This window comes from Granulicella sp. S156 (assembly GCF_009766105.1).
Lineage (GTDB): Bacteria > Acidobacteriota > Terriglobia > Terriglobales > Acidobacteriaceae > Granulicella.
In genome coordinates this window covers 157216-387901 of the sequence record NZ_LMUH01000022.1, presented here as the reverse complement: position 1 = coordinate 387901, position 230686 = coordinate 157216, and the positions used below count along the sequence as shown (strand labels likewise).

Annotated in this window: 179 protein-coding genes and 1 tRNA gene (2 of these 180 running past the window's edge); 87 read left to right on the top strand and 93 right to left on the bottom strand. The window is 59.0% G+C overall.

Annotated features, from left to right (window positions below; genetic code table 11):
- The 7 genes from GSQ91_RS17285 to truA form a co-directional block, all read right to left on the bottom strand.
- On the bottom strand, positions 1–578 hold the 5' portion of the coding sequence (locus GSQ91_RS17285; protein ID WP_158823004.1) for a hypothetical protein. The gene continues 22 nt to the left of window position 1, outside the view; the window shows 578 of its 600 coding nt (coding positions 1–578); the start codon lies at positions 576–578; its stop codon lies beyond the left edge, outside the window.
- A 33-nt stretch (positions 579–611) separates the two neighbouring features.
- The gene (locus tag GSQ91_RS17280; protein ID WP_158823003.1) at positions 612–992 is read right to left on the bottom strand and encodes a peptidoglycan-binding domain-containing protein; all 381 of its coding nucleotides are present in this window, start codon (positions 990–992) and stop codon (positions 612–614) included.
- Positions 993–1191: 199 nt separating this feature from the next.
- Positions 1192–2856 (bottom strand): trypsin-like peptidase domain-containing protein, encoded by a 1665-nt coding sequence (locus tag GSQ91_RS17275; protein ID WP_158823002.1) that lies wholly within the window; start codon positions 2854–2856, stop codon positions 1192–1194.
- Between the two features lie 172 nt (positions 2857–3028).
- Positions 3029–3952: a DMT family transporter gene (locus GSQ91_RS17270; RefSeq protein WP_158823001.1), complete on the bottom strand. Its 924-nt coding sequence runs from the start codon at positions 3950–3952 to the stop codon at positions 3029–3031.
- Between the two features lie 317 nt (positions 3953–4269).
- Positions 4270–5982: an amidohydrolase gene (locus GSQ91_RS17265; protein ID WP_158823000.1), complete on the bottom strand. Its 1713-nt coding sequence runs from the start codon at positions 5980–5982 to the stop codon at positions 4270–4272.
- Positions 5982–7217: a M20/M25/M40 family metallo-hydrolase gene (locus GSQ91_RS17260; RefSeq protein WP_158822999.1), complete on the bottom strand. Its 1236-nt coding sequence runs from the start codon at positions 7215–7217 to the stop codon at positions 5982–5984. The genes GSQ91_RS17265 and GSQ91_RS17260 overlap by 1 nt, the downstream gene beginning before the upstream one ends.
- Positions 7218–7491: 274 nt before the next feature.
- A complete protein-coding gene (gene truA / locus GSQ91_RS17255; protein WP_158822998.1) occupies positions 7492–8313 on the bottom strand; it encodes a tRNA pseudouridine(38-40) synthase TruA in 822 nt (273 codons plus the stop codon).
- A gap of 597 nt (positions 8314–8910) precedes the next feature.
- Here truA and GSQ91_RS17250 point away from each other — a divergent pair.
- Positions 8911–10959 carry a TolC family protein gene (locus GSQ91_RS17250; protein ID WP_254064659.1) on the top strand — a complete coding sequence of 683 codons (2049 nt, stop codon included), beginning with the start codon at positions 8911–8913 and terminating at the stop codon, positions 10957–10959.
- A gap of 99 nt (positions 10960–11058) precedes the next feature.
- Entirely contained in the window at positions 11059–13161 is a 2103-nt protein-coding gene (locus GSQ91_RS17245) for a thioredoxin domain-containing protein (protein ID WP_158822997.1), read from the top strand.
- 141 nt (positions 13162–13302) lie between these two features.
- On the opposite strand, the gene GSQ91_RS17240 is transcribed toward GSQ91_RS17245, so the two are convergent.
- The gene (locus tag GSQ91_RS17240; protein ID WP_158822996.1) at positions 13303–14220 is read right to left on the bottom strand and encodes a mechanosensitive ion channel family protein; all 918 of its coding nucleotides are present in this window, start codon (positions 14218–14220) and stop codon (positions 13303–13305) included.
- A gap of 199 nt (positions 14221–14419) precedes the next feature.
- Between GSQ91_RS17240 and GSQ91_RS17235 the strand changes: the two genes are divergently transcribed.
- The 3 genes from GSQ91_RS17235 to GSQ91_RS17225 all read left to right on the top strand — a co-directional run bounded on the left by GSQ91_RS17235 (position 14420) and on the right by GSQ91_RS17225 (position 20481).
- A complete protein-coding gene (locus GSQ91_RS17235; RefSeq protein WP_158823263.1) occupies positions 14420–16573 on the top strand; it encodes a thiamine pyrophosphate-dependent enzyme in 2154 nt (717 codons plus the stop codon).
- A gap of 192 nt (positions 16574–16765) precedes the next feature.
- Complete coding sequence (locus GSQ91_RS17230) at positions 16766–18994, top strand: DUF1800 domain-containing protein (protein ID WP_158822995.1); 2229 nt, start codon at positions 16766–16768, stop codon at positions 18992–18994.
- A gap of 167 nt (positions 18995–19161) precedes the next feature.
- Entirely contained in the window at positions 19162–20481 is a 1320-nt protein-coding gene (locus tag GSQ91_RS17225; RefSeq protein WP_254064657.1) for a DUF1501 domain-containing protein, read from the top strand.
- Positions 20482–20848: 367 nt separating this feature from the next.
- On the opposite strand, the gene GSQ91_RS17220 is transcribed toward GSQ91_RS17225, so the two are convergent.
- A complete protein-coding gene (locus GSQ91_RS17220; RefSeq protein ID WP_158822994.1) occupies positions 20849–21772 on the bottom strand; it encodes an alpha/beta hydrolase in 924 nt (307 codons plus the stop codon).
- An 84-nt stretch (positions 21773–21856) separates the two neighbouring features.
- Here GSQ91_RS17220 and GSQ91_RS17215 point away from each other — a divergent pair, with 84 nt between their 5' ends.
- The 8 genes from GSQ91_RS17215 to GSQ91_RS17185 all read left to right on the top strand — a co-directional run bounded on the left by GSQ91_RS17215 (position 21857) and on the right by GSQ91_RS17185 (position 29202).
- On the top strand, positions 21857–22192 hold the full coding sequence (locus tag GSQ91_RS17215; RefSeq protein WP_158822993.1) for a Rieske (2Fe-2S) protein: 336 nt from the start codon (positions 21857–21859) through the stop codon (positions 22190–22192).
- 108 nt (positions 22193–22300) lie between these two features.
- Positions 22301–22432 carry a hypothetical protein gene (locus GSQ91_RS26085; protein ID WP_256370388.1) on the top strand — a complete coding sequence of 44 codons (132 nt, stop codon included), beginning with the start codon at positions 22301–22303 and terminating at the stop codon, positions 22430–22432.
- A gap of 111 nt (positions 22433–22543) precedes the next feature.
- Positions 22544–23692 (top strand): glutamine-hydrolyzing carbamoyl-phosphate synthase small subunit, encoded by a 1149-nt coding sequence (gene carA, locus GSQ91_RS17210; RefSeq protein ID WP_158822992.1) that lies wholly within the window; start codon positions 22544–22546, stop codon positions 23690–23692.
- On the top strand, positions 23685–23897 hold the full coding sequence (locus GSQ91_RS17205; RefSeq protein WP_158822991.1) for a hypothetical protein: 213 nt from the start codon (positions 23685–23687) through the stop codon (positions 23895–23897). Before carA ends, GSQ91_RS17205 begins: the two co-directional genes overlap by 8 nt.
- A complete protein-coding gene (locus tag GSQ91_RS17200; protein WP_158822990.1) occupies positions 23884–24147 on the top strand; it encodes a type II toxin-antitoxin system RelE/ParE family toxin in 264 nt (87 codons plus the stop codon). The genes GSQ91_RS17205 and GSQ91_RS17200 overlap by 14 nt, the downstream gene beginning before the upstream one ends.
- The gene (carB, locus tag GSQ91_RS17195) at positions 24147–27431 is read left to right on the top strand and encodes a carbamoyl-phosphate synthase large subunit (RefSeq protein WP_158822989.1); all 3285 of its coding nucleotides are present in this window, start codon (positions 24147–24149) and stop codon (positions 27429–27431) included. The genes GSQ91_RS17200 and carB overlap by 1 nt, the downstream gene beginning before the upstream one ends.
- Positions 27432–27440: 9 nt before the next feature.
- A complete protein-coding gene (locus GSQ91_RS17190; protein WP_158822988.1) occupies positions 27441–28499 on the top strand; it encodes a dihydrodipicolinate synthase family protein in 1059 nt (352 codons plus the stop codon).
- A 73-nt stretch (positions 28500–28572) separates the two neighbouring features.
- Complete coding sequence (locus tag GSQ91_RS17185) at positions 28573–29202, top strand: FMN-binding negative transcriptional regulator (RefSeq protein ID WP_158822987.1); 630 nt, start codon at positions 28573–28575, stop codon at positions 29200–29202.
- A 238-nt stretch (positions 29203–29440) separates the two neighbouring features.
- On the opposite strand, the gene GSQ91_RS17180 is transcribed toward GSQ91_RS17185, so the two are convergent.
- The 3 genes from GSQ91_RS17180 to GSQ91_RS17170 all read right to left on the bottom strand — a co-directional run bounded on the left by GSQ91_RS17180 (position 29441) and on the right by GSQ91_RS17170 (position 32909).
- Complete coding sequence (locus GSQ91_RS17180) at positions 29441–30316, bottom strand: hypothetical protein (protein WP_158822986.1); 876 nt, start codon at positions 30314–30316, stop codon at positions 29441–29443.
- Between the two features lie 177 nt (positions 30317–30493).
- Positions 30494–32143: a hypothetical protein gene (locus GSQ91_RS17175; RefSeq protein WP_158822985.1), complete on the bottom strand. Its 1650-nt coding sequence runs from the start codon at positions 32141–32143 to the stop codon at positions 30494–30496.
- Positions 32136–32909, bottom strand: coding sequence for an ABC transporter ATP-binding protein (locus GSQ91_RS17170; RefSeq protein WP_158822984.1), 774 nt, complete (start codon positions 32907–32909; stop codon positions 32136–32138). The genes GSQ91_RS17175 and GSQ91_RS17170 overlap by 8 nt, the downstream gene beginning before the upstream one ends.
- A gap of 51 nt (positions 32910–32960) precedes the next feature.
- Here GSQ91_RS17170 and GSQ91_RS17165 point away from each other — a divergent pair, with 51 nt between their 5' ends.
- Together GSQ91_RS17165 and GSQ91_RS17160 are read left to right on the top strand one after the other, a co-directional pair.
- A complete protein-coding gene (locus tag GSQ91_RS17165) occupies positions 32961–33266 on the top strand; it encodes a PadR family transcriptional regulator (RefSeq protein ID WP_158822983.1) in 306 nt (101 codons plus the stop codon).
- Positions 33263–34117 (top strand): hypothetical protein, encoded by an 855-nt coding sequence (locus GSQ91_RS17160; protein WP_158822982.1) that lies wholly within the window; start codon positions 33263–33265, stop codon positions 34115–34117. The genes GSQ91_RS17165 and GSQ91_RS17160 overlap by 4 nt, the downstream gene beginning before the upstream one ends.
- 292 nt (positions 34118–34409) lie before the next feature.
- Here GSQ91_RS17160 and GSQ91_RS17155 read toward each other — a convergent pair whose 3' ends face one another.
- The 6 genes from GSQ91_RS17155 to GSQ91_RS17130 all read right to left on the bottom strand — a co-directional run bounded on the left by GSQ91_RS17155 (position 34410) and on the right by GSQ91_RS17130 (position 39778).
- Positions 34410–35381: a tetratricopeptide repeat protein gene (locus GSQ91_RS17155; RefSeq protein ID WP_158822981.1), complete on the bottom strand. Its 972-nt coding sequence runs from the start codon at positions 35379–35381 to the stop codon at positions 34410–34412.
- A gap of 103 nt (positions 35382–35484) precedes the next feature.
- Entirely contained in the window at positions 35485–36216 is a 732-nt protein-coding gene (locus GSQ91_RS17150; protein WP_254064655.1) for an OmpA family protein, read from the bottom strand.
- Between the two features lie 130 nt (positions 36217–36346).
- Positions 36347–37687 (bottom strand): Tol-Pal system beta propeller repeat protein TolB, encoded by a 1341-nt coding sequence (tolB, locus tag GSQ91_RS17145; RefSeq protein ID WP_158822979.1) that lies wholly within the window; start codon positions 37685–37687, stop codon positions 36347–36349.
- Between the two features lie 79 nt (positions 37688–37766).
- Positions 37767–38567: a TonB family protein gene (locus GSQ91_RS17140; protein WP_158822978.1), complete on the bottom strand. Its 801-nt coding sequence runs from the start codon at positions 38565–38567 to the stop codon at positions 37767–37769.
- Positions 38568–38588: 21 nt separating this feature from the next.
- Positions 38589–38996, bottom strand: coding sequence for a biopolymer transporter ExbD (locus GSQ91_RS17135; protein ID WP_158822977.1), 408 nt, complete (start codon positions 38994–38996; stop codon positions 38589–38591).
- Positions 38997–38998: 2 nt separating this feature from the next.
- Positions 38999–39778 carry a MotA/TolQ/ExbB proton channel family protein gene (locus GSQ91_RS17130; RefSeq protein WP_158822976.1) on the bottom strand — a complete coding sequence of 260 codons (780 nt, stop codon included), beginning with the start codon at positions 39776–39778 and terminating at the stop codon, positions 38999–39001.
- 229 nt (positions 39779–40007) lie between these two features.
- Between GSQ91_RS17130 and GSQ91_RS17125 the strand changes: the two genes are divergently transcribed.
- From GSQ91_RS17125 to GSQ91_RS17060, 14 genes are all read left to right on the top strand, one after another.
- The gene (locus tag GSQ91_RS17125; RefSeq protein WP_158822975.1) at positions 40008–40424 is read left to right on the top strand and encodes a hypothetical protein; all 417 of its coding nucleotides are present in this window, start codon (positions 40008–40010) and stop codon (positions 40422–40424) included.
- A gap of 42 nt (positions 40425–40466) precedes the next feature.
- Positions 40467–41102 (top strand): hypothetical protein, encoded by a 636-nt coding sequence (locus GSQ91_RS17120; RefSeq protein WP_158822974.1) that lies wholly within the window; start codon positions 40467–40469, stop codon positions 41100–41102.
- Between the two features lie 753 nt (positions 41103–41855).
- Positions 41856–42437 carry a hypothetical protein gene (locus GSQ91_RS17115; RefSeq protein WP_158822973.1) on the top strand — a complete coding sequence of 194 codons (582 nt, stop codon included), beginning with the start codon at positions 41856–41858 and terminating at the stop codon, positions 42435–42437.
- Between the two features lie 104 nt (positions 42438–42541).
- Positions 42542–44233, top strand: coding sequence for a DNA repair protein RecN (recN, locus tag GSQ91_RS17110; RefSeq protein ID WP_158822972.1), 1692 nt, complete (start codon positions 42542–42544; stop codon positions 44231–44233).
- Positions 44234–44842: 609 nt separating this feature from the next.
- Positions 44843–45868, top strand: a complete 1026-nt coding sequence (locus GSQ91_RS17105) for a 4-hydroxy-3-methylbut-2-enyl diphosphate reductase (protein ID WP_158822971.1) — start codon at positions 44843–44845, stop codon at positions 45866–45868.
- A 40-nt stretch (positions 45869–45908) separates the two neighbouring features.
- Positions 45909–47933 carry a squalene--hopene cyclase gene (shc, locus tag GSQ91_RS17100; RefSeq protein ID WP_158822970.1) on the top strand — a complete coding sequence of 675 codons (2025 nt, stop codon included), beginning with the start codon at positions 45909–45911 and terminating at the stop codon, positions 47931–47933.
- A 54-nt stretch (positions 47934–47987) separates the two neighbouring features.
- On the top strand, positions 47988–49142 hold the full coding sequence (gene hpnH / locus GSQ91_RS17095; RefSeq protein WP_158822969.1) for an adenosyl-hopene transferase HpnH: 1155 nt from the start codon (positions 47988–47990) through the stop codon (positions 49140–49142).
- Between the two features lie 2 nt (positions 49143–49144).
- Positions 49145–49615: a hypothetical protein gene (locus tag GSQ91_RS17090; RefSeq protein WP_158822968.1), complete on the top strand. Its 471-nt coding sequence runs from the start codon at positions 49145–49147 to the stop codon at positions 49613–49615.
- Between the two features lie 17 nt (positions 49616–49632).
- Complete coding sequence (locus GSQ91_RS17085) at positions 49633–49896, top strand: hypothetical protein (protein ID WP_158822967.1); 264 nt, start codon at positions 49633–49635, stop codon at positions 49894–49896.
- Entirely contained in the window at positions 49874–50311 is a 438-nt protein-coding gene (locus tag GSQ91_RS17080; protein WP_371417120.1) for a type II toxin-antitoxin system VapC family toxin, read from the top strand. Before GSQ91_RS17085 ends, GSQ91_RS17080 begins: the two co-directional genes overlap by 23 nt.
- Positions 50308–51312, top strand: coding sequence for a hopanoid-associated sugar epimerase (gene hpnA / locus GSQ91_RS17075; protein ID WP_158822965.1), 1005 nt, complete (start codon positions 50308–50310; stop codon positions 51310–51312). The genes GSQ91_RS17080 and hpnA overlap by 4 nt, the downstream gene beginning before the upstream one ends.
- Before the next feature lie 6 nt (positions 51313–51318).
- Positions 51319–51999 carry a phosphorylase gene (locus GSQ91_RS17070; RefSeq protein ID WP_158822964.1) on the top strand — a complete coding sequence of 227 codons (681 nt, stop codon included), beginning with the start codon at positions 51319–51321 and terminating at the stop codon, positions 51997–51999.
- 153 nt (positions 52000–52152) lie between these two features.
- Positions 52153–53232 carry an alcohol dehydrogenase catalytic domain-containing protein gene (locus GSQ91_RS17065; protein ID WP_158822963.1) on the top strand — a complete coding sequence of 360 codons (1080 nt, stop codon included), beginning with the start codon at positions 52153–52155 and terminating at the stop codon, positions 53230–53232.
- Positions 53233–53308: 76 nt separating this feature from the next.
- Positions 53309–53542: a hypothetical protein gene (locus GSQ91_RS17060; RefSeq protein ID WP_158822962.1), complete on the top strand. Its 234-nt coding sequence runs from the start codon at positions 53309–53311 to the stop codon at positions 53540–53542.
- Between the two features lie 235 nt (positions 53543–53777).
- On the opposite strand, the gene GSQ91_RS17055 is transcribed toward GSQ91_RS17060, so the two are convergent.
- From GSQ91_RS17055 to GSQ91_RS17010, 10 genes are all read right to left on the bottom strand, one after another.
- Positions 53778–55469: a hypothetical protein gene (locus GSQ91_RS17055; protein WP_158822961.1), complete on the bottom strand. Its 1692-nt coding sequence runs from the start codon at positions 55467–55469 to the stop codon at positions 53778–53780.
- Positions 55462–56226 carry an ABC transporter ATP-binding protein gene (locus GSQ91_RS17050; protein ID WP_158822960.1) on the bottom strand — a complete coding sequence of 255 codons (765 nt, stop codon included), beginning with the start codon at positions 56224–56226 and terminating at the stop codon, positions 55462–55464. The genes GSQ91_RS17055 and GSQ91_RS17050 overlap by 8 nt, the downstream gene beginning before the upstream one ends.
- A gap of 246 nt (positions 56227–56472) precedes the next feature.
- Positions 56473–56712: a copper resistance protein CopC gene (locus tag GSQ91_RS17045; RefSeq protein WP_254064653.1), complete on the bottom strand. Its 240-nt coding sequence runs from the start codon at positions 56710–56712 to the stop codon at positions 56473–56475.
- Positions 56709–57482 (bottom strand): cytochrome c oxidase subunit 3, encoded by a 774-nt coding sequence (locus GSQ91_RS17040; RefSeq protein ID WP_158822959.1) that lies wholly within the window; start codon positions 57480–57482, stop codon positions 56709–56711. The genes GSQ91_RS17045 and GSQ91_RS17040 overlap by 4 nt, the downstream gene beginning before the upstream one ends.
- Before the next feature lie 32 nt (positions 57483–57514).
- Positions 57515–59230: a cbb3-type cytochrome c oxidase subunit I gene (locus GSQ91_RS17035; protein ID WP_158822958.1), complete on the bottom strand. Its 1716-nt coding sequence runs from the start codon at positions 59228–59230 to the stop codon at positions 57515–57517.
- Positions 59227–59991 carry a cytochrome c oxidase subunit II gene (locus GSQ91_RS17030; RefSeq protein ID WP_158822957.1) on the bottom strand — a complete coding sequence of 255 codons (765 nt, stop codon included), beginning with the start codon at positions 59989–59991 and terminating at the stop codon, positions 59227–59229. Before GSQ91_RS17030 ends, GSQ91_RS17035 begins: the two co-directional genes overlap by 4 nt.
- A 160-nt stretch (positions 59992–60151) precedes the next feature.
- The gene (pdxT, locus tag GSQ91_RS17025) at positions 60152–60739 is read right to left on the bottom strand and encodes a pyridoxal 5'-phosphate synthase glutaminase subunit PdxT (RefSeq protein WP_158822956.1); all 588 of its coding nucleotides are present in this window, start codon (positions 60737–60739) and stop codon (positions 60152–60154) included.
- A 391-nt stretch (positions 60740–61130) separates the two neighbouring features.
- Positions 61131–62141, bottom strand: coding sequence for a pyridoxal 5'-phosphate synthase lyase subunit PdxS (gene pdxS, locus GSQ91_RS17020; protein WP_158822955.1), 1011 nt, complete (start codon positions 62139–62141; stop codon positions 61131–61133).
- Between the two features lie 148 nt (positions 62142–62289).
- Positions 62290–63756, bottom strand: coding sequence for a pitrilysin family protein (locus GSQ91_RS17015; RefSeq protein WP_158822954.1), 1467 nt, complete (start codon positions 63754–63756; stop codon positions 62290–62292).
- Positions 63753–65276: a pitrilysin family protein gene (locus tag GSQ91_RS17010; RefSeq protein WP_158822953.1), complete on the bottom strand. Its 1524-nt coding sequence runs from the start codon at positions 65274–65276 to the stop codon at positions 63753–63755. Before GSQ91_RS17010 ends, GSQ91_RS17015 begins: the two co-directional genes overlap by 4 nt.
- Before the next feature lie 457 nt (positions 65277–65733).
- Here GSQ91_RS17010 and GSQ91_RS17005 point away from each other — a divergent pair, with 457 nt between their 5' ends.
- A complete protein-coding gene (locus GSQ91_RS17005; protein WP_158822952.1) occupies positions 65734–68682 on the top strand; it encodes a protease pro-enzyme activation domain-containing protein in 2949 nt (982 codons plus the stop codon).
- Between the two features lie 102 nt (positions 68683–68784).
- Here the strand turns inward: GSQ91_RS17005 and ppk1 are convergent, their stop codons facing one another.
- Positions 68785–70977, bottom strand: coding sequence for a polyphosphate kinase 1 (ppk1, locus tag GSQ91_RS17000; protein WP_371417125.1), 2193 nt, complete (start codon positions 70975–70977; stop codon positions 68785–68787).
- Between the two features lie 167 nt (positions 70978–71144).
- On the bottom strand, positions 71145–71768 hold the full coding sequence (locus GSQ91_RS16995) for a chloramphenicol acetyltransferase (RefSeq protein ID WP_158822950.1): 624 nt from the start codon (positions 71766–71768) through the stop codon (positions 71145–71147).
- Between the two features lie 312 nt (positions 71769–72080).
- Between GSQ91_RS16995 and GSQ91_RS16990 the strand changes: the two genes are divergently transcribed.
- On the top strand, positions 72081–72428 hold the full coding sequence (locus tag GSQ91_RS16990; protein WP_158822949.1) for a hypothetical protein: 348 nt from the start codon (positions 72081–72083) through the stop codon (positions 72426–72428).
- Between the two features lie 139 nt (positions 72429–72567).
- Here the strand turns inward: GSQ91_RS16990 and GSQ91_RS16985 are convergent, their stop codons facing one another.
- The 7 genes from GSQ91_RS16985 to GSQ91_RS16955 form a co-directional block, all read right to left on the bottom strand.
- Positions 72568–73236 carry a hypothetical protein gene (locus tag GSQ91_RS16985; RefSeq protein WP_158822948.1) on the bottom strand — a complete coding sequence of 223 codons (669 nt, stop codon included), beginning with the start codon at positions 73234–73236 and terminating at the stop codon, positions 72568–72570.
- A gap of 70 nt (positions 73237–73306) precedes the next feature.
- On the bottom strand, positions 73307–74869 hold the full coding sequence (locus GSQ91_RS16980; RefSeq protein ID WP_158822947.1) for a CoA-acylating methylmalonate-semialdehyde dehydrogenase: 1563 nt from the start codon (positions 74867–74869) through the stop codon (positions 73307–73309).
- Positions 74870–75032: 163 nt separating this feature from the next.
- A complete protein-coding gene (ligD, locus tag GSQ91_RS16975) occupies positions 75033–77738 on the bottom strand; it encodes a DNA ligase D (protein WP_158822946.1) in 2706 nt (901 codons plus the stop codon).
- A gap of 271 nt (positions 77739–78009) precedes the next feature.
- Positions 78010–78963 (bottom strand): Ku protein, encoded by a 954-nt coding sequence (locus GSQ91_RS16970; RefSeq protein WP_158822945.1) that lies wholly within the window; start codon positions 78961–78963, stop codon positions 78010–78012.
- Between the two features lie 183 nt (positions 78964–79146).
- Positions 79147–80754, bottom strand: a complete 1608-nt coding sequence (gene aceB, locus GSQ91_RS16965; RefSeq protein WP_158822944.1) for a malate synthase A — start codon at positions 80752–80754, stop codon at positions 79147–79149.
- A 239-nt stretch (positions 80755–80993) separates the two neighbouring features.
- On the bottom strand, positions 80994–81758 hold the full coding sequence (locus GSQ91_RS16960; RefSeq protein WP_158822943.1) for a 2-keto-4-pentenoate hydratase: 765 nt from the start codon (positions 81756–81758) through the stop codon (positions 80994–80996).
- A gap of 235 nt (positions 81759–81993) precedes the next feature.
- The gene (locus GSQ91_RS16955) at positions 81994–82788 is read right to left on the bottom strand and encodes a TIGR00282 family metallophosphoesterase (protein ID WP_158822942.1); all 795 of its coding nucleotides are present in this window, start codon (positions 82786–82788) and stop codon (positions 81994–81996) included.
- Between the two features lie 44 nt (positions 82789–82832).
- On the opposite strand from GSQ91_RS16955, the gene GSQ91_RS16950 reads away from it, so the two are divergent.
- Positions 82833–83894 (top strand): PLP-dependent aminotransferase family protein, encoded by a 1062-nt coding sequence (locus GSQ91_RS16950; RefSeq protein WP_158822941.1) that lies wholly within the window; start codon positions 82833–82835, stop codon positions 83892–83894.
- A gap of 226 nt (positions 83895–84120) precedes the next feature.
- Here the strand turns inward: GSQ91_RS16950 and GSQ91_RS16945 are convergent, their stop codons facing one another.
- Positions 84121–85965, bottom strand: coding sequence for an amino acid--tRNA ligase-related protein (locus GSQ91_RS16945; RefSeq protein WP_158822940.1), 1845 nt, complete (start codon positions 85963–85965; stop codon positions 84121–84123).
- A gap of 98 nt (positions 85966–86063) precedes the next feature.
- Between GSQ91_RS16945 and GSQ91_RS16940 the strand changes: the two genes are divergently transcribed.
- Genes GSQ91_RS16940 through atpB form a run of 3 tightly spaced genes read left to right on the top strand, consistent with a single transcriptional unit; the run spans position 86064 to position 87499 of the window.
- A complete protein-coding gene (locus GSQ91_RS16940) occupies positions 86064–86315 on the top strand; it encodes an AtpZ/AtpI family protein (protein ID WP_158822939.1) in 252 nt (83 codons plus the stop codon).
- Complete coding sequence (locus GSQ91_RS16935) at positions 86315–86725, top strand: hypothetical protein (RefSeq protein WP_158822938.1); 411 nt, start codon at positions 86315–86317, stop codon at positions 86723–86725. The genes GSQ91_RS16940 and GSQ91_RS16935 overlap by 1 nt, the downstream gene beginning before the upstream one ends.
- A gap of 42 nt (positions 86726–86767) precedes the next feature.
- Positions 86768–87499: a F0F1 ATP synthase subunit A gene (gene atpB, locus GSQ91_RS16930; protein ID WP_158822937.1), complete on the top strand. Its 732-nt coding sequence runs from the start codon at positions 86768–86770 to the stop codon at positions 87497–87499.
- Here the strand turns inward: atpB and GSQ91_RS16925 are convergent.
- Positions 87496–87633, bottom strand: a complete 138-nt coding sequence (locus tag GSQ91_RS16925) for a hypothetical protein (RefSeq protein ID WP_158822936.1) — start codon at positions 87631–87633, stop codon at positions 87496–87498. The genes atpB and GSQ91_RS16925 overlap by 4 nt on opposite strands.
- On the opposite strand from GSQ91_RS16925, the gene GSQ91_RS16920 reads away from it, so the two are divergent.
- Entirely contained in the window at positions 87632–87940 is a 309-nt protein-coding gene (locus GSQ91_RS16920) for an ATP synthase F0 subunit C (RefSeq protein ID WP_158822935.1), read from the top strand. The two genes, GSQ91_RS16925 and GSQ91_RS16920, sit on opposite strands and share 2 nt — an antisense overlap.
- Before the next feature lie 200 nt (positions 87941–88140).
- Here the strand turns inward: GSQ91_RS16920 and GSQ91_RS16915 are convergent, their stop codons facing one another.
- The 15 genes from GSQ91_RS16915 to GSQ91_RS16845 all read right to left on the bottom strand — a co-directional run bounded on the left by GSQ91_RS16915 (position 88141) and on the right by GSQ91_RS16845 (position 104513).
- Entirely contained in the window at positions 88141–89667 is a 1527-nt protein-coding gene (locus GSQ91_RS16915) for an NADH-quinone oxidoreductase subunit N (RefSeq protein WP_158822934.1), read from the bottom strand.
- A complete protein-coding gene (locus tag GSQ91_RS16910; RefSeq protein ID WP_158822933.1) occupies positions 89667–91265 on the bottom strand; it encodes a NuoM family protein in 1599 nt (532 codons plus the stop codon). The genes GSQ91_RS16915 and GSQ91_RS16910 overlap by 1 nt, the downstream gene beginning before the upstream one ends.
- A gap of 79 nt (positions 91266–91344) precedes the next feature.
- Positions 91345–93387, bottom strand: coding sequence for an NADH-quinone oxidoreductase subunit L (nuoL, locus tag GSQ91_RS16905; protein WP_158822932.1), 2043 nt, complete (start codon positions 93385–93387; stop codon positions 91345–91347).
- A 104-nt stretch (positions 93388–93491) separates the two neighbouring features.
- Positions 93492–93794, bottom strand: coding sequence for an NADH-quinone oxidoreductase subunit NuoK (gene nuoK / locus GSQ91_RS16900; protein WP_158822931.1), 303 nt, complete (start codon positions 93792–93794; stop codon positions 93492–93494).
- Positions 93795–93882: 88 nt separating this feature from the next.
- Positions 93883–94389 (bottom strand): NADH-quinone oxidoreductase subunit J, encoded by a 507-nt coding sequence (locus GSQ91_RS16895; RefSeq protein ID WP_158822930.1) that lies wholly within the window; start codon positions 94387–94389, stop codon positions 93883–93885.
- Positions 94390–94464: 75 nt separating this feature from the next.
- Positions 94465–95529 carry an NADH-quinone oxidoreductase subunit NuoH gene (gene nuoH, locus GSQ91_RS16890; protein ID WP_158822929.1) on the bottom strand — a complete coding sequence of 355 codons (1065 nt, stop codon included), beginning with the start codon at positions 95527–95529 and terminating at the stop codon, positions 94465–94467.
- A 100-nt stretch (positions 95530–95629) separates the two neighbouring features.
- Complete coding sequence (locus tag GSQ91_RS16885; RefSeq protein WP_158822928.1) at positions 95630–98020, bottom strand: molybdopterin-dependent oxidoreductase; 2391 nt, start codon at positions 98018–98020, stop codon at positions 95630–95632.
- 84 nt (positions 98021–98104) lie between these two features.
- Positions 98105–98809 carry a thioredoxin domain-containing protein gene (locus tag GSQ91_RS16880; protein ID WP_158822927.1) on the bottom strand — a complete coding sequence of 235 codons (705 nt, stop codon included), beginning with the start codon at positions 98807–98809 and terminating at the stop codon, positions 98105–98107.
- Between the two features lie 56 nt (positions 98810–98865).
- On the bottom strand, positions 98866–100200 hold the full coding sequence (nuoF, locus tag GSQ91_RS16875; RefSeq protein WP_158822926.1) for an NADH-quinone oxidoreductase subunit NuoF: 1335 nt from the start codon (positions 100198–100200) through the stop codon (positions 98866–98868).
- Entirely contained in the window at positions 100201–100710 is a 510-nt protein-coding gene (gene nuoE, locus GSQ91_RS16870) for an NAD(P)H-dependent oxidoreductase subunit E (RefSeq protein WP_158822925.1), read from the bottom strand.
- 90 nt (positions 100711–100800) lie between these two features.
- Positions 100801–100938, bottom strand: coding sequence for a hypothetical protein (locus tag GSQ91_RS25955; protein ID WP_254064650.1), 138 nt, complete (start codon positions 100936–100938; stop codon positions 100801–100803).
- 243 nt (positions 100939–101181) lie between these two features.
- Positions 101182–102507: an NADH dehydrogenase (quinone) subunit D gene (nuoD, locus tag GSQ91_RS16860; protein WP_158822924.1), complete on the bottom strand. Its 1326-nt coding sequence runs from the start codon at positions 102505–102507 to the stop codon at positions 101182–101184.
- Entirely contained in the window at positions 102507–103013 is a 507-nt protein-coding gene (locus GSQ91_RS16855) for an NADH-quinone oxidoreductase subunit C (protein WP_158822923.1), read from the bottom strand. The genes nuoD and GSQ91_RS16855 overlap by 1 nt, the downstream gene beginning before the upstream one ends.
- A gap of 6 nt (positions 103014–103019) precedes the next feature.
- Positions 103020–103427 carry an NADH-quinone oxidoreductase subunit A gene (locus tag GSQ91_RS16850; protein WP_158822922.1) on the bottom strand — a complete coding sequence of 136 codons (408 nt, stop codon included), beginning with the start codon at positions 103425–103427 and terminating at the stop codon, positions 103020–103022.
- Positions 103428–103580: 153 nt separating this feature from the next.
- On the bottom strand, positions 103581–104513 hold the full coding sequence (locus tag GSQ91_RS16845; protein WP_158822921.1) for an A24 family peptidase: 933 nt from the start codon (positions 104511–104513) through the stop codon (positions 103581–103583).
- 556 nt (positions 104514–105069) lie between these two features.
- Between GSQ91_RS16845 and GSQ91_RS16840 the strand changes: the two genes are divergently transcribed.
- From GSQ91_RS16840 to GSQ91_RS16830, 3 genes are all read left to right on the top strand, one after another.
- Positions 105070–105840 carry a thiazole synthase gene (locus GSQ91_RS16840; RefSeq protein ID WP_158822920.1) on the top strand — a complete coding sequence of 257 codons (771 nt, stop codon included), beginning with the start codon at positions 105070–105072 and terminating at the stop codon, positions 105838–105840.
- Positions 105841–105912: 72 nt separating this feature from the next.
- Complete coding sequence (locus GSQ91_RS16835; protein WP_158822919.1) at positions 105913–106494, top strand: TetR/AcrR family transcriptional regulator; 582 nt, start codon at positions 105913–105915, stop codon at positions 106492–106494.
- A gap of 111 nt (positions 106495–106605) precedes the next feature.
- Positions 106606–107409, top strand: a complete 804-nt coding sequence (locus tag GSQ91_RS16830; protein ID WP_158822918.1) for an SDR family oxidoreductase — start codon at positions 106606–106608, stop codon at positions 107407–107409.
- Positions 107410–107600: 191 nt separating this feature from the next.
- Here GSQ91_RS16830 and GSQ91_RS16825 read toward each other — a convergent pair whose 3' ends face one another.
- The 4 genes from GSQ91_RS16825 to GSQ91_RS16810 all read right to left on the bottom strand — a co-directional run bounded on the left by GSQ91_RS16825 (position 107601) and on the right by GSQ91_RS16810 (position 114409).
- Positions 107601–108953 (bottom strand): DUF1015 domain-containing protein, encoded by a 1353-nt coding sequence (locus tag GSQ91_RS16825; protein ID WP_158822917.1) that lies wholly within the window; start codon positions 108951–108953, stop codon positions 107601–107603.
- 66 nt (positions 108954–109019) lie between these two features.
- Complete coding sequence (locus GSQ91_RS16820) at positions 109020–109829, bottom strand: TIGR03435 family protein (protein ID WP_158822916.1); 810 nt, start codon at positions 109827–109829, stop codon at positions 109020–109022.
- Between the two features lie 373 nt (positions 109830–110202).
- The gene (locus GSQ91_RS16815) at positions 110203–112524 is read right to left on the bottom strand and encodes a sodium-translocating pyrophosphatase (RefSeq protein ID WP_158822915.1); all 2322 of its coding nucleotides are present in this window, start codon (positions 112522–112524) and stop codon (positions 110203–110205) included.
- 271 nt (positions 112525–112795) lie between these two features.
- Complete coding sequence (locus GSQ91_RS16810; RefSeq protein WP_158822914.1) at positions 112796–114409, bottom strand: hypothetical protein; 1614 nt, start codon at positions 114407–114409, stop codon at positions 112796–112798.
- A gap of 174 nt (positions 114410–114583) precedes the next feature.
- Between GSQ91_RS16810 and GSQ91_RS16805 the strand changes: the two genes are divergently transcribed.
- The 10 genes from GSQ91_RS16805 to gpmI all read left to right on the top strand — a co-directional run bounded on the left by GSQ91_RS16805 (position 114584) and on the right by gpmI (position 127149).
- Positions 114584–115726: a VWA domain-containing protein gene (locus tag GSQ91_RS16805; RefSeq protein WP_158822913.1), complete on the top strand. Its 1143-nt coding sequence runs from the start codon at positions 114584–114586 to the stop codon at positions 115724–115726.
- A 77-nt stretch (positions 115727–115803) separates the two neighbouring features.
- Positions 115804–116721, top strand: coding sequence for a PLP-dependent cysteine synthase family protein (locus tag GSQ91_RS16800; RefSeq protein ID WP_158822912.1), 918 nt, complete (start codon positions 115804–115806; stop codon positions 116719–116721).
- A 94-nt stretch (positions 116722–116815) separates the two neighbouring features.
- Complete coding sequence (locus GSQ91_RS16795) at positions 116816–118573, top strand: long-chain fatty acid--CoA ligase (RefSeq protein WP_158822911.1); 1758 nt, start codon at positions 116816–116818, stop codon at positions 118571–118573.
- Entirely contained in the window at positions 118563–119408 is an 846-nt protein-coding gene (locus GSQ91_RS16790; RefSeq protein ID WP_158822910.1) for an HAD family acid phosphatase, read from the top strand. The genes GSQ91_RS16795 and GSQ91_RS16790 overlap by 11 nt, the downstream gene beginning before the upstream one ends.
- A 44-nt stretch (positions 119409–119452) precedes the next feature.
- The gene (locus GSQ91_RS16785) at positions 119453–120487 is read left to right on the top strand and encodes an MBL fold metallo-hydrolase (RefSeq protein ID WP_158822909.1); all 1035 of its coding nucleotides are present in this window, start codon (positions 119453–119455) and stop codon (positions 120485–120487) included.
- A gap of 206 nt (positions 120488–120693) precedes the next feature.
- Entirely contained in the window at positions 120694–120951 is a 258-nt protein-coding gene (locus GSQ91_RS16780) for a helix-turn-helix domain-containing protein (protein ID WP_158822908.1), read from the top strand.
- 67 nt (positions 120952–121018) lie between these two features.
- Positions 121019–122362: a sensor histidine kinase gene (locus GSQ91_RS16775; RefSeq protein ID WP_158822907.1), complete on the top strand. Its 1344-nt coding sequence runs from the start codon at positions 121019–121021 to the stop codon at positions 122360–122362.
- Between the two features lie 464 nt (positions 122363–122826).
- On the top strand, positions 122827–124125 hold the full coding sequence (gene eno, locus GSQ91_RS16770) for a phosphopyruvate hydratase (RefSeq protein ID WP_158823259.1): 1299 nt from the start codon (positions 122827–122829) through the stop codon (positions 124123–124125).
- A 199-nt stretch (positions 124126–124324) separates the two neighbouring features.
- Positions 124325–125227 (top strand): TIGR03435 family protein, encoded by a 903-nt coding sequence (locus tag GSQ91_RS16765; protein ID WP_158822906.1) that lies wholly within the window; start codon positions 124325–124327, stop codon positions 125225–125227.
- A 296-nt stretch (positions 125228–125523) separates the two neighbouring features.
- Entirely contained in the window at positions 125524–127149 is a 1626-nt protein-coding gene (gene gpmI, locus GSQ91_RS16760; RefSeq protein WP_158822905.1) for a 2,3-bisphosphoglycerate-independent phosphoglycerate mutase, read from the top strand.
- A gap of 103 nt (positions 127150–127252) precedes the next feature.
- Here gpmI and GSQ91_RS16755 read toward each other — a convergent pair whose 3' ends face one another.
- The 5 genes from GSQ91_RS16755 to GSQ91_RS16735 all read right to left on the bottom strand — a co-directional run bounded on the left by GSQ91_RS16755 (position 127253) and on the right by GSQ91_RS16735 (position 132089).
- Entirely contained in the window at positions 127253–128266 is a 1014-nt protein-coding gene (locus tag GSQ91_RS16755; protein ID WP_158822904.1) for a metallophosphoesterase, read from the bottom strand.
- Between the two features lie 197 nt (positions 128267–128463).
- Positions 128464–129066: a recombination mediator RecR gene (recR, locus tag GSQ91_RS16750; protein ID WP_158822903.1), complete on the bottom strand. Its 603-nt coding sequence runs from the start codon at positions 129064–129066 to the stop codon at positions 128464–128466.
- A 37-nt stretch (positions 129067–129103) separates the two neighbouring features.
- The gene (locus tag GSQ91_RS16745; RefSeq protein WP_158822902.1) at positions 129104–129415 is read right to left on the bottom strand and encodes a YbaB/EbfC family nucleoid-associated protein; all 312 of its coding nucleotides are present in this window, start codon (positions 129413–129415) and stop codon (positions 129104–129106) included.
- A gap of 17 nt (positions 129416–129432) precedes the next feature.
- The gene (gene dnaX, locus GSQ91_RS16740) at positions 129433–131541 is read right to left on the bottom strand and encodes a DNA polymerase III subunit gamma/tau (RefSeq protein WP_158822901.1); all 2109 of its coding nucleotides are present in this window, start codon (positions 131539–131541) and stop codon (positions 129433–129435) included.
- Positions 131542–131591: 50 nt separating this feature from the next.
- On the bottom strand, positions 131592–132089 hold the full coding sequence (locus tag GSQ91_RS16735) for an SET domain-containing protein (RefSeq protein ID WP_158822900.1): 498 nt from the start codon (positions 132087–132089) through the stop codon (positions 131592–131594).
- Positions 132090–132193: 104 nt separating this feature from the next.
- Here GSQ91_RS16735 and GSQ91_RS25745 point away from each other — a divergent pair, with 104 nt between their 5' ends.
- Positions 132194–132955, top strand: a complete 762-nt coding sequence (locus GSQ91_RS25745) for a M48 family metallopeptidase (RefSeq protein WP_216845295.1) — start codon at positions 132194–132196, stop codon at positions 132953–132955.
- A gap of 458 nt (positions 132956–133413) precedes the next feature.
- Here the strand turns inward: GSQ91_RS25745 and GSQ91_RS16725 are convergent, their stop codons facing one another.
- The 3 genes from GSQ91_RS16725 to GSQ91_RS16715 all read right to left on the bottom strand — a co-directional run bounded on the left by GSQ91_RS16725 (position 133414) and on the right by GSQ91_RS16715 (position 136501).
- The gene (locus GSQ91_RS16725; RefSeq protein WP_158822899.1) at positions 133414–133890 is read right to left on the bottom strand and encodes a cytochrome c-type biogenesis protein CcmH; all 477 of its coding nucleotides are present in this window, start codon (positions 133888–133890) and stop codon (positions 133414–133416) included.
- Entirely contained in the window at positions 133883–135994 is a 2112-nt protein-coding gene (locus GSQ91_RS16720; RefSeq protein WP_158822898.1) for a heme lyase CcmF/NrfE family subunit, read from the bottom strand. The genes GSQ91_RS16725 and GSQ91_RS16720 overlap by 8 nt, the downstream gene beginning before the upstream one ends.
- 135 nt (positions 135995–136129) lie before the next feature.
- Positions 136130–136501, bottom strand: coding sequence for a response regulator (locus GSQ91_RS16715; RefSeq protein ID WP_158822897.1), 372 nt, complete (start codon positions 136499–136501; stop codon positions 136130–136132).
- Positions 136502–137079: 578 nt separating this feature from the next.
- Between GSQ91_RS16715 and GSQ91_RS16710 the strand changes: the two genes are divergently transcribed.
- Positions 137080–139554 (top strand): serine/threonine-protein kinase, encoded by a 2475-nt coding sequence (locus tag GSQ91_RS16710; RefSeq protein ID WP_158822896.1) that lies wholly within the window; start codon positions 137080–137082, stop codon positions 139552–139554.
- Between the two features lie 152 nt (positions 139555–139706).
- Here the strand turns inward: GSQ91_RS16710 and GSQ91_RS16705 are convergent, their stop codons facing one another.
- From GSQ91_RS16705 to GSQ91_RS16695, 3 genes are all read right to left on the bottom strand, one after another.
- Positions 139707–140618, bottom strand: coding sequence for a hypothetical protein (locus GSQ91_RS16705; protein WP_158822895.1), 912 nt, complete (start codon positions 140616–140618; stop codon positions 139707–139709).
- Positions 140619–140997: 379 nt separating this feature from the next.
- A complete protein-coding gene (gene bshA / locus GSQ91_RS16700; RefSeq protein WP_158822894.1) occupies positions 140998–142143 on the bottom strand; it encodes an N-acetyl-alpha-D-glucosaminyl L-malate synthase BshA in 1146 nt (381 codons plus the stop codon).
- A gap of 189 nt (positions 142144–142332) precedes the next feature.
- Complete coding sequence (locus GSQ91_RS16695; RefSeq protein WP_158822893.1) at positions 142333–143205, bottom strand: ChbG/HpnK family deacetylase; 873 nt, start codon at positions 143203–143205, stop codon at positions 142333–142335.
- Positions 143206–143328: 123 nt separating this feature from the next.
- Here GSQ91_RS16695 and panB point away from each other — a divergent pair, with 123 nt between their 5' ends.
- The 9 genes from panB to GSQ91_RS16650 all read left to right on the top strand — a co-directional run bounded on the left by panB (position 143329) and on the right by GSQ91_RS16650 (position 153767).
- On the top strand, positions 143329–144237 hold the full coding sequence (gene panB, locus GSQ91_RS16690) for a 3-methyl-2-oxobutanoate hydroxymethyltransferase (protein WP_158822892.1): 909 nt from the start codon (positions 143329–143331) through the stop codon (positions 144235–144237).
- A 3-nt stretch (positions 144238–144240) separates the two neighbouring features.
- Complete coding sequence (panC, locus tag GSQ91_RS16685; protein ID WP_158822891.1) at positions 144241–145155, top strand: pantoate--beta-alanine ligase; 915 nt, start codon at positions 144241–144243, stop codon at positions 145153–145155.
- Positions 145148–146401 (top strand): bifunctional phosphopantothenoylcysteine decarboxylase/phosphopantothenate--cysteine ligase CoaBC, encoded by a 1254-nt coding sequence (gene coaBC, locus GSQ91_RS16680; RefSeq protein ID WP_158822890.1) that lies wholly within the window; start codon positions 145148–145150, stop codon positions 146399–146401. The genes panC and coaBC overlap by 8 nt, the downstream gene beginning before the upstream one ends.
- Before the next feature lie 41 nt (positions 146402–146442).
- Positions 146443–147753 (top strand): quinolinate synthase NadA, encoded by a 1311-nt coding sequence (nadA, locus tag GSQ91_RS16675; RefSeq protein WP_158822889.1) that lies wholly within the window; start codon positions 146443–146445, stop codon positions 147751–147753.
- Positions 147750–149282 (top strand): L-aspartate oxidase, encoded by a 1533-nt coding sequence (nadB, locus tag GSQ91_RS16670; RefSeq protein WP_158822888.1) that lies wholly within the window; start codon positions 147750–147752, stop codon positions 149280–149282. Before nadA ends, nadB begins: the two co-directional genes overlap by 4 nt.
- On the top strand, positions 149279–150142 hold the full coding sequence (gene nadC / locus GSQ91_RS16665) for a carboxylating nicotinate-nucleotide diphosphorylase (protein WP_158822887.1): 864 nt from the start codon (positions 149279–149281) through the stop codon (positions 150140–150142). Before nadB ends, nadC begins: the two co-directional genes overlap by 4 nt.
- 46 nt (positions 150143–150188) lie before the next feature.
- Positions 150189–151328, top strand: a complete 1140-nt coding sequence (locus GSQ91_RS16660) for a cysteine desulfurase family protein (RefSeq protein ID WP_158822886.1) — start codon at positions 150189–150191, stop codon at positions 151326–151328.
- Between the two features lie 457 nt (positions 151329–151785).
- Complete coding sequence (locus GSQ91_RS16655; protein ID WP_158822885.1) at positions 151786–152622, top strand: GNAT family N-acetyltransferase; 837 nt, start codon at positions 151786–151788, stop codon at positions 152620–152622.
- Between the two features lie 95 nt (positions 152623–152717).
- Positions 152718–153767: an adenosine deaminase gene (locus GSQ91_RS16650; protein WP_254064649.1), complete on the top strand. Its 1050-nt coding sequence runs from the start codon at positions 152718–152720 to the stop codon at positions 153765–153767.
- Between the two features lie 144 nt (positions 153768–153911).
- Here GSQ91_RS16650 and GSQ91_RS16645 read toward each other — a convergent pair whose 3' ends face one another.
- Positions 153912–154454: a hypothetical protein gene (locus GSQ91_RS16645; RefSeq protein WP_158822883.1), complete on the bottom strand. Its 543-nt coding sequence runs from the start codon at positions 154452–154454 to the stop codon at positions 153912–153914.
- 313 nt (positions 154455–154767) lie between these two features.
- Between GSQ91_RS16645 and GSQ91_RS16640 the strand changes: the two genes are divergently transcribed.
- The 5 genes from GSQ91_RS16640 to GSQ91_RS16620 all read left to right on the top strand — a co-directional run bounded on the left by GSQ91_RS16640 (position 154768) and on the right by GSQ91_RS16620 (position 162010).
- Entirely contained in the window at positions 154768–158913 is a 4146-nt protein-coding gene (locus GSQ91_RS16640; RefSeq protein WP_158822882.1) for a hypothetical protein, read from the top strand.
- A gap of 22 nt (positions 158914–158935) precedes the next feature.
- Positions 158936–160279, top strand: coding sequence for a hypothetical protein (locus tag GSQ91_RS16635; RefSeq protein ID WP_158822881.1), 1344 nt, complete (start codon positions 158936–158938; stop codon positions 160277–160279).
- A gap of 142 nt (positions 160280–160421) precedes the next feature.
- Positions 160422–160934, top strand: coding sequence for a phage tail protein (locus tag GSQ91_RS16630; protein WP_158822880.1), 513 nt, complete (start codon positions 160422–160424; stop codon positions 160932–160934).
- Positions 160935–160942: 8 nt separating this feature from the next.
- Positions 160943–161464, top strand: a complete 522-nt coding sequence (locus tag GSQ91_RS16625) for a phage tail protein (protein ID WP_158822879.1) — start codon at positions 160943–160945, stop codon at positions 161462–161464.
- A gap of 18 nt (positions 161465–161482) precedes the next feature.
- Positions 161483–162010 (top strand): phage tail protein, encoded by a 528-nt coding sequence (locus GSQ91_RS16620; protein ID WP_158822878.1) that lies wholly within the window; start codon positions 161483–161485, stop codon positions 162008–162010.
- A gap of 133 nt (positions 162011–162143) precedes the next feature.
- On the opposite strand, the gene GSQ91_RS16615 is transcribed toward GSQ91_RS16620, so the two are convergent.
- Both GSQ91_RS16615 and GSQ91_RS16610 read right to left on the bottom strand, forming a co-directional pair.
- Positions 162144–162220 (bottom strand) — tRNA-Val (locus tag GSQ91_RS16615).
- Between the two features lie 52 nt (positions 162221–162272).
- Positions 162273–163595, bottom strand: coding sequence for a Gfo/Idh/MocA family protein (locus GSQ91_RS16610; RefSeq protein ID WP_158822877.1), 1323 nt, complete (start codon positions 163593–163595; stop codon positions 162273–162275).
- Between the two features lie 267 nt (positions 163596–163862).
- Here GSQ91_RS16610 and GSQ91_RS16605 point away from each other — a divergent pair, with 267 nt between their 5' ends.
- Genes GSQ91_RS16605 through GSQ91_RS16595 form a run of 3 tightly spaced genes read left to right on the top strand, consistent with a single transcriptional unit; the run spans position 163863 to position 167156 of the window.
- Positions 163863–164849 (top strand): sugar phosphate isomerase/epimerase, encoded by a 987-nt coding sequence (locus GSQ91_RS16605; protein WP_158822876.1) that lies wholly within the window; start codon positions 163863–163865, stop codon positions 164847–164849.
- Positions 164850–164858: 9 nt separating this feature from the next.
- Complete coding sequence (locus GSQ91_RS16600) at positions 164859–165902, top strand: FAD:protein FMN transferase (RefSeq protein WP_158822875.1); 1044 nt, start codon at positions 164859–164861, stop codon at positions 165900–165902.
- A 27-nt stretch (positions 165903–165929) separates the two neighbouring features.
- Positions 165930–167156: a Gfo/Idh/MocA family protein gene (locus GSQ91_RS16595; RefSeq protein WP_158822874.1), complete on the top strand. Its 1227-nt coding sequence runs from the start codon at positions 165930–165932 to the stop codon at positions 167154–167156.
- 224 nt (positions 167157–167380) lie between these two features.
- On the opposite strand, the gene GSQ91_RS16590 is transcribed toward GSQ91_RS16595, so the two are convergent.
- Together GSQ91_RS16590 and GSQ91_RS16585 are read right to left on the bottom strand one after the other, a co-directional pair.
- Positions 167381–169903, bottom strand: a complete 2523-nt coding sequence (locus GSQ91_RS16590; protein ID WP_158822873.1) for a glycoside hydrolase family 31 protein — start codon at positions 169901–169903, stop codon at positions 167381–167383.
- Between the two features lie 406 nt (positions 169904–170309).
- The gene (locus GSQ91_RS16585; RefSeq protein ID WP_158822872.1) at positions 170310–174050 is read right to left on the bottom strand and encodes a carboxypeptidase-like regulatory domain-containing protein; all 3741 of its coding nucleotides are present in this window, start codon (positions 174048–174050) and stop codon (positions 170310–170312) included.
- Between the two features lie 268 nt (positions 174051–174318).
- On the opposite strand from GSQ91_RS16585, the gene GSQ91_RS16580 reads away from it, so the two are divergent.
- Positions 174319–175539 carry a hypothetical protein gene (locus GSQ91_RS16580; RefSeq protein WP_158822871.1) on the top strand — a complete coding sequence of 407 codons (1221 nt, stop codon included), beginning with the start codon at positions 174319–174321 and terminating at the stop codon, positions 175537–175539.
- 197 nt (positions 175540–175736) lie between these two features.
- On the opposite strand, the gene zwf is transcribed toward GSQ91_RS16580, so the two are convergent.
- The 4 genes from zwf to GSQ91_RS16560 all read right to left on the bottom strand — a co-directional run bounded on the left by zwf (position 175737) and on the right by GSQ91_RS16560 (position 185030).
- Complete coding sequence (gene zwf / locus GSQ91_RS16575) at positions 175737–177149, bottom strand: glucose-6-phosphate dehydrogenase (RefSeq protein ID WP_158822870.1); 1413 nt, start codon at positions 177147–177149, stop codon at positions 175737–175739.
- Between the two features lie 128 nt (positions 177150–177277).
- Entirely contained in the window at positions 177278–181075 is a 3798-nt protein-coding gene (locus GSQ91_RS16570) for an Ig-like domain repeat protein (protein WP_158822869.1), read from the bottom strand.
- A gap of 335 nt (positions 181076–181410) precedes the next feature.
- Complete coding sequence (locus GSQ91_RS16565) at positions 181411–182052, bottom strand: response regulator transcription factor (protein WP_254064648.1); 642 nt, start codon at positions 182050–182052, stop codon at positions 181411–181413.
- Positions 182049–185030: a sensor histidine kinase gene (locus tag GSQ91_RS16560; protein WP_158822868.1), complete on the bottom strand. Its 2982-nt coding sequence runs from the start codon at positions 185028–185030 to the stop codon at positions 182049–182051. Before GSQ91_RS16560 ends, GSQ91_RS16565 begins: the two co-directional genes overlap by 4 nt.
- Positions 185031–185244: 214 nt before the next feature.
- Here GSQ91_RS16560 and GSQ91_RS16555 point away from each other — a divergent pair, with 214 nt between their 5' ends.
- From GSQ91_RS16555 to msrB, 3 genes are all read left to right on the top strand, one after another.
- Positions 185245–185859 carry a GAF domain-containing protein gene (locus GSQ91_RS16555; protein ID WP_254064647.1) on the top strand — a complete coding sequence of 205 codons (615 nt, stop codon included), beginning with the start codon at positions 185245–185247 and terminating at the stop codon, positions 185857–185859.
- 427 nt (positions 185860–186286) lie between these two features.
- A complete protein-coding gene (locus tag GSQ91_RS16550; protein ID WP_158822867.1) occupies positions 186287–188029 on the top strand; it encodes a cytochrome c biogenesis protein DipZ in 1743 nt (580 codons plus the stop codon).
- Between the two features lie 47 nt (positions 188030–188076).
- Complete coding sequence (msrB, locus tag GSQ91_RS16545) at positions 188077–188703, top strand: peptide-methionine (R)-S-oxide reductase MsrB (protein WP_158822866.1); 627 nt, start codon at positions 188077–188079, stop codon at positions 188701–188703.
- A gap of 186 nt (positions 188704–188889) precedes the next feature.
- Here msrB and GSQ91_RS16540 read toward each other — a convergent pair whose 3' ends face one another.
- Complete coding sequence (locus tag GSQ91_RS16540) at positions 188890–189243, bottom strand: CHY zinc finger protein (RefSeq protein ID WP_158822865.1); 354 nt, start codon at positions 189241–189243, stop codon at positions 188890–188892.
- Between the two features lie 38 nt (positions 189244–189281).
- Between GSQ91_RS16540 and GSQ91_RS16535 the strand changes: the two genes are divergently transcribed.
- Positions 189282–189974, top strand: a complete 693-nt coding sequence (locus tag GSQ91_RS16535; RefSeq protein WP_158822864.1) for a M24 family metallopeptidase — start codon at positions 189282–189284, stop codon at positions 189972–189974.
- Positions 189975–190051: 77 nt separating this feature from the next.
- On the opposite strand, the gene GSQ91_RS25740 is transcribed toward GSQ91_RS16535, so the two are convergent.
- From GSQ91_RS25740 to GSQ91_RS16495, 8 genes are all read right to left on the bottom strand, one after another.
- Entirely contained in the window at positions 190052–190543 is a 492-nt protein-coding gene (locus tag GSQ91_RS25740; protein WP_216845293.1) for a hypothetical protein, read from the bottom strand.
- 421 nt (positions 190544–190964) lie between these two features.
- On the bottom strand, positions 190965–191957 hold the full coding sequence (locus GSQ91_RS16525; RefSeq protein ID WP_254064646.1) for an FTR1 family protein: 993 nt from the start codon (positions 191955–191957) through the stop codon (positions 190965–190967).
- A 10-nt stretch (positions 191958–191967) separates the two neighbouring features.
- Complete coding sequence (locus GSQ91_RS16520) at positions 191968–192966, bottom strand: sirohydrochlorin chelatase (RefSeq protein ID WP_158822863.1); 999 nt, start codon at positions 192964–192966, stop codon at positions 191968–191970.
- A 405-nt stretch (positions 192967–193371) separates the two neighbouring features.
- Entirely contained in the window at positions 193372–193617 is a 246-nt protein-coding gene (locus tag GSQ91_RS16515) for a hypothetical protein (RefSeq protein WP_158822862.1), read from the bottom strand.
- A 28-nt stretch (positions 193618–193645) separates the two neighbouring features.
- A complete protein-coding gene (locus tag GSQ91_RS16510; RefSeq protein WP_158822861.1) occupies positions 193646–195922 on the bottom strand; it encodes a TonB-dependent receptor in 2277 nt (758 codons plus the stop codon).
- 122 nt (positions 195923–196044) lie between these two features.
- On the bottom strand, positions 196045–196665 hold the full coding sequence (gene rpsD / locus GSQ91_RS16505; RefSeq protein WP_158822860.1) for a 30S ribosomal protein S4: 621 nt from the start codon (positions 196663–196665) through the stop codon (positions 196045–196047).
- 324 nt (positions 196666–196989) lie between these two features.
- Entirely contained in the window at positions 196990–198237 is a 1248-nt protein-coding gene (locus GSQ91_RS16500) for an aminotransferase class I/II-fold pyridoxal phosphate-dependent enzyme (protein ID WP_216845291.1), read from the bottom strand.
- Positions 198238–198378: 141 nt separating this feature from the next.
- Positions 198379–199134, bottom strand: a complete 756-nt coding sequence (locus GSQ91_RS16495) for a GntR family transcriptional regulator (protein WP_254064645.1) — start codon at positions 199132–199134, stop codon at positions 198379–198381.
- Positions 199135–199245: 111 nt separating this feature from the next.
- Here GSQ91_RS16495 and GSQ91_RS16490 point away from each other — a divergent pair, with 111 nt between their 5' ends.
- The 8 genes from GSQ91_RS16490 to GSQ91_RS16455 all read left to right on the top strand — a co-directional run bounded on the left by GSQ91_RS16490 (position 199246) and on the right by GSQ91_RS16455 (position 208204).
- Positions 199246–200205: a proline racemase family protein gene (locus GSQ91_RS16490; protein WP_158822858.1), complete on the top strand. Its 960-nt coding sequence runs from the start codon at positions 199246–199248 to the stop codon at positions 200203–200205.
- A complete protein-coding gene (locus tag GSQ91_RS16485) occupies positions 200205–201326 on the top strand; it encodes an FAD-binding oxidoreductase (protein WP_158822857.1) in 1122 nt (373 codons plus the stop codon). Before GSQ91_RS16490 ends, GSQ91_RS16485 begins: the two co-directional genes overlap by 1 nt.
- On the top strand, positions 201319–201570 hold the full coding sequence (locus GSQ91_RS16480) for a (2Fe-2S)-binding protein (protein WP_158822856.1): 252 nt from the start codon (positions 201319–201321) through the stop codon (positions 201568–201570). Before GSQ91_RS16485 ends, GSQ91_RS16480 begins: the two co-directional genes overlap by 8 nt.
- The gene (locus GSQ91_RS16475; protein WP_254064643.1) at positions 201567–202871 is read left to right on the top strand and encodes an FAD/NAD(P)-binding oxidoreductase; all 1305 of its coding nucleotides are present in this window, start codon (positions 201567–201569) and stop codon (positions 202869–202871) included. Before GSQ91_RS16480 ends, GSQ91_RS16475 begins: the two co-directional genes overlap by 4 nt.
- Before the next feature lie 8 nt (positions 202872–202879).
- On the top strand, positions 202880–203809 hold the full coding sequence (locus GSQ91_RS16470) for a dihydrodipicolinate synthase family protein (protein WP_158822855.1): 930 nt from the start codon (positions 202880–202882) through the stop codon (positions 203807–203809).
- 3 nt (positions 203810–203812) lie between these two features.
- Entirely contained in the window at positions 203813–205402 is a 1590-nt protein-coding gene (locus GSQ91_RS16465; protein WP_158822854.1) for an aldehyde dehydrogenase (NADP(+)), read from the top strand.
- Between the two features lie 89 nt (positions 205403–205491).
- Positions 205492–207297 carry a DUF885 family protein gene (locus GSQ91_RS16460; RefSeq protein WP_254064641.1) on the top strand — a complete coding sequence of 602 codons (1806 nt, stop codon included), beginning with the start codon at positions 205492–205494 and terminating at the stop codon, positions 207295–207297.
- 184 nt (positions 207298–207481) lie between these two features.
- Complete coding sequence (locus tag GSQ91_RS16455) at positions 207482–208204, top strand: TIGR03435 family protein (protein WP_158822852.1); 723 nt, start codon at positions 207482–207484, stop codon at positions 208202–208204.
- Positions 208205–208620: 416 nt separating this feature from the next.
- Here GSQ91_RS16455 and GSQ91_RS16450 read toward each other — a convergent pair whose 3' ends face one another.
- From GSQ91_RS16450 to GSQ91_RS16440, 3 genes are all read right to left on the bottom strand, one after another.
- Positions 208621–210123: an APC family permease gene (locus GSQ91_RS16450; protein ID WP_158822851.1), complete on the bottom strand. Its 1503-nt coding sequence runs from the start codon at positions 210121–210123 to the stop codon at positions 208621–208623.
- 307 nt (positions 210124–210430) lie between these two features.
- Positions 210431–212365: a glycoside hydrolase family 127 protein gene (locus GSQ91_RS16445; RefSeq protein WP_158822850.1), complete on the bottom strand. Its 1935-nt coding sequence runs from the start codon at positions 212363–212365 to the stop codon at positions 210431–210433.
- A gap of 281 nt (positions 212366–212646) precedes the next feature.
- A complete protein-coding gene (locus tag GSQ91_RS16440; RefSeq protein ID WP_158822849.1) occupies positions 212647–216513 on the bottom strand; it encodes a TonB-dependent receptor in 3867 nt (1288 codons plus the stop codon).
- Positions 216514–217197: 684 nt separating this feature from the next.
- Here GSQ91_RS16440 and GSQ91_RS16435 point away from each other — a divergent pair.
- Positions 217198–219999: a DUF5695 domain-containing protein gene (locus GSQ91_RS16435; RefSeq protein ID WP_158822848.1), complete on the top strand. Its 2802-nt coding sequence runs from the start codon at positions 217198–217200 to the stop codon at positions 219997–219999.
- Between the two features lie 118 nt (positions 220000–220117).
- On the opposite strand, the gene GSQ91_RS16430 is transcribed toward GSQ91_RS16435, so the two are convergent.
- The gene (locus tag GSQ91_RS16430; protein WP_158822847.1) at positions 220118–221062 is read right to left on the bottom strand and encodes a lipase family protein; all 945 of its coding nucleotides are present in this window, start codon (positions 221060–221062) and stop codon (positions 220118–220120) included.
- Between the two features lie 552 nt (positions 221063–221614).
- Between GSQ91_RS16430 and GSQ91_RS16425 the strand changes: the two genes are divergently transcribed.
- Together GSQ91_RS16425 and GSQ91_RS16420 are read left to right on the top strand one after the other, a co-directional pair.
- Positions 221615–223975, top strand: a complete 2361-nt coding sequence (locus GSQ91_RS16425; RefSeq protein WP_158822846.1) for a TIM-barrel domain-containing protein — start codon at positions 221615–221617, stop codon at positions 223973–223975.
- Positions 223976–224160: 185 nt separating this feature from the next.
- Positions 224161–225237, top strand: a complete 1077-nt coding sequence (locus tag GSQ91_RS16420) for a hypothetical protein (RefSeq protein WP_158822845.1) — start codon at positions 224161–224163, stop codon at positions 225235–225237.
- A 289-nt stretch (positions 225238–225526) separates the two neighbouring features.
- On the opposite strand, the gene GSQ91_RS16415 is transcribed toward GSQ91_RS16420, so the two are convergent.
- Positions 225527–228055 carry a zinc-dependent metalloprotease gene (locus GSQ91_RS16415; RefSeq protein ID WP_158822844.1) on the bottom strand — a complete coding sequence of 843 codons (2529 nt, stop codon included), beginning with the start codon at positions 228053–228055 and terminating at the stop codon, positions 225527–225529.
- Between the two features lie 260 nt (positions 228056–228315).
- Here GSQ91_RS16415 and GSQ91_RS16410 point away from each other — a divergent pair, with 260 nt between their 5' ends.
- From GSQ91_RS16410 to GSQ91_RS16400, 3 genes are read left to right on the top strand one after another with little or no spacing between them, the layout of a single operon-like run.
- Positions 228316–228873 carry an RNA polymerase sigma factor gene (locus tag GSQ91_RS16410; protein WP_254064639.1) on the top strand — a complete coding sequence of 186 codons (558 nt, stop codon included), beginning with the start codon at positions 228316–228318 and terminating at the stop codon, positions 228871–228873.
- A complete protein-coding gene (locus GSQ91_RS16405) occupies positions 228870–229379 on the top strand; it encodes a hypothetical protein (RefSeq protein ID WP_158822842.1) in 510 nt (169 codons plus the stop codon). The genes GSQ91_RS16410 and GSQ91_RS16405 overlap by 4 nt, the downstream gene beginning before the upstream one ends.
- Positions 229376–229936, top strand: a complete 561-nt coding sequence (locus GSQ91_RS16400; RefSeq protein WP_158822841.1) for a hypothetical protein — start codon at positions 229376–229378, stop codon at positions 229934–229936. Before GSQ91_RS16405 ends, GSQ91_RS16400 begins: the two co-directional genes overlap by 4 nt.
- A 21-nt stretch (positions 229937–229957) precedes the next feature.
- On the opposite strand, the gene GSQ91_RS16395 is transcribed toward GSQ91_RS16400, so the two are convergent.
- Positions 229958–230686, bottom strand: partial view of a hypothetical protein gene (locus tag GSQ91_RS16395; protein WP_158822840.1) — the 3' portion only. 312 nt of this gene lie beyond the right edge of the window; only the last 729 of its 1041 coding nucleotides appear in the window; its start codon lies beyond the right edge, outside the window; its stop codon occupies positions 229958–229960.

Here is a 230686-nt window from a genome sequence, read left to right as displayed (position 1 = left end):
TCAATATCGACGGCGAGCGCGTCTCCATCCACCAGCATCGAGTGAATCTTCAGGTTGTCGAGCTTGAGGTCATAGCCTGTCGTCTGCGCCGAGTTGGCCAGCAGTTGCCGCATCAGGTCAGCGGCGTTGACCTTCATCTGCTGCGGCAGTTGGCGGCTTAGAAAGGGAACGAGGAGGAAGTTGAGCTCCTTCGACTCGCTCAGGTGTTCGACCCGCGCATCGCGAAAGCCGATGATCTCGCCTTGCGCATCGGGGATGATGGAGACGTCCGCGTCCGTGTTGAGTCCGATGCCGATACACGCTCCGCGTACGCTTGTCCCAAGCTTGGAGTGCGTCTTCACGTGCACCATGACGCGATCGTTTACGAAGGTGATCTTCGGATCTTCGGCGTAGACGTAGCAAGCCGATTTGGCGTTGCCGCGAATGTAGTAGCGTCCGCCTTCGCCGGTGAAGAGCTGCTTGGCGAGGGTTTGCTCCAGCGCCTTCGACGAGACCCTGATCTCAATGGCATGGGCCTGAGCACAGGCGGCAACCGCGAGTGTCCATCCAAAAAATATTCGGAGAGGGAAGACCTTCATTGTTTGAGAATAAGCGAGGTCTGTGTGATTCGTTTAGTTAGGCTGCTGAGGTCCAAGCCCCAGCTTGATCAGCGCGCGTGAATCGGGAGTGATCTTGGTCTGCCAGCCGTTGTCGCCTTGCAGCTTCTGCATGGCAGCTGCGCTTTGGGAGTCCCACGTACCTGTGGGCTCGCCTGTCATGTAGCCGGACTTGATCAGCGCCGACTGAATCTCGGTGGCGCGTTCCGGAGCCATGCCGGGAGTCGATTCATGATGCGCCACAGCCCGCACGGTGGCGTGAGAGTACCGCCCTGCGGAGTTCCGTACGGTGGCGTGAGTGTTCGCAGCGCTATGTCTTGCGCGAGGGCTGCCGAAACACGGAACTGCGATCAGCAGCAGACCAGCCGAAACTATCGTGGCGAGATTTGTGCGCATCAGTTCATCCCCTTGAATCCGGAGTGTGTGTCAAGCGTCAGATTGAGATCGCTCGGCAATATGGGTTCAGGGTAGCGTATTTACACGCCAGTAATCAAGGCCAAGGGGTTAACGGCTCAGATGCAGGTTGTGGATAAGCAGGCCGAAAAGATACGGCACAAGCCTAGGCCTGCGCCGTATCCCTTTTCATGCTTACTGTTTACGGCAATGTTCCGCCAACGTAGGTGTTGCCTCCGCCCTGGGCCTGTGGGAGATGCGTCACAAACACAACGTCTGCGCCGGATTTCAGCCCGGAGATGATCGCGTTATAGCTCGCCTGGTCCGTTACGGGGTGACGGTTGATCTCGGTGATCACAGCCCCTTGTGGCAGGCCGATCTCATCGGCAAACGAGCCCGGGCGAACGCTGGTGACCGTTACGCCACCTGGGATGCCGAGCTTCTTGGCCGTTGCGGCAGTGGTGGGCTGGACGACAATGCCAAGCTTGCTCTGGCCGGCATCGGACTCCTCGGGTGTACTCGAGTCGTCGGGGGCGTTGCCCAGATCGGCGAACAGCTTGGCACGGTCAGCGATGCCGACAGTGGCAGTCTCCTGCTTGCCGTTACGCAGGAAGCCGAGTTTCACCGTCGAGCCTGGACGCTTCTCCGAGATGATGGCGACCAGTGCATCGCCGTCCTTGATGGGAGTGCCGTCGATCGAGACAATAGCGTCCTGGGGTTCCAGGCCAGCCTTTGCCGCCGGGCCATTCGGCACCACAGAACCAACGATGACGCCACCGTTCGCGAAGCCATACATGCGGCTTACTGCCGAGGACTGTGCCGCCTGGAACTGGATACCGATGGAACCGCGCGTGACCTTGTGGTCGGGCCCGATCAGCATGTTGTACACGTTGGCGAGTGTATTCGACGGCATCGCGAATCCGACGCCCTCCGAACCCGCCGACTGCGTGTAGATGGCGGTGTTCATGCCGATGACCTCACCGGCCATATCGACCAGCGGGCCGCCGGAGTTGCCGGGATTGATGGCCGCGTCCGTCTGGATGAACTTCTGGAACTGGTTGGTAGCAACGCCGCCGGGGCCGGGAGCCTCATCGATGGAGCGATTCTTCGCCGACACAATGCCGGCCGAGACCGTCTGCGACAGGCCGAACGGGCTGCCGATGGCCAGCACCCAGTCGCCAACCTGCGCGCCTTCGGAGTTGCCCAGCTTGATGACCGGCAGCGGCTCCTTGGTGTCGATCTTGATGACCGCGATGTCGGTGTCCTTATCGACGCCGATCACGGTAGCCGGACGGCCCGGATCGCCGGGGGTCGCATCGGGATCGGTCGAGAGCTTCACGTAGATGTGGTCAGCCTTGTCGACGACGTGGTTGTTGGTGATGATGTAGCCGCGCGGATCGACGATGAAGCCCGAGCCCAGTGCGCGGCGCGGACCGGCATCCGGTGCGTCATCGCCACCACCGCCGAAGAAGCGCTTGAAGAAGTCCTGCGCATCGCCCTGGCCCTGATCGTCGTCATCGCCATTCGGCGGCGTCTGCTGCAGCGGACCGCGTTGCAGACCGCGGCGGCCGGGCTTGTTGGCCGACTGCTTGGGCAGCGATTCGGTGTTGATGTTCACCACCGCCGGACCCACCTGCTTGACGATCGCGGAGAAGCCGTTGGAGAGCGTAGCCGGCGACGGGATGACCAGTGGCCGTGCGTCGCTGGAGTCTATGCGCTGCTGCTCTTTGCCGCTGACGCTGCTGGTGAGCACCGAGCCCGCGAGAATGCCGACAGAGAGTACAGCCAAAAGGGTGAAGGTGGTGGTCAAGCGACCGCTGCGGAGAGTTGCCCACAAGCCGCGCCCAATATTCTTCGGTGATTCCATCTGTTTATTTTCCTCGTTCTCAATTGAGATCTGAGATCGTACCGTGAGCCCTTCGGACCCGGTCGATGACCTCCGTGGAGAGGCTTTCAGTTCGCCGCTCTTATAGACTCTCTCCACCCTGAAATGTCGCTCTGGCGCTGCCAGGGCGAAACAGCCTACAAACCAGCTTCCTCTAGGATACTCGGCTTTGCCGAAGAGTTGGCCCGGCTTCGGCCGCAAGAATTCCAGCCAGGATCAGCGCCGCTCCGCAGAGCGCCCTCGTTCCCAGCCGCTCATGCAGCAGAAGCAGCGAAGTCAGCCACGCAAAAACCGGTTCCAGGGTCAGGATCAAGGCCGCGTGTGAGGCCGGGATATGTTGCTGCGCCCAGCTCTGGATGGTGAACGCCGCTGCCGTGGCAAAGACAGCCGTAACCGCCAGAGCGATTCCGACACGCCAGGTGAGATGAAACACCGGATGTCCGCCGAGCGGCAACGTCACCAGCATCACGAGAGCCGCGAAGCCGATCTGGAGCGTCCCCAGTCGGCGGGCGGAGACGTTTGGTGCGGCCCGGGACAGCGTCAGCATATGCGCGGCAAACCCCATGGCACAGCACAGCGTAAGCCATTCGCCGACACCGAGCCCGCTCAGCAGTGCAGCTCCCGAGCCTGACGGTGTCGTCAGCAGGACAAGTCCCGCAAAGGCCGCGAGCGCTCCGGCGAAGGCGTATATCCCCGGCTTGGCTGCGCCTGCTGCCCGCACGAGAGGAATCGCACTCAGTAGCGGCACGAAGACTACGACCAGCCCCGTGATGAAGGCGGACTTCGAGGCGGATGTCCGCGCCAGTCCAGCGGTCTGGAACTGATATCCGAGTCCGAGAAAGAGCCCGGCAATCGCTCCGAAGCGCAAGTCGCTCCGGCTAAGGCCGCGCAAGCTGCGCGCATTCAGCCCAGCCAGAATCGCGAACGCCAGAACCATGCGCAACAGGTTGAAGAGCAGCGGCGAGACATCGCGCAGAGCCGATTTGACCAGCGGAAAGGTCGTGCCCCACACGAACGTCACAGCTATCAGCAGGAGATGGGCTGTGAGAGCATGCGAACGTTTCGAGGTTGTAGGCATCGTGGCGGGAGCAGATCTCCTATGGGAATGTCTTGACCTAACCTCAACTCTGTCATCTCGACCGGAGGCCGCGTTTTTTGCGGCCGTAGTGGAGAGACCTGCAGTTTGTTTGTACCAGCACTATTGCCTGCGCGGGCAAGCTGCCAGGTCTTGACGCAAAGCGGGCCACAAACATTTGCATCGCGCTCTGCATCATGCAGGTCTCTCCACTTCGCATGACGATAAAATCATCATGCTCCGGTCGAGATGACAGAGTTGAGGTTAAGTTGAAAATCAAACCTTAAACAATCTGGACGTATGTCACGCGATCAAAGGCTCTAATCCCGCGCAAGATACCTCGTCTGTCCCCCGACAACCGTACGCAACACGCGAGCATGCAACAACTCCTGCGGTGTGGCCTTGGTAATGTCGCGATCAAGGACGACGAGATCGGCCAGGAACCCTGGTTCAAGCCTCCCTTTCTGTTTCTCCGCGCTCTCCGCAAACGCCGAACCCTGCGTGTAGGCGAAGAGCGCTTCATTGAGCGTGATTCTCTCCTGCGACTGGAAGCTCGCCGTCCCAGCCTCATTCTGCCGAGTGATAGCTGCATAAAGGCCGCGGAAGGGCGAGATGGACTCCACCGGATAGTCCGTGCCGAAGGCGAGCACCACATGGTGATCGAGAAACGACCGCCATGCATAGGCATACTTCACGCGCTCAGGACCCAACCTGTCTCCCGCCCACGCCATGTCGGTGAGCAGATGCGAGGGCTGCATGGAAGCGATGACATGCAGTCGCGCAAAGCGATCGAAGTCCTTGGGATCGAGCACCTGCGCGTGTTCAATGCGGTAGCGAGGGGTAACGGAGACAGACGGCTTTGTACCGGTCTGCGCATGCTCAAACGCTGTAAGCGCCATACTGTTGGCGCGATCGCCGATGGCATGGAAGCCGATAGGAAAGCCGGCGATGGCGCGCTCCGTGGTCATCGCATCCAGCTGCTTCTGATCGTAACGAGGCAGGCCGGAGTTCGAGGGATCGTCGCTATAGGGAGCCAGAAGCGCGGCCGTGCGAGAGCCGAGCGAGCCGTCCATGAACCCCTTGAGCATGCCGGTGTGAAGGTAAGGATCGCTGGCCGGATGCGAGGCCTGGTGCTGCTTGAGCACGTCGACCGGGTCATTGAAGGTGAGCCACTCGGAGACCCGGAGGGGCAGCGTGCCGTTGTGCGCCGCAGCATCTCTTTCTATAGCCTCCAATGCCAGGAAGTCGTCCCAGTCCGAGAAGTCCTGTATCGAAGTAACGCCGTGGGCCAGGGCATCGTCGATGGAGAGTTGCAGCGCCTTGCGGCGAACCTCTGCATCCGGTTTCAGTATCACCTTCTGGATCAGGGCCAGCGCTGCCTCTTCGCGGATGATGCCGGTGGGAGCACCGCTGGCGTCGAGGTCGATCTTCGAGCCTGCGGGTACAACGCTGCTACTGGTGATGTGCGCGGCTTCCAGTGCGGCGGAGTTCGCAACCGCGATGTGGCCGTCGGTGCGGACCAGGAGGGCCGGATGACCGGCGGTGACGCTGTCCAGATCCTGGCGTGTGGGCAGCATCTTCGAGGTCCACTTGGTGTGGTCCCACCCGCCGCCGAGAATCCACTGTCCCGGCGTTGCGTGGGCGACGTAAGCGGTGATGCGCGACTGCATGTCGCTCAGCGAGGTCGTTCCATCCAGATCCAGGGTGAGGCGTTGCTGTCCCGCATAGGCGATGTGGGTATGCGCATCGTTGAAGCCAGGCATGGCAAAGTGGCCATCAAGATCGATGAGTTCGGTGTGCGGACCTTTGAGGGCGAGGATGCTCGAATCGTCGCCGCCACGGACGATCCTCCCGTCGCGAATCGCAAGGGCGCTCACACGAGCGCTAGGGGTATTGACCGGGCCGCCGCTGAGCCCGGCACCGGTGAGGATGTCGCCGTGGAAGAAGATGGTGTCGGGCGGAGCCTGCTGCGCGAAGCCGGAGCAGGGCAGCAGCAGTGTGGCAACCGCGAAGAACGTGCATAGGCGTGGCATCACGCCCCCGAGTCTACCAAGCTGCCCGATCCTGCCAGCGCACTTGCATCGAGTAGCAGCAGCAATACACGGCGCAGAGCAAGATCGCGGCCTGTCGGGTCATACCACTCGTCCAGAGTGTGGACGCCGCCTCCAATACCACCGGCTCCAATGGCCAGCGCCGGAACACCCAGAGAGAGCGGCAGGTTCGCATCGGTAGAGCCGATACGTGACTCTGTCGCAAGGTGCAGATGGCGGTCGACAGCCTGCAGGCTGTGCGCGAGAGGAGAGTTCTTCGGCAACTCTCCGGCAGCGCGGTTGCCGATGCGTTCCACGTGCAGGCGCAACTGGCCGGAGCTTTCTGTTTTTAGCGTGGCCTCCAGCGTCTTGAGCACAGCCAGCTCGGTGTGATCGAGTTGCAAGGCTGAGATGGATCGCAGATCGAGATCGGCAGTCGCCAGGGCGGGAATCGAATTCACCGAAGTTCCGCCGCTGATGGTGCCGCAATTAATAGTCGTGCGCGGATGGCGTGGAACGCCAATATGCGCGACGGCGATCAGTGCCGCGCTGAGCGCGAGGATCGGATTGGGCCGTCCAGCGTCGGCCCACGAGTGCCCACCGGGGCCGGTGATGGTCACACGCAACCGCCGGCTTCCCAGGGCGCGGTCCACGACCGTTGCATTGCCGCCGCCTTCCAGGGCGATGGCCGCACGAATACGCTTCGTATAGGGCGACGGACCAAAGAGATAGCGCATGCCACGCAGATCGCCCTCGCCCTCTTCGCCGACATTCGCCGCAAAGAGGATCGTGCAGGCAGGCTTTACCTGCGCCGACTGCATCGCTGCCGCCAGGCCGAGCAGCGCCGTCAGTCCGGCTCCGTTATCGCAGGCGCCCGGGCCCAGAAGGCGCGACCCATCCTCGTGCGGCGTGCAGTCGGTTTCGATGGGGAAGACGGTATCCATGTGCGCGGAGAGCAGAACCACGGGGCCATCGGGCTCGTCGTCTCCGTCGCGCCGCAGCTCGGCCAGCACATTGCCTTCGCCATCGATGTGCGTGCCGGAGAGTCCCAGTGCCTCGAACTGCTGGCTGAACCACTTCGCACGGGCGATCTCGCCAAACGGAGGCGCAGGAATGGCCATGCACTCCATCTGCCAGCGCCGCAGTTTGGGCTCGTGCAGATGCAGCCACGCAAACGCTGCATGTACCGCGCGTTTGCTCGCCAGAGTGGCGATGCGTTGATTGTCGGCCGCGCTCATCAGGGCTCCTCAAACTTGCAACGCTTCCACTTGCACAACCCAGATGCCTAAACGGAACAGGGGTGAGTTGGGGAAACGTCCATCTTATCCCGGCAAATTCTTGGCGGGCAGCCAAAAAGCCTTAACGCAGAGGGCGCAGAGGAAAAACGCAAAGGCCGCCACAACACCCTCTGCGACCTTTGCGAAACCTCCGCGTCCTCTGCGTTAAGGCTTTTGCTGTTGCTTGTTCTTCCTGTGTGCTGGTTGAAGTTTAGAAGTGTTTGCCCTGTCGCTATTAATCAGCGGGCGGCCTCGAATCGTACTCAACCGACTCTAGAAAAAGACCGCACGCCGGCGCGGTCGGCCCCGCAGCCGTACGATCGCGCGCTGCAAGGATGCGGGAAATGTCACTCGCCTGGAGACTGCCGCGGCCAATATCGACAAGGGTTCCAACGATATTCCGCACCATATGGTGCAGAAACCCGCTACCCGTCACCCGATAGACGAGCAGGTCGTCCCTCCGGACCCACTCCGAGAGCAGCAGGGTCTTTACCGGATTCGGGCCCTCAGCAGTTTCCTCTTCGCGAACTCCTCGTTCGGGGTCGGAGGCCGCAAACGAGCTGAAATCATGGGTTCCGTGGAGCAATCGCGCCGCCTCCTGCATGGGTTCGAACTCCAGCGTCCAGCGGCAGTCCCAGGCGTAGGGTGCGAGAAACGGCGGGCAGATGCGTTCGCCGTCAACTCCATCCTCTCCCTCGCACGCTCTTCGTTCGAAGAGGCGGTACTCGTACGTCTTGCGCCGCGCGCTGTGCCTGGCATGAAAGTTCGGGTCTACCTGCTCGGCAGCTAGCACACGGATGCTGGGCGGCAGCGCATGGTTCAACGCTCGCAGCAGATTGGCGGCAGGCACAGGAGATTCGAGGGCAAACGAGGCTACCTGGGCCAGGGCATGGACGCCGGCGTCCGTGCGTCCCGAACCTTGCGGCAGAACTCTCTCCCCGGTGACGCGCTGCAGCGCGCCGGCCAGCGAACCTTGAACGGTCGCCAGCCCCGGCTGTACCTGCCAGCCGTGGAAGGGGGTGCCGTCATAACTAAGTGTGAGCTTCCAGTGATTCATCGAAATGGTAAGGGCGGTACTTTCCTTGGGTTTTGCCGTTGTTTGTTTTTCGTCGTCATCCTGAAGCGTAGCTGAAGGACCCCCTGATGCAGAGCGCGATGCAGATGTTTGTGGCGCGCTTTGCGTCAAAGGACCCCCTGATGCAGAGCGCGATGCAGATGTTTGTGGCGCGCTTTGCGTCAAAGGACCCCCGCATTCGTGCGACCACAGACGCAAAGCGAGACACAACCAGTGCATGTGGCGCGCTTAGCGTCTGTGCCACCACAAATACGGGGGTCCTTCGCCTACGGCTCAGGATGACGACGAGAAACCTATCACCCCCGTAATTATGTGGGTCCATTGTTGCTTTCCCGCATCTTTAACCCGAGCCTATTCAATTTACGGACGATATACTGGGTCCGCAATCCATTCAGATCAGGTACGCGGGAACCAGGCGGTTGCCGCAACCGTATCTATGCCATCGTCTAGGCCATAGGGAAGTTGGAGAACCGAGTGTTGGAGAAACGGACCGTGAAATTCAGGCATTTGCAGGCGACAGCCTGTGTCGCAATGACTTTGGTGAGCATTCTGCCGCAGGGGTTAGCCCAGCAGGCTACCGTGAAAGTTTCCCGTCAGGCGCAGACTCAGGTCAGCCCGACTGCTCCGGCCGCTCCGCAGTCGGTGCAGAACGACACCACCGGCACCCCGGGACTGCCCCAGGCTCCCGACCCGAAGCTGACCGAGCCGCTCTTTCTGCGGCCCACCTCCACCGACTACTCCAAGGGCAAGCCGTTCTTCCCCAATCCGTTCCGTGATTACACTTCGACTACCTACGTGGCGGCTCGGCTCGGTAATACATCGCAGTTGGATGACCTCCTGCGCAACGGCAAGATCTATCTGAGCCTCAGTGACGCCGTAAGGCTGGCGCTGGAGAACAACTACGACATCGCCATCGCACGCATCAACCTGGATATCGCGGACACCGATCTGCTGCGCGCCAAAGCCGGCTCCTCACTGCGCGGTGTTTCGACCGGCATTGTAGCCAACACGCTGGGTGGTACGAGTTCCACGATTACTACGGGTGGCGGCCCGGGTGGCACCACGAGCGGTGCGGGCGGCGGCGGCGCAGGCGCCTCCGGACTGGTGCTCAGCACCAACGGCAGCGGCCCGACGCCCGAAGTCCTGGACCCTGTGATTACGGGAGCTCTGGAGTATCAAGCGCAGGACCAGGCACAGTCCACCCCGCTGTTTAGTGGTGGTTTGTCGAGTATCTTCAATCACACCGCTACGTACAACGCCCAGTACCAGCAGGGCTTCCTCACGGGAACACAAGTGACGGTTCTGTACGACAACGGCAGGGTAACTACCAACAACCCGAACAGTGCCTATACTCCGCAGTTCCAGGCTACCTTTCAGGCCACAGTGACGCAGCACCTGCTGCAGGGATTCGGTACAGGCATCAATGGGCGGTTCATCCTGCAGGCCAAAAACGACCGCAGGATTACAGACTCGGCGTTCCGGCAGCAGTTGCTCTACACCGTCAACCAGGTAGAGAACATCTACTGGGGTCTCGTGAGTGCCTACGAGGACGAACAGGCCAAGGAACGCGCTCTCACGCAGTCCACGCAACTCACCGCGGACAATCGCAAGCAGCTCGAGATTGGCACGCTGGCGCCGCTGGACGTTGTGAACTCCGATAGCTCGGTGGCCAGCGACAAGCAGGCGTTGATCGCTTCGCAGACCAACCTGGAGTATCAGCAGCTCATCATGAAGCAGGCGATTGCCCGCAACCTGAACGATCCGCAGCTGTCGGCTGCACCAGTAATTCCCACCGATCGCGTCGGGCTCGACAGATTGCCGGAAGAGGATATGTCCGCAGAAGGTCTGGTTCGAGAGGCCTACGTGAACAACCCGCAGATCGAACAGGCGGTGTTGAACATGAAGAACAACCAGATCACCATCAAGGCAGAGAAGAACGGTCTGCTGCCGACCGTCGACGCCTACGGGTTCTATGGAGGCAGCGGTCTTGCCGGTCAGACAAACCCAGCTTGCGCAGCGACTCTCGCGCTGTATGGCTTGACAACTGGCTGCCCAACGAGCTCCGGATACGGCACAGCGGCAGGCGACACGTTCAACAACACCAACCCGAACTATGCGGTTGGTTTGAACATCACCATTCCTCTTCGCAACCGGTCGGCGCAGGCCGACCAGGCCCGTTCGCAGATGGAGCTCCGCCAGTCGCAGATGCGGTTGCAGCAGCTCTACACCCAGATCCGGATTCAGGTCATCAACGGGCAGTACGCCTTGACCAATGACCGGGCGCAGGTAGCGGCGGCCCAGGCAGCCCGCGACTATGCGGCACAGAGCCTCGATGCGGAGCAGAAGAAGTACAGGCTCGGCGCTTCGACGACTGCGAATGTGCTGCAACAGGGCAGGAATCTGGCTACCTCCGAGAACACGCTGATCTCTTCGACAGCGGCCTATGCCAAGGACCGCGCTGCTCTTCTGCAGTTGGTCTCGAATACGCTGGATCGCTATGGCATCAACATCGAAGCCGCGGCAGTGGGCAGAGTTTCGCAGGCTCCGGTCATCCCGGGCTTGACAGCTCCTACAGCTCCGGCAGCTCCCAAGCCGCTCAGCTCCACACCCGCAGCGCCGCCTCAGTAAGAACGGAAAACAAAGCAGTAAAACAGAAAAGCGAAGGCCGCAGCGATGTTCGCTGCGGCCTTTTCTTCATGTAGGCATCTAGATACTTGGAGTCTTGCTATGAGCACTGAACACGAAAACTCTCTGGGCCGCGCTGCGTCAGCCTATCTGCGCTCGGCGCGCCATCAGCCGATCGACTGGCACGAATGGGGCGCCGAGGCCTTCGCCAAGGCGGAGCGCGAGAATAAGCCCGTGCTGCTGGACATCGGTGCCGTGTGGTGCCACTGGTGCCATGTCATGGACCGCGAGAGCTATGAGAACGCCGCCACCGCCGGGGTGATCAACGAGCACTTCATCGCCGTGAAGGTGGACCGCGACGAACGCCCAGATGTGGACACACGCTATCAGGCCGCAGTCTCCACGATCAGTGGGCAAGGTGGCTGGCCGCTCACGGCATTTCTAACCCCTGAGGGCAAGCCCTACTTTGGCGGAACGTATTTCCCGCCCGAAGACCGCTATGGCCGTCCGAGCTTTCAGCGCGTCCTGCTCACCATGGTCGACGCCTTCCACAACCAGCGCGCGGACGTGAACGAATCCGCCGACGGTGTGATGCTGGCTATCGAAGAAAACGAGAGCTTCTCCGGCCGCGCGGGCAATCCCGGTTCGCCGCTGCTGGAAAAGCTCATCGACTCGGCTATTCAGCAGTTTGACGAACGCAACGGCGGCTTTGGATCGCAGCCCAAGTTCCCGCACTCCGCGGCGCTCGATCTGCTGATCGACGCGGCTTCTCGCGGCGGCGATCTGGCTGATCGCGCCCGCAACGTCGTCACTGTAACGCTCCAGAAGATGGCAGCGGGTGGCATCCACGATCAGCTTGCCGGAGGGTTCCATCGCTACTCGGTGGACGAGCGATGGATCGTTCCGCACTTCGAGAAGATGGCGTACGACAACAGCGAGCTGTTGAAGAACTACGTGCACGCCTTCCAGAGCTTTGCCGTGCCGGAGTTCGCGCGCGTTGCGAAAGGCATTCTGCGCTGGATGGATGAAGTTTTGAGCGATCGTGAGCGCGGCGGCTTCTACGCCTCACAGGATGCAGATGACTCCCTGGAAGACGACGGCGACTACTTCACCTGGACTCGTGCCGAAGCCAAGGCGGTCCTTACCGCCGAAGAGTTTGCTGTGGCAGCGCCGTACTTCAATCTGCGCGATGTCGGCGACATGCACCACAATCCTCAGAAGAACGTCCTGCACCTGGGAGAGTCCGTCGAAACGATCGCGAGTAGGTCGAATCGCACGCCGGTGGAAGTACGCGAGACGCTCGCAGCGGCTGCCGCAAAGCTATATGCCGCACGCCTTCAGCGCAGGACGCCGTATGTCGACAAGACGATCTACACCGGCTGGAACGGCATGTGCATCGCCGCCTATTTTGCGGCCGCACGCGTGCTGGATCTACCCGAGGTACGCGAGTTTGCGCTGCGCTCGCTCGATCGCGTGCTGAGCGCCGCGTGGAATCCTGCAGAAGGATTGGCGCATGTGGTCGCCTATGGAGAAACCGGAGGATCCGCGGCGCGGGTCGCAGGCGTGCTCGAAGACTATGGTTTTCTAGCCAACGCCGCGCTCGACGCCTGGGAATCCACGGGAGAGCTGCGCTACTTCACCGTCGCGCAGGAGATCGCCGACGCCATGCTCACACGTTTCTACGACGTGACCGGCAGCGGCTTCTTCGATACCGAACGTGTGGAAGGCGCCCCGGCCCCCATCGGAGCTTTGAGCGCTCGTCGCAAGCCGTTGCAGGATGCGCCGACACCGGCAGGGAACTCGGTCGCCGCAACTCTGTTGCTGCGGCTGGCTGCCCTGACGAATCGCGAGGTCTACAACACCCGCGCGCAGGAGACGCTGGAGACCTTCGCCGGCGTCGTCGAACACTTCGGGCTCTATGCCGCGAGCTACGGCCTGGCTCTACGCCGCGCAGTAGAGTCCTCGACCCAGATCTGCATTGCCGGGTCCGACGACCAAGCGCGCGAACTGGAAATCGCCGCGATCTTTGGATTTGCGGTGAACAAGAGCGTCGTCCGCGTGGGCCATGATCTCCCGCCCGCGCTGGCCGAAACCCTTCCGAACCTTCCTTCCGTGGAGGGCAGTTACGCCGTCGTCTGCAAGGGAAACACCTGCCTCCCCCCGGTCCAGACCGTCGAGGCATTGAGAGAAGCGCTCAACTCGTAATGTAAGTGTTGAAATATATAGAGATAGATGCACTTCGACACGATAAACGCCCCAGTCGGGGCGTTTATCGTGTCGATTTGAAATCTGCTTCATCCAACCGAAATTTACTGTTCTACGGCACTCTCCAACACGGAACGACCACTACGAAGGCAATACGCTCGCAGTACCTGGCGTAGCTGTCGGATCTGGTTTCTGAAGCAGGATTGTGCTGTTCGGCGTGCCGAAGGGGATGTCTTCCTTATCGAACGCGACGAGCACCCGGCGCCTCAGTTCCCGCAGAACCCCATCCCGCTGGTTCGCCCGAACCCGCAGGTTGATCGGGTAGAGAGCCTCATGGCCGGTGATCTTATCCACTCCGAGCACCTGTGGCTCGGCAATGATGACGTTGTTAAAGGCCTCATCGGCCTTCAGATCGGTGGCAAGCTTCGTCAGCAGAGTCACCACCCGGTCAGGGTTCACCTCCGTATCGACGCTTACCGTCAGCGTTGCCACCGAGAAGTCGCGCGACAGATTGGAGACGGTTGCGATCTGGCTGTTCGGCACAATGTACAGCGTGCCGTCGCCGTCGCGCAGCGTCGTGCAGCGCAATGTCAGGTTTTCGACCTGACCCTGCAGTCCCGCAATCTTCACGACATCGCCGATGTTGTACTGGTCTTCAACCAGGATGAAGATGCCCGTAAGCATGTCCTTGAAGATGGACTGCGCTCCAAAGCTGATGCCCAGGCCGATGACACCGGCCGAGGCGATAAAGGGCCCCAGCGGGAAGCCGACCGCATCCAGCACCTGAATAAACACATAGAAGGCCAGCAGGGCATACGACGTAGCCCGAATGATGCCGGCGGCAGTGCGTATCTGGGCAGCCCGTTGCGGGTTGCCGGCCAGCCGGTCGGCGCGCTTGGCCATGCGCTTGACGAAGAAAGAGACGACCTGCTGCAAGATCAGGGCGATCACTAGCGCCAGCACGATCTTCGGCAGACCGTGCTGGAGAAACTTCAGGAGGTCGTCGTGCCAGCCGTACTCCAGCGTCTTAAACCACAGAAATTTGGGAAAGAGCGTCATCTTGTTAAACAGTCTCCTGAAAAAGGATACGGGCGCATCGGAGAGTTAGATGCACGCTCTGTGGAACGTTGTCTCCAAAACCGCGCAGATTGAAAAAGTGGCCAACCCTTTCCACCGCGTGATACGAGTAGAATCTTGCAAGGATCGGAGTGGGGGAGACACGGGCTTGGCGACTAAGAATACGTCCAACAGCAAGATCATGGCATCGCCAGCAGGCGAGCCCATTGCTGCCGGCCTTTCCGCCGCGCAGCTTATCGAGTTTTACCGGCTCATGTACCTCTCGCGGCGCACCGATGACCGCGAGATCCTGCTCAAACGGCAGCAGAAGATCTTCTTCCAGATCTCCTGCGCCGGGCATGAGGCCCTGCTGGTCGCCGCCGGTCTGGCGCTGAAGCCGGGCTATGACTGGTTCTTCCCCTACTATCGCGACCGCGCCATCTGCCTGGCACTGGGCAATACGGTCGAGGAGCAACTGCTGCAGGCCGTCGGCGCAGCGGACGATCCTGCCAGCGGCGGGCGTCAGATGCCCTCGCACTGGACCAGCCGCCGCCTGAACATCGTCTCGCCCTCCTCGTCGACTGCGACGCAGTGCCTCCACGCCGTCGGCTGTGCCGAGGCTGGACGTTATTTCAACCATCATCCAGAGGCTGCGAAGAAGGCTGACGGCGACTACCGTGAGTTCAAGGATGTGACGTTCCACGGCGACGAAGTCACGTATGTGTCGATCGGCGAAGGCTCGACGAGCCAGGGCGAGTTCTGGGAGTCGCTGAATACAGCCTCCAACAACAAACTGCCCGTGCTGTATGTCGTTGAGGACAACGGGTATGCCATCTCCACGCCAGTTGAAGCGAACACCCCTGGCGGCAATATCTCGCGCCTGATTGCAAATTTCCCAAACTTTCATTTTGCCGAGGTGGACGGGACCGATGCCATCGCGAGCTACAAGGCGATGGTCGAAGCCGTGGCCTACTGCCGCGCAGGCAAGGGGCCCGCGCTGGTCCACGGCCATGTCGTGCGGCCGTACTCGCACTCCCTGAGCGATGACGAACGGCTCTATCGCAGCGAGGAAGAGCTGCACGCCGATGGGTTGCGCGATCCGATCTCGCGGATGCAGATGTGGCTGCTGCGTGAGGGTATCCTCGACGCACAGGGCATCAACGAGCTGGAGCGCAAGGTGGACGAAGAGGTGCAGCGTGCTGCCGACCGCGCGCTCGCGGCGGTGCTTCCGCAGCCCGACACCATCCTGCGCCATGTGTACTCGGAAGACCTGAAGCCTACAGATCCGATCTTCGAGCGCGAGATCGAGCCGACGGCCGACTCCAATGAGCGCACGATGCTCGACCTCATCAACGCGTGCCTGCATGACGAGATGCGCCGCGACGAGCGCGTCGTCGTCTTCGGCGAGGACGTAGCCGATGCTACGCGCGACAAGGAACTGCGCGCTGGCAAGCTCAAGGGCAAGGGCGGCGTCTTCAAAGTCACCCACGGACTGCAGAAGGAGTTTGGCAACGACCGTGTGTGGAACTCGCCGCTGGCCGAGGCCAACATCACCGGCCGCGCGATCGGCATGGCGGTACGCGGGCTGAAGCCGGTCGTCGAGATCCAATTCTTTGACTACATCTGGCCGGCGATGCACCAGATGCGCAATGAGCTCTCTGTGATGCGCTGGCGCTCGAACGGGCAGTTCTCCAGCCCGCTGGTCATGCGGGTGCCCATCGGCGGCTATCTCACCGGTGGGTCTATCTATCATTCGCAGTCGGGTGAGAGCATCTTTACGCACACGCCGGGTGTACGCGTTGTCATGCCTTCTAATGCACTCGATGCCATCGGGCTACTGCGCACGGCTATCCGTTGCGATGACCCCGTATTGTTCCTCGAGCACAAGCGCCTGTACCGCGAGACCTTTGGGAGATCTGCTTATCCGGGACCGAACTACACGATTCCGTTTGGTAAGGCGAAGGTCGTCAAAGAGGGTAAGGACCTGAGTGTCATCACCTACGGCGCTGTTGTGCCGAGGGCTCTGCAGGCGGCCCAGCGGATGGAGCGCGAGAAGGGAATCGATGTCGAGGTAATCGACCTTCGCTCTCTCAGCCCCTACGATTGGGAAGCGATCGCAACCTCTGTCCGCAAGACCAGCAAGGTCCTTGTGGCACACGAGGACATGTTGAGCTGGGGATACGGCGCTGAAATCGCTGCTCGCATAGGCGATGAGCTCTTCCATGATCTCGATGCTCCGGTGCGCCGGGTTGGGTCGATGGACACGTTCGTGGCCTATCAACCGCTGCTGGAAGACGTGATTCTGCCACAGCCCGAACATCTGTTCCAGGCGATGAGCGATCTGGCAGCGTTTTAGGGCCTCATTGGCTAGGACAAGCAACGGCCCTGACGCAAAGAGCGCAAAGGGAGCCAAGTTTCGCCACGGTGGTCGTGGCGAAACTTGGCTCTTTTCTTTGCGCCCTTTGCGTCAAGGCTTTTCCGCAACTGAGTGCCTGGGTGTGGGTCTGAACACGGTGACGGGCCACGCACGCCACTGGAGAACCTCACCATGACAACGCCGGCAAAGCTTTTAGGCCATGGATTGGAAGCAGGCAGAGCCGCTACAGTGGCTGCACTTTGTGTGTTGATGGTGGTGCCCCCGGCTATGGCCGCAGTACCGGCTACGACTCCTTCGAGCAGCATTGTTCTTCCCACCAATGTTCAGCAGACGCCGCTTACCCACCAGCAGAAGACACTCCACGCACTCAACCGCCTGACCTTTGGCCCTCGTCCCGGCGACGAACAGGCCGTCAACAAGATGGGATTGGAGCCCTGGTTCCAGCGCCAGCTTCATCCTGAGACCATTGACGACTCGGCGTTCGAGGCACGGCTCAATCAGTTTCCAGCGCTAAGACTCTCGCAGGCGGAGATGATGAGACGTTATCCGGCGCCGCAGATGATCCGTCAGATGGCACGCACCGGCGCTCCTTTGCCCACCGATCCTGTAGAACATGCTATCTACGCGGATTCTATGGCGGCCTATCTTGCAAAGATAGAAAATGCCGAAGCCACTCAAGACAGTACGACAGCTCCCGGCGCTTCCACTGACATGGCTGAGGTCGACAACATAAGAGGAGCGAAGACAGCGGACGCAGACAGCCAGTTGATGTCCGATGGAACTATGCAGAAGGTCAATGCCAACGGCAAGCGCAGATTCAATGAGTCGCCGATGGGCGAAGACGAGGTTGCGGCTGTTCTCTCCCTGCCGCCAGGCCAGCGCTTTGAAAGGCTTGTTGCTATGTCACCCGAAGAGATGGTCAGCTTCCGCAAAGGCGTCAAACCGCGCGAGCTGGGAACTCTGATGAAGGGCCTCTCTCCCGCGCAGCAGGAAAGCCTGGCTGCCATGCAGGGCCCAGTTCGCATGGTGAGCTCCGAAGCCATGCAGGAGCGAATACTGCGCGATGCGTACTCGGAACGCCAGTTGCAGGCTGTTATGGTCGACTTTTGGTTGAATCACTTCAGCGTCTATATAAGGAAGAACCAGCTCGAGCCCTATCTGCTTGCCTCTTATGAGCATGATGCAGTCCTGCCGAATGCATTGGGCAAGTTTGAGGATCTCCTGATAGCCAACGCCAAGAGCCCGGCGATGCTGCTGTATCTGGATAATGCCCAGAGCATCGGCCCAAACTCGCGGGCAGCGTCTCGCGGTAAGCGGATCAGCCAGGCTGCTCCCGACTCTAATATCGCGAAGGCTCTTCCTAAGGGTCTGAATGAAAACTACGGTCGCGAGCTCATGGAGCTGCACACGCTCGGCGTGAATGGCGGCTATACCCAGAAAGATGTGATTGAGGTCGCCAAGTGCTTTACCGGCTGGACGATCGACCGGCCGAACCAGGGTGGCAGCAGCGATTTCGTCTTCGAAGAGAATCGCCACGAGCCTGGGCCCAAGACGGTTCTCGGCCATACGATCCCCGAGGGGGGCGTGAACGAGGGACTACAGGTGCTGCATATCCTGGCTACCAGTCCCGCGACGGCGCACTTTGTCTCCAACAAGCTGGCTGTGCGATTTGTCAGCGACACGCCTCCACCCGCATTGGTCAACCGCATGGCTGCCACGTTTCTCAAAACGGACGGCGACATTAGGGCGGTCCTGAGCACGATGTTCCACTCGCCCGAGTTCTGGGCTCCGTCGGTCTATCGCGCCAAGGTCAAGACGCCGATCGAGTTTATGGCTTCGGCGCTGCGTGCCAGCGATGCTACGGTCGCGAACCCCATTGCCCTGGTGCAGGCCATGAACCAGCTGGGCATGCCGATCTACGGGATGCAGACTCCGAACGGCTACTCATGGCAGGCCGATCATTGGGTCAGCAGCAATGCGCTGGTCTCGCGCATGAACTTCGCGCTCGTCCTGAGTGGCGATCACGTTCCAGGGGCTCATCCCGATTGGCCACGTTTGCTTGGAGATCCCCAAGAGTCTCCGGTTGTCACCTCGCCGAACTCAGCCACGGAGTTGAAGCTCGAGGCGCTGCTCCTGGGCCAACCAGCCGCCTCTCATACTCGTGAGACCGTGATGAATCAGTTTACGAATCCTGCGACGCAGCAGGCGGCCCAACAGAACTTTGCCCTGAAGTCGAACGAATCTGACGATGTGGGCGCCGGAGCCTCTTTCCTGCGGGTCAATACCGGCGCTCCAAAGCAGCAGAAGCAGAGCCCGGGCTTTCAGGCGGTGCAGCCGGTGACGCCACTGGACACCATGGCGGGATTACTGCTGGGATCTCCCGACTTTCAGCGAAGATAGAGCGTCCAACAAGGTAGCAGGAGGTCTGCGTCGATCTATTTAGACGCATTTGAGCCGGGGATCACCTGGACTCTGCGCCTCCGGGCAACTTTCGTGCGGGAGTAGAGTTACTACCAGCAAGGGGCGCTGCGATTATCGGCTGCACCTTCGGCAAAAGGAGCTCGACCATGTCAACCAGGACGATCTATACCGATTCAAGCGACTGGGGTTGCGATATGCACGGGCGCGATCTTCCGCGGCGCAATACCGTTACGCGGCGCGGGTTCATGCGTGGTGGTGCACTGGCGCTGGTCGGTACTTCGGTCATCCCAAGCTTTCTTACGCGGTCCATCTACGCGGAGATGACCACGGCTGCCGCCAATAAGAAGAAGCTGGTCGTCATCTTCCAGCGCGGCGCCTGCGATGGTCTGAACGTCGTGGTGCCCCATGCCGAAAAGAACTACTACGCGATGCGTCCCACAATCGCGATCAAGCAGAACGAAGTGATTGACCTCAACGGGTTCTTCGGACTGCATCCTTCGATGGCTGCGTTCAAGCCGCTCTACGACCAGGGACATCTTGCCATCGTCCACGCGGCCGGCTCGCCCGACCCTTCGCGCTCACACTTCGACGCGCAGGACTATATGGAGTCGGGCACGCCTGGCGTCAAAGTCACGCAGGATGGCTGGCTTAACAGGGCTCTTCAGGACGAAAAGCTGAGCGGCAAGCCGACGGCTTTCCGTGCCGTGGCGCTGGGTACCCAGGTTCCCCGCACCCTCCAGGGGAAGATTCCGGCGATTGCGGTCGCCAACCTGAACGATTTCTCGGTAGCCGGGAAGGGTCCCCAGACCTCTCCGATCTCAAACGCCTTTCAGGCTATGTACGACGAGAGTTCGGACGCCGTACTGCACGGTACCGGCCAGGAGACCTTTGAAGCCGTCAAGATGCTGAAAGCTGCCGACCCGGCCCACTATCAGCCGGCAGCTGGAGTCACCTACCCCAATACGGCGTTCGGCAACAGCCTCAAGCAGGTAGCTCAGCTGCTCAAGGCGAATCTCGGTGTCGAGGCGGCATTCTCCGACATCGGGGGCTGGGATACCCACCAAAACCAGGGCGGCGCGAATGGCCAGTTCGCCAATCGGCTCAAGGAGTTCTCCGAGACCATCGCCGCCTTCTGGAAGGACATGGGCGACGACTCCGAGAACGTCACGCTGGTCACGATGTCCGAGTTTGGGCGTACGGCGAGGCAGAACGGAACGGGTGGCACGGACCACGGCCACGCGAATGTGATGTTCGTCCTGGGTGGCAAGGTGAGAGGTGGCAAGGTCTACGGCAAGTGGCCGGGCCTTTCCAACGAGCAGCTCAACGAGGGGCGCGACCTCACCGTGACAACCGATTTCCGGAGAATCCTGGGCGAGGCAGCCTACAAAACGCTCGGATCCAGGGATATGGAGGTCGTTTTCCCGGGGGCCAAGGTCGATAAGGCGTCTTTCTTGAATTTCGTGTAACTCATTTATATATAGTGTTTTATCTCTGTATATAAGGAAAGCAGGTCGGAGATTTTCGACCTGCTTTTACTTTCCTCAAGAAATATATGGAAAGTGGAAAACTTTTTCTGGTAACTTACGTCTTATTGGATGTAACACGTAACACAATGCAACAGCCGGCCCAGCAGTCCCCACGGTCACCGGCATCCCCTATCCGCACAACCCTCCCCACCCTTCTGTAAGGCCGCCGAAACACTGGCGGCCTTCACGCCTTTTGGGAGAGACAAAAGCAACAGCCTTGACGCCAAGTGCGCAAAGAAAAGAGCCAGGTTTCGCCACGGCTGTCGTAGCGAAGCTTGGCCCCTTTGCGAACTTTGCGTCAAGGTACTTAGGGCTTGACTGGAAGAGCCGAGGGTTTCAGATAGGTGTCCAGAAACCGCCGGATGGCCTCATGCAGCGCTGGCTGGTTCTGGCCGGGAGGAAGTTCGACCGTCATCTTCGGGTCGGCGATTTGCTGGGGATCGAGGGCAGCTTTGCCGTTCGTAGAGGTGATTACCAGCTTTGGCGTGGCCAGGGTGTGCAGACGATCGGCGAGGGGGAAGCGCTCGTGGAAGAGCAGGCCGACGGGGACCATCCGTGATCGGGAGTCCTGCCGAACCCGGGCCTCGAAGTCTCCGTCGGGGTTTTGGAGGATGATCCCGGCTATATCTTTGTGCTCGGTGCAGAGCTTAGCTGCCAACGCCGCGCCAGCACCGCTCCCATAGGCAATGACGGAGCTGTCAGGCACGCCACGCGTGTCGTTGATGTAGCGGAGGGCTGATTCAGCATCGTTTTCCATCCACGCCTCGGTCGGATGCTGGCCGCCGCTCCGGCCAAAGCCGCGATAGTCGAAGAGCAGGACGTTGAGTTGGGCATCGTGGAGCAGGCGGGCGTCCGGCAGGGCATCGCTGAGGGAGCCCTGGCCACTGTGCAGCATAAGGACCGTGGGATAGGCAGGGGAGTCCCCGGGAATCCACCATCCGTCGAGCTGGGGCTGGCCGCTGGCATCCACACCAAAGCGGACCTCTGTGGACGTCAACCCGACGTCCGATGGGGTTTTCGCGACGGTTCGCGACGGCTGGAGCACGAGTTGCCACTGACCGTAGGAGAACAGCCCGCACACGGCGAGGTAGGCGCAGACGAGGGCGAGGGCGATCACCACGCCAAGAGCCTTTAGAATCCAACGTGGATCGACGACTTCAGGGGGTTCATTACTGGCGGAATTCGGTCTGGTCTGGGCTCGAGTTTGGGCTTTGGACGGGCGGTTCGGCATGGTTCTCCTGCTCCAGTCCAGCATCTCATGTGTAAAAGAAAATAAGCCAAGATGGCGATGGCGAAGTAGCCGGAGGAGAAGTACGTGTCCCAGTGGGTTCGGTTGTGTGCGGCGAAGGAGTCTCCAGCGCCGGGGAATGTCATGGAAGCCGAGGTGGCGGGGGTGGCGATCTGCCTGGCGAACGTCGAGGGAAGGCTGTCGGCGCTCGACAACTGGTGCCCGCACCGCCGCGGGCCGCTAGGTCAGGGCTGGATCGAAGGCGAAGCCGTTGTATGCCCGTGGCACTCTTGGGCCTTCAATACAACGACGGGCATCGCCGAACCGCCGGAGCGGGCGAAGGTCGACATTTTCCCCGTAAAAGTCGAAAACGATGAAGTATTGGTGAATTTAGGCGACAACGTGCCGGTGAATCTAGCTTGATTCCGAGGGATTTTGAATCCAGAAAACCATTTCGCTCGTCGTCGCTTCTCATTAAGATGATGGGCGGCGACGAATTTAAATCGTTCGCTCTGATTGGAGAATTTTTAGATGAAGCGTACTCTGCTCTCTCTCTTCGCTCTCGCCCTTCTCGCTGGATCTTTCAGCGCAGCTGAAGCGCAGCACCATCGTCATCGCGTCTGCCACTATCGTCACGGCCATCGGGTTTGCCGCTGGGCATAGTCTTGAGTTCTAACGTTCTAACTGTGAAGACCCGGTCAAAAGCCGGGTCTTTTCGTTTATGCACCCCGGAGGCTGATAAAATCGTTAAAATCCACTCTCTTGGGAGAGTCAATGCAAGCAATTCTCGCCCTAGAAGACGGGCGCCTCTTTCGCGGTAAGGCATACGGTTCGCACGTCGAACGCGTTGGTGAGGTCGTCTTCAACACATCTCTGACCGGCTACCAGGAGATCTTCACAGATCCTTCGTACGCGGGGCAGATCGTCATTCTAACCAATCCCCACATTGGCAACTATGGAACGTCACCTTCGGATGCGGAGGCTTCTCGCCCCTACATCGAGGGACTGGTCGTCCGCGAGTTCTCACCGGTAAGCTCGAACTGGCGTTCCACGGAGGTCGCCGACGAGTACCTGGAGCGCAACGGCGTTCCTGTGATCGGAGAGATCGACACGCGAGCCGTTGTGCGGCATCTGCGCGCCAATGGCGTGATGCGTGGAGTCATCTCGACAGCGGTCGATGATCCGGCTGCGCTCGTTGCCAAGGCCAAAGCGCACAAGAAGATGGATGGCACCGATCTGGCCAGCGTCGTTTCGACGAAGACGGTTTATACCTGGGACTCGACGGAGCCACGCAATGCGACGGGCGACTTCCTGCTACCCTCCGCCAATCCGAACGCTACCGGGCAACTTCATGTGGTGGCGTACGACTACGGCATCAAGCAGAACATTTTGCGCATGCTCGCTCGCGAGAACTGCCGCGTAACGGTAGTGCCGGCGAAGACCTCCGCAGCCGATGTACTGGCGATGGAGCCGGACGGCATCTTCTTCTCGAACGGCCCCGGCGATCCCGAGCCGCTGGAATACGCGCAGCAGAACATCCGTGATCTGCAGGGCAAGAAGCCGTTGTTCGGCATCTGCCTGGGGCATCAGTTGTTCGGGCTGGCGCTTGGCGGCAAGACCTACAAGCTGAAGTTTGGGCACCACGGCGGCAACCATCCGATCAAGAACCTTGAAACAGGCAAAGTCGAGATCACGGCGCAGAACCATAACTTCAACGTTGATCCGAAGTCGTTGCCCGATGATGTCACTGTGACCCACGTGAATTTGAATGACGATACGCTCGCTGGACTGAAGCACAAGACAGACCCGATGTTCAGCGTGCAGTACCACCCCGAAGCAAGTCCCGGGCCGCATGATTCGCATTATCTGTTCCGGGACTTCCGTAAGATGATGGAAGAGTGGAAAGGGGAAGACCATGGTTGAAGTCCAGTTTGACCCTGAAGTTGAAGATCGTGTGCGTCAGGCGGCCGAGGAGCAGCATGTTAGCGAGAGCTTCCTTGTACGCGAAGTTGTGATGCGTTGGCTCGAAGACAGAGAAGACTATGCTGCCGGTATACGCGCTTTATCAACAATGAAGTACTCGATTTCTCAGGAAGAGATGGAACGCCGATCCAATGTGGCGAGTTGAGTATTCGGATCTCGCCGAAAAAGATTTGCTGCGGTTGAACAAACCGGAACGCGAGCGGATTCTCAAATTTTTCCGTGAACGGGTTTCGAATCATCCCACACCAAAGAGCCTGGCAGAAACACTTGCCGGGCCATTACGCGGCCTGTGGAGATTCCGTATAGGCGACTACAGGGCCATCTGTGACATTCAGGAAGGCAAACTTGTTGTGCTTGTGCTCGAAGTAGGGCACAGGGGAGATGTATACCGGTAATGCCACGTAGAAACGACATCGCGAAGATTCTAGTTATCGGCTCCGGGCCGATTGTTATTGGCCAGTCGGCCGAGTTTGATTACTCCGGCACCCAGGCTTGCAAAGCTCTCAAGGCTGAGGGTTATGAGGTGGTGCTGGTTAACTCGAACCCGGCCTCCATCATGACCGACCCCGAGCTTGCCGACCGCACCTATATTGAGCCGTTGACGCTTGCCTACGTCGAGGAGATCCTCCGCGTCGAAGTCGAGATGATGGCGGGCAAAAAGGGCGTATTTGCCGTACTGCCGACCGTTGGCGGACAGACAGCGCTCAACCTGGCGGTCGATCTCGCCGACGCTGGCGTGCTCGAAAAGTATGGAGTCGAACTCATCGGCGCCAAGCTGGAGGCCATCAAGAAGGCCGAAGACCGCCTGCTCTTCAAAGACGCGATGAACAAGATCGGCCTCGACATGCCGAAGTCGATGCTGGTGAACAACATTCGCGATGGCATTGAGTTCGCCGCGAAGCTGGGCTTCCCGGTGGTCATCCGTCCGAGCTTTACGCTGGGCGGATCGGGCGGAGGCATCGCCTACAACCGCGAAGAGCTGATGGAGATTCTGTCGCGTGGTCTGGATCTCTCGCCGGTGCATGAGTGCCTGCTCGAAGAGTCCGTGCTTGGCTGGAAAGAGTATGAGCTTGAGGTGGTGCGCGACCTCAAGGACAACGTCATTATCATCTGCTCGATTGAAAACTTCGATCCGATGGGCGTACACACAGGTGACTCCATCACCGTCGCTCCCGCACAGACGCTGACCGATCGCGAGTATCAGGTGATGCGCGATGCGGCCATTGCCGTCATCCGCGAGATCGGTGTGGAGACCGGCGGAAGCAACGTGCAGTTCGCGGTGAATCCGCAGAACGGTCGCATGACGGTCATCGAGATGAACCCACGCGTCTCGCGCTCGTCGGCGCTGGCGTCGAAGGCGACAGGATTTCCTATCGCCAAGATCGCCGCTCGCCTCGCCGTTGGCTACACGCTCGACGAACTGCAGAACGACATTACGAAGGCCACGCCCGCCTGCTTCGAGCCGACGATCGATTATGTCGTCGTGAAGATTCCGAAGTGGCAGTTCGAGAAGTTCCCTGGCGCCGATGAGATTCTCGGTCCCCAGATGAAGTCCGTCGGCGAAGTGATGGCTATCGGCCGCACCTTCAAAGAAGCACTGATGAAAGCTGTACGCTCGCTTGAGACGGGCAAGAAGGGCAGTGCGGACACCATCGATCCGCGCCGCCTGACGCAGCGTCTCGTAACGCCGCACCCTGAGCGTCTCGCCTATCTACGCTACGCCTTCGACAGTGGCATGAGTGTGCGCGATGTCGCGCACTTCACGGGCATGGATCCCTGGTTTCTGCACCAGATGAAGCAGATCGCTGAGGAGCTGAAGTCGGTTGCAGGCAAGGGCATCGCTCTCGACGCGCCTGAGCTGCACTCGGCCAAGCGCATGGGGCTGTCGGACGAGAGACTGGCTGCGGCATTTGGCCTCAATGGCAAAGACGCAACGGCGCAGGTTCGTGCACTGCGCGAGAAGCTTGGCGTGCGCCCGGTGTATAAGCTCGTCGACACCTGCGCGGCCGAGTTCGAAAGCTTCACGCCTTACCTCTACTCCTGTTACGACGAAGAGGACGAGGCTGCTCCCACGACCAAGAAGAAGGTCATCATCCTCGGCTCCGGACCGAACCGCATCGGGCAGGGCATTGAGTTCGACTACTGTTGCTGCCACGCAGCCTTCGCTCTGCGTGAGGATGGCTACGAAACCATCATGGTCAACTGCAATCCTGAGACAGTCTCGACGGACTATGACACCAGCGACCGCCTCTATTTTGAGCCGCTGACATTTGAAGATGTGCTCGCGGTATACGAGCACGAGGCTTCGTCCGGTGCTGAAATCGGCATGATCGTGCAGTTCGGTGGGCAGACTCCGCTGAACCTGTCGCTGCCGCTGAAGGCTGCCGGTGTGCCCATCATCGGCACGTCGCCGGAGTCGATCGACCTCGCTGAAGACCGCAAGCGGTTCGGCAAGTTGATTACGGAGCTCGGCATTCCTCAGCCTCAGGGCGCGATGGCGACGAGCGTGGAAGAGGCGCTTGCCGGTGCACGAACCGTGGAGTATCCGGTGCTCGTGCGGCCTTCGTATGTTCTCGGTGGACGCGCGATGGTGATTGCGTATGACGACGAAGCGGTCGTCCGCTATATGACGACGGCGATCGAGTACTCGCAGGAGCGGCCGGTGCTCATCGACCACTTCCTCGAAGATGCGCAGGAGGTCGATGTCGATGCGCTGTGCGACGGCAAGGACGTCCTTATCGCCGGCATCATGCAGCACATCGAAGAGGCAGGCGTGCACTCGGGCGATTCGTCGTGTGTGTTGCCGGCGGTTGATCTCTCGGCGGAGGTGCTCGACACCATTCGCAGCTACACACGACAGCTCGCGCTGGCATTGAATGTGATCGGCCTCGTGAATCTGCAGTTTGCGATTCAGCGTGGCAAGGTCTTCGTGATTGAAGTGAATCCGCGTGCCTCGCGCACGGTGCCGTACGTCTCCAAGGCGACAGGCATTCAACTCGCGAAGGTAGCCTCGCGCCTGATGACCGGCCGCACGCTGCGCGAGCTGCTTCCGGCGGAGCTGGCGAGTGGACGCGATCTCGGCACAGGCGAACACTTTTTTGTAAAGTCACCGGTCTTCCCGTGGGGCAAGTTCCAGGGCGTCGATCCTGTTCTCGGGCCGGAGATGCGCTCAACCGGCGAAGTGATGGGAGTAGCCACTACCTTCGGCGAGGCCTTCGCAAAGGCCCAGACCGCGGCCGGCCTGCATCTTCCACGCGAGGGTACCGTCTTCTTCAGCGTGAATGAGCATGACAAGGAATCTGTCGCAACGCTGGCGCGACGCTTCGTGGAGATGGGCTTCCATCTGGTGGCGACGCACGGCACAGCCGAGGTGCTTGAACTCTCCGGGCTAAAGGTCGAGCGGGTCTACAACGTGAAGGAAGGCAGGCCGAACGCCGTCGATCTCATCAAGAGCGACCGCATTCAGCTTGTGATCAACACGCCGCGCGGTTTGGAGAGTGTCTTCGACGAGCAGGCGATTCGCCGCGCTGCGGTGATAGGCCGCGTTCCTACGATCACCACGCTAGCTGCTGCACGAGCCGCCGCCGATGGAATAGAGGCCCTGCAAAAGGGTGAGTATCACGTCGAGTCGTTGCAGGCATTGCACGCATCTCGTAAGAATGAAGCGGTGACGGCCTAGAGCCGCGGGATGTTGGGTGAAGCTATGTTGATCGACGGAATTCATATACCTCTGACGGTGCCTTTCTATCGCGATGGCGGCAGCTATCTGCGCAAGTTGGAGCACAATGCCGGTCGCTACTCGCTGACCCCGGCTGCGGGATTAGTCGTACTTGGACCGGGCAGCGAAGCCAGCGCACTCTCCGATGAGGAGACGAACGAGGCGCTGCAGGCTGTTGGTCAATCGGCGGCGCGTGAGAAGGTGCTGATCGCGGGTATCGCGAAGGACAGTGTTCGCACTGCCGTAGCGATCGCTGAAAGCGCGGAACGTGCGGGCTTCGACTCCGTTCTGCTTGCAGCTCCGCACAGCGTGCTGTCCGACGAGGAGCTAACCCTTTTCTTCCGCGCCGTTGCCGATGCCTCGCCGCTTCCCGTGCTGCTCTGGAGCAATGCTGCAGCTCCGTCCCGTCAACTTCCGGTGGAGTTGTTGACCACGCTGGCGGAGCATACCAACATCATCGGACTCTACGATGCGGACCTGACAGTCGAGCGCTATCGTGCAATTGCTGACGCTACAACGCATGTACGTCGCGACGTGAAGGTGACGACGGTTTTCGCACCGGTAACGCGTCGGATGATCGTGCCGGAGAGCGAGGGTCCTGCAACCTTTGTTTCAGCCGAATCGCTTGGTGGAGGAACAGCTCTGGCTGTTGCGACGCCGAAGGCAGCGATCAAGACGCGCACAAAGACAGTTGGATTTCAGGTGATGGCTGCTGGAGAGGTAGCCGGTCTGCTGACTCTATTGGAGGCTGGCGTCCCAGGTGCATTGCCTCGGCTGGCTGCGTGTTCTCCGCAGGCTTGCCATGAGGTCTTTGCGGCTTTCAAGGACGGCGATCCGGCGTTGTCTGCCGAGAAGGCAAAGCGGCTTCGTGCAGCGGATGAGCTGATGCGCAAGTTTGGCGTTGCAGGTATCAAGTATGGCTGTGATCTGAATGGCTACTACGGAGGCTCGCCTCGCTTGCCGCGCCTGCCGCTGAATGCAGAGCAGCGCCTGCAGGTAGAAGAAGCCTTACGCGAGCTGCGAAACTAGACTGAGTTCACTGATGGGGCGATGACAGGCTGCGAGCTGAAGCCCCTGTATCGCTGCGACGAGTGGAGGGTCCATGTACATTCCGAAGGCGAATGAAGAGAAGCGGATTCCCGTCATCCACGCGTTGATACAAGCTCATCCGCTTGCGTCGCTGGTGACGATGAATGCCTCCGGTCTTTTTGCATCGCATATTCCGATGGTGCTTGAAGCGGACGGTTCCGAGTTTGGCGTGTTGAGGGGGCACATCTCCCGCGCCAATACGCAGTGGCGTGACCTGACGCCGGACGTCGATGCACTCGCCATCTTCGCCGGGCCGCAGCACTACATCTCGGCCTCCTGGTATCCGGGCAAGCACGAGCACGGCAAAGAAGTCCCGACCTGGAACTATGCGGTCGTCCATGCCTACGGCCTACTGAAGGTGATTCAAGATGCCGACTGGCTGCTGAAGCACCTTAACAGCCTGACCGATATCCACGAAGCAGCGTCACCGATTCCATGGAAGGTTAGCGACGCCCCAGAGGCGTATATCCGGACATTGCTGAATGGCATCGTCGGGCTTGAACTGCCGATCCGGCGGCTTGAGGGCAAGTGGAAGGTAAGTCAGAACCGCAATGAGCGCGACCGCGAGGCCGTGATCGACGGTCTCGACTCACTCGATACACCTGAGAGCCTTGCGATGAAAGCCCTTGTCGAAAAGATCTAGGGCGTGTCATCAAACTGCTGTTGGAGTCCGGTCGAACTGTGCAAACAGTTTGTTGAGGCATGGAGCGGAAGGGCACGGTTTCACAGGCTGCGGGCAAAGTCCCCTCGGTTAAAGAGCCTCAAAAGCACGACGCGCTTGAGGCCATGGTGGCCCCATAGAGATTGAAGATCTGCGTCAAAACATCGAACTTCATTTCCCAGGGTCTCCAGAAAGAACGCATCACGTTATGACAACTACGTCATTGTCCCTTAGGAGGTTCCGTATTACCCTCAAGATCGGCCTTCCACTCTTGAAGCTTCTTACCGACCACAATTGCGTGTGCTTGGGTACGTGGAACGTGCTCTGTTTCCATAACCTTCTTGATACTCGGTTGTCGATTTGCTGTGAAATCCGACGGAGCTTGCCAGTTGCTTTGATGCTTTAATCTCAATTCCGCAACGGAAAGAGCCCTCATCCTACCCAAAAACTCGGAAAGGTCACGAGGTTCTGGTCCAGCATAAAGGCCAAAACCGGCCAGGTTCCCAATGTCACTATTGTTTTGAACTGAAAGCGACTTAGAACGCTTTTCTAAGACCCCTAATGCCTGCTGTAGAGTCTCCCCCTGCGTCGCAATCGAATTGAATTGGGCGATGATTTCGTCAAGCTCCTCGTAGATACCACGCCGGGACAGATATATATCCTTGACTTGTCGTAGGTCACCTTCGCTGCGGCCATCTGCAAAAATGACGGCGTCCACACCGCCGGGACATACAGAAGGGTCTGTAGCGGCGATTTCGATACTGCCACTCGGCGGGATAGGAAAATCATGGCCGTAATTTGCTAGAGAATCGTGAAGCGGAGTGAGATCATATTGTGCGGCATTTTGAGCACTGCGACAGCGAAAGGTTGCGTGTAGGGCTGTTATTGGGCTCGTTCCGTGGTTTTCAATAATCTCCCGCCATTGTTTCGCGGGCAATTTTCCAACTTGCCCGGACGGGCTCGTCACCTGATCAGTCTGAAACGCACCGTTTTCCTTTATGCTCGATATCTCGGCGCTTTTCTTACTCTGAGACTGGGCGATTCCGCTGTGGAGTAATGCCCCCGTTATTAGGAAGGTTGTTAAAAAACGACCCATTGATCTCTCCTTCTCCAGCAGGATGCGACCGAAATGACTAATGGAATTCTACTTCCGGGTCTTGCCACGGGAGTCTATTTGCACGGCTCAATCTTTATCTCCAGGAGCAGTTTGATGGCACGTCCTGGCTCTACCTTGAATGTCCGGCTTCGTCCTGCAGGAGATACGTACTATCTCTCAACTAAGACCCAGCACTTGAAACTCTCCCTCATATCCCTCCATCTCTTCTTCGACCTCCTCGGACCCTCTGCGCAGCACACCCAGGGCAACGTGAATCGCGATAGACGTGAGTACCAGTAGCAGAAGCTTTGCCAGATTCTTCTCCAGCAGTATCTCCAGGTGAATCATGCCGAAGATGAACGGTGTAAGCACTCCTATATACAGCGTGAGCATCAACGGGAAGTTAGTCCTCCCCGGCATCCTCGGCTGGTTGAACGGCACGCTCTGCTGAAAGAAGAAGAATCCATCCGTCAGCAGGAGACAAAGGCATAGACCGCACACGATCTGCACCACCATGTGCCGCATATCCCATCCCGCCACACGCAAGACAGCCACAATGCAACCCATCACACTCGCGGCGCACAAAAACGCCCACTTGCGCGCCGCGGCCGCGCATTCGCTGACGTTTACCCCCGTAATCCGAAAGACCCATCTAGCTGGCAGATTCAGCGGAAACGCAAAAGCCGTGTGCAATCCGGCAATCACCCAGAACAACAGGAGAGGCATCATCGCATGCAGCCCCTCATCGAAGAGCACCGGTTGAAGACTCCCACCATTCGCGCGAAACCTCACCGCGCACGCTACAGCGAGTGCGAGGCCTGTTCCACCGTACATCGCCAAATACACCTGATAGCGGTTGTTTCGTGCCATCGTCTGCCCGATAAAGTGAAACGCCGCGCGTTCTCCCGGACGCCGAATCACCCCATGCACCAGCCGAGTCCACCACCGCGATGGCGGCCCCTGTCTGCGTGAGCCGCCCTCTATGGATATCCTGCGCATCCGTGCCCACGCCATCGGATACGTCAGCAGGACCACCAACGCTGCTGTCACTGTTCCGCGAATCGCATACTGTGCCATCTCGCGCGCGAACGGCTGTGCGGCATCTCCGTGAAGCAGCTGTTCGTATACGCCTAAGAACCAGAGCGGCGGGAGCCACCGTGCAGCCTTCAGTGGCTCCGATAGTAGTGTCTGCATCGAATCGCCATATTGAACATAGTGCAGTATCAGCAGCACCAACAGCATCACGGACAGCATCTGCATGATCGGCGAAATCAGGCGAAACCGCGCAGCATCCAGCACGCAAAGCAACACTCCACCCAGCGCCAGAAAAAACAGTGCCGCAAACACTCCCGCCAGCAGCACGGCTGCTCCGTGTGCATATACATGCCGGAAGAAATCGAATCTGCTTATCGCCGGCAACCACCATGTCGCTAATATGTTGCACGCAACCAGAAACAGCGCCAAGAAACCGATCAACGCCGCCGCCTTCGCCGCCAGCATCTGCATCGGCTTCAAAGAAAGCGGCGACAGAACTAGAAAATCCAGCCGGTCGGGAAACAGCATCTCCCACTCAAAGATCGACACCGCTCCCATCACCACAAACGAAAGCATCACGAAAAAGTAGTGGTCACCAATCTCACCCCATAGGGGCCGCGGATATTGGTTCTGCAGAAAGAACGCATACGTCAGCCCCGGCATGGCCACAATCGAAAGAGCCCGCACTACCGTGGTTTGCGTATCCCCATCCACCTGGATGGTGTCGTTGTCGAAGAAGCGCCGGAAGAAATGTTCGACCAGCATGCGGAACTCACCGTATCTGTCATCCATGTTGCACCTTCATGGTGTTCACCATCTCTCGCGCTACTTGCTCAGTGTCCGTCTGCTGCACCAGTTGCGCAAATACTCTTTCCAACGTCGGCAGCTCCATCAACCGGGTCAGATCGCGCGGCGCAGCGTCGGCAACCACCTTGCCTTTGGACAGCACGATCACGCGGTCACATACCCGCTCCACCACCTCCAGCACATGCGAGATGTAGAGAATGGCTTTTCCCTCGCGTGCCAGCAGGACTAACAAGTCTTTGAACAGTCGAGCCGAAACGGCATCCAGCCCCGACAGCGGCTCGTCGAAGACAATCAGCTTCGGATTATGCAGCAGTGCTGCCGCAATCAACACCCGCTGCTTCATCCCCTTCGAATAGTCCGACAACGCCGAGTACTGCGCCGCCTCCAGCGACAGCAGCTGCAGCAGCTCTCGCGCCTTGCGCTCGATCAGGCCCTCCTGCATCCCACGCAGCCGCCCGATCAGCTGTAGATATTCCAGCCCTGAAAGATGGGTGTACACCTGTGCCTCTTCGGGTACATACCCAAGCTGTGCCCGATACGACGCCAGATCGTCATGGATACTCCTTCCTCCAAAGAGAACCTTTCCTTTCGTCGGCTGAATCAGCCCGATCACCATCTTCACCGTTGTTGATTTGCCCGACCCGTTCGGGCCCAGATATCCCAGAACCTCGCCCTCTCGGAGAACGAAGCTCACATCTTCCACGGCAGGGATACTGCGATAGCTCTTCGACACATTTTTGAGTTCCAACATGACCGTCACCCTATGTAGTACACTACTTTGTGATAGCATACTACATAGTTTATGAGTACCCCTCGTCTTTCCCATAGCGCGGCCCTTATCCTCAAGTCACTTAGCCTCGGCTACTGCTTCGGCTTCGATGTCATGGAGGTGACTGGCCTGCCCAGCGGCACCGTCTATCCTGCGCTCCGCCGTCTCGAGCGGGACGAGCTCGTTGTCTCCAAGTGGGAACCTGAAGAAGAAGCCGCGTCAAACCAGCGTCCGGCACGCCGTTATTATGAGGTCACGCGCGAAGGCAAAGCAGCCGCGCTGGCTGCCACCCAGAGATATCCACTCCTCGCCCGTCTTGTTCCGGAGAAGCACTCATGAGCCACGGACTCCCCTCGCCTCTGCCGCTCTTCGATCGCATTCTCCTGCGCACTGTTGAAAAAGCCGTGCCCTCTTCCAAACGGGAAGAGTGGCTCGATACCTGGCAAGCTGAGCTCTGGCATGTTTACAACCGCAGCCGCAATCGTCCCTCTCGGACCTTCAGTCTCATCGCCGATCTTTCTGTCGGTCTCACCTGTGACGCCGTCTGGCTTCGCACCGATAGCTGGAGACGCGCCTTCAGTGGGACAGCTATTCTTTGCCTGGGCTCACTTCTGGGACTATGCCTGCTCTCCGTTCTGCTCGGGCTGATTCTTAGTGGCAGCTGGCATTCGTTCAGCCTCAATCTCGGTGTCCAGTTCAAGCGCTTCCTCTTTGAAACGCCTCTGGTGGCCTTTGTTACCTTCTCCACTGCCTCGCACAGACATCTTGAACAAAATACCGCAGGGAAAAAGATCTACTGGATCAAGCGACAGCTCTTCTTCACCGCAAAGACGACAATTGTTCTGGCTTCCGCTTTTCTGTTGAGTGTGGATGTTTGCATGCCCATCCGCATGCCCTTGCCGTATACGTCGGAGCTCTTGCAGATCCTGTTCTCCGTCATCTTCGCGCTCATCGGCCTGCGGTGGGCCTTCCACGATCGGGAACAACGCTGCAAGCAGTGCCTTCGCTCCCTCGCCACACCCGCACGCGTAGGCCGGCCTTCGCACAATCTCCTCGAGTGGAATGGTAGCGAGCTTATCTGCAAGCAAGGCCACGGCATGCTTAGCATTCCAGAGATGGAAACCAGTTGGTGCCAGGCTAGCCAATGGGTGGAGCAAGATCCTGGTTGGGATCAGGCTGCAAGCGCGTAGGCCTGTTTCATTGTTAGTGTGATGTAAGAGCGGATCACCTCAAAATTGTCATCTCGACCGGAGGCGCGTCTTTTCGCGCCGTAGTGGAGAGACCTGCAGGTTGCAGAGCGTGATACAGATGTTTGTGGCGCGCTCTGCGTCAAGACCTGCAGCTTGCTTGTACCGGCACTGTCGCCTGAGCACGCAACCTGCAGGTCTCTCCACTCCGCATGACGATAAAACCATCATGCTCCGGTCGAGATGACAATTCTGGGGTGGTTCATTGGTACATTACGCTACTCGCAAAAATGCCCTAATGCCTCGGCGTAATCGGCACGCCCATCCCATTGAGTCTGCTGCGGGCCTGTGAGGCTTCGGGAGACGTCGGGAAGCGCTGGATCAACGCACGCAACTCGCGAACGCCGGCATCATTCTGCTTCATGGCGAGCAGGGCCTCGCCCTTGTGCAGGTGCGCAGCTGGAATCTTGGCATTGTCCGGATAGCGCTCGAGCAGATGGTCGTAGCTCTTCACGGCGGCAGTGGGCTTCTGCGTCTTTATATTGATCTCGCCGATATAGAAGTAGGCATTGCCCGCAAGATTGTCATCCGGATAGGCCTTGATGAGATCGTCGAACTCGGACGATGCGAGCGAGTACTTCGCTCCCATGTAGTCGCTGTAGGCTGAACGATACATGTCGGCGACAGGAGGCGCGTCAGACGGCGGATCTCCGGCCGCTGGCTTTGCATTGGGCCTGGTAATAGGCGCGGCAGGCTGGTCGGAGGGCGCACTGTTGTCGCTCGGTGCGGCTGCCGGGGCTGCCGGTTGGGAGTTTGCGCCAGCCGGTGCACCACTTGCCTGCGGCAGATTGCCGAGAACGGCGGCGGTCGACTGCTGCTGGCTCTGAATATCGGTCAGCACCTTCTCCATCCGCGCCATGCGGGCCTTCAACTCGTCGAGCGTGTCATTCAGCGACTGGACCTGTCCGGAGAGCTGGTCGGACTTCGCCCCCATCGCATCCTGCTGGTTCTGCAGCTTCAGTCCCATGCCGTTTACGGCAACCGACATCTTGTTCACGGCGTCGGCGGTCTGCTGGACGAGGTCTTTCATCACACCCATGCGTTCGTCGTTGGACTGCTGCAGGCGCGCGACAGCGTCCTGCAACTGCTGGATCTGCGTCTGCAACTGGATCATGTCCTTGCTCACAGCATGGGCGGGCAGACTCGAAAGCCCTGCAAAGAGCAGGGCCACGGCGGCGAAGCGTATAGGGCGTGAGGAAAGGAACATGTGAGGCAGTCTCCGCAGTTTGAGATTAAGTCAAAAGTCTTCGTTAACGACAGTAGCCGCGCAGGGAGGTAAATCGCAAGCCTGCGCGGCTTTGCCGGGTTGGTTATTTGTCGAGGCTGAACTGTGCACGGCGATTCTGCTGCCAGCACTGTTCGTTCTCTTCGCTGCAGAACTGCTTCTCCTTGCCGTAGCTGACGACACGCAGGCGGCTGGCAGGAACACCTGCAGCGAGCAGTGCTGTCTTGGCGGCGTTGGCGCGGTTTTCGCCGAGTGTGATGTTGTACTCGGCCGAGCCACGGTCATCACAGTAGCCGCCGATCAGAACCTTGATCGCCGGATGCGCATTGAGATAGCTGGCCGCATTCGTCACCGAAGACTGGGCATCGGGCCGCAGATCGAAGCTGTCATAGTCGAAGAACAGATCCTGCACGTTCTGGTGGAAGGCGGCCTCGGAGCCCATGTCTCCGTTTCCGTTATCAGGCGTGCTGGGAACGACAGGCACGCGCACAGTCACACGCACATTGGCCTCGGTTTCGCCTCCGTCACCCTTGGCGATGAGGTGGAAGTTGGTCGAGTTCGAAGGCGAAACAGTCTGCGTACCATTGACGGGCACAGGGCCGATTCCTTCGATGGTGACGCTGCTGGCGTTGGTCGTGCGCCAGTTCAACACTACCGACTGACCGAGGTCGATCGACGGTGGATCAGCGGTAAGGCTGGCGGTCGGCGCAGGAAGTCCCGATGTCATAGGTGCACCCGCATTGGCAGGAATCCCGGACGCGTGGTCGTGGTGGCAGCCTGTAACTGCGAGGAGCGCGAACGCGGCGCCCAAAATCATCGGTTTCCAAGTCATTGACTGACGTGAGATCATTGTCGTCCTCTTTCTCTGTAAAGCGTGTGTACTCATAAACTTTCCGCCAAAGTCAAGGACTCGGCAGAGAATGTCGTATAACGATACTATCTAAATTCTACTTCCAACTCCAGTTCGGCATGTCCGCCCCGGAGCCTGTCAGGGCCCGTTTTTGTGTTCCATCTGCCAGCATGGACATGATCCGCGCGCGGCTGCCACTGCCATTCGCAAAGACGATATGGCGGCCATCGGGTGACCATGAAGGGAAGTCGCATGGCCCGCTATCGTGGGTCAGTTGAATCCAGCGCTTGGTGGCGATCTCCATGATGTAGATGTCCTGGCCACCGGGAGCGCCTGGGCCGTACTTGCGATCCCACGCGAAGGTGAGGAACTGTCCGTTAGGCGACCACGAAGGAGACGTCGCATAGCCGCCATCGGTAAGGCGCTGCACGCCGGAGCCGTCGGCATCCATGATGTATAGCTGCGGCAGGTGGGTGCGGCCGCTGATCCACGCGATTTGCCCGCCGGTCTTAGGGTTCCACGTCGGCGAAACATCCGGGCCGGCGAAGCTGGTGATCTTATGCGCCACACGACCCTCCGGATCGGAGACCCATATCTCGGGGTCGCCGGTGCGAGAGGAAGAAAAGGCCAGTTGTGAACCGTTTGGAGCCCATGCCGGCGATACGTTCGTTCCACCAGCAGAGGTGAAGTTCACGAGGCGGCCCAGCAGCAGGGAGTACATCTTGATCTGAAAGCCGTCTTTGCCGAGCGAGCTGAAGGCCAGCCGGGAGTTGTCCGGCGAGACGCGGGGTGAGATCGATATCGCCCCCAGATGCGTGATCGCATGCTGGTTGGAGCCGTCGTAATCCATCTCCCAGATCTCTTTGCTGCCGCCGAGGACCTTGACGTAGTAGATCTTCGTCTCGGCGATGCCGGTGACGCCGCCGAGCCGGGAGATGATCTCATCCGCGAAGCGATGGGCGATCTGCCGTGCGCTGTCGTCGCTGGCCGCTTCGTTGTACTGCTTGGCGAAGACCTGCGGGAACTGCGCGTTCTTGGCGTCGTCGAGGAAGCCATTGACGACGATGCGGCTATTCGCCACGCCCAGGTTGCCGAAGGCCACCATCGCCGCGCTGGCCGGGGCTGCCGACCATTGCCCGAGGTTGATCTCGGCAGGAGTTCCCGGAGTGCTCTGCGGGGTCATGTCTTTGGAGACCATGTCGAAGATGCCCGCTGCCGTGAGATCGGCGAAGAGCGTGGTGTCGAAGGTGTGCTTGAAGCTGCCGGCATCGCCACTCTGCGGTTTAAAGTCGGCGACGGCGATGCGGATGCGATTGGCGCCGGCGCTGGTTTCCAGGTGGAACGGATCATCCTGGGCGCGCATTGCAGGCGATATCGAGATCAACGCAGACAGAAGGGCAAAGATGCCAAATTTTTTTCCAGCAAGGATGGATGTCATAGTTCCAATCATTCTTCTGTAATGGTAGACGCAAATTCAGCGTTAATAGTGGTTTGGATGATGATCAATCCTCGATCAATCACTGTTGGCGGTAGTCAAACTTGTACTCAATCGTGATGTGATCGCCCTCCGGAAGCTGTGGAAAGTTGTCCAGGCGCTGAATGGAACGCAGTGCGGCGGTATCGAGCGTGGAAGAACCGCTCCGGTTTTCAAGGTGCAGGTTGGCGACAGAGCCGTCCCGCTGAATGTCGAAGAGCACCGTCACGCTCTTGTTCATGGAAGCGCGAGGATCAGCTTCACTCGAGGAGGAAGCATAGCTCTCATTGACCTTGCTGGCCACAATCCGCAGGTAATACGCATAGCGATTGCCAAAGACCCGATTCTGAACGGTCAGGGCGGCCGTGCCGTTTTTCAGCTGCGATACCGACTGCGGCAGCTGTGTCGCCGCATCGCCGCTTGCCGCCTTGGGGGTCTCCGGGGTCGGCTGTGCATGCTTGGGCGGCACCGGCGTTGGGATCGGTGCGGTTTTGGGAACGACCTTGGGCGGCGTCTTCGTCTTGATCAGCACATCGGTGGGCTTGGGGGGAGGCTGCGTAGCCTCTTTGGGCGGCGGTTTGGGCGCGGGGGTGACATCCTCCGACGCCAGCACCGAATCCTTCACCGGCGCAGCTTTGGGAGGCAAGGGAATTGCCGAGACGATCGACGCCTGAATCGCTCCGACGGAGGAGGTGTCTTCGCCCCAATGGGGGTTGCGGATGTGTTCAATAAACACCGCTGCGGCAAGCCCGCAGACAACCGCGACGTGCAGCAGGATCGCTCCGGCAACGCCGCTGCCGAATCGGTCGTCCTGTTCATCGCTCGTGGTGGCGTAGGTGCTCATGATTCTTCAGTCTTTTGTTAGCTATTTTTCGATCGGCTGCGTCACGATACTGATGTTCGTGATGCCTGCCTGTTTGACGGCATCCATCACGGAGGCAAACGAGCCGAAGGGGACCTTCTGGTCGGCGCGGACGTAGACGACGCGCTTGGTGTTCTTCGGTGTCGAACCCAGCTGTGCGGCCAGGTCGTGGATGTTCACCGGCTTGTCCTGCAGGAAGACGTTCTGGTCCTTGTCGATGGTGATGACGGTGTGTTCTTCCGTGAGCTGGTTCACGCTGCGGGTCTGCGGCACGGCGACCACGATGCCGCTTTGCAGCACTGGCGCGGTCAACATGAAGATGAGCAGCAGCACGAGCACGACATCCACCAGGGGCGTGATGTTGATGTCGGCAAGCGCCGTCTGCGTGCGTCCGCTGGAAGAGAAGGCCATGGCTAGCGCGTCCTCCGGAGAAGCTCTTCCTGAACCGGCGGTGCGGCCGGAGGGATGAGCGCAGCGTTTTCGATGGCGTTCAGCAGCTCGCGACCGAAGTCGTCGGAGCGGGCCGCGAACTCGCGCAGCCGCGCCGTGAGCTGGTTGTAACCGATAAGCGCGGGGACGGCGACCACCAGGCCGGCGGCAGTCGTAATAAGAGCCTCACTGATACCCGGAGCGACTGCCCGCAGTGTCGCGGCACCTTCGGTTCCGAGCCCATGAAACGCGTTGATGATGCCCATCACCGTTCCGAATAGGCCTATGAAGGTGGCGGATTGCGCGATAGTTGCGAGCCAGGTCATACGGCGTTCCATGACAGTGACCGCTTCGCTGGAGGCGGTCTGCGCAGCGCGTTCCATCGCCTGCGGATTGGGGGGGGTGCCGCGGCCTCCGCTCTGCCGCATGTACTCGTCGTGAATCTCATGGAAGACCGAGACGAAGGGGCTGGGGCGGAACTGGTCGGCCACCGCCGCGATCTCGCTCAACCGTCCCGACTTGCGAAAGGCCTTGACGAATCGGCGGCTCTGCTTCTCGGCTGATTTGAAGCTACGCCACTTCGAAAGCATGATGGCCCAGGAAAAGATGCTGGCCAGGAGGAGAATCCCCAGTACGGTAAAGGCCATCGGGCCGCTGTTGTGCAGCATCTCCGTGAGCGCGCTGGATTGCGTGGCGACCGGCGGGGTGGCCAGCTGGTCGGGTGTGGCGTCCTGCAGGAAAAGAGCGAGTGTGAGCACAGTCATAGCGTCTGTCTTAGTGTACTTGGGCTGTGGGGGCTGGGTGTACCCAGGCAGGTACCAGTTCAGAGTTCCGCGGGGACGGCGATCAGCGTAGGGTATGTCATCAAACGTGGCCCCGTCATCCGCTCCATAGGGGCTCGGAACTGCCCTTAGCTTGCCGCTTCAAGCTCATCTTGCTATTGGAAAAGAGTTCACGGTACCGCGTCGCACTATGTGGTAGGACTTTAATCCCATGGCTGATCCCTCTTCCATCACGACCGTGACAATCGGCGATCTTAAATTCAACGCTCTTTCCTCACAAGTCGGCATCTCTACACACCATGACGATATGGGCATGCCGATGATGGGGAGCGTACGCATGATTGTCGATCTAACGGTGGACATTCACGACAACGATGCGGTTCCATTCACCGTTGTCAGCGCACTGTTCGATCTCGCCAATCGCGTGACCCGGGACAAAGTGAAGCCCATTAAAATTGAGTACTGGCGTGATGAGCTTCGGCAGGATGCCATCATGACGTACAACTTCGAAGGTTGGGTGAGCAGCTTCACCACCACCAGTGGTTCAGGCTCGAATCACACCTTGCATATACAACTCCAGCCTAAGCTGGATGAGAAGCAACTCCTGGACGTCACTTTGGGGAACTGACCAACAAAGCAGCCAGGGTTCAGTGCAACAGATGGGTGTGCCATGAAAGTGGTTCGAGTTCGCGTAACTGGAAAAATCGCGGGCGCAGCGATCGTTCGTCCTTACGAGCACGGAGCTACTAAGGACGAATATCCACTCTACAGGGTTCCCACGTATGAAGTCCGTGTCAATGAAAGTCGTGTCTTCCAGGCGATCCGGTTTGGCTTTCGTGGACATTTTGAACGTCCCTGGGATCCGCACCGCAAATGTGACGAAGGACTAGTCTCTCAGTCGGAGGTCGTATCGGAGTGGAATGGTATCTACGCGCCTCATAGCGTCGGACAGGGCAATGGCGTGCCAGGTGGCTTCCGTATCCGAAGCGATCAGGTCTATATTCACGAGGGGCCACCCAAAGGCCAAAGCTCAGGAACTCTGGGCTGCGTTGAAATTACAAGCGATAATAACGCGGATGACTGGAACCGCTTCGTCATGACGGTGACGCGGGAAGCCGGTGTTAACTACGTCGGTGCCGCTGTTAAGGCCGGGAAAGTATTGGTCACCGTAGAGGCTGCGGCGATACCGAAAGGGCTTCTGGTTGGACGGCTGGCGCTGGAACTAGACTCAGTTACACGCAAATGGCATTTCAACTCCTACCTAGTGCCCAACTGGGAAACAGCAACTGTGCCGTGGGGTGGATGATGACCAGATATATGAAAAATTGCTTGTCTGTGATTATCTTGGCCGTAGGTGCTTCCCTTGGTACCACCGCAAGCGATGCGCTCAGCGCTCGAAGCGCTGCTGGCTCTGAACAACAGGTAACCCCCACCCCCCATGTGCGAAACGGAGCATCTTCTTCGAGGAATTGGATTGACGTTATACCGCTCAAGAGGGGGTTTTGGGAGCAGACTGTTTTTCAAGGGACGCAATCTGTGAATGCGCCGTATGGTCGAGTTGAGATATGTCCAGATACCTACCCGATGTCTACCTATCCTACGTCGCCCTTCCCGTCATATCCTGCTACAGAGAATCTCGGACAGGAGATTCTTCAAATGGTGTCTGTGCCAGATTACGCCAGGCTACTCGCAGATGGGAGATACCGAGTTTTTGGCGGTGTAACTATGACACTCGGCGGCGATGTCACCTATGTGCATCTTGTTACGTTACATGGTGACGATCATTACGACGATGTGGTGACTGCTACCTTTCACGCAAGGACTCATCCAGTCAAGCACGTCTACTCTGGCAATGGTCACTGGGTGGCTCCGTGTCCGGTCCCGTCTAAGTAGACTCTCAGGGCTGGACTTGGGTGCTGCGGTCCCCCCCCCCGAGCAAGAAAGAACGGCTCATCGTAGCTAGACCGAACGGGGTTCTGGTTAGGCGGCTGTCTAAAATCCCAAAGCGGACTGACTCCCTTCTAAACTGGGAGACAACGACTGAGCCGTGGAGTGACTGATGAGACGCATGAAAAAAATCCGGTGGCCAGTGGCTGTCACCGTAGCTGTATTTACCGCTTTTGGTGCTGGCCTACAGGGTTCACCTGTACCGCGGGGTTCTACCAGCGTGGAGTTGCAGGCTGGCCGCACGCCGTCCACGAACCACGGCACATCTGCTGCCGGGCATCAAGTTGACCTGATGCCGTTAAAACCCGGGACCTGGGAAATCAGTCTCTATCGGGGTACGCAGGTTGTGTATGGACCTGTTCGTCAGAAACTCTGTCCTGACTCGCTATATGAATATTTTTTCCCGTGGAATCCCTCTACAGAGAACCTCGGCCGTGTTTTTCCTGATGAAATTATTTCGTTTAAAAATTGGGTATGGCAGCTCCCGGACGGGCGATACAGGTTTAGCGGCGCTCTGGGTACATCACGCGGTGGCGAGGTCAGGGTTGTGCATCTGTTTACATTGCACGGCGACGATCATTATGAGGACGAGTTGACTGTGAGCAGTCACTTCTACACTCACCCTGTGAAGCATGTCTACACTGGCAGCGGCCACTGGGTGGCCCCAGCTTCGTGTTCAGCGCCAGCGAAATAAGCTTCTCAGTCTGTAGACGGAATCAGCCGAAGTTGAAAACCATCGACCATGTTGATGCGCTTTTCCTTCGCCCCCTGTTATGCTCTCGGAGACGAGAGACTCCGATGCTGCTGGAACTGCGCGCAGAAAACTACGCCGTTATCGACCACGCGGTCGCGGTCTTTGGCCACGGCCTGAACCTGCTTACGGGTGAAACCGGAGCTGGCAAGTCCATCCTGATCGATGCCCTTGTCCTGCTGCTGGGCGGCAAAGCATCCAGCGATCTCGTGCGTTTTGGCGCCGAGAAGGCTGTCTTGGGCTGCGTCTTCGAGTCGACGCCAGGAGCCGACGCCATTCTCGAACGCAACGGCATCGATCCCGAGTCCAATGAGATTCTCCTGCGCCGTGAGATTGGCGCGAACGGCAAAGGCCGTGTGTTCATCAACAACCAGCCGGCGACGGTCGCTGTCCTGCGGCAGCTTGCGCCGGAGCTGGCTCTGGTCCACGCGCAGTCGGAGACCCTGACCGCCTTTGACGCTGAACAGCAGCGGCTTCTGCTGGACCGGTTCGGTGACCTCAGCTCTGAAGAGGTAACAAAAGCCTTCGAGGTATGGCGAGGCCTTCGCACCCAGATCGAGGAGCTGCGCAGCGCCGAACAGGATCGCCTGCGTCTCGCTGATCTGTGGAGTTTTCAGTCCCGCGAGATTGAGACCGCGGGCATCGCCGATGCCGAAGAAGACACCCGGCTGGAAGCTGAAAAGCGTGTGCTGGCCAACTCCGAACGGCTTCTGACTGGTGCGAACGCCGCACAGGAGTTGCTCTACGAAGGCGAAACCTCGGCGGAGTCGTTGCTGGGAGCTGCGCTGCGCCACGTAGAAGACCTTGCGCGCTTCGATGAGCAGTTCCGCGAGACGGCGCAGCAGCTTGCCTCGGCTAAGGCTGGTGTCGAGGATGCGACGGCAACGCTGCGCAAGTTTGCCGGTGAGATATCCGCTTCGCCCGAACGGTTGGGCGAGATCGAGGACCGCCTCGCTGCGCTGGACCGCCTCAAACGCAAGTATGGTGCGACGCTGGGCGAAGTCATGAGCTTTGGCGCTGAGGTAGCCGGGAAGCTGGCGGAGTTGGAAAACCGCGACGCCCGGTTGCGCGAGCTCGATGCCCAACTTGCCGCTGCGGCGAAGGCCTATGAAGCTGCGGCGAAGAGCTTGAGCGAGGAACGTGTAGCGGCTGCGCGGAAACTGGGCAAAGTAGCGGAGCGGCAGATCAACGAGCTCGCCATGCAGGCGCGATTTGCGGTCGATGTAACCCCGGACAGCGCTCCTACCGCGTGGACCTCATACGGTTGGGACAGCGTCGAGTGCCGCATCGCGACCAATCCCGGCGAGCCGCAGAAACCCCTGACTGAGATCGCCTCGGGCGGTGAGATGTCCCGCGTGATGCTGGCGCTCAAGGTGTCGGTGGAAGAGGGCGCGGCCGCAGCGGCAAAGCGGCGGCGCACAGCTCTGCCGCGAACCCTGGTGTTCGACGAGATTGACATCGGCATCGGAGGGCGCGCGGCAGAAGCCGTCGGGCAGAAGCTGAAGACCCTGTCGCGAGCCCAGCAGGTGCTCTGCATCACGCATCTGCCGCAGATTGCTGCCTTTGCGGACCAGCACTTCCTTATCGAGAAATCGGAACGCCGCGGAAGAACGCAGACCGGTGTCCGCCAGATGGAGCGTGCGGAGCGTGTCGAGGAGATTGCACGCATGCTCTCCGGCGCAAGCCTCACCGAAACCTCGCTGCGCCACGCGGAACAGATGCTGGCATCCAGCGTTTAAACCCGCGTTAAATCTGGCTGAAAGCAACTCTCTACTGGGCAGACAGCTCTAACTCATAGACTGGCGCACCCAAGGAGATTGGATATGTCAGAACCCAGAAAATGTGGACACGCCAGCTGCTCATGCATTTGTACAGACGGCAAGAAGTTCTGTTGCCAGATGTGCGAAGACAGCAAAAAGGTCACCGATCTGAAGTGCGATTGCAAGCATTCATGTTGTGGGTAGATAGCCCGCGAACTGTCCGTTGTTGAAGAAACGGTGAATGTAGCGCAACCGCCGGGGATTTCCTGTGTCTAGGCAGATGTAGCTTCCGCTTCGAGGGGCCCGTACATGATTGAATCGCCGAGTTCCGCGAAACGCCTGTTGTTTGCCACCGTGCGTCCCATCATGTCCTCGCCACTGGCTACAGCGCTCCCCGGGATCCTGGCGGCTGCCAACCTCGCTGGAGTAGGAGCCTCGGTGGCCCAGCTACTCCCTCTTTTTCAGCGAGATCGGCCTGAAGCCTGATTTCTGCCTGTGCCCGGACAGCCTGTTGCAGCCTCCCCGAACTGCACCGGGAATGGTTCAAATCGGGTGCGTCCGTTAGCGGAAACGCGTATACTTAGGGGTGTGAATGCTTCCACCCTTGCCCCCGAAGATATTAACCAGAGCGTAACCGGTACCCCGGCAAAGCGTGTCCTGCTTCTGAAGCCTCGCGGCTTCTGTGCGGGGGTCGTTCGTGCCATCGATATTGTGCAGATAGCGCTGGATACCTTCGGCGCTCCGATCTATGTCCGCAAAGAGATCGTGCACAACAGCTACGTGGTGAACGATCTGGCCCAGAAGGGCGCAATCTTCGTCAACGAGCTGGACGAGGTGCCGGAGGGCGCACGCGTGATCTACTCCGCCCACGGCGTTTCGCCTGCGGTCCGTGAGCGTGCCAAGGAGCGTGGGCTCAAAGTAATCGACGCCACCTGCCCCCTGGTGACCAAAGTTCACGTGGAGGCCATCAAGTTCGCCAAACAGGGCTATTCGCTCGTCCTTGTCGGCCACCGCGACCACGAGGAAGTAGAAGGCACCCAGGGCGAAGCCCCAACGGTGACACAGGTCGTTTCGACGGTCGAAGAGGTTGCGGCGCTGGTGGTGCCCGACGCGAACAAGGTGGCGTATCTCACCCAGACCACACTCTCCCTCGACGAAGCCCGCTACATGATCGAGGCGCTGAAGAAGAAGTTCCCCAACATCGTTGGACCGCACGCGCAGGACATCTGCTATGCCACAGAAAACCGCCAGACAGCGGTAAAGAACGTCGCTCATGGTGCGGATGTAGTGCTGGTGGTTGGCTCGCGGAACAGCTCGAACTCCAATCGCCTCGTCGAGGTCTCGCAGAATCTGGGGACGAACTCCTACCTCATCGACAAGGCCGAAGATATTCGTGCGGAGTGGATCGAAAACGTCTCTACGGTTGCAATTACGGCAGGAGCCTCCGCTCCTGAAATTCTTGTACAGGATGTTGTTCTCTACCTGCAGGGCAAGGGATACGGATCGGTAGAAGAGGTTGAGGTTATGCCGGAAAATGTTCGCTTCGGTTTGCCCCCGGAGATTGTGCAGGCTATCGCCTCTGCGCCACCGATAGCGGGAACCGCCACAGCGTAAAAACGACGGCAGATCGTTTAAGGAATAAGCGTCTTCAAAAATGAGTACAACACCGATTAATCCGGGCGGTACAGCTCCAAAGCAGCCAAGGTTCGGTCGGCTCGATTTGGCCATGGATCACGTCATCAATGGCATGAATCGCTCTGTCGAATGGCTGCTCGGTCAACAGGATGAGGAGGGCTACTGGTGCGGCGAGCTGGAAGCCGACTCCATGCTGGAAGCCGACTACATCTTCATGCACACCCTGTTGGGCACCGGCGATCAGGGCAAGATGACCCGCTGCATCAATGAGATCCTCCGCCACCAGAACGAAGACGGCGGATGGAGCCTCTATCCCGGTGGCCCCTCCAATGTGAGCTATGGCGTGAAGTGCTATCTGGCCCTCAAGTTGATGGGCTGGAAGGCCGACCATCCCTTGCTGGTGAAGGCTCGCGAGAACGTGCTTTCACTGGGCGGTGTCGTTCAGTGCAACACCTTTACCAAGATCTATCTCTGCGCGTTGGGACAGTACGACTACGATGCGGTTCCCGCCGTCCCGCCGGAGATGTTGCTCTTTCCAAACTGGTTCTACTTCAATATCTACGAGTTCAGCTCCTGGTCGCGCGGCATCCTGGTGCCGCTATCGGTGATCTACGCGAAGAAACCGTTCAAGAAGCTGCCACCGGAGCAGGGCATCGATGAACTCTTCATTGGCGGGCGCGCCAATTCAGACCTGCATCTGCGCTGGGACAGGAAACACCTCTTCTCGTGGCGCAACTTCTTCCTCTTTACCGATAGGATGATGCACTGGGCCGAGCGTGTCCACATCCGTCCGCTGCGCAAGAAAGCGCTGAAGAAGGCCGAGAATTGGATGCTCGAGCGCTTCGAGCGGTCCGACGGGCTAGGCGCCATCTATCCGGCGATGCTCAATGCGATTGTTGCCCTGCGGAACCTTGGCTACTCTGCCGACGACCCGCAGGTCATCCGCGCCATGGATGAGTTCGAAAAGCTCGGCATCGACTGCCCCAACGGCACGCCAGACTACCCGACGCCGACCTTCCGGATGCAGCCTGCCTTCTCTCCCGTCTGGGATACCGCGCAGGTTCTGTCGACGCTCGGCGAAGCGGGAGTTCCGAAGACCGATCCCCGCCTGTTGCGTGCGGCGGACTGGCTCTTGTCCAAGGAGGTCCGTCACAAGGGTGACTGGGCTGAGAAGGTCAAGAATGTGGAACCCGGTGGGTGGTACTTCGAATTTAATAACGAATTTTACCCGGATGTCGATGATACGGGAGAGGTTCTGCTGGCCCTGAAGGCTGTGCAAAACCCTCGCGAGCGCTATCAGTACGAGGTAGAGCAGCGCGCCATCAACTGGGTGCTTGCGATGCAGTGCAAGGGCGGCGGCTGGGCGGCGTTCGACAAGGACAATACCAAGCGCATCTTCCAGTACGTCCCATTTGCCGATCACAATGCCATGCTCGACCCGCCGACGGTGGACATCACCGGGCGCATCCTGGAGATGCTGGCAACCTACGGCTTTACACGCGCCGACAAGCGCGTCGAAGCAGCGGTTCAGTTTGTGCTCAAGGAGCAGGAGTCGGATGGCTCCTGGTTCGGCCGCTGGGGTGTGAACTACCTCTACGGCACGTTCCTGGTGCTGCGCGGGCTGGAGGCTGTCGGATACTCGTACCTTGAGCCTGCCGTGCAGCAGGCTGCCGAGTGGATTCGCATGGTTCAGAACACCGACGGCGGATGGGGCGAGACCTGCGGCACCTATGACGACCCCAATCAGCGCGGCGTGGGACCTTCCACCCCGTCTCAGACTGCCTGGGCAATTCTTGGCCTGCTGGCCGCCGGCGACACCCGTTCGGACTCCGTCGCCAAGGGCATTCGCTGGCTTATCGAGCGGCAGCACGAGGATGGCTCCTGGGATGAGTTGATGCCGGGCCGTAATGGTGAGAGTTACTACACGGGAACTGGCTTCCCGCGGGTCTTTTATCTCGGGTATCACTTGTATAAGCAGTACTTCCCGTTATTGGCGCTGACGACCTATCGCAAGGCGCTGGAACGCGAACAGCTCGAAGCCTAGAGCCCTATAGCAACATCGAATAGATCATACGAAGCCCTCTAAGGAGTACTCAGCATGCCCGTACCTGTATCACAAGCCTGGACCGTAGCCAGTTACGTCCTGAAGCAGAAGTTTTCAGGGCGCAAGCGCTATCCGCTGGTGCTGATGCTCGAGCCGCTTTTCCGTTGCAACCTGGCTTGTGCCGGCTGCGGCAAGATTCAGTACCCGGCGCACATCCTGAAGGCCGAACTCACCCCGGAGCAGTGCTTCAAGGCGGCGGAAGAATGCGGCACCCCGATGGTCGCGATCCCGGGTGGCGAGCCCCTTTTGCATCCGCAGATGCCGGAGATCGTCGCCGGCCTCGTGGCACGCAAGAAGTACGTGTACATGTGCACCAACGCTCTTCTGCTCAAGGAGAAGCTGCACCTCTTCACGCCGTCGAAGTACCTGAGTTTCTCGGTGCACGTCGACGGCGAGAGAGAGCACCACGATTTCGGTGTCTGCCGCGAGGGCGGCTATGACATCGCCATGGAAGGCGTGAATGCTGCCGTCGCTGCGGGATTCCGCGTAACCACGAACACCACGCTCTTCGACGGCGCCGATCCGAACTCCGTGCGCAGGCACTTCGATCAGCTCATGGAAGCGGGCGTTGAGTCGATGATGGTGAGCCCCGGCTACACCTACGACAAGGCCCCTGACCAGCAGCACTTCCTCGGTCGCGCAAAGTCTCGCAAGCTGTTCCGCAGCATCCTGTCGAACCGCAAGAAGACCTGGCGGTTCAATGCTTCGCCCATGTTCATGGAGTTCCTGATGGGCAAGAAGGATCTGACCTGCACGCCGTGGGGCATGCCCACCTACTCCATCTTCGGCTGGCAGAAGCCCTGCTACCTGTTGCAGGATGGCTACGCCGATACCTTCCAGGAGTTGATGGACTCGGTCGAGTGGCATAACTATGGCACGGAGAGCGGCAACCCTCGCTGCGCCAACTGCATGGTGCACTCCGGCTATGAAGCCTCGGGAGTGAACTACACCTTTGGTTCGTTCAAGGGGCTGCTCCAGACGGCGAAGGCCATCTTCTTCGATAAGTACGACGACGAAGGCGCGCAGAAGCTGCTGAACGAGTGGAAGCCCGAAGGCCACGGCCCACTAGTGCAGATTGCAGGGCAGCCGACGCCGGTAGTGGTGACGACTTCGGTGAACGAAAAAATGACGAGCATAGCGGGAGACTAACGATGGCGACAGCACAGCAGGAACATCTGAAGATCGAGCAACTCCAGCACGCTACGCCGGATGAGATCGAGCACATTGCAGGCCGCGAACGCGACAACCTCGAAGGCACGATTCCCGCGATGGCTAGTGATGCCGAGATTCGCGAGGCGCTGGAGAAGGCGTTCGACTATCGCGGCGACATCACGATAACGCTCAAGGGCGGCTCGACGGTTGAGGGCTACCTCTACGATCGCCGCTTAGGAACCACGCTGGACAACTCGGTGGTCCGGCTTATTCCAACGCCCCCCAAAGGCGCACCTGCGAGCACGACGGTGGAGCGCGTCAATATTCCATACTCGGATATCGCTGGCTTGCAGTTCTCCGGCCGCGATACCGCCGCCGGAAAAACCTTTGACGCCTGGGTCAAGAAGTACTGGGAGAAGAAGGCAGCGGGCGAGAAGAATATTCAGATCGCGCCGGAGAAGCTAGACTAGTTGCAGGAGGTGTAGCCATGGCAGCCCAACCTGTCGTTCTACCGTCAGCGCCCGCTATCGAGATCGATAACGATCTGCGAGAGTTTCTACACCTTCGTGAAACGAGTACACATTACATTACGCAGTCGCTCGCAGGCGTAACGATCGAGCACCCAAAGGCAGAGATTAAATATCCCTGGGAACTTCTTCAGGGCATTCTTGCCGGCGGCCCAGATCCAATCGAAGCACTGAAGAGCGAGCGGGAGTGGGAACGGGCGCATGATGCCGAGAAGTTTGGTTAATGTCCCCGTACTGGTCGTGGACGCGTGGCCTGTTCTTGAATGGTTCTACAAACGTTCGCCAGTTGTGAATCTCTTTACAAACATGCTGGAATCCGCGAGTCGCGGAGAAATCCACCTATGTATGAGCCGACTCAATCTTGGCGAAGTCTACTATTCGGTCGTCAAGAAATACGATGAAACAGCTGCGGGGTTGCTTATGCGGCATCTGCGAGCCTTGCCGATTGAGATCATCTCCGTAAGCGATAGTCACGTAGATGTCGCTGCGCGATTGAAAGGCGTTCACAATATCTCGTACGCTGATGCATTTGGTGCGGCGTTAAGTATCGAGCGCAATGCGCCTCTTGTCACGGGTGACTCGGACTTTCTGCCACTGGCGTCAGCTAACATTTTGTCTCTGCACTGGCTGGGCGTATGAGGCTGTTTGTAACCGGTGCCACAGGCTTCGTCGGCTCGCACATCGCATCGCTCGCTGCAGAACAAGGCGCGAAGCTTCGTCTACTCACACGCAAGACCTCAAACCTCACTCATCTCCCCAAAGACGCTGAACTTGTAACCGGCGATCTGCGCGAGCCTGCAGGCTTTGCCTCTGCGTTGCAGGGCTGCGACGCCGTGCTGCACGTCGCCGCCGACTACAGGCTGTGGGTTCCCGATCCAGCCGATATGTACCGGGCCAACGTCGAAGGCACACGAGAACTGTTGCGTCTGGCTCGTGAGGCCGGCGTACCGCGAGTGGTCTACACCAGCAGCGTCGCAACGATGGGCTTCAAGCACGACGGTACCATCGTCGACGAAGACACGCCTGTAAGCGAGGCCCACATGATCGGCCACTACAAGCGCTCGAAGTGGCTTGCCGAACAGGTGGCGATCGACGCAGCCCGAGCGGGGCAGCAAGTCATCCTCCTCAATCCAACAACGCCCATTGGCGCACTCGATACCAAGCCCACGCCCACTGGACGCATTGTGGTCGACTTCCTCAACCGCAACTTCCCGGCGTATGTCGATACAGGTTTAAATCTGGTGGATGTCTCTGAGATCGCCAGCGCTCATCTTGTAGCGCTGGAACGCGGAACGTCCGGAGAACGCTACATCCTCGGCGGCGAAAACCTTACGCTCAAGCAAATACTGGACCGCCTCGCCGCGATCACAGGGCTGCCTTCGCCGAAACACAAGGTTCCGCACGCTGTGGCAATGGCGTTCGCCTTCTTCGACGAGAACATCACCGGCAAGCTGCGCGGCAAAGAGCCTCGTGCCACAGTGGAAGCCGTGCGTATGGGCAAGAAGATGATGTTCGCCAGCTCCGCAAAAGCAGAACGCGAGCTCGGATTTCAAGTACGCTCGGTGGAAGCCGCCCTGCGCGAAGCCTGCCGATGGTTCATCGCCAACGGCTATGCGCCCAAGCCTTCGAAACAGGTTTAGCTCTCTATGCCGCCACGCCTCGCCATCATCGCCGCTCTGCCACGAGAGATTGCCGCACTCGTGCGCGGTACTAAACCGGATGCCGAGTTGCTGCGTCGTGGCATCCATCTGCACCGGCTACCCCACGCCATCGTGGTCGCTGGGGGAATGGGATCGCAGCGCGTCACGCAGGCCTTTCAGGCGGCCCTTGCAGCCGCACCCATTACGACGGTCGTATCAACAGGCCTGGCGGGCGCTTGCACGGCAACGCTGGCTGTAGGCGACGTCGTGGAAGCGACAATAGTGATCGAAGCGCGCACCGGAGAACGGTTTGCCGCCAGGACTTCACAGACACCGCACATCCTGGTAACCACCGAGACGATTGCGAGCATTCGCGAAAAAGCCCGTCTCGCCGAAACCTATGCTGCGGCAATCGTCGATATGGAAGCCGCGACCGTTGCTAGGCTTGCTGCAGCGCACAGCCTGTCGTTTCGCGCGATCAAGGCGGTCTCCGATGCCCATGACTTTGAACTCGAATCGCTGACACGATTCGCTGGAAAGAATGGGCACTTTCGCACAGGGGCCTTTGCCCTTCACACAGCTCTGCGGCCGCAGAGCTGGCCGAAGGCGATGCAGCTTGGACGCGCCAGCACGGGCGCCCTGACAAACCTGCACAAGGCGCTGCTTGAGACGATAGCGTCCACCTAACCCACTCGTAGCTGGATCCCTCGTAGCTCGTTGCTCATATATCCCCGCACTCCCAGCGTTGCCATGGCTTCTATTCAGCTATGAGTCAAGAGCGCAAGAGCCAAGAGGGAAAGACTATAGCGATTTCGCTCACCCTAGTATTCTGGATAGATCATGTCTAGTACCATGCAAGCCGCTGTCTACCGTGCTCCCGATGACGTTCGTACCGAAACAATTGCAATCCCCGAGATAGGCCCGGGTGAGGTGCTGGTCCGCATCGACACCTGCGGCATCTGCGGAACGGACTTGAAGAAGATCCACACAGGGTCGCACTCCGCACCGCGCGTCTTCGGCCACGAGATGGCAGGCACCATCGCGGCTGTTGGCGAAGGTGTACATGGGTTCAGCATCGGCGACCGTGTAATGGCCTTTCACCATATCCCATGCGGACAGTGCTTCTACTGCCGCAAGCAGACCTTCGCGCAGTGCGAGCGCTACAAGCTGGTGGGAACGACTGCAGGTTTAGGGGAAGCGGCAGGCGGCGGCTTTGCACAGTACATCCGCGTGATGGATTGGATCGTCGGCGATGGTGTTACTCCCGCCGGCCTCATCAGGATTCCCGACGACATTCCGTTTGAGCAGGCAGCGTTCATCGAACCGGTGAACACCTGCTTCAAGGCAATCCGTCTCCTGAATCTTGAGCCGGACGACACCGTGCTCGTGATCGGACAGGGAAGCATTGGCATCCTACTGGCCGCGCTCGCAAGGCAGACCGGTGCAACCGTGCTGACCTCAGACATGTATGCCGAGCGCCACGCCATCGCCGCGAAGTTCGGATTGGATCATCCGCTCGACGCACGCGGCGATGTCGTAGCAGCAGCAAAGGCCGCAACCGAAGGCCGAGGAGCCGATGTGGCTCTGGTCGCAGTCGGTGCGGACGCCCTGATCGCAACCGCGATGCAGGCGATCCGTCCCGGTGGCCGCGTGATGCTCTTCGCGAGCACGCAGCACGGCACAGCGCCATTCGATCCCGCAGCCGTATGCATGGACGAGAAAACCCTCATGGGTTCGTACTCAGCCTCGGTCGCGATCCAGCAGGAGGGCATCGATCTTGTCTTCGAAGGCTACCGCTCCGGCAAGCTCGACCTCACGCAACTAATCTCGCACCGGTTCTCACTCAACGATGCCGCTGCTGCGATTCACCTCGCATCAAACCCGCAACCGGATTCGATGAAGATTGTGTTCAAGCCTTAGCATTCGGTAATGTCCTAATTTCGTGACACGCTCACGTATAAATGGCAATGGAACTACTTTTAGAGTGAGCGTAATCATGGCAAACATGACCAGCAACAACGAGCATCGGGGCGAACTCACTCCAGAAAGCAAGCAAATGCTTGCGGAGGGCTACCAGTTCCCCGAAGAAGACAAGTTCAAATGCACCTGCGGCGCAGATGTCTACGTGCAATGGGATTCTTATAAAAAGGAGTACATACCCCGTTGGCATCCACCAAAGCCGTCACCGAAGCCTTATAACTCTGGTAAGCGCTTTGGAAGAAAAGCCTAGCTGTACTAAGAGCTAATTCACTAAATTAAATTAAGACACTACCTAGCATTCAGAGCAATTGCATTCGACGCAAAAATGTCGAACAGTAAAGATGATGCTGTAACTACGCACAATCTAGCCCCGAAGGGGCGGCTCTATCATAGCCCAGGGTGAAACCCTGGGTTATGAAGTCAGGAAAATCTTGAGCACTGTAAGTGCGATCTATCGACGCGGTCGCCGGCGATAAGAGTTGCGTTCACGACCCCGTCGCTTCCGTAATCAGAATGTGCTTCGTAAGCCCGAGCGTCGTAATCACCTCTTCCGGCAGCTCCTCAAAGTAAAGAACGGCGGACTTTGCGCGATAACGATTAAAAGCCCAAAGCCCCAAAGCGACAGCGACGAGGGCTCCTATCACGCAGCTAAATCGAACGGGATCGTTGAGCACCCGTCGTTCATACTCCGCACCCAGCATCGCGAGAGGCAGGAAAAGAGCCAGGAACCCCCAGAACACAAATTGAATATTCGATTTTCCGGGCAGGTAAGAACAGGTGAAGGGAACTTTATAAAAACCGATCAGGCTTAGGTCCGCAAAGATGAATCCAAGCAGAGCCAGAACCGCAAGATGAGCCGCGATCTCGTGCAACGGTCTGAACGAGAACGACAACAGTGCCGAACCAATCCAAACGGGTAGAGCCGCGAATAAGATCAGCGACCATCTGGTGGCGGCTAGGTACTTCTGCGTTGGATGTAGTTGGGTGATGCGCAAAACCCAATTGGCCGTGAGCGAAATCGGCAGCGAGAACACGTTGCGCAGTCCAACCACCGCAAAGCTCATCATCAGGAACGTGCACAGCATAAAGTCCATCGTTGGCGGACCGTGTACCGAAGCCGCCAACGCAGTTCGCACGAGAGAGAGTGCGATAGCGAACACGATAGCCAGATAAAAGGCAAAGGCAACACGATGCTGACGGCTGCGTGTCAGGGACCGTATGCAGAAGAGCGCGATGGCGGTTTGCAGTGAACTACCAAAGTGTGGAGCCCAATGCAGCCCACCCGCTGCCGGTACAAGGTCGGGCTCTTCTACCGTCTTTCGCAAGGTGCGCACATAGCAGAGGAGCAACGAAGCAGCTGCTCCAGATACCGCAAAGCCCAGTCCAATCCAGGCTCGCCATGCCAGCCACATCAGCGCTGGGGGTAAGGTGCCGTTCAACTCATCGCCAAGCGCAAAGAACCAGAAGCAAGGGAACCGCATCAGGGCTTGGTGATTCTCAGGGGCTGCCATGAGCGCATAGGTTGGAAGGTCGGGCTGCAGGAAATATGCCGCAAGGAAGAGGCCGAAGGCAACAAGCTGCAGGATCGCAGAGAGCCGCAGAAAGACGCGCCGGGGGAGAAGAAGAGCGGAGAATCCCTGTACGGTAAGTACCGAGCAATAGAGGAAGGCGCTGGCTGCAGCCAGGGTGAACCAGTAGGCCGCAAAGGACCGCAATACTCCCCCATACGAGCCGTGGTGCGTTCCAAGAACTACGGCGCATTCGATGCTGGGGAGCGTGTTCAAGGTAAGAACGGCGATACCCAGTATTGCAACCGAGGCCGCCACCTTCGCACAGAGGATCGTACGTGGAGCTATCGGCAACGGTGCAAGCACCAGCACATCGCGCCGGTCGGGGAAGGCTGCGTCCCAACTGACGACCGTAATCAGCCCGATCACTAACATCGTCATCGAGATCAGCGATTGTTCCATCTGCAAGGCCTGGCTAAAGGTGACGACGTGAAAAAGCGGACCAAGGGAATAAATCAGGCTGATCATGAGGAGCACGCCGGCAAACTGGCCGAGAAACCGGGTCACATCGGCTTGAATCGACAGCGCTTCCAGGTCGATGACGCGCAGCAGAAACTGGCGATAGACGACGCGAAACTGAAGGGGCAGATATTCGAAGAGCTTACGCATGGATGAGGTCCGCAATCTGCCGTGCCATTGACTCTGTGTCCTGTTCGACGGCGAGTTGAGAGAAGATGGCTTCGAGCGTCGGCAGCTCCATCAACGAGCGCAGCGACTCGATCGAGTCGTCGGCTACAAGCTTTCCGTGGTGAATAATGACAACGCGCGAAGAGACACGTTCGACCGTATCGAGTTCGTGCGAGCTGAACAGCACCACTTTGCCGCGCGCCGCGAGCTCTTGAATAAGGCTGCGCAGAACCAGCGCCGAGCCGACGTCGAGTCCCGAGAAAGGCTCATCGAGCAGGATTAGGTCAGGATTGTGCAGCAGCGCCGCCGCAATCAGAACCTTCTGCCGCATGCCCTTCGAGTAGCCTGAAATCGACGCATGGCGATCGTCGTAGAGCGAGAGCAGCCGCAGCAGTCCATCGATGCACTCCGAGGATTGCTTCGCCGGCAAGTTGCGGAGTTGAGCGACCATCGTCAGGTATTCAGCGGCAGACAGATGGTTGTAGAGATAGGGCTCCTCCGGAACGTACCCCATGCACCGCTTGTAAGCTACCAGATCATCCTGAATCGGTTTGCCCCGGAAGAGGATCGCGCCCGTGGTCATCTCGATCAAGCCGGTAATCATCTTCATCGTGGTGGACTTGCCCGAACCATTAGGCCCCAGATAGCCCGTCACCTCCCCAGGCCGTGCGCAAAAGCTGACATCGTCCACTGCGGGAATCCCGGCAAAGCGTTTGGAGACACTGCGTAGCTCAAGCATGGCCGACCCTCCTTCTCGTAAGAAGCATACTACATAGATGTTTGCTTGGGCTTTTGGACGAAATCTTTATTAGGGCGATCAAAATAACGTCAGTTACGGCAAAGCCCAACACCTCCGATAAGCCCCTACTACCTTAGACACCGGGGGAGGCATAACTGCGCCGCCGTGTTCCGCAGTCGTACGCTGAAGAATTCAACAAGGTAATAAGGCGCAGCCTTGTACCTGGCATACGCCAGGGGGCTGCTATCAGCGTTCTCGCCGAATCAGGAGTGTGCCGGCGACGAACAGGGCAGCGCCTGTGCCCCCGAGCAGATAGATGGCCTTGCGATAGGCAGCCTGCACGGCCGGAGGTGTCGCCCGGGTGTTGTCGAGGCACTGCGAGCAGCCCTGGCCGAAGCTCTGCGCGGCTATGCCCAGCAACAACAGGCTGCCTAGCCACGCCCAGCGCAACAGGCTTACTCGCAGGTTCTGGCTTTGCCTCTTCATTGTCCGAACTCCAACAATGCAAACAGGAAGAGCCAGAGCAAGCCCATCGCATGCCAGTACCAGACGGTCGCGTCGACGAAGATCTGCCGCGAGGCGATCTGGTGCGAGCGGCGAAGCCCTATCAGCGCAGCGATAAGAGCGCCTACCCCGACAAAGAGGTGAACCGCATGGGCGACGGTGATGAGGTAGAAGAAGTGGCTGCTGGGATTCGATTTGAAGAAGACATGCTGCGCGGCGAGCTGATCCCATGCAACCCACTGTCCGGCGAGAAACAGCGCACCAAGTGCAAGGGTTAACGTAAGCCACGCCGTAGCGCGCTGCGAGGTGCGTCGGCTCAGGCCGATCCACTCGTCCATTACATCTTCTTCACGAAACATGCTGCGGCGGGCCATCTCCGCGCTTGCTGAACTCAGGATGAGCACGGCTGTGTTGAGCCAGAGGATCGAAGGAATCGTCGTGGGCAGCCATTCGTTTACATATTTGCTGTAGGCGTCGAAGTGGCCGCTGGCCCGGGTCACGAAGAAGGCACTGACGATGGCGATGAAGAACATCAGTACAGCGAAGAGGCCAAAGAACACGCCCATGCGGACTTGCGAAAGCCGCTCGCGTGGGCCGCGACGTCCTTGTGGGCGGTCGTTCCAGTTGTCACTGTCTCCTTCGCCGTTGCCGCCGGTGCGTTTGTCAGTAGGGGGTCTGCGCCCAGAGCCGTTATCGCTCTCGTGGACTTTGTGGCGGCGTTCGATCTCTGGCGGTGTAACGATGGGAGGCATGGCGTCTTCCGTTGCGCGTCTGCTTTTTCAGCTTACTCCGGAGGAAGCTCGGACGTCGCGTCCGGTTCCCATTGTCCGAGAAATAATACGCCATCCTCCGCATAGTGGCACGGATCTCGATGCGTGGCGAGTTCGTCTGCGGCTTGCGGCGCCCACTCCATCGTCGTCGCTGACCAGGGATTCTGCGAGGCGCGGAGACGAGAGCGCAGTGTCAGCACCAGGTTGAGGAAGAAGGGAAGCTGCGCACAGGCCAGGAAGAGGGCACCGTAGGTGATGTGGTTTTGCAGGGGTAGAGTGGTTTGCAGCAACTGACCCGCCGGGCCGGGGACGCCGGTTAGCTGGGCGTATTGGCGGGGCTCTCCCGCGAGCCCGGTCAGGTGCATGGGCAGAAAGGTCGCATAGGCGCCGAGGATCGTTCCCCAAAAGTGCAGTTTGCCCAGCCGCTCCGAGAGCATCTTCCCGAAGAGCAGGGGAAACCAGTAGTAGGTCGCGCAGAAGAGGCCAAAGACCCCGGCCATCGCCATGATGAGATGAAAGTGCGCGACGACGAAGAAGGTGTTGTGCAGGTATTCATCGAGGATCGGTTGCGCGAGGATTGGGCCGGTCAGGCCACCGGTAATGAACAGCGAAACGAAGCCGAGCGCGAAGAGCATGGGCGTGGTGAGCTGGGGGCGCGAACGCCAGATGGTGGCAAGCCAGCTCAGGACTTTGGCCGACGCCGGCAGGGCGATCGCCATCGATGAGAGCGCGAAAGCCGATCCCGCGAAGGGATTGAGGCCCGCAACGAACATGTGGTGTCCCCAGACGAGGATGCCGAGCAGGCCAATTAGTAGCGTGGTCGCAATCATCAGCCGGTAGGCGAAAACACGGCGGTGAGCAAAGTTCGCCAGCACCATCGAGGTGAGGCCCATGCCGGGCAGGATGGCGATGTAAACCTCGGGATGGCCGAAGAACCAGAAGAGATGCAGCCAGAGTAGCGGGGAACCGTCTCCGCGATGCTGCAGCAGAACTCCGTTGACCAGATCTCCACCGGGAACGAAGAAGCTGCTCTGCAGATGACGGTCGCAGAAGAGCATAGCCAGCGCGGCCAACAGCACGGAAAAGGCGAGCACGCTGAGCAGGGCGGCGGTGAACCATCCCCAGACCGTGAGTGGAAGCCGTGGCCAGCTCATGCCCTCACCGCGCAGCTTCACGATGGTCGTCAGCGTGTTAATCGCACCCAGGGTCGAGGCGACGGAGAACAACGCGATGGCCGCCAGCCACACATCCATCCCTTCGCCCTGTCCAGGCCCGGCGAGTGCGGTTGCGGAGAGTGGGGGATAGGCTGTCCAGCCAGAGATGGGAGAACCTCCGGGAACAAAGAACGCCGTGAGCAATACCAAAAGTGCCAGGCCGGTAAGCCACATACTCGCGGCGTTAAGGCGCGGAAAAGCCATATGCCGCGCACCGATCTGAGCCGGCAGGATGAGATTGCCAAATCCCGATTGCGGAGCGACGGTGAGCACGAAGAAGAGCATCAGCGTGCCGTGCATCGTGACCAGTCCCAGGTATTCTTCTGGCAGAATGGGGCCGTGCAACGGCAGCGACCATGCAGGCCAGCTGAGATGCAGCCGCATCAGCAGCGAGAGTACCGTGCCAACGCCGACAGCTACCGCCGAGATCGCCAGATAGCCGAAGCCGACGGTGCGGTGATGTGTCCAGCGACTATGGGGTGCAAGAGCGACGGATGTGGCAGGCGAGACGTTCATGGCTGGCCTCGCTTACTGGCAGCCGCTTCCTGGGCCTGTAGCCAGGCATCGAACTCGGCGGGTGGAAGCACTTGCATTGTTGCCTGCATGCGATAGTGCCCGAGTCCGCACAACTGGGTACATAGGATGGCATAGCTACCGGGCTGTGTGGGGGTGAAGTGGATGTGAGCCGTCTGCCCCGGTACAGCGTTCTGCTTCAAACGCATCTCGGGCACCGCAAAGCCGTGGATGACGTCCTGCGAACGCAGCGCGAGATCCACCTCGCGCCCGGCGGGTAGAACGAGCTGGCTGGTAACGAGGTCGTCGCCGCTGTGCCGATCTGTCTGGTCGAGCCCGAGCGGATTGCCTTCGCCCGGTGCGACGAGCGAAGGCCTGGTCTCACCGAAGGCAGCATCCGCGCCGGGATAGCGGAAGTACCAGGCGAACTGCATTCCCGTGACTTCCACCTGCATGGCTGCGGGACTCGCGCCGGTGTAACGCTGTGCAGCCCAGAGCTGTTGAGCGCGTGCTGCGAGGAAGGCGAACAGCAGCGTGAGTGCTGCGAGTGGGATGTATTCGAGCAGTAGAGTGTGGACGGGGCGTGATGCACGCCGCCGGAACGCAAGGCCTGCGAGCAGAATCAGGTGTGCGAGCGCCAGCAGGGAGAGCGCGATCCAGAGATTCAGCAGCAGGTGGGCATCAAGCGCAGGGCCATGCCGGGAGGCGTCGACGGGCAGGTGCCAGAAGCTTTGGCCGGTCACGATCGCCTGCGTAAGGTGCATGCGTTGATTGTAGTTTGCCGCGCTGGAGAACAAGGAATAGCAAAAAGCTTTGACGCAAAGTTCGCTAAGGAAAAGCTCAAAGTTTCGCCACGGTTGCCGTGGCGAAACTTTGCTTACTTAGCGAACTTTGCGTCAAAGCTTTTACGACTGCTCGGACTCACTAAGCACCCTTGTTTTCGGCAACCATATCGAGGAAAAGTTGATGAACGCGAACGTCCTGGCTGAGCTCAGGATGGAAGGTCGCTGCGAGCAGAGAGCCTTTGCGAATGAGCGCGGGATCGTCGCCGCGGTGGGCAAGGACCTCGATGCCTTCCCCGATGCGGCTGATGCGCGGTGCGCGGATGAACACCATCTCCATTGGTCCGCCGGGGAGCTTGGTTTCAACGTTCAGGATGGCTGAGTCGTTCTGCCGGCCATAGGCATTGCGTTCGACCGCGATGTCGAGCACGCCGAAGGAGCGTTGCGGAGGATTCTCTACATCTTTTGCCAGCAGGATGCAGCCGGCGCAGGTGCCGAATATTGGTTTTGTGCGAACGAACTTGTCGAGCACCTCGTAGAAGCCCGCCCGCTCCAGATGCTTCAGGAAGGTAGTCGACTCCCCGCCAGGGATCACAAGGCCGTCGAGTCCGTTGAGCTGTTCTGGCGTACGCACCAACCGCGTCGACGCGCCGAGTTCCGCAAGGCGCTCGGCGTGGATGTCGTAGGCACCCTGCAGGGCAAGGACGCCGATAGTTGGTGATGCACTCATGTAGTGATCCTTACACTAGACACACTTGCTAATCGATGTCGAAGAAGCCAACGCTAATTCCCATCCATTGAATGGCAACAGTAATCCTCTTCAGAATGAGATTTCGCGTTTCCTCGTCCACAATCTGTCCTGGAGTGTCTTCCCAACTAAGTGCTTTGGGTATGAATATGTCCCATTGCTGAAACGCGCCTTCGCCGCCGAAGATCATTGATCTACCCTTCTCACGGTACTCGTAGCAATCGATTCTCCAACTGCTTCCAGTGAACGTGAGCGACCATCCCTCATCACAAACGACGGTGTTTCTCTTGAACAGTGGGTAGATGCGCCAAGGCCTATTGAGCGAAGGCCTTGGCCAAACCATGTCTTGGAGAACTGTTTCGCGCGCCACGCCCTACCAACCGCGTGTCTGCATCAGGTTCTTCTCTTCGATGGCAGCAGCGGCGAGGCCCTTCATGCTTCCAATGATGGCCTCCGAGGCTTCGGCGACGATCTTCGGGTCGTTGAAGTGCAGCGTCGCGAGGACGATAGCCTTGGCGCGTGAAACGGCCTCGGCACGCTCCTCCGGATTGCGGGGCTGGCCGACTTCTTTGGCGGTGCAAAGGCCGACCTCGGCATCCTGTTTTGCCCAGAGCTCTACGTCAAGCGGCTTGGCGCCATCCTTCATGAAGATGCCGGAGCCGACGAAGATGGTCTCTGCGCCGAGCTGCATCATTAGAGCCGCATCGGCAGGCGTAGCGATGCCGCCGGCGGAGAAGTTGGGGACGGGCAGTTTGCCGGACTTCGCGACCATGCGGACCAGCTCATAGGGCGCGCCGTGGACCTTGGCGGCGTTGTAGAGCTCTTCGTCGCCGAGCACGGTGAGGGCCTTGATCTCGCGGACAATCTGGCGCATGTGCTGCACGGCGTGGACGACGTCGCCGGTACCGGGTTCGCCCTTGGTGCGAATCATTGCAGCGCCTTCGGCGATGCGACGCAGGGCTTCGCCGAGGTTACGCGCACCGCACACAAACGGCGTCGTAAAGGCGTGCTTGTCGATGTGGTAGACCTCGTCGGCAGGCGTGAGGACCTCGCTCTCGTCGATAAAGTCGACGCCGAGCGACTGCAGCACCTGGGCCTCGGCAAAGTGGCCAATTCGCGCCTTTGCCATTACCGGGATGGTCACGGCTCCCATGATCTCTTTGATGAGCTTGGGGTTAGCCATGCGGGCGACTCCGCCCTCGGCTCGGATCATGGCGGGCACGCGCTCTAGCGCCATGACGGAGATAGCACCAGCCTCTTCCGCAATGCGGGCCTGCTCGACGTTCATAACGTCCATGATGACGCCGCCCTTGAGCATCTCGGCGAGGCCTAATTTGAGCCGCAGCGATGGTGCTGCGCCAGTTCCATTATTTTCGTTTGCCATAGCGAACTCCCTACAGGCGCGATGAGATGACCATCGCGCCTAAAAGGTAAGTTTATCAGTTTGTGACCTGTGCTGTAGCTGCTTTTGCCGCCGCTGGTTCTTCGCCGTCACTTAGAGCCAACGGCGAAGAACCAGCGCATTTTCGGTATTACTGGTCCTTTGGGGCACCCGGAATCGTGATGTCAATCGTAGTGAATTTGCCAAGCCCGGTCGCATCGTTGAGCGGAGGCTGAATCTCGCTCGAGTTGCCTACTACGATAATCGCCAGTTTTTCCGGCTGGACGTACTTCTGTGCGACCCGGGCCACATCGGCCGAGGTCACGCGTTCGACACCGGCACGGTAGCGCTCGAGGAAGTCGGCAGGGTAGCCGTAGACCGCGAGCGTCACCTGCTCGCCCAGCACCTTTTCAGGGGTGTCGTAGCGGAAGATGAAGGAGTTCAGCAAATCGTCCTTCGCCTTGCGCAGCTCGTCCGCTGTGGGTGGGTCGGTGCGCAGGCGGCGAACCTCGTCAAGCGTAGCTTTCGTGGCAGCTACAGTGCTGGAGCTCTTGGTGCCCAGCCCAACCGCGAAAAGTCCGGGGTGGTCATAGGCCGCTCCGAAGCTGCCGCCAACGTCATACGCCAGTCCTAGCTTGGTGCGCACGTTCTGCACGACACGTGACCCGAAGCCGCCGGAGAAGACCTCGTTCATCACGCTGAGCGCGTAGTAGTCGGGATTGTCCTGCTGCGTGCCCAGTCCGACGATGTAGACGTTGGACTGGTCGACATCCGCTTTGTTGGCGAAGTAGACGCCGGCTGCGGGTTCAGAGAAATCCACCTTGGCTGATTTGAACTGAGCCCCGCGTGGCAGGGAAGCGAACGCTGCGCGCAGCTTGGCTTCCATCTCCTTGGCATCGAAGTCTCCGATAACGCCAACGATGAGGTTGCTGCCCGTAAGCGTCTTCTCGTGCCAGGCACGCAGATCGTCGAGTGTGACCGCAGATACCGTCGCCAGCTCCGGTTCGCGGCCGTAGGGATTGTTTTTGCCGTAGGCGATTTCGACCGCTTCGCGCTCGGCGATGCCGCTGGCATCGTCGTTGCGCCGGAGAATGCCACTGGCAGTGCTCTGCTTCGCCAGGTCCAGCTTCTGTTGCTGGAAGTCTGGGTGTTGAAGCAGATCCATCGTGACGCCGAAGACGCTGTCGAAGTCCTTGCTGAAGCTCGACCAGCTCAGACTCGTGGAGGCCTGGCCTCCGCCGGTTTCAACGTGCGCGGCCTTCGCGGCGAGTTGGTCGTCGAGAACATCGCCAGGCGTGGCAGCAGTTCCGCTGGTGCGCCATACCTGTCCGTAGAGCGAAACAAGCCCGACCTTATCGGCCGGTTCGTCGCGACTGCCACCGCGCACGCGGATGAAGCCATTGATGAAAGGCAGCTCGTGGTCTTCTTCAAGAAAGACCAGAACGCCGTTCGGTAGTTCGAACTTGATGGGCTGGGCGGGTTTGAACTCATGCAGCGCCGGAATCGGGATAGCCTTCCAGGGCTCGGTGTGGGGAGCAGGTGCTGCGGTTTGTGCGAATCCTGTTGCGAAAGAACCTGCGGCAAGCGTTAGAGCAAGAGCACGGGAAGTGATTGTCATTTCGCACCTCCGTTGCCAGCCGAGTCAGGTGTTGCAGTCGGAGCCTGGAAGTCGATGCGTGCGCTGGTGCGATTGCTTTCTACGAACGTCTTGTTTGCAACGCGCCGGATGTCGGCCTTTGTCACAGCGTCGATCTTTGCAAGTTCCTTGAACATCTCGCGCCAGTCGCCGAAGCGTGTCTGATACTCAGCTAACTCCGAGGCGATGCCCGAGTTGTCGTCGAGGCCGCGAAGCAGTTCGGCACGAGCGCGGGTCTTGAAGCGTTCGAGTTCGGCATCGCTGACGTCCGTGGTTTTCAAAGTGTCGAGTTCCTTATGGATCGCCGTGCGCAGTTCATCCGAGGTGTGACCACGCTGGGGCAGGGCATAGAACGCGAACAGGCCGGGGAACTTGTTGCCGGGGAAGCCACTGAATCCTTCTGCCACCAGAGCGATCTTCTGGTCGCGAACCAGGCTGCGATAGAGGCGCGAGGTGCGGCCGTTCGAGAAGATATCCGTGATGGCGTCATAGACCGAATCGTCGGGATCGCGGTAGTCCGGCTTGTGGTAACCCTCCACGTAAATGGGCTGCGTGGCTTCGCGCAGAACGACTGTGCGCTCGGCGTGCTGTGGCGGCTCGACGGTGGTTAGGGGCTCAGGCTTGGGTCCGGCAGGAATGCGGCCGAAGTAGCGTTCCAGTATGGGCAGCGCAGTCTGGGTGTCGAAGTCGCCGACAACCGCGACGACGATATTCGACGGGACGTAATACTTGCTATGAAACGCAGCGGCTTCGGTCGCGGTTACCTGGGTGATGTCGCTCTCCCAGCCGACGCCCGGACGGCCATAGGGGTGTGCCATATAGGCTGCAGCGAGAAACTCCTCGATGAGGCGGCCCTGCGGTGAAGAGTCGATGCGCATGCGGCGTTCTTCGTTGACCACGTCGCGCTCTTTGTAGAACTCTCGTGCCACTGGCCAGCCGATGCGGCTGGACTCCAGATAGGCCCACAGTTCCAGGCGGTTCGAGGGCATGCTCCAGAAGTATTGCGTGGAGTCTTCCTCGGTTGACGCATTCAGATCCACCGCGCCGTTCTCTTCCGCGATCTCGGAGAACTGATTGGGGATTACATAGGTCTGCGCGGTTTTCACGGCATCTTCAAAGGCCTGGTGCAGGCTCGTAAGGCGTGCTTCATCGCGGCCTACCGGCTTGCGGAACTCGGCGTCGTAAGCGGCATAGGCCTGTTCGACTTTTTCGAGCGCGGCTTTTTCGGCGGGGTAGTCGGTTGTGCCGATCTGGTCTGTGCCCTTGAAGGCGATGTGCTCGAACATGTGGGCGAGTCCGCTCTGTCCACCAGGATCGTCGGCTGAACCGGCGTCGACCAGCGTATAGAAGCTGAAGACAGGCGCTTCGTGGCGTTCGCTCAGTACAAGGGTCAGGCCGTTGGGCAGCACCTTGACTGTAGTGTGGGCGGCCATCTGCTGTTCGTACTTGTCCTGTGCTTTGAGGCCTGGAACCAGCAGCAAAGCGACCGTGGCGAGTGCCATGGATCTGAAGAATGCATTGTGCTGTTGTCGGTGACCGTATGTGTGTGACGCAGACTTAACCATCAAACCTCTTCCTTGCGATAGAACGCTTGCCCCGCCAGTGCGGGATGCTGCGCGATTGTGGAAACGGCCGTCTTGAACGTAAGCCTCTCGCGAAGCGCTTTGAGGAACGATTGTAGAGCAGTTCTCCTGTTTCTGTGCCTCACAGGAGTGCAGCGAGCGCCGTTTTCCCTGGAGACTACGGTATGCAGTTCCTAGCCCCCGGGAGGCATTTACAAGAGAAACATTCCTGGCTTGACACTTTTCGACGAAATAAGCGCGCCGTTTCACGCCAGACAGGGAGAATGCCCTGTAAACCTAAGGAACCATTCTGTCGTCTAGCTTAGTTGATGTAGCTATCTTTCCGGTGTTTCACAAACGCAGCGTGTCTTGCGCGCCTGCAGTAAAGGGATATCCCATGCCGTCTTCCCGTCTCGCCCGTTTCGTAGCCGCCAGTGCTTTGTTCGTTTCCGGCATCGCCTTTTCTTCTGCTGCATCATCGGCCCAGTCGCTGGCCACTCCCCAGGCGCGGATTACGGCGCCCATCAACGGTTCCAGTCGCTTCACGCTTACAGGATCACACCCTGCTCGCGCCGTTGCAGCCAATGACATCGGCGCCCTGCCTGCCTCGACAAAACTTACGGGTATTACTTTTGTCTTTAGCCGCACCGCCGCGCAGCAGACCGCCCTCGACGCCCTTGTCGCCGCACAGCAGAACCCTGCATCGCCGCTTTACCACCAATGGCTAACGCCTACGCAGTTTGGCGCCCAATTCGGCGCTGCTGCCTCTGATATTGCCGCCGTTGAGAGCTGGCTCCAACAGCAAGGCTTCACCGTTGATTCTATCTCCAATAGTCGCGATCGCATCCATTTCTCGGGTACTGCTGCTTTGGTAGAGTCCGCCTTTGGAGCGCCGCTCCACTACTACAGATCGGGATCTGAGACACATTTCTCCCCGGCCAACGACCTCACGCTGCCTTCGGCTCTGGCCTCCAGTGTTTTGGCGGTTACCAACCTCTCCGACTACCGTCCCCGCACGCACGTCAAGGTAAGTGCGCCGCAGCTTGCGAGGCCTAACTTTACCTCCAGCCAGACCGGTAGTCACTACCTTACGCCCGGAGATATCGCGACGATTTACGACATCAACCCTGCCTATAGTGCAGGTTATACCGGAACGAATCAGACGATCGCTATTGTCGGGCAGTCTTTCATCAATACCTCCGATATTACGAACTTTCAAACTGCGGCTGGTCTTACTAACAAGACGCCTACTCTGACGCTCGTGCCTAATACAGGATCCTCCGCTATAAACCCTGTTACGGATGGCGATGAGGTCGAGTCCGACCTGGATATTGAATATTCCGGCGCAATCGCCAAAGGCGCCACTATCAACTTCGTCTATACAGGCAACAGCCAGAATAACGGTGGTGCTTTTCAATCGCTCGAGTACGCCATCGATTCTGATCTCGCTCCTATCGTCAGTTCCAGCTATGGCGACTGTGAGACCGATCTTTCTACCTCTGGCACCTATTCCTATGCCAGCCTCAATGCAGTTCTTGAGCAGGGGGCCAGCCAAGGACAGACCATCATCTCAGCCGCTGGTGACGATGGATCTACCGATTGCTCCGGCGATGATCCGACCGTCCTCAGCACCACTCAGCAGGAAGCTCTCGCCGTCGACTTTCCTGCCAGCAGTCAGTATGTCACCGGTCTGGGTGGCACGGAGTTTCCAGCTACTGATGTTGCTGCAGGTAACAATACCTACTTTGCCGCAGAGACTTCCACCGACATCATCAGCTCCGCGCTCTCCTACATCCCCGAACAGGTATGGAACGATGACAGCTCCACTAACGGTCTTTCCTCGGGTGGCGGTGGCGTCAGTGCCTTGACGTCTCGTCCATCCTGGCAGGCTGGCGTTACTGGTATCCCCACCACTGGCAGCTTCCGCCTCGTCCCTGACGTTTCGCTGGATGCTTCGCCCAATAATGCTGGCTATCTCTACTGCTCCAGCGACAGCACAGATACCGGCATCACTGGGAGCTGCTCCAACGGTTTCCGCGATGCCAACGACCAGTACCTCACCGTCGCCGGAGGCACTAGTTTTGCCGCGCCCATCTTCGCCGGCATGGTGGCCATTATCAATCAGGCCAAGGGCTACAACACGGGGCAGGGGCTGGTGAATCCCGAACTCTACACTCTGGCTTCCAGCACTGCAACCTATGGTTCTGCTTTCCATGACATCACCAGCGGTAATAATGAGTGCCTCGCCGGCCTTAGTTATCCAGCGGCAGCTCTGTCGTCAACAACAACCGAAAATCTCGCATGCGTTGCTCCTTCCACAACCGAGTATCCTGCAACTACCGGCTATGACGAGGCATCCGGTCTCGGTTCAGTTGATCTATATCAGCTGGTGACAGCATGGGCACCTTCAACCTCCGCTTTGTTGGCTTCCACGACGACTGTATCGGCAGCCACCCTTTCGCCTGCCATTAGCGTGAATGACACAATCACCGTCACGATCGGCTATACCAGTGGCTCTGTCACTCCCACTGGAACCGTTGCGATCACGGACAACGGAACGGCAGTTTCCGGCTCACCATTCACCCTGGTCAACGGAGCCTATACCTACACCTACTCCACCTCCGTTTCCGGGGCGCACACTATTATTGCCACCTATTCTGGTGACTCAAATTATGCGTCGTCGAAGGGATCCGTCACTCTCAATGTCGGTGGCACTTCCTTTACCATCGCGGCTTCTAACGTCACCATCACCGCGGGCAGTTCCGGCACATCGACCGTGACGATCACACCCGTCAATGGATACACCGGAACGGTTGATCTAACTTTGACCTATCCCAGCTCCTTGACCAACTTCTGCGTCGCTGCTAATAATCTTACGGTTGTCGGCGCAGCTGCGGTCTCCGAAACTATTACGTTCTATACCAGTGTGAGCACCTGCAATAGCAACAATCTGACAGTGCTTAACCGCCAAGGCACGAGTGGGACTAGGACTGTTCGCATTCTTCCGGCGCACTCTTCCAGTTCGAGTTTGTCCATGCCGACGGGCTTACATCATTCGCCTTGGAAGAGCGCTCCTTTCCCCGCGGCCTTTGCATGCCTCCTGATCGCTGGATGCTTCAGGCACCGTTCGCGTCTACTCCGTGGTGGCTTGGCTCTCGTAGCGCTGGTGATGCTTAGTTTCAGCGGTTTTGGTCTGATGGGTTGCAGTAGCGGTTCCTCCTCTGTCCCTATAGGATCAAGTGCTAACAATGCTCCAGCCGGAACCTATTCCTTCACCGTAACCGGCACGGACAGCGTCAACTCCACCATTACCAACAACACCAGCTTCAACGTAATCATTCAATAACCCTTAAAGTCAGATGCCCCACACCCTCGCAAAAATGCGGGAGTGTGGGGCATCTGACTTTAAGTTTGTTCTATACCTAATAGTGTCGCGGCTTCAGGCGTGTCAGGATCTCGCCTTTTTGGGGGTCGCTACAGTAGCTGCAGGCAAAGCGGTGGTTGCAGTGGGTTCCTGCCGGTCCTGCGTTGTGTCGGCGGCGGTTGCGTGCTGCATGAACCAGTCCTGTGCGCTGAGACGTGTTCCGCTGCCGGTGGCTCGGATGTAAGTCCCATCGGGCTGCATCAATCGCGCCTTCACATCGTCTTTCAGGTAGGTTTCGAGGATCTCTTTGCGTAGTCTGTGTTTGCCTGCATCGTCGCAGACCGGGAAGACGACTTCGCAGCGCTCATAGAGGTTGCGAGGCATCCAGTCGGCGCTGCCTGCGTAGACCTCTTCATGACCGCCATTGGCGAACCAGAAGATGCGGCTGTGCTCCAGGAAACGTCCCACGATGGAGCGCACGCGAATGCGCTCACTCAGGCCGTGAACGCCGGGACGCAGGGCGCACATGCCGCGAATGATGAGATCAATTTCAACGCCGGCCTGCGACGCCGAATAGAGCGCCTCGATGGTCTTTGTGTCCAGTAGCGCGTTCATCTTGGCGATGATGTGTGCCTTATGCCCCTTGCGCGCGTGGGCCTCTTCGCGAGTGATCAGCGCAAGGATGTCATCGGCCAGCGTGATGGGAGCGACCATCAGCGGACGGTAGGTTTCCTGGCTTGCCTCCCAATTGGCGGTCAGGTAGCGAAAGACGCGCTGCATGGCCTCGGTCAACTCCGGCCGCGCCGTCATCAGGCTGATGTCGGTATAGAAGCGCGCTGTGACGGGGTTGTAGTTACCTGTGCCGAGATGCGCGTAGCTGCGTACGACACCATCTGGATCGCGTCGCCACAGCAGCGCCAGTTTGCAGTGCGTTTTGAGCCCGTAGATTCCGTGAAATACCTGTACCCCGGCGTCTTCCAGCTCACGCGCCCAGCGGATGTTGGAGGCCTCGTCAAAACGTGCCATCAGCTCGACCACCACCGTCACGTCCTTGCTCTGGGCGGCTTCGGTGAGCGCCCGGAACATCGATGAGTCGGCGCTGGTACGGTAGAGCGTCTGCTTCATCGAGATGACGCGAGGATCACTGGTGCCTGCGGCGATGAACGCCTCCACCGTGTTGTAGCTGTCGAAGGGGTGATGCAGCAGAATATCGCGCTTGCGCAGTTCGTCGAAGACATCTCTGGCCTTGGGGCCGAGTTGAAGCCGGCGCCCGTGAAACTCGGGAAACTTCAGCTCGGGAGTCTTCACCTCTTTGTACAGGTTCATCAGGCGGATGAGGTTGACAGGGGCTTTGGTGCGAAAGACCTGCCACTCCTCAAGCTCAAAGTTTATGCGCAGCCGCTCAGCGATCGCATCCGCTGCAGTAACGTCGATCTCCATCCGAACAACGTCACCTTTGCGGCGATTGTGGAGTTCGGCGGCTACACTCTCCAGCACCGACCGGCTCTCTTCCTCTTCCATGTAGAGGTTGCTGTTGCGCGTGACGCGAAATGCTGCGCGGCTCAGAACTTCGTACCCGCGGAACATGCGCTCCGAGTGCGCTTCGATCAGCTCGTCGAGCAGCAGGTAGTTGCGCTGGCCGTTTCGCTCGGGCAGCACAATCAGGTCCGGTAACGAGCGGGGAATGGTGATGACGCCAAGGACTTTGGAGCTGCGAACGCCCGCGCGGTTCTTGCGTTTGTGCCGCAATAGCAACGCGAGGCAGAGTGCTTTGTTGAGTACGCGCGGAAAGGGATGCGAGGGATCCAGCGTAACGGGGGTTAGAAGGGGATCGACTTGATCGTGGAAGAAGCGTGCGGCAAAGAGACGATCTTCTTCGCTCATCTGCTTCCAGCTCACCAGACGAATTCCAGCGGCGTTGAGCTCGGGCTCCAGGCGATCGGTCCAGCACTGGTCCTGGTCGCCCGCGAAGCGATGCAGCCAGTCGCGCAGGCGGCCCATGCGGGCATCCGAGGTTAGGCCACCTTCGTCCGGCTTCTGCGGAAGCCCCAGGTCTTCTTCCATCTGCTGCAGGATGCCGGCCACCCGGATCTCGAGAAATTCGTCCAGGTTGCTGGCAGTGATCGCGAGAAACTTCAGACGCTCCAGCAGCGGATTGGTGGCGTCATCGGCCTCTTCCAGCACACGACGGTTGAATAGCAGCCAACTCTCGTCGCGGTTGATGAAACGGTTCTGCGTCTTCAGCGCATCGGCGGGCTGAGGAACGATCTCGTCCATTGCCTTCTTCTTCACGCTTGCTTGTTTCTTCGCGACTTTTTTCTGGGGAGCCATGTGTTGGATCAGGGTAGCGCACTCCTGCTACGGCAAATGTTAATAGTGCTTTGCAGTATGCAGGAATTTCAAGACCGGAAAGCAATGGTTCCAGGTGAACCGCCCCGGGCACCCTATGACGCGTTCATCAGATCCTGAAAGCATTCAATATATTGTCCAACGTGCAACCCGTCCACCAGGGCATGATGCACGTGTATCGATACCGGCATAGACCTCTTTCCGCCGTTTTCGGTCATTTTGCCGAACGAGATCCAGGGGCAACTGTCTGGGCGAGAGAACATCCGGGCATGTGAGATCGAGGTGAAATCGATCCATGGCAACGCGGAATATCGAATGATATTCGGAGCTAAAGTGCGGACAAGATCGTCAGAGCCGCGGACGCACTCTACTACGTGGTTGGCGCCTTCCAGAAATTCTTCCAGATTTTCGTTGTAGAGAAGATGGCCGTATCCGAAGGTGCCGTTGCTTCGAGCGATGGTTGAACCGGCATCGATCTGATCGTGAAGAAAGACCTCGTCTCCTTCTATGCGGTATTTGAAAGGCTCGATTCTCTGGGCTGCGGAGAGTGATTTGTAGAGGTAATAGAGGAAGACCGAGATGCCAGCGTCTTTGGCAAACCGATACGCTGTGGTGCAATCGATGTTCACGCAGACGCCGTAATAGGGCTCTTCGAAGGCATTGAAGAATTGGAAGTGAGCTTTACGGGCCCACTTCTCGATATCGATTTTGTGCTTCACGTTTCGTTCACCGATCTTCCAGGTTGTCGATGTTCATGTCTAAAAAGGGTTGCGTATGCGCTATAGATCCACCAGGGCTAACGTTGGGCCTGACTCTATAACAAACATACTGAAATTGTATGAGACCGCGGTCGCCGGCTGGGTGTTTGTTTGCTGATATCCCTCGCAGGCATTGGCGTATCGATAATACGGCGGCTGTTTGTAATCCAGGGGGCGCCAGGATCGCGAGACGCAACGTGGCATTTGCAGGTATCCTTGGACTCCAAGGGAACATTAAGTTCCGGACTACTGTGTCTTTCAAGGAGAATCTCAATGACAAGAACTAAGATTGCCGGAGTTGCTTTTGCTGTCGCGCTTTCGCTCGGTGTCTCTTATGCGCAGCCGCTTCAGGTTGGGCAGGACCTGAAAAACGCTGGTCACGATACCGCAGATGCGAGCAAGACGGCAGCACACGATACCGCTCATGGAACTAAGGTCGCCGCAAGGGACACGGTGCACGGAACCAAAGTCGCAACCAGAGATACGGAGCATGGAACCAAGGTTGCTGCTCATAAGACCGCCCACGTCACAAGGAGGGCTGCCCACAAGACCGCGCATGGCACACGCAAGGTAACTCACAAGGTCGAAGGCAAACCAGACACTCCTGCTAACAATCGCTAATCGTAGTTTCGTAGAGCCAGCAGACAAAACACCCAGCCGTGATCTCCGGCTGGGTGTTTTGTTTGGAAAGGACTGCCGAAGTTACTCCAGTGCAGACGTCGTTGTGTCTACGCTCGTACGAATCCTGCCCGTCGATGAGTCACTGGTGACACGCGACCGCCAGGCTCTCAAGAGATGTGGCCGCTTGCAGGGCTATTTCGTGAGAGCTCATGGGAATCGCGATGCTATTGACCTCCTGATCGAAATCTAAAAGGCCATTCATGACTCGAGTTTCCTTAATGACTGGCTTTGGGGTCTGTATATGCAGCCATGGAAGGCTGCAGGACTTGTCCTCCTCGCATACAGAGCCAGTATGGTCACGCAGTTGAGAAGGTCGTCCTTGCATAGGGTCGACCTTTAGGCTTTGGAGGGCTGCTTTGTTGAGCTGATAGGTGTAGCGATAGGTGGCAGATCTTTGTCCTAGCTGCACCGTCTGTTCAGTAAGAGCCCCTCGTTTTTGTTCTGTGCCGACGTTCCTATCCTGAACAACGACACTCATCTTCAAGTCGCAACCGTGCAGTGTGATGGACTCTATTTGAAAGTAAAGAGTCCCTGAATACTCAACGGCCTGGTTATCGTCAGCGATGTAATGCTGCGTGTATGTAAGAGTGGAGTGCCTTGTTGTTTCTTCCGTCAGGACCTTTGCCAAATCTTCATGGTCCAATGACTGAGAGTTGAGCGCGCCATCGAGAACCAGCAGGGCGAGGAGCCCCACCTTGTTGCGCGTGACGAATAGACTTTTAGCCTGTGGTTCGTACCTTGCCCACATTCTCGGGATCTCCCCATGGCCCAACCGTGATGGGGCTGGGCCATGGTTTGACGAGAAGAATCGGCCGAAGTTATCCCAGCGTAGGCATCGTTGTGTCGACACCGGTGCGAATGCCTGTCGGCCAGCGGGCCGTCACAGTCTTGATGCGGGTGTAGAAACGCACACCCTCTGGGCCGTGTACAGAGTGGTCGCCGAAGAGCGAGCGCTTCCAGCCGCCGAAGCTGTGGAAGGCCATCGGCACGGGAATCGGCACGTTGATGCCGACCATGCCAGCCTGAACACGCCGTGCAAAGTCGCGTGCGGTGTCGCCATCGCGAGTGAACAGGGCTGTTCCGTTGCCAAACTCGTGCTCGTTGATGAGTTGCAGCGCCGTCTCAAAGTTGTTGACGCGCACCACGCCCAGAACCGGCCCAAAGATCTCCTCTTTATAGATCCGCATCTCCGGCTTGACGTGATCGAAGAGGCAGGCGCCGAGGAAGAAGCCATCACCCTGGGGCAGAACTCCCTTGCGGCCGTCGACGACGAGCTCTGCGCCTTCGGTTGTACCGAGTTCGACGTAGCTTGTCACTTTGTCCAGATGTTGCTTTGTCACCAGTGGACCGAGGTCGGCCTCGCCGGTTGGGGCGTCCTTAGCTCCATCGCCAATACGGAGATCGGCGATGCGGCTCTCCAGCTTTTCGATCAAGGTATCGGCGGTCTGGCTACCGACGGCTACGGCGATGCTGATCGCCATGCAGCGCTCGCCTGCCGAACCGTAGGCTGCGCCAGCAAGTGCATCGGCTGCCTGGTCGAGATCGGCATCGGGCATGACGATCATGTGGTTCTTTGCGCCGCCGAGAGCCTGCACGCGCTTGCCGTGCTTCGTTCCTTCGCGATAGACGTACTCCGCGATGGGCGTAGAGCCGACGAAGCTGACAGCCGTAATGCCGGGATGCGCGAGGATCGCATCGACCGCCGTCTTGTCGCCGTGGACCACGTTGAAGACGCCGTCAGGAAGGCCGGCTTCTTTCAGCATTTCGGCGAGGAGAATCGAGGCGCTGGGATCGCGCTCGCTCGGCTTGAGCACAAAGGTGTTGCCGCAGGCCAGCGCGATGGGGAACATCCACATCGGCACCATCGCGGGAAAGTTGAACGGTGTAATGCCTGCAACGACGCCGAGTGGCTGCCGCATCGACCAGCTATCGATGCCGGTGCCTACCTGCTCGGTGAACTCGCCCTTGAGAAGCTGTGGGATGCCGGTGGCGAACTCGACGACCTCGAGGCCGCGTGTGGCTTCGCCTTTGGCGTCGGAGAAGACCTTGCCGTGCTCGCGGTTGATGGTTGCGGCCACTTCATCGATGCGGCTCTCGTAGATCTCGCGAAAGCGGAACATGACGCGTGCGCGGCGCAGCGGCGGAAGCGAAGACCACTCGGGGAACGCAGCGGCCGCAGCCTGCACAGCCTTGTCGACTTCGGCGTCGGAGGCTAGGGGGACGCGTGCCTGTACCTGGCCGGAGGCAGGGTGGAAGACATCGGAGAAGCGGCCCGATACACCGCTAACGGCAGCGCCGGAGATCCAGTGGGTGATCTCGCGAATGTCTGTTGCGGAGAGCCTGGGTGAAGAGGGGAGCGTAGAAGCGGTGGCAGCGGACATAATGTCCTCCTTGCAGGAAGAAACCAATATCCTAACAGGAACAGATTCTTCGACGTATCGGGTGCAAATGACATAAACGCGCTGGTCGGCGGAGGGGAATCAGAGAAATCTAGAGATGTGTCTCTCGTGATTTCTAGAATTGTGGGGTGACATTGTGTTGATTCTAGAAACTTTTCGGGTCGAGATGCTGGCGAGTGGATGGCATTGCCTTCCAGGGATCGCTGCGGAGGCGTGAACGCCACTCGTCGAAGTTCTTGACGGAGTATACCGGACGCTCCGGCAGCTTCAGCGCCGACCACGGCAGCGGCAGCGAGACGTGTGCGCCGGCTCGGGCGCGGGGGGAGTAGGGCGCTACTGCTGTAGCGCCGCGTTCGTTGCGCAGATAGTCGAGATAGATCTTTCCCTTACGCGCGGCCTTGGTCATCTTGGTCAGGTAGAGAGTGGGGTTGTCCCGCTCCATCGCGTTGACAAGCTTGTGGGCCAAGTCTTTGACTTCCGCCCATCCAAGCTCGGGTAGGATGGGCGCGACGACGTGCAGCCCCTTGCCGCCTGTGGTCTTCAGGAAGCTTTCGAGGCCGGCCTTCTTCAGTCGTTTGCGTACCTCGGCGGCGGCGGCGCAGAGAGTTGACCAGGGTATCGACTCGTCCGGATCCAGGTCGAAGATCAGGCGGTCAGGATGTTCGAGATCGTCGTTGCGGGAGCTCCACGGATGTATCTCGAGGACCCCCATCTGCGCCATGTTGATGATTGCGTCGGTCATGTGGAGCGTGATGTAGGGCTCTGGTTCGCCGGTCTTTTTATTGGGGACGTCGATGCCTTCGACGCCGGGTGGCAGCATGGAGTTGACGTGCTTCTGGAAGAAGCAGGGCTTGCCGGTACCCTCGGGGCAGCGCACGAGACTGAGAGGGCGGTCGGTGATGTGCGGCAGCATGTGTTCGGCGATGCCTTGGTAGTAGGCGGACAGGTCTGCTTTGGTAAGGCCGCTCTCCGCGTCGAGCACTTTGTCGGGATGGGTCAGGCGTACTGGCGATGTAGACGCAGGTTTCGCTGCCTTCTTTGCGGCAAGTGGGACTGGAGTCTTATGCGTTGCCGCAGATTCTTTCGGGCGTTTGGATCTCGCTTTTGGCTGAGGTGCAACCGTTGCTTCCTCGCGCCGGACTTCGGTGGCGGCCTTGTCTTCGCGGAGTCCTAGAAAGGCCGCCTGGCGAACGAGATTGTCTGCGGTCCAGGTGGCGAACCGAACCTGTGCGACGAGCTTGGGGCGGACCCAGACAGCATCTTTACGCGCTTCGGCAGGTGCCCGATCGAACGGTGTAGCACGTGCCTCGAGGTCGCCAAGTTGTTTGCGTAGCGTGCGTTTTGTCTTCTGCGTAAAGCCGGTACCGGTGCGGCCGGCATAGATCAACTTGCCGTCGCGATAGTAGCCCAGTAGAAGCGAGCCGATGCGGTCTGTCCCTTCGGACGACAGCGTATAGCCGCCGATGACAAACTCCTGTTCGCGAAGACATTTGGACTTGAGCCAGTCGCTGCTGCGGCCTGAAGCGTAGGTCGAATCGGCCAGTTTTGAAATGATGCCTTCGGCGTGAAGTTTGCAGGCCTGGTGAAACATAGCCTCGCCGCCCGTTTCAAGGTGTTCGCTCAGATTGATGGAGCCGACGCCTTCTCCGAGGATCTGCGCCAGTAAGACCTTGCGCTCGCGAAGGCTGAGGCCGCGGGTATTGTGTCCGTTGAGATGCAGCAGGTCGAAGCAGAAATAGGTGAGAGGATGTTTTTCTCCGTCCTGAAAGGACGCCTGCAGATTGGCGAAGCTGGTTGTGCCGTTTTCACTGACTACTACGACCTCGCCATCCAGCGTTGCCTTATCGACAGGTAGTCTCGCCACATCTTTCGCGATGGCGGGCATGCGATGGGTCCAGTCGAGCCCCTTGCGGGTGAGCAGCTTTACGTCGCTGCCGGATTTGCGTGCCTGGATGCGGTAGCCGTCGAGCTTCAACTCATGCAGCCAGCCCTCTTTGCCGGGAGGTTCTGTGGCTTCAAGCGCCAGCTGCGGCGCGAGAAAGGCAGGTTGTGATTCCTTGGGCAGACGCTTGAGAGCTGCGTTGTCGATTGCTTCCGGCGACTTAGGTTGGGCTTTCTTGTTGGGTGCGGGCTGCGTCGACTTTTCTTGCCTGTGCCACGCGTTGCCGCGTGCTGTCTCTTTGGAGTTCCAGACGTGGTCTTCCTGTCCTGCGATCTGTTCCAGCGTTCGCTTTGTGACTGCTGAATTAGGTGATTCCTCGGTGATGGGGGGATCGTCCTTGCCGCGCTCGAACTCATCATGTTCTTTGATGAGCAGCCAGTTCGGCTTGCGTTCGTTGGCAGCTTTGCCGCCCATGCGTACGAGCGTCCACTTGCCCTTCATCTTTGTGCCGTGCATCACGAACTTCAGGCTGCCCTCGCGCAGGCCCGCGTCGACATCTTCATATCCCGGCTGCGGCTCCCACGTGCCTTGGTCCCATACCATGACGGTGCCGCCGCCGTACTGGCCTTTGGGAATGATGCCTTCAAAGCCGCCGTACTCCATGGGGTGGTCTTCTACCTGGACAGCGAGGCGGCGATCGCCCGTGTAGTAGCTCGGGCCTTTTGCGACAGCCCAGCTTTTGAGAACACCGTTCCATCCGAGGCGGAAGTCATAGTGCAGGTGGCTGGCCGCGTGTTTTTGAATGACGAAGGGAAGTTTGGCTTTCGTCTTTGCAGGAGCTTTTTTTGTTTTGCCACTGGGTTCGGCCGTGACGTGGAAGTCGCGCATCTCGCGATAGCGGGCGAGTTGTTCGTCGACGGCGTCGGCGGCTTTCGAGTTATGGGAGGTCTTCTTTGCGGGGCGTTTCATTGGAGTCTCTGGTCCAATCTATGGATGAGGATTGAGATTCAAAGCAAGAACCTGGGTCGATGCCCTGAATGTTTCGCCTCAACGCAGGAAAGCAATTCAGTCGTTGCGGCTCCGCCTTCACTCCGGCCTCCGGCAGGTAGGAAGGGCCTTCAGCCTGACATTTACCTGGGGCTTCGCGCCCGAGTCGGCACGCGCCAGCGTACCGACTCGGGTTCGCTCCACCCCAGGCTGGGATATCACGGGCCGTTGGCCCTAAAGATCAAAGCCCCTCCTATGCTGACTTCCGTTTGGCGGTTGCCCTGGTCGATTTCGCTGCAGGCTGCTTCTGTTTTTTCGTCGCGCCCTTTACCAGCGCGAGGCCGTGCTTTTTCCCGGCTGCTGCCGTCCGCTTCGCAGGTTTGTCGCCGCTGTTGACGCTCTTCCGCAAGGCGTCCATGAGGTTGATGACTTTGCCCCTGGCTGGGGCAGGAGCTTCCTCGCGTGGGATTGGGGCGTGCTTCAGCTTGGCGTCGACGAGTTCCTTGACTGCGACCTCATAGCCATCGACAAACTTTGCGGGATCGAAGGATTTGGACTTGCGTTTGATGAGCTCCTTGGCCAGGGCAAGGGAGTCGCTTGAGACCTTTGTCTTCTTGATGTCGTTGAAGTACTCGGCGGGGTCACGCAGTTCGGCCGCATAGCGCAGGGTGTACGCGATCATTCCGCCGTGGGTCTCCGTACCTGCCGGGACGATGGCGACGACGTGCTCGCGGCCACCGAACGCAATCTGCGAGAGTGCTGCCTTGTTGGTGTCGAGCAGCGCCTGGCGGACGGTGGTGAAGGCCTCGGTCTGCGCATCGTTCTCCGGAACGACGAAGTAGGGCTTCTCGAAGAACTCCAGAGGCAGTTGGTCGCGCTCGACAAATTGAGAGACCTCCATGGTGTGCTTGGAGGGCACGCGGAGGTGTTCGAGTTCTTCGGGTTCGAGGGTGACGTAGTGGCCTTTGCTGTACTCGTAGCCCTTGACGATCTGGCTGCGCTCGACGATCTCGTCGGAGTCGGCGGCTTCATCGGGGTCGTTCTCGATCGCGCTCGCAAGCACCTTCTGGTGCCTGACGCGCTCGCCGGTCTTGCGGTCGATCTGGTGGAAGTGGATCTCGCTCCTGGCTTCGGTGGCGACGAAGAGCCTGACGCCGAAAGAGACCAGCGAGATTTGTATCTGTCCGCTCCAGTAGGGACGAGCCATAGCTGCACCTCAGGCAAATTAGCCACTTAGATGAGAGTGCTTGGCTAGACTGCGGGGATGTATCGCTAGATCCGAAGAGCAAAATCTTTAACGCAGAGGGCGCGGAGGTTTCGCGGAGGTCGCGACGGTATTCGTGTCGGTCTCCGAGAAACCTTTGCGCCCTCTGAGCTAAAGATTTTGCAACTAGGCGGTGAACACCTCGTGGTCCAGCACTCGGGCGTATGCCGGCACGGTCAGGAAGTCCTGGAACTTTGGTGCCTTGATGAGTTCGCGCATCAGGAAGGCGGCGTGCTCGTAGGCTTCATAGCGGCTTGCGCCATAGGCTTCTTTGGCGCGTGCTAGTTCGAGGTCGATGTACTCATCGCAGAGCGCCGCTGTGACCGCGCGGCCGTCTTCCAATTTGGCGTGATGGTGGACCCACTGCCAGAGCTGGGAGCGGCTGATCTCGGCGGTGGCTGCGTCTTCCATCATGTTGAAGAGCGGGACGCAGCCGATGCCGCGCAGCCAGGCTTCGAGGTATCCCATGCCTACGGCGACGTTCTGCTTGAGACCGGCTTCGGTGATCGTGCCGGTGGGAACCTGTAGCAGGTCGGCGGCGGTGGGATTGTAGTCGCGCAGTTGTTTGTCGATCTGGTTGGGCTGCGGCATGATGCGATCGAAGACTTCGAGCGCGACGGGAACTAGGCCGGGATGTGCGACCCAGGTGCCGTCGTGTCCGTCGGTGGCCTCACGCTCCTTGTCGGCGCGCACCTGTGCGAGGGCGCGTTCGTTGGCTTCCGGGTCGGACTTGATGGGGATGAACGCGCTCATGCCGCCCATCGCGCTGACCTTGCGCTTGTGGCAGGTCTTGATGGCGAGCTTTGAGTAGCTGCGCATGAAGTGCGTCGTCATCGTGACCTGGCCGCGATCCGGGAGCAGCATGGTGGTATCGCCTGCGAGCTTCTTGATGAAGCTGAAGATGTAGTCCCAGCGTCCGCAGTTCAGGCCGGCGGAGTGCTCGCGCAGCTCGTAGAGGATCTCGTCCATCTCGAAGGTGGCGAGGATGGTCTCGATGAGCACAGTGGCCTTGATGGTGCCTCGCTTCAGGCCAAGCTTTTCCTGCGCGCGCAGGAAGATGTCGTTCCATAGGCGTGCTTCGAGATGCGACTCCATCTTGGGGAGGTAGTAGTAGGGGCCGGTCTTGCGTTTGAGGAGTTCCTTCGCGTTATGGAAGAGGTAGAAGGCGAAGTCGAAGATGCTGCCCGACATGGCTTCGCCGTCGACCCAGACGTGGCGCTCTTCCAGATGCCAGCCGCGGGCGCGAACGAAGAGGACTGCCGGGTTTTCCTTGAGCGCGTACTGCTTGCCGGTGTTGGGGTCGGAGAAGGTGATGGTGCGGCGAACGGCGTCGCGCAGATTCAGTTGGCCGTCGAGAACGTTCTCCCAGGTTGGCGTTGTCGAGTCTTCGAAGTCCGCCATGAAGACCTTCGCGCCGGAGTTGAGTGCGTTGATGATCATCTTGCGGTCGACCGGACCGGTGATCTCGACGCGGCGATCGAGCAGATCGGGGGGCAGGGGAGCGACGGTCCAGGCTACCTCACGAATCTGCTCGGTCTCGGGCAGAAAGTTGGGGCGCTCGCCGGCATCGAGCCTCGCCTGGCGGGCTACGCGTGCGGCCAGCAGCTCTTTGCGGCGGCCGTTGAACTCACGCTGCAGGGCGACGGCGAACTCCAGGGCCTCAGGGGTGAGGATCGTGGTGTAGCGGTCGGCGAGCGTTGCGTGAATCTCTACTCCATTGCCAAACGGGATCATACGTTTTCCTTTTCGGAATGTGTTTAGAGCTGTTATCAAACTGCGGCTTGCCTGTAACTTTGTTTTGCCGCTGCTGGTGTCTTTGTTTTCTTGTTGTCATTCCCGGAGGGAATCTGCTGTTGTTTGGGATTGCGCATGATGTTTGTGTCTGCACAAGCTGAAAGCAGATTCCCTCCGGGAATGACAACAAGAAAAACAACAGCAAAGGCAAAGACAAAACACTTTACCCAGTCACGGCCTTAAGCGAAGCGCAGGCTGACGCTGCCGACGGTCGAGAAGATCACGTCTACTGTGGAACCAGCGTCGGCCTGGGTGTAGCCGATCCATGATCCTGTGGTGATCCATTGGCCTTTGCGCAGGCCGCCGGTGCGGGCGGCGCCTTCGTTCGCGAGCCATGGCAGCAGCTTTATGAAGTCGCCCGAGGTGTTCGAGCCGGTGCGCTCGATGCGAATAACGCCATCGACTGCGAGCGTGACCTTTTCGGTGTTGAAGTCGACCGACTTCCAGTTGTCGAATGCCGGGCCGTAGATGAAGCCACCGTGCAGCTGCAGATCGGCCAGCATGGAGTTGCGATCCACCTTGAAGGGATCGCTGAATCCGGGTTCGAGCACCTCGATAACGGGGTGGCACGAGGCCATGGCCGCGACCACCTCTTCGCGAGAGTAGGGAGTGGCACGCGGCGGAAGGTCTTCGCCGACGAGGAAAGCGATCTCCGCTTCAAGGCCGCGAAACCAACGGTTGCCGCTGAGCAGGCTACCGCCGGGGGCGATCCACACAGCGGGCATGGGAGCGAAGAGGGGTGTGGCCTCCGGGGTTGGCGCGCCGATCTTCCATCCGCCAATCTCGCCATAGGCCTCGGCGATCGCGTCCTGGACGGCATAGACCTCTTCCAGATTCGTGGGCCGGAGGTTCTCCGGCAGATCGGCAATAGGAGTGTTGGTGCGTCGTGCGTCCAGCAGTAAGTTGGCTGCGGCTTCCAGGTCGTTCTCGCGGTTTCCCGTCATGATTTCCTCGCAAATGTAGTGGGACTAGTGTGCATGAAGGTGGGGGCGGTCGTCACGTTGTTCGCGCTACGCAGTCAACCAGAGCAGTGCATTGGCTGGAAACCTCTGCTGAAGCACAGGACCGCTCTCCCCCATCTATCCACGGTCGCCTCTACGAGCCAAAGGTGGTTCGCTTCGCGAATGCCCACCTTAGCCGCGCAAAGAACGCGCGTCGAAGATGGGGCACCCGATTCAGTTACTCGCCGAGCATGAAGCGTCTCACGCCGTAGGCGCGGCCTGTTCCGCCGTCGCACTCGATCAGCGTGGCGCACATCTTCGGATTGCCCTTTGCGGCTTCGAACTTGCCCGGCATGCCGGTGAGGAAGCGCTTCAGGATTAGCTCCGTCTCTACGCCGATCACCGAGTCGTACGGGCCGGACATGCCGACGTCGCTTTGGAAGGCTGTTCCGCCGGGCAGTACGCGCTCGTCGGCGGTGGGGATGTGGGTGTGTGTGCCGAGCACCGCCGTCACACGGCCGTCGAGGTACCAGCCCAGCGCGACCTTCTCGCTGGTGGCCTCGCCGTGGATGTCGAGCAGGATGACCTTGGCGGTGATCTGGCTGAGCAGTTCGTCGGCCTTACGGAAGGGGTCGTCGCAGGAGGACATGAAGACGCGACCCTGCAGGTTCATGACGGCGTACTCCTGGCCGTTGGGCAGAGCACCCTGGTAGAAGCCGAAGCCGGGGGTGCCGACAGCGTAGTTCGCGGGGCGAAGTACGCGGCGTCCGCGAGCATGCGACTCGGCGGGGACGGTCATGTACTCGAAGATCTCTTTTTTGTCCCAGATGTGGTTGCCGGTGGTGATGACGTGGGCGCCGAGGTCGAAGAGTTCTTCGGCGATGGAGGGCGTGATGCCGAAGCCGCCGGCGGAGTTCTCGCCGTTGATGACCAGCAGATCGACTGCGTTGGATTCGATGACGTGGGGCAGATGTTCGCGGACGATGTGACGACCGGGCGAGCCAAAGACGTCGCCAACAAAGAGAATGTTCACTGCATGAGTCTACAACCTCGAGAGGGGAGAAGTATGCTGGAAGCATGATCGAGATGCAGTACAACTTTCCGTTGTTGCCGGGGCTGCCGGCGCAGTGGCGCGAGCGTCTGCGGACGGCGGTGGATGCGCTGGGTGATGACAACTTCGATGAACTGCGGCCGACGTTTCGCAGCGACCAGACGAAGCTCTCGAATGCCGGGGCAAGGTGGATGGGGACGCCGCCGGAGCGGACGTTTCTGACCGAGGGCAACCACCATGGCAGCTTGCTTTCGCTGATGGTTAGCGGGCTCGCGGGGAAGACGATTGCTGTCGACGCGGCGGCTTACACGGGAGCTCTGGTGCAGGCACGTGCGATGGGGTGTCCGCTGGTTGGCTGCGCCATAGACGATGAGGGGATGTTGCCGGAGAGCCTGCGGGAGCAGTGTGCGAGAGATCGTATCGCAGCGATCTATGTGACGCCGACGGTGCATAATCCGCTGGGGTTTGTGGCCTCGCTGGCACGGCGCGAGGCGCTGGTGGCGGTGGCGAGGGAGTTCGATCTGCTGATGATTGAGGACGATGCATACGGCTACATGGAGCCGGATGCTCCGCCAACGCTGGCGAAGCTCGCACCGGAGCGCACGTTCTATGTGCGCGGGCTGAGCAAAAGCTATGCTCCGGGGGCGCGGACCGGGTTTCTGGTGGTTCCTGAGCGGTTTCTTTCGGGGATGCTGCCCGTGATTCTGAACTCGGTTACGGGGTCCTCGCTGGTGCATAACCGCGCAGCGGTGTCGTTGATCGAGGATGGAACGCTGGACCGTGTGATTGCGGAGAAGAATGTAGAAGGTGCGCGTCGCAATGCGGCAGCACGGTCGCTGTTAGGAGACCACTGCTGGCCGGGTGCTCGTGCGGCGTGGCATCTGTGGGTGAATCTGCCTGCGCAGACGACGCCGCAGTGGTTCGAGAAGCGTATGGCGGAACGTGAGGTGCTGCTCAGTGGCGGAAACTGGTTTGCGGTGAGTAAGGATGCGCCGAATGGTTTTCGCATCGCGCTGGGCGGCGAGGTTGATTCGGCGAGAGCGCTGGAAGGTGTGGCGAGGGTGGCGGAGGAGTTGGATCGGCTCTAGTGCCGGTAGGCGCGAAGGTGTGGGTGCCCCATCTTCGCGACGGTTTTATCGTCGCTAAGGTGGGCCTTCGCGAAGCGAACCGCTCCTGCCTATCTTGCAACTTTCTCAGGTGTCTGTGGCACGAGCGTCGTGGGTGAGATGTAAATGGGCGGGAGCGGTCGCGCATTCGCGCGATGCCCACCTTAGGCGCAAAAAACGCGCCGAAGATGGGGCACCCGGATTATTGCTACTCCGCTGACTCGCCGTGCTCTTGTTCCTCTTCCTTTGCTGCTACGGACTTTGCGTGTGGGCGCATCAGCGGGAAGAGGATGACATCGCGAATGGAGCGTGAGCCGGTGAGCAACATGGTCAGGCGGTCGATGCCGATGCCTTCGCCGCCGGTGGGCGGCAGGCCGTAGCCGAGGGCGCGGACGTAGTCCTCGTCCATCTGGTGGGCTTCGTCGTCGCCGCGCTCGCGCTCGGTGAGTTGAGCTTCGAAGCGGGCGCGCTGGTCGTCGGGATCGTTGAGCTCGGAGAAGGCGTTGCCGACTTCGAAGCCGCCGATGTAGAACTCGAAGCGCTCTACCCAGTCGGGCTCGTCGGGCTTGACCTTCGAGAGGGGTGAGACTGCGAGTGGGAAGTCGTAGATGATATGCGGCTGGATGAGATGCTCTTCGGCTAGGAGTTCAAAAGTAGCCGCGATATATTTGCCGAGGATACCCTTCAAAACGGTAGTGAGTTTTTCGCTAGGAGAAGGTGGTTCCTCGTGAGCTTGATTCACTTCTACCCAGTACTTGCCGGAAAAATTCGCCTTGTGAGCAATTGGCATGTTCGCTACTGAAGCGGATACTAGCATTTTTGCAAAAGCGTCAGAGAGTCTGAACAGGGCAGATCCGAATTTTTCGATGCTATCAAAGTCTGTCACGACTGGTGCAGGGGTTGCTTCTGGTGGCCACCACTTGATGATGGCGTCTTTCATAGAGAGCTTCTCCCATGCGCCTAAATCAATCTCAACACCATTGAAGTTCGTGATTGTCGTCCCGTTCACTTCCTTCGCAACGGTCGTGATGAGCTTCTGCGTAAGGTCCATCAGGTCGTGGTAGTTGGCGTAGGCCTGGTAGAACTCCAGCATCGTGAACTCGGGGTTGTGCTGGGTGCTGACGCCTTCGTTGCGGAAGTTGCGGTTGATCTCGTAGACGCGGTCGAAGCCGCCGACTACGAGCCGCTTCAGGTACAGCTCGGGTGCGATGCGCAGGGAGAGCGGGATGTCGAGCGCGTTGTGGTGGGTCTTGAATGGGCGAGCTGCCGCGCCGCCCGCGATGGTGTGGAGCATGGGTGTTTCGACTTCAAGGTAGCCACGGGTGTCGAAGAAGTTGCGGATGGCGCGGAGGATTGCTGCGCGCTTGACGAAGACCTCACGGGCCGCAGTACGGGCCTGGACGGGCGTCGCTCCGGCTGGATCGATATCGGGCGTTGCTGGCGAGTCGCTGCTGGTGTTGTCGTCCGATGAACCTGGCTCGCTCTCAAAGTCGCCGGTGTCCGTGAAGAGGTCAACGTAGCGTTGGCGGTAGCGTAGTTCGATGTCGTTCAGTCCATGAAATTTGTCTGGTAGTGCGAGCATTGCCTTGGTGAGGAAGGTAATCGCGGACTTACCGTCTGTGGGGGCTGCATGCAGCGTCAGTTCGCCGGTGCGGGTGCGCATCAGGTAGCCGCGTACGCCGATGTGGTCACCGAGGTCGAGGAGCTTGTAGAGGGCGAAGAGATCTTCGCCGACGTCGTCCTTGCGGACGTAGATCTGCAGGCGCTGGCCGCCCTGCTGCAACTGCGCGAAGCCGGCTTTGCCCTGCACCCGAATCGCCATGATGCGGCCTGCTAAGGAGGCTTCGATGCGGGTGGCCTCCAGCTCTTCGCCGGATTTGGGGTCGCCGAGGTTGCGCAGTTGGGGGATCGTCTGGGTGAAGGCGAAGCTGTTGGGGTAGGTGCTGTCGGCATGGGTCAGGCCCAGCTTTTCGCCGATGGCGGCGATCTGGGCGAGCTTCTCACGGCGTAGCTGATACAGGTTTTCTTCGAACTGGCTCTCAAACTGGGACAAATCGGGCTCGCTTTGCTGGGGTCTTAACGCTTCAGTATGACATCTCAGTATATCGGGGGCGGTTGGCCCTTACCGCCTGCGAGTGATAAGTTTGGGCGATGGCCGATGAAGGCAACACCCCGAAGAAACCGCACGGCGCGCTCGGCGATCTGGTGAAAGCCGAGTCGATGATCCAGCTCGCCATTGCGTTGCCGGCTGGCTGTCTCATCGGCTGGTTGGCCGGGGCGGCATTCGATAAGCACTTTCATACATCGTGGGCAGGCGTTGTGGGGATTTTGCTGGGAGCAGTAGCCGGTTTCGTCCAAATATTCAGAACGGCCTCACGCTACCTTAAAAGGGGAGACAACTGATGCTCGCCCTTGACGGTTTCAGTGACGATGACTTCCGCCGGACCATGTTGCGCGCGTTGCGCCTCCTGGCCGTCGTTACAGTGGTGGCCCTGCCAGTAGTGTGGTGGAAGCTCGGCTGGCAGAGTGCTGTGCTGTTGCTGGTCGGCTCGACGATCTCGGGCTCCGGCCTGTGGGAGTGGCTGCGGCTGATGACTGCCGTCATGGCCCGCATGGATGTGGGCGGGGAAGCGCGCCCGCTGGGGCTGGTTTTGGCCGGTTTCTTCCTCAGATTGGGCCTGACCATCGTGGTTCTGTATGTTAGTCTTAAGTTTCTGGATGGTTCGGTTTACGCGCTCGCAGCGGGCATTGGACTGGGCGTTTTTGCCCTCTCGTTTGAAGCTCTTCGTCTGGTCAAAGCGTGGACGGTTTAGCCCTGAGCGGCCTGGAACCCAACCCTCCGATAACGATTCGATATGATGCCTCAGCTTTTACTAACCAGAACTCTGAACCACTACTTCGCCGGTCCGGCGAACGCGTTGCTGCACGCGGTGCATGTAACACCTGAGTCCTATAAGGCCCCTATCACCAACGCTGTGGCGATGGAACTGCTGGTCTTTGTGGTGCTCATCGGATACTTCGTGCATGTGCGGCTGACCCTCAGTGTCGAGAAGCCGGGCGGTGTGCAGCACCTCGCTGAGATCACCAACGAGTTTGTCTCCGAACAGGGCGAGCAGATCATAGGGCATGGGTATGAGAAGTTCACCTCCTACCTGTCGGTGCTCGCGCTGTTCATCCTGCTCTGCAATCTGGCGGGCTTGGTTCCTGGACTTGAGTCGCCCACCGCGAATGTTAAAGTCCCGCTCGGGTTAGCACTCATTACCTTTGTTTACTACCACTTCCATGGCATTCGCTCGAACGGTCCGGCTTACATTAAGCAGTTCCTCGGGCCGGTGTGGTGGTTGTATTGGCTGCTATTTCCGATTGAGATCATCTCGCACTTTGCACGTGTGCTATCGCTCACGGTGCGTTTGTACGCGAATATGTTTGCGGGCGATCTGCTGACGATGGCGTTCTTCTCGCTCATCCCGGTTGGCATTCCGCTGATATTTATGGGTCTGCATCTCGGGGTAGCTGTGATTCAGGCGTATGTGTTCATGCTGCTGGCGATGATCTATCTGTCCCTCGCCGTGGCGCACGATCATTAGAGTTTGACATTCCCGCGAAGGGGCGCCCCCTCTTCGCGGTGCGCACTACCGCCGCTCCAGCGTGAGGGAGCCAGCACGGTGAGCTTCAACCACCCACTGGCGGCGAGATCAATGGGGGCAAGGAGTAACACCATGAAGAAGCTGCAATATGTATTTATGGCAATGGCTGCGCTGCTCATCGCGTCGCCGGCGTTCGGTCAGGCGGCTGCTACTTCAGCCGCTGCCCAGTGGGTTCCGCTGGCTGCCGGTCTGAGCATGGCTCTGGCTGCTGGTCTCTGCGGTCTCGGTCAGGGTAAGGCGACTGCTTCGGCTACTGAGGCTCTCGCGCGTAACCCCGGTGCTCGTCCTGGAATCTTCATCTTCCTGATTCTCGGTCTCGCCTTCATCGAGTCACTGGCTCTGTTCACATTCGTTATCATCTTCCTCAAGGTTACGCCGTGATCGGATCTCAGGAATAGAGAACGGCCTCCGCTTCGGCGGGGGCCGTTCTGTTTGGGGTGATGAGTGTGATCGTCAGCGTTGAGGAGAACGAGCAACAGCAAAAGCCTTGACGCAAAGAGCGCAAAGAGAAGAGCCAAGTTTCGCCACGGCAGCCGTAGCGAAACTTGGCTCTTCTCTTTGCGTACTCTGCGTCAAGGCTTTTAGGGCGTGACCTCGGTTGCTGGTGTGGGAGGCAATGCCGAAGCTGGAGGGGCCACGGTAAGGGAGGGGAGGGTTACCGGTGCGGCGCGCTGTACCAGGTTCAGCAGGTGGTTGGGCACGATGCCCAGAGCCAGGGTTGCGGCTGCGGTTGCCGTGAGGGCGATGGCTGCTGGGATGGCGATCCTGCGGGTGGGCAGGAGGGCGGCGTCTTCCTTGACTGGCCGCGTGTAGAGCGCTGCCAGCAGGCGCAGATAGTAGAAGCAGGCAACCCCGGAGTTGGCCAGGCCGATGATGGCCAGCCCGATATGCCCGTTGTGGATGGCCCCGGAGAACGCATAGAACTTGCCGAAGAAGCCGCCTGTGAAGGGGATTCCGATGAGCGAGAGCAGGAAGAACCCGAGCAGCGCGGAGAGGACGGGCCTCTTGAGAGCGGCGCCGGTGAAGTCGTCGAGGGTGCGGGCCTGCTCGTCGTAGCCGGAGAGTTGGGTGAGGACGAGGAAGGCGCCGACGTTCATCGCCGCATAGGCTGCGGTGTAGAAGCAGGCGGCAGAGACGGCGTCCTGCTGGATGGAGGTGAAGGCCACCAGCAGATATCCGGCGTGGGCGATCGAGGAATACGCCAGCAGACGCTTGACGTCGCGCTGCAGCAGCGCGCCGAGGTTGCCGACGGTCATCGAGAGCACGGCGAGGATCTCGATCAGGATGATCCAGTGTCCGCGGTACGCAGGCGCGGCGTTGAAGAGGAAGCGTAGCAGTACGGCGAAGGCGGCGGCTTTGGGTGCCGTCGACATAAGCCCGACGACCGGAGCAGGGGCACCCTGGTAGACGTCTGGCGTCCAGACGTGGAACGGGGCGGCGGAGACCTTGAACCCGAGGCCGATGACGACCATCGCGATGGCGAGCAGCGCGAGCAGTGGGGTGGAGGTTGTACCCAGCTTCGCGGCGATATCGCCGATGCTGGTCGAACCCGTTGCGCCAAAGCAGAGTGCGATGCCGTAAAGGAAGAACGCGGTGGCGAAGCTGCCGAGGAGGAAGTACTTGAGCGAGGCCTCGGAGGCTGTGGCCTGACCCTTGCGGAAGCCGGCGAGGATGTAGGTCGAGATCGACGAGATCTCGAGGCCGATGAAGACCATCAGGAGCTCGACCGAAGAGGTCATGAACATCATGCCGGTCGCGCCGAAGCAGACGAGCGCGAAGTACTCACCGGCATGGGTGACGGGGCCTTCAAAGTAGTCGAGCGAGGCCAGCAGCGTGACGAGGACGATGCTGGCGATCAGCAGGTGGAAGAAGATCGAGAAGGCATCGACCTGGATCGTCGAGTAGAAGGCCGTGATGGGGCGGCCTGGGTTGACGATCTGGAGCTGGTAGAACGCGGCGAACCCGGAGGCCAGAGTTCCGAGGATGGCGAGCCAGCCGAGGGGCTTGCGCGATTTACCCGGAGCGATCATCGGCTCGGCCAGCATGACCAGAACGCCGGTAAGGGTGAGGATGATCTCGGGAAGCAGAGCGAGGAGATTGTTGGACATTAGTATCGTGCTCCCTTGTTGACCGGCGGAGCTGGTTTGTCGAGTGCGGCAGCGGCGAGTGCGGGATCGACGAAAGATCCGTTCTGAGCCTCTGAGGCGATGGGCCGATTAGCAGTCTGTACGCCGTAGGTGTCGATAGCCTTGATCCAGATCGGCGAGGCCAGGCCCATGACGAGGAAGAGAATGGCGAGGGGCCAGAGCTCGATATGCTCGCGAGCAGTGAGGTCCCAGCCGCTGACCTCTTCCGAGCGCAGCCCGAGGTTGCCGTAGAAGATGCGCTGGATCATCCAGAGCATGTAGGCCGCGCCGAAGATCACGCCGGTAGTGCCGATGACTGTCCAGAGAACGTGGTGGCAGAAGACCGACTGCATGGCGCCGCTGAGGATCAGGAACTCGCCGACGAAGCCGTTCAGCATGGGCAGGCCGACCGCGGCGAGCGAGGTGATGACGAACATCGTCACCATCCACGGATGCTTGGTGGCGAGGCCGCCGTAGTCGCGCACGTCGTAGGTGCCGTAGCGCTCATAGAGTAGGCCGAGCAGCACGAAGAGCGCCGCGCCGACGAGCGACTCGTTGAGAATCTGGAAGACGCCGCCGTCGAGGCCGAGTGTCGTAAAGGTGAAGATCCCCAGCACGATGAAGCTGACGTGGGAGAGCGTGGAGAAGGCGGCCAGCTTCTTAAGGTCGGTCTGAACGAGTGCGAGCAGCGCACCGTAGGCGATGCCGATAGCGCCCAGTGCGATGAGCAGCGGAGCGATATGGCGAGATTGCTCGGGGAAGATGCCGAAGCTGAAGCGCAGGATGGAGTAGAGGCCGAGCTTGCCGGCCAGGACCATCACAGCGGCGGTGGGAGCCTCCTGCACGGCATCGGAGAGCCAGCCGTGCAGCGGGAAGATGGGAACCTTGACCGCGAAGGCTACGAGGAAGGCTAGCGAGCAGAGCCACAGAGCCGTGGGGTTCGCGGAGATGGCATGCTGTGCGGCGAGGGCCTGCAGGGCGGGCAGATCGAAGGTTCCGGTCTTCGCGTAGAGCCAGAGCAGGGCTACCAGCAGAATGGCGGAGGGGATAAAGGCGTAGAGGAAGAACTTGATCGCGGCCTTGCGGCGGTTTTCGGTGCGGCCGAAGGTGGCGATGAGCAGCGTCATCGGGACCAGGGAGAGCTCCCAGAAGCCGTAGTACAGGAAGAGGTCCAGCGCGAGGAAGACGCCGAGCATCGCGACCTGTTGGAGCAGGAAGAGGGTGTAGAAGAGCTTGGTGCGCTCCTTGACGGCGTTCCAGGAAGCCAGCACGCCTATGGGAGCGAGGAAGCCGGTGAGCACCACAAGCCACGTGGAGAGTCCGTCGACGCCGAGGTGAAAGCGAATGGCCGGGGACGCAATCCAGGGGCAGTTCACCTCGAACTGGAAACTGCGGGGTGCGGCGGCGTAGTTGAAGTGTGCCGGCAGGTGCAGGGTCAGCCCAAGCGTGACAAGCGTGACGACAAGCGCGCCGATGGCGTGGAGCTTGCTGCCGGCGCGTTCGGGAATAAGCGCAAGCACCACCGCGCCCACGAGTGGGGTGAGGAGGATGAGCGTCAGGATGGTGTGGTCGAGATTCATCGATACCCTGTGGTGTTTCTAACAGCAGATCCCCTGCGGGGATGACAACAAGAAAAGCAACAACAAAAGCAAGAGCACTTTAGTGCAGATGCGGGTGTGGGCCAAAGACAACTACGGCGATGACAGCGGCGGCGCCAAGTGCGAGCCAACCGGCGTAGGAACGGATATTGCCCGACTGCACGCGGCGGACGAGCCAACTGAAACCACGGGTGCCACCGGCAAGGGTCGCGCCTGTCCCCTGGACGAGGCCTCCATCGACGAATATGCCGAGGAAGATGCGCGAGAACCCGAGCAGCGGGGCGATGATAAAGCGCCCGTAGATCTCGTCGACCCAGTACTTATGGTCGAGGAGGTTGTAGACGAACTGGAGGCGCTGTGCGATCGCGGCTGCTGTGCCCGGTTTACGGTAGTACCAGAGGTAAGCGACCAGGAAGCCGAGGAGAGCCGTGACGATCGAAACGACGGCGAGTATCGGCTCCGCGCCACGGAAAGAGACGTGCTCCGGTGTAACGACGGAGGAGGAGAAGACCGGCTCCAGGAAGTGTTCAAACTCGTTGTGGCCGCCGAAGGCGAGCGGTACGCCAACCCAGCCACCGATCGTGGCGAGGATCGCAAGGATGATGAGGGGCAGGGTCATGATCCACGGAGACTCATGTACACCGTGAGCGTGACCGCCGTGCGCCGGTTCCGGCTCGGTTTCGAGGACGAGCTTGGTGTCGTGGCGGGCGTGGATCGCGGCTCCGTGAGCAGCATGTACATCCAGTTCATGGCCTTGTTCTGCAAAGCGCGGTGCGCCGAAGAAGGTCTTGAACCAGAGGCGAAACATGTAGAACGAGGTCAGTCCGGCAGTGACCAGGCCAACGAACCAGAGCAGCTTTGCCAGCGGGTTATCCGAGATAAAAGCCTGGTAGAGAATCTCGTCCTTGGAGAAGAAGCCTGCCAGAGGGGGAATGCCCGCGATGGCGACGACGCCCGCGGTCATTGTCCAGAAGGTGACGGGGATCTTCTTCCGGAGACCGCCCATGACGCGCATGTCTTGTTCGCCGCCCATCGCATGGATTACAGAACCAGCAGCGAGGAAGAGGAGTGCCTTGAAGAAGGCGTGCGTCATGAGGTGGAAGATGCCGGCAGAGTAGGCTCCAACGCCGCAGGCCAGGAACATGTAGCCGAGTTGCGAGACCGTGGAGTAGGCCAGGACGCGCTTGATGTCGTGCTGCACCATGCCGATGGTCGCGGCCATAAGCGCTGTCGCTGCGCCGATGACGGCGACGACCATAAGCGCAGTGGGCGATTTATCGAAGAGCACATGGCAGCGAGCGACCATGTAGATGCCCGCAGTGACCATGGTCGCGGCGTGGATCAGCGCGGAGACTGGCGTGGGGCCTTCCATGGCGTCGGGAAGCCAGATGTAGAGCGGAATCTGTGCGGACTTGCCGGCAGCACCGACGACCAGCAGCAGCGCAATGGCGGTGAGGAAGCCACCGGTGAGCGGCGTCGCGGAGATTTGCGCAAAGACGCTGTTGAAGTCCAGGCTGCCGAAGTGCGCGATCATCAGGAACATCGCGAGCAGGAAGCCGAAGTCGCCGATACGGTTGACGACGAAGGCCTTCTTGCCGGCGTTGGCGGCGGAGTCCTTGGTGAAGTAGAAGCCGATGAGCAGGTACGACGCGAGACCGACGCCCTCCCAGCCGACGAAGAGCAGAAGGAAGCTGGAGGAGAGCACCAGCACCAGCATGAAGAACATGAAGAGGTTCAGGTAGGCGAAGAAGCGCCAGAAGCCTTCTTCGTGCGCCATGTAGCCGACTGAGTACACGTGGATGAGGAAGCCGACGCCGGTGACGATGCCCAGCATGATGAGCGTGAGGTGGTCGACGGTGAAGGCGAAGTTGACCTGGAAACCGGTCACCGCGATCCACGGGCTGCTGGTAACGGAGAGCGACAGCGGGGCTCCGGCGGACTTCATGAAGATCCAGAGTTGCGCGACGATGAGGGCCGGGGCTGCGGTGAAGAGCAGCGCAATCGTCGAGACGAGGGCGCGCGGCAGCTTACGGCCGATGGTTCCGTTGAGCAGGAAGCCGGCGAAGGGAAGAAGCGGGATGAGCCAGAGCAGAGATGGATTCATGAGATGCGTGGACTCTTTTGGTTCAACTGGTGTAACTGTGGTGCTTTAGAAGCAGATTCCCTGCGGGAATGACAACAAGAAATGCAACGGCAAAAACAAAACTGTTAGTTCTTCAATAGGTTGACCTGGTCAACGTTGAGGGTCTGGCGTACGCGGAACAACGCAATAATGATGGCGAGGCCGACGGCGGCCTCTGCCGCAGCGACGACCATGACGAAGAAGACGAAGATCTGGCCTGAGATCTGGTGCCACATGTGGGCGAAGGCGACAAACGTAAGGTTCACGGCGTTGAGCATCAGCTCGATCGACATGAAGATGGTGATGACGTTGCGCTTGATGAGAAACGCGCCTGCGCCGATGGAGAAGAGAATCGCGGCGAGGACGAGATAGTAGGCGATGGGAACCATTAGTTCCTCCTCCGGACGATGATGACGACCAGCACAATGACGGCTAAAAGGAGGAACGGAATCAGGAGGGGAAAATGATGGTGATGCATTAGAGCTCCTTCCGTGCGAGCACGACTGCGCCGAGGATCGCTACGAGGATCAGGATCGAGGTCACCTCAAAGGGCAGCAGCAGGGAAGTAAACAGGGTGTGCGAGATCTCGGAGATATTGGAGACCGCGCTCGTGAGATAACCGCCGAGCTGCGTCATTCCCAACTGCTTCTTCTCGGAGAGAAACACGAAGCTCAGCAGGCAGAAGATGGCGGCAGCGCCGGGGATTCCGGCGATGTAGGCAATTCTCGAGCCGTGGGTTCGCTCTTCTTCGCCCGCATTCAGCAGCATGATGACGAAGACGAACAGCACCATGATCGCGCCGGAGTAGACGATGACCTGGGCGGCGGCGAGGAACTCCGCGCCCAGCGACCAGTAGAGGACCGCCAGGGACATCATGACGACGATCAGCGAGAGCGCCGAGTTGATCGGGTGGCGCTGGAACAGGAGATTGAGCGCTCCAGCCACGGCCAACAGTCCGAAGATGATGAAGAGTGCGATTTGCATCGGCTAGTGACTTCCGGTCTTGATGTATTTCTTGATTGTCGGTTCGTACCGATTGTAAATGCGTTAGGTTGACGATCAGCCGTGATAGGCCAGGGCCAGGGCAGTTGCGAGAATGTTGAGCATGGCGACCGGCATCAGGAACTTCCAGCCGAATCCCATCAGTTGGTCGTAGCGGAAGCGCGGCAGTGTAGCGCGCACCCAGATATAGAGCAGAAGGAAGAAGAGAATCTTGCTGACGAACCAGAAGATCGGCAGGACGGCATGGATGAAGCCGCTTGCGAAGATGCCGTCGAACAGGTGGCCGAAGGGTGTGCCGGCACCGCCGAAGAAGAGCAGCGTGGCGACGCAGGCGACGGTGATCATGTTGGCGTACTCAGCCATGAAGAACATGGCGAACTTCATGGAGGAGTACTCCGTGTGATAGCCGGCGACGAGCTCGGATTCAGCCTCGGGAAGATCGAAGGGGGCGCGGTTGGTTTCGGCGTAGGCGGCCATCAGATAGATGAAGAAGCCGATGATCTGGAAGCCGCCGAAGACGTTCCATGAGCGCAAGCCGTGAGCCGACTGCGAGTTGACGATGTCGCGCAGCGAGAGCGAACCTGCGCGCAGGACGACGCCCACCAGAGAAAGGCCGAGTGCGAGCTCATAGCTTACGAGCTGGGCGCTGGCGCGGAGGCTGCCGAAGAGCGAGTACTTGTTGTTCGACGACCAGCCCGAGAGCGCGATGCCATACACGCCGATGCTCGTGATGCCGAGGATGATCAGCAGCCCGATGTTGAGATCGGCGATCTGGAAAATGTCGACGCCACCGACGAGGGTCTTTGCACCGAACGGCACGACCGAGATCGAGATCAGCGCGCAGGAGAGCGCGATGATCGGGGCGAGCACGAAGAGCGGGCGCTCGACAGCGAGCGGCATCATGTCTTCCTTGAGGAAGAGCTTGATGCCATCGGCCAGCGGCTGCAGCAGACCGAACGGGCCCACGCGCGAGGGCCCCCAGCGGTTCTGCATGCGGCCGAGAACTTTGCGCTCCAGCAGCACGGTGTAGGCCACCGCGGTGAGCGTGATGACCAGCACCACCACGATCTTGACGATGGTGAGGAGCAGGAAGGTCGTGAATGATGGAGTGAGATGGCTCATCGTAAGGGTTCAGGGTCCAGGTCTTAGGGCTTAGGCCCAGAGTTCTACGGTGGTTCGGGTTTTCGTTTCAGCTAAGAGCTATGAGTATTTGAGCAACGGGTTAATCGGCAGCCAGATGATCGGCGACTTCGGTTTCCTGGTGGCGCTGCACATCCTGCAGCATGGGGGAATAGCGTGTGAGTGAGCCCGAGGTAAATAGCGTGTCCGACGAGGGCAGCACGAGATCCTTACGGTTTTCGATCTGCACGAGACCGGTGGAAGCAGGAGCGATGTGCTGATCGTTGCCGCTGAGAAGCTGCAGGCGGAGGAGTTTGTCGTAGCCAGGAACGACGCGTTGAATCTCGTCGAGGATGGCGAAGGGATCGAAGGGCGAAAGCTTCGGCTCCATGTTGTTGGCCATCAACCACACGGCATGGCGGTCAGCTTCGCCGCTCTGTGCGCCGCGGCTCTGGCCCATGTCGGCGCGGAGGCCTTTGCCGAAGGGTACTAGGGTTTTGATGTCGTGGCCCATATGGTCGGCGAGGCGGACGATGAGCTCGAAGTCGGAGCGGGTGCCGGCTTTGTCGGCGGCTTTGCTGACGAGCTGGAGGTCGCCATAGCTGTTGGTGACCGAACCGGCCTTCTCGTAGAGGTTGGCAGCGGGGAAGACGACATCGGCGATCTGTGCGGTCTCGGTGAGGAAGAGGTCCTGCACGATGAAGAAGGTGTCCTTGAGCGCGAAGGGATCGATGCCGAAGCGCTTGATGGGATTCGATCCGACGACGTAGAGGGCAGAGAGGTCGCCACGGGTGGCGGCGTCGAACATGGCGAGCAGGTCGAGGCCGGGAGCCGTGGGGGCGGTGTATTCGTTCGCCAGCGCGGAGCCGGAGAGCGGCTGGTAGCCCGGGAGTGCGTCGGGCAGCAGGCCCATGTCGGAGGCGCCGCGCGAGTTCACGTAGTCGGCCATCAGGGCGAACCTGGCGTTGGGCAGAGCCTTGATCAGGTTGGCGAGTTCGCCGCCGCGGACTTCGTTGCCGATCAGGACGATGAGCTTCTCTTCCGCTTGGATGGCAGTGCGGAAGTTGGAGAGCTGGTCGGCCTGGGCCACGATGGAGGCGCCTTCGGCGGCTGCGTTGTTGCCTGCGAGATAGCTGGCGAGAGATCCATAGCCGAACTGCTGGACCTGGATGAAATCTTTGGCCTGGCGACGGAGTTTGATCTCTTCGTGGTTCGCGATGTAGAGGCGAGCCTTGTTCAGGCGAACGTTCGTGCGCAGGTTCCACGCGGTGAGCGGGGCTTGATTGGTGGGATCGCCGCCGATGACCAGCAGTGCCTGGGCGTTCTCAACGTTGCGTTGCGAGGCGAATCGTCCCGTCGTGCCCTGGAGGGCGTTGGCGAGGGTGACGAAGTCCGCCGTGCGGTGGTGGTCGATGTTGTTGGTACCGAGCACCGTGCGCGCGAATTTTTGAAGGAGGTAGTTCTCTTCGTTGGTGGTGCGGTTGGAGCCGATGACGCCGATCGACTGCGGGCCGCGTGTGTCGCGGAGCTCGCGCAGCTTCTTGCCGGTGAACTTCAGCGCTTCGTCCCAGGAGACGGGCTTGAGCTTGCCGTCGGCCTGGCGAACCAGAGGTGAGGTCAGGCGTTCGATGTTGTTGGTGAAGTCGAAGGCATAGCGGCCCTTGTTGCAGAGGAAGTCGCCGTTCATGCCGGACTTGTCGCGGTTGTCGCCGCGCACGATCTCGCTGCCGTCGGAGACGGAGCGAACGCCCAGCGTGGTCTTGCAGCCATCGCCGCAGTGGGTGCAGACGGTAGCGACGTGGTTCATCTCCCAGGGACGGGTCTTGTAGCGATAGGTGCCGCTGGTCAGCGCGCCTACGGGGCAGGCATCGATGCACATGCCGCACTGCTCGCAGTCGAGTTGGGCCTGGTCTGCCCCCGCGTTCAGGAGTGAAGCGAGTTGCGAGGGCACGTTCGGCGCGATGACCGACGAGCTGCCGCGGTTCTGGATGCCGAGTGCGAAGACGTCCATGCCTTCGCCGCACATACGCACGCAGCGATAGCAGAGGATGCAGCGCGGGCGGTCGAAGTAGACCACGGGCGACCACTTCTGCTCCTCGCGATGATTCTTGGGCTCGGTATAGAAAGAGTCTGCCGCGCCGTACTTGAAGGTCATGTCCTGCAGCTCGCACTCGCCACCGGCATCGCAGACGGGGCAGTCGAGCGGGTGGTTGCCGAGCAGGAGTTGCAGGGTCGCTTTACGAGCCTGGGCAATCTCGGGCGACTCCGTGGTGACGTTCATGCCCTCGGCGACCGTGGTGGTGCAGGCGGTGGCGAGCTTGGGGGCTTTCTCGATGCGCACCACGCACATGCGGCAGGCAGCCTGCAGCGAGAGGCCGGGGTAGTAACAGAAGGCGGGAATCTCAATGCCGGCGGACTTGCAGGCATCAATGAGGAGCGTGCCCGCGGGTGCGGTGAGTTTCTGGCCGTCTACGATGAAGTTTACGTCTGGCATAGGCTTCTCTAAATCCTACCGGGAACTGGTGTGTGCGGCGCAAAGCGCGTGGTGTGGAGGGGGACGATGGACATCGATTCGACCTTAGCTCCGTCCACTCTTTGCCTGTTTTGCCGGTTGTGCTGGGGTTGCAGCATTTCGGGTCTGTGCGACTGCCGCATCCGCTACCGAGCGAATGCGTGTTGGGTCGTCGTAGCTGTTGTTGCCTGTACCGCATACGACCTGTTGCTTATCTTTGCTGACGACAATGATGGTTGGCGTAAATCCCACGTTGATGCGGCGACCCAATTCATAGTCGCTGCGAACGGCGTTGGCGAGCGATCCGTCCGGGTCCATCACGAAAGGCATTCGCTGGTTGTGGCGCTGTAGCCAGTTCTCTGTAAACCGCTGCAGGTCGTCTTTGTTGGCAATGGAGTTCTGTGCTGTAAAGACATCGCTGCGGTATTCATCGGCCAGCTTCGGGCTGATTTTGTTTTGGATATAGCGGGCGCAAACCGCACCCTGTTGTGTCCAGATGTGCGATTCGAAGGGGAAATCGAAACGCAGGATCGGCACATGCGCCGCAGCCGCAGCTTGAAGCTCAATTGGATGCGCGTGCGCACAGGCTGGGCAGCCGAGGTCTTCGAAGACAACGATGGCTACCTTGCTTCCAGCGGGAGGCTTCAGAAGGGATAGATTGTGCAGGCCGTTGCTCGGCGGAGCTCCATCGAACTGTGCCTGTGCGGCCAGCGGCATAAGAGAGGTCGCCAGAACAAAAGCGCCGATTTTAAGTAAATTGAACAGCTTCATCGACTTCCTTCTCCTTACCGTGGGCTACCGAAACCAAAGAGTATCGGGGGTTGTTCTTAGTGTGCGCCTGCAAGTTCCGGTTCGCCGACCGGTTGAATCTGAATGAGTGGGTGCTCGACGCGAGCACCCGCCAGATACTCCTCGAACTCGGAGCGGAATTTCTTGATGAAGCCAAGCGTGGGCATCGCAGCTGCGTCGCCGAGTGGGCAGAAGGTGCGGCCCATCATGTTCTCGGCGAGGTACTGGATGTTGTCGATGTCTTTCTTGTTGCCGCCGCCCGCGTGGAAGCGTGTCAGCGTCTTCTTGAGCCAGTCCGTACCCTCGCGGCAGGGGATGCACCAGCCGCAGGACTCATGCTGATAGAAGCGGATGGTGCGCAGTGCGAACTCGACGATGGAGACGGTCTCGTCGAGGACGACGATGCCGCCCGATCCGAGCATGGTGCCGGCCTTGCCCATCTGGTCGAAGTCGAGGCCTACATCGATCTCGTCGGCCTTGAGTACCGGGCAGGACGAGCCGCCGGGGACCACGGCCTTCAACTGCTTGCCGTCCTTGATGCCGCCGGCTACTTCATAGATCGCCTTGCGCAGGGAGTAGCCCATGGGGAGCTCGTAGACGCCGGGGCGTTCTACGTGGCCGGAGATGCCGAACAGCCGTGTGCCGCCGTTGCGTTCGCTGCCCAACTTGGCGTAAGCCTCGCCGCCCATCAGCAGGATGTGTGGGGCGTTGGCGATGGTCTCGGCGTTGTTGATGACCGTGGGGCCGCCGTAGAGGCCGACGACCGCAGGGAAGGGAGGCTTGATGCGCGGTACACCGCGCTTGCCCTCAAGGGACTCCATCAGAGCTGATTCTTCACCGACCTCGTACGCGCCTGCACCGGTCTGGGTGATGATGTCGAAGTCCACACCCTCTTTGCCGAAGATGTTCTTGCCGAGGATGCCCTTGGCGTACGCATCGGCGACGGCCTTTTCGACGATCTTCAGCAGGTAGCGGTACTCGCCGCGCAGATAGATGAAGCCCATCTTTGCGCCGATCGCGAGGCCCGCGATCATGGTGCCTTCGATGACGGCATGCGGGTCGTGCAGGAAGATGACGTGGTCTTTGCAGGTGCCGGGCTCGGACTCGTCGCCGTTCACGAGCACGTACTTGGGTTTTTCGGAGACCTTGGGCACGAACGACCACTTCATGCCGGTGGGGAAGCCCGCGCCGCCGCGACCGCGAAGTCCGCTGGCTTTCATCTCATTGACGATCCACTCCGGACCCTGTTCGATCGCCTTCTGGACGGCCTTGTAGCCGTCGAGCTCAATGTATTTGTCGATAGCTTCTGCGCCCAGGCCGAAGCGGCGGGAGACGACTTTGACTTCATCGGGATGGGAGACGAGAGTAGGCATCTACTTCACATCCTTTCCGCGTCCTGCGGCGTAGTCGGCAAGCACTGCGTCCATTTTGGCGGGGGTAAGGTCGTCGTGGAAGTCGTAGTTCACCTGCACGGCGGGAGCCCAGCAACAGGCTCCGATGCACTCGACCTCTTCGAGGGAGAAGAGGCCGTCGGGGGTGACGCCTTTGTGGCCGATGCCGAGGGTCTTCTTGCAGTGGTCCAGCAGCTCGAAGCCGCCGCGCAGCATGCAGGAGATGTTGGTGCAGACCTGCACGTTATACTTGCCCGCGGGCTTGGTGCGCAGCATCGAGTAGTAGCTGAGTACGCCGCGAACGTCGAGCTCGAGCAGGTCGAGGCGCTTGGCTAATTCCGCTACGACTTCATCGCTGACATAGCCGACCTCATCCTGCGCATAGAGCAGCATGGGGATGAGCGCCGAGCGCTTGACGGGATAGATCGAGGCCAGCTTGTCGAAGCGGGCGGCGGTCTCGGGAGAGAAGATCGTGTTGGGGACGACGGCCATTTTGATCCTGTTCCTGAAGAACTGCAAAAGCAAAAACCTTGACGCGGAGTTCGCAGAGGTGAACGCGAAGGGCGCGGAGTAAAGCAAAGACTACTGCGGCGGGTACATCATCTCGCGTGCCAGCCGCTCGGCGGCGAGATCCATCTCTTCTTCAGCGGCGTGGTTGATGCTTACGCTGCCGTTTTCCTGGAGCGCGAAGGGAACGGCCGCTTCGTCGCTGTGCTGCATCTCGTGCTGTGTAAACCGGAGCCATCTGCTGCCAACGCGGAGTGTGATCTCTTCGGCGCTGACTTCGACTACGGCATGCTGCGGTGCGTTGAGTCCGTGGGCGGCTGCGTAACTGCGGAGCAGAGACGCCCAGGAGGTCCAGAGTTCGGTGTGGAGGCGTTCGTTGATTGTGGCCTCCGGGTTCAGTGCAACTACGGTGAAGCAGATCCCCTACGGGGATGACAACAAGAAAAACAAAAGCGGTTAGCGGTCGATCTCTCCGAGCACAATGTCGATAGATCCAATGACAGCGACAACATCGGCAAGCAGCTTGCCTTTGCACATCGTTTCAAGAGCCTGTAGCGTAGCGAATCCGGGGTTGCGCATATGCACGCGGTACGGTTTGGCCGTGCCGTCCGAGACGACGTAGTAGTTCATCATGCCGTGCGGCGCTTCGACCGAGCTGGTGGCCTCACCGGCTGGGACCTGGAAGCCTTCCGTCACGATCTTGAAGTGATGGATGAGCGACTCCATCTGGGTCTTCATCTGCTCGCGGTCGGGCAGAACAATCTTCGGCGCGTCGGCGGTGATGCGGCCTTCCGGCAGGCCGTCCAGAGCCTGCAGGCAGATCTTTACGCTCTCGCGAAACTCCTGCATGCGGACGATATAACGCGCCCACACATCACCGACCGTCGAGGTCGGAACGTTGAACTGGAACTTCTCGTAGCCGGAGTAGGGCATGTCGCGGCGGACGTCGAAGTCCACTCCTGACGCGCGCAGAGGCGGTCCGGTAACGCCGAGTGCGATGGCGTCTGCGGCAGAGAGATAGCCCACACCCTTGAGGCGTGCCATCCAGATCGGATTGCTGTTTAGCAGGCCTTCGTACTCTTCGATCTTGGAGGGGAAGTCCTTGAGGAAGGTGCGAATCTGCTTGTAGATGTCGAGTGGCGGCTCCAGCGCCAGGCCGCCGACGCGGATGTAGCTGGTCATCATGCGCTGGCCGCTAACGGCCTCGAAGATACGCAGCAGCTGCTCGCGCTCGCGGAAGCAGTAGAGGAAGACGGTGAGCGCGCCGATATCCATGGCGTGCGTGCCCAGCCAGACCAGGTGCGACTGGATGCGGGTCAACTCGTTGAACAGCACGCGCAGGTATTGGGCGCGTTCGGGGATCTCGAGTTGCAGCAGCTTTTCAACAGCCAGCGCGTAGGCCAGGTTGTTGGTCATGGGACAGAGGTAGTCGATGCGGTCGGTCATCGGCACGACCTGCTGGTAGAACTTGGCCTCGCAGGTCTTCTCGATGCCGGTGTGCAGGTAGCCGATGTCGGGTGCGAGGGAGACGACGGTTTCGCCATCGATCTCGAGGACCAGGCGCAAGACGCCATGGGTGGAGGGGTGTTGCGGGCCCATGTTCAGGACCATCGTGCGGTCGGAGACGGGGTCGCTGCCGTGCGGATGGTGGCCTGAGACGGACTCTTCGACGACATCCTTCACGTCAGGGATGATGAGGTCTTCGGCGTTGCGAAAACCAGCGAGCGTAGCTCCGGTCGTATCGCGTACGGCGGGTTTTTCGAGATCTTCTACAAATGCCATTAGCGGTAACCTTCCACGGGGTAGTCCTTGCGGAGTGGGTGGCCTTCCCAGTTGTCCGGCATCATGATGCGGGTCAGGCGCGGGTGGCCGCCGAAGTGAACGCCGAAGAGGTCGAAGACTTCGCGCTCGTAGAAGTTGGCCGAGGGCCAGACAGAGGTGATGGAGTCGATGCTTTGGCCTTCCGCGATGCGGGCAACCAACCGGATGCGCTGCTTCAGTCCAAAGCTGAGGATAGAGTAGCTGATCTGAAAGCGCGGCTCTGTCGGGTACCAGTCAACAGCGGTGACGTCTTCGAGGAAGTTGTACCCGGCTGCCTGAGCGGCTTTGGCGGCGGCGACGATGGTTTCAGGCGCTACGGTGAGGGTGAGTTCTTTGCGGTCCCACTTGGCGTCGACGATGAGAGTGTCGAGCCCTTTGATCGCGGCGTGGTCGGCGAGGGCGGCAGCGACGGCTTCTTTGCCGAAACAGGCCTCTGGGGTCGCAGGATTAGTGATTTCGTCAGCCATAAGTTCCTAGAGATCCGCCTTATCGTTCGACCAGTTGAGAATGCCCTTCTTCCAGACATAGAAGAGGCCGACGGCTACGAAGCCGATGTACACCAGCATCTCCCAGAAGCCGAAGAGGCGGGAACCGGTAATGCCGGGTAGCCGACGGTAGATCACGGCCCACGGAAGCATGAAGACAGCTTCGACGTCGAAGAGGATGAAGAGCATCGCGACCATGTAGAAGCGGACGGAGAAGCGGCCGCGGGCGTCGCCGACCGGATCCATGCCGCACTCGTAGGCTCCGAGCTTGGTGCGCGAGCGTTTGTGCTTGCCGATAAGGAAGGACGCTCCCACCATGCCGCCGGCCAGACCTACGGCGACGAGAATCTGAAGCACGAGAGGAAGATATTGCCAGATGTATGGGTAGCTCTGCATGGGCATTTTTAAGTGTAGGAGTGAGTTGGTCAAGGGTCAAGCAGCGAACGGGGATAAGGGTTTGCAACGGGGTGAATAGTGGAGATGAGTTGTTATTCGCCTTTCACCAATGTTGCTGCGTGCTTTTCGTTGTCATCCTTTGCCGAGCTACTCTCAGAGCAGCGAGCTATACCAGGCGATAACCGGTCCGCCGAAGAGCGCGGCGATTAACCCTCCGATACTGAGGAAGGTGCCAAGCGGCAGATGGGTTGTGGCGTCGGCCTTGCGACGGGCGAGCAGTATGACGGCATAGACCGAAGTAAGAATCACTCCCAGGAAGAGCGCAAGTATCGCCGGCCAGAAGCCGAGGAAGGCCGCGATCATGGCGAGCAGCTTCACATCGCCGAGGCCCAGGCCTTCGCGATGGCGAACGGCTTTGTAGATCGCGCGAATCGCGAGCAGAAGCAGCGCGGCTCCCACGATAGCGGCGAGGCGGCCGAAGACCAGGTGTTCCGGGCCGGTGAGGAAGACATTTCCTTTGGCGGCGAAGGAGCCGGGGCTCGATATGCGCAGGTCGTGCCTTGGAGTGAGCTTGATGTCATCTTCGCCGGGCGCGAGGAAGATCGCCTGCACGCAGACCAGGAAGAAGCCGATGGCTGTACCGGTGAGGGTGAAGGCGTCGGGGAGCGTGTGGGTCTGCCAGTCCATGACGATCAGGCCGATCAGCAGGAAGCCGAGAATGGCGAAGGCGGCTATGCCGATGAAATCGTTGGTCGTCGGGCCGGGCAGTCCATGTACGTTGTCCATCTCCAGCGTAAATACCAGCGAAAGAATCTCCAGGAACCACAATCCCATCGCCAGTTCAACCAACGGATATTGCCATGAGATAGGCGTCTTGCAATGGCGGCAACGAGCGCGCAGGAGAACCCAGCTTAGTAGCGGGATGTTGTCATACCAGCGGATCGTCTGTTTGCATTTGGGGCAGTGAGAGCGCGGCTTGATGATGCTGCGATGGTCGGGCAGACGCGAGATGCAGACGTTCAAAAAGCTGCCGAAGAGCAGACCCAGGACGAAGACAGGAAGCTCGAAGGCTAGTGGCGACAGCATGAATTCGAGTATAGGACGGTAGGTGTTGATGGCCTATCTATTGCTTGTGCTTGGGGTAGAACAAGCAATGGCAAAATCTTTAACGCAGCGGGCGCGGAGGTTTTGACGCAAAGCGCGACACAAACATTTGTAACCCGCTTTGCATCCGAGGAGGTTTCGCAGAGGTTGCGATGGCATCCGTGGCGGACTCCGCAAAACCTCTGCGCCCGCTGCGTTAAAGATTTTCCTGTCCCCCACCACTTCCTCCGACTTGCTTGCAATCGCGAAGACTGTTATTTTCTTTTCAACACGGGAAAGGAGGATGGTCCAAACCTATGAAAATTGATTGTTCCAGTTGCAGTACCCAACGTGAGGTGACTGAGGCTTAGAGCATTCGTTGCTCTAGTCCTGGCGGCTTTTCGTAGCACTGACAAGTCTTCGCCGAGGCCCATCCGAGAACGGATGCCTCAGGTCAATCCCAACAGATCACCGCAAAACGGTCCGTTCCCTCGCTGGGGCGGGCCGTTTGTGTTTGTGGAGCAGGAAACAGGTAGAGCAAGAGCGGTAGGATTGAAGTATGGATGAGTTGGTAATTGCGGGGCGATCGTTTTCGTCGCGGTTGATTGTGGGTACGGGGAAGTACAAGGATGGCGCAGAGACCAAGGCTTCGATTGAGGCCTCGGGTGCGGAGCTGGTGACGGTTGCGGTGCGCAGGGTGAACCTCGACCGGACCAAAGAGAGTTTGCTGGACTTTATCGATCCGAAGAAATATTTTCTGCTGCCCAACACTGCGGGCTGTTACACCGCCGAGGAGGCCATCCGCGCTGCACGGCTGGCTCGCGAGGTGGGTCTGTCGGACTGGGTCAAGATTGAAGTGATCGGCGATCAGGCTACGCTGTACCCCGACGTCCAGGCGACAGTGGAAGCTACGCGCGTTCTGGTGAAAGAGGGCTTCACCGTGCTGCCCTACACCACCGACGACATTGTGTTCGCCAAACGGCTGATCGATGTCGGCGCCGCAGCGGTGATGCCGCTGGGAGCGCCTATCGGTACGGGGTTGGGTATCGCGAACACTTACACGCTGCGCATGATGCGCGAGCTGATTACCGAGGTCCCGCTGGTGGTGGACGCCGGGTTGGGTACGGCCAGCGATGCTGCGCTGGCCATGGAGATGGGCTTCGACGCCGTGCTGCTGAATACGGCGATGGCCGCGTCCAGGGACCCGGTGCTGATGTCGTCTGCGATGAAGAAGGGCGTGGAAGCCGGACGCGAGGCGTTTCTCGCGGGCCGCATGGGGAAGAAGCTGTATGCTACGGCCAGCTCTCCGCTGGAAGGGATCTCTCGCTGATGAATCGCCCTTAACTCGATATCATCAAACTTCTGTAGATCGTGAAGCGACCGGTCTGTCCAGAGGTTTGCTATGGCCCACAAGACTCGCGAACAACTCATTGAGGTTGGCCTCCAGCGGATTCACGCCGCGGGGTATGGGGCTACGGGCGTGAACGAGATTCTCCAACTGGCCGATATCCCAAAGGGTTCGTTCTACCATCACTTTCCGAGCAAGGAAGCCTTCGCCGAGGCAGTGCTGGAACGCTATGGCGCGGGGGAGAAAGCTCGTTGGGAGAGGCTGCTAGGCGATAAGAGCATCGCTCCTCTTAAGCGACTTCGCCTTTACTTTGAGGATCTGATGGCTACCTATGGGAGGACCGGGCCGATCAGCGGTTGTCTTCTTGGCAACATGGCCCTGGAGGTCGCCGACCATAGCGATAAACTCCAGCCAGTGCTGCAGGGGACCTTCAGCGCGTGGAATGAGGCCATTGCCGAGGTGCTTCGCGAAGCTGTCGCGAAGGGGGAACTGGATCATTCGGCGAAACCGAAGGAGCTGGCAGCGTTTCTCCTGAATAACTGGGAAGGTGCTCTGATCCGCTCGAAGGTGGAGAGAAGCGATCAGCCCCTGGAGCTCTTCCTGCACTTCACCTTCAAGGCTCTGCTCAAGAAGTAATCACAGGTTTTTGTGAGGTGTGGAAAAGATTCTGAATCACTAGACAGACTGGTCTACTCATATCCATGAACGCACTCAATGGTTCCCATTTCAGCTCCACCGAGGTTTTCCATGACGACGCAAATCAACAAAGGCACTGCCCTTATCACGGGCGCATCCACCGGTATCGGCGCAGTCTATGCCGATCGTCTCGCTCAGCGCGGCTATGACTTGATTCTTGTGGCCCGCGACCAGTCTCGCCTCTCCACCCTGGCGGCATCGCTGACCGCAAAGACCGGCCGCAAGGTCGATATCCTCCCCGCCGATCTCACGGTCAAGGCCGACCGGCTGAAGGTGGAGCAGCGTCTTGCCTCCGATAAGGCCATCACAGCGTTGGTGAACAACGCCGGCTTCGGTGCGACCTCCAAGTTGATCGACTCCAAGGTTGATGACCTGGAGAACATGATCGACCTGAATGTAACGGCGCTCACCCGCCTGACCTCCGCCGTCCTGCCGGGCCTGATTGCGCGCGGAACAGGCACCATCATCAACATTTCTTCGATCGTCGCGCTGGCGCCGGAGCTGCTCAACGGCACCTACAGCGGCACCAAGGCTTATGTGGTGAACTTCACGCAGTCCCTGCACAACGAGGTGAAGGACAAGGGGATTCAGGTACAGGCCGTCTTGCCGGGTGCTACCAGCACTGAGTTCTGGGACCGCGCGGGTCTTGCCGTGCATCACCTGCCGGGAGGGACCGTCATGACTGCCGAGGACATGGTTGACGCCTCGCTCGCGGGCTTCGATCAGCACGAACTCATCACGATCCCGGCGTTGGAGAATGTCGCTGAGTGGCAGCGGTACGACGAGGCTCGCAAGGCGCTCGGGCCCGGCCTCTCGCGCCAAGATGCCGCGGCACGGTATGGGTTGCAGCGCTGAACGGGGGCTTTGTTGTTTTATGCATTCCCGCAGAATGACGGTTTATGGGGGGGCATAGAGATAAAGTTAGTGCCTGTGCCATGACTTAGATGTTAGCCACAGTACAAAGGGCCGAAGTCCGACTCAATCGGTAGCTGCACGGATGAGTCGGGCCTTCGCCCCTCTGAGTCTTTCAAGACGACGAAATCAAACTAGTCCAGCGTATACATCGCCAGGCCGCTGAGCAGCTTCGGATAGAAGTCTGTCGACTTCTGCGGCATCACTTCCAGGTTCAGCGAGATGTCCTTCATCTGTTCCAGCGTGACGGGTTTGATCAGGAAAGCAACGTCAGCGTTGCCGCTGCCTACTTGGGCAAGCGCCTCGGAGGCTTCACGCAGGTAGCGCACGTTGGAGCCTGCGCGCACGGTCTCTTCGTTCAGGCCGAGAAGTTTTTCCAGCACAACCTTGTGAAGCTGAGTCACGTCGAGCTGCTGCTGGCGTGGTGACAGGCTGGCGAGCAGGGGGGCGATGGCTTCGGGTTTGGGCTTGAGGAGAAAATCTCCGTCGCGGGTCGCCGCGATGAAGGCCACACCAGGGGTGTCGTTCAGGCGCTTCAGCAGCGCGGCATCGCCGGGGAAGTGCCCTTCGGGAGTGCTGGGAATCTCTTCGATCTCGAAGAAGGGCTCGGCCTTTCTGGCGAATTCGCGGCCATGAAAGCCGATGAGGCCGAAGGCGACACGGTGCGTGGGCAGGATGGTGATGCCGGGCGCGTCCATGTTGACGAAGGTCATCATCATCGCCTGTTCGGGAAAGGCAGGCTGCGGCAGGCCGCTGGCAGTCTTAGTGGGCGCGGCCTTTTCGTCGACGCCCAACTCCGCGGCGCGTTCATGCATGTAGCCGGTGGAGGTCTCGTAGCGGTGGTGCCCGTCGGCGATGATGAGCTTCTTGTCTTCCATCGCCGTCAGAACGCGCTGAATGAGCGCGGGGTCGGTGAGCTTCCAGACACGGTGCAGGACCCCGTACTCGTCGGTGATCTCCAGCTCAGGCGCAGCGCCGGACTCGAAGATCGCCTTCTCTGCGGTGAACGTGGGATCGGAGTAGAGCATATAGATCTGCTCGCAGTACGCACGCGTCGCCTTGAAGAGTGCGAGTCTGTCGGACTTGTGCTTGGGGAAGGTCTGCTCGTGACGGTAGACGACCTGGTCGGCGTAGTCGGAGAGCTGAGCGAGGGCGATGAAGCCGCGGCGCTCGCGCACCTCTTCGGTGCCGGGAACCTTGTAGGTCTGGGAGTAGCCGTAGAGTGCGGGCTCGGCCTCTTCCTTCAGGATTCCTTCGGTGCGCCAGTCGTTGAGGGTAGCGGCGGCGCGGGTATAGACGTTCTCTGTCTCGGTATCGCGGGGCTTCTGCTTGCCGAGGATCACGCGGATCAGGTTGTAGGGGCTGACCTCGTAGTAGCGTTCCTGCATGGCCGGGGAGATCTTGTCATAGGGCTGGGTTACGACGTCGGTCATATTGACGCGGGTTGGATCGAAGCGGAGTGCGCGGAAGGGGTACAGACGTGCCATGTCTTCATTGTACGGAGTGAAGAGGCAACGGCAAAAAAGCTCTGACGCAACGGGCGCGGCGTAACGTCAGTTCGCCGATGGCCGCTCGGCGTGCTCAATCACAAGAACATCCGCGGGCCCTCGCGTCCCCTCGACCTTCAGTCCTAGCTGCTCCTGAATTGCCGTAAAGAGTCCCGGCGGCGCCTTCGGATCGTTGTTCAGCGAACCATCCACCGTCCATTCCAACGCAAAGTCAAACTTACCCTTGAGCGCCGTTTCGTTCACCACTGGCCGGTCCAGGAAGTACCCCAGCAGCTGGGCAAAATCCGCCATCGAGTTGTTCGTAAACTTCCAGGTCTGCTGAGCGCCATTTCCGTTGCCCGTCTGGTCCAGCAGGCTGCCAGGATCTGACTTGCTTACCGCCAGCTTCGGGCCACCTTTCGCAACGGTCATCGCAAAGATCGAAAGGTCCCGCTTGTCGCGATGAAATTTCAGCTTGAACCGATCATTCAGCAGCTTCTGGAGCATCTCCTGCTGCTGTTGTAAGTTCGGCTGGCCTTCGATATCGGGTACGCCCTTGATATCAAAATGGTCCTTGGTGAACCAATCCGGCGCATCCACAATTTGCTTCGGATGAACGGCATAGGCAAACGCGATAAGGCTATTCATCGTCTGGTTCTCAATGAACAGCCGATGTCCCATGGTATGAAACCCCGAGCTGCCATCATCAGGATCAGTGGGCTTGATCGTGGCGACCTCATACGAGGGATGCGCATCCTTTGCCATCGGCGCCACTTCCTGCTCCTGTCCAAACGCTCTGGGCAAAGTGGCAAGGGCTAGCATGGCTCCGGCCAGAAACACAAATCGTCTGCGGTTTAGCTCGACAAGCCCCATCATCACGGCTCTCCTCGTAGTGAAGCGATGCTGCACGGCATATTTTCTGCACTCTACAAGAACCCGGTCACTTAGCGCCACCCAGACTTTTAGAACGAGTTTGTGTCTGGCACGGGTGTCTTTGCTTTTTCTTGCTTGTCCTTCCGAATGAAAAGAGGAACCTGCTTTCTCCCGTTTTTCGCTAGTGCCACCTCAGACGTTGTGCGCCAGCTCCAACCAGGTTGTTCTGGTTCTGGAGTGCACATCTTTTGGGTGGTACGAACAAAAAGCGGGAGAAAGCAGGTTCCTCACTCCGCTCGGAATGACAAGCAAGAAAACAAAGACGACTAGAAAGGCAAAGACAAAAGCAAAAACACCTTTCTAGCCGGCCGCGGGATTACAGAAACAACGGTGCGAGCACCAGCGTGATCGTCGCGAGCAGTTTGATCAGCACATGCAGTGAGGGGCCGGCCGTGTCCTTGAAGGGATCGCCGACGGTATCGCCGACGACGGCGGCTTTGTGGGCGTCGGACTTCTTACCGCCGTACTGGCCGGTCTCGATCCACTTTTTGGCGTTATCCCAGGCGCCGCCACCATTGTTCATCAGCATGGCGAGCAGGATGCCGGAGATCGTACCGACCATCAGCAAGCCTGCGACGGCGGAGGCTCCGGCGAGGTTGACCGGGACGCCATTGATTGAGGGCACCAGATGATTGACCCCACCGGCAAGGCCTTCCGAGCCGCTGCCGTAGCTGGAGCTGAAGTTACGGAAGATGAGGCCGACGGCAACCGGCAGACCTACCGCCAGAATGCCGGGGAGCACCATCTCCTTCAGGGCTGCTCCGGTCACGATGCTGACGCAGCGCGCGTAGTCGGGCTTGGAGGTGCCCTCCATGATGCCGGGGTTCTCGCGGAACTGATCGCGAACATCCTTGACCACCATCTGCGCGGTGCGGCCTACGGCTTTGATCGCGAGTGATGAGAAGAGATACGTCAGCATCGCACCGAGCAGAGCGCCGACGAAGACCGGAATCTCCGCGAGGTTGATGTTGGTGAACGACCAGCCGGGGGGCATGAAGCCTCCGGGAACATTGACCTTCGCGGTGACGATGGTCTTGATCTCTTCGAGATACGCCGAGAAGAGCAGGAAGGCCGCGAGTGAGGCGGAGCCAATGGCATAGCCCTTGGTTAGTGCCTTGGTGGTGTTTCCGGCAGAGTCGAGCTTGTCAGTCTTGTCGCGCACGGAGTCGGGCTGGTTGGACATCTCGATGATGCCGCCGGCGTTGTCGGTGATAGGCCCGAAGGTGTCCATCGCCAGAATGTAGGCCGCGCAGGAGAGCATGCCCATGGTGGCGATAGCCGTGCCGTAGATGCCTTTGGCATAGGCCGCGATACCTGGGATGTGGACGTCAGCCAGACCGCGCACGCCGAAGTAGTAGCTCAGCAAAAGCGCGGCAGAGATGACGATGACCGGAAGTGCAGGCGTCTCCATGCCGACGGCGATGCCGCTGATGATGTTGGTGGCCGGTCCGGTGAGTGAGGCTTCCGCGATGGATTGGACAGGGCGGTACTTGCTCTCGGTGTAGTACTGCGTGATCCACACGAAGAGGAAGGCGGTGACCATGCCGACCACACCGCAGGAGAGCAGCCAGCCGGGATGGACGTTTGTACCGTTGAGCATCTGGTAGACGGCGACGGCGAAGCCGGCGAGCGCGAGGGCCGAGGTTACGTAGAAACCTCGGTTGAGCGCGCTCATCGGGTCTTCGGTGTCGTTGGTCTTGACGATGGCGACTCCGATGATGGAGGCAACGAGATTGATGGCATGGACGATCAGCGGAAAGAGAATGCCTTTGATTCCGAAGACGGGATAGAGCGCCGCTCCGAGGATCATGGCGCCGACGTTCTCGGCGGCGGTGGACTCGAAGATATCCGCGCCGCGGCCGGCGCAGTCGCCGACGTTGTCGCCGACGAGATCGGCGATGACTGCGGGGTTGCGGGGGTCGTCCTCGGGGATGCCGGCTTCTACCTTGCCGACGAGGTCTGCGCCAACGTCGGCTGCCTTTGTGTAGATGCCTCCGCCGAGCTGGGCGAAGAGCGCGACGAGCGAAGCTCCGAAGCCGAAGCCGACGAGCTGGTAGGGAACCTGTTGCGGATGGTCGAGGCCGCCGAAGAAGAAGAAGAGAGAGCCTACGCCGAGCAGCGAGAGCGCAACGACCACCAGGCCGGTAACAGCTCCGCCGCGAAGTGCGGCCTGCAACGCGCCGTTCAGCGAATGGCGCGCGGCTGAAGCGGTGCGGATGTTGGCGCGGATGGAGACGTACATGCCGGTGAAGCCGGCGAGGCCGGAGCAGATGGCGCCGACCAGGAAGGCGATGACGGTCTTGAGCGCGACATCCTGTGTGCGCGGCGACAGGTAGTAGCCGAAGAAGACGACCACCGCGATGACGACGGCGAGAATCCCGATGGTGCGGTACTGGCGCGAGAGGAAGGCTTCCGCGCCCTCTCGAATGGCGTTGGAGATGGCTTGCATCTCGACAGTTCCGGTATCAGCGGAGAGAACAATCTTGGCGAGGACAAAGGCGGCTATAAGCGCAAGCACGCCGACGCCCATGGCGATCCAGAGCCAGATACTGTCACTGCTATTTGCTGGGTTGGGTATGAAGGGTGTTGTTGAATCTTGAAAATTAAAGAACACTGCTGTAAGTGCGCCGAGGTGCATGAAGTGTGTTCCTCCTGGTGATTCCAGTTGAGGTTGAGATAGCGGGTGAACGAACCGCGGGCCAGATTAGACGACGTGAGAAACACCCACCCAAGAGACGGGCGAATTAAAGCACACGCGTGCCGCAGGGTCAATGACGGCGCAGGTTCCTAAAGCAAAAGCCTTGACGCAGAGGGCGCAGAGGAAAAACGCAAAGGACGCAAAGAGGTTCCGTGGCGACCTCTGCGAAACCTCTGCGTTAAGGCTTTTGCTCTGGCTCGATGTGCCGATGCTATTTGTTTGTGGCGGATGAGATGAGGGTATAGGCGTCGAATGCGCCACGTGAGCCCTGATAGGTGTAGTTCTGCCAGATCGCAGCAAACGCAGGATCGCGGAGAAACCACGCCAGCAGGTCGTCGTCGCGGTCTTCGAGCACCTGACAGTGGATATTGGCCTTCTGGCAGCGTTCGACCAGCACCAGTTGCGGATGCCAGCGGTTGAGGTCTTCCACCATAAAACGATGTTGCAGCGCTTCGAGGTTGGCCAGGTGCTCGGGTGGCAGGATGCGGCTCGGAGGCTTGCCGGCTCCCGGAGTTTCATTGCGCAGGATGGCCGGCAGCAGCCAGAGATTATTGGTCCGCTGCGCCCAGGTCAGGTGATAGCGCTCGATGGGCATCATCGCCTCATCCACGGAGGTCGTCAGGGTGGCGACTGGGGTGCCGGGGGGCAGGTCTTTGAAGAACGCGGGATCGGGCGACTCGATGGCGAAGGCTCGGTCCGCTGTGAAGGGGTAGCCGGTGAAGTGGGTGGTGAGCGCAAGGGCCAGAAGGCAGAGTCCGGCAACGGCGGACGTGGCCCACCGGGGCACGGTTCCTTCTTTGTGTTGGGCTTTGCGTTGGGCCAGGTCGAGCATCTGCAGCGCAAGCGCGGCTCCGAAGAGATTGATGGCGGGAATCTGTTGGTAGTACCAGCCTGTGCCTTGAAGAAAATACGCGAGCGACGAGGCTGCACCCGCGATGAGAAGTAGACGAACGAGAGGTGAGCGCGGCTTGGTGATCGTGTAGAGCAGGATGGTTCCGGCGGCGAGCACGCAGAGTTCGATGGCCTCCAGCGCGAGTCCGCCAAGCGAGAGATGCCCGATAGCCCAGTAGGTATCGTGCAGAACCGGCAGTGCGAAGGTGAAGTACAGAGGTGTGAGCCTGTGGACCGCCGCGAGAAACATCCCGCCCAGCAGAGCGATCAACAGAGGTTCGGGGCGGAAGAGCCTGCGCAGCCGATGCGGAAATGTTGTAGCCGAGGGGAGAAACAGCAGCGAGAGTTCGACAGCGATGACCAGCAGTGCATGATGCGGTTTGAGGCAGATGCCTATGGCTGCCATAACGCCCGCCGCGCATCGAAGGGAAGTCAGGCGGTGTTCGCGAGGATCGACAGCAGCGGCTAACACATAGGGCAGCACCAGGAACGCGAGCATCTGGTCGCGCTGCCCGAAATCGCGTGCGGGAACCACGGCGAAGAGCACGATGAAACTAAATAGCAGCGCCCAGCGTTCGTATGTAACGAGCGGACGCCACGCGTGTCTAAGAAACCGGTAACTCAACCAGGCAGAGGCGGCTTCGGTGAGAGACACGAGCAGCTTGGCCGCGAAGGTGGTGGGGAGATGGAGGAGCCGACCGAGAAAAATTGGAAGCGCAGACAACCACAGGATGCCCGGTGGATTGGAGTCGAAGATGATTGGCCCATAGATCTGGGCACCCCCAAGCCAGCGTCGCGCCATCAAAAGAAACCAGAGCTGGTCGTGACCTCCGGCTGGAAGCAGAGCGAGCAGCGCCGCCATGCCGGCGGCAGCGAAGGTGAGGATGGTGAAGATGTGCTTCAATGCCGCGGAGTCAGCTTTGTTTGCCGTCACAGGCCGTGCTCCGTCAGGCGAAGATTTGGGTGGAGGCTACAGCCATGGAGAAGTACAGAGGGCACTAGGGGTATCTTATGCGCGAAGACAGTGGCGCGTGGCGTAAATTGAGAGTGCGGCTGGTGTCTTCGCCGGGGGCTCCAGAGATGGGTATTTATAGTCGCGAGAGGTACTATGCACCATCGCAGTAAAGCGTTAGGGAGATTAGCGGGTTTTCTGGTGTTGAGTTGCGGACTGCCTTGCGTGCAGCTGGCGGCCCAGACGGCGCAGCCCGCACAGCCACAGCCTGCGCAGCCACAGGCCACACAGCCACGGCCAACGCCGCCGTTGACGGTGGACTCCGATCCTGTGCCTTCGCCGGATGAAAGCACGCCAGCCAAAGCGCCACAGCAGGCTCCCGGAACTTCCGGTGGCGTGATCACGCGGCAAGACGGCCACTACACGCTACGCACGAATGCGTATGAGGTCCGGCTGAATGCCTCCGTTATCGATAGTTCGGGGCGCACCGTGGATTCGCTTCCGCAGGATGCGTTTCACGTCTACGAAGATGGCGTTCCGCAGACGGTCGTCGGCTTCAAGCATGAGGATCTCCCGGTATCGCTGGGCATTCTGATCGATAGCTCTGGGTCGATGTATGAGAAGACCGCGGCTGTGAATGAGGCGTCGCTCGATCTGGTGAAGCTGTCCAATCCAGCGGACGAAGCGTTCCTGGTGGACTTCAGCTCAGAGGCTTACATCGACCAGGACTTCACCAACAACATCACCAAGCTGCAGCAGGGGCTGGCCTATATTCACACCAGCGGCGGCACGGCGCTCTATGACGCGGTGGTCGCGTCGGCGGATTATTTGAGCAAGAATGCGAAGCACCCGAAGCAGGTGCTGCTCATCGTGACCGATGGTGAGGACAACGCATCCAGTGCCTCGCTGGAATCGGCTATCCGGCGCGTGCAGGACCTCGACGGGCCGGCGATCTATTGCATCGGGCTGTTGTTCGGCGACGATGTGAGCCGAAACGAGGCCAAGCACGCCAGGGAGGTGCTGCAGGAGCTCGCCGAGCAGACCGGCGGGCAGGCGTACTTTCCGAAGTCGCTGAAAGAGGTCGACGGTCTCACTCGCGAGGTCGCGCAGGATATTCGTACGCAGTACACGATCGAGTATCACTCGACGAAGTCGCCTTCACTGGGAGGCTACCGGCAGATTCACGTGGAGGCTAAGGAAAAGGGATACCACGGCCTCCAGGTCAGGACGAGGACGGGATATTTCCCGAAGCCTGCAGCCCCTGAGAAACCAGCCTCCGGCGCTCCTGGCGGTAATTGAGCAGGATGAGGTAGGCTCCTTGGTTGGCTCGAAGGATTGTTGGCCAGGAAACTGAAAGTGCCGAGGATGATTTTTGAATGCGGATTGGAAACAATGTAACGGAGTTGGTGGGACATACTCCCATGGTGCGGATCAATCGGCTGGTGACTGCCGGTTCCGCTGAGGTTTGGGCCAAGCTGGAGATGATGAACCCTGGCGGCAGCATCAAGGACCGCGCAGCGTTGGGCATTGTGCTCGATGCGGAGCGGCGGGGTGTGCTCAAGCCGGGGGGCACAATCTGCGAAGCCACAGCGGGGAACACGGGCGTCGGCCTGGCTCTGATTGGGGTGCAGCGGGGCTATCGCGTGCGCATGTTTGTGCCGGAGGGCTTTGCGGAAGAGAAGTGCATCATCATGCGCGGCCTGGGCGCGGAGGTGGAGCGTACTCCGGAGAGCGAGATGGTGGCGGGCGCGATTCGCCGGGCGCTGGACTTCGAGCGTGAGACCCCGGGCGCGTTTGCGGCGCTGCAGTTCGAGAATCCCGCGAATCCCGATTTTCATGAAGAGACGACCGCGGTGGAGATCTTCGAGCAGATGGAGGGTCACGTCGACGCGATTGTGCTCGGTGTGGGATCGGCTGGGACGTTTACGGGTATCGCGCGATTCATGAAGAAGAAGCTGCCGCATGTGCTCACGGTTGCGGTGGAGACTCAGGGCAGTGTCCTACAGGGCGGCGTGCCGGGGCACCATCGGGTAGAGGGCATCGGTGTGTCATTTGTGCCGTCGACCTTCGACCGCAGCGTCTGCGACCGCATTGTGCAGGTAACCGACGATGATGCGTTTGCGACGGTGCGGAGAATGGCACGGGAAGAGGGCATCCTGGGAGGATCGAGTTCCGGTGCGATGATGTTTGCGGCGCTCGATGTGGCTCGTGAGCTTGGAACAGGCAAGCGAGTGATAACGCTAGTGCCGGATTCGGCGGAGCGGTATCTCTCGAAGGGGATTCTGGACGATTAAGGGTAGTAGGCTACTGCTCTTTGCTGCGCGTGCGCATCGAAAGCAGGTAGGATGACTGCGTACGTCAGCGGTGCCCCATTTTAGGAGAATTTGAATGCTGGATCTGCAGACAGTAAACGATGTGTTCGTGAGCATGAGCAGCCGCGGCGATGAAACAGTCGCCTTGCAGCAGGCGGGCGGCGAGTGGAAGCCGATTACCTCCAAGACGTTTTACGGTCGCGTGCGCGCTGTGGCAGAGACGCTCAAGAGCTGGGGCATCGTCAAAGGCGACCGCGTGGCGCTGGTGAGCGAGAACCGCTGGGAGTGGGCCGCTACGGACTTCGCCGTGCTCGGGATAGGGGCTGTCGATGTGCCGCTCTATCAAACGCTGACTCCCGATCAGATGGGATACATGCTCAGGAACTCCGGCGTGAAGGCGATCTTTGTCTCCACCAAGGCCCAGTATCAAAAGGTGGTTGCCGCGGGAGAGATTCCGTCGCTCGAACATGTCGTGGTCTTCGACGAGGGCAGCTTCGAGGGTGCTGATAGCTTTGCGGATATCGTAAAGCGGGGTACGGAACTCGAAACGCCGGATGCGGCATTCGATGCGATGGTGAAAGAGGTAAAGCCGGAAGATCTGGCGACGATCATCTACACCTCGGGCACGACGGGCGATCCGAAGGGTGTGATGCTGACGCACGGGAATCTCGCCAGCAATCTGCGCTACTCGACCGACGGCTTCGGTATTAAGAAGAAAGATGTCTCCATCTCGTTCTTGCCGCTGTCGCATGTGACGGCGCGGCATCTGGACTATGCGCTGTACAAGCTCGAGGTGGTGCTGGCCTATTGCCCGAAGATCGACGCGCTTCCTGCGGCGATGAAGGCCGTACAGCCGACGATCTTTCTGGCCGTGCCGCGCGTCTACGAGAAGATCCGGCAGTCGGTCGAGAATAAGTCCACCGGGATGAAGAAGCGGATTCTGGAGTGGGCCATCGGCCGCGGTAAGGCGAACCGCAAGAAACTTCTGCTTGGAGAAGAACCGAAGGGGCCGGGTTGGCAGCTTGCGAACAAGCTTGTCTATGGCAAGATTCGCGAGGCCTTCGGAGGCAAAGCGCGGATCTACATCGCCGGTGGCGCGCCGCTGGGCATGGATTCGGCGGAGTGGTTTCTCGACGTGGGCATTCGCATCTTCGAGGGCTACGGCATGACCGAGACCTCGCCGGTAATTGCGCGCAACATGTTTGAGAGCTACCGCATCGGCACGGTGGGAGCGATGGTTCCGAACATGGAGACACGCATCGCGGAGGACGGAGAACTCGAGGTGCGCGGCCCGGCGGTCTTTATTGGCTACTGGCAGAACGAGGAAGCGACCAAAAGCGAGTTCACCGAGGATGGCTGGTTCAAGACCGGCGACATCGGCAAGATCGAAGATGGGTTTCTCTCTATCACCGATCGCAAAAAAGAGGTGATAAAGACCAGCGGCGGAAAGATGGTTGCGCCACAGCCGATCGAGAACAAGCTGAAGGCAAACAGCCTGGTAGCGCAGGCGGCCGTGATCGGCGACAAGAAAAAGTTCATCAGCGTGCTCATCTCGCCGAACTTCCAGAACCTGGAGAGCTGGGCCAAGCAGAACGGTGTTGCAACCGAGGATCGCGCTGCGCTAGTGAGTGATCCCAAGGTCCAGAAGGCCTACTCGGAGATCGTGAAGAAGGTGAATGTCAGTCTCGCTCCCTATGAGGCGATCAAGAAGATCGGGGTCGTGCCGGAGGAGTGGAGCGTTGACGACGGGGAGTTGACGCCAAGCATGAAGCTCAAGCGCCGAGTGATCCTGGAGAAGTACAAATCCCAGATCGAGAAGTTCTATGGCGAGTAGTTCCTGGCGCTGGCTGGCTGTGTTGTTGTCGGTGGGAGTCGCAGGAGCTCAGGCTCCGGTGGTTCCTGTCGATCACTACGGGCCTCCGGTGTGTTCGACGGCTGCATCTCCAGCGCACCGCATGACGGCGGAGGCTGCGAAGGCCGAGCAGGAGCTGGGAGCGAACGATCCGCGTGCGTTGCTGGCGGCGGAGCCGATGGAGAACTTCGCCCTCTCCCGTTATCGGCTGGCGGACTATGCCGACTGCGTGGGTACGAGCGGCTGTTACTGGGCCGATCTCGATGCGCAGTACAAGCGGGCGGAAGCCGCACTGGATACGGCTGTCTCCGCGAAGAAGCCCGGCGAAAAGCTCGCCGTGGTGATGGACATCGACGAGACGTCGCTTTCAAGCTACTGCGAGATGAAGCGCGAGGACTTCGGATACGTCGGCTCGTTGTTCAATGCATGGATCGTGTCGCCGGATGCGTCGGTGGCGATTCCCGGAGCCTTGCGGTTCTTCCATAAGGCGAAAGGGACGGGAGTGGCGGTGTTCTTCATCACGGGGAGATCCGGCATTCCGGACTATTCTGCGAGCAAGCCTGCGGTGAACCAGACCGAGGCGACGGCAAACAATCTTGAAGCGGCGGGCTATCGCGGCTGGGACGGGCTGCTGCTGCGCAACGGTAGTGAGAACGCGATGTCGACCATCGAGTACAAGTCTGAGGAACGCCACAAGATTGCGGACAAGGGGTATCGCATCGTGATGAGCGTGGGCGACCAGTGGAGCGACCTGCTGGGCGAACCGAGGGCGGAGGTCAGCGTAAAATTGCCGAATCCGTTTTATTTCTTGCCGTAGAGTTGTCTTTGAGCCTGAAACACCGGCCAGGACATCCAAATCACATGGGTTTATTGAAACGAGCGGAAAAAGACGGGCGCAGGTTTTTAAACCCTGTGCCGGCAGCGGTGGGTGGATTTAGCACGATGTGGAAGGTGCTTCCACAGTATCTGAGCAACAAAGAAGAGACTGAGCCGAAGAGCCCGATTGGTCCGTTCCGCACGGATTCGGCGATCTACGCGGCTGCCCCGGAGAGCGGCCTACGGGTAACGTGGTTTGGGCATTCGTCGCTGCTGATCGAGATCGATGGGGTGCGCGTCCTGATTGACCCCATCTGGGAGCAACGCGCGAGTCCGGCCCAGTGGTTTGGGCCGAAGCGTTTCTTTGCTCCGACTCTGGCGCTGGAAGATCTGCCGGCGATCGATGTCGTGCTGATCTCTCATGATCACTACGACCATCTGGGAGCGCATACGATCCGTCGTCTGGCTACTCTGAACCCGGATACCAGGTGGGTGACGTCTCTGGGCGTTGGTGAGCGGCTGCGCGGGTTTGGCGTGGATGCGAGCCGGATCGAGGAGCTCGACTGGACGCAGAGTGTTGGGGTTTGCAGTAAACAGGGCGAGGCTGCGCTAAAGATCACGGCGTGGCCGTCCAAGCACTTCTCGGGGCGCGGAATGCTTGACCGCTTCACGACCCTGTGGAGCTCGTTTGTGCTCGAAGGGCCACGGCATCGCGTTTACTTCGGGGGTGATTCGGGTTGGTGGGAGGGGTTTGCGGAGATCGCTGCGCAGTATGACCGCTTCGACCTGACCATGCTGGAGATCGGCGCTTTTAGCACGTTGTGGGCGGATATCCACATGGGGCCGGATGGAGCCGCGAGGGCCTATCAGGATCTGGGCGGACCGGAGAAGGCAGGCCTTCTGATGCCTATTCATTGGGGGCTGTTCAATCTGGCCCTGCACGGATGGCGTCAGCCGATGAAGCGTATGACAGAGCTGGCACGTACTGGAGGGCTTCCGCTTTGGTCGCCTCAGCCGGGTGTTCCGGCAGAGGTCACGCCGGGAGACAGTCTGCTTTCCATGTGGTGGGATAATCGGTAAACCGATTTATAAGATAGAGATGTTTGAGCTTGTGAATGTTTGAGTTCATGATTTGCCTGCTATCTGGCAGTGGCGTTGGCGAAGTTGTAACGAGTTAGCAACTGGATGCGGCATGCTGAGGATTCCCCTTGTAACCCTGTGGAAAAGGGGGTACAAGGGAACAGCGCCGGGAATAACCGACGATACGCGGAGAATTGGAGACACGCATGGCAGCGGCAGCGAACGCACAGGTAGTATTGCGCGAAGTAATGGACATCCGCCAGGCAGCGGAGTATCTGGGGATTAGCGGCGACACGTTGTACCGCTACGCGTCCGAAGGCTTTGTGCCGGCGTTCAAGCTGGGCAATCGCTGGCGTTTCCGGAAGAGCCTGCTGGATGCCTGGATGGATGAAAAGAGTGGCGTAAGGCCGCCGGCCCACAATGTCGACCCCTCCAAGAAGAAGCCCGTGGCCCGAGCGCGGTAATCAGGAACAGGAAACAGCGAACAGGAAACAGGTCTGAATCTGGACGCGGCACGCGTAGAGTAGAGGCGTGCACGAGAACGATCCGAAACTACTTCTTATCTCTCTGCTGGTGGAGCTGGGCGTCGCTGCGGCGGTGGCCAGTTCGCTGGCGCGGTCGACGCACTTCAAGCGGCTGCTGCTTCTGCGCGAGCGGAGCCGCCGCGAGACGCTGCAACTGCTGGCCTGGATCTGTGTTCCGCTGATGCTGGGTGTGATGGTGCGCGTGAAAGTGCCCAACTTCCTGGCTGCCGATCTCTCCTTTGAGGCCACTGCGGTGCTGGGGCTGCTGCTGGGCCCTGTCGCTGCGGTGGTGGGCGGCGTAGCGCTGGCGCTCCCCGCCCTGTTACACCACGAGTATCTGGCGCTGGTTGTGAACGTCGCCATCGCGTTGATCTTCGGAGCGTTCGGACAGTTTGCGGAAGAGGAAGACATCTGGTCGTTTTCGCCGCTGATCGACCTGAGCATCTATCGATGGGTGCGGCGGACGGTAACTCACCCGCACCTGGACCGGCAGATCTTCCTGCTGGTGCTGTTGATGGCGGTACAGTTCGGTACAAGCCTTTTATCTCATCTCTATCCGCATCGATACTTCGAGCTTTATTCGAACTCCTGGCTGGTTGAGCTGGCGATCTGTGCGTGTGCGCCGGTGGTGGTGGGGATTCCGCTGAAGATCTGGAACGCGGTGCGCATTGAGCAAAAGCTTGAAGAGCAGGGACGTCTGTTGCTGGAGGCGCGGCTGGATGCCTTGCAGCGGCAGATCAATCCGCACTTTCTGTTCAACACGCTGAACTCGATAGCGTCCTTGATCCGGTCGAAGCCCGAGTTGGCGCGCGAGATGATCGTGAAGCTGGGCAACATTCTGCGCATGCTGCTGCGGGAGGGCGAGGCGTTTGTGGCCCTGGGCGAAGAGCTGACCTTTACCGACGACTATCTGGACATCGAGGTGGTCCGGTTTGGCGAGAAGCTGCGGGTGGTGAAAGAGATTGCTGCCGACACCCTGGACGTGGCGGTGCCGAGCATGCTGCTGCAGCCGTTGATAGAGAACAGCATCAAGCATGGGCTCGAACCGCGCATCAGCGGCGGGACGGTGACTTTGCGCAGCCGGATCGAAGACGGCCGGCTAGTAATAGAGATCGAAGACGATGGGGTAGGGATTGAGCCGTGCGGCGCGGTGACGGCTCCGGTGAGTGGACTGGTGCGTGAGGGGTCGGGCATTGGGATGAAGAATGTCCGCGAGCGTATGCAGGTGCTCTACGGAGGTGCGGCGCAGGTGGAGATGGTCAGCCGGCCAGGCCGGGGGACGAAGGTGCGGCTAGTGATGCCGGTGCATGGGGTAGAGGGACGGGAGCGATGGGGTGAGCTGGTTCGGTGAGGATGGCTTGCTAAGCTGCTTTTCTTGTTTTTCTGGTTGTCATTCCGAGGCGCAGCCGAGCGAACCTGCTTCCTCCCGTTTTCCGTTCGCAGTTCCCAGAAAATGTGCAGGACAAAACTGGAAAGCCATAATTCGCATTACCTCGTAAGGTTTGAGGCCGCACGGGAGAGAACGGGAGACAGCAGGTTCGCTCGGCTGCGCCTCGGAATGACAAACAGAAAAGCAAAAATACAACGACACCGTAAAAAGCAAAGCACAACGACGATGTAACAGCCCTGTAGGCTGCCTTTGTTAGAATGGGGCGCGGTGGGACATCGTAGATGGCTGAACTGATTGAGTCGATTGCCGGAGCTTTGGGGCAGAGGATTGCCGTCGATAAGCGGCCGGCGCTGGAAGACCGGTTGCACCATCGAATTGCGTTGGCCGGCAGAAAACGAACGAAAGAAAAGGGATTGAGGAAGACGATGACTGAGATTGTGTCCATTCACGCACGAGAGATTCTGGATAGCCGCGGCAACCCGACGGTGGAAGCCGATGTCGTGCTCGGAGACGGCGTACGTGGCCGCGCGGCTGTGCCCAGCGGAGCTTCGACCGGCGAGCATGAGGCTGTCGAGCTGCGTGACGGCGACAAGGAGCATTATCTCGGGAAGGGCGTGCTGCAGGCGGTGGAGAACATCGAGAGCATTCTGGCTCCCGAGCTTGCGGGTATGGATGCCAGCAATCAGCGCCTGATCGACGCGACGATGCTTTCGATCGACGGTACGGAGAACAAGAGCCGTCTCGGCGCGAACGCGATTCTTGCGGTGTCGATGGCCTGCGCGCGCGCTTCGGCCGACGCCCTGGGGATTCCTCTGTACCGCTATCTGGGCGGCGTGAACGCCTGTATTCTGCCTACGCCGATGATGAACATCCTGAACGGCGGCGCGCATGCCGACAACAACGTGGACTTCCAGGAGTTCATGGTGATGCCGGTGGGCGCGGAGACTTTTTCCGACGCGCTGCGCTGGGGCACTGAGGTCTTCCACACGCTGAAGGGCGTGCTGAAGAAAAAGGGCTACAACACGGCAGTGGGTGATGAGGGCGGGTTTGCACCGTCGCTGAAGTCGAACGTCGAGGCCCTCGAGTTGATTCTTGAGGCGATCGAGCTTGCGGGCTACACGGCGGGTGAGCAGATCGCGATTGCCCTCGATCCGGCGTCCAGCGAGTTCTACGACAAGAGCACAGGCAAGTACATCTTCAAGAAGTCGGACAAGAGCGAGAAGAACTCCGAGCAGATGGCTGCGTACTGGGAGAGCTGGGTGCGGCAGTATCCCATCATCAGCATCGAAGATGGCCTGGCCGAGGACGACTGGACCGGTTGGAAGATTCTGACCGAGAAGATCGGCCGCAACGTGCAGCTGGTGGGCGACGACCTGTTTGTCACGAACTCCAAGCGGCTGCAGCGCGGTATCGAAGAGGGCGTAGGCAACTCGATCCTGGTGAAGGTGAACCAGATCGGCACGATCTCGGAGACTCTGGAGGCGATTGAGTTGGCGCGCCGGAATGGCTATACGTCGATCATCTCGCACCGTTCGGGTGAGACCGAAGATACGTTCATCGCGGACCTCGCGGTGGGCACGGGAGCAGGGCAGATCAAGACTGGATCGGCTTCGCGTACGGACCGCATCGCGAAGTACAACCAGTTGCTGCGCATCGAGGAAGAGCTCGGACAGACAGCGGAGTTTCTCGGACGCAGTTCTGTGAACTGCGGAGAGCTAGGGTAGAAGGCCAACCTTCGAGCAGTAGGTTACGTATCGCGTGCAAGGCATATTTGCCTTGCACGCGTTCGTCGTTATGCCGGACTACGTGCATGTATCAGGGTCTTTTACGGCGACGTAAAGTTTCCGAAGTGGTGATTTTGCAGGCGGCGATTGTGGACGACCAGCAGGAGTCGAACTAAGCTGGTGACGCGTGGAGGTTCGGATGATGTGGGGTGCGTGGGAGCCGGAGTGTGTCGGAGAACGTCTTGCGAAGAGGTCCGCAGGGCGCCGCGGGATGGGGCGTTCGATACGTGTCGTCGTGGCAGCCACAGTATGTATGCTCGCGATTGGCCAAGGGAGTGGCCAAAGCAATGCCACGAGATCGCAGGCCGAAGCCGGGGCCGCCGCTCATACCCCGACGTATGAAGTCGTTGTGATCAGGCGATCGAAAGGCGATTCAGATTCAGCCGGATACGGAGACACGCCGGACGGATTTTGGATGCGAAATCTCAAATTGAGTGCTCTGGTTCCAGATGCGTACGGGGTCCGGGGCGACGCGGTTTCGGGTTGGCCAGGATGGGCGGGCTCTATGTCTTTCGATATTGAAGCGAAGATGGACATGGAGACGGCGGAGGCCCTGGGCAAGCTTCCCAAGCAACAGCAGGACGAGCAGCGCCAGTTGATGCTGCGGTCGTTGCTGGTCGATCGATTCAAGGTGAAGGTTCACCGTGCAACCGAGATACGGACGACGTATGAGCTGATCCTCGCAAAGGGCGGCGTGAGAATGAAAGAAGATAACGCGAAGACCGATAGGGACGGGAATCCATGGCAGGAGGGTGTGCAGCCCGCGACAGATTGGCAGTCATCGGATGGAAAGATCAGCGGCCACGCGATGCCATTTCCCATGTTGATTAATATGTTGCAAGGCAACGCCGGTTCCATCGTTGTGGATCATACCGGGCTCACGGGGCGATACGATGTGGCCCTGCAATGGGATGCGTCGGACACAACCGGACCATCGCTTTCTACCGCGCTCGAAGAGCAGCTTGGTTTGCGATTGAAGCAGACCAAAACTACGGTGGACACGGTCGTCATCGATCACCTCGAGATGCCGTCAGCAAACTAGCGATTTTGAACTTTTCGGAGTGCGGCGACAGGATCCTTTAAGTCATTCCTATCCCTTGTCATCTCGACCGGAGCATGACGGCTTTATGTCATGCGCAGTGGAGAGACCGCTGTATTCGCCTGTAGCAGCACTGCGGCTTCGAGCAAAATACAGGGGTCTCTCCACTGCGGCGGCAAAAACCGCCGCCTCCGGTCGAGATGACAATTCTGAGATGATTCAAACCATCACTAGAAATGTTCTGCGTGCCTGCGGAACAGGTTCTTTGAGACACACTCCTGACCCGGTAAGCTAAGAGAATGAGAAGCAAGTCACCTGTCATTCTGACCATTCTTGACGGCTGGGGTTACCGGGCCGAGACCAACGCCAATGCGATTGCGCTGGCGCGCAAGCCCACCTACGACCGCCTGTTGCGTGAGTATCCGAACACGCTGATTCGGGCGAGCGAACACTTTGTAGGCCTGCCGGATGGGCAGATGGGTAACTCCGAGGTGGGGCATCTCAACCTTGGCGCGGGGCGTGTGGTGCGCATGGATATCTCGCGCATCGATGCGGCGATTGCGAGCGGTGATTTCTTTAAAGACCCGACGCTTGTGAAGGCCATGCACCACGCTGCCGAGGGCGGACGCGCGCTGCACCTGATCGGTCTGGTATCGGATGGTGGCGTGCACTCGCAGCAGCGGCATCTGCATGCACTACTGCGGATGGCCGCGGCGCACAAGCTGGAGCGTGTGTATGTGCATGCGTTCATGGATGGACGCGACACCATGCCGACCAGCGGCGCGGGCTACATCGAGGAGCTGCGGCAGAAGTTTGTCGAGTATGGTGTGGGCAGACTCGCCAGCGTGAGCGGGCGTTATTTTGCGATGGACCGCGATCTGCGCTGGGAGAAGGAAGCCAAGGCGTTTCGCGCGATGGTGACCGCGCAGGCTGAGGGGGGCGCCTATTCCGACGCGATCGAGCGGGTTCGTGAGAGCTACAACAATGGCGTTACCGATGAATTTATAGAACCGTTTGTGTGCGTCGACGAACTGGGCGCGCCGATTGGACGCATCGCGGATCATGACGCGGTGATCTGTTTCAACTACCGGGCCGATCGTGTGCGGCAGGTTACGCGTGTGCTGGCACGCAACAGCGGGATCACGGCGGACCGTGGGATGAGTCTGCCGAAGGCGGCAGAGCTTGAGCTGGAGATTCCGTTTGCGAGTGTGCCGAGCCAGTTGCATTACGTAACGATGACGCAGTACGACCCCAAGTTTGCTCTGCCAATGGTGATTCCGCCGGAGAGCATGGATAACCTGCTGGCGAACGTGATGGGCGTGCATGACCTGCGCAACCTGCGCGTCGCCGAGACGGAGAAGTACGCGCATGTGACGTACTTCTTCAACGGCGGTATCGAGAAGCCGTTTGCGGGAGAAGAGCGTGAACTGGTGCAGTCGCAGAAGGTGGCGACGTATGATCTTGCGCCGGAGATGTCGGCCAACGGGATTGCGGATGTGGTGGTGAAGTCGATTACAGACACCGCGTTCGACGTGATCATCGTGAACTTTGCAAATGCGGATATGGTGGGGCACTCGGGCAAGATTGAGCCGACGGTGAAGGCGGTGGAAGTTGTCGATGCCTGCCTGGGGCGGATCTACGATGCCGTTCGTGCGCATGGGGCGAGCTGGATTATCACTGCTGACCACGGCAACGCGGAGATGCTGATCGATCCTGCGACCGGTGGGCCGCATACCGCACATACGACGAATCCCGTGCCGTTTATTCTTGTGACCGATCAAGGCAAGAAGATTGGTGTGAGGGAGGGTGGATCGTTGCGGGATATTTCGCCGACGATTCTTTCGTTGATGGACCTGGAGTTGCCGAAGCAGATGACGGGTGGGGATCTGCGGGTGGTGGCTGGAGCTGCACCCGAAAAGCCTTGACGCAAAGTTCGCAAAGGAAAAACGCAAAGGTTCGCTACGGTTGTCGTGGCGAACCTTTGCTCCCTTAGCGAACTTTGCGTCGAGGTTTTCTTTTCGCAGCGGCTTAGCCCAGCACCGTCACCACGCCATCCTTCGACTTAGAGAAGCTATGCACGACGCGGCCATCGGCGTCGATATGCCGCAGGGTCAGCTTGTCGGGTGTGGCTTCGAGGTGGGTGAAGCCATAGACCTTGTGGGCGTAGGGGCCGCGTTTGGCTTCGGCGATCTTGAGGTCGTAGAGATCGGCGCCGCCTGCGCCTGACGATACGAATGACGTTGGGTGGCCTTCGAACTCGAGGTGTTGCAGATCGTGGTCGTGTCCGGCGAGGTAGAGATGCGCGCCATGTTTGCGCAGCAGCGGCTCCCACTCCTGGATGAGCACTTTGTGGTCGCCGTGCGGACCGTTCGAGAAGATGGGGTGGTGCGCGATGACGACGAGGAAAGGAGCTTGGCGGGGCTTCTCCAACTCGGCGGCAAACCAGGATAACTGCGCGGCCTGCTGGTCGTGGCTGAGTGTGAAGTCAACGCCGTTGGGAAAGTGTCCCATGGGGACATTGCTGTCGAGCGCTATGACTTTGATGAGCGGCGTCTCGGCGTGGGGCAGGTCGAAGGTGTACCAGAGCGAGGGCTGCGTCCAGCGGGTATTGCCTTTGCGCGCGTAGGCGAGTTCCGCGTCCACCTTGCTGTGCGGCATCTTCTGGTAATCGTGGTTGCCCATGATGGAGTAGGCAGGGCAGTCGAACGCGCTCTTCGGGTACATGTCCTCGAACTGGGCCTTCCAGCGTGGGTCGTCGGCTCCGCCCGGCAGCGGGCCGTACCAGCTGTCGCCCAGCATGAAGAGGGCCTCGGTCTGCAGGGCGTGCGCCTGCGCGTATTTGGCCATGGCGGAGGCTACGCTGGCTTGCGCGGCGGTGTCGCCCTCCCAGCCCCAGTCGCCGATCATCAGGATGTGTTTGGCCTTCTGGTCAGGTGCTAGAGCGAAGGCGTTGCTTGTGCCGAGGCCAGCGACAAGAGCGCTGAAGGCAAAGCTCTGGAGCAGGAACTCGCGGCGATTGAGGGCGTTCTTTGAAGGGGGCACGGGGAAAACTCCTGGTGCTAAGGTTACGGGTTTTGTGGTGCAAAAGACGCTACCCGCAAGGTTTGCCCGGGGAAACTTTGCTGAGGTTTAACAAAAGCAACAGCCTTTAACGCAGAGGGCGCGGAGGGAAACGCGGAGAGCGCAGAGGGCTCCATGGCGTCCTCTGCGAAACCTCCGCGCCCTCTGCGTTAAAGGCTTTAAAGGTCGCGGCGGCCTTCGAGGGCGCGGGTCATAGTGACTTCGTCGGCGTACTCGATATCGCTGCCGGCGGGGACGCCGGTAGCGATGCGGCTGATGTGCAGCGTGGGATGGGTTTTGCGGATGTCGTCGAGCAGGTAGCGCGCGGTGGCTTCGCCTTCTACGGTGGGACTGGTTGCGAGGATAAGCTCTTCGGCATCGCTAAGGCGTGGCCAGAGGTTGCGCAGGCGTAGCTGCTCGGGGCCGACGCCGTTCACCGGCGAGAGTGTGCCGTGGAGCACGTGATAGACGCCGCTGTAGGTGCGGGTCTTTTCGATGGCGTTGATGTTGGTAGGCTCTTCGACGACGCAGATCAGGCGCTGATTGCGCGCGGGGTTGGTGCAGTAGGCGCAGGGGTCGACGTCGGTGATGTTGTTGCACACCGAGCAGAGACGAAGGTGCTGCTTCAGAGCGCGGATGGCGTCGGCGAGCGTGGTGGCGTCATGATCCGATGCCCGCAGAATGTGGAAGGCATAGCGCTGCGCGGACTTGGTGCCGACGCCGGGCAGCTTGCGGAGTTCGTCGATGAGCCGGGCCATAGGCTCGGCGAAACGGGTAGCCATAAGGTAGCAAACAGGAAACAGCAAACAGGTAAGAGACTTAGAAGCCCGGGAGGCCGAGGCCTCCAAGCATGCCTGCGGCATTTGATTGGGCCGCGTCGTCGGCCTTGCGCGAGGCTTCATTGACGGCGCCGAGGATGAGGTCTTCGAGCATGGTGATGTCGCTTGTAGCCGCACTTGCGGCAGCGGGGGCTATGGTGAGCTTGAGCAACTCTTTCTTGCCGTTCATGCGAACGATGACTGCGCCGCCGCCCGAAGTGGCTTCGACGACGGTCTCGGCGAGGCGATCGTCCATCTGCGACTTCATCGCCTGCACTTGCGAGAGCATCTGCTGCATCTTGTCGAGATCCATAGGGGCCTTTCGGTTTGTTAATCTTTGCCGCGGAGGTCGATGACTCTACTGATCTCGGCGGAGAAGAGCTGCTGCGCCTGCTGGACGATAGGATGCTTTGAGGCGAGATCGGCGGCGCTGCCCTCTGCTGCCGGCCGGGAAGACTTCTTGGTGGGCGAGGCTGAGGGTGTTCCAGGGATGAACTTGAGCTTCAGTGTGCCCGCGTTCTGCGCTCGCATCACGGTCTTCAGAATGCGGTCGGCGTCGGCGTTGAGCAGGATGGGAAGCATCGTCGCGGAGAGCGTGGTATGGAGTTCGAGCGTATCGCCGTTCAGCGAGAGATGCGCGTCCTCCACCTGCTCGGAGGCCGACTGCTGGCCCTTGGTATTGGCCAGCGCTGTGACAAAGGCCTGTTGAAGGGCAGCGAGGTCGAGGCCTGTGTCGGCGGGTGCAGCGACTGCCGCTGGAGGAGGAGGTGGGACTGCCGCGACAGGAGGTGTGATCGCTGCGGCCGGAGGAGCAGCCACCGTGGCTGGAGGAGCAATCACAGTGGCAGGAGGAGTAATGACCGCGACGGGAGGTGCCGCGATGGCGGCTGAGACAGGGGCAGCTTCAGGCGGAGACACAACGAGGTGCGGGCGAGAGTTCGGCTGCGGAGTGATGCTCTCAGGCTGTGGTGCCGGTGCGGGGCGGTCGGCCAGTGCGAGGGCACCTTCGGTTGTGGTGTTGATCGCGGTCGAAGCTGCTGGCGAAGAGGCGGTTGGGACCTTCCGCGTGTGGTCGGCTTCGAAGGGCGAGGAGGGGAAGGCGGGCGGATTCGCGGCCTGTGCCTGAGTTGCTGGAGGGCTTACCCTGGGCGCAACCGGGGCGCTGGGAGTTGGCGCTGGAGCGGCGGCCTTGGGAGCCGTCGTCGCAGAGGTGGTCCCCGGAGTCGATGGAGTGCCTGGATTCTTTGCGGGGGCACCGAGCTGGCTGAGCAGGTCTTCGATAGGGATGAGGCGCTGGACGTGGACGAGCTTCAGCAGGCCAAGCTCGAGATGGAAGCGCTGTTCCTGGCGATAGCCAAGCTCGTCGAAGGTGCGAAGCATGATCCCGAGGAAGCGTGAGAGCTCTTCCTCGGTAAAGAGTGTGGCGGAACGGGCGGCGCGGTGGCGCTCTTCGGGCGAGATCTGCAGCAGGTCGGCGGCGACGCCGGTGGCATCCGTGCCTGGAGCCAACCCCGTGATCTTGGCGACGATGCAGTTGCGGATATAGCGTACGAACTGGCGCGCGAGTTGCGGTGCGCCGTTGCCGGCGTCGAGCAGGCGATTGACGATGGCGAGCACGTCGGCGCTGGAGTTGGCGTGGACGGCCTGCAGAACGTCCTCGTAGACGACGTTCGAGACCGAGCCCATGAGCTCGCGTACCTGTCCGAGCTCGAGTGCCGGACGGCCCTCGACCAGCGGTGCGCTGGCGATGGCCTGGTCCATGATTGAGAGCGCGTCGCGCATGGAGCCGTCGCCGGCCTCGGCCAGCAGTGCGAGCGTGGCCTCGTCGACGACGATGTTCTCCTGCTTGGAGATGGAGGTGAGCTGGCCGACGATGTCGTCGAGTTTGACGGCGTGAAAGCTGAAGTGCTGGCAGCGCGAGCGGATGGTCTGGGGGATGTCCTCGGGCTGCGTGGTCGCCATCATGAAGACGATGTGGTCAGGCGGCTCCTCGAGGGTCTTGAGCAGGGCATTGAAGGCGGCGTCGGTGATCTGGTGCGCCTCGTCGAGGATGTAGATCTTGTACTTGTCGCGCGAGGGGCGATAGCGGGCGGCGTCGCGCAGCTCGCGGATCTCGTCGATGCCGCGGTTGGTGGCGGCGTCGATCTCGATGACGTCGACGGCGCTGCCGGAGCGGATCTCGAGGCAGCTATCGCAGACCTCGCAAGGCTCGGGCGTGGGGCGCTCGGGGGAGCCGATGGCCGTGCGGCAGTTGAGCGCGGAGGCAAGGATGCGCGCGATGGTCGTCTTACCGATACCGCGATGGCCGGAGAAGATGTAGCCGTGCGCGATGCGGTTCTGCGCGAGCGCGTTGAGCAGCGTTCGGGTGACATGGTCCTGCCCAACGACGTCACTGAAGCGCTGGGGGCGGTATTTGCGGGCTAGAACTTGATAGGCCATCGGGCGAACTTGATTGTATCGTCCGGGGGTGTGGGTTTCGAGGACAGGAGCTATGCCTTTGCCGTTTCAGCCTTTTTGGCCTGCTTCCGCTTCGCCAGCCGGGCGCGGCGCTCGAGCTCGGTGTCGGAGAACATCGTGCCGCGGCACTGCGGAGCGCCGCAGTAGCAATCGGCTTTGTCTGCTTCGTCGGCGTCGTAGAGGTTGTACTCGTAGAGCAGCTCTTCGCCGGCGGCAATGTTGCGGATGGCGCGAACGAAGACGCGGCCGCCCCTCTCTTCGCTCTCGCAGTTGGGCGCGCAGGAGTGGTTGAGGAACATCGCGGTTCCAAAGCCGTCGATCACGGCACCGTTGTCTCCGAAGCCGAAGATGTAGGTGACGATGCGGTCGGCATAGCGCTCGTCGGCGAGCTCTTTGGAGAGGCGGGGGCCGTCGTACTCGATGATGCGGCGGCCGCGCGGAATGGCGTCCAGCGTGTAGCATCCAGCGGCGTGGATGGAGGAGGAGCGGATGAGGAGGCGGGGGGAATTGGTAGTTTTTGCGCGCGGCATTGGCCGGAGTATAGCAAGACCCAGGGTGATGAAAGCAGGGATGAAAGCATTTTTGCAGGGAAGGGAGGTTATCGGGAGGCCGGGAATGTCGTCTAATAGGGGATATGAGCGGAAAGAGGACAACAGTTCGGTTGGGACTGGCTATCGGGGCGCTGACCGTCAGTTCGATGGTTTGGGCGCAGACTCCACAGACCCAGCAGACTCCGCAGGCCAACTGCACCACGAAAGACGCGCAGGGAAACTCAGTTACCGATCCGAAGTGCGCGACGCCGACACCGGCAACGCCTCCGCCCAGCGCGGCGCAGCAGTTTCCCTACCCAGGGGAGACAACGCCCAGCGCGGCGAACCCCAATGTCCCGCTGCCGAACCCCGGAGGGCTGAAGGATGCGGGCAGCTCCGGCAGTTCGACCAAGCCCGATGATTCCAGCAGCTCGAGTAGTTCGAGCTCCAGTAGCTCAAGCTCCAGCAGCTCAAGCTCCAGCAGTTCGAGTGATCTCAATGGGCTAGGGCCGGATCCGGATAGTAAGTCTCCGTTAGACGATCCTCCGCCGGAGCCGAAGAAGCCGCGCAGAAAGCTGCCGGCGGTTCCGCGGCAGTCTCCTACGGAGCGTGTCGACGAAGACCTGAAGGTAGCGCAGTACTATGCGGATGATGGGAACTTTCGCGGGGCGTATCTGCGGTCGAAGGATGCGGTGTCGTTTGCGGATGACGATCCGAACGCGCACTTCTCGCTGGCCGAGTTTGCACGGAAGCTGGGCAAACTTGACGAAGCTGTTAAGGAATACAAGCGTTGCCTCGAGCTGGATCCGATCCCGAAGCAGAAGAAAGCGTCGCAGGAAGCTTTGAAGGAGATGTCCGGGTCGTAAGGGCTGTCGTTTTATAGCATTTTCACGAATAGCGTGGTGAGGCTGTTTTTGATGCCACTCCTACCGTGTCATCTCGACCGAAGGCGGCGCTTTTGCCGCCGTAGCGGAAAGACCTGCATGTTGCAGAGCGCGATGCGAATGTTTGTGGCGCGCTCTGCGTCAAGACCTGCATGTTGCAGAGCGCGATGCGAATGTTTGTGGCGCGCTCTGCGGAAAGACCTGCATGTTGCAGAGCGCGGTGCAAATGTTTGTGGCGCGCTTTGCGGAAAGACCTGCATGTTGCAGAGCGCGGTGCAAATGTTTGTGGCGCGCTTTGCGTCAAGACCTGCAGTTTGCCTGTGCCAGCACTACCGTCTGCGCATGCAAGCTGCAGGTCTCTCCACTACGCATGACGATAAAACCATCATGCTCCGGTCGAGATGACAGTTCTGTGGTGATTCATTCATGCACCACACTGTTTAGCTGTCGAAGTCGATATCGCGCCGTATACGGTCCCGCATCGCGTTGGTGGTGGTATCCGATGGTGGCGCTGTGGCTGCCGGTTGCATCCGGGCATAGCGACGGTGCCACATCCGGATCAGCAGAGCAACTCCTAAGGTTGCCAATACCAAGGCGGCGAACGGAACGATCCAGGCGACGTTGTCGAAGCCTCCGCGAATGGGCTCGGCTAGGACGATCGGGCCGTACTTGCCGATGAACCAGTTGAGGACTCCGGCCTCCGGCAGGCCGGTAGCGATCTGGGTGTGCAGCTCGTCGATCATCGGGCCGGAGACGGGGCAGCCGACGTGGTTGCACTCCAGCAGAATCTGACCGCAGCCGCACTGGCACATGAGCTTGTGCCCGATCTTGTCGAAGCTGGTGGAGGGCGTACCTGCGCCGAGCATGGTCACGGCGAGAAGGCAGACGAGCGCAATCTGGAGCAGACGTCTAGGCATGGGAGCTTCCATCGACGGCGGCGAAGGCGGGGTGTGCTTCGAGCTTTGGATTAGGAGCTTCGAGTGGTGAATTTTCCGTGGCTTCTACGCGACGAGCTCCAGGTTTCAGCGGTGGAACCAGCGCGATGAAGGTGCCGAAGATGATGATGCCGACGCCGATCCAGATCCAGTTCACCAGAGGATTGAGGATGATCTTGATGATGGGCCGGTCGGTCTCGGGATTGCGGCCCATAAACACGACGTAGAGATCGTGCGCGAGCGTGGAGTGGATCGCAACGATGGTCGAACTCTGCTGGCTGGCTGTATAGAAGCGTTTTTCCGGAGTGAGCTGAGTTATTTTCTTGGCGCCGTGGAAGACGTCAAGCAGGGCGAAGTCGGTGTCGTAGTTCGCGTTGGAGTCCTGCGAGTAGCTCTGGCAGACGATCTTGTAGCCGTTGAGCTGGACGGAGTCACCAAAGCCCATCTCCACCTCTTTGGACTGGTTGAACGCAGAGCCTGCAAGCCCGATGAACATCACGATCACGCCGAAGTGGATAAAGTAGCCGCCGTAGCGGCGTGTGTTGCGGCGCACGAGCAGAAATATGGAGGTCGCGAGGTTCTTGCCTGTCTGCGTACGAACGACGCCTGCACCGCGGAGAAACTCGGAGAAGATGGCGGTAATGACACCTGCTCCCAGCGCGAAGCAGACCAGCGCATAGATGCTGGAGGTGGAGTCATCGTCCTTCCAGGGACGAACGCCGCAGGCCATCAGCACGATAGCCGTGGCGAGGATGGCGATGCAGGGCAGGATGAAGTTGCGGCGGATAGCGCGCAGCGACGTAGACCGCCACGACAGCAGAGGCCCAATGCCGGTGAGAAAGACCAGTGCCAGGCCGACGGGAACGGCGACGCGGTTGAAGAACGGCGGCCCCATAGTGACCTTCGAGCCTTGCACGAACTCGCTCAGCACCGGGAACAGCGTGCCCCAGAGGACGGTGAAGCAGGCCGCCAGCAGGATGAGGTTGTTGAACAGGAAGCTCGACTCGCGCGAGACCAGCGATTCCAGCCTGTTTTCGGCCTTGAGGTGGTCGCGCTGATACAGGAAGGTGAACAGGCACACGACGAAGACGATCACCATGAAGGTCGTGAACCAGGAGCCGATGGAGCTCTGCGCGAAGGCGTGTACGGAGCTGACGAGGCCGGAGCGCGTAAGATCCGTGCCGAGAATGGTGAGCAGAAATGTCGTGAAGATGAGCCAAACGTTCCAGCCCTTCATCATGCCGCGTTTTTCCTGCATCATCACGGAGTGCAGAAAGGCGGTGCCTGTGAGCCATGGCAGGAAGCTGGCGTTCTCGACCGGATCCCAGGCCCAGTAGCCGCCCCAGCCGAGCACGGCGTAGGCCCAGTGCATGCCGAGGCAGATGCCGCAGGTGAGGAAGAGCCAGGTGACCATCGTCCAGCGGCGGGTGATGTGGATCCACTTCTCGCCGGGGTAGCGCATCATCAGAGCGCCGAGTGCGAAGGCGAAGGGGACCGAGAAGCCAACGTAGCCGAGATAGAGCATCGGCGGATGGATGACCATCTCGGGATACTGCAGGAGAGGATTGAGGCCGAAACCATCGGCGGGGACGACGCCTCCGGGTACGCCGGCGAACGGCGGCGCGGCGAAGACCAGGATCAGAAGGAAGAAGACCTGGATGGCGGAGAGGATGGTTGAGGCGTAGGCGCTCAGCGTGATGTCGACTTTATGGCGCAGGCGCAGCACAAAGCCGTAGGCGGCTAGTAGCCACGCCCAGAGCAGCAAGGAGCCTTCCTGACCGGACCAGAGCGCGGAGAATTTGTAGGCAGGAGCCAGCGCACGGTTGGTGTGGTGCAGGATGTAGTCGACCGAGTAGTCGTTGGTAAAAGCCGCCCAGATGAGCGCGAAGGCCGCACAGGACACCGCGACGAAGCTCATGAGACCGGCACGGCGCGAACTCTCGCGCAGATGCTCGGCGGAGATGGCGAGTTGCCGGCCTGTGGAGATCGCCCAAAGCGCGAAGGTTCCAGACAGGAAGGTGTAAGCGCCTAGCACCAGGGCCAGAAGCAGTGAGAAGCTGCCGAACGACGGCATGGGATGGGGCATTGTAGGCGTCCTTCGCTTTCGCTTTCATTCTCTCAAACTTCCGGGGATGGAGGCGGAGATTGGCGAAGAGACGTGCGCTATTCGGTTTTACAGGCGATAAGGAGAGGGGCAGGACGCAGCAACTGTGAAACTGAATTATTCGGCGTGGGTGACGAGCCGATGGACGCTGGCGAGGAGATGATCGGGCAGCAGAGGCTTGAGCCGGAAGTGGATGTCGAGGCCCTCGTACTCCTCCTCGGCCTCGATCATGCCGCTGATGACGAGGATGGGGATGCGGGGCTGGAACTCGCGCAGCTTACGGACGAACTCGGAGCCGTTCATGCAAGGCATGACGTGGTCGGTAAGGATCAGGTCGATGGGGGCTGGAAATTCGTCGCTGCGGAACTGCTCTAGAGCACGTTCAGGGTTGAGGACCGCGATCACAAAATAACCTGCTCGCTTGAGAATCGTCTGCCGGGTGGCAGCCTGTACAGCGTTATCGTCAATGAGCAAGATGGTTGCGGGCATGCATTCCTCATCCAGGTCCTGGTGGTGTAACCGATGCCTTGATATCTGCACCTCGGGCTACCAGCAAAAATCTGGATCTATTTAGTTAGTGGATGCGAATTTTAGAATAAAGGCTGTCTCTGTCTTCGGTATAGGTGAAAGATGAAGTTGCCGAGGGGAGAGGAATGGGGAGGGGCGCCTCTCCAAAGTACACCTGCCTGTTTATGAAATCGGACCCAGCACGAAGAAGTGCTCGATCTTTGGCAAGCCTAGCAACTCCTGCCACCGAAGTTGTCACGTGTCTGTCATTAAGCAGTTGCAATTCGTCCCCGATACTGCGAGGAGCCGTAAAAGCCTTGACGCAACGAGCGCGGCGGTTCGCAACGGCACGCGACGGCAGCAGTGCTTATGGAAAGATGCCTCCCTGGTACGAATACCGTCGCGCATCGTTGCGAACCGTTGCGTCAAGGTTTTACGACACCCCGCAGTGGAACGATGGCAGTGCACGGGGGTCCGAAAGCCCTTGTCAGAGCAGTGCGTTTGTACGCCCAGCCACTCTTCCACACGAATTGTTTTCCAAAATGCTTGATAATACAGCTATGAAGCGCCGCGTTATCAGGCAATATGAGTTCATACGCAAGATCGGCGCGGGCGGCAGTGGCGTTGTGTTTCTGGCCAACGACACCCTGCTGCAGCGTCCGGTGGTGCTCAAGCTGCTGAAGCGCGGTTCGCAGACCCCTGAACAGGTGCGCGCTACCCAGTTGCGCGAGGCGCGGCTGGCCTCGGCCATCGACCATCCCAACGTCTGCGCCATCTATGAGGTCGGCGAGTCGGACGACGAAGCCTACATCGTGATGCAGTACATTCCGGGCAAGTCGCTGGATAAGGTCATCGAGGAGGGCCCGGCGAACGCGCAGCTCGTGCTTTCGAGCGGCATGCAGATCTCCGACGGTCTGGCCGCGGCGCACAATCTCGGCATCTTCCATCGCGACCTGAAGCCTGCGAACGTCATGCTGACCGATGGCGGGCTGATTAAAATCCTCGACTTCGGCTTGGCCCGGCAATTGAAGCGTGAGAATTTGGACTTCGATCCCGCTGGCCCGGCGCAGCTGCAGACACCTGCCCTGGCTGGGCAAACTTACACAGCGCGCGGTGGAACCATCGCCTACATGGCGCCAGAGCAGTTCGTGACTGGGCAGAGCAGCATCCAGAGCGACATCTTCGCCCTGGGGCTGATTCTCTACGAGATGGTCAGTGGGCGGCACCCGTTCCACCGGCCCGACGCGCAGGAGCTGCAGAGCATTCGTGCGATCCAGTTCGCAGAGCCGCCGCCGCTGCGCGAGATTATTCCGGACATGTCGATAGAGCTGGAGAGCGTGATTCTCCGCTGTCTCGCCAAGCAGCCTTCAGAGCGCTATGCTTCGGCCGCCGAAGTCCGGGAGAGCCTGAAGACGATCGTCAAGACGCTGCAGCTCGATTCAGTCGTCATGCCCGGCGAAGGCGCGATCAACATGCCAGCGCAACAACGCCTGGACATGGAGACGCCCGAGGAAGAGAAGCGGACGACAGGCATCCTCTCCATGCTGGCCGAGCGTTTTCGCGATAGCGTCTCCACCACGGCCAGCAAGGGAACCAACATTGTGGTGCTGCCGTTTGTGAACCTTGGAACGACGGCTGCAACACCGTTCTACGGCTATGCGCTGGCGGATGCGTTGGCGGCGCGGCTGGCGAAGGTTCCATCGCTGGTCGTGCGGCCTTCGAGCGCGTTGATGAATGTTCCGACGCAACAGCTCGATCCGCTCAGCATCGGGCGCAAGCTGATGGTGAACTACGTTCTGGCGGGCAGCTTCCTGCGTTCGGAGAGCGGCTTCGACCTGAACTGGCAGCTGCTGGATGTCGAAGGCCAGAGCGTGCGGACTGGCGGCGCGATCAGCGTGCAGAGCTTCGATCTGATCTCGGTGCAGACCGAGATCTGCGACGAGGTCTTTGGCGAACTGCATGGTTTTGGCGCCCTGCAGGGTGGCATGGGAGAACCGCAGCGCCGGGACTCGCTGGGAGACAACGTTTCTGAGGATTACCTGCAGGCGCGCGCGCTGCTGTCCTCGTTTATGTCGCGGACCGGGAATCGCGAGGAGCTTGATTACGCACGCGAACTCTTTGCCAGCGTTGTTTTGCAGGATGCGGCTTATGCGCCGGGGTGGTCAGGCCTTGGCATTACGCACCTGCAGTATGCGCGGCACGGCCTGGGCGGCCAGATGCATGTGCTGGAGGCGCGGCGCGCCTTCGATCGCGCGCTGGAGCTCGATCCGGGGTCGGTGGAAGCGAACCTCTATCGCGTGTACATGCTGCTGTCGCGCGGTGAAAAAGAGAGTGCGCGCCATGGCATCGAACATCTGCTGCAGCAGGCGAGCAACGATTGGAACGTGCACCTGGTAGCGGGCCTTACGCTGCGCATCGACGGCATGTATGAAGAGGCGCTCGATCAGTTCAATACATCGCTGCGGTTGAATCCGTCGAATGCGGCGATGATCTACAACCATCGCGCCAGGGTCTATCAGTATCAGAACCAGCTGGAGCTGGCTGCGGACGAGATTGAGAAGGGGCTTACGCTCGAACCGCGACAGCCGCTGCTGCGCATCTCGCAGGGATACCAGCAGATGCGCGAGGGCCAACTGTCGCGTGCGGTCGACACGCTCGAGGGTGTCATTCGCGACGACGCGACGATGCGCATCGTGTTCCCGACGATTGCGATGTGCTACGTGCAGCTCGGCGACCGGCACAAGGCCGCGGAGTTCATCCTGGAAGAGACACTGGCTGCGGCTGAGGCCGACAGTGAGATGGCCTACAGGTTGGCGACGTATTTTGCGGTGGAAGGCGACGAGTCAGAAGCTTTGCACTGGCTACGCCGCGCGATCTATCTGGGCAATGAAAACTATCCGTGGTTCAGCAAGAACCCGGCATGGCGCGGTATGAGCGAGCACGGAGATTTTCAGCGCGCGCTCGACGACCTGAAGAAGAGCTACCGGCGAAACCAGAAGAATTGGAAACGCCTGTTGGCGCAGGTGATGCATTAGGGCGCGGCTGCAAGTTTGAAGTTTGCAGTTGTTGTCTTTTCTCTTGCCTTTCTGGTTTGTCATTCCCTACGGGAATGACAAACCAGAAAAACAAAAGCAACTAAAACGGCCCTCGCTCGCGAGGGCCGTTTGTTTTTAGCGCCAGTCAGAGATCAGCGAGAGGAAGGTTCGAGCGGCATAGGCTGGTTGAGGCTGAAGATAATCTCGGTGCCTGCATGCAGCGTCTCCTGGTTCTCCTGCCTCAACCACACGACCGTGCCCACGCCAGCGCCGATGCCTGCGCCAACCACCGCGCCTACGCCACCACCTACCACCGCACCCGTAACCGCGGCAGCGCCTGTGGTGAGGCCGAGGGTCGTCATCGTGCCCTTGCTGTGGTCGTTGCCTACAATGGTGCCTTCTCCGGACACATGCGAGTTGCGAACGTGGGCGAGGTCGACGACCTGGGCATCCATCCGGTAGGTGACACCATCCGGCAGAGTAACGAACTCCGGTTGAAGATGAATGTAAGCCGAGCCATTGATTCGGCGGCCTTCGTGGAGGCTAGTGACGCGGCCACTGAGAATGGAGCCGGCCGGGATGATGACTCGGCCATGGTGCTCGATGTTCTGTGTGAGCTCCGCGTGGAAGGCCGCGCCGCGCTGGGTCGCCTGCGTCGAAATCTCGCTATCGAGACGTGCCCGCAACAGGGTCCCTTGAGGCAGCTCATTGCCGGAGCTGGGAACGTCGATCACGACACCGCTGTTGACATCGTCCGTAACAGTCAACGATGGATCACGGCGAACGATCTGTGCGGTCTGGATGGGGGGCTCTTGATACCCATCGGACGCCGAAGGTCCAGACACTGCGGCGTCGCGCTCGTGCAATACAGGAGCGGATGACGCTGAATTATCAACAGGGATGGCCGGAGAGGGCTTTTGGTAGTGCTGGGCCGGAGCCGGAGTCGTAGCGGTAATGGGGTCGCTGAGGTCTTCTGGGTGCGAAACACCTGCTGTCTGCGCGAACAGCGGCGCGGCAAGCAGAAGGGAGGCAGCGGTAGTAAGACTTGGAATCGTGAGCTTCATGGGCCGGTCCTCGGATCAGGCGCAAAAGCGCTTGTGCTTAGGATAGGACTTCGGACAGGGGCTATTCGTAACTATCGTGCTGCGAGGCATCCGGCGGGTTAACACGGAAAGTGTTGTGCGTATCACCACAAATCCGGGTGCCCCATCTTCGGCGCGCGTTCTTTGCGCGGCTAAGGTGGGCATTCGCGAAGCGAACCGCTCCTGCCCATTTTTCTTCTTCCTCAGGCTTAAGTGGCAGTAGCCCCAGTGTAATGGTACGAACATCATGGGTGAAATAGTCATAGGCTGGAGCGGTCGGGCGTTCGCCCGATGCCCACCTTAGGCGCAAAAAGCGCGCCGAAGATGGGGCACCCGGATTTGCGGCGGCACTTACAACGCCCTACTTGCGCGGTCCGGCAGCAATCACACTCTCGTAGTACTCCTCGTAATGAGGAATGATGCGGGTGGCGCAGAACTTATCCTGCGCTGTCCGCCGGGCAGCCGAGGACATGGCTTCGAGACGCGCAGGGTCGGTGAGGAGCGAGAGTGCACCGGCGGCCATGCCATCGATGTCGCCGACCTCGTAGAGCAAGCCGTTCTCACCGTCGTCGATGAGTTCGGGGACACCGCCTACGCGGGTAGCGATAGCAGGAACGCGGCAGGCCATCGCCTCCAGTGCGGCGAGGCCGAAGGACTCCATCTCGCTCGGCATCAGCATGAGGTCGGAGAGGCCGAGGAGCTCGTTGACGTTCTCCTGCTTGCCGAGAAATTCAACGCGGTCGGCGATGCCGTGGCGCAGGGCGAGAAACTCGGCGGCAGAGCGCTCGGGGCCGTCTCCGATGAGCAGCAGCCGCGAAGGGATCTGCGGCGCAATGCGGGCGAAGACTTCCACAACATCAAGCACGCGTTTGACGGGGCGGAAGTTGGAGAGATGAACGAGGATGCGTTCGTTTGCGGCGGCGAAGCGAGGGCGCTGTTTGGCCACGAGCTCCGGGTCGCGCGTGTAGAAGTCGCAGTTGACGAAGTTGCGTATGACTTCGATGTCGCGCTTGATCTCGAAGGCCTCATAGGTGCGGTCGCGCAGATAGCTGGAGATGGCGGTGACGCCGTCAGACTCTTCGATCCCGAAACGCGTAATAGGCAAGTACGAGCGGTCGAGTCCAACCAGCGTAATGTCAGTGCCGTGGAGCGTGGTGATAAAGGGCAGATGGCGACCACGCGCGGCGAGCATCTGGCGAGCCAGCAGGGCACTGACGCTATGCGGAATCGCATAGTGAACATGCAGCAGGTCGAGCGAGTGAAACTCCGCGACTTCGGCCATGCGCGTAGCCAGAGCGAGATCGTAGGGAGGGTATTCGAACAGCGGATAGTTCGAGACCGGGACCTCGTGATAGTAGATGTTGGCCTCGCGGCCGGTGAGCCGGAAGGGCTGCGAATAGGTGATGAAGTGGACCTCATGCCCCCGCGTGGCGAGCTCGATGCCCAACTCAGTGGCGACCACGCCAGAACCGCCGTAGGTGGGATAACAGGTGATACCGATCTTCATAGCTCGCTCGCGTTTCTCCGCAGACATCCTAGAACTGTACGTACCGTTAGCTGGTTAAGTCTCTGTGCTCGTACGGGAGAAAAGCCTTGACGCAAAGTTCGCCAAGATAAAGAGCCAAGTTTCGCCACGGCTGCCGTGGCGAAACTTGGCTTCCTTCGCGACCTTTGCGTCAAGGCTTTTTGTTTGCATCTACTCAGCTCTCTCGGAGGTGATCTCCCCATAGTGGATGAGCTCAGGTCGTGAAGGATGCAGGGAATCGAAGGCGGAGAGCAGAGCCGCGTATTCGATCTCGCGTGTGGCGCGAAGCCGAGTGGTGATGGCGTCGAGGTCGCTGTCGTTGTAGCCCGGATGACAGACAAGCTCCCAGACGCCCTCCGGCATGGTTGTGAGCAGGTCACGCAGGGCTGCGGCATCCAGATGCCCCGTCGCCGAGATGCCGATGGTGCCGTCTGTCGTAAGGATGCGTCCCTCGCGAATCTGCGGCAGGGCTTTGAATCGTTTGCGAAGAGGTTGGATCAGCCTGATCTGCAGGCCGCGCATTAAGCTGCTGTGGCCGAGCGCGAGACTCCAGGGTTCTTCAAAGGGACTGCGGATAGCGCCGATCCCGGTCTTCTCTGCGATGGAAAGAAGCGGGCGGGCGACACTGGGGAAGATATGCGTGTGCTTGTGGGTGTCGAGGTGCGTGAGCGGAATGCCTGCCTGCTGAATGCGCTGAATCTGCGCCAGGGCCTCGCGTGCGATCTCGTCTTCGTTGATCTTGCCGCGCAGGACGGCGCTGAGGAAGCTGGAGAGCGTAGGCCGAAAGCTTTTGCCGTCGGGGCCGAGGAGCGTGGGAATACTCTGCGGCGGCGAAAGCGGAACGCCGTCGGTGAGCACAACATGGCAGCCAACGCCCAGCGTGGGATGGGCGCGAGCGATGGCGATGGCATCGTCGAAGGCTGGGCCATTGGCCATCAGCGTGGCGGACGTAAGTGCCCCTGCCTGATGCAGTTCGAGAATGGCGCGATTGATTCCGCGCGTGAGTCCGAAGTCGTCTGCGTTGATGATGAGGCGGGTGGTCATGAAGGAATTTCTGTAGCAACGGCAACATCCATGCTCTTCCGGTTGTAACACGGTATACTAGTAGTCAGATTCGGGCGGCATCTGCCAGTAGCTTAGGCGGAGTGGCACTGGAGAAGAAGAGTTATGAGTCTCACCCAACTTCGCGACCGCGGAGCACCGACGTCCCTGCCAAGAGTTACGGCGGATGTCCTCCTACAGAAAAAACGTGCAGGCCAGCCCATTACGGCGTTGACCGCGTATGACTTTCCCACAGCACGCCTTGTCGATGAGGCGGGTATCGACCTCGTATTGGTCGGCGATTCTGTCGGAATGGCCGTTCTCGGCTACGAGAACACATTGCCTGTCACGATGGAAGAGATGCTGCATCACACTCGAGCTGTCTCGCGCGGTGTGCGGCATGCGCTTCTAGTGGCGGACATGCCCTATGGCTCGTACCAGGCTTCTATCGAGGACGGGATCAGGAACGCCACTCGTTTCATGAAGGAGTCCGGCGCGCAGGCGGTAAAGATCGAAGGCGGCCACAAGCACGCCGACCTCGTCGCACGCCTGAGGGATGCCGAAATTCCAGTCATCGGCCATATTGGCCTGACGCCGCAATCGGTGCATCGCATGGGAGGCTATCGCGTTCAGGGACGATCCACCGAGGCCATGGATATCCTCTGTGCGGATGCCGTGGCGCTCGAAGCCGCGGGAGCGATTGCCATTGTGCTGGAAGGAATTCCGCGCGAGCTTGCTGCCGTGATTACCGCCAGGAGTGCTGTGCCGACGATCGGCATCGGCGCGGGCCCTGACTGCGATGGGCAGATTCTGGTCTTCCACGACCTGTTCAACCTGACGTTCTCGCCAGCTGCGAAGTTTTCGCGACAGTACGCCGATGGCGCCGCATTCTTCTCGCGTGCCATCGAGCAGTATCGGGACGATGTCGCTGGACGTTACTTCCCGAGCGACGCTGAGAGCTACCACCTCCCGCGCGAAGTTCAGGCGGAACGGATTGAATCGGATGCCGAAGAGAAGCATCTGTGTAAGGCATAGGTGATGAGAATCTGTCGCACCAGTAGCGAGATGCAGCAAGCGTGCCGGGAGCTGAAGAAGAATACTGTTCCGGAGCGGGGCCTGGGTTTTGTTCCTACCATGGGTGCCCTGCATGCCGGGCACCTCTCGTTAATTGCGTTGGCTCGAGCGGAGTGTGATGTCGTAGTCGCTTCGATCTTCGTCAATCCTCGTCAGTTTGCTGCGGGAGAGGACTTCGCGGTCTATCCCCGCGAGTTTGAAGAGGACTGCCGCAAGCTGGAGTCCGCCGGCGTAGAGATTCTTTTCGCCCCCGCGCCAGACGATATGTATCCCTCCGGTGCAACTACTTTTGTTGAGGTAGAGGGCATAGGGAATCGGCTCGACGGAGCTTCACGGCCGGGCCACTTTCGTGGAGTGGCTACGGTAGTCGCCAAGCTGTTCAACATCGTCGGCCCCGACCGCGCGTACTTCGGCCAGAAGGATGCAGCGCAGGTTGCGGTGCTGCGGGCGATGGTGCGTGACTTAAACTTTCCCGTGAACCTCGTTGCCTGCCCGACCGTTCGCGAAGAAGACGGCCTCGCGATGAGTTCGCGCAATCGCTATCTCTCTGCCGACGAGCGCCGTCGCGCTCTCATTCTTTCTCGCACGCTGGAAGCCGCGCAGCATCTGGTGAAGACAGAGGTTCGTGGCGCGCAGGTGTTACGCGATGCGCTGCCGGAAGCGCTCGCTGCTGATCCACTGCTGCAGATCGACTATGTGGCCGTCGTCGATCCCGGCACGCTGGAGCCCATCGAGAACATCGATAACGGAGCCCTGATTGCAATCGCTGCCTGGTTCGGCAAGACGCGCCTGATCGACAACGTTGTGATTGAGCCGGTGGCGCAACGTGCAAACCCTGATCTTTCGCAGGCACCTGCAAGGGAGTTGTCCCATGCCTAACATTCTGCTCGGTGTTTGCGGCGGTATTGCAGCTTACAAGTCCGCCGAACTCGTGCGAGCTCTGCAACGGCAGAGCATGCAGGTGCGCGTCGTGATGACGAAGGCAGCCGAGGAGTTTATCCGGCCGCTGACCTTCGCTTCGCTAACCTCGCACAAGGTCTTCACCAGCTTGTGGGACTCGCAGGTAGAGACGGTAGATGACGAACTCTTAATCGAGCACATCACCCAGGCCCAGTGGGCTGACCTGCTGCTCATCGCCCCGGCAACAGCCAACACGATGGCGAAGTTGGCTCATGGCATCGCCGATGACTTTCTTTCCGCAACCTACCTCGCGAACACAGCGCCCGTTATCTTTGCTCCGGCGATGAACGTGAACATGTGGAACCATCCTGCCACGCAAGCGAATCTGCTTACACTGCGGCAGCGCGGACATCATATCGTCGAGCCGGAGAGCGGATACCTCGCTTGCGGCATGACAGGCAGTGGCAGGTTCCCTGAGATCGACGCGATTGTGGAATCTGTACTCAGTGAGCTGCAGATCTCCCGCGATCTTGCTGCGGAGACCATCCTGATTACCGCAGGCGGCACCCGCGAGCCGATCGATCCTGTTCGCTTTCTCGGCAACCGTTCCAGCGGCAAGATGGGCTACGCGCTCGCCGCCGCCGCGCAGCACCGCGGTGCGCGAGTCATCCTCGTGACCGCTCCGACGGCTCTTCCTGTTCCGGAAGGTTGCGAGGTCGTACGAGTAACGACCGCTGCGGAGATGCAGGACGCAGTTCTGAACCATCTGCCGCGTGCTACCGCTGTGATCAAGGCCGCCGCTGTAGCCGACTTTCGAATGAAGCACGCCGCCCCGAGCAAGCTGGAGCGCAATGGTCCGCTCACGCTCGAACTGGAGCCCACCGAAGATATCGTGCGTCGAGTCGTGGACGCCCGCCGCCCGGGAACGCTGGTTATCGCGTTTGCCGCCGAGATGGGGCTGGATCTGGAGCGGGGCCGCGAGAAGCTGCTCCGTAAAGGCGCGGACGCGATTGTTGTCAATGACATAACACAAGAGGGGCTGGGTTTCGATTCTGACCGAAATGCTGCGACACTATTAACCAGGGTGCAATCGATCGACCTTCCTGAATCATCCAAGAGACAACTCGCGGAACGGATTTTGGATGAGATGCTTCGTCTGCGAGGTTTGGTTCCTCAACGAGGCTCGGCTGCTTCCATAGAGAGAGAAGAAGCACTGAGCGTCTGACCCAATACCCGGCCTCGGTGCGTTGCACGAAGGAGTTTTCATTGTCATCGGTAAACAGCACCATCGAGTTGATACAGATCCAGGAAGATCGCGGGGAGTCATCCGCCGCAACGACCTGCAGTTCCAAGCTTGCGAGTCCACCGTGGCTCTTTGACACCCAGACTCCTGAGTACGGCCCGGGAGCCTCGATGGAAGATTTTATTCCTGCCGCCACTCCCCGCCAGGGACAGATCCCCAAGGAATACCGCATGGCCAGCGATGCGGAACTCGACCTGCGCATTCGCGCGGCGAAGCACTCGCTGGGGGATCGCGTCGTGATCCTCGGCCACTTCTATCAGCGCGATGAAGTCGTCCAGTACGCGGACTTCGTTGGCGACTCCTTCCAGCTTGCGCGCGCTGCCACATCGCGCCCCGCGGCTGAGGCCATCATCTTCTGCGGTGTGCACTTCATGGCGGAGACCGCCGACATGCTCTCCGGCCCCAAGCAATCCGTGATTCTCCCCAACCTCGCCGCAGGATGTTCGATGGCCGATATGGCCGACATCGATTCCGTCAGCGAATGCTGGGAGCAGCTGGAAGAGATCTACGGCACCGCTCCCGATGCCAGCGGCCGTGTGCCGGTTATTCCCGTTACCTACATGAACTCGTCCGCGGCGTTGAAGGCCTTCTGCGGAGAGCGTGGCGGCATCGTGTGCACCTCGTCGAACGCCGCTGCTGTACTGAAGTGGGCGTTTGAGCGGGGCCAGCGCGTGCTGTTCTTTCCCGACCAGCACCTCGGCCGCAATACGGCGAAGGCGATGGGCATTTCCCTGGAGCAGATGCCGATGTGGGACCCTCGCAAGCAGCTTGGAGGCAACACTCCGGACGCCCTCGCCTCGGCGCAGGTCATTCTGTGGCACGGGTTCTGTTCTGTCCACAAGCGGTTCTCGGTGGAACAGATCGAAGCTGCTCGTGTTCAGCATCCCGGGGTTCGAGTGATCGTTCATCCCGAGTGCTCCATGGAGGTAGTCGATGCGGCGGATGAGTCCGGTTCCACGGACTACATAGCGAAGGCCGTTGCTGCCGCACCCGCAGGCACAACCTTCGCCATTGGCACTGAGATCAACCTGGTGCAGCGGCTGGCTAATCAATATCCGCAGCACACCATCTTCTGTCTCGATCCGGTGATCTGTCCCTGCTCCACGATGTATCGCATTCATCCTGCGTATCTGGCCTGGGTACTGGAGTCCTTCGAGCGCGGTGAAGTGCTCAACCGCATCGCGGTGCCTGCTGCAATCACCGTGCCGGCGCGTGTGGCGTTGCAGCGCATGCTCGATGTTTCCCCAGCACCTGTTGCGAGAATCGTCCAGTGAGCGAAGTCATTGTTGTAGGAAGTGGTATCGCGGGTCTGATTGCAGCCATCGAAACAAGCCGCAAATATGCAGTCACTCTGATCACCAAGGCGGAGCTGAGCGAGAGCAACACGCGCTACGCGCAAGGTGGTATCGCTGCGGCTCTCTTTGAGGACGACAGCGTCGCCGAGCACGTCGCCGATACACTACGCGCTGGTGCGGGTCTCAGTTCCAAATCTGTGGTCGAGGTGCTTTGCTCCGAAGGCCCAGCGCGTGTTCGCGATCTGATCCGTCTCGGCGTTGCGTTCGACCAGCACAATGGAGAGCTTGCGCGCGGACTCGAAGCAGCCCACTCGCGTCCACGCGTGTTGCACGCAGGCGGAGACGCTACGGGCTTTGCCATCGAGTCGGCGCTGGTTCACACGATCCGCGCAACTGGAAACATCACGATCCTGGAACACACCTTTGTCAAAGACCTCATCCTGCACGATGGCCGAGTCGTTGGCGTAGAGATCCTGGATGCGACCGGCAATCCTCGTTCCCTGAGTGCCGATGCCGTGATCCTGGCCAGCGGCGGAGCAGGTCAACTCTATCTGCATACGACCAACCCAGCCGTCGCCACCGGCGATGGAATCGCTATCGCGCTTCGTGCCGGAGCTGAGCTTGCAGACCTGGAATTCTATCAGTTTCATCCGACGACGCTGGCCGTGCCGGGCAACTTTCTCATCTCCGAGGCGCTGCGTGGCGACGGCGCTGTGCTGCTCGATGCCGAGGGCCATCGTTTCATGAAGGCAGTGCATCCCGGTGCAGAGCTCGCACCGCGCGATGTCGTCGCACGCAGTATCGCGGAGCAGATGGCAGCACAGAACGGAGCTCCTGTCTTTCTGGACGCCTCTGCGTTAGGTGCTGACTTTCTCAAAGAGCGCTTTCCAACCATCGACGCAGCCTGCCGCACTTACGGCTTCGACTGGGCGAGTCAGCCTGTTCCCGTCACGCCCGCAGCGCACTACTGGATGGGCGGCGTACGCACCGACGAATGGGGACGCACCTCGCTGCCGGGCTTGTTTGCTGTTGGCGAAGTCGCCTGCACCGGAGTCCACGGCGCTAATCGTCTAGCCTCGAACTCACTGCTCGAAAGCCTCGTCTTCGCATGGCGCTGCGCCAGCCTTCTGTCGAATGACGATTTCAGTGGCAAGGCATGGCCCGTCTTCACCGATGAAGCCACAGTGCTTCCGCTGCAACAGGAAGTCGGCTCAGCGACACCGGTAGACCGCAAGGCGTTGCAGACACTGATGTGGGAGGCCGTAGGCATCTATCGCGAAGAGAGCGTGCTTCTGCGTGCTGCGAAGCAACTGTGTCTCTGGAAACCTAACGGTACGACGGCGAGCGACTATGAGACCGCGAACCTGCTCGATCTGTCCCGTGTCATGGTTGCGGCGGCGAGTATGCGGCAGGAGTCGCGCGGCGCTCACTGGCGCAACGACTTCCCTGAAACCTCGCCGAACTTTCACCACCACCAGTACTTTCGCAGAGAGGGAAGCGCGCGATGATTCCCCAGAGTCTTATCGATCAGGTCGTAAAGATGGCCTTGGCCGAAGATGCCCCATGGGGCGACCTCACGTCGCAGAACTTTATCCCGGAGACCGCAACGGCCACGGCCCATCTGGTCGCGCGCGAGCCGGGTATCTTCTGTGGAGCCAAAGTCTTCGCGACAGTGATGTCGACGACCGACGCGAAGACCTCGACGATCTTTCCTGTCGAAGACGGCGCATCCTTCAGCGCAGGCGAGACCCTCGCCACCGTCACCGGCTCGGCTCGCTCTGTGCTGCAGGCGGAACGCATCGCGCTGAACTTTATCCAGCGGATGTCCGGCATTGCCACGCTGACTGCAAAGTATGTAGCGGAGATCGCAGGAACGCGTGCCCGCATCGTCGACACCCGCAAGACCACGCCGGGCCTCCGCGCGCTGGAGCGCTACGCCGTGCGTTGCGGCGGAGGGTCGAATCACCGCTTCTCGCTCTCCGACGCTGTCATGGTGAAGGACAACCATCTTGCAGTGCTTACAGCGAGCAGCAAGCTCGGTGTCACTGCGGCCCTGCGCGAAGCACGTGCCAAGCTTCCGCACACGGTCCACTTTGAGGTGGAAGTAGACCGCATCGATCAGATCGAGCCTGTGCTCGCCGCTGGTGTCGACACGATCATGCTCGACAACTTCTCGCTCGAGGAACTGCGGCAGGGAGTCGCCCTCGTCGCCGGCCGTGCGCTGGTGGAAGCCAGTGGCAACGTCAATCTCACCACAGTAGGCGAAATCGCCCGCACGGGCGTCGACATTATCTCGGTAGGCGCGCTCACGCATAGTGTGCGAGCGTTGGATCTCGGCCTGGATATCGAGATTGAGGCATCCGCCTAAACGTACGGCTGCCCCGTTATCCTCGAACGAACAGGAGCACACCCTCGTGATCTACCTCGACTCAGCAGCGACAACGGCGGTCCGCCGTGAAGTGCTTGAGGCGATGTGGCCCTACATGACCGCGGAGTTTGGTAACCCCTCCAGCCATCACTCACTTGGCGAAGCCGCGGCCCAGGCGCTAAAAGAGGCACGCGCCACCATTGCTCAGATACTCGGTTGCCGCGCCAGTGAGATCATCTTTACCTCCGGTGGCACAGAGGCCGACAACCTTGCGATCAAAGGCATCGCGCTGGCTGCTCCACGTGGCCGTCACATCGTAACCTCCGCCATCGAGCATGAAGCCGTGCTCGAATCGTGTGACTACCTGCATCGTCATCACGGCTTTGAGATCACCTATCTTCCCGTCGATCGCCACGGACTTATCTCCCTGGATCAAGCGACTGCGGCGATTCGTCCTGACACCACACTATGTTCCATCATGCTGGCCAACAATGAAGTGGGCGCCATTCAGCCGATCCGCGAACTAGCGGAGATAGCTCATGCCGCGGGGGTTCCTCTGCATACGGATGCGGTGCAGGCGGCCGGAGCTCTCGACCTGAATATTGGCAAGCTCGGTGTGGATGCCCTTAGTCTCTCCGGTCACAAGTTCGGGGCGCCCAAGGGAACCGGTCTGTTGTATCTGCGGGGCCGTTTGACGATTGAGCCGGTACTGCATGGCGGAGGACAGGAGCGCGGCCGCCGATCGGGAACCGAGAGCGTCGCCGGAGCAGTGGCACTGGCCAAGGCACTTCAGCTGGCGGAAGCCTCGCGCCCTGAGAGCGCGCAGCGTCTCAGCCAGCTTCGCGATGATTTCATCGCTGCCGTGCTCACCGCCGTTCCGACTGCGATCCTTACCGGTGATCCCATACAGCGTCTGCCGGGCAGCGCATCTTTCTGCTTTCCAGGAACGAGTGGTGAGGCTGTGTTGCTCTATCTTGAACAGCACGAGATCATCTGTTCCAGCGGATCGGCCTGTGCAGCGGGCGCGGATCGTCCCTCGCACGTGCTTCTGGCGATGGGGCTGGCCCCCGAGGTGGCTCAGACTGCGGTGAGATTTACTTTGAGCGAAGGCACGACAGCGGAAGAGCTAAACAAGGTGGCGCGAACCATACGTGACGCGATTCAGGCTCTCACGCGAAGAGCATGAGCGAAGCCCGCAGAGCGTAGCGATCGAAATTCCTTCTTTTATTCATCAGGAAACGCATGGGGATTCCCATGCGTTTCCCTTGATGGCCCTGTTATCTTCCCGAAGCTTCTAGCGGCGATCGTAATGATGATGATAATGATGCCGGTAATGACGGTGATGCCGATGTCCAACAGCAATCACCACTTGAGCACCCGCTGGAACTGCCAACGGTGCAAGGAAAAGCAGAAGCAGTAGGCCGAGCGCAAATTTTTTCATACTTGTACGATGTCGGATGGAGTGCGGTGGTTGTTGTCTGTGTTAAATAAATATCTAGTATCAGCAGGTTACAGATGTTTGACGATGAACTCTGTAGCCGCAAGATGGGTCGATTCCTTCATCGCTGGAGACCCAACCCCTGCAAAATACAGAGGCTACTCCTTGAAAGTCGGGTTACATTCATAAGGTTATGGATACTGTCTTGAAGCTGGCGACACCTGAGGACCAGGGGTTTCTCTCTGAACTATTCAACGAGATCCGCTCCGTGGAGTTCGCTCCCCTGGGGCTTCCGCAGCTGGCGCTTGAGCAGCTGCTGGGGATGCAGTTTCGTGCGCAGCAGAGCGGGTATGCGGCGCAGTTCCCGCAGGCTGTAGACCGGATTCTCTGGAGCGGGAAGACGCGGATCGGTCGCATGTTGGTCGACGAAAGCGCGAACGGAATTCATTTGGTGGATATAGCGTTCCTGGCGGCCTATCGAGGACAGGGCCGTGGAACTCAGCTCCTCCAGGGCCTCCGCGTTCGGGCCCTACAGGCAGGGCTGCCGCTGCGTCTTTCTGTGCGTTTCGGCAACCCGGCTGAACGGCTCTATGCTCGGCAGGGGTTTGTCCGCACCGGCGGGGACGGGATCTATGTGACGATGGAGCTCCGCGAGCCGGGAGCGATCGACGAGGTGGCAAACCTCGAGTCACATCTTGTAACGGAGATGGCGGAGAACGTCGAACAGGGATATACCGGGGCCTACTTCCGCACATGGATTGGCCGCACCGTGAAGGCGCGCGGTCTGGAGGGCGTTGCGGTCGATCTAGCCGTGGACGATGTGAAGGCCATGCAGGCGCCAATAGGAGGTCCGGCAGTCGATGTGGGGGACAGCTTTGTCATCTACTTTCGTGGGCCTGTGAGTCCAGCTCTGCCCACTGCCTGCGCCGATCTTACGCCGCTGGACGGCGAAGACATGAGCATCTTTCTGGTTCCGATTGCGTGCGATGCCGGCGGTATGAAGTACGAAGCCATCTTCAATCGAATGACGCCTCGTGTGTAAGGACCTCCTCTAGTGCCGTCAATGCGTTGCTGCGCGAGGGGCTCTCGCACATCAGACGGCTATATCCTTGTAGGAATGAATCGATGGAGGTGGAGATGAACATTGAACAGTTCATTCAAAGGTTGCCGAAGGCAGAACTACACATGCATCTCGAAGGTTCCCTCGAACCTGAGATGCTGTTCTCTTTGGCGGAGCGTAACGGAATCTCGTTGCGGTGGCCATCTATCGAGGCGCTCCGCGCTGCCTACGAATTTGCCAATCTGGAAGACTTTCTTGCGCTTTACTTCGAGGGCTGCCGGGTCTTCGTAACCGAGCAGGATTTCTATGATGTGACCGCCGCCTACTTGACGAAAGCAAGTGAGCAAGGCGTCTGGCGTGCGGAGATCTTTCTCGGCCCGCAGAGCTTCACGGAGCGGGGCATCCCGCTCGAGGCGATCATGGGCGGCATACTTGGCGCTATCAAGGATGCTCACTCCACTACAGGCATCAGCGCCGGTTATGTCGTCAGTGTGCATCGCCACAGGTCCGTTGAGGACGCGCTGCAGGTGCTCGACGCTATTGCGCCATGGGCGGAGCAGGTCGCCGGTATCGGCATGGGTGGTCCCGAGGTCGGTTATCCACCGGGTCGATTCAGGCCGTTCTATCTCAAGGCCAAAGCGTTGGGATATAAGACCACGGTTCATGCGGGTGAAGAAGGCCCACCGGCATATATTCGGGAGGCTCTGGATATGCTGCCCATCGATAGGATTGACCACGGGGTTACTGCGCACGGCGATGAAGAGTTGATGGATCGACTTGCCGCGAACCAGATGCCCCTCACGGTTTGCCCGCTCTCCAACCTCCGTCTGAAGGGATTTCCGTCGCTCGAGGTTCATCCGCTTAAGAAGATGTTGGATCGCGGGCTGCGAGTGAGCGTCCACTCTGACGATCCACCGTACTTCGGGGGTTACGTCAATGAGAACCTGCTTGCGTGTTCGAAGGCTCTGAATCTATCGCCTGAGGACCTTGCCGCCCTTGCGCGCAACAGTTTTCTGGGCTCTTTTGCGCCGCCGGAAGAGATTCAGAGGGCCGTGGTAGCGGTCAATCATCATCTCGATACTTTCTGGGCGAGCAATCAGTCCCATAGGCTTGTCGGGACTGATTGACAAGCCTATGGGACTGAAGCACTGGTGAGTTTCGTAACGGCCTTTGACGCCGGGCTCTTCCGGAGCTTGTCACAGGAACTTATTTGCACGGCTCTGTCTTTAACTTCGATAGCCGTTTGACGACACGCCATAAACCCGGCCCAGCTAATTAAACGTGCCAACGCTCATATGCAACGAGACCGGAAGCTTCGTCGTCGGAGCCACGGCGCTTTCAAGATAGCTAAACGTCGCACCGCAACTCCCATTACCTTTCACGGAATCTCCGGGAACGAGGAACGCGGCGAACCGCCCGAGGATGCCGTGATCGAGTAGATAGGTGTCCTGGGTGAAGACGGCTTTCGTGCCGAAGGTGAGATGGAAGCTGGTTACCTGCTGCTGCACCGTCGCGGAGGTGCCAGGCAGCCGGAGTTGGCTGGACGCGTTCGACAACGCACTTGTGCCTGCCGGCTGTGCAACAACCTTCTGCAGAGTCAGATATCCCACTGCATCGTCCTCCAGAAATGCGGTAAAGACGGAACCTATGTGTTTTTCAAAAGTGGCTTGTGTCAGAAGTCCCTGGGCATAGGCGCCGAGACTGGCATTGGTGAAGACATCCCCGCCCAGACGTTCGGCGAATAGCGATTTAGGCAGCGCAGCAAGGGTAATAGTCGCAGCAGTAGCTGCAAGGAAATGACGACGGCTAGACATCGGACACCTCTAAAAACGAACAGCTTGGAAAGTTTTTCAATCCTACTCGCAATCGCCGTAGTTACTCCTTAAAAAAGAACAAGGCATATAAATTCTCATTAATCCCCGCTTTATTGCTTGCTGAAATCAATATCCCAGAGTAAAGTTGCTTTCGAATCTAGGTTGACAAAGTTTTGTGGAAGAAGTGTTGCCATAGTTCTGCCCTTCTGGGAACTCTGGCTGTCCCTTTGATCGGGGGATGAATCGGCGTCTCTTCTTCCATCCGGGCCCGTGGTCGTGTTTGACCCGACTTTTTGTTGTGTCTGGAGTGCCCATGTTCTCCGTCTCGATGCCCCGTTTTGTGTCTCTCAGTCTTGCGATCTCAGGGTTATTTTCCTTCTCGATAAGCGCCGCCGGCGCACAGCAGGTGCAATACAGCTCGGCGCACAGCAGCGCTCAGCGCACGCTGCCGCAGACCCTGAGCGGCGGGAGCAAAGCCCTGCTTGCAAAGCTCGCGGCATCGCGCAGCGGCATCTCCTTGGCGGTGGCGTACGTTGACGGCGACGGAAACCCGGACCTCATCACGGGCTATTCAACCTCTGGCGGAGGCGCGTTCACACTCCAGCGCGGATCGTCGGCGGCAATCGCTCCATCGTCCTCCGACTGGGCAGCTATGCAGCGCGGCGAACTGGTGAGCCCCTTTGCCCAGGACGCAGAGGTCACCGAACTGCCCGTACAGCCCGACTTCCTGAAGGCCGCCGACATCGATGGCAATGGTACGGTCGATGTCGTAGTCGCGGCCCGTGGCGGCAACTCTGCCTACGTTCTCTTCGGCGACGGTAATGGCGGGTTCTCTCAGCCGCAGGCTCTGCCGGTGCAGGGAACCATTACCGCCCTGAATACCTTGCGTACAGCCGATGGACCCAGCTTTATCGTCGCCGGCGTATGCGGCGGTGCGGCAGGTTGCTCCTTGCAGGTAATGGCCAAGGACGGAACCGTGCATGCCTCGTTGGCCTTGCCGGCGTCTGCCAGTGCCGTTGAAGCGGTAGCGGTCAATGGCCATATGACCCCGGACCTCGTTGTCATCGCTGGTGGCCAACTGCTGTTGGCCGATGGCCCTTCGATCGCAGCGGGTACGGCAACGTTCGAGACCCTGCCGGTGAGCAACGCTGCTGCGATCAGTGCCGGATCGTTCGTATACGACCGCCGTCCCTATGTGCAGTTGGCCGTGCTCGACTCTGCTGCGACGCTGCATGTTCTGGCGCGTCCCGGTGTCAACAGCCGCGCTCTTACGCAGGCTGAGATTGTTACGTCTCGGCACAGCCATTCCAAAGGGTTCACACCACCCAGCCCCTCCGGGCTTGGCTGGGCAGAGGTGGAGACTGTGAACAGCGTGGGCTCCGGCGGCACGTCGCCGCTCATGCTGCGCGCCCGCTTGAGCGGCAGTGGCGGCGACGACCTTCTCGTACTCTCCGGCTCGCAATACGTTACCGTGCGCCATGCCATCGATACGTCCAGCGCCACCGTGAAGACGACACCCGCTGTCACCTTCGACTCCACGAGCAACGCTGTAAAGGCGGCTGTTGCCGTGCGAGTGAGTCCCGATGCTCGGCAGGGCGTCGTGATCGCCGATGGCACGGCAGAACCGAACGTCGCTCCACCGGTGCCTACGGTCAATAAGACGTATACGGTAAATGCTACCGCCGATACCTTCGATAACCTCGCCACAGCAGGCCGCTGCACGACGGCGGGGCCTACCTGCTCGCTGCGCGATGCTATCGATCTGTCTAATAACGATTCGGCAACGAATATCAGCGCCGGCAAGATCGACAAGGTAATCGTGCCAGCCGGTACCTATCCTTTGACTGACAGCACCAGCTACAACTATGTCTCCTCCCCTCTTGATCCCGGCGACCCCGATCTTACCTTCCACATCGAGATCACCGGGCCGGTGAACATCGTTGGCGCGGGGGTCGGGAGCACGATTATCGATGGCAAACAGAACGACAGGATATTTTCCGTCAACAATGGCCTTCTGGTTAGCCAGGCAATCTTCGACACCTTTATATCCGGCGTCACGCTACAGAACGGAAAGAACGTTAACAACTTCCTCGCAACTCCCGTCGGCGCCTATGAGAATTTTGGCGGCGTCATGGATTGGGATTCCTTTGGCGGCGGTTATCTCACAATCACCAACTCCACGTTCCAGAACAGCACCATTTTGTGGGGGCCGGGCGGGGCGATTGTGGGATTCAACACAGGCGGGGGAGGCAACGGCACAATCGAACTGGATAGTTCCACGGTGACCGGGAACTCCACGCCTGAAGCGGGCGGCGCTATCGAGGTTGAATCTGATTTTCCCGCGGTGATTCTGAACGCTACAACCATCTCCAATAACAAGGCCCTTCAGTCCGTGAACCCTGCAGATGGTGATGGGCTTAACATTTGTGAGGGCGGCGGGCTCTATCTCCTGCCTGGCTCCAGCGTACAGTCGGCGATCATCAACGGAAGCGTGATCTCTGGTAATCAGGCGACAGACGAGGGCGGCGGCGTCTGGGGCGGTTTGGGATTGCTCGTCACGTCCTCGTCGTTTACGGGCAATACCTCCGACTCGGGGGGCGGCCTGTTTGTGGACCCCGATGGCCAGACTGCCACTATTACCTCCGGAACATTTACCAACAACAGTGCCACGACCGATGGCGGAGGGATCGTGGTAGGTGCGGATGCTCCCGGCAATATCTTGAATATGCACTACTCGCGCATTCACGGCAACACCAACAGCACACATTCGGGCCTTGGTGTTGGGGATATCGGCGGCGTCACCCCCGGTCCCACCGTGAATGCCACGGATAACTGGTGGGGCTGCAACGGCGCGGCTACGGGTACAGGCTGCGATATTGCAGGCGTTACGTCGGGAACGCTGACCGTATCGCCCTACACCACCCTGACGCTGTCGCTCAACAGCACCACGCCCACAGCCGGCACGACTATCACTGCAACCGGCAGTCTGGGGCAGGACTCGAATTCCACCGTCTATTCGACGGCGCAGGACGCAGCCTATTTGAACGTTCCTGCAACCCTCACCATTGTGCAGGGCTCCAGCACGACGAACTCTTCTGCGACCGCGCTCAACTCCAACGCCGCGATCGTGACGACTGCGACAGCAAGCGCCTCTGGTACTGCGAAGGTTACAGTGGATGGCACCAGTGTTTCGAAGACCTTTACCGTGACCGCCCCGATCCTGGCGGTCACCAGCACCCACACCGGCAATTTTATTGCGGGCTCGACCGGCAATACCTACACCCTATCTGTAGCCAACAGTGGCAACTCATCGACCGTGGGTACGGTGACGGTGGTGGATACACTGCCCAGCGGCTTTACCGCGACGGCTATCAGCGGCACAGGATGGAGTTGCACTCTGGCAACCCTAACCTGCACCAACAGCACCGCGCTCGCAACCAGCTCCTCACTGCCTGCGATCACTCTCACGGTCAGCGTTAGCAGCACGGATGCCGGTGTGTATACCAATAGTGTTGCCGTAAGCGGAGGCGGAGCTGTTGCCAACTCCGGAACCGATTCGACTATAGTCGTCGGTCCGCCAACGCTACTTGAGGCCTACACTCCCAACACGACGATTCTCAACCAGAACGTGGTCTTGTCCTTCCAGTTCACGAATCCTAACCCCACAGTCGCTCTCACAGGGGTCAGCGTTGTGGATGTGTTTCCAACCGGACTGGTCATCTCTACTCCGGCTGGGGTGGTCAACACCTGCGGCGGTACAGTGACCGCTGCGGCCGGGAGTAATTTCATCACCCTGATTGGAGCGAGTGTCGCGGCAGGCGCCAACTGCACTCTTTCCCTGGATATCATCGCCACGGCGGCTGGAATCTATGTCAATAACACCGGCGCACCCAGCTCGTCGAACGGTGGAACGGGTGTATCGGCTTCCGCGATGCTTACGGTCGATGGCTCGCTCTGGGTCATCAACGCGAACGGCACGGTCGCCCACCTCTCCGAGGCCGGAACGCTGGTCACGACCGCAGGCACGGCGGGCACTATCGGCACCCTCGGCGCAGTGACCTACGACAACGCCGGCGATGTCTGGGCAGTCGCCAATGGAACCAGTGTCGTCAAGGAGTTCACGAGCACCGGCACGGCGGTCACGGTATCCGGCAACGCGGCAGCAGGCGTCAATACTCCGACGTCCCTGGCCGTCGATGGCCTGGGCCAGGTCTGGGTCGCCAACGGCAACAACTCCGTCAGCGTCCTCAGCGCAACCGGCACGGCGGTGACACCAACTACCGGATACCAGGGCGGAAGTATCAGCACACCGAGAGGCATCATTATCGACAACTCAGGTTCGGTATGGATACCCAACAGCGGCAATAACTCTGTGACCAAGATCATCGGCGGGGCCGCTCCGGTTGTGACGCCCACCGTCACCGGCACCACCAACAACAAGCTCGGAACACGGCCCTAAGCTCGAGAAGCAGGAGAATACCATGCGAATCCTACATACAACACGACAGACGATGAAGAGCCCAGTCCTTGCTCTGGTCCTGACCCTGGCGGTCAGTGGAGTCCTCACCGGTTGCGGCACGGGCGCGGGAACAGTTTCCGGCCCAACTCCCATGTCGGGCGTCGCTTTGCAGGGCAAGGTGATGGGTGGCCAGCAACCGATCAGCGGCGCCACCATCCAGCTCTATGGAGCCGGTGTCACGGGCTATGGTTTGGCAGCTTCTCCGCTCATCTCGACTGTTATCAAAACTGGACCGGACGGCAGCTTCAATATCGCTGGAGACTATACCTGCACTTCGGGGGCTCAGTTGGTATACCTCGCCGCAACCCAGGGAGATGCAGGTTCCGGCAACAACGCCAACCTCGCCCTGATGGCGGCTCTGGGGCCTTGCATCGGTCTCTCCTCCATATCCTTCGTCACGATGAATGAAGTCACCACGGTCGCTTCGGTATGGGCTCTTTCACCCTTTATGACCGGCCTGGCCAACGTCGGTTCTTCCGCGACCAACGTCACCGGCATGACCAACGCCTTTGCCGACGTGAACACGCTCGTCAACATCGCGACTGGTACTGCTCCCGGGGCCTCTCTGCCAACAGGAACGACAGTTCCTTCGTCGGAGATCTACACCCTCGCCAATATTCTGGCGGCCTGCATCAATACCAACGGCGGTGTGGCCGGCACCCCGACAACCAACTGCGGAAAGCTCTTCTCCGATGTCAACCCTGGCACCGGCTCGGCTCCTACGGACACGGTGGCCGCAGCCATGGACATCGCGCAGCACCCTGGATCCAACGTAGCTGCGCTCTATGCAATACCACCCGCTATCGGAGCGGCTTTTCCGTCCGGGTTGGGCTCGCAGCCTAACGACTTTACGATCGCCGTGAACTTTACAGGCGGTGGCATCAGCGCTCCAGCGGCATTAGCTGCGGACGCCTCTGGCAACATCTGGATCGCCAATGGCAGCGGCGCTGCGGTGACGGAACTCTCGCACAGCGGCGAACCTGTAAGCGGCTCGCCGTTTGCAGCTAGCCTGTCCGGCGCCTCGGCGATCGCGATCGACACCACGGGCGGACCGTGGATCACCAACACGACAGGCAATTCGGTGAGCCGTCTCACCTCTTCCGGCAGCGTCGTTACCGGTTCGCCGTACAACACCGCGGGATACTTCTCCGCCCCCACCGGCATCTCCTTCGACACCACCGGCAGGGCCTGGGTCAGCAATAGCAGCAACAACAGCGTGACCGTTCTTAGTACCTCCGGTGTGGGTTTTAACTACACTCCATCCGGTCTCACAACCCCGGTTGGCCTCGCGGTCAGCGCGCATTGATCTTTGGGCCTGTTCCTAACGCTGTCTTTGTGATGGCCAGCATCCAGGAATCTGTTCTTGTGGGGATACAACCGCAAGAACAAAACTACGAACAAGCGTTGTCCTCGCGGAATCGGCGACGCCTTATATAGAGGAGTAAACGATGGCACAATCTTATGTCGGAGAAATACGGGCCGTAGGCTTCAACTTCCAGCCTGTGGGCTGGCTCTTTTGTAACGGAGCGCTTCTATCGATTGCAGAATACGATGTACTGTTCAACCTCATCGGCACTACGTACGGCGGCGATGGGGTAACTACCTTCGGGCTACCCGATCTGCGCGGCCGGACACCGATCCATCAAGGCAGCGGAGGCGGAGGCACGTACGTCATAGGACAACTCTCGGGTGTTGAAAACGTGACTCTGACGACTTCGACGATACCCGCCCACAAGCATCCGATCGCGGCCCAGGGGGCCGCCGGCACTTCAACTTCGCCTGCTGGAGGGTTCTTCGCGGGGTCGCTCGCAGGCCAGTATGCTCCCGTCGCCAACGGCACATCCGCGATGGGCGCCGTCACAGGTCAGCAGGGCGGGAGCCAGCCGCACAACAATCTCCAGCCATTTCTTTGTGTCAACTACATCATCAGCCTGTATGGCGTCTATCCGACCCAGAACTAGAGGACCTTATGAGCACACCCTATCTAGGACAGATTCAGCCGTTCCCCTACAACTTTGCGCCCAGAGGCTGGGCTGTGTGCAACGGCCAGACCTTGCCTATCAGCCAGTATGCCGCGCTGTTCTCGCTTATCGGCACTTTCTACGGAGGCAATGGGATCAATAACTTCCAGTTGCCCAATCTCCAGGGACGATGCGCGTTATCTTTTGGCACCGCCCCGTCTGGGACGCCCTACGTGATAGGCCAACTAGCAGGCGAAGCCAACCACACACTCCTCCTGACTGAGTTGCCTGCCCATGTGCATACGCCTCCTACGTGTTCGACCGCCACAGGTACTGCAGTGACACCCGTCAATACCTTCCCCGCGTCCTTAACAAAGGCTCCCTACTTTCCATCCACTCCCACTTCATTAGTCTCTCTGGGCAATGGGACCGCTTCCACGGGTGGAAGTACTCCACATGCGAACCAGTCGCCTTATCTCGTACTCAACTTCTGCATTGCCCTTAACGGCATCTTTCCTTCGCGCAACTAATCTCCAAGGAGTCTTCGCATGTCCTCATCATTTGTCGGTGAAATCGAAATCTTCGGCTTCAACTTCGCTCCCCAAGGATGGGCCCTGTGCGCGGGACAGTTGCTGCCTATCTCCCAGAACACGGCCTTGTTTTCTCTCCTCGGTACGCAATACGGAGGTGACGGCAAGTCGACCTTCGGGCTGCCCAACCTGCAGGGCACCATTCCCGTCAGCCAGGGACAAGGTCCAGGGCTTTCCGACTATAACATGGGCGAAACCGGCGGTACGGAGACGGTGACCCTTACCATCAATCAGATTCCGATCCACGCTCATAATTTGGCGGCTTCTGCTGTAGGAGGGAAAATCGAAACGCCTTCTGCCGCGACCGTTCTGGGAGTCACGGAGCGTGGAACCGAGCCCTATGCAGCGGCGCCTACCGCAGGAGCCACCATGAATACCAACATCGTAGGCACCGCTGGCGGAAGCCTGCCTCACAACAACATGATGCCGTATCTCACCTTAAACTATTGCATCTCGCTGTACGGTATCTTTCCGGCACGCAGTTAACGGCAAACCAGGGCACTCACCTGAAACACGAAGGCCACCGGAAGATTCTTCCGGTGGCCTTCGTGTTGCTAGAAATAGTAGGCAGTGACGTTGCTGCTCGTCACTACAAGCACTCATGGTGTTTTCTAAAAAATGGTGGGCAGTGAGGGACTCGAACCCCCGACATCCTGCTTGTAAGGCAGGCGCTCTAACCAACTGAGCTAACCGCCCGCTTTGGAGCGAACCTATCTAGTGTAGGACAGCATAGGCCCGCACGCCAAATTTACACCTTTGGCTCCCATCCTTTTTCGTACTCGCGCCGAGTCATGGCCGCAGCAGCAGGGTCGCCGACGATGTGACCATTGGCCGGGTCGAGCTTCAGAACACGGTTGGTCTCCCACGCATAGTTGGCCAACTGCAGCATGGTGACCGCCACATTGCCGGCCGAGACCGGCGAGTGCAGCGCCTCGCCCTTCTGGATGGCCGCGATCAGATTGCCGAAGTGCGCGTCTGTCATGGAGTCCTTGCCCGTAAGGTCGGAGGACGAAGTCTTCTCATGGTTGACCTTGAACTCATCTGTCTTCTTGCCGCCGTCGTCATAGACCTCGTAGCCGTCACGATCGACGATGACCGAACCCTTCGTCCCGATGATGAGCGCACCACGGTCACGGTCGTACCGCTTCATCGGGTTGCAGCAGCGGCCTTCCCACGTGATCAGCTTGTCGTCGTACTTCCAGTTGACCTCGAGCGTGTCGTAGTACTGCCAGTCGTCCTTGTAGGCGTAACGCCCACCCGAGGCCTCCACGCTGTTGGGGAACTCAGCTCCGAGAGCCCAGCGGCAGACATCGACCTCATGCGTGCCGTTGTTCAGGGTCTCGCCGGTGCCCCAGTGCTTGAACCAGTGCCAGTTATACGGCTGGTAGTTGTCGTGATACGGCTTGCGTGGCGCGGGTCCCTGCCAGAGGTCCCAGTCCAGCGTGTCGGGAATGGGAACTTCTTTGCCGACCCCAATCGACTTGCGGTTGTTCGCATACCACGCCGAAGCCATATAGGCCGTGCCGATCAGCCCATCATGGATCTCGCCGACGATCTTGATGGTGTGCGGCGAGGAGCGCTGCTGGTTGCCCATCTGAGCCTGCTTGCCGTACTTCTTCTGCGCCGTGACCAGAAGCTCGCCCTCATGCGGGTTATAGCTGCACGGCTTCTCAACGTACACATGCTTGCCCGCTTCGAGGCCCAGGATGGCCATAGGCGCATGCCAGTGGTCGGGTGCGGCGATGGTGATCGCATCAACGTCTTTGGAGGCGAGCACCTTGCGGAAGTCCTTCTCAGTCGCGGGCGCATAGCCCAGCTCCTTCTGCGTGGCGCCCGCAAACTTCGCGAGGATGTTGCTCTCCACGTCGCACACATGCGTAACGTGAGAGGTGCTCTGATTCGCCTTGAGCGCAGAGAGGTGAGCATAGGCGCGGCTATGCAGGCCGATGACGGCAAAGTTCACGCGGTCATTCGATCCCAGGATCTGAGCATAGCTCTTCGCTGAGGTGGTGGCAGCGAGGCCCGCTGCTCCTACGGCCAGGGTCCCGGTAAATTCACGTCGAGAGATCACGTCTCCTCCTTGGAAGTTCGTTCCGTTGTCGTCAATGCCGCGGCACAAATTGCGGCTGCGCTGTGAGAGTTGCAAAGTTTCTTGCGGGATAACGTTACATGAGTCACCGTAGCTGGTGCAAAGGTCTTTTCAGAAACGGCTATACATTCAAGCGGTTTTCAACTGGGAAACAAATAGATTCCCCTGCCGGCTGCAGGAGACAGGCCTCCCTCTTCTATGACAGAATTCTTGGGATCGTTATTTCTTTAAAGCCCTGGAGGGAAGTGTATGTCGGTTTCGCGGCGAGAGTTTGTTATAGGTATGGCGGCAGCAGCTGCGTCCACCAGGCTACTGGCGCAGCAGTCACAGACGTGTCCCTTCCATCTGGCCGTGATCAACGACGAGATCTCTCCCGACTTCGACCACGCCTGCTACGTCGCCGCGCATGACTTCGGTTTGAGCTGGATTGAGATTCGTACGCTGTGGGGCAAGAGCCTCGCCGACGCGAGCGCGGATCAGGTGGCGGAGGCCCTAAAGATTCTCGCGAAGTACAACCTGAAGGTGACGGATCTAGCCAGCCCGCTCTTCAAGACCGATCTGCCCGGTGCGCCGCTATCCAGGGAAAGCCCGCATCATGATACCTTCAACGCCGCGGACGTCCCCTATAAGGCGCAGGACGAGTTGCTGGAGAAGCTGATCGATCTCTCGAAGACGTTCGGCACCGATCGCATTCGCTGCTTCGACTTCTGGCGGCTGGAAGACCAGAAGCCCTGGCGCGCCGAGATCAATCGCAAGCTCGCGGAAGCCGCTACTAAATGCGAGAAGCATGGGCTCGTCCTTCTGCTGGAAAATGAGATGGCCTGCAACACCGGCTCCGGCCCCGAGGCTCTCGAAGTGCTGAACGCAATTCCCAACAAGAACTTCATGCTCAACTGGGACCCAGGCAACTCCGGCACATTTCCAGGCGACGTGCCCTATCCCTCCGACTACGAGAGACTGCCGAAGCACCGCATCGGCCACGTTCACTGCAAGAACGTAAAACGCACGCCGGGTGAGAAGAAGACCTTCGAATGGCAGCCTGTAGATATCGGCCTGATCGATTGGGTCGGCCAGTTCAAGGCTCTGAAACGCGATGGCTATCACCACGCCGTAAGCCTGGAGACACACTGGCACGGTGGACCAGGGGATACCCAGGACGCTATCTCGGAGTCCTCCACCCGCATCAGCATGAAGGGTCTGAAGGATTGTCTGGGTAAGGCCGGCATTACCTGCTAAGGCCGGAAAATGGAAGGGATAAAGCACAAGCTCGCGACCGCGCTGACGATGGCAATTCTCGCCACCACGCCCCTGGTGAAAGCCGTCACGCCTCCTCTCACGCTCTATACGACCACGCATCCGGCCATGGGCACGGAGTTCACGCTGTACCTCTACAGCGCGGATCCAACTGTAGCCGCGGAGACCTCAGAAGAGGTCTTTGAGGAAGTCGATCGCATCGAGCAACTGCTCTCCAACTATCGCGACTCCAGCGAACTTTCACGCATCAACCAGAACGCGGCCGCATCGCCTGTAACCACAGACCCCGAGATGCTCGACTTCCTTACGCAGTCGGAGCACTGGAGCCGCGCCAGCGACGGCGCCTTCGACATCACCGTCGGCCGCTTGATGAAGGCCTGGGGCTTCTACCGTCACAGCGGCCACATTCCCCCTGAGGGAGAACTGCAACAACTGCGCGCGGCAACCGGTTGGGAAAAAGTTCAACTCGATTCCGCCGCACGCACCGTGAGCTTTACATCGCCGGGCGTAGAACTGGATCCCGGCGGCATCGGCAAAGGTTTCGCGGTCGATGCTGCTGTCCGCATCCTGCGCGCCCAGCATGTTGCTGCTGCTATGCTATCGGCCGGCAGCAGCACCCTATACGCCCTGGGAGCGCCGCCCAATCTCGACGGATGGCGCATCGTCGTACCCGGTCCGCTGCCTTCGCATGACAGCCTGTCGGTCATCACGCTGCGCGATACCTCTCTCTCCAGCGCCGATTGCAGCGAGAAGAACTTCACGGTGGCTGGACATCTCTACTGTCACATCATGGACCCGCGCACCATGCGGCCCGTCGAAGGCCGCACGCAGGTCAGCATCGTCGATCCCTCCGCTACAGCAAGCGATGCGCTCTCGAATGTAATCTTTGTAGAAACACCCGGGCAGAGCGTAGAGACTCTGAAGAAGTACGCTCCCGAAGCCCGCGCGCTCATTGTCTCCGGCGATGCGGGCCATCCTCACTGCACGATCTTTCACTGGGGCGTAGCGATCGACTCCACACGCTGCCCGCTCTGAACGAAATCTAGGAACTCAAGGGTATCCATGAACCGTCGCGACTTTCTGCAATCCGCCTCTGCCGCCGCTCTTGCCTCCACGACCATCGCCCGCGCCGCAACGCCGGCGGTCAAGCCGATTCGCCTCGGCGTGATCGGAGCCGGCAGTCGTGGGCAGGAGGATCTCCGCCAGTTTCTCCGCGTGCCCGGCGTCTCTGTCGAAGCGATCTGCGATATCTATCCCCCCCGCTACGAGCAGGTGAATCGCCTCGCCGGCAAGACGGTGCCTGCAACCGCAAATCATCATGAGCTTCTGGCCCGCACCGATCTCGACGCCATTCTCATCGCTTCGCCGGTAGGGCTTCATGCCGAGCATGTCATTGCAACCGCGAAGACGGGGCGGCCCATCTATGGCGAGAAGGCGCTGGGTTTCACGGTGGAGGACAATCACAACATTCTCGCCGAGGTCACGCGCCATAAGGTGCTCTTCCAGATCGGCCACGAGTACCGCTATGCGTCCTGGGCGCAGGAAGCTATCCGCCGTGTTCATGCCGGAGACATTGGAACGCCAACCCACATCTACGCCTACTGGCATCGCAACGGCGACTGGCGCCGCACAGTGCCGCAGCCCGACCCAGGAGGGAAGCTCGAGCACCTCATCAACTGGCGGCTGTATCGCGAGAGCTCCGGCGGCCTGGGCACGGAGCTCGGCTCACACCACATCGATATGGCCAACTGGGTCTTCGGCGAGCAACCTCAGAGCGTCATCGGCACCAACAGCATCTGCCGTTACCACGATGGGCGCACGGTCGGCGACAACGTGCAGGCTGTCTTCAGCTACTCGCAGGGGCGGCGGCTTGTCTTCTCCTCGATCACCGATAACGCAAAGCTGGGCTGCGAGCTCTGGATCTACGGCACCGAAGGCAGTGTGCAGATCACGATTGAAGATGCGACCTTCTACTTCGAGAAGAAGAAACTCTCCAACTCGCCAGATGACTCAGTCGGCAAGACAGTCGTCGAACGTGGTGTCGTGACCGGAGCCTCCTACTCCACGGCAGGCGAAATGCCCTACCGCGGACCGGGAGAAAAAGTAGTCACGGCGACATCAGAAGATCCAACGCTCGCCGCGGTGCGCTCTTTCACCGAAGCTGTTCGTGGGGAACACGAGATCTTCGCCGACGTACATTGCGGCTTCCGCGCCGCCATCGCCTGCTCCGTCGCGCACGATGCGGTGTTTGAAGAGAACAAAATGTCGATCCCATCCGCAAAGATCTAGAAGACGCCTTGCTTTGGCTGTTGCTTGTTTATGCTGCTGCTTGTTTTTCGTCGTTGTTTGTTTTTCGCCGTCATCCTGAGCCGTAGGCGAAGGACCCCCGCATTGGTGCTGCCCCGAATGTAAGCCAGACGCCACCAACATTTGCGGTGCGCTTTGCGTCCGAGCCGCCACAAAATGCGGGGATCCTTCAGCTACGCTTCAGGATGACGACGAAAAACAATGCATCACTCCTGCAGAACAACCTCAACCCCACCACCACCATCCGGCACCGTAACGACAATCGCATTCCCGCTGGATGTGACCTTGCCCGCACGACCATTGACCGTGACACTCGCCGGTGCTTTACTCACACCCTCGACCTCCACAACAATCTCCTTCCACCACGCCGGATAGCTACCCTCATGCTTCCCGATATGCAGGGTAAGACTGCCATCCTTCGCTGAGGCATCACACGCGAACTTCATCCGCAGGAACTCGCCGTGCTTGTAAGCGAAGCTGGTCCCGTCATCCTGATAAAGCTGCCCCGCACACTCGGGCCCAGGATAGACACGCAGCGTTAGCGGACCCTGCGGCCGTTCGGCAGTGCTCTGCATCAGAGGCGCAAGAGGCAGGATAGCTCCCGGGCGCACAAAGACGGGCAGCTTCGCCAGCTCAGGATGCAGATGCACGACGGACAACACCGGACCCTTTGCAGCCTCTGGCTGTAATCCTCCGGTCGCGACTTTCCCTTCGGCTTTGTCGACGCGTGCACCAGTCCAGAAGTCATACCATCCGGAAGAAGGAAGCTTCGCGTCGTAGTCGTCGGTCTTGTCGAAGAATGGTGGTGCGGCAACGAGAATATCCGGCCCCACCAGAAACTCGCCCGAGGCATCGAGATCGACATCCAGAGGATGACGATCCGGCGCGGCATCGGGAAACTCCAGAAACAGCGGCCTCAACAGCGGAAGCCCCGTACGCGTATTCTCTTCCATCACGCTATAGAGGTAGGGAAGCAGCTTGTAACGCGTTTCGATGAAGTGGCGGCGAATATCTTCCTGTTCAACTCCTCCGACCCAAGGCTCATGGTCGCCGGTACCTTTCTCTGCGTGATCGCGATCGATCGGCTGAAACGCTCCAACCTCAATCCACTTGGTCAGCAACTCCGTCGTGGGCGTACCCGCATAACCGCCAACATCCGCGCCTGCCAGCGAGAAGCCGCTGAGACCCAGGTTCTTCAGCATCGACGTCGTAAGCCGCAGATGGTTCCACGTCGCGGAGTTGTCGCCCGTCCACGTAGCAGCGTAGCGCTGGCCACCGGCATAGGAGGCGCGTGTGAGTACAAACGGACGCACATCAGGCCGCAATGCCAGTTGGCCATCGTAGGTAGCGCGCGAGTTCTCCATGCCATAGACGTTATGCACCTCGCGATGCGTCGCTGTGCGCGTCACAAAGCCGGGCTCGTCGATGTGGTGCACGACATCGTCCGGTATTGTGAGATGGGCTATGAAGACCGAGGGCTCATTCATATCGTTCCAGAAGCCGTCGATGCCCATGTGGTCAAAGTCTTTGTACAGCGTGCCCCACCAGAGACGCGTCTGTTGCCGCGTAAAGTCAGGAAACACGCTGGGCCCCGGCCAGACCGGACCGACATAGAGCGTGCCATCCGGGTTCTTGACGAAGTGGCCGCCCGCGACGCCGCTGTCGAATGGAGGATAGTGCACGTTCGCGATGTGCAGGTCCGTAATCGCGACGACATGGAAGTGCTCGGCATGCAGCGCGGCTACCATTCCCGGCATGTCAGGGTAGGTAGTGGTGTTGATGCTGAAGGGGCGATTCTTATCCTGGTAGTCGATGTCGGTATAGATCGCATCTGCGGGAATCCTATCGCTGCGCAGACGTCCAGCTACTTCGAGAACGCGCGCCTGCGTCATATAGCTAAAGCGCGACTGCTGAAATCCAAGCGCCCAGAGCGGCGGCAGCGGTGTCGGTCCGGTCAGCCACGCATAGCTTGCGAGCACCTGCTTTGCCGAAGGGCCATAGAGCAGATAGATATCCGCAGGCCCGCTCTCTGCGCGATATTGAACGGTACCGGCGAGTGTCTTGCCGAAGTCGAAGGACGACGGCCAGGTGTTATCGATCAGCACGCCGAGCGTGGTTCCGGCGCGATAGCTCAGATAGAACGGAATGCTCTTGTAGAGCGGGTCCGTAGACTCCTGCCAGGCATAGGCATCGGTGTTCCACAGCCGGAAGGCCTGCCCTCGCCGGTCGAACGCGCCGGTCTTGTCGCCCAGCCCGAAGTAGTGCTCATCGGAAGGCATGGTCTTCGCCAGATGCAGACGGTCGCCTTCAAACTGTATCGGCTCGGCATCCTGCTGCAGCACCTTGCCGGAAAGATCGCTCAACGTAAGCAGCCCCGTAGCCTTGCTTACAGAGACGCGCAAAGCACCAGTGTGAAAACCGGCGACGGCAGCATCGGTATCCTGCGTTACCGCGACGGAGGCCGAACGAGCCTCAGGCAATACCGCCCAGGAAGCATCTTCGGGCAGCGCACCCTTGCGTCCAGCGCGGATCCGAAGCACATCGTCACGCAGCGCAGTGATGCGCATGACGAGTTCGCCATCGTGGAGTTCCACACCATTGGAAAGCGGTGTCACTCCAGTGACGCGTGCAAACGAGAGCACGTTGGAAGGGGACTGTGCATACCCGGCTATTCCGAGGCCTAGAAGGGCACAAAGGAAAACTTTCGCAGATACTCTTCGTGCGCACATGCTTAATCTCCGGTGATACGTTGAAGTGTTAGTACAGAATCGTGATGGGCCAATCTCACCTCACCACAAATTCGAGGGACAAGCAACAACCGGGTGCCCCATCCTTTGCTGCACGATTTCGTGGAGTGGCACGAGATCGTGTAGCAAAGGGTGGGGTATCGCGGCAGCGACCGCTTTTCGCCTGTAGAGGCGACTGCAGCCAGACGACGATGTGGGCGCCAAAGCCTGAGGCACAGCGAACATGGGCAGGAGCAATCGCCCTTCGGGCGACACCCCCGACGCAGAGCGCACTGCGTAAATTTGTGGTGTGCGCTTAGCGTCTACACCCCACCCTTTGCCGCCAAATCTTTTTGGCAATCCGCACATCGTGCAGCAAAGGATGGGGCACCCGGTTGTTGTCGGTTCTTTAGAAGTCATACTTCAGCGATATCTCCGACAGTCTACGTCCCAACTTATAAGAAGCCGTGCCGAAGCCCGTCGCAGGGTTGTAGATTGCTGTCTGAGGTGTCGCGTTCGCGGAAGTGTCGCTCAACTGCAGCGTCGTCTCCGCCGGGTACCCTGTGCCGAAGCTGGTCAGAGGATGGTTGAGGAAATTGAACGCCGCATAACGGAACCGCAGATGACGGCTTCCGCCCAGGCCGAAACCCTTCTCCAGCGCGAGGTCGCTGTTGAAGAACGCCGGACCATGAGCGTAGGGCTCGATGTACGGGCCATTCGTTCCAAGCGCCGGCAGGCCGAAGCACGCGCCATTGAGATACTGGTGCTGCCCCAGGCCGGACCTCGGGTCGCACTTGAGTACAGGCTGCAGGTTGACGTCTGGCGTGCCGAGGATCGACTGTGAGGTGACGCTATAAGCGTTTGCACCCGAGCCGATATTGCCTGTCACGTAGTACCCAGGGGAAGGGCTGATGCCCGTCTGCATGTTGGGGCCGGTCATGATATTCGTGATGCCCGAGATGAGCCAATAGTTAATGAAGCCGCCCAATAAACGTTTGTCGGTATACTTCCCGGTCTGGTACGCATAGCTAAGATTCAGGACCTGCGAGCGGTCGAAGTTCATCGGCCCATAGTTGTTCGCGAGGTTGAAGGGATCGATGCCCGCGGTCCAGTTGAAATCCGCCGAAGAGCCCAGAATGCCGAGCGCCTTCGAGAAGGTGTAGTTGGCATTGAAGCTCAGGTGGCCAACCCGTTTGATCGCTTCAATCTGCAAAGCGTTGTAGTTGGCATAGGTGTTGTGCTGCGGCATAAGAATCTGGCTGTAGTTGGGGAAGGGCCGCGCCTTCTGGACGGCCTTGTCTCCAGTGTAATTGTAGATATTGTCGAGGCTAGCCGCCTGCTGCGGGGTGCAGCCCGTAGGGTTGCAGGCGTTGTAGCCGGCGGCGGTATTGATCGCCGTTGCCGCAGTAGCCGTGAACAGTGTTCCCACCGGGATCGCATTCACGTTATCCAGCACGACATTCTGTGTGGTGCCGTTGTCCATCAGCGAGTTGCTGTTGTTCCCGACGTAGGAAGCCTGAAGAATCCAGTTGCCGGGCAACTGTTGCGCAATACTCAGGTTGTAGTTGTTGGTTACTGGCTCTTTGTCGTCGGTGGGATCGAGGCCATAGATGGTGGACGGCGAAATGTAAGTCTCCGTACTGCCCAGCCCGGTATTGCCGTAGGTATGTGGATTCAGATGGAGTGTGTTGACTCCTTCCAGCGTGTTGTCGCCGAAGCCTTGCAGGTCGGTGAAGCGCACGTTTTCAGCCTCGGCAAACTCGCTGGTCACATCGGTCACCGAGTCGTGGAAGCGATAGATGCCTGCACCGCCACGGACAACTGTCTTCCCGTTTTTGAAGAGGTCGAGGGCGAAGCCGAAGCGTGGCTCAAAGAAAATCGGTGGCGTCGGCGACCCGGAGTTCGGAATGGACGAATTAATTCCATGCCACGTAATACCGGGCAAAGGGTTGGTCGTGGCATTGTAGGTGGAGGTATAGAGTGACGGGTTCCAGATGGCAGCGCCGATTCCATGGGCATCCTGCCACGCCCCGAGCTTGCTGAAGCGGACGCCGAAGGTAAGGCTCAGGTTTGAGGCAGCGCGCCAGGTGTCCTGCCCATAAAAATCGACGTTCCAGAAGTACAGGTTCGTATACGGGTTGAAGTTCTGCTGGTGCCAATCCTGGATCTGCCCTTCAAAGAAGTTCGCCAGCGCATTGCCGCTGTTGAAGTGTTGGTTGCCATACGCGGGCGACCCGTCAGGATACGTTCCGTTGTAGTCGGCAAAGGAAGCGCCGGCCGGCCCATAGTAGTAGTTCTGAATAATGCCGTTCGTGGCCGGGTTGGTCGCCGTCTGGTTGTTGATCGTCTTCTGGGCAAAGATGCCCACCTTGACGGTGTGCTTGCCCCACACCTTGGTGAGGTTGTCGCCAACGTTAGGCTGTAGCTTCTTCAGCTCCAGCGGGTTCAGGGAGTAGTCGGGCCATAGGCCGAGCGGCAGGCCGCCGTAGGGCGTATACGTGCCCAACTGTGGATACTGTGTGTCTCCATTGTCGAATGCGCCGTTGTAGGGATAGCTGATCGCACCTTTTTGCAGGGCTGCGATCTGCCGCGCGTCGAATGACTCCAGAAAGGACATGATGGTGGCATAGGCCTCGTTGGTTAGAGTGGGCGTAAAGATGGTGACGTAGTTGGCCGCGGCGCTGTGTCCCCAGGTGTCGTTGTCTACTCCGTACCCCGGAGTGTTTACTTCTCCCATAATGCTGCTGGGCGCATAGTAGGGAACCAGCGGCTGGCCCTGTTTCCCTTTTTCAAAACTGTAGCGGGCAAAGAATATATTGCGCGGACTGATGTTGTAGTCCACTCGGCCTACAAACTGGCTGACGTTGTTGTTCACCAGATCGAGCTGGTCGTAGTTGAATCCGTCTGTACCGGTTGCCGACCTTGTTGGCAGCGGTAGCGTGCCATTGACCAGAGCCATCGCGCCTGGGTTCAGAAAGGCGGCAATATTTCCATTGGTCAGGGTCGAGCCGTTGTCACCCACGGTCGGCGAGGTGTTGAATGTGCCGTAGGTGCCGTTTGTGAGTTCCGGCCCGAAGTAGGCCGCCAGAGCGTTGGGACTGAAGTCGCCGGAGCGCATCGCTTGCGTGGGAAGCAGCGCGTGGATGATCGCGCTGCCCGAACTGCCGTAGGCATACACATTGCGCTGCGCGTCATACTCCGCGCCGGCGAAGAACGTAATCTTCCTGGTGTGGGGTACCGGCCCGCTGACGGTTCCGTTGGGATATAAATAGCGGTCGTCGTTCCGCGGAATTCCGCCGTTGTTCGCCAGCCAGTCGTTGGAGTTTAGTGCCGCGAGCCGCGCAAAGATATTGAGAGAACCATGGTAGCTGGCCGTGCCCGACTTAGTGGCGGCGTTGACGACTACGGGACCGTTGGACTGGTCGACACCGAAGTTCGAGGTCTGTACCTGTACCTCGCTGACGAACGAGTCGTTGATGTTCTGCAGGTTTGCGCCGAAGTTGCCGGCGTCGGTCAGGTTCGCGCCGTCGAGCTTCAGGGTGATGCCGGCTACAGGCGCTCCGTTGGAGGCGTAGGGGGTCGCCTGACCCACGGTGACCTGTGTAAAGTCGGGCGCTGCGTTGGTCGCGCCGCTGGCCCCGCCCAGGCTGCGGATAGCGAACCCGGGCAGGATCTTCTCCAACTCGGTTGCATCGCGGCCCACGATCGAAAGGTTTTCCAGGTCATGGGCCGTGATGGTCGAACTCATCTGCCCACTGTCGAGCGGCAGGCCGCTGATATTGGTGTCGACCGTGACGCTGGAGGTCGCCTCACCCAGCGTCAGCTTGATCTCGGGCAGGGCGATATTGTCGCCTGGGTTCAGATGGATAGAGGTCTGCACATACTGTTGAAACCCCTGCACCTTGACCGTCAATTTATAGTCACCGCTGGGCACAGCCGCGAAGCTGAAGGTGCCGGCTCCGTTGCTGTGACCAACTCGCTGTGCCTTGCTGAGGGCGTTTTCCAGGACGACGGAGGCCGCAGGGATCACAGCTCCAGTCTGGTCCTCTACGACTCCGCTCAGTGCGGCAGCGCCTACCTGTGCATAGGCGGCGCTGCAGAGCATCGCCGCAAAGAGAAGAAGACTGAGTACGCACCAGATGCGTTTCATATTGCCTCCGAAGTCTAGAAACCAACCCTCCACGCCGGGAACGGGTCATGCCATTCCTCTCATGCAACGAAGGGTCTGTATGATCGGGGGTGTTTATAGTGAGCAGTGATGGACCTGTGAAGGCTCCTTGCGGTAAGGTACAAATTCTTATCATGATAAGAAATCTCTAAGTCTCTTCTTATGAACGCTTTCGTCTCGGCGATGTATGACAGTCCTTTTGAATTCGGACTATAATTTTTCCGTTTCTACTGCAACCCCCAACAAACCCATGACGGCATACTCTACAGGCGAAGCGATCCTCTATACCGAGGAGGAGAAGGCCGGCATCCGGAAACAACTGGATCGTCTGCTGCGCAATACATACTTCTCCCAAAGCAAGCGCTTCCCCTCGTTTCTGCGCTTCATCGTTCAGGAAGAGCTCGAAGGCCGCAGCGATCTACTCAAAGAACGGACGCTGGGTATCGAAGTCTTTGGCCGCGAGGCGGGCTACGATACGACCTCCGACCCCATCGTGCGCGTCACTGCCGCCGAGATCCGCAGACGCATCGCGCAGTACTACCAGGAGCCCGGCCACGAGCTCGAACTGCGCATCGCCCTGCCTCTCGGTTCCTACATCCCGCGTTTCGAATGGCCGCCCACAGAACCTGTGTCGACAACAGTGCCTGACGTCCTGAAAGAGACCGATCAGCCTATCGCCACCCCAACGACGCAATCGACGACTCGCTGGCTACTCGTCGCTGGAGTCGCACTCCTGGCAATGCTCTCCGCCACAGGCTGGTACTTTATCCATTCGAGGCCTTCGACACTCGATCGCTTCTGGGCACCGATGCTCGGATCGCGAGACCCGGTTGTAGTGTGCTTCCCGCAAAGCCACTTCGATGGGATCACACTTCGCAACGCCGCCGATCCGACACAACAGCGACAGCTGCAGGAGAAGATGAGTGCCGTCCTCGTCGATGACCTGCAGCCGCTCGTGAGTCTGTCGGGCCTGCTGGATATGCGGCATCAGCCCTACATCCTGATGGGCGAGGACACCACCACACTGACCGACCTGCGCCGTGGCCCGGCTATCTTTCTCGGCGCATTCGACAACGCCTGGACGCTGCGTGTGACGCGCGGACTGCGCTTCCGTTTTGGCGACGATGCCGCGATGACCCACTTCTGGATCGAAGACACACAATCCCCTACGCGAGCCCACTGGGAGATCGACCGCAATCTTCAGGAAGCCACGAACAACTATCGCGACTACGCCATCGTCGCCCGGTTCGCCGATGCGAATACGGGCAAACCAGCCGTCATTGCGGCAGGCATCGCTCGCGGAGGAACCGTAGCCGCCGGAGAGTTCCTGACCCAACCGGCGAATATGGACTTGATCAAAGCGCAGGCCCCCAAAAACTGGGACGGCCAGAACATGGAGTTCGTTCTGAGCACTGAGATCATCGATGGCCGCTCCTCACCGCCAAAGGTAGAAGCGACGTACTTCTGGTAAGCAGAGGCAATGACCTGAATATGAAGGTATACAAGAGCGCGCTCTTGCTTTAAGAGTCTTTGTCGTTGCTGTTGTTTTTCGGAGTAGCAGCGGCCTTTAGGCCGCGGAAATAAGGCCTAACCAGAAAGGGCTTTAGCCCTGGGCTCCTTGCCTATACCCGCAAGGGACTCAGGGTTAAAGCCCTTTGCCCAATCCACCTATACAGGCTGGCCTACCACCCGGAAGTCTTCTTCCTCCTGGGCACATGGAATATCCCACCCGCCAGGAGGGACAACCTTTTGCTCGACTTCCTTAGGTCCCCACGTATGGGGTTCATAGCTATAAACCGGCGTTTTCGTCTTTAGAACAGGGTCGACAATACGCCATGCTTCTTCTACGTAGTCCAGTCGAGCGAATAGAGTTGCATCGCCGGCCATGGCATCGGTCAGCACGCGCTCATAAGCTTCCATCTCGTTGGAACGAGGATGACGAGTAGCTACCAGTTCTACTGCTTCTCGTTTTCCTTCTCCGCTCGGAGAGGTAACAGAGACCGCCATGGCAACAGTCATCTCAGGGCTGATGCGAAACCGTATGTAGTTCTGCGGCACGTCGTCCTCAGTGGTGTTTGTCGTAGGTGGTCTGCGCAGTCGAGCCACTACTTCCATACAGGTCAGGGGCAGATTCTTTCCGGCACGGATGTAGAACGGAACTCCCTCCCATCGCCACGATTTGATATGCAAGCGGAGGGCTGCGAAGGTCTCTACCTGTGAGTTAGGAGCAACGCCCTTTTCGTCGAGATAGCCATGAAACTGCCCACGGACCAGGTCGTCGGGCTCTATCGGAGGAATGGCCTTCAATACCTTGACTTTCTCATCACGCATCGACTCACTGTCATCACGCGCCGGGGATTCCATGGCGAGATTGCACATCACCTGGAAGATATGGTTCTGGATCACATCGCGGATAGTCCCCGTCTGGTCATAGAAGGCGCCACGGCCCTGAATGCCGAAGTCCTCCGCCATGGTGATCTGCACGCTCTCAATGTAGTTGCGATTCCAGAGCGGCTCCAGGAAGGAGTTCGAGAAACGGAACGACACCATATTATGAACTGGGCCTTTGGCCAGATAGTGGTCGATGCGAAAGATCGAAGACTCGGGGAAAGCTGACAGCAGAATTCGATCGAGCTCCTGCGCCGAAGCCAGGTCATGGCCAAAAGGCTTCTCCACGATCATGCGCGCGCCCTTCGCAGAGCCCGATTTCACGAGTTGCTCTACGACTGTTTCAAACAGAAACGGAGGAATCGCCAGGTAATGAGCGGGGCGTTCCGCTGTGCCAAGCTCCTTCCGAACGGCTTCGAAGGTGGAGAGATCCGAATAGTCGCCGTCGACATAATGCAGCAGGGAACTCAGCTTCTCCCATGCCTCTGCGTCAAGGCCGCCGTGCTGCTCGAGGCTATCCTTTGCTCGTGCCTTGAACTGGTCCAGGTTCCATCCAGCCTTGGCTACACCGATGATTGGAACGGCGAGCGTGCCATGTTTGACCATGGACTGCAGCGCGGGAAAGATCTTTTTGTAGGCGAGATCGCCGGTGGCACCGAAGAAGACCAGCGCATCGGAATGAGATTGGCTCACGTATTTCTCCTCTGACTCCTAATGCTACTTAAGATTGCGAGGAATCCCAAAGGGGGCAAAAAAAGAGGCCGCCGGGGGGAGCCGGCGGCCTTTCAGGGATATGTTGTGTGTTACTGCAGGGTTGCAGCCTATTCATGACCTCCGTTGCCGTTGTGCCAGGGGTCCAGGTGACACCCAATGGCAGCATCCCACCGCGATGTCACTGTAATGGTGACTCGATTGGAAGTAGCGGTGTCCCAATTGGCGTCACCTGAATAGACGGCGGTGATCCTGTTTACTCCTTCAGGCAGTACCGGAGCGAGTGTTGCCAGAATGGCGTTGGCGTTGCCGGTGTTCAATGCCTGAGGATTGCCAATGGCCTTGGCGGGTGCGCCTTCACGGGAGTCATAGAACTGAATGCTTCCGCTGGGCGCAACGACGCCGGTTGTCGACAACGCGCTTACCAGCGATCCAGTTACGCTGCTCTCCGCACCCTCGACGACACAACTTGCGAGCGATGTCAGGTCCACGGTAGGAGTGGCCTTTCTGACGGTGACGTTGGTAATCGGGCTGCTGCTGCCGGCATACGTGCCATCACCGGAGTATGTGGCATAGAGGCTCTGCGGGCCAGCCAGGTCCCACTCATAGAAGGTAGTAACCGTTCCACCCGTAAGGTTGATGGAGGCTGCTGCCTGTCCAGTTGTGGTGTACAGCGTGACCGTTCCCGTTGGAACCGGCGCGCCTGAAGTCGTCTTTGCAGGCTTCACCGTGATGGTGAACGAGCTCTTCTGGCCCAGCTTTGCCGTCGTGACTGCTGTGGCCAGCGTCGTCGCACTTGCTGTGGTGCCTGCGCCGCTTGCGATGATCTGCGGATACTCCGAAAGACCGCTGCTGGTATAGTTCGCGTCACCGGGCCAGCTTGCCGTTAGCCAGTATGTACCGGAGGGAGCAGCGAAGGGAATCGTTGCTACGCCGTTGGCGCCAATGGTGCCTGTGGCCAGGACTGCCCCTGTGTCCTGGCGGTTGAGTGTCACCTTGCCGGTAGGAACCACTGCAGGATCGTAGCCAAAGTACACACTGGCGATTACGGTTGAACCTGCCGATGGTTCCTGGTTGCTGACACCGACAGAATAGTAGATGTCGCCTTTCGTGATGGTGAAGGGTTGAAATGCAATCGTCGAAGGTTTGAAGCTGCTGTCACCAGAGTATTTCGCGGTGAAGGTATAGGTTCCGATCGGGTAGTCGCACTCTGTGCTGGGGCCACAGGTAACGTAGATCTGCCCAGTGTTGCTTACCGGATAGGTGCCGAAGGTTTTGGTGCCGTTGGACAATGCCACCGTGCCGGTGGGTACGCCCTGGCCGCTGGCCCCTGCGATGGCGACCTGCAGGAAGAAGGTGGTGCCCAGCGAGACGGAGGTGGAGGGTACGATCGGCTGCCTTCCGAGAATAAAGAACTTGCTCGGCGCAAGAGACGTCGCCGTAGAGATGCTGGCTTCGGGAGTTACCCTCAGCAAGACGGGCGATGAAACGCTGCTGCTGTAGCTTCCGTCGCCGCTGTAGTTGGACGTGAGGGCGTAGGTGCCACCTGGCAAGCTCCCTACGGAAGCCGTGAAGGCGCCTGAGGTAAGTGTTCCTGTCACAACCGGGCCGGTGGTGCTGTTGCTGGCCTTGAGGATGACGGTGCCGGTAGGTGTGCCGGTTCCGTTTGCGGGCGTTACGGCAGACGACACGTTGACGGCTGTACCATGCGCGAAGGTCTTGGCTGAAACACTCAGGCTTGTCTTTGAGGCCGCCGTTGTAACGGTGCGCCACGCGCTGACGAGGTTAGCCGCATTCACCGATCCGAGGCCGCTGGCCAGATCATATCCGGCAGTAGCGCTGTTGCCGTCGAGCACTCCATAGGATGTGTTGCCTGCCACGTGCACGGAGCAGTCACCTCCGTTCCTCAATAGGCAGCTCAGTGCGTTCGAACCGGAGGTGACGTCATGGAAGACACAGGCATTGGTCTGCGTCGGCTCCGTGGCGTCGCTTGAATTGCAGTTCAAAGAAGAGGGCTGAGCGGCTGCCAGTTGATAGAACTTGTAGTTTGCCAGTCCCTGGAAGCTGCCGTTCTTCTGCTCGACCAGCGCCATGATGCCGGCCATGGAGGGCGATGCCGCTGAGGTGCCGCCAATGATCGTCGCCTGGTTCAGTGTGATGGAGCCGTTGGGGTTGGTCGTGTACTGACACGAGCCGTTGTAGCAGAGCAGGAAGCCATCGTGTTCTGCCGCGGCAGCGAGCGACACATCGGGTAGATCGCGCGCGTTATCCGCAGGAACTCCAGTGCCTGTCTGCCAGCTAGGTTTCGTGTATCCACCCGAGCAGGCGTAGAGTCCCGTGAATATGTTCTGCGTCGCGCCGGCAGGATGCAACGAGCAGTTGCTGGCGCCCCCACCAGCGGCGTAAGTACCTTCATCGGTTGGACTGTAGTAGCAGTTATCTGCACTCACCGGCAGATTAGGATTGCAGCTTTCGTTCCACACCGCCTCCGGCACATAGCCCTTGGCAGAAGAGAGATCGCGATTCAGAGTGGTGTTCCAGAAGGTGTTGACGTTAGAGTCGGCAAACTCTGTGCCGCCTACGGCAACGTTGTAGGGCGTGGAAGCCAAACCGTTTACGCCCAGTCCGTAGGACGTGGCGATGTATTCGTTCGGAATGTCGCACAGGCTCGATCCCGCGTCGCCTGAGGAGACAAAGACTGTGATTCCTTCTGCCGCAGCCTGCTGCCACAGTGTGTTGTAGAACGCCGATTCCGTAGGGCTGATCATGGCTTCGCACTCACCGAAGCTGACGGACATGATGGGCGCCGTTAAGTTGTCGACGATGTAGGAAGCCGAGATGTCGACGCCATCGGTGGTGTTGGTACTCCCTCCGATCACGTAGTTGATCTTTGCCTTCGGAGCCATGGCTCCTGACCACTCGACGTCGAGGATAGCCTCCTCATCGTCGCCGGGAACGACTCCTGGATCAGCGTTCGCATTGATAAAAGTTGGGTCATTGAAGGGGAGGCCGAAGATCGTACGGAAGGTCTCAACGTCCGAAAGGCTGATGTCGGAACGTCCAACAATGGCGATCGAGACGCCTGTGCCATCCGTGCCCCTGCTTACCAGCGGCAGCGTATTGTAAATTCGCGAAAGGTCGCCCGGGGCGAGATAGATCTCCTCCGGTGCTCCCTGTGAGGTGAAGTTCGGCTGCACCAGTAGAGAGGAGTCGAGGCCTGCCGTGTTCACGCCTGCCGGTGTGCTGCTCGCAGCGCGCTGCAACTTTCCATTCTGGCCGATTGCTACCTTAGCCGGTGCCGTGTGGAAGGAAGGCTTCACAAAATCATTGAGGCTGACCAATCCCGCCACTGCTGGCGAAAGTGCATCGGGAATCGAGAGCTCGGTGTTATTCGAGTGATAGGTCTTGCCGGCGATGGAGAACTGATGCACCTCTGTTCCAAACGCCTGCTCGGCCTGTCCGGCTTTGCCGGAGAAGCGAATCCAGTTCTTGCCGCGTGCAACAGCGGTTACGCTAAAGCCGTTAGCGGTGAGCCATGTACTCACCGTCTGGACGTCCTGATCCGAGGCGCCGAAGCGGGCTCCAAACTCGGCTGGCGTTAGCCATTTCTGGTAATTGGGTGATTTCGGATCGTGAGCGTCGGCGATAAATTGGGCCAGTGCAGTCGACTGGGTAGCGCTGCCTTGCAACAACATGACCATGTCCTGCATGGGCAGATCCGGCGACACTCTACCGATGTCGGAGGCCGCATGAGTCTGTGGGGGAACGGTGTTGGTAAATGCGTGCCGCACCGAAACATCAACGGGCTTCGTGATCTGGTTGACCACCTGAGCATCCACAGGGAGGAAAGTTAGACTACACAGGGCCAGAAACATAGTGCCGATACGGCGATGCCTGAAAAAACTCATAAGAGTACCTCCTGGTGATGGGCGTGCGCCCGTTTCTCCAAATCAGATCGCTACGGAAACAAGATTCCCAGAACGAAACCTGCCGCAAAAGCCAAGAAGCCTGCATGGCAACTTGTGGAAGAAGCAGGGAAAAAGGTCCTCACCGGCCTCTCGAAGGTCTGCCGGTAAGAGTTACAGTCTGTTAACTTTCCAAGAGAGTAGCAAAGGAAGGATGCGCCGTCGTGCTCTGTTAAGAGTAGAACTCAACCTACCCTTTCGAGTAGTTTTGGCGGCGCGGGTTTTGCTGTTGTTTTTCTTTCTGTCATTCCCGCAGGGAATCTGCTGCTAAAGCTGCACTACATCGCGAGCAAACCACGCTGAATCGCAAGCACGACCGCCTGGGTTCGGTCCTGCGCCTTGAGTTTGTGCAGGATGTTCTTCACGTGCATCTTCACGGTGTCTTCCGTAACGAAGAGCATATGGGCCACTTCCTTGTTGCTCTTGCCCTGAGAGATGAGGGTCAGTACTTCAATCTCGCGGTCGCTCAACCGCGGCGTTGCCACATAGCTCGCGAGTTTCTCTGCGGTCTCCGGCTGGAGCGCCCGCCCACCTGCCGCAACATGACGAAGATGCTCGGCCAGCGCTGCGCCTTCAACACCCTTCAGCAGATACCCGGAAGCTCCAGCCTGAATCGCCTGATAGATCGAAGCCTCACCCTGGGCGGAGGTGAGCATCACCACACGAGCCTCAGGATCCATGCGGCGCAAGGTCCGCAGCACCTCAATACCGCTCTGATCGGGCAGGCGCAGATCGAGCAGCACGATGTCGGGCCGCGTTGCCTGATACATCTCAAACGCCTGCTGGCCATTCATCGCCAGTCCTGTGATGGTGATGCCATAGCGCGCAAAGATGCCCGCGAGCCCTTCGCGCACCATCGGATGGTCGTCGACGATCAAGACATTCAATGTCTCGCGTTCCTGTATCTGGCTGATCGTCACCCATCACTCCCGGTATGAAGTTGGTCTTCTGTCTCAGTCTTGGACTGCTTCCTGATCACAGTGTAAGCATGAAGTTTTTTCCTCATGCGTTGCACTGCCTGATGGAAGCGCGCCGTTGTCTTCTGGTGCAGTTCGAGTTCCAGCGTAACCCGAGTTCCTCGATCGCACTCGCTTTGCACCGAAAGTTTTGCGCCGATGCGGCGTGCATGGGCTCGCATCCCCGAAAGGCCGAAGTGCCCTGGCCGTCCGTGTGCCTGCATCTGCTCCGTCATCCCTGAACCGTCATCGGCAACGACGATCCTGAGCAGATCACTGTCGAAGTGTACAGTCACCAGAACGTTTTTCGCCGAGGCATGACGGAATGCGTTCGCCAGCGCTTCGCGGCAGATGCGATAGACCTCATCGCGAACAAACGGAGACAGCTCCACCGCGACACCCTCGCCGACGACTTCAAACGCAGGCTCATCACCCATCCGAAACTCCGCGTCGACATGCTCTAGCAGCTCGACCAATCCCTGCTCTGGCGCAGCCATCGAGTGCAGGTTGGAGATGATATCGCGGCTGCGCGCGATGACGCCCCGCAGCCGCGCTGCCAGGTCATGCAGCGAACGCTGCGCAACCGCAGTGTCTTCCTCCATCTGCAGGCCGACGAGTTCCAGCTGCAGCGCCGTCCCGATAAGGTCCTGAATAAACGTGTCGTGGATCTGTGAGGCAATGCGTTCGCGTTCGGTGGCACGTTCCTGGAAGCGCATGTTGAGCCGCTCAACGCGTGCCTGCGTGCGCCGCCTTGTGATCTCGATCACCACACCAGCCGCGAGCAAGATCATCGCCAGGAGAAACCACCGTGTCTGCCAGAAGAATGGTTCAAGAGTAAGCGCCGTAGCTTCCGAGACAGGACCTGCTTCACCGGTACGTCCCAGCGCCTGCACCTGGAAAGAGTATCTGCCCGGAGGCAACCCCACATAAGAAGCCTCTCTCGTTGTATCCGCTTCAATCCAATTGGTGTCCCAGCCCGTCAATCGATAGCGAAAACGAATCTGTTCAGGAGCGATAAAGCTGGGCGCGGTGAAGTTGAACGTAAGCCGGTGACGTCCCGGAGGGACCGTAAGCTTGTCCGGCGTCACACGTCGTTCGTCAACCGTGACATCATCCAGCAGGGCCTGCGGCTGCGCTTCTTCAGCGGCGACAGGGGAAGCCACTGCCGGAGCCGCAGTGGTCGCAAACCACAGCCGTCCGTCATGCGCGCGTGTCGCCGTGACTTGTCCCATCGGAAGCACGCTGCGGCCCTTCAGTCCATCGGCGAAGGTATAGATCTCGGGGCTCACCTGCTTCGACGCACCGCTATTCAACGCATCAAGTTGACGGCGAGGAATACGACAGATTCCGCCAGTAGTCGTCAGCCAAAGGTCTCCATGCACATCCTCTGCGAGCCCGAAGACCGCATCTCCCGGCAGCCCCTCTCGCTGAGCCACGTTCCAGCTTATTGTGTCCTTGCCAGCCGCGAAGAAGACAAGGCCTGTGCTGGTTCCAAGAAACATACTGCCGTCAGGTCGTGGAAGTATTCCGAAGACCTGATGCAGAGGTCTCGGGTCTCTTGTCCAATGTTCGCTGCGCCAACGGTAGAGTCCATTGGCAGTGCCCGCCCATAGATCTCCCTGCGCATCCGTGGCGAGACTCCAGGTTGCATCGTCGCCCAGCCCGTCGGCGACTCCATAGCTAGTAAGTTTGCCATTGAGAAGGCGAAAGATTCCCTTACGCGGCAGAGGCACGCTGAACCACAGGCTTCCATCGTTCGTACGCAGAGGCGAAGTAGCGTACCCCGGAGGTATATCGGGCAGTGGCTGAAACCGCCTCTGCGCCCCTTTTTCAGACCAGCCGAAGATGCCATAATCCGCCATCGCAAACACAGGCTTGTCTCCCGCCTCGGCGAAGCCGCGCACCTGACCGCGACGCACGCCTTCGTGTTCGCCGTAGGTACGCCACTGTCCGTCCTGCCACTGCGCAATACCTTCCTCTAGCGTGCCCGCCCATATAGAGCCTTTCGCATCTTCGAAGATGGCGTCGTACTGATTGTTGCCGGGGGCAAGGCCATCGCGCTCTGTGTAGCTGGTGAAGACACCCACATGCAGACGCTGCAGCCCCGCGATCGTTCCAATCCAGATATCGCCGTTCCGGTCTTCAAATAGTTCGCGAACATCGTTACTGGTGAGCCCAGTCTTCTTGTTCAGCTTCTCTACCGTTCCCGACGCGAGCCGGCTGATGCCTTGCAGTCCTCCGCTGGCCATCCAGAGATTGTTGTGGCGATCGATCAGTACCTTAACGAACTCTTCCGTCCCACTGTTCGGTTGCTTGACGAAGTCTTCTCCTGCGAACAGAAAGAGGTGGTGTCCATCGCCCGCGAAGATGCGGCCATCGGGTGCGCGGTACAGCAGCCCTACACCGGTGAGCGGGTAGGAACCCTCGATCTCGCCTCCACGCAGCACGACGACGCGATCATGCATGGCAAGCCAAAGCCTGCCTCCGTTGTCCTCGCAGAAATCAAGCACTTCATTGACCGGGACTGGGAGCGACTCTGCATGCACCCCACGGTCGTCCGCATGCAAGATCTCCGACTTGCTCCGCACCCAGACCCCACCGGCCCGCCGCGGCAGAAGCTGCCGTACAGACAGAGGACTCTCTGTTTTGCCGGGCCTCTGCATCGGCTGAAACTGATGGTCGCGGTAAAGAAACAAACCGGTCGGCGTGCCCACCCAGAGTTGCCCTCTTTCATCTACGGCAAGGCTGGTGATATTTCCATGCAGAGCTGCCGGAGCGTCATGGACGAAGGTGCGAAAGTGCAAACCATCAAAGCGCGTCAGGCCGCCATAGGTCCCAATCCATAGCAAGCCGTCGGGCGTCTGCGTGATGGCAGTGATGAACTCCTGAGGAAGCCCCTGCTCGGTAGTCCATGTGCTCAGCACCTGATGGGACAGCAGCATCGGTTTCGCCGGCTGTTGGGCGTACAGGGAGCAAGCTCCTGCACACAGCCCTAGCAAGGCTGTTAGAGCCAGACTCGCCCCCAGCCTTCTTGGCGGTGTACTGGTTCGTCCCTGCAAGGTATCCAAGGTTGCCCTTTCCAGGCGATGCTGGCAAATGCAGTCCGCCCTGCCAATACCGCACAGGTTCACTTCTAGGTAGCGGAGTGTGCGACGTATGCCATTTCGTATGGGGCCGAGTATACCGGCTCTTCGGCATGTCGCCTACAAGGCAGCGACTTCGGCCATGACGCTGCATCTATTGATATTGGTAGATACTTACAGCATGGCCAATCTCTCTCGCGCCACCGACAGAAGCTCACTCCTCGTCGAGTTCCGTCAAATTGCGTCGAGCGCAACTGCTCTGCAAGTTTTGCAGCAGGGCATCGTCGAAGGAATATCGCAGCGTCTCGCTCACTACAACTGGACCGGCTTTTACATGCTGGATCCAGACGACTCCGAGACTCTGGTCCTCGGCCCCTTCGTGGGCGCGCCAACGGAGCATGTCCGTATTCCCGTCTCGCAGGGCATTTGCGGTGCTGCTGTTGCCACCGGCGAAACGGTCATCGTTGATGATGTAAATGCCGATCCCCGCTATCTCTCGTGTTCCATCGAAACTAAGTCTGAGATCGTCGTCCCGATCTACGTCCATGGAAAGGTCATCGGCGAAATCGACATCGACAGCCACGACCCCGCCGCCTTCACCGAAGACGATCGCCAATTCCTTGAAGAGGCCGCACGCATCGTCGGGACCTATATCGAGAAGCATTCTGACGAGACGGCTGCGCTTTAAGGCAGAATCCTGTTAGCTGTACCCAATTCGTTTTGTTTTGATGTCACCGCAAAATCTGCTCTCGCTTGACTCACTACAAAACTGTCATCCTGAGCGAAGTCGAAGGACCCCGAGATCCTATACGTTGCCCATACTGTTCACACCTTTTCCACCTCGAACATCCCCCTGCCTGAACCTCTTCGACTGAAACGGCGTGAACAGTATGGGTAAGACGAGCCCTTCGGGGTCCTTCGCCCATTCGGCTACGCTCAGGGTTCAGGATGACAGTTTTATAGTGGTTCTATCCATGCAATACGACACCATAAAACTAAATCGTCTCGCAATCCGTAACCTATATAGGCCTTTTTGAGTCTGATATTCGGAGCGAATAAGCCGCGTCCTGGATTTTGGACCGTTCGACCATGAAGTAAAGGAGTTGGTGAGCACTATGTTCTTGCTTTTCCTGGCCTACGTCGGTGGCATCCTCACCATCCTGAGCCCGTGCATCCTCCCGGTCCTGCCCTTCGTCTTTGCGCGCTCCGATCAGCCGTTTCGCAAGAGCGGCCTTCCGCTGCTGGCGGGAATGGTGGTCACCTTCGCTCTGGTAGCCAGCCTCGCAACTGTCGGTGGAGGCTGGGCTGTCCGCGCCAATCAGTTCGGACGTATCGCCGCACTCATTCTCTTCGGGATCTTCGGCCTTACTCTTTTGTTTTCGTCACTCGCCGACCGCCTCACCCGCCCGCTGGTACGACTCGGCAACAAACTTTCGCAGGACTCCGATGCAGGCCCGAGCGTGGCAAACTCCTTTCTGCTCGGCATCGGCACGGGCCTGCTCTGGGCGCCGTGCGCCGGCCCCATCCTCGGCCTCATTCTCACAGGTGCGGCCTTGGGCGGCGCCAGCGCGCATACCGCGATCCTCCTCCTTGCCTATGCGGCTGGAGCTGCTACTTCTCTCACGGTCGCCTTACTCGCCGGAGGCCGTGTCTTCGCCGCTATGAAGCGTTCTCTCGGCGCTGAAGAATGGATTCGACGCATCCTTGGCGTCGCCGTTCTCGCCGGTGTGGTTGTCGTGGCTCTCGGTCTCGACCGCGGTGTGCTCACACGTCTCTCCTTAGCCAGCACCTCCAGTCTGGAGCAGCGGCTCGTCGATCGCATCCATCCGCAAAGCGCGCAGACCATGGCCGCGAACGATCAGATGATGGCCGCCTCCGGCAGCAGCAACTACACCTCGCTCCCGACTCTCCCTGATCTCTCTGGCGCAACCGCGTGGATCAACTCGCCACCGCTTACTCCCGCCTCTCTTCGCGGCAAAGTTGTTCTCGTCGACTTCTGGACGTACTCCTGCATCAACTGCCTGCGTACTCTGCCATACATCAAGGCCTGGAATGAGAAGTACAAGGACAGCGGTCTTGTCGTCATCGGTGTCCATACGCCTGAATTTCCGTTTGAAAAAGACGAGTCTAATGTGCGGAAGGCCGTTCACGATCTCGGCATCACCTATCCCGTTGCGATGGACAACGACTACCGCATCTGGCGCAACTTCAACAACGAGTACTGGCCCGCGCACTACTTCATCGATGCCACCGGCCACATCCGTTATCACCACTTCGGCGAAGGAAACTACGACGAATCCGAGAAGTGGATTCGCAGCCTCCTGGAAGAGGCAAATCACAAGGCCCTCCCAGATGCGGCCACAAAGATCGCTGCCACGGGTACCGAAGCATCCTCCGACTCGGACGCGGTTCAATCTCCCGAGACGTACGTCGGTTACCAGAGAGCGCAGAACTTTGCTTCCCCTGAGGGACTCAACCAGGACGATCCGCAACTCTATCGCGCTCCTGCAGAATTCAAACTGAATCAGTGGGCCTTCGCAGGCAAATGGATAGATGAAGGCCAGATAGCAACCTCGCTCACTCCCTCATCCAGCATCTTCTTTCGCTTTCATGCTCGTGACCTGCATCTCGTACTCGGGCCCTCCAAGGCTGGTGCACCTATCCGCTTCCGGGTAACTCTCGACGGCAAAGCGCCCGGTGCAGATCACGGCGTAGACACCGATGCAGATGGCTACGGCACAGTAACGGAAGACCGTCTGTATCAGCTGATTCGCCAGCAAGGGGCTGTGCAGGATCGTACCTTCCGTATCGAGTTTCTCGTTCCCGGAGTTCAGGCATATTCGTTCACCTTCGGCTAAGACATCTCTTGATCTCAGCCACTACAGCTTTGAAGAAAGGATCCACCATGGAAAACAAATCGGAAGTACAGCCGGAAGTTGAGTCGACAGAGGCCACGCCTCGTATCAGCCGTCGTGCCTTCGCTGTAACAGCGGCAGGTGTCTGTGGAGCGGTAGCTCTTTGGTCTTTGCATCGCTCTCCGACCGGTGCTGTGGAAGCAAATGGAAGTGGTGGAACTCCTGGCGTCGTCACCATTATCCAGTTCTCCGCAGATGGCAAACGCACCGGCAAAGTTAGTGTGCCCCGCGTTATCAAGTCGGACGCGGACTGGAAGCATCAGCTCTCGCCCATCTCGTATGAAGTGGCGCGCCACGCAGGCACGGAGCGCGCCTACACGGGCAACTCCTGGGATCTCCACGACCGCGGCCTCTTCCGCTGCATCTGCTGCGACAATGCGCTCTTCGACTCGGCGACCAAGTTCGACTCCGGCACCGGTTGGCCAAGCTTCTGGCAACCGATCGCCAAAGAGAACATCATTGAAAATAGCGACAGCACCCTGGGAATGGATCGAACCGCAGTCTCCTGCAGAGAGTGCGACGCGCATCTGGGACATGTCTTCGACGACGGTCCCCGCCCCACCGGACTCAGATACTGCATGAACTCAGCATCCATGCGCTTCGTGAAGCTGGGCTAGGGTGCGTCATTAGGCAGCTGCCATCATTCTTGCAAAAACCTTGACGCAACGGGCGCAACGGCCCGCTACGATACGCAACGGCTGTAGTGCTTAGAGCAAGCATTCTCCCAAGCACAAATGCCGTCGCGTTCCTTCGCGAACCGTTGGGCCCGTTGCGTCAAGGCTTTTTGCACCACGAGGCACCTCTCAATTGCCCCGAACACCCGTCTCTTCCGTCTCAAAATAGAAGTGATAATGATTCCGGCAGCCCGGATTAAACCGCGCCCCGCAGGCTGGACACGTATTCCCGCACTCCATATAGGTCCGTATACTCAGCTCGGTTCCACAACATCCACAAAGCACCGCCAACTGATCCCACTCCTCGCGCGACCACACTTCGAGGTCGTGGCCAGCCAACGCCTCGTGGCAATCCTTGCACGCATAGTAGCGGTCACAACACTTCATCTTGATCGCAATAACGTCGATCGGCTGGTTGTAATGCGCGCAGCGAGTCTGCGGGTCCAGATCGATTCCGTTCACATTGGGACGAGGCTCAAGCATGGATATAGATTAGAAGATAAGGATGTCTGGAGGATGCAATGACAGCGTTGGAAGAGGAGCGGGCAACAGAGCTCCGCGAAGCTCAGAGCAAGGCAGAACAACTATTCCATGACGTGGAAGCGCGCGGCCTGATCCGCCCTGGGATCACCGAGAGCAGCCTGAACACGGACATCTACGCCCTGGCCCAGGAGATGTATGGAATCACGACCTACTGGCACAAGCGAATCGTTCGCGCAGGCAAAAACACCCTGCTGCCGTATGCCGAAAATCCTCCCGATCTGACGATCGGAGAAGACGATATCCTGTTCCTCGATCTTGGGCCAGTCTTTGAGAAGTGGGAAGCCGATTTCGGCAGAACCTTTGTTCTAGGCTCCGATCCTTTCAAGCACAAGATGCGGCAGGATGTCGGTGAAGCTTTCGCTGAGGGCAAGCGGTATTTCAACGAAACCCCAGACATCACAAGCAGCGAGCTTTTCAGCTACGCTCACTCGTTAGCGGAGAAGTTCGGATGGGAGTTCGGCGGCCCTATCGCCGGACACCTGATCGGACAGTTTCCCCATGAGAGGATCGCCGACGACAAAGTGAGCCTGTATGTTCATCCCAAGAGCCATCTGCCGATGTGTTCATTGGATGAAAAAGGTCAGAAGCGCCACTGGATTCTGGAGATTCACTTCGTAGACCGAGAGCGCGAGATCGGCGGCTTCTACGAAGAACTGCTCACCGTAAGCTGAGCATCTTGCGCACCTAATAGAAACGGCACGGCGGAGCTGTTGAAGCTCCGCCGTGCCGTATTTGTATTTGCTGCGAATTAGCGATGACCGCCACCGCCATGACCGCCGCCCCCACCATGGCCACCACCGCCACCATGGCCGCCACCGCCGCGTCCGCCGCCACCAAACCCGCCACGGGCAGCTCCACCTCTACCGGCATAGCCGCGACCACCTCCGTAGCCGCCTCTACCGGCATAGCCACGACCACCGCCATAGCCTCTTCCACCGTAGCCACGGCCACCACCGTAGTATCTTCCGCCACCGGCGCCGATAAAGCGATGATTACCCCAGCCATGGCCATAACCCCAGTTAGACCACGGGCCTACGCCGAGGAAGATGCCGTTATAGAAATACCCTGGCCCGTAGTAACCGTAAGGGGCACACGGATACGGAGCATAGTTGTAATAACCGTAGGAACAGACGGGCGGACCTACCCCTATGCCGATGCCAATTTGCGCATCTGCTATTGGCATTAAAGTCAGGGGTGCGAGCAACAACGCTGTACGAAGCAGAACATTGAGTCCACGCATTTGGAGCCTTTCCGACGGTCGCCGCAGTTCCTGAACTTTGGATACCACGGTGTCCCGTGTTCGCTTATCTCAGGCCTGTAGGCTGAAATAGCACTCAGATAGTGTAGATGGGAAATGCCGGAAAAAGGGTATCTGGCAGGCAATCGTAGATTGCCTCGAAATTCAGGCTTTTGTAGTTGTTCAGAGGTGTCTTGAGTCGCTAACGCGCCAGTTGTCCCTATGGGGCCGCTCTTATTTCCCCGCAAATTCGTGGCGGACAGTCCAAAAGCCTTAACGCAGAGGGCGCAGCGGAAAAACGCAGAGGCCGCTACGACACCCTCTGCGACCTTTGCGAAACCTCCGCGTCCTCCGCGTTAAGGCTTTTGCTGTTGCTTGTTCTTCGTGTGCTCCACTTTATACCAAACACTCAAGACACCCCTTATTACTTCAACTTCGCAGCTGTCTTCCGCGACGACCGCTCTGCCACAAAATAAGAACCAAACACAAGAACAAGGGCGAGCGCTTGCCCTGTCAGTGTCTCCACGGTTGGAAAGATCGAAAACCACAATCCGATCCACGAAGGGAACTTGTCGGCGAGCCCTCGGATCGTAGTGGTCGGCAACCAGTGGGCCAGTTGCATCTCCTGGATCTGTTCGCCCACCATGACAAACAGAACAAGACTAAGCAGGATGCCCGTGACGATCAGCATCTTTCGATAGGGCAATTTACGATGCGCCGCAAACGTAAGAACGGTCACGATCGCCGATAAAAACAGTCCAATCAGAACGCCATAGAAGATGACTTCGTTGCCAAGCTTAAGCCGGTAGCTCTGTAGAAAGAGCACAACCTCCACGCCTTCCCGATACATGGAGGAGAAGCCTAGCAGGCCCATCCCCAGCAGCACGTTTCTCTTCGTGCCAGAGTCTCTTCTATCCTCCAGCAACTCACGCTTGCGCCGGTTGTGAAGAGAGATCCACCCGGTCCAATACATCTTGTGAAAGAACCAGTTCATGACGATGAGCAACACAACAATCGCCAGTAGACCTGTGACTGCCTGGAGATTAAGCGCCGAGATCTTCTGGCTGATGTCATTGAGAACTCCTACAGCAACGAACCAGGTAAGGAGCGTTGCGAGAAATCCAACACCAGCGCCCATTGCTACCGGCCGCCGGTGGGCCTGCTGTTCTCCTGTCATGCCTGCCGTGATCGCTGCCAGCACGAGAATGCACTCCAACCCCTCACGAAAGACCAGCACCCCAATATCGAGCACCGCCGCTGAACTGGTAGTTTGCGGAGCAGTGGGGTTCGGGTTTCCTGAGGATGTAATCCCTTGCCATACCAATACGGCAAGCAGAAGAGCAGCTGCCACGGCGAAGGCAAGCACACCAACGCGCCGTATGCGCCGAGCAGGGTGGGGAATAGCAAAGGAAGACATGATGTACCTCTTACTTCTTCAGCGCCGCTGCTGTATCGGAAGCCGTGACATTGCTTCGCGCAGCTTCGAGGGCCCAGCCCACGATGCGCGTGTCCGGCAGGAGTGCCTGCGAAGGCATGCTGTAGGTGAGACCGGACAGGCGTTTGCGAAGGCCATCCTCAATACCCCCGTAGGAGAGGAGCAAAGGCACGATGAGCGCAGTGTTGCCTGCCTTGGTAACCTGCTCGACCTTCTCCCGAAGCTGTTTTGTGGCAGCATCTCTGACAGGCTCATCCGCATCATCCCGAAGAGTGAGGCATTCAATGCCTGCGTAGTGGGTCTGCTGCTGCATCTGTTCCGCGAGGGTGTTCATGTCATGAAGCCATAGCTTGTTCTCGTCTTCTGGCACCGGCCCATGAGCAATCAGAATCACCACTTCGCGTGCTGGGTTGTGGCTGATGGAAGCGGCGCGGTCACGCAGAATATCCGCCACAATCCGGTGATGGTCGAGTGCGGACGCCATGCGGATCGGAACGGAAGAGGAGATAGGCTTTTCCGCCTCAGCAGTCGCAGCGGGATCGTGCTGCATGGCGCTTCCGCTCATTATCATGCCGCCTCCGCTCATTATCATGCCGCCTCCGTGATCCATCGTGGCGAACATCTTCAGCTCTTCAGGCTCTTGTGCGCGAAGGCCAAGAAGATACGCTGTGCTGTCGATGACCGAACTATGCGAGCTCACAAACAGCGGCACCACAACGATCTCGGTGACTCCGCGAGCAACCAGCCGGTTGATGCCTGCCTGTATGGTCGATTTCGTCGCCATACCGAAGGCGACCTCCGTAGGAATGGTGAGGTCAACCTGATCGGCAACGTGGCGCACCTCTTCATTCCACTCCTGCGCGCTGCCGCCGTGCGCAAGCAAAAGCACTCCCTCGCGCTGCGCCCGAACGGGAGTGGAACTCTGAGCTCGCACGAAGCCCACGATCAACAGACAGATAAGGAAGGCCATGCTTTGCAAAGTATTTTTCATCGTTGCTCCTTCGGGACAAACGCATCTGGATTTACTGCAACACCGTCTTTACTGCTGCTACTGAGATAGGCCCGGGCATTAGGGAATGCCACAGCCTTTAAAGCCCGGCTCTTTCTCCTGATGAACGACAGCAGTTTCAGGTGAGATCAGAGGGAAGAAGTGCCAAGGATCCAAGCCCCGCAGGGGCGACGCCATCACAGCCCAGGGTGAAACCCTGGGTAATGGGACCCAAGAGAATGTAGAGCGCTGAAAGCGCGATCTATCGTGCCGCCACCAATAGGTCGCCCTTTCAGGGCTCTGCGTTCTATCAGGCCAAGTTACCCAGGGTTTCACCCTGGGCTGTGATGGCGTCGCCCCTGCGGGGCTCGAATTTGTGCTTCTCCTGTTCATTCTTGCTCCCGCATCTCAATTCGTGAAACGGCTGTGCTGCGGTTCGAACCCCTGCATCGGATCACCCGCAACCTCTTTCGCTGCGACGATCACGGCTAGTTGTTCCATTGCATAACGAACCATAGAGGCCGTCTGGAGAAACGCCTCCGGCGCCAACGTGACTGTGACCGGCCCGATGCTGAGGTGAATCGAGTTGCATTCGCACAGCCAGACACGCCCCAGGCCAGACATCTCCGCTAACGTCACATTGATCTCATCCATAACGACTCCTTGGTCTTTCAGCGTCCGTTTATTCGTGCGGGAAGGTATACCGCATGCCGATGCGGAAGGTTCTTCCGTAGTCGGTGCGATCGTAGGTTGGAGGTGTCTGTGCCAGAAGGCTGTCGCGGCTATTGCCGAGATTGTCGACTGCCCCATAGGCCTGAAGTCCGTGCACAATATTCTTCGAGGCGTAGAAGTTCCAGAGAGCGTAAGCCTGTTCGTGCTCTCCGGTAGTGGCATTGATCAGATAGCGTCCGAAGAAGTTACCGCGAATGTTGGCGACAACTCCCAACCGGTTCGAGACATACTCAGTCCGCACGGATCCCTGATTACGGCTGCGCTCGGTCAAGGTCTGTTTGTCGGTGACATCGTAAGGATCGAGATAGGCATAGAACCCATCGACGCGCAGATTCCTGGTGAGAAGCACACTGCCCTTCAGGTTGATGCCCTGGGTGTAGGCCTGATCGACGTTGGTATAGAGATACGTGGCAAGAAATGGCTGTGCGCCGAAGGACGCAGGAATCCCATACTGCGCCAGCAGGGCATCCAGGTCGGCTTCACTGGTGGGAAAGCCCGCATAGACGTAGTTGATAAGGTGGTTCAAATTATTGCGATAGAGTGTGGCTCCAAAACTGTAGCGATTGACCTGATAGTCGGCGCCGACGGAATAACTCTCACTCCGCTCTGGCTGCAGCGTCGGATTGCCGATCACCTGATACCCGTACTCCGGATGTAGCAGCAGATAATACAGCTCACCCAGAGAAGGCGAACGGAAGCCTTTGCCATAAGCTCCGCGCACGGTCCAATGGTCATTCACCCTGTACACTAGGCCGATCTTTGGAACTACGTGGCTGCCATAGAGCGAGTGGTGGTTGTAACGGCCGCCGAGGTTGATGATCAGCTTCTTCCACGGCTGAATGCGGTCCTGCAGCCAGACATCGTTCGTCGTGATCTGTTGCCCATCGTCGCTGCCGACGATGCGGTTCAGACCACGGTACGAGTCCTGTACCCACTCGTCACCGCCCTGCAGGAACTGCCACGATTCCACCTGCTGCGATACAGTCGCATCGGCACGGTGATACCGCTCGTACAGGTTGCCGTAATCAAACTGCGCACCGTGGCTGTTGTCCGCATTGATCGGGTTTTGGTAAGAGTTCGAGTCGAAGCGAGCCTCATAGAGGCGCGCCTGCACGGTTGTGCTCGAGGTCGGAAGGAAGTCTCCGGCCAGCGCATGAGTCTGCGTGCTGTCATGACTTACGGCATAGTCGTAACCGGATGCCGCTGCTCCTGTGATGTCCGTGTTCTTTCCGGTGGAGGTGTCGTGATACGCATCGCCGGTATAGCCGATGGAAGCTCGCGGGTTGAAGCTGTATCGCAGCTTGACGAAGCCGTCATAGCGCTGATTGTTCGCGCCGATGGTGCTCTCATCATTTGGAATCAGCGTGTAGGAGTTGACTCGGTGCAGTTCGAGGTCGGTGAACGCTGTGAGGTTCTTCCATTGTGTCCCAAGGTCAAGGTCTCCATCGAAGGTGCCCAGGTCGCCGCCTGAGAGACGAAGGCCGCCTTCGAAGGGATGTACCGGTTCGTGCGTGATCATATTGATCACGCCCCCGATGGCGTCGGTTCCGTACAGGGACGACGCCGCTCCCCGCACTACTTCCACGCGATCCAGGCGGCCGACGTTTTGCTGACCGAGATCGATGATGCCGCTGTTGATGCCACGCGCGCCTACAACCGGCAACCCATCCTGCAGCACGAGAATATCCTGCGAAGCAACGCCGTCGATCTGTTCCTGAGACGAACCGGAGAACGAGGCATTGTTCCGCGTAACGCCCCCCGGTAACTCGCTCAGCACGTCGGCGACGCTTTCAAAGCCGGTGCGTTCGATCCGTTGCTTCGTGACCACATCGATGGGCAACGGGGAATCCTGCTGCAGCTCTTCCACGCGCGAGGCCGAGACCACTGTGACGCTCTGCTCGACCGTAGCGACCGAGAGGGCAAGATCCAGGTTCTCTACCGGAGCGCCTGCTCTCACTTGAACAGAGTGCGTATCGGGCGCCAGCCCCGTCGCCGTAGCGGTGAGAATGTACTCGCCGGACGAGACCCCCGCAAAGGAATATCTGCCGTCATCCGTCGTCAGCATCTTTTGCGCTACGCCGGTCAGCGTGTTGCGAAGCGTAACCTCCGCGTGGGACAACCCATTGCCCTGTCGATCAAGAACACGTCCTGCGACGTCTTTGCCGGCGTCTTGCGCCCAGAGGGAACTGCAGGTCAGCAGCACAAGCGCTGATAAAGTCTTTCGCATAGCCTCACCTTTCGAGGTTGCGGCGACGATTCTTGCTATGAATCAACCACCTTGGTTATCGATCTCCATTCCCTCAGCCGCTTCGCCAAAAGACCAGCTGAGGGAACGCCCTTAGCGGTAAATCAAACGCCGCGCTTTGCGTAATACTCCGCGACCTGTATCTTGTTGAACTCGAACGGCACATGTCCGGAGCCGGGAATAAACAACAGGATTCCGCGGTCCGGCGTGCTCGGATTCTGGCGCTGAAGATAAGAAGGCAAGGGAAGCCGCGGCGACTGGAGAGCCTCCTGCACAGGCCCCATCTGGCTGGCACGCTCTGTCAGCCAGATGACTTCGCCGGGGCGCAGCACCATGGAGCCAATCGTCTCCCGCCGCCCATTCACCATGATGTGTCCATGCGAGACGAGTTGGCGCGCCGCTGCCACGCTGCGCGCGAAGCCCAGCCGGAAGACGATGTTGTCGAGCCTGCGCTCCAGCAGCCCGATAAGGCTCTCCATCCAGTCGGAGGCATTCAGGCTGCGAGCCTTGCGCACGAAACGCTGCAACTGCTCCTCACGCAGCCCATAGTGGAAGAGCAGCTTCTGCTTTTCGCGGAGCTGGGTGCCGAACTGCGTAGTTTTCCTGCGCAGCCTGCCATGCTGTCCCGGTGGATAATTTCTCTTTTCGAGCGCGCCCGGCTTTCCCAGACCCGGCAACTCCAGACCCAGCGCGCGCTGGATCTTCCACTTCTTTCGTTCACTCATCCCGCCGTCTCCCTTGTGGATTGGCCTGCAACGCCGCCCTCAACGGCAAGCTGCAAGCCTTCGTCATCGATCTCCGAGACTGCTGCGGCGCTTCGCCAAAAGACTCCGCAGCAGCTCAACCTTGAATGAAGACTAAAATGGTCGGCTTTCCTAAAGCCAACATATATCAGCGAAAGGGATCAATCAAGGGGTAATCGGCAGAATCTGGGGATCGAACGGGGAATCGGCTTGGGCGGCAGATTTATGTCATTCGCACCCGATCCTACAAACACGACACCCCCATGATTTTCATGGGGGTGTCTTTGGCCATAGAACATCGAATCGCTACACAGCCACCTGCTCGAACTTCTCTGCGGCTGCAAGCTGAACGCATAGGGCGACAGCTTTAGCAGCCTCTTGGACCTCAGCCAGGTTAGGGAACGAGGGGGCTATGCGAATCGTGCGGTCTTCAGGATCCTTGCCATAAGGGTGTGTAGCTCCTGCAGGAGTCAGGACAACACCGGCGTCTTTAGCCAAGGCCACAACCCGCTTCGCACATCCTGCGGGAACCTCCAGGCTGATAAAGTACCCGCCTTTGGGCGTGGTCCAACTGACATCGGAGAGCCCCGATAACTCCGTCGCAAAGATCTCCAGAACAGCTTCGAACTTCGGTGCGAGTAGTTGCCGATGCTTCTCCATCAACGCAGTAATGCCTTCCTGGTTCTTTAGGAAGCGAACATGGCGCAGCTGATTAATCTTGTCAGGTCCAATCGTCCGTGGCGTCAAACGCGTGAGCAGCCATTGCACATTGGGCTTTGACGCAGCGACGGCAGCAAGGCCGGCGCCAGCAAAGGTGATCTTGGACGTGGAAGCGAACACGAAAGCCCGATTCGCATGACCATGCGCGGCGCTCCTCTCCAGGAGGTTTGCGATCGAGACCTGCTCTTCGGTGAGGTGATGCACCGCGTAGGCGTTATCCCAGAAGATGCGGAAATCGTTAGCGGCAGTTTTCATCGCCGCGAGGCGTTCCACGACGGAATCGGAATAGACGGTGCCCGTCGGATTGCTGTACTTCGGGACGCACCACATGCCTTTGATAGAGGCATCCGCAGCGACGAGTCTTTCCACTTCATCCATATCCGGCCCATCTTCCAGGAGACGGACAGGAATCATGCGGATACCGTAGTCTTCGCAGATTTTGAAGTGCCGATCATATCCAGGCACCGGGCAGAGGAACGCGATATCGCCCTGTTTCGACCAGGGTTCAGAGCTATCGCAGGTTCCTTTGAGCAGTGCGAAGACCAGGATGTCATGCATCAAGGAGAGGCTGGCATTATTTGCCAGGACGATCTGCTCGGCTGGAGCCTCCAGGACGCTCGATAACAGACGACGTGCCTCAACCAGTCCCTGTAGCCCGCCGTAGTTGCGAGTGTCGGTGGCATTTTCGGCCACGAAATCTGTCGCACCAGGAAGGCTCAAAAGCTCGGTGCTGAGATCGAGTTGCTGCGGGGATGGCTTTCCTCGCGTTAGATCTAATGTGAGTCCGCGCTCTTGAAGAGCGCTGTAGTTTGCCTGAAGCTGCTTCAAAGACATACCTATCTCCTGTAATAAGGTGCTGCTGATTAAATACATCGAACTCAATGTTCGAAGAAGTGGGATATTGTTCGCAGCGCGGGTTCCATGATTTCTTGATGGCATTTCAGTGTAGGTAAAGGGGGTGGTTCGTCCTTCTCTTTACCAGCTGCCGCGTTCGCCGAAGATATCAATCACGTGGCCAAGTCGCTCGGAGCCTTTCAGCCAGTTGTACTGCAAGCCTGCCTCAACCTCATCCGCATCGCCTTCGATAAGCCCGTGGATGATCTTTTTGTGCTCATCTACGGAGGTGTGAAGAGCATTGATGATGGAACTTGCATATAAGCGCCAATATCGCTCGGCCTGCGGTTCGATAGCATTGTGCAGTGTGGATAGCCGGGCACCCGCACCAGCATTGACGATCATGCGGTGAAAGGTCCGATCCAACTCGAAGATCTCTCCGGAATGACCACCGCGCCCATCGGCTATCTTAAGCAACCGGTCGTTGACCTCATTAAGCTTCTTGACCAATTCCAGCCGATCACTCTTTGGCATTCCCGCTGCACCACGCCCAGCAATGCCTTCCAGATGACCGATGATTCGATACAGTTCGTTGGCGTCCTCTTTGGTGAGGGGGGCTACGATCATGCGGGACTTGCTGACATTACGATGTTCCAGGACGTAACCTTCGCGCTGCAGCCAATGGACGGCAGCGCGAACCGGCGTGCGACTCAGGTTAAGTCGCTCTGCCAAATCGGCTTCTACGATCCAGGTGCCGGGAGACATCTTTCCATGCACGATGAGTTCGCGTATCTCCTGGAAAGCAGTCAGCAGGCTGGTCCCATGTTCCGGCTTTTCGCGTTTCTTGCCGGGCACCAAGGGTTGCAGCCGACTCTTTATGGGAGCAGCTTGTTTCAAGCTAGAGACTTTTCTTTTCAATCTTTCCTACCCGTCACCACTTTATCGCAAACAAAGTATTCCGAGAAAAAGCTGGCCTTGAAATATCCAAAATAGTCTACAATTTGGATCATGACAGAGAGTGAAACCAATAAGAAACGTGTTCAGGTGATTGACTCACACACCGCCGGAGAGCCGACGCGCGTCGTCATCGCGGGCGGTCCCGAGCTGGGCATTGGCGATTTGCAGAGCCGCCTGGCGCTGTTACGCACAGCGCATGATGGCTTCCGTAAGGGGGTAGTTTTCGAGCCGCGCGGATCTGAAGTGGTGGTTGGCGCTTTGTTGTGCGAGCCGGTTAATCCTGCATCGGCGGCTGGTGTCATCTTCTTCAACGATGTCGGCTATCTGGGAATGTGCGGGCACGGAACGATTGGCTTGGTGACGACGCTGGCGCACCTCGGCCGTATTGCCCCAGGGAAACACTCCATTGAGACGCCCGTCGGCACGGTGCAGACGGAGCTGCATTCTGATGGCACTGTCTCCGTGCGGAATGTCCCGAGCTATCGCTATCGTCAGAACGTCTCCGTGGAGGTCCCGGGCTATGGTCAATTTGCCGGAGACGTCGCATGGGGTGGCAACTGGTTTTTCCTGGTAGCGGAGCATAGCTATGATCTAAGGCTCGCCGAGCGTACTGTTCTGATTGCCGTGACGACAGCCCTTCGAACCGCATTGGCAGAGAACGGCATCACGGGGGAAGGCGGAGCGGTCATCGATCACATCGAGCTCTTTTCCGCGGCAGAGAACCAGGGGAACTCGAGCCGCAATTTCGTCCTTTGTCCAGGTGCGTCGTTCGACCGCTCTCCATGCGGAACCGGCACGAGCGCGAAGATGGCCTGCCTGCATGCAGATGGCAAGCTCGACGAAGGGGCCTCATGGCGACAGGAGGGGATCCTCGGAACTGTCTTCGTGGGTTCGGTCATGGCGCAGGGTGACGGTGTTCTTCCTGTCATTAGCGGGCGCGCGTGGGTTACGGCCGAATCGACTCTTTTGTTTGATGCAACGGATCCTTTTCGTGAGGGGATTCCTTTCTGATGCGTGGTTTTGATGTCCTCATTCTCGGAGCTGGCATCGTTGGTTGTGCCTGCGCGCTGGAGTGTGTGCGGGCCGGGTTGCGGGTAGGCATCGTCGAGCGCGATGTGCCCGGCGGCGCTACGACTGCTGCCGGCATGGGGCACATTGTCGTGATGGATGACTCGCCTGCTCAGCTTGCCTTGACCCGGTATTCGCGGTCGCTGTGGCAGGAGCTGCTGCCGCATCTGCCAGTAGGAGTCGAGTACGAGCGGCGCGGCACGGTGTGGGTGGCGGCAGATGACGAAGAGATGGGTGAGGTTCATGCGAAGCGCAAGACCTATGCTCTGGCTGGAGTGGAGTCGGAGGTGCTTGATGCGCGCGCGCTTGCAGCAGCGGAGCCGAATCTGCGAGCAGGGCTTGCGGGCGGCTTGCTTGTGCTGGACGATGCTGTGATCTATCCGCCGACAGCTGCTGCGTTCTTTCTGCACGAGGCTGTCCGTGGCGGAGCGGTGTTATTGCGGGGACAGGGCGCAGACCACATCGGCAAAGGGATTGTCACACTGAGAGACGGAACTACCTATGCGGCGGATCGTATTGTCGTCGCAACGGGAGCGGATATTGCGCTGCTCCCCTCGTTGCCCATCCAGAAGAGGAAGGGGCATCTACTCATCACTGACCGGTACCCCGGGTTTCTCCATCATCAACTGGTGGAGTTGGGATATCTGAAGAGCGCGCATCAGATATCGTCGGACTCCGTTGCGTTCAATATCCAGCCGCGGCTTACAGGCCAGTTGCTTATCGGGTCGTCGCGGCAGTATGGAAATGAAAATCCGGGAATCGACCAGAGAATACTCCGCTCGATGCTGGAGCGCGCACGCAGCTATATGCCGGCACTTGCCGGGATCTCCGGTATCCGCGCGTGGACAGGCTTTCGCGCCGCTACACCGGACAAGTTACCACTGATAGGTCCGACAGATGATCCCACGATATTTCTTGCGATGGGTTTCGAGGGGCTTGGAATTACGAATGCGCCAGGAGCCGCAAGGCTGTTGGTCGATGGCCTCCTGGGCCGTGTCCCAGGGATCGACGCTACGCCGTTCCTGCCGTCGCGTATTGCGCTGATGGAGACGAAGCATGCCTGAGCGTTCGACGATAACGATTCACGTGAATGGTCACACTGTGGTGGTGCCTGCAGGTTCTGTAGTGAGTGCGGCGTTGCTTGCTGTGGGGGAACCTTGTCGAATGTCGGTCTCCGGTGAGCCGCGCACCGCGTTCTGCGGCATGGGAATCTGCTTCGAGTGCCGTGCAGTTATAGATGGTGTTGCGCACCAGCGCACCTGTCAGATGCTATGCCACGAGGGTATGAGCGTGGAGACACAGCGATGATGCGAAGGACGGATGTGCTCGTTATCGGAGCAGGGCCTGCAGGCATCGCCGCAGCGACTGCGGCTGCTAAGAATGGCTGCAGCACGATTGTGCTGGATGACAATGTAGCGGCAGGCGGACAGATCTGGCGAGGCGGCATCGACTCCGCACGAACTAAAGAAGACCCCGCAAAGACAAAGGCCATCGCAGCGCTTCGTTCTTCCGGGGCTGAGATTCTCGCAGGCAGGCAGGTCGTCGATCAGCCGGCGCCGGGTGTCTTGCGAGCTGTGATCACTATGGCGGACGGAACCAGGGCGGAGAGTTTTGCGTGGGATCGTCTGATCCTGGCCACTGGCGCGCGGGAGCGGTTCTTGCCGTTTCCGGGATGGACCTTGCCCGGAGTGTTTGGTGCCGGAGGGCTGCAGGCCCTGGTGAAGGGCGGCTTCTACGTGGAGGGCAAGCGTGTCGTCGTCGCAGGTAGCGGACCCCTTCTTCTAGCGGTGGCAGCGCATCTACAGGAGTATGGGGCGAAGGTTGTTGCCATTGCGGAACAGGCACCGCTTCGACAGTTGCTGCCGTTCGCTGCCTCTCTCCTAGGGTCAAGTTTAGGGAAGCTGCTACAAGGCGCGCGCTACCGTGCTTCACTTGCGCGCACTCCCTATCGCATGGGTTGCTGGCCGGTCGCGGTTGAGGGGGAAGAGTCGGTGCGTGGGGTTCGGCTGACGAACGGCAGGCGTGTATGGAGTGAGCCGTGCGATCTGCTGGCCTGCGGTTTTCATCTTGTTCCCAATACGGAGCTCGCCGAATTGCTTGGCTGCAAATTGAGAGGCGACTTTGTTGAGGTGAATGTGCGACAACAGACCTCGGTCGCGAATGTTTTTTGCGCGGGAGAGCCGACTGGAATTGCGGGGCTTGAGGCTGCTCTGATCCAGGGTGAGATTGCAGGTCTGAGCGCTGCCGGCGCGGCGCGGGAGGCGTCTGAGTTGTATGGCCGCCGTAGCAGGGAACAGGCCTTCGCACGCAGGCTGGAGGCGGCGTTTCGACTGCGTCCAGAGCTGCGCTCTCTTGCTGTACCCGACACTATCGTCTGCCGTTGCGAAGATGTGCCGTTCTCGCAGCTGCAAGAGCACATATCCTGGACGGACGCTAAATTGCAGACACGCTGCGGCATGGGCCCTTGCCAGGGACGCATCTGCGGCTCCGCTGTGCAGACACTCTTCAACTGGCGCGCGACCTCGGTGCGTCCGCCCCTCTTTCCCGTTCCCCTTGAAGTCTTCGACAGCGAAGAGATTTCTATTTCACCTGAAACGATAGTCCATTAGGAGATGTTATGAAGTGGTTTGGAGTAATGCCCGCAATGACGACACCGTTCGACAGCAAGCTTGCTGTCGATCATGCTTTTCTATCGCAGCACGCAACTTGGCTGCTGGAGAACGGATGCACCGGCCTGGTGATGCTGGGCTCTCTCGGTGAGGGGGCGACGCTGGAGCACACGGAGAAGATCGAGGTGTTGAAGACGGCTGTGCGTGCTTCCGCAAAGAAAAAGACGCCTGTGGTTGCGGCGATCTCATCGCTCTCGACCGCGAACGCGGTGAAGCTGGCGAAGGAGGCGGAAGATGTTGGCTGTGAAGGCCTGATGGTCCTGCCGCCCTACGTTTATACCTCGGACTGGCGAGAGATGAAGCAGCATGTCGCGACGATCATAACTGCAACCAAGCTCCCCTGCATGCTCTATAACAACCCGGTGGCGTATAAGACAGACTTTCTGCCCGAGCAGATTGCGGAGCTTGCTGCTGAACACGCCAATCTGGCGGCGGTGAAGGAGTCCAGTGCCGATGTTCGGCGCGTTGCTGGCATTCGCGAGATTCTGGGAGACCGGCTCGAGATCTTTGTGGGCGTGGACGATGTGCTCGTTGAGGCCGTGAACATTGGCGCAAGAGGATGGGTTGCTGGCCTCGTCAACGCCTTCCCGGCGGAGTCGGTTGAGCTCTTCAACCTGACGCTCGCGGGTAAGCGTGAGGAGGCATTCGAGCTGTACCGTTGGTTCCTGCCTCTACTTCGCATGGATACGGTGCCCAAGTTTGTGCAGCTCATCAAGTGGGTGCAGGGTGAGACTGGAACCGGTTCGGCCACAGTGCGCGCTCCGCGCCTGGAGCTTCATGGTGCTGAACTGACAGCCGCGCAGAAGGCGTTGAGCATCGCGCTGGCAAATCGTCCTGCGGTTAAGTCCACAACCTTTCCCGCTCTCAAGGAAGCCTAAGCGATGAGCAACCCTACTCCAGCCAAGCATGAGCTCGTCGGACGTTCGTTGATTGCAGGCCAGGTTGCCGCAGAGGGCAGCTCGAAGTTTTACGGCTATCATCCCGGCGATGGCCGCGAGTTGCAACCTGCGTTTTTCTCGGCGACTGGCAACGAGGTAGATCAAGCTGTCGCAGCAGCGTCGGAAGCATTTGTTGCTTTGGCCGCGGCCTCTGGCAAAGAACGCGGGCTTCTCCTGCGGAGCATCGCAGACGGCATCGACGCTGCTGCGGCGGAGTTGATTGAACGAGCACACCTGGAGACAGCGTTGCCGCTACCTCGCCTTACGGGTGAGGTAGCGCGCACCAGTGGGCAGTTGCGCCTCTTTGCCAGTGTGGTGGAAGAGGGTTCCTGGGTGATGGCCCGGATCGATACGGCAGATGCGACACGCACACCGCCAAAACCCGATGTCCGGTCGATGCTGCGTCCGCTGGGGCCGGTTGCTGTCTTCGGTGCAAGCAATTTTCCGCTGGCGTTTTCTGTGGCAGGTGGCGATACAGCGTCCGCGCTGGCTGCCGGCAATCCGGTGATTGTCAAGGCGCATCCCGCACATCCGGGTACAAGTGAAATCGTTGGCCGCATTATTACGGAAGCGGTGCAGGCGAGCGGTCTTCCCGCAGGATACTTCTCTCTGTTGTTCGATAGCGGATACGAAGTCGGTGCGGCTCTCGTGCAGCATCCGGGCATTCGTGCTGTGGGTTTCACCGGTTCGTTTCGGGGCGGACGTTCTTTGATGGATCTTGCGGCGAAGCGTCATGATCCGATCCCGGTCTATGCGGAGATGGGCAGTACGAATCCTGTCTTTATATTGCCGGGTGCCCTCGCAGAGCGTGGTGAAGAACTAGCAACGGGATTGCATGCCTCGTTCACGCTGGGCGGAGGACAGTTCTGCACGAAACCCGGCATCGTGTTTGCGCTGGCGTCGCACAGCAAAGCTTTCGTGGAACGGCTGCGAAGCGTGACGCAGAGTGGACCGTCGTTCTCTCTGCTTACCTCTGGGATCGCTTCTGCTTATGAAAAGGCTCAGGTCCAGCGTGGGCAGCAACGAACGGCGGCAGGCGCAGCGGCGGGAGAGGGATTCTCCGCACAGACGGTGTTGTTGGAGACAACGGGCAGTGAGTTTCTTGCTGATCCGGCTTCGGCTGAAGAGATCTTCGGTCCGACTATGCTTTTGGTGAATTACAGCGGCGAAGATGAGATGTTACAGGCTGTGCGGGGGCTGGAGGGGCATCTCACAGCCACGATTCTTGGCACCGAGCAGGACCTTCGAGAGCACAGCGAGCTATTGCGAGTACTTGAGACGAAGGTCGGTCGGGTTATCTTCAACGGCTTTCCGACTGGGGTAGAGGTGTGCCACGCGATGGTGCATGGAGGCCCGTATCCGGCGACGTCGGATGGTCGATCGACCTCTGTGGGCAGCCAGGCCATCTTCCGTTTCGTGCGTCCGGTGGCCTACCAGGGACTACCGCAGTCGGCTCTTGAGCCGGCATTGCAGGATGACAACCCTCTCGGCATTGTGCGTTTGTGGAACGGTGTATGGAGTGGGCATCAGTAAGTGTGGCAAAACGTGGGAGGGTTGGTGCTCTGGCAATGCTTGTGCGAATATCGCCCAATAAATATGGACGCAAGAAAGGAAGTGGGCGTTTGAATCATCGTTGGATCGCGGAGCGTTGTCTGCTATTGGGAGCGCTGCTGACCGTTGCTCTTCCGGCGCGGGTGTCTCTCGCGCAAGCCGCTACACAGAAGCAGCCGTCCAGCAATGCGGCGCAGCTTGACGCTTTTTTCGCCGCGGACTGGGAGTATGAACTCGAACACCATCCCGAGACGGCGACGTATGTCGGAGATACGCGGTTCAACGATCGTTTGAGCGACTACTCCGCCGCGGAGGAGACACGTGAGGCGGCCCATGCCGAGCAGCAGTTGAAGCTGCTGGATAAGATTCCTGCAAGTGATCTCGATGAGCAGCACATGATCAGTCGCGAGATGATGCAGCGCGAGCTTGAGGCGTCGCTCGAGAGCTATCGGCTGAAGGAGTGGGAGATGCCGGTCAGCCAGATGAACGGCGTGCATCTGGATCTCGCTGCGATGTATTCGCAGATGCCCTTTCGCAGTGCTCAGGACTATCGAAACTACATTGCACGATTGCGGCAGGTACCGCGTGTCTTCGATCAGGAGATGTCCGTGATGCGGCAGGGCATGCAGGATCATCTGATGGAGCCGCGCTACCTTTTGGAGAAGGTTGCGGTCCAGTCGCAGGATATCGCTTCGACTGCTCCTGAGAAGAGTCCCTTTGCGCTGCCGCTCGAGCACTTTCCCTCTGCGGTAAGCGCTGCGGAGCAGCAGACGTTGCGTGCTGATTTGCTGGCGGCCATCGCGCAGAGCGTGCTACCGGCCTATGCGCTCTTCGCAACGTTTGTGCACGATACGTATGCACCGGCCGGACGTACCGAGCCTGGCATCTGGGCGCTGCCGAATGGGGAAGCGTTATATCGCAATGCCATTCGCGAGCACGTACAGACGACCATGGATGCCAATGCGATCTTTGACGAGGGCATGCGCGAGGTCCACGCGATTGAGGCGCAGATGCTGGCGCTCGCGAAGACACAGGGATATAGCGACCTGCCCAGCTTTCATAAGCACATTCAATCTGACCCGAAGCTGCGGGCAACCTCTGCGGATCAACTGTTGGGGCTGTATCAGCACTATGAAGACCAGTCGCGTTCCAAGCTGGCGGAGGTTGTGCCTGTTCCTCCAGTACTGCCGCTGGAGGTCGTGCCGATGGATAGCTTCCGCGCGCCGAATGCGGTGCCTGCGGACTATTCTCCGGGTTCTATCGCGAGCGGCCGCCCCGGCAGGGTGAATGTCAATCTTTATAACCCCAGCGATCGATTGCTGCTGAATGTCGAGGCCATCGCGTACCACGAGGGACTTCCCGGACATCATTTGCAGTTTTCCTTCGCGGACGGGCTCAAAGAGCTGCCGCAGTTCCGGCGTTTTGCCTCATACGACGCTTACTCCGAGGGGTGGGCCTTGTATGCGGAGCTGCTCGGCAAAGAGCTGGGTTTTTACCAGGACCCGTATAGCGAATATGGACGGCTGCAGAACGAGATGTGGCGGGCGATTCGTCTGGTTGTCGACACCGGCGTACACGAGAAGCATTGGACACGGCAGCAGATGGTCGACTTCTTCAAGCAGCATACGGCAATGGACGATCAGAACATCCAGACTGAGGTGGATCGTTATATCTCGTGGCCGGGGCAGGCGTTGAGCTATCGGCTGGGTCAGCAGAAGATTCTCGAACTGCGTGAACGCGCGCGAGTGCGGTTGGGAGAACGCTTCGACGTTCGGCAGTTTCATGCTCGTGTGTTGTCACTGGGGCCTGTGCCGTTGGATGTGCTGGATGCGAGCGTGACGCGCTGGATCGATGAGGAGTCGAAGGTCGGGAAGTAGGGGAAGAGGCCAACGTGAATGCGAGTCCAGAAGGGGCTATATATCCTAGCCGCTGTCTTTGCGGAGGGGAACGTAGGCCGCCCGAGGCTGGCGATTCCACCTTCCTTTTCGAATTTTGAAGGAGCAGATGAAACTTTTGGAGCGTCGCCCGGTCTAGGGGGCTGTAGCAATCTGAGGTGACGCGATGAAGGTCCTGGTCCTGTTGGCAATGTTGTGGAGCGGTGTGGCGGCGGCTCAGGCGACGTTTGCTGCGGCGACGATCCGTCCGAGAGCAGCACAGGTGCAGTTTGAGAGTGATGGTGAGACAAAGCTGTGGCCGGGGACCCTGATGATGCGAGATGTGACGATCGCCACGTGCATCAAGTGGGCCTATGGCGTACAAAGGGCGCAGGTGGTAGGCCCGGACTTGCTGACGTCGGAGCGGTGGGACATTACGGCTAAGTCCGATGGCGTTGTGAGCAAGGACGCGATGAAGGAGATGATGCGGTCGCTGCTGGCAGAGCGGTTTGGGCTGGCGTTTCACAAGGAGAAGCGCGAACTGAAGTCGTATGCGCTGGAGGTGGCGAAGAGCGGACCGAAGTTGATCCCGGCCAAGGAAGGGGAGGAGTCGTTTCACCAGAACTCGGCGACAGGGACCGTGGCGCGGGCGTTGACGATGCAGGAGTTTGCAGATTTTCTGGGGGACGTGCAGGAGAGGCCGATAGTGGATAAGACTGGGCTGGCGGGGCGGTGGGATTTTGCGTTCGAATTCACGAAGTACCTGTCGGAGCAGCCAAAGGGGATTGATGATTACCTGCTGGTACTGAATGAGACTCTGCAGGGAGAGATTGGGCTGAAGCTGGTGCGGGAGAAAGATATGGTGGATGTGATGGTCGTGGACAAGGTCGATAAGGCGAGTGCGAATTAGATAGGTGAACCTTCCTTCCCGGTGCTCTGGGGTGAGATCCGTAGCAAATTCGACATAGAGGCGGATAGCTCCTCAGCGTGTTCAGCCAGACGGTCCGCGTCTCGGCTTTTCCAGACTGAGTGACAGAGCCCTAGATTTGACAGGCGCGAGTGGCTGAATAGAGATCGCAGTCTTTGGATATCCGTAAAGTAGTCCTTTCGGCAACTTCAAAACTGCGGCAAGAGCCTTGACTCAGTAGGTTCCGGGAGAGCGTACGGCAATCATCCTGATCCATTACTTACTGTTCCAGTGGCGGCGTAAGAAAAAACGGGAGAAAGCAGGTTCCTTGGCTGCGCCTCGGAATGACAACCAGAAAGGCAACGGCAACCGCAAAGGCAACTGCTCCTAAACACCATTGCGGAAACGGCTCTAAGTTGTCAGGGCTTCGAGGATCGTCTTCTCAGGAAGAAGTACACGGGTATGCCGCTCGCAATGATCAGCAGGCCTGGCCAAGTGGTTGCGGTTCTGTAGCAGAACAAGACTGAAAGCACGATGGCTGCGCCGACGATGTACAGCGCAGGAAGCCAGGGGTAGCCCCAGGCACGGTAGGGACGAGGTACATCCGGGCGGGTGCGGCGCAGACGAAAGAGAGCGGCGACAGTGAGGATGTAGAAGAGAAGCGCTGCCGAGATCACATAGTCCAGCAGATTGCTGTAAAGATTTCCATACTGGCCGGTTGCGGCGTCGTAGGTGCGGGGAAGCACCAGGAAGAGCGACCACAGGCACTGCAGCGCCAGCGCCCAACCGGGGACGCGCGCTTTGTTGAGTTGTCCTGCGCGACGGAAGAACAGGCCATCCTGCGCCATCGCATAACAGGCGCGTCCTCCTGCAAGGGTGAGACCGTTCACGGTGCCGAAGGTGGACACCATGATCAACAGACCCATGGCCAGCTTGCCGAAGGAGGGGAGGATGGTGTCGACGGCCAGGGTCGCGACACGATCGCCAGGCGCTGTCTGGATAGCATGCAGCGGCAGTACCGCGAGATAGCAGAGATTGCAGAGTAGATAAAGCGTAATGACCAGCGAGGTTCCAAGGCCAAGCGCGAGGGGAAGATTGCGCTTGGGGTTGCGCACCTCGCCGGCGACGAAGGTGATGTCGTGCCACGAGTCGGCAGAGAAGAGCGAGCCGGTCTGCGAGACGCACAACGCAACGAACATGCCGAAGGAGGTCACTGCGCTCACGCCGCCGATCCCGACAACATCGTGCGGATGCCAGGCCCCGGTGAAGTTGGCGTGAAAGATGTTGGGATGGAGGAAGAACGCAAGGGCTCCGAGGGCAAGCAGTGCGACCATGCCGGTCAGCTTGGCAACGGTGAAGATGTTCTGGATCAGTTTGCCCCACTGCACGCCGTAGCTGTTGACAATTGCAGTAAGCAGGATGATGCCGAGCGCGACGGCCTGCGCGGTTGAGAGTGAGAGCGCGTAGCCAGGCAGTATGCGAACGGGAGCGATCAGGTAGTGACTCTCGTTGACGATTGGAAACGCCACTCCACTAAAGCGCGCGAAGGCGATCGCGACCGCTGCGATGGTTCCGGTCTGAATGACGGTAAGTAGCGTCCAGCCATACAGAAATCCGAGCAGTGGGGAGAAGGCCTCGCAAAGGTAGGTGTACATGCCACCCGCTTGCGGCATCATGGCGGCGAGCTCTCCGTAACTGAGCGCCGCCGACAAGGTGAGAACACCGGTGATGACCCAGGCGGCCAGCAGCCATCCGGAAGAGCCGACCTGCCGCGAGATCTCCGCACTGACGATGAAGATGCCGGAGCCAACCATGATTCCGGCGACGATCATGATGGAGTCGAACAGACCGAGCGCCTTGCGGAACTCGGCCGGGTGCTCGATGGAATCTACGGATGCGGTTACCTCTGGTCTTGTCTCCATCGCTATGCCCCAACCGTTACCGCCGCTGCAGAGAGCGGCGGCAGTTCTGCGACGAGAGAAGTGGTCTTCAGAAAACGTCTACGGCTTTGTTTCGTAGCGTGCAATCCATTCTCCTGAGTTTGGCGTTCTGTTTAACAACTCTAGTAGTACAACCCCATGAAAAGTGCTCTTGCTTTTCTGGTTGTCATTCCGAGATTCGCTCGCTACGCTCGGAATGACAAACAAGAAAAACAAAAGCAAAAGACAGGTGCAAAACACTTTTCATACGATCAGGACAATACCTGGCTGGCCTCTGTGTGTGCGGGCTTTAGGTCTTTGCTGTGTTTCGCAGATAGACCGAGTAGCGCTGGTCCATGATCTCGTTGAGTGGCACGAGCGTGTGGATCGGCCCGCGTCCCTTGCTGTGGAAGCGCAGGGAGTAGTTTGCGCTGGCCTCTACTCGTTCGAACCATACACCTGGCTCTGTCACCTCGGGCATTGGTATGCCTCGGTCCTCGTCATCCGGTCCTGATCCTCCATAGATCATGCCGTTGGTGAGTCCTTCGGTGCCGAGCACTGCCGCCAGCACCAGGGGGCCATACATGGCAGCCTGCACCTGCTTGTCGTCGGGAGCTACCGCGATGTGCATCGTCATGGGCAACTCGAGTTCAACGGCATCGCCCGCTGTCCACGGATGATCCAGCGTGAGATAGCTCGCCGGCGTTGCCGATACACTCTGCACTGCGCCGTTCACGCGCACGGTGGCGCCGCTCGTTGCCCAGTAGGGGACACGAATCTTGATCGGCGTTGCCTGTCTTGGAGCGCTGTCGATCGTAAAGGTGATCTTCTCTTCGTTGGGAAACTTCGTTGTCTGGCGCAGACGCAGGCCGCGCTCCGACCAGTCGAGCTTCGAGGGAATGAAGAGGTTCACATAGAGAGAGTTGTCATCGTGGAAGTAGATGGAGTCGGTCAGCTTGGCATACTCTTCGCTGCCTGTTCCGGTGCAGCACCAGAACGCGTCGAAGGGGGTGCCGAAGGTCTTGTAGAGGCCAGGTTGCAGCGGCACGTAGTACATCAGCATGCCATTGCGGTCTTGTGTGCCGTAACGAACGTTTAGAAGCAGGCGTTCATAGTAGTCGAAGTACTTCGCATCCGGCTCTTGTCCGAAGAGGTGCCGCGACAGCTTCATCATGTTGTACGAGCAACAACACTCCTGCGCTGCACCGCCGAGCTCTGTGGCTACGGCGTCCGGTTTATGCCAGAACTCTCCGTTGCTGGTGCCGCCGGTGCAGTAGGCGTGATGGTCTACGACCTCCTGGTAGAAGGTGGTGCTGATGCGGTGATAGCGTTCGTCGCCGGTGAGTTCGTAGCCGCGCGCTGCGCCAATGACCTTGGGAATATTGGTGTTCGCGTGATTGCCGTCGAGCTTGTCCTCGCCTGCCGCGAGCGGATCGAAGATCTTCTTATGCTCGAAGCGATAACCAAGGTCGCGGTATTTGGTCTTGCCGGTGATCGCATACAGATTGAAGGAGGCTTCGTTCATGCCGCCGTGCTCGATCAGCAACACTTTCTGCCAGTCATCTGCAGGGATGGGCGCGGACCATGCATCGGCCCAGTCGGCCATGCGAATGGCAATCTGCAGAGCCTGCTTATTGCCGGTGTGCTCGTACATGTCGAGCATGCCGGCGAGGATCTTGTGGTACGTGTAGAACGGCGCCCAGACTTTCTCGTGCTTGCGCAGGCGATCGTAGAAGGTTGCCGGATAAGCTCCCAGATAACCATCCTTCGCCTGGCACTCCGCGAGAGTGGCGACGAGCGCGTTAGCCTTATCGCGGATGGCAATGTCTCCTGTGCTCGCATGTAGCAATGCGCACGCGGAGAGATAGTGGCCAACATAGTGGCCGCGCAGTTCGCAGTCCGGCGCCTCCCATCCGCCGAGAGCTGTGGCTTCGGAGGGAAGGCCAGCCGTTACCCGGAAGTTGTGTGCAAGGCGCTCGTTCGGAAGCGAGTACAGGAAGCTGCGGTTCAACTCCATCATGTCCAGCCAGAAGCTGGGCAGCAGTCGCACCTGAGGCATCGGAAATGGCTTGGCCTTCCACGCGACCTTCCCTACAGCAGGACTGATGAGTGTTGCCGTCGCGGTGTCTTCGTCCGCTGCCCTGATGCTTTGCTGCGCGACAACGCTGCGCTGCAGGAGGGCAGCACTGCCTGCGGCGGCTGCTCCGGTAAGAAAACCTCTGCGGGTGAAGTTGCTCGTGCTCATCGTCCCTGCCTTTCTTCTTTTGTTACCGTTGCGACTCTTGAGCGCAGTTATGGATAACCCACTTGGTCCTTCGCTGCAAGTTAGTGCAGAGAAGGACCAATCGAAACGTGTGTTGGGCTTTCGGGTGTGTCATCCAATGGATAGCTTTTGTACTGAGATAGACATCGTTCCCTCTGCGGCTAAAGCCGATTTTATGGTGATGCCCTAACGGCGGGGCTGAAGCCCTGTCCGTTCAAAATAAAGAATTGGCTAAAGCCTAGAACGAAGTTTGATGATGCGCCCTAGAACTCAATGTTGGCACGAAGTTGAATGTGCCGCGGAAGATTGTTAGGCCCCCCGGTTGCAAGACCGAAGGCGCTGCTCTGTGTACTTGCATTCATCCAGTTAGTGCTATTCCCAAAGACTGGATGATTCCAGACGTTGAGGAACTCCCCCTGAAACGACAGCTTGATTTTCTCCCGGATGGGGAAGACCTTGGAGAGTGCCATGTCTTCATAGAAGCCGTGCGGCCCATGCAGGAAGATTGTCTGTCCCAGCGAACCGGCTGTTGTATTGGGAGCGATGTAGTTACTATTCGCCCCGCCGCTGTAGGCCGACGAGAGATACTTCGGGTCCAGCATGACCACATAGTTTGGAGTTCCATTGGCCGCGTTGGAGTTGATAACAGCTTGCGGCAGACGATGCACATGTACGGCTTTTTGCAGCATGGCAGACGTTATGCCATTCAGAGAGATTCCGCCATCGGCAAAGTCGTTATAGGTGTCATAGCCGCCTGTCAGTTGCTGCGGCATTCCGGTCTGCCAGGTGATGATATTTCCCAGTGTCCAGTTTCCAACCACGGTGCTGACGATCTTGTTCGAACTCAGCCACGGTTGATTCTTGCCAAAGGGAAGATCGTAGGTTCCGTTCATATGAATCACGTGGCGAATGTCGTATTCGCCAGGAGTGTAGTTGCGGTGCATCTGGCTAGCTCGCAAAGAAAAGAGATTCGCCCCCGCGGTATAGTTTTCCTGGGAGGAGAGACCCATGGAATGAGCCCAGGTGTAGTTGGCATTCCATTGCAGCCCCTTCCAGTTCTGTTGCCGGAACTCCGCCTGCAGTGAGTTGTAATTGGAGTATCCAATGGCCTCCAGATACGCCGTTCCACCATTTCCCGAAGCATAAGGATTGGCCTGGAAGAAGTTCACCGGATAGGCTCCACTTCCGTTAGACCCGAGGATATTTGCGCAGGGGCTGAAGTTGGCTCCGATCAGGTTGCAGATATAGGGAACGGTTCCCGCGTAGCCGCTTAAGACGCTGGCCATAGCTCCAGCCTGTCCCTGAGTGAGATAGTTGGTGAATTGCGAGTTCGCGAAATCCGACAAGGGAATTCCAGTTCCGCCAGAAGATTCTCCCTGAAAAGCCTGCGTGAAGATAGGCAGCGCATACTGTCCCGCCAGGCCATTGTTCGCAAACGATTGGATTCCCGCGGCCTGATTGATCTTGTAGTTCGCCTGAGCGTGCTGGAACTCCGTGAGGAAGCCATTTTCAAAGATGTTGACTTCATTCGGGTTTGTGGCAACCCATTCATGGACCGAGTGATTTCCCATATAGCGAATCTCGATCGCACGGCTTGCACCCAGCGAACGCTGAATGCCCAGGTTCCACGACTCGACATAGGGCTGCTGAATATTAGGATCCATACCGACCATCGGGAAACCCTGGAAGGCCAGAGCGGACTCCTGCTCCGACTTGGTATAGGCGGCTGGAGATAGACCGTAGGCCGGCATTGAGTCACCCAACTCAAGGCTTCCAGCCTGGAAGTAGCCAGGTGAGGTGCTGGCGGCCGGATAGGCATGGAAGTATTGATAGAAGAACGAACCGTAATCCGATGCCGCATCCCAATAAAACTGGTAGGGCTCGGTATATTTCTTAAGACCGAAGCCGCCACGGATCACCGTGCTGTGTCCCCCCATAAGCTTGGCAAAGGGTCCTGATTCCACATCGGGGTTCCAGGCGAATCCTACCTGAGGCTGTGGCGATCTGTGCCATGGCTTATATGCATGGGGATTGACCGAGATGCTCGGATCCGCTTCGCCAAGAAGAGAACCAGGATTGAATAGATTGTTTACTCCGGACGGTCCGAAGACGCCGTTTGGTCCGGCAGAGTGATAAGCCCCTGTCTTGTCGTAGTTGTCACCCGTATAGTCCCAGCGCATGCCAAAGTTGATCGTGAGGCTGGGGAAGACACGCCAGGAATCCTGCGCATACCAGGCCCAGGCGTTGGAGACTTCGTCCAGGTTGTAGGCAGAGATCCCTGTGTCGTATGAGCCGCTCTTTTGGTTGTAGCTATAGCTGCCATTGATTGCGCTGATGCGCCCGGTCAGAGTTGCATAGAGATTCTCGGCTTCGGTGATCTGGTTTGAGGAGGCATTGGGAAGATTTGCCGTCGAAAAGGCATTCAGAGACGGGTCTCCGTTTGCCAGCCCAAGCGTATAGGTTGGATAGCCTGCTGGAGGATTCCAATAGTGGTCCTGTTCGCGATACCAGGAGGCGCCGAACTTCATTGTGTGGCTCTTATGCTGCCAGGAGATGGTATCTGAAGCATTGAAGAGCGGATAGTATGTAGTGATAGGTGTCGTATAGCTTTGGCCCGACAAGCTTTCGTTCGGCTCTGTCAATGCCCAAGTGACTGAGGGTTCCGTAGCATACAAGGGCGCAGCGTTGTAGCCGTATTTTTCCGCGTCATAGAGAAAGCCTCCGCGGAATTGATTGATGACATTGGGCGATATCGTCCAATCGAGCGATGGGCCAAGCGTGAAGTTACGAATTTTGTAGCCGGAGATTTGATTGGCGAATCCTGCCCCGGGAAAATTCGACGCGTAATTTTCTGGCTTTGTGTCCTGTGTCATGCTCCAGGAAAGCGCTGCCCGCAATTTGGAAGAGATGTTATAGTCCAGCCGCGCCATGGGGTAGTACAGCGTCTCGGGATTGGGCTGTTTCCATAGCAGCGTCGAGAGATTCGGGTCGCCTTCAATGGCAGCGATTGTGCCGCTGGCCTCCGCGGTATTGATTGCCGACAATTGCGTTGCGATCTGAGAGTTTGCGGAGTTGCGGAGGTTCTGCCCGAGTCCCGCCACAAGGCTGTAGACATTCACCGTGTTGGTTGCGGTTGCGCCCGATGCGTTGGTGTAGGTATAGCCGAAGTTTCCCGATTGGGCGGCCGTGGTGATGACCGTGTTTTGCAGGATGTAGGAGCCGGGAATCTTTCGCTCGGAATACGTGCCAAAGAAGAACAGCTTGTCGTGCAGAATCGGCCCGCCAATGCTGACGCCAAAATCGTTATAGATGACCTTGTCCCGGCGCTGCCCACTGGCATTGTTGGACCAGGTGTTGGCATACAGACCGTCGTTTTTGAAGTCTTCAAAGATGCGCCCGTGAAATTTGTTGGTGCCGCTGCGGCTTACGTAGTTCACCTGCATCGAAGCCTGCCCGTAGCCTTTATCCACGTCCATCATGTCGGTCTGAACCGACATCTCCTGGATGTTCTCCACGCGTGGCGTCACGGCGGTTCCCGCGTTGCCTCCGTAGTATTTGCCGCGAGAGGCGTTGCCGATCACGCCGTCCATATTGCTGCTGGTGTTCATCTCCACCTGGCCGTTGAAGTTGCCGAGTGGAACTCCTCCCTCGCTATAGCCGGGAGTTCCCGCGTAGCCAGGAGTCAGCGCCACTAAACCTGACAGGTCACGGCTTCCAAGCGGGAGGTCTTCAACGTCCTTGAGATTGATGACTGTGCCGATCTCGTTGGACGTCGTCTCAAGCACGGAGCTGGAACTAGCGTCGACCGTGACCGTTTCGTCGTGCGAGCCGACTTTGAGGGTCGTCAGCAGATCGGTCACCTGCCCGGCATGGATCTCAATCTTGTCCAGATTGGAGGTCGCGTAACCGTCTCTGGTCGCGCTCAAGTGATAGATGCCGATGGGAAGATTGACAAAGGTGAAGATGCCCTTGGCGCTGCTGGTGGCTGCGCGGTGGTCATTCGTCTCCACCTCTACCAACTCCAGCTTCGCGCCCGGCACAGCGCCTCCGCTCGCATCCTGCACGATAACTGCAAGTGTTCCTTGTGATCCGGACTGAGCCTGTGCGGCTCCACCTGCTAGGAGTGTCATCAGTAATCCCACAATCAAGCCCAACGTCCTACATAATCTTCGCGACATCATTCTTTCTCCTCCAGTACTGGCCTTTTCATGTGGGGAACACATCGTCCCAGAAAACCTTTTCTCGGTGGGCGAATCAACGATCCGCATGGCGTTCGTTTCAAACCGCCGGGCAGATACGTGCGCTGTAGATTGCGGTCTACGCGTTGCGCGTGCCGTTCTTGTCCGTTTGCACAAGTTCATACAGCGTGGTCCTCCGATTCCGTCTTGTCTGCCATCCCTTTTCAAGTTCTTCTCAACGACTTGTGGCAGCAGGTTCGATCGCGACACATACGGTTTCGGGTAAAAACTCAATGGCCTCAAACCGTCTTCAGGCACCGGATACACTGCCGATTGCCTTTTCTTGTTCAAAGTTAAAAATACAATTATGCGTTCAATAACGATTAATAGAAAAAAGACATATTGTCAACAAAAGCATGAAAAACGCACAATTTATTGTGCTAGCTTCACAGGCAGGAAAGGGGTTTTCCTCCAAATAGGAGGTTTTTGGTGTCGATTGCGAGGGATTTAATCTATGTGTACGTATACAATTTGTTGCAACGAAAGACCGATGAGGATGCCCCGGTAGGAATGAATATTGGGATCGGGTGAGGTCATCTCGCGGTGTCAACAGCGTTTGGCAGGAGAAGGAAGAGAATGCAGTTAACAAAAGCGGCCAGCTGGCTAACGTGTGCGATGTTGCTGGTGCTAGCCGGTGGGCAGGGCTTCGGGCAGTCGTATCCGGCAGGCCGGGCGTCAACGCTGGGAGCGATGCTCGATCAGGGGCTGGAGCAGTATGAAACTCCAGACCTGACTTTAAGGTTAGTGCGCTCCTCGGGAACTGTAGCTGGGCTTGAACCGAGGAACGGAGATGGATTCGACTTCACTCCAGCGGAGTTGCTGGCGGCTCGTTCGACGGATGGCTACTATCACCTGGGAGATCTCGACCTACGCCTGCGTGAGGTGGGAACTAGCGAGTGGCATGGATATTCGACGGCGTTGGAACGGCATCCGGTGAAGGTGCTGCCGCTGGGTCCCAGCGCACAGAAATCCGGAGTTCTGGAGCGTGATGATCTGCGCCCGACATTGCCTGCAGAGTTTCCACTTAAGGCAACACGGAGCTGGTCGGTGGTGGATGGCCATATTGTTCTGCGCTTCACGTTGAGAAATTCAGGGAAGCGTGGCATTGAGATCGGGGCGCTGGGGATTCCCCTAATCTTCGATAACGTGATGAATGGGAAGAATCTCGATGAGGCTCATGCGGTGTGCAGCTTCTCAGACCCGTCAATTGCGATGGATGGCGGCTATGTGCAGGTGACACGTCTGAATGGGCATGGGCCTGCGTTGCTGGTGGTGCCGGATGGGAAGACTCCCTTTGAGGCCTACAACCCGATCGCTGGAACTCATGGCCGGATGCGCAAGGCCGCTCTCTTTGAAGACCTTACACCGCGGAGCATGACCTTCGAGGGCTTCTATGAGTGGATGGTGGCCTCGGCGGCCTATCAGCAGAATGAATGGAAGCAGGCCGAGCCATGGAATCCCGCGACGAGCATTGTGCTCGATCCAGGTCAGGAGCGCACGGTGGGGGTGCGGTTTCTGGTTGCGGATTCTATTCGCGACATTGAGAAAACGCTTGCTGATAACGGTAGGCCTGTGGCCATTGGTTTTCCCGGCTACATCCTGCCTCAGGATATCGAGGCCAGCCTGTTTTTGAAGTACCCCAAAAGAGTCGAAAAGGTCACAGTAGAGCCTGCGGGAGCTATCGACGTAAAGGCTGACGGAACTACCGAGCATGGCTGGCAGCGTTACGCGTTGCGTGGCAAGCAGTGGGGTCGCGCGCGGCTGACAGTCACGTATGCCGACGGAGCGGTGGAGACAGTGCAGTATCGGGTGATGAAACCCGAAGCCGAAGCTGTGGATGATATGGGCCGTTTCCTCTTCACCAAACAATGGTTTGACGTGAAGGATGATCCCTTTCATCGCAGCCCGTCGGTGATGAGCTATGACCGTGAGGTGAATGCTATCGTCGCCCAGGACAGCCGCGTATGGATCGCTGGATTAGGCGACGAGGCAGGTTCAGGATCGTGGCTAGCTGCTGCGATGAAAGAGTACGGGCGACCGGAGAAGCACCAGATTGCGCAACTCGAGAACTTTGTTGACGGCGTTCTGTGGGGCGGTTTGCAGCAGAAGGATGGGCCGGGCAAGTATGGCGTGCGCAAGAGCTTGTTCTTCTATCAACCGGACCAGTTGCCTGCAGGCTACTATCGCAAGGATCTGGACTGGTCGTCGTGGGAGAGCTGGAACAAAGAGGCGAGTGAGGATCTTGGCCGCTCGTATAACTACCCGCACGTAGTGGCTGCGTATTGGGCGCTCTATCGGTTGGCGCGAGAGCATCAGGGGTTGGTAACGCATCATGATTGGCGTTGGTATCTGACGCAGTCCTATGAGACGACGATGGCGATGACTCGTCTGGGGCAGGGGCTGGCGCAGTTTGGCCAGATGGAGGGCGATGTCTTTGTAGCGGTGCTGGATGACCTGCGCCGCGAAGGGATGACGACAGAAGCTGCGACGCTTGAAGCCGCGATGCGCGCGCGTGCCGAGGTGTGGCAGAAACAGGCTTACCCCTTTGGCAGTGAGATGCCTTGGGACTCGACGGGGCAGGAAGAGGTCTATGCCTGGACTAGATACTTTGGCATGAACGATAAAGCTCAGGTGACGTTGGACGCCATCACCGGATATATGCCGACGATTCCAAGCTGGGGCTATAACGGCAGCGCACGGCGGTACTGGGACTTTCTGTATGGCGGTAAGTATCCACGGATCGAGCGGCAGCTGCACCACTATGGCTCGGGTATCAATGCGATTCCAGTGCTGGATGCTTATCGGCGCGATCCTTCCGACCTCTACCTGTTGCGGATCGGCTATGGCGGCACGATGGGGGCCCTTAGCGGGATCGATCAGGAAGGGTTTGCTTCGGCGGCCTTCCATAGCTATCCGGATAAGATGGCCTTCGATCCGTATACAGGTGACTATGGTCCTAACTTCTTTGGCCATGCGTGGAATACAGGAACGTATGTTGCCAAAGATGTGGAGTTTGGCTGGCTGGTCTTTGGTGGCAATCTGAGCACGAAGGGCAACGTGGTGACTGTTGAGCCGCGGGATAGCTTTCGGCAACGTGTATTTCTGGCGCCGCTGGGTCTGTGGCTCACGCTCGATAGTGGTCAGTTCGAGCGCGTGACATTTAATGAGGCAACCGATTCGGTCGAGGTGGAGCTTGCGCCTGGCGATGCGTACACTTCAATCGCGTTCCTGCGGATAGAACAAACGGCACATCCGAATGGCGTTAGCAACATTGCGCCGCTTGAGAAGCTGGCTGTAGAGAGGGGCGCTTACGTTGTTTCCCTTGGCGTTGCGAGTACAACTGTGCGTTTGGGCGCCGGTGTGAGTGCAGGGAAATAAGGTAAGGAGAAGCGGTACGTAGACGGAACCAGCGCAGAACTGTCATCTCGACCGAAGGCACCGCTTTAGCCGCCTTCGGTCGAGATACACGGTATTGGCAGGCTCGAAATGAGCTACATCAACCTGTTACTGAAATTGTTATAGGAAGGCAGTCAAAAGCCACGTGCAGGCTGTTGTCGAGCCCGTGCAGATAGGTATCGATGCTGTGATAGCAGCCCTCATTCTGCTTCGCAAAGGACGATGAGTCGAAGGAATACTCTGTGTCGACAGCTTCGAAATCGATACCAAGAAGGGACGGTGGGAGTTGGGGGACTTTGTCAGGGAGGTTGACAATGCGCCAGGAGCTAAAAGGCTGGGCATTGAAGGTCTGCACGAACTTGGCGTTGCCAACCTTTGGCGAGGCCAGGGTACTGATCAGCTGGATATTGAACAACTTTTTAACGCTGCCCTCCAAGGCAAAGAGCGTAGCAAGCGCGGAACCCAGGCTGTGACCGGTGGCCACAGTGGGGCGTCCGTCGCTTGCCGCAGATTTTTGCGTGATGCCGAGGTGGGCCTCCTCGTGGGTAGCGAGTTGGTCGAGCTGCTCCGCAAAGGTGCCGGTGAGCTTGGGGGTAGCAGCAGCGGCGGGGCCGGTGTTGGATGTGATGATTGGCACAGGTACGATCTTCAGTGAGGAGTAGATCGCACCGAAGCCCAAGCCTACCATGCCGCCGTCGTGCAACGGCAAGAACGGCACCTGGAGGATGGAAGTCGCGTCGTCAAGCCACTCGATGTTGCCCTGTGTGCCGCGGAAGGCGACGACACGCTTGGTGGGGTCTGCGATCTGCTGCACGACGATGCCGTAGAACTCCGGATACGTTTTTACCTGATGATTCTCCATATCGAAGTCCGACATGTTGATCCAGGCGGAGAGCTGCCAGCCGTCAGGAATGCCTTGGAGCGGGGGAGTCAGCTTGCCTGGGTTTGCTATGTACGTAGCGGTGACGGCTTTAACCAATTTGCCGTAGAGTACGGCCTGCGCGGCTTGGTCGGGGGTGAGAGGGGGAGTGAGAGAATTGCTCATTCGTTTAGATATCTCCTACTGCTGTGCAGTGGATGGAATACTAGAGCCAGGCGAGGCAAGGCATAAATCAAATTTTTGTTACAGGCGAAGGATCTCGTGGCCTGCGTCTTCACCACGGGCTGAGATAGTCCGCTTTTTTTTGAGGTTTCGTTCCAGTATCGTTCCCTGGCTTTTGTCTAAGCCCCATGATTCCTGAATCAGCTAACGCATCTGTTTTCATACTCTTCGCGGTTGCGATAGATAGAGGTTCAGGGAGGTCCGTGTCTTGGTGTGGTGAGTCGTTCGTTCGATGAAGAATGAGAATGTTGCCGACAGCGCGAATCGCAAGCCATGACGCATTAGCCTTGTGGAGCGGAGGGAGCCGTGGTGTTTAGGACACGGAATAAGGGCATATAAGAATCGGGCTTTAGGGGGATCGGATACTACTTGGGCCTAAAGGCCAACTTTCGTCACTTCTGGAGCCTAAAGGACATTACAAAAGCACAAGAGTTCAGTTGGGCTAAACTTCATCTGCGGTTTATATCTATTGCAGCCCTACAGCCAAAGGGGAATATGGCCAGCAAATTATTTTCTCTGTCAAAATTATCGCTACGTCCTCAGCTTTCGTTTGCGCTTTTGGGGTCGTTGGTTAGCGGTTCTGTTCTAGCCGCGCAGACTCCGGCTCCGCCGCCGATACAGGTCACGCAATCGGAACGCGGCTTCGATGCGACGATTGGGAAAGAGTCCATGAACCTGGTGGTGTGCTCTGATTCTGTCGTCCACATTACGACACGCCCGGATGGAAGAGCGGTCGAACATCCGCAACCCTGGCTTTTGCCTGCCGATCAATCCTGCAAAGGGGTGCCCTTCCAGTTCAGCAAGGATGCGGAGAGTGCGCGTGTCAAAACCGCCAATCTTACGGTTACGCTCTCGATGGATCGGGGAAATCTGAGCTACGCAACCGCGGATGGTAAGCCGCTCCTTCATGAAGCGAGCGCGGTTCCAAGAACCTATACTCCTGTGGACTTGAATGGCGATAAAACCTTTCACGTGAAAGATCGTTTCTCGCCCAACTTTACCGAGGCCTTCTACGGTTTAGGGCAGCATCAGAATGGAATGTTCAACTACCGCGGGGCGACGGTTGAACTCGGGCAGAATAATACCGATATCGCTGTTCCTGTTCTTGTCTCCACGAGCGGTTACGGAATTATCTGGAACACGGCCTCGTACACCTATGTAGACAACCGCTTTCCACTCGAACTCTCTTTCGACACCATGGCCGGGGACGGGGTCGACTACTTCTTCGTCTATGGCCCGGAGATGGATGAGGTCATCCATCAGTACCGCACCTTGACGGGCCACGCGCCCATGCTGCCACGCTGGTCGTATGGCTTTATCCAATCAAAGGATCGTTATAAGTCGCTCGATGAGATGATCTCGATTGCAGATCGTTACCGCAACGAACACATTCCTTTGGATGGAATCGTTCAGGACTGGTTCTGGTGGAAGCACGAAGGAGATCCGATCTTCAATGAGAACTACCATGATGTGCCGGGCGATCTAAAGAAGTTGCATGACGAGCATGTGCACACCATGATCTCCACCTGGGGGCTCATCGACCCATCGTCTGACACCTATAAGAAGCTCGACGCAGAAGGCCTCTTCGTACCAGATGCGCATGTTTATGATGCCTCAAACCCGAGAGCGCGAGATGTGTATTGGGAGAGTCTCACGCGTAAGTTGTTTGCCCAGGGATGGGACTCTTTCTGGTTGGATAGTGCCGAGCCGGAAGAATACTGGCCTCACGGGGGAGACGCCATTCTTCGTGACAAGAAGCTCTCAATAGGCAATGGAGCGATGTACACGAATATCTATCCTCTCCTGCATAACGAAGGTATTCAGGATCACTGGAGGAAGAGCACTGATCAAAAGCGCACCTTCCTGCTTACTCGTTCGGCTTTCCTCGGGCAGCAGCGGGTTGGCGCGACGGTATGGTCTGGCGATGTCTTCAGCAGCTACTGGGGGCTTTCGCATCAAATCGCCGGCGGCTTGAACTATGCAATCTCAGGTCTGCCGTATTGGACAACAGACATTGGAGGCTACTGGCCTACCTATGACGGACAGATAGAGGATCCCGCTTATCAGGAGCTTTATCTGCGCTGGTTTCAGTTCGGCGTCTTCTGCCCGATCTTTCGGTCGCACGGCCATCGCCCTCATAACGAGATGTGGAGTTATCCGAATGTGGAGTCCTCGCTTATCGAGTACGACAAGCTCCGCTACCGCATGATGCCTTATATCTACTCGCTCGCATGGAAGGTCTCGAACGAGGACTACACAATTCAGCGGCCCCTGGTTATGGATTGGAGGAGTGACCCTCTGACATGGAACATTGGGGACCAGTTTATGTTCGGACCAGCGATTCTGGTTAGTCCGGTTACGGAAGCGAAGGCTACGCAGCGTCGTCTCTATCTGCCGAAGGACACGCTCTGGTACGACTTCTGGACTGGGGAGAAGATGGAGGGCGGTGTTTCCATCCAGGCCGCAGCGCCGCTCAATCGCATCCCGCTCTATGTGCGCGCAGGATCGATTCTTCCTCTCGGACCAGACGAGCAGTATGCCGGCGAAAAGGTCGACGGCCCCATTGAGCTGCGTATCTACCCCGGAGCCAATGGAAGTTTCAACCTCTATCAGGATGAGGGCGATAACTATAACTATGAGAAGGGTCAGCATGCAGTGATTCCTATAAGCTGGTCCGACTCCGAAAGAACGGTGACCTTCGGCGCCCGAACTGGAAGCTATTCCGGTATGCCGCAAGAGATCACCTTCCACATCATCCTGACGCATCCCGGACATGGTGTTGGCGGTGGGGTTGAAGAGCATGCGGACAAGGCCGTCGTTTATCGAGGTTCAGAGATCAAGATCATGGTAAAGTGAATATTTTTTTGGTCGTGATCCCAAATAGCTGACTAGTGTGGTGAGTTGTTAGTTCGTAGAAGAATGAGGTCGCTGCCACTCTGAAATGCAACAACAGAGACATCAATTCATCAGGCACTACCTATCTCAACCATGTTTCGGGTAATAAAATCTCATGCACTCATCTGACTCACCGAGAAAATAGCATGTGCGATAGAAAACTACTCCCGCCGAACCTTGGAGTCTGCTTTACGCTCTTTGCTGTGTGTGTCGTGTCCTTTGGGCAACACACGTCCAAACCCGAACTGCCGTTGATGTCCCAACTGGGCCGATTCACGGCCGCCGATGTGCCGTCTATGGGTCCAGCCGAAAGCGAGGTTGCGCCCCTCAAGTGGGACCAGCCCATCCCGCCCGGTTTACCCGGAGACGGCATGGCTCAGCACCCTATGCTCTATATCGGTGAGGGATATAACAAAATCCTCCTCGTCAACAACGGCAAAATCATCTGGACCTATTCCACGGGAACAGGCTGGGAGTACGACGATGTGTGGATGCTCTCCAATGGCAATATCCTCTTTAGTCGAATGCAATACGTAGCCGAAGTGACACCCAACAAAGAGGTAGTGTGGCGCTACGATGCCCCTCCCGGGACTGAAATCCATACTTGCCAGCCTATTGGCCGGGACAAGGTCCTGTTCATTCTAAATGGTCTGCCTCCCAAACTAATGGTGGTCAACATCAAGACCAATAAGATCGAAGTTCAACATGAGTTGCCCGCAATCAGCCTGACCGACAAAGGAAAGGTTCACGGGCAATTTCGTAGAGTGCGCTACACCGCACAGGGAACCTATCTCGTTCCCTTTCTGGAGATGAATCAGGTTGTCGAATACGACAAGAATTTCAAGGAGATATGGAAGTACGAAATCAAGAGCCCATGGGCTGCCGTTCGACTCAAAAATGGCAACACGCTCATCACCGATGAACAGGATGTCCTCACCCGCGAGGTCAACCCCAGGAAAGAGACGGTTTGGGAACTCAGGCCGGATGACTTGCCGGAGGCCTATCGATTCATCAACACACAGAGCGCCACCCGGTTGGCCAACGGCAACACGATCATCTGCTCCCGCGGAGATAGTGGAAAAGGTCCTCAGCTCGTCGAGGTGACTCCAGATAAGAAGGTTGTGTGGGTGCTGAGGGACTGGGCGAATTTTGGCCCTGCTACCGCTGTACAGATATTGGATGACCGTGGTATCCCGGAAAAACCGGGTCAATCGCAACACTGATGCAACACCGGTCACAAGTTGTAACGATAGGACGGTTCGGAGCAAAGCAAGTTAGAGTCCGACAAGAAAAAGCTTTAGCGGTGGGCCCTTTGCTTATACCAGCAAAAAGCCCAGGGCTAAAGCCCGACAGAGGTTTGCCATGTTTCCGCAGCCTAAAGGCCGCTGCTACTCCGAAAAAACAAGAGCAAGAGCAACGACAAGAGCAACAGCAGATTCCCTACGGGAATGACAGAAAGAAAAGCAACAACCTGGCGGGCATGCCTTGTTGTCAGCGACATGCGGCGACAGATTACTGTTCGTCATCTCCAATCGGCATGCCCGGCGGCGCCTCGATAGGTTTGGCCGGGACAAACTTCTCGGGAGCTCTCTCGAACTCCTGAATGCGGTCGATAAAAGCTGCCCGGTGGATAGCCTCAGCCGTGTCCTGCAACGGGGGAGCCGAAGTTACTTCTTTCAACACATCGGCGATGTGTGACCGCGTGATGGCTCGGGCCTGGCTGGAGGCAGCAGGATTGACGGCGAGTGCCAACATGGCTTCGAGAGCACGGAACTCAACGGCGCGTTCCACTTCAGACGACATGCTGTGGCCCGCGTTCGGACGCTCTGCCGTGGTCTTGGAGATGGCTTCGAGGACACCACGTAACGAGGGCGAGGCTGGAACGCGCATGTGGTATTCGATCAGCCGGCTGGCGCGCGCTGGATCGAGCAGAACGGAGAGTGTGAGGTCTGCTGCGGCTTCGGCCGAGGCGATGGGATCGAAGGTGAGGCCGGTATGCGATGGCAGCGACTCCTGCGTGCGGCCGAGCGCTGGAGGATGCGGTGGCAGCAACGAAAGGATCGACTCGGGCAGAGTTAGAGTCTCCGGTTCGAGCGTCTTCAGTACGGCGGCGATAGCCTTCTTCTGGTCCTCAGGATCAACGATGGACGGGTTCATCTGGCCGTCGCCGCGCAGGTTGTAGCGATAATCGAGACCGCCGATCTCTTTTGCCGCAGCTTCCGTCTGGTAGCGATGAAAGAGATAGAGGGGAACGAGTGTCTCTTCAAGCTGAGCCATGGGAGTGCTGAGCTTGATGGCGTTCTCTCCAAAGCGCGCAAGCGCGGCAGTACGGATATCGAGGACACGATCGAGTTCGGCGGCAGGATCGGTGCCGTTGTCCCACAGGTGGGCGTGGGGATGAGCACCGCCAAGGGGACGGGCATCGTCATCGCTAATGAAGATGAGTCCAGTTTTCTCCGAGTCATGCAGAATGTTGTCGAGCGCGGCTGGGTCTTCGACCGGCTTGCCGTTCTTGTCGAACTCGCGATAGCCGTAATTGATGGCAACCTTATCCCACTGCCCGATATTGACGCCGTACGTGTGGGAGATATCGGGAACGCCATCCTTGCCGAGTGTCACGTAGGGATGCGGATAGTCCATCACGCTGACGGTCTGGTCCGGGGTGTGCGGGAAGCTGGATGCGGCGAAGTTGTGAGCGAGCCCGAGAGTATGACCGGTTTCATGGGCGGCCAGTTGGCGGATTCGAGCCAGTACGAGTTGCAGCATCGGGTCGTTCTCGGGCTGGAACGGTTTGCCAGTGACATAAGGGCTGAGCAGTGCTTCCGCGATTAGATAGTCCTGCCGTCCGCGGAGGCTGCCGAGTGTAACGTTGCCCTTGATGATCTCGCCGGTACGCGGATCGGTAATGGCCTCGCCATAGCTCCAACCGCGGGTGTAGCGGTGCACCCATTGGATGATGTTGTAGCGAATATCCATGGGGTCGGCGTCAGCAGGGAGTGCCTCTACCCGAAAGGTGCCGGGAGCCCATCCTGCGGCCTGGAAGGCTGCATCCCACCAGCGAGCTCCATCGATGAGTGCGGATCGAATAGGCTCCGGCGCGCCGCGATCCACGTAGTACTGAATGGGTGCGACGGCAACGCACGCATGCGTGCAGGTAGGGTCGCGTTTGATGAGGCGATGGCGAATGATGAAGTTCTGGTCGAGAGGTTCGCCTAGTGGAGCGTTGTAATCGCGATAGGTTGTGGGGAAGTAGCCGGCGCGCGGTGAAAAGCGTCGCGGCGTAAAGCCTGGTGATGGAAGCTCCACAAAACTCTGATGCTCGCGCAGGGTCAGCGAACGTGGATCGGGCGTTACATCGCTGACAAAGTTTGCATCGTGTATGTCGTCGGAGGCGAAGGTCAACTCAGCCTCAACCTCGGTATTTTTCGGGAAGGCTTTTGTTCTGTCCAGTATGATCGTCGATCGCGGTTCGTCGACTTTATAGCTGCCTTGCTTCGCACGTGCCAGGGCTTCGGAGACGTGGTGTGAGTCGCGGAGAAAGAAGTTGGTGGCGTCGACAAGTACCGTGCCATCTGGCGATTCTGCTTCCACTTTGAAACCGGCGAGCACGGAGACGGGGAACGACTGTTGCACCGCGAGCTGCTCCATAGGATCGGTTGCGCTACTGCGGAAGTCTGTGTTGATCTCGACCAGCAATAGCTTTGGACCGCTACGCTCAAAACGGACAAGAATACCTTTGGAGATCTGGCCGCGATCCAGGCCGAGATCGTTAGATCCAGTGCCCCAGGGCAGCGACTCTGTATAGAGCAGATCCTGCGAACGCGAGTGGGTTGCATTGGCAGCAAGCGGGACTTCGAGGTAGAGCTTGCCCGCTCTCCCATCCCAGTCGAGTGGCAGCAGGCCCGGCATATGCTGCATGGAGGCTGTTTTCGTAGCGATTGTGGCAGTTGTTGCGCTGTCAGGCTTTGGAGCAATGTCTTGTGCGCAGACGGAGAACGTGCAAACGGCAAGACCAAGAGCGATCGCTACAGTGTGTGCCATGTTCGTTTGTAGCATGCAACCCTTGCGGGACACCAAATAGCTCTGGCGCAAACGGACGCTGAAGCGGGGTTTTGCCCCCTCAGAAGGTCGCCACGTACGCCAGAAGCTCTCGGAAGGCGGTTGGGAAGGGGGGACGTAACAATGTCTTTAGTTTGTGTGCCTCAAATTATTTTGCACTCTTTGTTTTCGAAGAGTGTAACCCAAGAGACAGACAATCGGCGTCCTTCGATAGCGATATGCAAATCGCGATGGATGCATCTATGATTCACTTGGGAACCCAGGTGACCGCCATCTCCGAACTGGACGACATCGATTCGCTCGTCGCCGTTTATTGGGCAAGAGTGCTTCGATTTGTCACGTTCTCCGTTGGCGATCCCGATCTTGCGCAGACGATTACGCAAGACTGCTTTTTGAAAGCCTATAACGGACGTGCTTCGTTTCGTGGCGAATGTAGCGTGAACACCTGGCTCATCGGCATCGCGAACCATTTGATCTGCGATCATGTGCGGCTCAAGAAGTTCCAGTTCTGGCGCAAGGCTCGGGCGACAGCGCTGGACGTCACGGAATTCGCTTCGTTTCTGCCATCGAACGAGAGTTCTCCAGAATCCAAAATACTGGCGAGAGAGCGAATGGAGCAGGTGAAGGCGGCCGTGGACTCGCTTTCGGTCAACCAGCGGCGGGTATTTCTGCTCAAATTTTTCGAAGAGATGAACGTTGAGGAGATTGCTGCCATGACCGATATGCCTGTCAATACGGTCAAGACCCATCTGCATCGCGGAATCAAAACAATTCGCGCTACCCTAGGAGGGACGAAATGAGTACAACCTCGGGTTCGGCACATTTAACGGATGAGCAGTTCGCAGAATGCGTAACAGTGGCTCCTAGCGCTGAGAGCCAATTACATCTTGACGAATGTGAGAGTTGTCGCCGGGAACTGGCCGCGTTTGATGCATCGCTCAGCGCGTTTGGGACCACTGCAATGGCGTGGAGCGAAGCCACGCCCAAGGTCGATCTTCGCGCAGCGGCCAAGTTGAGGGCCCGTCGGACGATGGAGCGCCCACTGGGTTGGGCTCTGGCTACTGCTGCTCTTCTCCTGATTGCAGTGCCAGTCTGGAAGAATCACCATGGTCCTTCTGCCGGTTCTGAATCGGCAGCGGTGTCGACTCCTGACGATTCCGCGGACCAGATTGCTCAGGATAATCGTCTGCTTCAATCGGTGTATGCAGAGCTGACGCCGCAAGATGTATCGCCGTTCAAAGAATATGGTATGACGGATAGGGCCACCTCACGGACGAAGGGACGGATGGGATCGAGGATGCAATGAACTGGCGATGGGCGCGAATTACGCTTGTTGGCGCGTGCCTTGCCCTTATGGCAGGGCATTATGCTGCTGCGCAAAATAAGGGTCCCGGCGGTGGCCCCGGAGGACCTCCTCCCGCACCGCACGGCCCCGGCGGCCCGAACGGTCCACCTTCGAATGGACCGACAGGGAACCAACCCCCCGCGAACTCAGGCGGCGCAGGAACGAGCAGGACTACGCGCGGAGGATCGCAGTTTGGTCCGCCGGGTCGATGGTGGGACGACAAAACTGTGACCAGCACGATCGGTCTGCGTAGAGACCAGCAGAAAAAGATGGATGCTATCTTCGACGCAAACAAGTCGGCGATCCTCAGCAGCTACAAGACGTTGCTCTCTGAACAGGCAAAGCTGGACGAGCTCAATAAGCAGCCACAGGCCGATACGACACGCCTATTCGCCACGATTGACGCCGTGAATCAGGCTCGCGCCTCGCTGCAAAAAGCGACGACAGAGATGCTGCTGCAGATTCGCGGCCAGATGGAGCCCGATCAGATTGTCAAACTGGAGAAGGTGGACAAATAGAGCGAAGCTTTCCGCCCGGGATCATTTCGTGCGCTCGCCCTCAAGCAGGGCGCGGTCGATCAAAGACATCCTTCTTTTGAGCGGTGTCCCTTTGAAGACAAAAGTCATTCCCACGGAGACTGTATCGAGATGCAGCCGCAGGCTACGGTTGTAGTAGCTGGAGAACGTGACGTGAGGGGTTAACGGAATACCCACGGCAGTGGTGAAGCCGTTGTCTTCGCTCACATTGCGACCCGAAACCACCGTGACACTCGGACCTACGGGTGAGCCTGGCCCGCCCGGGATGTTCAATGTTGTGTATACCTTCTGGTCGCCGATCGGAAGCTGTTCATAGGCTAGAGACTCAATGTAAGTTCTACCCGGCAGCCAGAAAACCAAACCGGTCTGGAAGTGAGCGATGGGTCCAAGAGAGGTGTAGTCCTGTGTGACCAGTCGGTTGAAAAGGCCAGATGAATCACCGCCTCCGAGGTCCAGCAGGACACCGGTCTTTCCAAAATAGCGTTCGATGTGATCGCTGAGGTCAAAGGTGACCCTGCCCGTTGAGAGTTCATCCGACCGGTTTCCAGTGGGAACTGTCATCGAGACTGTGGCTGTATTTTGCAGGTGCCGTGGATTGAAGTTGGCATGCACCGCGATCCAGGTATCCCCCAGGTCGCCCAGGGCTACGGCCAGTGATTCGTTGGATCCCGGCGTTGCCTGTTGGGGGGCGAGACGATAGGGGTAGATCGACAAGCTCGCATCGGCAGAGTA

What these genes read in the sequence shown, in the direction of transcription:
- GSQ91_RS17010 (WP_158822953.1), bottom strand. Translation starts at nt 65,276, where the DNA reads ATGGCACTCGCCACGGTCGCTTTGCTGCTGGTTCCAGGCCTCAAAGCA.
- tolB (WP_158822979.1), bottom strand. Translation starts at nt 37,687, where the DNA reads ATGACATCCATCCTTGCTGGAAAAAAATTTGGCATCTTTGCCCTTCTG.
- ligD (WP_158822946.1), bottom strand. Translation starts at nt 77,738, where the DNA reads ATGAAACGCCCCGCAAAGAAGACCTCCCATAACTCGAAAGCCGCCGAC.
- GSQ91_RS17130 (WP_158822976.1), bottom strand. Translation starts at nt 39,778, where the DNA reads ATGACTGTGCTCACACTCGCTCTTTTCCTGCAGGACGCCACACCCGAC.
- GSQ91_RS17180 (WP_158822986.1), bottom strand. Translation starts at nt 30,316, where the DNA reads ATGGGTCGTTTTTTAACAACCTTCCTAATAACGGGGGCATTACTCCAC.
- rpsD (WP_158822860.1), bottom strand. Translation starts at nt 196,665, where the DNA reads ATGAGTGAACGAAAGAAGTGGAAGATCCAGCGCGCGCTGGGTCTGGAG.
- GSQ91_RS16510 (WP_158822861.1), bottom strand. Translation starts at nt 195,922, where the DNA reads ATGCGAAAGACTTTATCAGCGCTTGTGCTGCTGACCTGCAGTTCCCTC.
- GSQ91_RS16880 (WP_158822927.1), bottom strand. Translation starts at nt 98,809, where the DNA reads ATGAAGCTGTTCAATTTACTTAAAATCGGCGCTTTTGTTCTGGCGACC.
- GSQ91_RS17220 (WP_158822994.1), bottom strand. Translation starts at nt 21,772, where the DNA reads ATGCCGAACCGCCCGTCCAAAGCCCAAACTCGAGCCCAGACCAGACCG.
- hpnA (WP_158822965.1), top strand. Translation starts at nt 50,308, where the DNA reads ATGAGGCTGTTTGTAACCGGTGCCACAGGCTTCGTCGGCTCGCACATC.
- GSQ91_RS16430 (WP_158822847.1), bottom strand. Translation starts at nt 221,062, where the DNA reads ATGAGCAATTCTCTCACTCCCCCTCTCACCCCCGACCAAGCCGCGCAG.
- GSQ91_RS16465 (WP_158822854.1), top strand. Translation starts at nt 203,813, where the DNA reads ATGAGCAACCCTACTCCAGCCAAGCATGAGCTCGTCGGACGTTCGTTG.
- GSQ91_RS16795 (WP_158822911.1), top strand. Translation starts at nt 116,816, where the DNA reads ATGCTGGATCTGCAGACAGTAAACGATGTGTTCGTGAGCATGAGCAGC.
- pdxS (WP_158822955.1), bottom strand. Translation starts at nt 62,141, where the DNA reads ATGGCAAACGAAAATAATGGAACTGGCGCAGCACCATCGCTGCGGCTC.
- GSQ91_RS16630 (WP_158822880.1), top strand. Translation starts at nt 160,422, where the DNA reads ATGGCACAATCTTATGTCGGAGAAATACGGGCCGTAGGCTTCAACTTC.
- pdxT (WP_158822956.1), bottom strand. Translation starts at nt 60,739, where the DNA reads ATGAGTGCATCACCAACTATCGGCGTCCTTGCCCTGCAGGGTGCCTAC.
- panB (WP_158822892.1), top strand. Translation starts at nt 143,329, where the DNA reads ATGAGTCTCACCCAACTTCGCGACCGCGGAGCACCGACGTCCCTGCCA.
- GSQ91_RS16400 (WP_158822841.1), top strand. Translation starts at nt 229,376, where the DNA reads ATGAACTGGCGATGGGCGCGAATTACGCTTGTTGGCGCGTGCCTTGCC.
- hpnH (WP_158822969.1), top strand. Translation starts at nt 47,988, where the DNA reads ATGCCCGTACCTGTATCACAAGCCTGGACCGTAGCCAGTTACGTCCTG.
- GSQ91_RS16485 (WP_158822857.1), top strand. Translation starts at nt 200,205, where the DNA reads ATGCGTGGTTTTGATGTCCTCATTCTCGGAGCTGGCATCGTTGGTTGT.
- GSQ91_RS16885 (WP_158822928.1), bottom strand. Translation starts at nt 98,020, where the DNA reads ATGCCAGACGTAAACTTCATCGTAGACGGCCAGAAACTCACCGCACCC.
- GSQ91_RS16895 (WP_158822930.1), bottom strand. Translation starts at nt 94,389, where the DNA reads ATGCAAATCGCACTCTTCATCATCTTCGGACTGTTGGCCGTGGCTGGA.
- GSQ91_RS17150 (WP_254064655.1), bottom strand. Translation starts at nt 36,216, where the DNA reads ATGATTTTGGGCGCCGCGTTCGCGCTCCTCGCAGTTACAGGCTGCCAC.
- GSQ91_RS16800 (WP_158822912.1), top strand. Translation starts at nt 115,804, where the DNA reads ATGCGGATTGGAAACAATGTAACGGAGTTGGTGGGACATACTCCCATG.
- nadC (WP_158822887.1), top strand. Translation starts at nt 149,279, where the DNA reads ATGATTCCCCAGAGTCTTATCGATCAGGTCGTAAAGATGGCCTTGGCC.
- GSQ91_RS17240 (WP_158822996.1), bottom strand. Translation starts at nt 14,220, where the DNA reads ATGACGCTCTTTCCCAAATTTCTGTGGTTTAAGACGCTGGAGTACGGC.
- carB (WP_158822989.1), top strand. Translation starts at nt 24,147, where the DNA reads ATGCCACGTAGAAACGACATCGCGAAGATTCTAGTTATCGGCTCCGGG.
- GSQ91_RS17125 (WP_158822975.1), top strand. Translation starts at nt 40,008, where the DNA reads ATGGCTGATCCCTCTTCCATCACGACCGTGACAATCGGCGATCTTAAA.
- carA (WP_158822992.1), top strand. Translation starts at nt 22,544, where the DNA reads ATGCAAGCAATTCTCGCCCTAGAAGACGGGCGCCTCTTTCGCGGTAAG.
- GSQ91_RS16835 (WP_158822919.1), top strand. Translation starts at nt 105,913, where the DNA reads ATGGCCCACAAGACTCGCGAACAACTCATTGAGGTTGGCCTCCAGCGG.
- GSQ91_RS17050 (WP_158822960.1), bottom strand. Translation starts at nt 56,226, where the DNA reads ATGCTTGAGCTACGCAGTGTCTCCAAACGCTTTGCCGGGATTCCCGCA.
- GSQ91_RS16830 (WP_158822918.1), top strand. Translation starts at nt 106,606, where the DNA reads ATGACGACGCAAATCAACAAAGGCACTGCCCTTATCACGGGCGCATCC.
- recR (WP_158822903.1), bottom strand. Translation starts at nt 129,066, where the DNA reads ATGGCTACCCGTTTCGCCGAGCCTATGGCCCGGCTCATCGACGAACTC.
- GSQ91_RS16595 (WP_158822874.1), top strand. Translation starts at nt 165,930, where the DNA reads ATGAACCGTCGCGACTTTCTGCAATCCGCCTCTGCCGCCGCTCTTGCC.
- GSQ91_RS16540 (WP_158822865.1), bottom strand. Translation starts at nt 189,243, where the DNA reads ATGCTTGAGCCTCGTCCCAATGTGAACGGAATCGATCTGGACCCGCAG.
- GSQ91_RS17205 (WP_158822991.1), top strand. Translation starts at nt 23,685, where the DNA reads ATGGTTGAAGTCCAGTTTGACCCTGAAGTTGAAGATCGTGTGCGTCAG.
- GSQ91_RS16635 (WP_158822881.1), top strand. Translation starts at nt 158,936, where the DNA reads ATGCGAATCCTACATACAACACGACAGACGATGAAGAGCCCAGTCCTT.
- GSQ91_RS16525 (WP_254064646.1), bottom strand. Translation starts at nt 191,957, where the DNA reads ATGTCTTCCTTTGCTATTCCCCACCCTGCTCGGCGCATACGGCGCGTT.
- GSQ91_RS16450 (WP_158822851.1), bottom strand. Translation starts at nt 210,123, where the DNA reads ATGGAGACAAGACCAGAGGTAACCGCATCCGTAGATTCCATCGAGCAC.
- GSQ91_RS16735 (WP_158822900.1), bottom strand. Translation starts at nt 132,089, where the DNA reads ATGCCGCGCGCAAAAACTACCAATTCCCCCCGCCTCCTCATCCGCTCC.
- GSQ91_RS16910 (WP_158822933.1), bottom strand. Translation starts at nt 91,265, where the DNA reads ATGAATCTCGACCACACCATCCTGACGCTCATCCTCCTCACCCCACTC.
- eno (WP_158823259.1), top strand. Translation starts at nt 122,827, where the DNA reads ATGACTGAGATTGTGTCCATTCACGCACGAGAGATTCTGGATAGCCGC.
- GSQ91_RS16590 (WP_158822873.1), bottom strand. Translation starts at nt 169,903, where the DNA reads ATGTGCGCACGAAGAGTATCTGCGAAAGTTTTCCTTTGTGCCCTTCTA.
- GSQ91_RS16790 (WP_158822910.1), top strand. Translation starts at nt 118,563, where the DNA reads ATGGCGAGTAGTTCCTGGCGCTGGCTGGCTGTGTTGTTGTCGGTGGGA.
- truA (WP_158822998.1), bottom strand. Translation starts at nt 8,313, where the DNA reads ATGAATCACTGGAAGCTCACACTTAGTTATGACGGCACCCCCTTCCAC.
- GSQ91_RS17155 (WP_158822981.1), bottom strand. Translation starts at nt 35,381, where the DNA reads ATGTTCCTTTCCTCACGCCCTATACGCTTCGCCGCCGTGGCCCTGCTC.
- GSQ91_RS17140 (WP_158822978.1), bottom strand. Translation starts at nt 38,567, where the DNA reads ATGAGCACCTACGCCACCACGAGCGATGAACAGGACGACCGATTCGGC.
- GSQ91_RS16940 (WP_158822939.1), top strand. Translation starts at nt 86,064, where the DNA reads ATGGCCGATGAAGGCAACACCCCGAAGAAACCGCACGGCGCGCTCGGC.
- GSQ91_RS16650 (WP_254064649.1), top strand. Translation starts at nt 152,718, where the DNA reads ATGAACATTGAACAGTTCATTCAAAGGTTGCCGAAGGCAGAACTACAC.
- GSQ91_RS16720 (WP_158822898.1), bottom strand. Translation starts at nt 135,994, where the DNA reads ATGCCCCATCCCATGCCGTCGTTCGGCAGCTTCTCACTGCTTCTGGCC.
- GSQ91_RS16695 (WP_158822893.1), bottom strand. Translation starts at nt 143,205, where the DNA reads ATGACCACCCGCCTCATCATCAACGCAGACGACTTCGGACTCACGCGC.
- GSQ91_RS17080 (WP_371417120.1), top strand. Translation starts at nt 49,874, where the DNA reads ATGATGCCGAGAAGTTTGGTTAATGTCCCCGTACTGGTCGTGGACGCG.
- nuoH (WP_158822929.1), bottom strand. Translation starts at nt 95,529, where the DNA reads ATGAGCCATCTCACTCCATCATTCACGACCTTCCTGCTCCTCACCATC.
- GSQ91_RS17260 (WP_158822999.1), bottom strand. Translation starts at nt 7,217, where the DNA reads ATGAGCGCGGCCGACAATCAACGCATCGCCACTCTGGCGAGCAAACGC.
- GSQ91_RS17245 (WP_158822997.1), top strand. Translation starts at nt 11,059, where the DNA reads ATGAGCACTGAACACGAAAACTCTCTGGGCCGCGCTGCGTCAGCCTAT.
- GSQ91_RS16980 (WP_158822947.1), bottom strand. Translation starts at nt 74,869, where the DNA reads ATGTCCGCTGCCACCGCTTCTACGCTCCCCTCTTCACCCAGGCTCTCC.
- GSQ91_RS16490 (WP_158822858.1), top strand. Translation starts at nt 199,246, where the DNA reads ATGACAGAGAGTGAAACCAATAAGAAACGTGTTCAGGTGATTGACTCA.
- GSQ91_RS16410 (WP_254064639.1), top strand. Translation starts at nt 228,316, where the DNA reads ATGATTCACTTGGGAACCCAGGTGACCGCCATCTCCGAACTGGACGAC.
- GSQ91_RS17200 (WP_158822990.1), top strand. Translation starts at nt 23,884, where the DNA reads ATGTGGCGAGTTGAGTATTCGGATCTCGCCGAAAAAGATTTGCTGCGG.
- GSQ91_RS17160 (WP_158822982.1), top strand. Translation starts at nt 33,263, where the DNA reads ATGAGCCACGGACTCCCCTCGCCTCTGCCGCTCTTCGATCGCATTCTC.
- GSQ91_RS16745 (WP_158822902.1), bottom strand. Translation starts at nt 129,415, where the DNA reads ATGGATCTCGACAAGATGCAGCAGATGCTCTCGCAAGTGCAGGCGATG.
- GSQ91_RS16820 (WP_158822916.1), bottom strand. Translation starts at nt 109,829, where the DNA reads ATGATGGGGCTTGTCGAGCTAAACCGCAGACGATTTGTGTTTCTGGCC.
- GSQ91_RS16990 (WP_158822949.1), top strand. Translation starts at nt 72,081, where the DNA reads ATGACAAGAACTAAGATTGCCGGAGTTGCTTTTGCTGTCGCGCTTTCG.
- GSQ91_RS16920 (WP_158822935.1), top strand. Translation starts at nt 87,632, where the DNA reads ATGAAGAAGCTGCAATATGTATTTATGGCAATGGCTGCGCTGCTCATC.
- GSQ91_RS16435 (WP_158822848.1), top strand. Translation starts at nt 217,198, where the DNA reads ATGCAGTTAACAAAAGCGGCCAGCTGGCTAACGTGTGCGATGTTGCTG.
- GSQ91_RS16620 (WP_158822878.1), top strand. Translation starts at nt 161,483, where the DNA reads ATGTCCTCATCATTTGTCGGTGAAATCGAAATCTTCGGCTTCAACTTC.
- GSQ91_RS17055 (WP_158822961.1), bottom strand. Translation starts at nt 55,469, where the DNA reads ATGCGTAAGCTCTTCGAATATCTGCCCCTTCAGTTTCGCGTCGTCTAT.
- GSQ91_RS17085 (WP_158822967.1), top strand. Translation starts at nt 49,633, where the DNA reads ATGGCAGCCCAACCTGTCGTTCTACCGTCAGCGCCCGCTATCGAGATC.
- GSQ91_RS16625 (WP_158822879.1), top strand. Translation starts at nt 160,943, where the DNA reads ATGAGCACACCCTATCTAGGACAGATTCAGCCGTTCCCCTACAACTTT.
- GSQ91_RS16475 (WP_254064643.1), top strand. Translation starts at nt 201,567, where the DNA reads ATGATGCGAAGGACGGATGTGCTCGTTATCGGAGCAGGGCCTGCAGGC.
- GSQ91_RS17090 (WP_158822968.1), top strand. Translation starts at nt 49,145, where the DNA reads ATGGCGACAGCACAGCAGGAACATCTGAAGATCGAGCAACTCCAGCAC.
- GSQ91_RS17185 (WP_158822987.1), top strand. Translation starts at nt 28,573, where the DNA reads ATGTACATTCCGAAGGCGAATGAAGAGAAGCGGATTCCCGTCATCCAC.
- GSQ91_RS16710 (WP_158822896.1), top strand. Translation starts at nt 137,080, where the DNA reads ATGAAGCGCCGCGTTATCAGGCAATATGAGTTCATACGCAAGATCGGC.
- GSQ91_RS16805 (WP_158822913.1), top strand. Translation starts at nt 114,584, where the DNA reads ATGCACCATCGCAGTAAAGCGTTAGGGAGATTAGCGGGTTTTCTGGTG.
- nuoD (WP_158822924.1), bottom strand. Translation starts at nt 102,507, where the DNA reads ATGGCATTTGTAGAAGATCTCGAAAAACCCGCCGTACGCGATACGACC.
- GSQ91_RS16815 (WP_158822915.1), bottom strand. Translation starts at nt 112,524, where the DNA reads ATGCACCTCGGCGCACTTACAGCAGTGTTCTTTAATTTTCAAGATTCA.
- GSQ91_RS16560 (WP_158822868.1), bottom strand. Translation starts at nt 185,030, where the DNA reads ATGCTGCTGTCCCATCAGGTGCTGAGCACATGGACTACCGAGCAGGGG.
- GSQ91_RS17030 (WP_158822957.1), bottom strand. Translation starts at nt 59,991, where the DNA reads ATGCACCTTACGCAGGCGATCGTGACCGGCCAAAGCTTCTGGCACCTG.
- GSQ91_RS16420 (WP_158822845.1), top strand. Translation starts at nt 224,161, where the DNA reads ATGTGCGATAGAAAACTACTCCCGCCGAACCTTGGAGTCTGCTTTACG.
- panC (WP_158822891.1), top strand. Translation starts at nt 144,241, where the DNA reads ATGAGAATCTGTCGCACCAGTAGCGAGATGCAGCAAGCGTGCCGGGAG.
- ppk1 (WP_371417125.1), bottom strand. Translation starts at nt 70,977, where the DNA reads ATGGACGAGATCGTTCCTCAGCCCGCCGATGCGCTGAAGACGCAGAAC.
- GSQ91_RS16425 (WP_158822846.1), top strand. Translation starts at nt 221,615, where the DNA reads ATGGCCAGCAAATTATTTTCTCTGTCAAAATTATCGCTACGTCCTCAG.
- GSQ91_RS16645 (WP_158822883.1), bottom strand. Translation starts at nt 154,454, where the DNA reads ATGTCTAGCCGTCGTCATTTCCTTGCAGCTACTGCTGCGACTATTACC.
- GSQ91_RS16455 (WP_158822852.1), top strand. Translation starts at nt 207,482, where the DNA reads ATGAAGGTCCTGGTCCTGTTGGCAATGTTGTGGAGCGGTGTGGCGGCG.
- GSQ91_RS16585 (WP_158822872.1), bottom strand. Translation starts at nt 174,050, where the DNA reads ATGAAACGCATCTGGTGCGTACTCAGTCTTCTTCTCTTTGCGGCGATG.
- GSQ91_RS16725 (WP_158822899.1), bottom strand. Translation starts at nt 133,890, where the DNA reads ATGCCTAGACGTCTGCTCCAGATTGCGCTCGTCTGCCTTCTCGCCGTG.
- msrB (WP_158822866.1), top strand. Translation starts at nt 188,077, where the DNA reads ATGGAAAACAAATCGGAAGTACAGCCGGAAGTTGAGTCGACAGAGGCC.
- GSQ91_RS26085 (WP_256370388.1), top strand. Translation starts at nt 22,301, where the DNA reads ATGAAGCGTACTCTGCTCTCTCTCTTCGCTCTCGCCCTTCTCGCTGGA.
- nuoL (WP_158822932.1), bottom strand. Translation starts at nt 93,387, where the DNA reads ATGAATCCATCTCTGCTCTGGCTCATCCCGCTTCTTCCCTTCGCCGGC.
- GSQ91_RS16935 (WP_158822938.1), top strand. Translation starts at nt 86,315, where the DNA reads ATGCTCGCCCTTGACGGTTTCAGTGACGATGACTTCCGCCGGACCATG.
- GSQ91_RS16915 (WP_158822934.1), bottom strand. Translation starts at nt 89,667, where the DNA reads ATGTCCAACAATCTCCTCGCTCTGCTTCCCGAGATCATCCTCACCCTT.
- GSQ91_RS17175 (WP_158822985.1), bottom strand. Translation starts at nt 32,143, where the DNA reads ATGGATGACAGATACGGTGAGTTCCGCATGCTGGTCGAACATTTCTTC.
- GSQ91_RS17225 (WP_254064657.1), top strand. Translation starts at nt 19,162, where the DNA reads ATGTCAACCAGGACGATCTATACCGATTCAAGCGACTGGGGTTGCGAT.
- GSQ91_RS16845 (WP_158822921.1), bottom strand. Translation starts at nt 104,513, where the DNA reads ATGCTGTCGCCACTAGCCTTCGAGCTTCCTGTCTTCGTCCTGGGTCTG.
- GSQ91_RS25955 (WP_254064650.1), bottom strand. Translation starts at nt 100,938, where the DNA reads ATGCAGCACAGCGACGAAGCGGCCGTTCCCTTCGCGCTCCAGGAAAAC.
- GSQ91_RS16985 (WP_158822948.1), bottom strand. Translation starts at nt 73,236, where the DNA reads ATGTGGGCAAGGTACGAACCACAGGCTAAAAGTCTATTCGTCACGCGC.
- coaBC (WP_158822890.1), top strand. Translation starts at nt 145,148, where the DNA reads ATGCCTAACATTCTGCTCGGTGTTTGCGGCGGTATTGCAGCTTACAAG.
- GSQ91_RS16705 (WP_158822895.1), bottom strand. Translation starts at nt 140,618, where the DNA reads ATGAAGCTCACGATTCCAAGTCTTACTACCGCTGCCTCCCTTCTGCTT.
- GSQ91_RS16515 (WP_158822862.1), bottom strand. Translation starts at nt 193,617, where the DNA reads ATGGATGAGATCAATGTGACGTTAGCGGAGATGTCTGGCCTGGGGCGT.
- GSQ91_RS17265 (WP_158823000.1), bottom strand. Translation starts at nt 5,982, where the DNA reads ATGCCACGCCTATGCACGTTCTTCGCGGTTGCCACACTGCTGCTGCCC.
- GSQ91_RS16925 (WP_158822936.1), bottom strand. Translation starts at nt 87,633, where the DNA reads ATGGTGTTACTCCTTGCCCCCATTGATCTCGCCGCCAGTGGGTGGTTG.
- GSQ91_RS17040 (WP_158822959.1), bottom strand. Translation starts at nt 57,482, where the DNA reads ATGCCTCCCATCGTTACACCGCCAGAGATCGAACGCCGCCACAAAGTC.
- GSQ91_RS16715 (WP_158822897.1), bottom strand. Translation starts at nt 136,501, where the DNA reads ATGCCCGCAACCATCTTGCTCATTGACGATAACGCTGTACAGGCTGCC.
- GSQ91_RS25740 (WP_216845293.1), bottom strand. Translation starts at nt 190,543, where the DNA reads ATGCGTGGACTCAATGTTCTGCTTCGTACAGCGTTGTTGCTCGCACCC.
- GSQ91_RS17235 (WP_158823263.1), top strand. Translation starts at nt 14,420, where the DNA reads ATGGCATCGCCAGCAGGCGAGCCCATTGCTGCCGGCCTTTCCGCCGCG.
- recN (WP_158822972.1), top strand. Translation starts at nt 42,542, where the DNA reads ATGCTGCTGGAACTGCGCGCAGAAAACTACGCCGTTATCGACCACGCG.
- GSQ91_RS16555 (WP_254064647.1), top strand. Translation starts at nt 185,245, where the DNA reads ATGCCATTTCGTATGGGGCCGAGTATACCGGCTCTTCGGCATGTCGCC.
- GSQ91_RS16520 (WP_158822863.1), bottom strand. Translation starts at nt 192,966, where the DNA reads ATGAAAAATACTTTGCAAAGCATGGCCTTCCTTATCTGTCTGTTGATC.
- GSQ91_RS16960 (WP_158822943.1), bottom strand. Translation starts at nt 81,758, where the DNA reads ATGACGGGAAACCGCGAGAACGACCTGGAAGCCGCAGCCAACTTACTG.
- GSQ91_RS17005 (WP_158822952.1), top strand. Translation starts at nt 65,734, where the DNA reads ATGCCGTCTTCCCGTCTCGCCCGTTTCGTAGCCGCCAGTGCTTTGTTC.
- GSQ91_RS16470 (WP_158822855.1), top strand. Translation starts at nt 202,880, where the DNA reads ATGAAGTGGTTTGGAGTAATGCCCGCAATGACGACACCGTTCGACAGC.
- GSQ91_RS17165 (WP_158822983.1), top strand. Translation starts at nt 32,961, where the DNA reads ATGAGTACCCCTCGTCTTTCCCATAGCGCGGCCCTTATCCTCAAGTCA.
- GSQ91_RS17070 (WP_158822964.1), top strand. Translation starts at nt 51,319, where the DNA reads ATGCCGCCACGCCTCGCCATCATCGCCGCTCTGCCACGAGAGATTGCC.
- GSQ91_RS17035 (WP_158822958.1), bottom strand. Translation starts at nt 59,230, where the DNA reads ATGAACGTCTCGCCTGCCACATCCGTCGCTCTTGCACCCCATAGTCGC.
- GSQ91_RS17190 (WP_158822988.1), top strand. Translation starts at nt 27,441, where the DNA reads ATGTTGGGTGAAGCTATGTTGATCGACGGAATTCATATACCTCTGACG.
- GSQ91_RS17280 (WP_158823003.1), bottom strand. Translation starts at nt 992, where the DNA reads ATGCGCACAAATCTCGCCACGATAGTTTCGGCTGGTCTGCTGCTGATC.
- GSQ91_RS16840 (WP_158822920.1), top strand. Translation starts at nt 105,070, where the DNA reads ATGGATGAGTTGGTAATTGCGGGGCGATCGTTTTCGTCGCGGTTGATT.
- GSQ91_RS16640 (WP_158822882.1), top strand. Translation starts at nt 154,768, where the DNA reads ATGTTCTCCGTCTCGATGCCCCGTTTTGTGTCTCTCAGTCTTGCGATC.
- GSQ91_RS16850 (WP_158822922.1), bottom strand. Translation starts at nt 103,427, where the DNA reads ATGCAGAGCTACCCATACATCTGGCAATATCTTCCTCTCGTGCTTCAG.
- GSQ91_RS17170 (WP_158822984.1), bottom strand. Translation starts at nt 32,909, where the DNA reads ATGTTGGAACTCAAAAATGTGTCGAAGAGCTATCGCAGTATCCCTGCC.
- GSQ91_RS16500 (WP_216845291.1), bottom strand. Translation starts at nt 198,237, where the DNA reads ATGTCTTTGAAGCAGCTTCAGGCAAACTACAGCGCTCTTCAAGAGCGC.
- GSQ91_RS25745 (WP_216845295.1), top strand. Translation starts at nt 132,194, where the DNA reads ATGAGCGGAAAGAGGACAACAGTTCGGTTGGGACTGGCTATCGGGGCG.
- GSQ91_RS16855 (WP_158822923.1), bottom strand. Translation starts at nt 103,013, where the DNA reads ATGGCTGACGAAATCACTAATCCTGCGACCCCAGAGGCCTGTTTCGGC.
- shc (WP_158822970.1), top strand. Translation starts at nt 45,909, where the DNA reads ATGAGTACAACACCGATTAATCCGGGCGGTACAGCTCCAAAGCAGCCA.
- gpmI (WP_158822905.1), top strand. Translation starts at nt 125,524, where the DNA reads ATGAGAAGCAAGTCACCTGTCATTCTGACCATTCTTGACGGCTGGGGT.
- GSQ91_RS17120 (WP_158822974.1), top strand. Translation starts at nt 40,467, where the DNA reads ATGAAAGTGGTTCGAGTTCGCGTAACTGGAAAAATCGCGGGCGCAGCG.
- GSQ91_RS17135 (WP_158822977.1), bottom strand. Translation starts at nt 38,996, where the DNA reads ATGGCCTTCTCTTCCAGCGGACGCACGCAGACGGCGCTTGCCGACATC.
- atpB (WP_158822937.1), top strand. Translation starts at nt 86,768, where the DNA reads ATGATGCCTCAGCTTTTACTAACCAGAACTCTGAACCACTACTTCGCC.
- GSQ91_RS16765 (WP_158822906.1), top strand. Translation starts at nt 124,325, where the DNA reads ATGATGTGGGGTGCGTGGGAGCCGGAGTGTGTCGGAGAACGTCTTGCG.
- GSQ91_RS16970 (WP_158822945.1), bottom strand. Translation starts at nt 78,963, where the DNA reads ATGGCTCGTCCCTACTGGAGCGGACAGATACAAATCTCGCTGGTCTCT.
- nuoF (WP_158822926.1), bottom strand. Translation starts at nt 100,200, where the DNA reads ATGCCTACTCTCGTCTCCCATCCCGATGAAGTCAAAGTCGTCTCCCGC.
- GSQ91_RS16550 (WP_158822867.1), top strand. Translation starts at nt 186,287, where the DNA reads ATGTTCTTGCTTTTCCTGGCCTACGTCGGTGGCATCCTCACCATCCTG.
- GSQ91_RS16440 (WP_158822849.1), bottom strand. Translation starts at nt 216,513, where the DNA reads ATGACACTCCTAGCAGGTGGAGCCGCACAGGCTCAGTCCGGATCACAA.
- GSQ91_RS17045 (WP_254064653.1), bottom strand. Translation starts at nt 56,712, where the DNA reads ATGAAGAGGCAAAGCCAGAACCTGCGAGTAAGCCTGTTGCGCTGGGCG.
- GSQ91_RS17230 (WP_158822995.1), top strand. Translation starts at nt 16,766, where the DNA reads ATGACAACGCCGGCAAAGCTTTTAGGCCATGGATTGGAAGCAGGCAGA.
- GSQ91_RS17275 (WP_158823002.1), bottom strand. Translation starts at nt 2,856, where the DNA reads ATGGAATCACCGAAGAATATTGGGCGCGGCTTGTGGGCAACTCTCCGC.
- nuoK (WP_158822931.1), bottom strand. Translation starts at nt 93,794, where the DNA reads ATGGTTCCCATCGCCTACTATCTCGTCCTCGCCGCGATTCTCTTCTCC.
- GSQ91_RS17270 (WP_158823001.1), bottom strand. Translation starts at nt 3,952, where the DNA reads ATGCCTACAACCTCGAAACGTTCGCATGCTCTCACAGCCCATCTCCTG.
- GSQ91_RS16445 (WP_158822850.1), bottom strand. Translation starts at nt 212,365, where the DNA reads ATGAGCACGAGCAACTTCACCCGCAGAGGTTTTCTTACCGGAGCAGCC.
- GSQ91_RS16580 (WP_158822871.1), top strand. Translation starts at nt 174,319, where the DNA reads ATGACGGCATACTCTACAGGCGAAGCGATCCTCTATACCGAGGAGGAG.
- bshA (WP_158822894.1), bottom strand. Translation starts at nt 142,143, where the DNA reads ATGAAGATCGGTATCACCTGTTATCCCACCTACGGCGGTTCTGGCGTG.
- GSQ91_RS16405 (WP_158822842.1), top strand. Translation starts at nt 228,870, where the DNA reads ATGAGTACAACCTCGGGTTCGGCACATTTAACGGATGAGCAGTTCGCA.
- GSQ91_RS17115 (WP_158822973.1), top strand. Translation starts at nt 41,856, where the DNA reads ATGAGACGCATGAAAAAAATCCGGTGGCCAGTGGCTGTCACCGTAGCT.
- GSQ91_RS17060 (WP_158822962.1), top strand. Translation starts at nt 53,309, where the DNA reads ATGGCAAACATGACCAGCAACAACGAGCATCGGGGCGAACTCACTCCA.
- GSQ91_RS16535 (WP_158822864.1), top strand. Translation starts at nt 189,282, where the DNA reads ATGACAGCGTTGGAAGAGGAGCGGGCAACAGAGCTCCGCGAAGCTCAG.
- aceB (WP_158822944.1), bottom strand. Translation starts at nt 80,754, where the DNA reads ATGATCCCGTTTGGCAATGGAGTAGAGATTCACGCAACGCTCGCCGAC.
- GSQ91_RS16825 (WP_158822917.1), bottom strand. Translation starts at nt 108,953, where the DNA reads ATGGCACGTCTGTACCCCTTCCGCGCACTCCGCTTCGATCCAACCCGC.
- GSQ91_RS16480 (WP_158822856.1), top strand. Translation starts at nt 201,319, where the DNA reads ATGCCTGAGCGTTCGACGATAACGATTCACGTGAATGGTCACACTGTG.
- GSQ91_RS16570 (WP_158822869.1), bottom strand. Translation starts at nt 181,075, where the DNA reads ATGAGTTTTTTCAGGCATCGCCGTATCGGCACTATGTTTCTGGCCCTG.
- GSQ91_RS16780 (WP_158822908.1), top strand. Translation starts at nt 120,694, where the DNA reads ATGGCAGCGGCAGCGAACGCACAGGTAGTATTGCGCGAAGTAATGGAC.
- GSQ91_RS16600 (WP_158822875.1), top strand. Translation starts at nt 164,859, where the DNA reads ATGGAAGGGATAAAGCACAAGCTCGCGACCGCGCTGACGATGGCAATT.
- GSQ91_RS17065 (WP_158822963.1), top strand. Translation starts at nt 52,153, where the DNA reads ATGTCTAGTACCATGCAAGCCGCTGTCTACCGTGCTCCCGATGACGTT.
- GSQ91_RS16785 (WP_158822909.1), top strand. Translation starts at nt 119,453, where the DNA reads ATGGGTTTATTGAAACGAGCGGAAAAAGACGGGCGCAGGTTTTTAAAC.
- nuoE (WP_158822925.1), bottom strand. Translation starts at nt 100,710, where the DNA reads ATGGCCGTCGTCCCCAACACGATCTTCTCTCCCGAGACCGCCGCCCGC.
- GSQ91_RS17015 (WP_158822954.1), bottom strand. Translation starts at nt 63,756, where the DNA reads ATGACAATCACTTCCCGTGCTCTTGCTCTAACGCTTGCCGCAGGTTCT.
- GSQ91_RS16950 (WP_158822941.1), top strand. Translation starts at nt 82,833, where the DNA reads ATGATCGAGATGCAGTACAACTTTCCGTTGTTGCCGGGGCTGCCGGCG.
- GSQ91_RS16415 (WP_158822844.1), bottom strand. Translation starts at nt 228,055, where the DNA reads ATGGCACACACTGTAGCGATCGCTCTTGGTCTTGCCGTTTGCACGTTC.
- GSQ91_RS16605 (WP_158822876.1), top strand. Translation starts at nt 163,863, where the DNA reads ATGTCGGTTTCGCGGCGAGAGTTTGTTATAGGTATGGCGGCAGCAGCT.
- dnaX (WP_158822901.1), bottom strand. Translation starts at nt 131,541, where the DNA reads ATGGCCTATCAAGTTCTAGCCCGCAAATACCGCCCCCAGCGCTTCAGT.